The organism is Brenneria populi, assembly GCF_036016195.1.
Lineage (GTDB): Bacteria > Pseudomonadota > Gammaproteobacteria > Enterobacterales > Enterobacteriaceae > Brenneria > Brenneria populi.
In genome coordinates, this window is the sequence record NZ_JAYWTM010000001.1 from 286,359 (window position 1) to 517,044 (window position 230,686).

At 57.4% G+C, this 230,686-nt stretch carries 194 protein-coding genes, 1 tRNA gene, 2 pseudogenes and 1 riboswitch (1 of these 198 running past the window's edge); of the genes and pseudogenes, 90 read left to right on the top strand and 107 right to left on the bottom strand.

Annotated features, from left to right (window positions below):
• From phnH to VSX58_RS01360, 5 genes are all read right to left on the bottom strand, one after another.
• Nucleotides 1-215: the beginning of a phosphonate C-P lyase system protein PhnH gene (gene phnH, locus VSX58_RS01340; RefSeq protein WP_327616462.1), read on the bottom strand. It extends 370 nt beyond the left edge of the window; 215 of the gene's 585 nt are visible here — the first part of the coding sequence; its start codon is at nt 213-215; the stop codon falls past the left edge of the window.
• On the bottom strand, nt 215-670 hold the full coding sequence (gene phnG, locus VSX58_RS01345) for a phosphonate C-P lyase system protein PhnG (protein ID WP_327616463.1): 456 nt from the start codon (nt 668-670) through the stop codon (nt 215-217). The genes phnH and phnG overlap by 1 nt, the downstream gene beginning before the upstream one ends.
• Nucleotides 671-791: 121 nt before the next feature.
• Nucleotides 792-1,940, bottom strand: a complete 1,149-nt coding sequence (gene aepY, locus VSX58_RS01350) for a phosphonopyruvate decarboxylase (RefSeq protein ID WP_327616464.1) — start codon at nt 1,938-1,940, stop codon at nt 792-794.
• 54 nt (nt 1,941-1,994) lie between these two features.
• Complete coding sequence (gene aepX / locus VSX58_RS01355; RefSeq protein WP_327616465.1) at nt 1,995-2,906, bottom strand: phosphoenolpyruvate mutase; 912 nt, start codon at nt 2,904-2,906, stop codon at nt 1,995-1,997.
• A gap of 33 nt (nt 2,907-2,939) precedes the next feature.
• Nucleotides 2,940-3,824 carry an NAD(P)-dependent oxidoreductase gene (locus tag VSX58_RS01360; RefSeq protein ID WP_327616466.1) on the bottom strand — a complete coding sequence of 295 codons (885 nt, stop codon included), beginning with the start codon at nt 3,822-3,824 and terminating at the stop codon, nt 2,940-2,942.
• A 643-nt stretch (nt 3,825-4,467) separates the two neighbouring features.
• Between VSX58_RS01360 and VSX58_RS01365 the strand changes: the two genes are divergently transcribed.
• The 6 genes from VSX58_RS01365 to VSX58_RS01390 are packed head-to-tail and all read left to right on the top strand — an operon-like array spanning nt 4,468 to nt 11,040.
• On the top strand, nt 4,468-5,685 hold the full coding sequence (locus VSX58_RS01365) for a M20 family metallopeptidase (protein WP_327616467.1): 1,218 nt from the start codon (nt 4,468-4,470) through the stop codon (nt 5,683-5,685).
• A 39-nt stretch (nt 5,686-5,724) separates the two neighbouring features.
• Nucleotides 5,725-7,287: an ABC transporter substrate-binding protein gene (locus VSX58_RS01370; protein ID WP_327616468.1), complete on the top strand. Its 1,563-nt coding sequence runs from the start codon at nt 5,725-5,727 to the stop codon at nt 7,285-7,287.
• 12 nt (nt 7,288-7,299) lie between these two features.
• Nucleotides 7,300-8,256 (top strand): ABC transporter permease, encoded by a 957-nt coding sequence (locus VSX58_RS01375; protein ID WP_327616469.1) that lies wholly within the window; start codon nt 7,300-7,302, stop codon nt 8,254-8,256.
• A complete protein-coding gene (locus VSX58_RS01380) occupies nt 8,253-9,116 on the top strand; it encodes an ABC transporter permease (protein WP_327614534.1) in 864 nt (287 codons plus the stop codon). Before VSX58_RS01375 ends, VSX58_RS01380 begins: the two co-directional genes overlap by 4 nt.
• On the top strand, nt 9,113-10,117 hold the full coding sequence (locus VSX58_RS01385; protein WP_327616470.1) for an ABC transporter ATP-binding protein: 1,005 nt from the start codon (nt 9,113-9,115) through the stop codon (nt 10,115-10,117). Before VSX58_RS01380 ends, VSX58_RS01385 begins: the two co-directional genes overlap by 4 nt.
• Nucleotides 10,114-11,040 carry an ATP-binding cassette domain-containing protein gene (locus tag VSX58_RS01390; protein ID WP_327616471.1) on the top strand — a complete coding sequence of 309 codons (927 nt, stop codon included), beginning with the start codon at nt 10,114-10,116 and terminating at the stop codon, nt 11,038-11,040. The genes VSX58_RS01385 and VSX58_RS01390 overlap by 4 nt, the downstream gene beginning before the upstream one ends.
• Nucleotides 11,041-11,044: 4 nt before the next feature.
• Here the strand turns inward: VSX58_RS01390 and VSX58_RS01395 are convergent, their stop codons facing one another.
• The 5 genes from VSX58_RS01395 to VSX58_RS01415 all read right to left on the bottom strand — a co-directional run bounded on the left by VSX58_RS01395 (nt 11,045) and on the right by VSX58_RS01415 (nt 16,370).
• Nucleotides 11,045-12,124, bottom strand: a complete 1,080-nt coding sequence (locus tag VSX58_RS01395) for an NAD/NADP octopine/nopaline dehydrogenase family protein (RefSeq protein ID WP_327616472.1) — start codon at nt 12,122-12,124, stop codon at nt 11,045-11,047.
• Between the two features lie 48 nt (nt 12,125-12,172).
• A complete protein-coding gene (locus VSX58_RS01400; protein ID WP_327616473.1) occupies nt 12,173-13,654 on the bottom strand; it encodes a tripartite tricarboxylate transporter permease in 1,482 nt (493 codons plus the stop codon).
• On the bottom strand, nt 13,651-14,130 hold the full coding sequence (locus tag VSX58_RS01405; protein ID WP_327616474.1) for a tripartite tricarboxylate transporter TctB family protein: 480 nt from the start codon (nt 14,128-14,130) through the stop codon (nt 13,651-13,653). Before VSX58_RS01405 ends, VSX58_RS01400 begins: the two co-directional genes overlap by 4 nt.
• Nucleotides 14,121-15,098 carry a tripartite tricarboxylate transporter substrate binding protein gene (locus tag VSX58_RS01410; RefSeq protein ID WP_327616475.1) on the bottom strand — a complete coding sequence of 326 codons (978 nt, stop codon included), beginning with the start codon at nt 15,096-15,098 and terminating at the stop codon, nt 14,121-14,123. The genes VSX58_RS01405 and VSX58_RS01410 overlap by 10 nt, the downstream gene beginning before the upstream one ends.
• Nucleotides 15,099-15,377: 279 nt before the next feature.
• Nucleotides 15,378-16,370 (bottom strand): LysR family transcriptional regulator, encoded by a 993-nt coding sequence (locus VSX58_RS01415; RefSeq protein WP_327616476.1) that lies wholly within the window; start codon nt 16,368-16,370, stop codon nt 15,378-15,380.
• 233 nt (nt 16,371-16,603) lie between these two features.
• Between VSX58_RS01415 and VSX58_RS01420 the strand changes: the two genes are divergently transcribed.
• From VSX58_RS01420 to VSX58_RS01475, 12 genes are all read left to right on the top strand, one after another.
• Nucleotides 16,604-18,058, top strand: a complete 1,455-nt coding sequence (locus VSX58_RS01420; RefSeq protein ID WP_327616477.1) for an NAD(P)/FAD-dependent oxidoreductase — start codon at nt 16,604-16,606, stop codon at nt 18,056-18,058.
• Entirely contained in the window at nt 18,051-18,908 is an 858-nt protein-coding gene (locus VSX58_RS01425) for an alpha/beta fold hydrolase (protein ID WP_327616478.1), read from the top strand. Before VSX58_RS01420 ends, VSX58_RS01425 begins: the two co-directional genes overlap by 8 nt.
• Complete coding sequence (locus tag VSX58_RS01430; protein WP_319603001.1) at nt 18,908-19,828, top strand: ABC transporter permease; 921 nt, start codon at nt 18,908-18,910, stop codon at nt 19,826-19,828. The genes VSX58_RS01425 and VSX58_RS01430 overlap by 1 nt, the downstream gene beginning before the upstream one ends.
• A 12-nt stretch (nt 19,829-19,840) precedes the next feature.
• Entirely contained in the window at nt 19,841-20,698 is an 858-nt protein-coding gene (locus VSX58_RS01435) for an ABC transporter permease (protein ID WP_327617037.1), read from the top strand.
• Entirely contained in the window at nt 20,695-21,900 is a 1,206-nt protein-coding gene (locus tag VSX58_RS01440; RefSeq protein ID WP_327616479.1) for a M24 family metallopeptidase, read from the top strand. Before VSX58_RS01435 ends, VSX58_RS01440 begins: the two co-directional genes overlap by 4 nt.
• 3 nt (nt 21,901-21,903) lie before the next feature.
• Nucleotides 21,904-22,914 carry an ABC transporter ATP-binding protein gene (locus VSX58_RS01445; protein ID WP_327616480.1) on the top strand — a complete coding sequence of 337 codons (1,011 nt, stop codon included), beginning with the start codon at nt 21,904-21,906 and terminating at the stop codon, nt 22,912-22,914.
• On the top strand, nt 22,911-23,834 hold the full coding sequence (locus VSX58_RS01450) for an ABC transporter ATP-binding protein (protein ID WP_327616481.1): 924 nt from the start codon (nt 22,911-22,913) through the stop codon (nt 23,832-23,834). The genes VSX58_RS01445 and VSX58_RS01450 overlap by 4 nt, the downstream gene beginning before the upstream one ends.
• Nucleotides 23,835-23,855: 21 nt before the next feature.
• A complete protein-coding gene (locus VSX58_RS01455; RefSeq protein ID WP_327616482.1) occupies nt 23,856-25,358 on the top strand; it encodes an ABC transporter substrate-binding protein in 1,503 nt (500 codons plus the stop codon).
• A gap of 9 nt (nt 25,359-25,367) precedes the next feature.
• Complete coding sequence (locus tag VSX58_RS01460; protein ID WP_327616483.1) at nt 25,368-27,638, top strand: molybdopterin-dependent oxidoreductase; 2,271 nt, start codon at nt 25,368-25,370, stop codon at nt 27,636-27,638.
• On the top strand, nt 27,635-28,138 hold the full coding sequence (locus tag VSX58_RS01465) for a CMD domain-containing protein (protein WP_327616484.1): 504 nt from the start codon (nt 27,635-27,637) through the stop codon (nt 28,136-28,138). The genes VSX58_RS01460 and VSX58_RS01465 overlap by 4 nt, the downstream gene beginning before the upstream one ends.
• Nucleotides 28,135-28,704, top strand: coding sequence for a peroxidase-related enzyme (locus VSX58_RS01470; protein WP_327616485.1), 570 nt, complete (start codon nt 28,135-28,137; stop codon nt 28,702-28,704). The genes VSX58_RS01465 and VSX58_RS01470 overlap by 4 nt, the downstream gene beginning before the upstream one ends.
• 198 nt (nt 28,705-28,902) lie before the next feature.
• Nucleotides 28,903-29,748 carry a VOC family protein gene (locus VSX58_RS01475; RefSeq protein WP_327616486.1) on the top strand — a complete coding sequence of 282 codons (846 nt, stop codon included), beginning with the start codon at nt 28,903-28,905 and terminating at the stop codon, nt 29,746-29,748.
• 45 nt (nt 29,749-29,793) lie between these two features.
• On the opposite strand, the gene VSX58_RS01480 is transcribed toward VSX58_RS01475, so the two are convergent.
• From VSX58_RS01480 to VSX58_RS01495, 4 genes are all read right to left on the bottom strand, one after another.
• Complete coding sequence (locus tag VSX58_RS01480) at nt 29,794-30,933, bottom strand: amidohydrolase (protein WP_327616487.1); 1,140 nt, start codon at nt 30,931-30,933, stop codon at nt 29,794-29,796.
• Between the two features lie 137 nt (nt 30,934-31,070).
• Nucleotides 31,071-31,784, bottom strand: a complete 714-nt coding sequence (gene cuyB, locus VSX58_RS01485) for a cysteate racemase (RefSeq protein WP_327616488.1) — start codon at nt 31,782-31,784, stop codon at nt 31,071-31,073.
• On the bottom strand, nt 31,777-32,787 hold the full coding sequence (gene cuyA, locus VSX58_RS01490) for a D-cysteate sulfo-lyase (RefSeq protein ID WP_327616489.1): 1,011 nt from the start codon (nt 32,785-32,787) through the stop codon (nt 31,777-31,779). The genes cuyB and cuyA overlap by 8 nt, the downstream gene beginning before the upstream one ends.
• A gap of 13 nt (nt 32,788-32,800) precedes the next feature.
• Nucleotides 32,801-33,841, bottom strand: coding sequence for a malate/lactate/ureidoglycolate dehydrogenase (locus tag VSX58_RS01495; protein ID WP_327616490.1), 1,041 nt, complete (start codon nt 33,839-33,841; stop codon nt 32,801-32,803).
• 270 nt (nt 33,842-34,111) lie between these two features.
• Between VSX58_RS01495 and VSX58_RS01500 the strand changes: the two genes are divergently transcribed.
• The gene (locus tag VSX58_RS01500) at nt 34,112-35,209 is read left to right on the top strand and encodes an iron-containing alcohol dehydrogenase family protein (protein WP_327616491.1); all 1,098 of its coding nucleotides are present in this window, start codon (nt 34,112-34,114) and stop codon (nt 35,207-35,209) included.
• Between the two features lie 46 nt (nt 35,210-35,255).
• On the opposite strand, the gene VSX58_RS01505 is transcribed toward VSX58_RS01500, so the two are convergent.
• Both VSX58_RS01505 and VSX58_RS01510 read right to left on the bottom strand, forming a co-directional pair.
• Nucleotides 35,256-36,125, bottom strand: a complete 870-nt coding sequence (locus VSX58_RS01505; RefSeq protein WP_327616492.1) for a GntR family transcriptional regulator — start codon at nt 36,123-36,125, stop codon at nt 35,256-35,258.
• A gap of 327 nt (nt 36,126-36,452) precedes the next feature.
• Complete coding sequence (locus tag VSX58_RS01510; protein ID WP_327616493.1) at nt 36,453-36,899, bottom strand: hypothetical protein; 447 nt, start codon at nt 36,897-36,899, stop codon at nt 36,453-36,455.
• Nucleotides 36,900-37,237: 338 nt separating this feature from the next.
• On the opposite strand from VSX58_RS01510, the gene VSX58_RS01515 reads away from it, so the two are divergent.
• A complete protein-coding gene (locus VSX58_RS01515) occupies nt 37,238-38,410 on the top strand; it encodes a MalY/PatB family protein (RefSeq protein ID WP_327616494.1) in 1,173 nt (390 codons plus the stop codon).
• A 61-nt stretch (nt 38,411-38,471) separates the two neighbouring features.
• Here VSX58_RS01515 and VSX58_RS01520 read toward each other — a convergent pair whose 3' ends face one another.
• The 6 genes from VSX58_RS01520 to VSX58_RS01545 all read right to left on the bottom strand — a co-directional run bounded on the left by VSX58_RS01520 (nt 38,472) and on the right by VSX58_RS01545 (nt 46,423).
• Nucleotides 38,472-39,587 (bottom strand): alkylhydroperoxidase domain protein, encoded by a 1,116-nt coding sequence (locus VSX58_RS01520; protein WP_327616495.1) that lies wholly within the window; start codon nt 39,585-39,587, stop codon nt 38,472-38,474.
• Nucleotides 39,584-41,239: a dipeptide ABC transporter ATP-binding protein gene (locus VSX58_RS01525; protein ID WP_407654847.1), complete on the bottom strand. Its 1,656-nt coding sequence runs from the start codon at nt 41,237-41,239 to the stop codon at nt 39,584-39,586. Before VSX58_RS01525 ends, VSX58_RS01520 begins: the two co-directional genes overlap by 4 nt.
• 2 nt (nt 41,240-41,241) lie before the next feature.
• Nucleotides 41,242-42,102 (bottom strand): ABC transporter permease, encoded by an 861-nt coding sequence (locus VSX58_RS01530; protein WP_327616497.1) that lies wholly within the window; start codon nt 42,100-42,102, stop codon nt 41,242-41,244.
• Nucleotides 42,099-43,043 carry an ABC transporter permease gene (locus tag VSX58_RS01535; RefSeq protein WP_327616499.1) on the bottom strand — a complete coding sequence of 315 codons (945 nt, stop codon included), beginning with the start codon at nt 43,041-43,043 and terminating at the stop codon, nt 42,099-42,101. Before VSX58_RS01535 ends, VSX58_RS01530 begins: the two co-directional genes overlap by 4 nt.
• Before the next feature lie 62 nt (nt 43,044-43,105).
• Complete coding sequence (locus VSX58_RS01540; protein ID WP_327616500.1) at nt 43,106-44,740, bottom strand: TIGR04028 family ABC transporter substrate-binding protein; 1,635 nt, start codon at nt 44,738-44,740, stop codon at nt 43,106-43,108.
• A 225-nt stretch (nt 44,741-44,965) separates the two neighbouring features.
• Nucleotides 44,966-46,423 (bottom strand): NAD(P)/FAD-dependent oxidoreductase, encoded by a 1,458-nt coding sequence (locus tag VSX58_RS01545; RefSeq protein ID WP_327616501.1) that lies wholly within the window; start codon nt 46,421-46,423, stop codon nt 44,966-44,968.
• Nucleotides 46,424-46,915: 492 nt separating this feature from the next.
• On the opposite strand from VSX58_RS01545, the gene VSX58_RS01550 reads away from it, so the two are divergent.
• From VSX58_RS01550 to VSX58_RS01590, 9 genes and pseudogenes are all read left to right on the top strand, one after another.
• Complete coding sequence (locus VSX58_RS01550) at nt 46,916-47,434, top strand: ClbS/DfsB family four-helix bundle protein (RefSeq protein WP_327616502.1); 519 nt, start codon at nt 46,916-46,918, stop codon at nt 47,432-47,434.
• Nucleotides 47,435-47,646: 212 nt separating this feature from the next.
• Nucleotides 47,647-47,736 carry a K(+)-transporting ATPase subunit F gene (gene kdpF / locus VSX58_RS01555; RefSeq protein WP_327614515.1) on the top strand — a complete coding sequence of 30 codons (90 nt, stop codon included), beginning with the start codon at nt 47,647-47,649 and terminating at the stop codon, nt 47,734-47,736.
• A complete protein-coding gene (gene kdpA / locus VSX58_RS01560; protein ID WP_327616503.1) occupies nt 47,736-49,421 on the top strand; it encodes a potassium-transporting ATPase subunit KdpA in 1,686 nt (561 codons plus the stop codon). Before kdpF ends, kdpA begins: the two co-directional genes overlap by 1 nt.
• Before the next feature lie 87 nt (nt 49,422-49,508).
• Nucleotides 49,509-51,488 (top strand): annotated as a pseudogene (gene kdpB / locus VSX58_RS01565) (potassium-transporting ATPase subunit KdpB); the annotation flags it as partial.
• A gap of 11 nt (nt 51,489-51,499) precedes the next feature.
• A complete protein-coding gene (gene kdpC, locus VSX58_RS01570) occupies nt 51,500-52,075 on the top strand; it encodes a potassium-transporting ATPase subunit KdpC (protein WP_327616505.1) in 576 nt (191 codons plus the stop codon).
• A 9-nt stretch (nt 52,076-52,084) separates the two neighbouring features.
• Complete coding sequence (kdpD, locus tag VSX58_RS01575; protein ID WP_327617038.1) at nt 52,085-54,772, top strand: two-component system sensor histidine kinase KdpD; 2,688 nt, start codon at nt 52,085-52,087, stop codon at nt 54,770-54,772.
• A gap of 474 nt (nt 54,773-55,246) precedes the next feature.
• Complete coding sequence (locus VSX58_RS01580; RefSeq protein ID WP_327616506.1) at nt 55,247-56,386, top strand: glycosyltransferase; 1,140 nt, start codon at nt 55,247-55,249, stop codon at nt 56,384-56,386.
• Nucleotides 56,387-56,401: 15 nt separating this feature from the next.
• Nucleotides 56,402-56,971 (top strand): DedA family protein, encoded by a 570-nt coding sequence (locus VSX58_RS01585; protein WP_327614510.1) that lies wholly within the window; start codon nt 56,402-56,404, stop codon nt 56,969-56,971.
• Entirely contained in the window at nt 56,950-57,648 is a 699-nt protein-coding gene (locus VSX58_RS01590; RefSeq protein WP_327616507.1) for a glycosyltransferase family 2 protein, read from the top strand. The genes VSX58_RS01585 and VSX58_RS01590 overlap by 22 nt, the downstream gene beginning before the upstream one ends.
• Here VSX58_RS01590 and crcB read toward each other — a convergent pair.
• From crcB to VSX58_RS01655, 13 genes are all read right to left on the bottom strand, one after another.
• Nucleotides 57,645-58,019 (bottom strand): fluoride efflux transporter CrcB, encoded by a 375-nt coding sequence (gene crcB, locus VSX58_RS01595; protein WP_327614508.1) that lies wholly within the window; start codon nt 58,017-58,019, stop codon nt 57,645-57,647. The two genes, VSX58_RS01590 and crcB, sit on opposite strands and share 4 nt — an antisense overlap.
• Before the next feature lie 133 nt (nt 58,020-58,152).
• Nucleotides 58,153-58,224: riboswitch (Fluoride riboswitch) on the bottom strand.
• Nucleotides 58,225-58,294: 70 nt separating this feature from the next.
• Nucleotides 58,295-59,953: an alpha,alpha-trehalase TreF gene (treF, locus tag VSX58_RS01600; protein ID WP_327616508.1), complete on the bottom strand. Its 1,659-nt coding sequence runs from the start codon at nt 59,951-59,953 to the stop codon at nt 58,295-58,297.
• Between the two features lie 12 nt (nt 59,954-59,965).
• A complete protein-coding gene (gene otsA / locus VSX58_RS01605; RefSeq protein WP_327616509.1) occupies nt 59,966-61,393 on the bottom strand; it encodes an alpha,alpha-trehalose-phosphate synthase in 1,428 nt (475 codons plus the stop codon).
• 5 nt (nt 61,394-61,398) lie between these two features.
• Entirely contained in the window at nt 61,399-62,184 is a 786-nt protein-coding gene (gene otsB, locus VSX58_RS01610; protein ID WP_407654825.1) for a trehalose-phosphatase, read from the bottom strand.
• A gap of 371 nt (nt 62,185-62,555) precedes the next feature.
• A complete protein-coding gene (locus VSX58_RS01615) occupies nt 62,556-63,437 on the bottom strand; it encodes a DMT family transporter (RefSeq protein ID WP_327616510.1) in 882 nt (293 codons plus the stop codon).
• Between the two features lie 56 nt (nt 63,438-63,493).
• Nucleotides 63,494-64,765, bottom strand: coding sequence for a Glu/Leu/Phe/Val family dehydrogenase (locus tag VSX58_RS01620; RefSeq protein WP_327616511.1), 1,272 nt, complete (start codon nt 64,763-64,765; stop codon nt 63,494-63,496).
• A 130-nt stretch (nt 64,766-64,895) separates the two neighbouring features.
• A complete protein-coding gene (locus VSX58_RS01625) occupies nt 64,896-65,513 on the bottom strand; it encodes a TetR/AcrR family transcriptional regulator (protein WP_327616512.1) in 618 nt (205 codons plus the stop codon).
• A gap of 38 nt (nt 65,514-65,551) precedes the next feature.
• Complete coding sequence (locus VSX58_RS01630; RefSeq protein ID WP_327616513.1) at nt 65,552-66,709, bottom strand: pyridoxal phosphate-dependent aminotransferase; 1,158 nt, start codon at nt 66,707-66,709, stop codon at nt 65,552-65,554.
• A 33-nt stretch (nt 66,710-66,742) separates the two neighbouring features.
• On the bottom strand, nt 66,743-67,552 hold the full coding sequence (locus tag VSX58_RS01635) for an SDR family oxidoreductase (RefSeq protein ID WP_327616514.1): 810 nt from the start codon (nt 67,550-67,552) through the stop codon (nt 66,743-66,745).
• A gap of 2 nt (nt 67,553-67,554) precedes the next feature.
• Nucleotides 67,555-69,237 (bottom strand): hydantoinase B/oxoprolinase family protein, encoded by a 1,683-nt coding sequence (locus VSX58_RS01640; RefSeq protein ID WP_327616515.1) that lies wholly within the window; start codon nt 69,235-69,237, stop codon nt 67,555-67,557.
• A complete protein-coding gene (locus tag VSX58_RS01645) occupies nt 69,237-71,321 on the bottom strand; it encodes a hydantoinase/oxoprolinase family protein (protein ID WP_327616516.1) in 2,085 nt (694 codons plus the stop codon). The genes VSX58_RS01640 and VSX58_RS01645 overlap by 1 nt, the downstream gene beginning before the upstream one ends.
• Before the next feature lie 48 nt (nt 71,322-71,369).
• A complete protein-coding gene (locus tag VSX58_RS01650) occupies nt 71,370-72,716 on the bottom strand; it encodes an MFS transporter (protein ID WP_327616517.1) in 1,347 nt (448 codons plus the stop codon).
• Nucleotides 72,717-72,782: 66 nt separating this feature from the next.
• Nucleotides 72,783-73,415 carry an RraA family protein gene (locus tag VSX58_RS01655; protein WP_327616518.1) on the bottom strand — a complete coding sequence of 211 codons (633 nt, stop codon included), beginning with the start codon at nt 73,413-73,415 and terminating at the stop codon, nt 72,783-72,785.
• 592 nt (nt 73,416-74,007) lie between these two features.
• Between VSX58_RS01655 and VSX58_RS01660 the strand changes: the two genes are divergently transcribed.
• Nucleotides 74,008-74,643 (top strand): TetR/AcrR family transcriptional regulator, encoded by a 636-nt coding sequence (locus VSX58_RS01660; RefSeq protein ID WP_327616519.1) that lies wholly within the window; start codon nt 74,008-74,010, stop codon nt 74,641-74,643.
• 300 nt (nt 74,644-74,943) lie between these two features.
• Here VSX58_RS01660 and VSX58_RS01665 read toward each other — a convergent pair whose 3' ends face one another.
• The 6 genes from VSX58_RS01665 to VSX58_RS01690 form a co-directional block, all read right to left on the bottom strand.
• The gene (locus VSX58_RS01665; protein ID WP_327616520.1) at nt 74,944-75,696 is read right to left on the bottom strand and encodes a MipA/OmpV family protein; all 753 of its coding nucleotides are present in this window, start codon (nt 75,694-75,696) and stop codon (nt 74,944-74,946) included.
• Nucleotides 75,697-75,748: 52 nt separating this feature from the next.
• Nucleotides 75,749-76,411 carry a DUF3313 domain-containing protein gene (locus VSX58_RS01670; protein ID WP_327616521.1) on the bottom strand — a complete coding sequence of 221 codons (663 nt, stop codon included), beginning with the start codon at nt 76,409-76,411 and terminating at the stop codon, nt 75,749-75,751.
• Between the two features lie 339 nt (nt 76,412-76,750).
• The gene (locus VSX58_RS01675) at nt 76,751-80,506 is read right to left on the bottom strand and encodes a PAS domain S-box protein (RefSeq protein ID WP_327616522.1); all 3,756 of its coding nucleotides are present in this window, start codon (nt 80,504-80,506) and stop codon (nt 76,751-76,753) included.
• Nucleotides 80,507-80,512: 6 nt separating this feature from the next.
• Nucleotides 80,513-80,875 (bottom strand): response regulator, encoded by a 363-nt coding sequence (locus VSX58_RS01680; protein ID WP_327616523.1) that lies wholly within the window; start codon nt 80,873-80,875, stop codon nt 80,513-80,515.
• Nucleotides 80,875-82,848: a methyl-accepting chemotaxis protein gene (locus VSX58_RS01685; RefSeq protein ID WP_327616524.1), complete on the bottom strand. Its 1,974-nt coding sequence runs from the start codon at nt 82,846-82,848 to the stop codon at nt 80,875-80,877. Before VSX58_RS01685 ends, VSX58_RS01680 begins: the two co-directional genes overlap by 1 nt.
• A 353-nt stretch (nt 82,849-83,201) precedes the next feature.
• Nucleotides 83,202-83,957 (bottom strand): GntR family transcriptional regulator, encoded by a 756-nt coding sequence (locus tag VSX58_RS01690; protein WP_327616526.1) that lies wholly within the window; start codon nt 83,955-83,957, stop codon nt 83,202-83,204.
• Between the two features lie 335 nt (nt 83,958-84,292).
• On the opposite strand from VSX58_RS01690, the gene VSX58_RS01695 reads away from it, so the two are divergent.
• The gene (locus VSX58_RS01695; RefSeq protein WP_327616527.1) at nt 84,293-85,675 is read left to right on the top strand and encodes a cation:dicarboxylate symporter family transporter; all 1,383 of its coding nucleotides are present in this window, start codon (nt 84,293-84,295) and stop codon (nt 85,673-85,675) included.
• Nucleotides 85,676-85,820: 145 nt separating this feature from the next.
• Nucleotides 85,821-87,044: an MFS transporter gene (locus VSX58_RS01700; RefSeq protein ID WP_327616528.1), complete on the top strand. Its 1,224-nt coding sequence runs from the start codon at nt 85,821-85,823 to the stop codon at nt 87,042-87,044.
• Between the two features lie 148 nt (nt 87,045-87,192).
• Here the strand turns inward: VSX58_RS01700 and VSX58_RS01705 are convergent, their stop codons facing one another.
• The 8 genes from VSX58_RS01705 to VSX58_RS01740 form a co-directional block, all read right to left on the bottom strand.
• Entirely contained in the window at nt 87,193-87,369 is a 177-nt protein-coding gene (locus VSX58_RS01705) for a hypothetical protein (protein WP_327616529.1), read from the bottom strand.
• Nucleotides 87,366-88,166 (bottom strand): ABC transporter ATP-binding protein, encoded by an 801-nt coding sequence (locus VSX58_RS01710; RefSeq protein WP_327616530.1) that lies wholly within the window; start codon nt 88,164-88,166, stop codon nt 87,366-87,368. Before VSX58_RS01710 ends, VSX58_RS01705 begins: the two co-directional genes overlap by 4 nt.
• On the bottom strand, nt 88,163-89,179 hold the full coding sequence (locus tag VSX58_RS01715; RefSeq protein ID WP_327616531.1) for a FecCD family ABC transporter permease: 1,017 nt from the start codon (nt 89,177-89,179) through the stop codon (nt 88,163-88,165). Before VSX58_RS01715 ends, VSX58_RS01710 begins: the two co-directional genes overlap by 4 nt.
• Nucleotides 89,176-90,273, bottom strand: coding sequence for an ABC transporter substrate-binding protein (locus VSX58_RS01720; protein ID WP_327616532.1), 1,098 nt, complete (start codon nt 90,271-90,273; stop codon nt 89,176-89,178). The genes VSX58_RS01715 and VSX58_RS01720 overlap by 4 nt, the downstream gene beginning before the upstream one ends.
• Nucleotides 90,274-90,541: 268 nt before the next feature.
• Nucleotides 90,542-92,056, bottom strand: a complete 1,515-nt coding sequence (locus VSX58_RS01725) for an amidase (RefSeq protein ID WP_327616533.1) — start codon at nt 92,054-92,056, stop codon at nt 90,542-90,544.
• A 78-nt stretch (nt 92,057-92,134) separates the two neighbouring features.
• A complete protein-coding gene (oxdA, locus tag VSX58_RS01730; RefSeq protein ID WP_327616534.1) occupies nt 92,135-93,187 on the bottom strand; it encodes an aliphatic aldoxime dehydratase in 1,053 nt (350 codons plus the stop codon).
• A 419-nt stretch (nt 93,188-93,606) separates the two neighbouring features.
• Entirely contained in the window at nt 93,607-94,515 is a 909-nt protein-coding gene (locus tag VSX58_RS01735) for a transporter (RefSeq protein WP_327616535.1), read from the bottom strand.
• Nucleotides 94,516-94,936: 421 nt separating this feature from the next.
• Nucleotides 94,937-95,881: a helix-turn-helix domain-containing protein gene (locus VSX58_RS01740; protein ID WP_327616536.1), complete on the bottom strand. Its 945-nt coding sequence runs from the start codon at nt 95,879-95,881 to the stop codon at nt 94,937-94,939.
• Between the two features lie 107 nt (nt 95,882-95,988).
• Between VSX58_RS01740 and VSX58_RS01745 the strand changes: the two genes are divergently transcribed.
• Nucleotides 95,989-96,174 carry a hypothetical protein gene (locus tag VSX58_RS01745; protein WP_327616537.1) on the top strand — a complete coding sequence of 62 codons (186 nt, stop codon included), beginning with the start codon at nt 95,989-95,991 and terminating at the stop codon, nt 96,172-96,174.
• A 53-nt stretch (nt 96,175-96,227) separates the two neighbouring features.
• Here VSX58_RS01745 and VSX58_RS01750 read toward each other — a convergent pair whose 3' ends face one another.
• The 4 genes from VSX58_RS01750 to VSX58_RS01765 form a co-directional block, all read right to left on the bottom strand.
• Complete coding sequence (locus tag VSX58_RS01750; RefSeq protein WP_327616538.1) at nt 96,228-97,100, bottom strand: D-hexose-6-phosphate mutarotase; 873 nt, start codon at nt 97,098-97,100, stop codon at nt 96,228-96,230.
• Between the two features lie 130 nt (nt 97,101-97,230).
• Nucleotides 97,231-98,217 (bottom strand): tagatose-bisphosphate aldolase, encoded by a 987-nt coding sequence (lacD, locus tag VSX58_RS01755; RefSeq protein WP_327616539.1) that lies wholly within the window; start codon nt 98,215-98,217, stop codon nt 97,231-97,233.
• A gap of 52 nt (nt 98,218-98,269) precedes the next feature.
• Nucleotides 98,270-99,208 carry a hexose kinase gene (locus VSX58_RS01760; RefSeq protein WP_327616540.1) on the bottom strand — a complete coding sequence of 313 codons (939 nt, stop codon included), beginning with the start codon at nt 99,206-99,208 and terminating at the stop codon, nt 98,270-98,272.
• A 474-nt stretch (nt 99,209-99,682) separates the two neighbouring features.
• Nucleotides 99,683-100,468 (bottom strand): DeoR/GlpR family DNA-binding transcription regulator, encoded by a 786-nt coding sequence (locus VSX58_RS01765; protein WP_327616541.1) that lies wholly within the window; start codon nt 100,466-100,468, stop codon nt 99,683-99,685.
• 562 nt (nt 100,469-101,030) lie between these two features.
• On the opposite strand from VSX58_RS01765, the gene gatZ reads away from it, so the two are divergent.
• Genes gatZ through VSX58_RS01790 form a run of 5 tightly spaced genes read left to right on the top strand, consistent with a single transcriptional unit; the run spans nt 101,031 to nt 105,564 of the window.
• Nucleotides 101,031-102,326, top strand: a complete 1,296-nt coding sequence (gatZ, locus tag VSX58_RS01770) for a tagatose-bisphosphate aldolase subunit GatZ (RefSeq protein WP_327616542.1) — start codon at nt 101,031-101,033, stop codon at nt 102,324-102,326.
• The gene (gene gatA, locus VSX58_RS01775) at nt 102,319-102,777 is read left to right on the top strand and encodes a PTS galactitol transporter subunit IIA (RefSeq protein ID WP_327616543.1); all 459 of its coding nucleotides are present in this window, start codon (nt 102,319-102,321) and stop codon (nt 102,775-102,777) included. Before gatZ ends, gatA begins: the two co-directional genes overlap by 8 nt.
• 36 nt (nt 102,778-102,813) lie before the next feature.
• Nucleotides 102,814-103,098, top strand: coding sequence for a PTS galactitol transporter subunit IIB (gene gatB, locus VSX58_RS01780; protein ID WP_327616544.1), 285 nt, complete (start codon nt 102,814-102,816; stop codon nt 103,096-103,098).
• Between the two features lie 4 nt (nt 103,099-103,102).
• The gene (locus tag VSX58_RS01785; protein ID WP_327616545.1) at nt 103,103-104,473 is read left to right on the top strand and encodes a PTS galactitol transporter subunit IIC; all 1,371 of its coding nucleotides are present in this window, start codon (nt 103,103-103,105) and stop codon (nt 104,471-104,473) included.
• A gap of 53 nt (nt 104,474-104,526) precedes the next feature.
• Entirely contained in the window at nt 104,527-105,564 is a 1,038-nt protein-coding gene (locus VSX58_RS01790; protein WP_327616546.1) for a zinc-binding dehydrogenase, read from the top strand.
• A 201-nt stretch (nt 105,565-105,765) separates the two neighbouring features.
• Here the strand turns inward: VSX58_RS01790 and xylB are convergent, their stop codons facing one another.
• Nucleotides 105,766-107,454, bottom strand: coding sequence for a xylulokinase (gene xylB / locus VSX58_RS01795; protein ID WP_327616547.1), 1,689 nt, complete (start codon nt 107,452-107,454; stop codon nt 105,766-105,768).
• A gap of 439 nt (nt 107,455-107,893) precedes the next feature.
• Between xylB and VSX58_RS01800 the strand changes: the two genes are divergently transcribed.
• Nucleotides 107,894-108,301 (top strand): SemiSWEET family sugar transporter, encoded by a 408-nt coding sequence (locus VSX58_RS01800; protein WP_327616548.1) that lies wholly within the window; start codon nt 107,894-107,896, stop codon nt 108,299-108,301.
• A gap of 323 nt (nt 108,302-108,624) precedes the next feature.
• Here VSX58_RS01800 and VSX58_RS01805 read toward each other — a convergent pair.
• A tRNA-Val gene (locus tag VSX58_RS01805) sits at nt 108,625-108,701 on the bottom strand.
• Between the two features lie 191 nt (nt 108,702-108,892).
• Nucleotides 108,893-110,266 carry an MATE family efflux transporter gene (locus VSX58_RS01810; protein WP_327616549.1) on the bottom strand — a complete coding sequence of 458 codons (1,374 nt, stop codon included), beginning with the start codon at nt 110,264-110,266 and terminating at the stop codon, nt 108,893-108,895.
• 448 nt (nt 110,267-110,714) lie between these two features.
• Between VSX58_RS01810 and VSX58_RS01815 the strand changes: the two genes are divergently transcribed.
• Complete coding sequence (locus VSX58_RS01815) at nt 110,715-111,350, top strand: riboflavin synthase subunit alpha (protein ID WP_327614485.1); 636 nt, start codon at nt 110,715-110,717, stop codon at nt 111,348-111,350.
• Nucleotides 111,351-111,428: 78 nt separating this feature from the next.
• On the opposite strand, the gene cfa is transcribed toward VSX58_RS01815, so the two are convergent.
• Complete coding sequence (cfa, locus tag VSX58_RS01820; RefSeq protein ID WP_327616550.1) at nt 111,429-112,589, bottom strand: cyclopropane fatty acyl phospholipid synthase; 1,161 nt, start codon at nt 112,587-112,589, stop codon at nt 111,429-111,431.
• 460 nt (nt 112,590-113,049) lie between these two features.
• On the bottom strand, nt 113,050-114,081 hold the full coding sequence (gene purR, locus VSX58_RS01825) for an HTH-type transcriptional repressor PurR (protein ID WP_327616551.1): 1,032 nt from the start codon (nt 114,079-114,081) through the stop codon (nt 113,050-113,052).
• Nucleotides 114,082-114,452: 371 nt separating this feature from the next.
• Here purR and cydH point away from each other — a divergent pair, with 371 nt between their 5' ends.
• Nucleotides 114,453-114,542, top strand: coding sequence for a cytochrome bd-I oxidase subunit CydH (cydH, locus tag VSX58_RS01830; protein WP_327614482.1), 90 nt, complete (start codon nt 114,453-114,455; stop codon nt 114,540-114,542).
• 98 nt (nt 114,543-114,640) lie between these two features.
• Here the strand turns inward: cydH and VSX58_RS01835 are convergent, their stop codons facing one another.
• The gene (locus tag VSX58_RS01835; RefSeq protein WP_327616552.1) at nt 114,641-115,492 is read right to left on the bottom strand and encodes a C40 family peptidase; all 852 of its coding nucleotides are present in this window, start codon (nt 115,490-115,492) and stop codon (nt 114,641-114,643) included.
• Between the two features lie 329 nt (nt 115,493-115,821).
• Between VSX58_RS01835 and VSX58_RS01840 the strand changes: the two genes are divergently transcribed.
• Nucleotides 115,822-116,172 (top strand): Grx4 family monothiol glutaredoxin, encoded by a 351-nt coding sequence (locus VSX58_RS01840; RefSeq protein ID WP_327614480.1) that lies wholly within the window; start codon nt 115,822-115,824, stop codon nt 116,170-116,172.
• A gap of 245 nt (nt 116,173-116,417) precedes the next feature.
• On the opposite strand, the gene rnt is transcribed toward VSX58_RS01840, so the two are convergent.
• Together rnt and gloA are read right to left on the bottom strand one after the other, a co-directional pair.
• Nucleotides 116,418-117,089, bottom strand: a complete 672-nt coding sequence (rnt, locus tag VSX58_RS01845; protein ID WP_327616553.1) for a ribonuclease T — start codon at nt 117,087-117,089, stop codon at nt 116,418-116,420.
• Between the two features lie 158 nt (nt 117,090-117,247).
• The gene (gene gloA / locus VSX58_RS01850; protein WP_327615189.1) at nt 117,248-117,655 is read right to left on the bottom strand and encodes a lactoylglutathione lyase; all 408 of its coding nucleotides are present in this window, start codon (nt 117,653-117,655) and stop codon (nt 117,248-117,250) included.
• Nucleotides 117,656-118,126: 471 nt separating this feature from the next.
• On the opposite strand from gloA, the gene VSX58_RS01855 reads away from it, so the two are divergent.
• Both VSX58_RS01855 and slyA read left to right on the top strand, forming a co-directional pair.
• Complete coding sequence (locus tag VSX58_RS01855) at nt 118,127-118,366, top strand: DUF1289 domain-containing protein (RefSeq protein WP_327616554.1); 240 nt, start codon at nt 118,127-118,129, stop codon at nt 118,364-118,366.
• A gap of 170 nt (nt 118,367-118,536) precedes the next feature.
• Nucleotides 118,537-118,986: a transcriptional regulator SlyA gene (slyA, locus tag VSX58_RS01860; protein WP_327616556.1), complete on the top strand. Its 450-nt coding sequence runs from the start codon at nt 118,537-118,539 to the stop codon at nt 118,984-118,986.
• 179 nt (nt 118,987-119,165) lie between these two features.
• On the opposite strand, the gene VSX58_RS01865 is transcribed toward slyA, so the two are convergent.
• Nucleotides 119,166-119,633 carry an outer membrane lipoprotein gene (locus tag VSX58_RS01865; protein WP_327616557.1) on the bottom strand — a complete coding sequence of 156 codons (468 nt, stop codon included), beginning with the start codon at nt 119,631-119,633 and terminating at the stop codon, nt 119,166-119,168.
• 320 nt (nt 119,634-119,953) lie between these two features.
• On the opposite strand from VSX58_RS01865, the gene anmK reads away from it, so the two are divergent.
• The 5 genes from anmK (at nt 119,954) to pdxY (ending at nt 124,969) form a co-directional block, all read left to right on the top strand.
• Nucleotides 119,954-121,066, top strand: a complete 1,113-nt coding sequence (gene anmK / locus VSX58_RS01870) for an anhydro-N-acetylmuramic acid kinase (RefSeq protein ID WP_327616558.1) — start codon at nt 119,954-119,956, stop codon at nt 121,064-121,066.
• Between the two features lie 116 nt (nt 121,067-121,182).
• Nucleotides 121,183-121,494, top strand: coding sequence for an MliC family protein (locus tag VSX58_RS01875; RefSeq protein ID WP_327615194.1), 312 nt, complete (start codon nt 121,183-121,185; stop codon nt 121,492-121,494).
• A 195-nt stretch (nt 121,495-121,689) separates the two neighbouring features.
• On the top strand, nt 121,690-122,373 hold the full coding sequence (pdxH, locus tag VSX58_RS01880) for a pyridoxamine 5'-phosphate oxidase (RefSeq protein WP_327616559.1): 684 nt from the start codon (nt 121,690-121,692) through the stop codon (nt 122,371-122,373).
• Nucleotides 122,374-122,566: 193 nt separating this feature from the next.
• A complete protein-coding gene (tyrS, locus tag VSX58_RS01885; RefSeq protein WP_327616560.1) occupies nt 122,567-123,844 on the top strand; it encodes a tyrosine--tRNA ligase in 1,278 nt (425 codons plus the stop codon).
• Between the two features lie 267 nt (nt 123,845-124,111).
• Nucleotides 124,112-124,969 (top strand): pyridoxal kinase PdxY, encoded by an 858-nt coding sequence (gene pdxY / locus VSX58_RS01890; RefSeq protein WP_327615197.1) that lies wholly within the window; start codon nt 124,112-124,114, stop codon nt 124,967-124,969.
• A 56-nt stretch (nt 124,970-125,025) separates the two neighbouring features.
• Here the strand turns inward: pdxY and gstA are convergent, their stop codons facing one another.
• Nucleotides 125,026-125,634 (bottom strand): glutathione transferase GstA, encoded by a 609-nt coding sequence (gene gstA / locus VSX58_RS01895; protein WP_327616561.1) that lies wholly within the window; start codon nt 125,632-125,634, stop codon nt 125,026-125,028.
• Nucleotides 125,635-125,809: 175 nt separating this feature from the next.
• Between gstA and VSX58_RS01900 the strand changes: the two genes are divergently transcribed.
• Nucleotides 125,810-126,220: a hypothetical protein gene (locus tag VSX58_RS01900; RefSeq protein WP_327616562.1), complete on the top strand. Its 411-nt coding sequence runs from the start codon at nt 125,810-125,812 to the stop codon at nt 126,218-126,220.
• Nucleotides 126,221-126,228: 8 nt separating this feature from the next.
• On the opposite strand, the gene VSX58_RS01905 is transcribed toward VSX58_RS01900, so the two are convergent.
• Nucleotides 126,229-127,242, bottom strand: a complete 1,014-nt coding sequence (locus tag VSX58_RS01905) for an alpha/beta hydrolase family protein (RefSeq protein ID WP_327616563.1) — start codon at nt 127,240-127,242, stop codon at nt 126,229-126,231.
• A 406-nt stretch (nt 127,243-127,648) separates the two neighbouring features.
• Between VSX58_RS01905 and acnA the strand changes: the two genes are divergently transcribed.
• From acnA to VSX58_RS01925, 4 genes are all read left to right on the top strand, one after another.
• Nucleotides 127,649-130,399, top strand: a complete 2,751-nt coding sequence (acnA, locus tag VSX58_RS01910; protein ID WP_327616564.1) for an aconitate hydratase AcnA — start codon at nt 127,649-127,651, stop codon at nt 130,397-130,399.
• 494 nt (nt 130,400-130,893) lie between these two features.
• Complete coding sequence (locus tag VSX58_RS01915) at nt 130,894-132,405, top strand: FAD-dependent oxidoreductase (RefSeq protein WP_327616565.1); 1,512 nt, start codon at nt 130,894-130,896, stop codon at nt 132,403-132,405.
• A gap of 64 nt (nt 132,406-132,469) precedes the next feature.
• On the top strand, nt 132,470-133,699 hold the full coding sequence (locus VSX58_RS01920) for an OprD family outer membrane porin (protein ID WP_327616566.1): 1,230 nt from the start codon (nt 132,470-132,472) through the stop codon (nt 133,697-133,699).
• Between the two features lie 150 nt (nt 133,700-133,849).
• Entirely contained in the window at nt 133,850-135,490 is a 1,641-nt protein-coding gene (locus tag VSX58_RS01925; RefSeq protein WP_407654826.1) for an ABC transporter substrate-binding protein, read from the top strand.
• 48 nt (nt 135,491-135,538) lie between these two features.
• On the opposite strand, the gene ribA is transcribed toward VSX58_RS01925, so the two are convergent.
• Nucleotides 135,539-136,132 (bottom strand): GTP cyclohydrolase II, encoded by a 594-nt coding sequence (gene ribA, locus VSX58_RS01930; RefSeq protein WP_327615204.1) that lies wholly within the window; start codon nt 136,130-136,132, stop codon nt 135,539-135,541.
• Between the two features lie 187 nt (nt 136,133-136,319).
• Here ribA and pgpB point away from each other — a divergent pair, with 187 nt between their 5' ends.
• The 5 genes from pgpB (at nt 136,320) to yciH (ending at nt 140,014) form a co-directional block, all read left to right on the top strand.
• Nucleotides 136,320-137,090 (top strand): phosphatidylglycerophosphatase B, encoded by a 771-nt coding sequence (gene pgpB, locus VSX58_RS01935; RefSeq protein ID WP_327616567.1) that lies wholly within the window; start codon nt 136,320-136,322, stop codon nt 137,088-137,090.
• 168 nt (nt 137,091-137,258) lie between these two features.
• The gene (locus VSX58_RS01940; RefSeq protein WP_327615206.1) at nt 137,259-137,564 is read left to right on the top strand and encodes a LapA family protein; all 306 of its coding nucleotides are present in this window, start codon (nt 137,259-137,261) and stop codon (nt 137,562-137,564) included.
• 13 nt (nt 137,565-137,577) lie between these two features.
• Complete coding sequence (gene lapB / locus VSX58_RS01945; RefSeq protein ID WP_327616568.1) at nt 137,578-138,747, top strand: lipopolysaccharide assembly protein LapB; 1,170 nt, start codon at nt 137,578-137,580, stop codon at nt 138,745-138,747.
• A 196-nt stretch (nt 138,748-138,943) separates the two neighbouring features.
• On the top strand, nt 138,944-139,681 hold the full coding sequence (pyrF, locus tag VSX58_RS01950; protein ID WP_327616570.1) for an orotidine-5'-phosphate decarboxylase: 738 nt from the start codon (nt 138,944-138,946) through the stop codon (nt 139,679-139,681).
• Nucleotides 139,682-139,684: 3 nt separating this feature from the next.
• The gene (yciH, locus tag VSX58_RS01955) at nt 139,685-140,014 is read left to right on the top strand and encodes a stress response translation initiation inhibitor YciH (protein ID WP_327616571.1); all 330 of its coding nucleotides are present in this window, start codon (nt 139,685-139,687) and stop codon (nt 140,012-140,014) included.
• 25 nt (nt 140,015-140,039) lie between these two features.
• Here the strand turns inward: yciH and VSX58_RS01960 are convergent.
• Both VSX58_RS01960 and osmB read right to left on the bottom strand, forming a co-directional pair.
• Nucleotides 140,040-140,147: pseudogene (locus tag VSX58_RS01960) on the bottom strand (ABC transporter permease); the annotation flags it as partial.
• Nucleotides 140,148-140,399: 252 nt separating this feature from the next.
• Nucleotides 140,400-140,615, bottom strand: a complete 216-nt coding sequence (osmB, locus tag VSX58_RS01965; protein WP_327617041.1) for an osmotically-inducible lipoprotein OsmB — start codon at nt 140,613-140,615, stop codon at nt 140,400-140,402.
• Between the two features lie 321 nt (nt 140,616-140,936).
• Between osmB and araD the strand changes: the two genes are divergently transcribed.
• On the top strand, nt 140,937-141,632 hold the full coding sequence (gene araD / locus VSX58_RS01970; RefSeq protein WP_327616572.1) for an L-ribulose-5-phosphate 4-epimerase: 696 nt from the start codon (nt 140,937-140,939) through the stop codon (nt 141,630-141,632).
• Nucleotides 141,633-141,768: 136 nt separating this feature from the next.
• Here the strand turns inward: araD and VSX58_RS01975 are convergent, their stop codons facing one another.
• The 3 genes from VSX58_RS01975 to VSX58_RS01985 all read right to left on the bottom strand — a co-directional run bounded on the left by VSX58_RS01975 (nt 141,769) and on the right by VSX58_RS01985 (nt 148,540).
• Nucleotides 141,769-143,838, bottom strand: a complete 2,070-nt coding sequence (locus VSX58_RS01975; protein ID WP_327616573.1) for a carbon starvation CstA family protein — start codon at nt 143,836-143,838, stop codon at nt 141,769-141,771.
• Between the two features lie 242 nt (nt 143,839-144,080).
• Nucleotides 144,081-146,015 (bottom strand): exoribonuclease II, encoded by a 1,935-nt coding sequence (locus VSX58_RS01980; protein ID WP_327616574.1) that lies wholly within the window; start codon nt 146,013-146,015, stop codon nt 144,081-144,083.
• Between the two features lie 212 nt (nt 146,016-146,227).
• Complete coding sequence (locus tag VSX58_RS01985) at nt 146,228-148,540, bottom strand: FdhF/YdeP family oxidoreductase (RefSeq protein ID WP_327616575.1); 2,313 nt, start codon at nt 148,538-148,540, stop codon at nt 146,228-146,230.
• A 248-nt stretch (nt 148,541-148,788) separates the two neighbouring features.
• Between VSX58_RS01985 and VSX58_RS01990 the strand changes: the two genes are divergently transcribed.
• Both VSX58_RS01990 and VSX58_RS01995 read left to right on the top strand, forming a co-directional pair.
• Complete coding sequence (locus VSX58_RS01990) at nt 148,789-150,384, top strand: PTS transporter subunit EIIC (protein WP_327616576.1); 1,596 nt, start codon at nt 148,789-148,791, stop codon at nt 150,382-150,384.
• A 36-nt stretch (nt 150,385-150,420) separates the two neighbouring features.
• Nucleotides 150,421-151,746, top strand: coding sequence for a 6-phospho-alpha-glucosidase (locus VSX58_RS01995; protein WP_327616577.1), 1,326 nt, complete (start codon nt 150,421-150,423; stop codon nt 151,744-151,746).
• Between the two features lie 4 nt (nt 151,747-151,750).
• On the opposite strand, the gene VSX58_RS02000 is transcribed toward VSX58_RS01995, so the two are convergent.
• Complete coding sequence (locus tag VSX58_RS02000; RefSeq protein WP_327615222.1) at nt 151,751-152,500, bottom strand: GntR family transcriptional regulator; 750 nt, start codon at nt 152,498-152,500, stop codon at nt 151,751-151,753.
• Nucleotides 152,501-152,709: 209 nt separating this feature from the next.
• Between VSX58_RS02000 and VSX58_RS02005 the strand changes: the two genes are divergently transcribed.
• Nucleotides 152,710-153,621, top strand: coding sequence for a LysR family transcriptional regulator (locus VSX58_RS02005; protein ID WP_327616578.1), 912 nt, complete (start codon nt 152,710-152,712; stop codon nt 153,619-153,621).
• Nucleotides 153,518-153,856 (top strand): helix-turn-helix domain-containing protein, encoded by a 339-nt coding sequence (locus VSX58_RS02010; RefSeq protein ID WP_327616579.1) that lies wholly within the window; start codon nt 153,518-153,520, stop codon nt 153,854-153,856. The genes VSX58_RS02005 and VSX58_RS02010 overlap by 104 nt, the downstream gene beginning before the upstream one ends.
• Nucleotides 153,857-153,996: 140 nt before the next feature.
• On the opposite strand, the gene fabI is transcribed toward VSX58_RS02010, so the two are convergent.
• The 6 genes from fabI to sapA all read right to left on the bottom strand — a co-directional run bounded on the left by fabI (nt 153,997) and on the right by sapA (nt 160,328).
• On the bottom strand, nt 153,997-154,785 hold the full coding sequence (fabI, locus tag VSX58_RS02015) for an enoyl-ACP reductase FabI (protein ID WP_327616580.1): 789 nt from the start codon (nt 154,783-154,785) through the stop codon (nt 153,997-153,999).
• Nucleotides 154,786-154,959: 174 nt separating this feature from the next.
• Nucleotides 154,960-155,775, bottom strand: coding sequence for a putrescine export ABC transporter ATP-binding protein SapF (sapF, locus tag VSX58_RS02020; RefSeq protein ID WP_327615226.1), 816 nt, complete (start codon nt 155,773-155,775; stop codon nt 154,960-154,962).
• The gene (sapD, locus tag VSX58_RS02025) at nt 155,775-156,767 is read right to left on the bottom strand and encodes a putrescine export ABC transporter ATP-binding protein SapD (RefSeq protein ID WP_327615227.1); all 993 of its coding nucleotides are present in this window, start codon (nt 156,765-156,767) and stop codon (nt 155,775-155,777) included. Before sapD ends, sapF begins: the two co-directional genes overlap by 1 nt.
• Before the next feature lie 15 nt (nt 156,768-156,782).
• Nucleotides 156,783-157,673: a putrescine export ABC transporter permease SapC gene (sapC, locus tag VSX58_RS02030; RefSeq protein WP_327615228.1), complete on the bottom strand. Its 891-nt coding sequence runs from the start codon at nt 157,671-157,673 to the stop codon at nt 156,783-156,785.
• Nucleotides 157,660-158,625 carry a putrescine export ABC transporter permease SapB gene (gene sapB / locus VSX58_RS02035; RefSeq protein WP_327616581.1) on the bottom strand — a complete coding sequence of 322 codons (966 nt, stop codon included), beginning with the start codon at nt 158,623-158,625 and terminating at the stop codon, nt 157,660-157,662. The genes sapC and sapB overlap by 14 nt, the downstream gene beginning before the upstream one ends.
• A complete protein-coding gene (sapA, locus tag VSX58_RS02040) occupies nt 158,622-160,328 on the bottom strand; it encodes an ABC transporter substrate-binding protein SapA (protein WP_327616582.1) in 1,707 nt (568 codons plus the stop codon). Before sapA ends, sapB begins: the two co-directional genes overlap by 4 nt.
• A gap of 178 nt (nt 160,329-160,506) precedes the next feature.
• Here sapA and VSX58_RS02045 point away from each other — a divergent pair, with 178 nt between their 5' ends.
• Nucleotides 160,507-161,046, top strand: a complete 540-nt coding sequence (locus VSX58_RS02045) for a P-loop NTPase family protein (RefSeq protein WP_327616583.1) — start codon at nt 160,507-160,509, stop codon at nt 161,044-161,046.
• A gap of 133 nt (nt 161,047-161,179) precedes the next feature.
• Nucleotides 161,180-161,863 (top strand): hypothetical protein, encoded by a 684-nt coding sequence (locus VSX58_RS02050; RefSeq protein ID WP_327616584.1) that lies wholly within the window; start codon nt 161,180-161,182, stop codon nt 161,861-161,863.
• A gap of 251 nt (nt 161,864-162,114) precedes the next feature.
• On the opposite strand, the gene VSX58_RS02055 is transcribed toward VSX58_RS02050, so the two are convergent.
• Together VSX58_RS02055 and VSX58_RS02060 are read right to left on the bottom strand one after the other, a co-directional pair.
• Entirely contained in the window at nt 162,115-163,566 is a 1,452-nt protein-coding gene (locus VSX58_RS02055) for a glycoside hydrolase family 32 protein (protein WP_327616585.1), read from the bottom strand.
• Nucleotides 163,567-163,577: 11 nt separating this feature from the next.
• On the bottom strand, nt 163,578-164,819 hold the full coding sequence (locus tag VSX58_RS02060; protein ID WP_327616586.1) for an MFS transporter: 1,242 nt from the start codon (nt 164,817-164,819) through the stop codon (nt 163,578-163,580).
• A 257-nt stretch (nt 164,820-165,076) separates the two neighbouring features.
• Between VSX58_RS02060 and VSX58_RS02065 the strand changes: the two genes are divergently transcribed.
• From VSX58_RS02065 to VSX58_RS02075, 3 genes are all read left to right on the top strand, one after another.
• On the top strand, nt 165,077-166,027 hold the full coding sequence (locus tag VSX58_RS02065; protein WP_327616587.1) for an aminoimidazole riboside kinase: 951 nt from the start codon (nt 165,077-165,079) through the stop codon (nt 166,025-166,027).
• A 119-nt stretch (nt 166,028-166,146) separates the two neighbouring features.
• Nucleotides 166,147-166,695: a kinase inhibitor gene (locus VSX58_RS02070; protein ID WP_327616588.1), complete on the top strand. Its 549-nt coding sequence runs from the start codon at nt 166,147-166,149 to the stop codon at nt 166,693-166,695.
• Nucleotides 166,696-166,713: 18 nt separating this feature from the next.
• Nucleotides 166,714-167,544 carry a helix-turn-helix transcriptional regulator gene (locus VSX58_RS02075; RefSeq protein ID WP_327616589.1) on the top strand — a complete coding sequence of 277 codons (831 nt, stop codon included), beginning with the start codon at nt 166,714-166,716 and terminating at the stop codon, nt 167,542-167,544.
• Between the two features lie 105 nt (nt 167,545-167,649).
• Here the strand turns inward: VSX58_RS02075 and VSX58_RS02080 are convergent, their stop codons facing one another.
• Entirely contained in the window at nt 167,650-169,917 is a 2,268-nt protein-coding gene (locus VSX58_RS02080) for an excinuclease ABC subunit UvrA (RefSeq protein ID WP_327616590.1), read from the bottom strand.
• Between the two features lie 395 nt (nt 169,918-170,312).
• On the opposite strand from VSX58_RS02080, the gene VSX58_RS02085 reads away from it, so the two are divergent.
• Both VSX58_RS02085 and VSX58_RS02090 read left to right on the top strand, forming a co-directional pair.
• On the top strand, nt 170,313-172,025 hold the full coding sequence (locus VSX58_RS02085) for a T6SS phospholipase effector Tle1-like catalytic domain-containing protein (protein ID WP_327616591.1): 1,713 nt from the start codon (nt 170,313-170,315) through the stop codon (nt 172,023-172,025).
• A complete protein-coding gene (locus VSX58_RS02090; RefSeq protein WP_327616592.1) occupies nt 172,003-172,740 on the top strand; it encodes a DUF2931 family protein in 738 nt (245 codons plus the stop codon). The genes VSX58_RS02085 and VSX58_RS02090 overlap by 23 nt, the downstream gene beginning before the upstream one ends.
• 75 nt (nt 172,741-172,815) lie before the next feature.
• Here the strand turns inward: VSX58_RS02090 and VSX58_RS02095 are convergent, their stop codons facing one another.
• From VSX58_RS02095 to VSX58_RS02105, 3 genes are all read right to left on the bottom strand, one after another.
• A complete protein-coding gene (locus tag VSX58_RS02095; protein ID WP_327616593.1) occupies nt 172,816-173,844 on the bottom strand; it encodes an OmpG porin family protein in 1,029 nt (342 codons plus the stop codon).
• A 58-nt stretch (nt 173,845-173,902) separates the two neighbouring features.
• Nucleotides 173,903-175,375, bottom strand: coding sequence for a glycoside hydrolase family 32 protein (locus tag VSX58_RS02100; protein WP_327616594.1), 1,473 nt, complete (start codon nt 175,373-175,375; stop codon nt 173,903-173,905).
• 90 nt (nt 175,376-175,465) lie between these two features.
• A complete protein-coding gene (locus VSX58_RS02105) occupies nt 175,466-176,560 on the bottom strand; it encodes an OmpG porin family protein (RefSeq protein ID WP_327616595.1) in 1,095 nt (364 codons plus the stop codon).
• Between the two features lie 555 nt (nt 176,561-177,115).
• Between VSX58_RS02105 and VSX58_RS02110 the strand changes: the two genes are divergently transcribed.
• Nucleotides 177,116-178,111: a LacI family DNA-binding transcriptional regulator gene (locus VSX58_RS02110; protein ID WP_327616596.1), complete on the top strand. Its 996-nt coding sequence runs from the start codon at nt 177,116-177,118 to the stop codon at nt 178,109-178,111.
• Between the two features lie 269 nt (nt 178,112-178,380).
• Nucleotides 178,381-179,826, top strand: coding sequence for a cellulase family glycosylhydrolase (locus VSX58_RS02115; protein ID WP_407654848.1), 1,446 nt, complete (start codon nt 178,381-178,383; stop codon nt 179,824-179,826).
• A 39-nt stretch (nt 179,827-179,865) separates the two neighbouring features.
• On the opposite strand, the gene pspF is transcribed toward VSX58_RS02115, so the two are convergent.
• Nucleotides 179,866-180,864 carry a phage shock protein operon transcriptional activator gene (gene pspF, locus VSX58_RS02120; RefSeq protein WP_327616598.1) on the bottom strand — a complete coding sequence of 333 codons (999 nt, stop codon included), beginning with the start codon at nt 180,862-180,864 and terminating at the stop codon, nt 179,866-179,868.
• A gap of 225 nt (nt 180,865-181,089) precedes the next feature.
• Between pspF and pspA the strand changes: the two genes are divergently transcribed.
• From pspA to VSX58_RS02150, 6 genes are all read left to right on the top strand, one after another.
• Nucleotides 181,090-181,755 carry a phage shock protein PspA gene (pspA, locus tag VSX58_RS02125; RefSeq protein WP_327616599.1) on the top strand — a complete coding sequence of 222 codons (666 nt, stop codon included), beginning with the start codon at nt 181,090-181,092 and terminating at the stop codon, nt 181,753-181,755.
• A gap of 98 nt (nt 181,756-181,853) precedes the next feature.
• On the top strand, nt 181,854-182,081 hold the full coding sequence (gene pspB / locus VSX58_RS02130) for an envelope stress response membrane protein PspB (protein ID WP_327615254.1): 228 nt from the start codon (nt 181,854-181,856) through the stop codon (nt 182,079-182,081).
• Nucleotides 182,081-182,443, top strand: a complete 363-nt coding sequence (gene pspC, locus VSX58_RS02135; protein WP_327616600.1) for an envelope stress response membrane protein PspC — start codon at nt 182,081-182,083, stop codon at nt 182,441-182,443. Before pspB ends, pspC begins: the two co-directional genes overlap by 1 nt.
• 224 nt (nt 182,444-182,667) lie before the next feature.
• Nucleotides 182,668-185,457, top strand: coding sequence for a DUF2339 domain-containing protein (locus VSX58_RS02140; protein WP_327616601.1), 2,790 nt, complete (start codon nt 182,668-182,670; stop codon nt 185,455-185,457).
• A gap of 17 nt (nt 185,458-185,474) precedes the next feature.
• Nucleotides 185,475-186,872 (top strand): YcjX family GTP-binding protein, encoded by a 1,398-nt coding sequence (locus tag VSX58_RS02145; RefSeq protein WP_327616602.1) that lies wholly within the window; start codon nt 185,475-185,477, stop codon nt 186,870-186,872.
• Nucleotides 186,869-187,912, top strand: coding sequence for a YcjF family protein (locus tag VSX58_RS02150; RefSeq protein WP_327616603.1), 1,044 nt, complete (start codon nt 186,869-186,871; stop codon nt 187,910-187,912). The genes VSX58_RS02145 and VSX58_RS02150 overlap by 4 nt, the downstream gene beginning before the upstream one ends.
• Before the next feature lie 52 nt (nt 187,913-187,964).
• Here the strand turns inward: VSX58_RS02150 and VSX58_RS02155 are convergent, their stop codons facing one another.
• From VSX58_RS02155 to VSX58_RS02175, 5 genes are read right to left on the bottom strand one after another with little or no spacing between them, the layout of a single operon-like run.
• On the bottom strand, nt 187,965-188,768 hold the full coding sequence (locus tag VSX58_RS02155; RefSeq protein ID WP_327615259.1) for an energy-coupling factor transporter transmembrane component T family protein: 804 nt from the start codon (nt 188,766-188,768) through the stop codon (nt 187,965-187,967).
• The gene (locus VSX58_RS02160; RefSeq protein ID WP_327616604.1) at nt 188,768-189,658 is read right to left on the bottom strand and encodes an ATP-binding cassette domain-containing protein; all 891 of its coding nucleotides are present in this window, start codon (nt 189,656-189,658) and stop codon (nt 188,768-188,770) included. Before VSX58_RS02160 ends, VSX58_RS02155 begins: the two co-directional genes overlap by 1 nt.
• A complete protein-coding gene (locus VSX58_RS02165; RefSeq protein WP_327616605.1) occupies nt 189,655-190,461 on the bottom strand; it encodes an ATP-binding cassette domain-containing protein in 807 nt (268 codons plus the stop codon). The genes VSX58_RS02160 and VSX58_RS02165 overlap by 4 nt, the downstream gene beginning before the upstream one ends.
• Complete coding sequence (locus VSX58_RS02170) at nt 190,458-191,003, bottom strand: CD3072 family TudS-related putative desulfidase (RefSeq protein WP_327616606.1); 546 nt, start codon at nt 191,001-191,003, stop codon at nt 190,458-190,460. The genes VSX58_RS02165 and VSX58_RS02170 overlap by 4 nt, the downstream gene beginning before the upstream one ends.
• Nucleotides 190,990-191,574, bottom strand: coding sequence for a CD3073 family putative ECF transporter S component (locus tag VSX58_RS02175; RefSeq protein ID WP_327615263.1), 585 nt, complete (start codon nt 191,572-191,574; stop codon nt 190,990-190,992). Before VSX58_RS02175 ends, VSX58_RS02170 begins: the two co-directional genes overlap by 14 nt.
• Nucleotides 191,575-191,996: 422 nt before the next feature.
• Between VSX58_RS02175 and tyrR the strand changes: the two genes are divergently transcribed.
• Nucleotides 191,997-193,568, top strand: a complete 1,572-nt coding sequence (gene tyrR, locus VSX58_RS02180) for a transcriptional regulator TyrR (protein ID WP_327616607.1) — start codon at nt 191,997-191,999, stop codon at nt 193,566-193,568.
• A gap of 107 nt (nt 193,569-193,675) precedes the next feature.
• On the opposite strand, the gene VSX58_RS02185 is transcribed toward tyrR, so the two are convergent.
• Nucleotides 193,676-194,554: a helix-turn-helix transcriptional regulator gene (locus tag VSX58_RS02185; RefSeq protein WP_327616608.1), complete on the bottom strand. Its 879-nt coding sequence runs from the start codon at nt 194,552-194,554 to the stop codon at nt 193,676-193,678.
• A gap of 151 nt (nt 194,555-194,705) precedes the next feature.
• Here VSX58_RS02185 and VSX58_RS02190 point away from each other — a divergent pair, with 151 nt between their 5' ends.
• Nucleotides 194,706-196,163 (top strand): MFS transporter, encoded by a 1,458-nt coding sequence (locus VSX58_RS02190; protein ID WP_327616609.1) that lies wholly within the window; start codon nt 194,706-194,708, stop codon nt 196,161-196,163.
• A 261-nt stretch (nt 196,164-196,424) separates the two neighbouring features.
• Here the strand turns inward: VSX58_RS02190 and tpx are convergent, their stop codons facing one another.
• Entirely contained in the window at nt 196,425-196,928 is a 504-nt protein-coding gene (gene tpx / locus VSX58_RS02195) for a thiol peroxidase (RefSeq protein WP_327615267.1), read from the bottom strand.
• 37 nt (nt 196,929-196,965) lie between these two features.
• Nucleotides 196,966-197,715: a murein tripeptide amidase MpaA gene (gene mpaA / locus VSX58_RS02200; RefSeq protein ID WP_327616610.1), complete on the bottom strand. Its 750-nt coding sequence runs from the start codon at nt 197,713-197,715 to the stop codon at nt 196,966-196,968.
• 224 nt (nt 197,716-197,939) lie between these two features.
• Between mpaA and VSX58_RS02205 the strand changes: the two genes are divergently transcribed.
• Together VSX58_RS02205 and zntB are read left to right on the top strand one after the other, a co-directional pair.
• Nucleotides 197,940-199,556 carry a peptide ABC transporter substrate-binding protein gene (locus VSX58_RS02205; protein ID WP_327616611.1) on the top strand — a complete coding sequence of 539 codons (1,617 nt, stop codon included), beginning with the start codon at nt 197,940-197,942 and terminating at the stop codon, nt 199,554-199,556.
• Nucleotides 199,557-199,668: 112 nt separating this feature from the next.
• Complete coding sequence (gene zntB / locus VSX58_RS02210; RefSeq protein ID WP_327615270.1) at nt 199,669-200,652, top strand: zinc transporter ZntB; 984 nt, start codon at nt 199,669-199,671, stop codon at nt 200,650-200,652.
• Nucleotides 200,653-200,977: 325 nt separating this feature from the next.
• On the opposite strand, the gene ttcA is transcribed toward zntB, so the two are convergent.
• Nucleotides 200,978-201,913, bottom strand: a complete 936-nt coding sequence (ttcA, locus tag VSX58_RS02215; protein WP_327616612.1) for a tRNA 2-thiocytidine(32) synthetase TtcA — start codon at nt 201,911-201,913, stop codon at nt 200,978-200,980.
• A 140-nt stretch (nt 201,914-202,053) separates the two neighbouring features.
• Complete coding sequence (locus tag VSX58_RS02220; RefSeq protein WP_327616613.1) at nt 202,054-202,887, bottom strand: helix-turn-helix transcriptional regulator; 834 nt, start codon at nt 202,885-202,887, stop codon at nt 202,054-202,056.
• A 103-nt stretch (nt 202,888-202,990) separates the two neighbouring features.
• Between VSX58_RS02220 and VSX58_RS02225 the strand changes: the two genes are divergently transcribed.
• Together VSX58_RS02225 and VSX58_RS02230 are read left to right on the top strand one after the other, a co-directional pair.
• A complete protein-coding gene (locus VSX58_RS02225; protein ID WP_327616614.1) occupies nt 202,991-204,049 on the top strand; it encodes an MFS transporter in 1,059 nt (352 codons plus the stop codon).
• 219 nt (nt 204,050-204,268) lie between these two features.
• A complete protein-coding gene (locus tag VSX58_RS02230) occupies nt 204,269-204,556 on the top strand; it encodes a putative hemolysin (protein WP_327616615.1) in 288 nt (95 codons plus the stop codon).
• Between the two features lie 44 nt (nt 204,557-204,600).
• Here the strand turns inward: VSX58_RS02230 and VSX58_RS02235 are convergent, their stop codons facing one another.
• Nucleotides 204,601-205,593: a 2-hydroxyacid dehydrogenase gene (locus VSX58_RS02235; RefSeq protein ID WP_327616616.1), complete on the bottom strand. Its 993-nt coding sequence runs from the start codon at nt 205,591-205,593 to the stop codon at nt 204,601-204,603.
• Nucleotides 205,594-205,952: 359 nt separating this feature from the next.
• On the opposite strand from VSX58_RS02235, the gene VSX58_RS02240 reads away from it, so the two are divergent.
• On the top strand, nt 205,953-208,541 hold the full coding sequence (locus VSX58_RS02240) for a YdbH family protein (RefSeq protein ID WP_327616617.1): 2,589 nt from the start codon (nt 205,953-205,955) through the stop codon (nt 208,539-208,541).
• A 15-nt stretch (nt 208,542-208,556) separates the two neighbouring features.
• The gene (locus tag VSX58_RS02245) at nt 208,557-208,757 is read left to right on the top strand and encodes a YnbE family lipoprotein (protein ID WP_327617042.1); all 201 of its coding nucleotides are present in this window, start codon (nt 208,557-208,559) and stop codon (nt 208,755-208,757) included.
• A 206-nt stretch (nt 208,758-208,963) separates the two neighbouring features.
• Here the strand turns inward: VSX58_RS02245 and VSX58_RS02250 are convergent, their stop codons facing one another.
• Nucleotides 208,964-209,569 (bottom strand): FMN-dependent NADH-azoreductase, encoded by a 606-nt coding sequence (locus VSX58_RS02250; RefSeq protein ID WP_327615016.1) that lies wholly within the window; start codon nt 209,567-209,569, stop codon nt 208,964-208,966.
• Nucleotides 209,570-209,808: 239 nt separating this feature from the next.
• Here VSX58_RS02250 and hrpA point away from each other — a divergent pair, with 239 nt between their 5' ends.
• On the top strand, nt 209,809-213,690 hold the full coding sequence (gene hrpA, locus VSX58_RS02255; protein ID WP_327616618.1) for an ATP-dependent RNA helicase HrpA: 3,882 nt from the start codon (nt 209,809-209,811) through the stop codon (nt 213,688-213,690).
• Here hrpA and VSX58_RS02260 read toward each other — a convergent pair.
• The 6 genes from VSX58_RS02260 to VSX58_RS02285 form a co-directional block, all read right to left on the bottom strand.
• Complete coding sequence (locus tag VSX58_RS02260; protein ID WP_327616619.1) at nt 213,687-214,529, bottom strand: EcsC family protein; 843 nt, start codon at nt 214,527-214,529, stop codon at nt 213,687-213,689. The two genes, hrpA and VSX58_RS02260, sit on opposite strands and share 4 nt — an antisense overlap.
• Nucleotides 214,530-214,820: 291 nt before the next feature.
• Nucleotides 214,821-216,599, bottom strand: a complete 1,779-nt coding sequence (locus VSX58_RS02265) for a sensor domain-containing phosphodiesterase (protein WP_327616620.1) — start codon at nt 216,597-216,599, stop codon at nt 214,821-214,823.
• A 491-nt stretch (nt 216,600-217,090) separates the two neighbouring features.
• On the bottom strand, nt 217,091-217,921 hold the full coding sequence (locus tag VSX58_RS02270) for a trypsin-like serine peptidase (RefSeq protein ID WP_327617043.1): 831 nt from the start codon (nt 217,919-217,921) through the stop codon (nt 217,091-217,093).
• Nucleotides 217,922-218,332: 411 nt separating this feature from the next.
• Nucleotides 218,333-218,632 carry an acid resistance repetitive basic protein Asr gene (asr, locus tag VSX58_RS02275; protein ID WP_327616621.1) on the bottom strand — a complete coding sequence of 100 codons (300 nt, stop codon included), beginning with the start codon at nt 218,630-218,632 and terminating at the stop codon, nt 218,333-218,335.
• A gap of 214 nt (nt 218,633-218,846) precedes the next feature.
• Nucleotides 218,847-220,970: an alpha-galactosidase gene (locus tag VSX58_RS02280; RefSeq protein ID WP_327616622.1), complete on the bottom strand. Its 2,124-nt coding sequence runs from the start codon at nt 220,968-220,970 to the stop codon at nt 218,847-218,849.
• Between the two features lie 79 nt (nt 220,971-221,049).
• Entirely contained in the window at nt 221,050-222,357 is a 1,308-nt protein-coding gene (locus VSX58_RS02285; protein WP_327616623.1) for an MFS transporter, read from the bottom strand.
• Between the two features lie 478 nt (nt 222,358-222,835).
• On the opposite strand from VSX58_RS02285, the gene VSX58_RS02290 reads away from it, so the two are divergent.
• Nucleotides 222,836-223,846 carry a LacI family DNA-binding transcriptional regulator gene (locus VSX58_RS02290; protein ID WP_327616624.1) on the top strand — a complete coding sequence of 337 codons (1,011 nt, stop codon included), beginning with the start codon at nt 222,836-222,838 and terminating at the stop codon, nt 223,844-223,846.
• Nucleotide 223,847: 1 nt separating this feature from the next.
• Here VSX58_RS02290 and rstB read toward each other — a convergent pair whose 3' ends face one another.
• The 3 genes from rstB to folM all read right to left on the bottom strand — a co-directional run bounded on the left by rstB (nt 223,848) and on the right by folM (nt 226,720).
• Nucleotides 223,848-225,161, bottom strand: a complete 1,314-nt coding sequence (gene rstB / locus VSX58_RS02295; protein ID WP_327616625.1) for a two-component system sensor histidine kinase RstB — start codon at nt 225,159-225,161, stop codon at nt 223,848-223,850.
• A complete protein-coding gene (gene rstA, locus VSX58_RS02300; RefSeq protein WP_327616626.1) occupies nt 225,158-225,892 on the bottom strand; it encodes a two-component system response regulator RstA in 735 nt (244 codons plus the stop codon). Before rstA ends, rstB begins: the two co-directional genes overlap by 4 nt.
• A 105-nt stretch (nt 225,893-225,997) precedes the next feature.
• Entirely contained in the window at nt 225,998-226,720 is a 723-nt protein-coding gene (gene folM, locus VSX58_RS02305) for a dihydromonapterin reductase (protein ID WP_327616627.1), read from the bottom strand.
• 129 nt (nt 226,721-226,849) lie between these two features.
• On the opposite strand from folM, the gene VSX58_RS02310 reads away from it, so the two are divergent.
• The gene (locus tag VSX58_RS02310; RefSeq protein ID WP_327616628.1) at nt 226,850-227,278 is read left to right on the top strand and encodes a hypothetical protein; all 429 of its coding nucleotides are present in this window, start codon (nt 226,850-226,852) and stop codon (nt 227,276-227,278) included.
• Nucleotides 227,279-227,339: 61 nt separating this feature from the next.
• On the opposite strand, the gene dauA is transcribed toward VSX58_RS02310, so the two are convergent.
• Nucleotides 227,340-229,058, bottom strand: a complete 1,719-nt coding sequence (dauA, locus tag VSX58_RS02315) for a C4-dicarboxylic acid transporter DauA (RefSeq protein WP_327616629.1) — start codon at nt 229,056-229,058, stop codon at nt 227,340-227,342.
• A 173-nt stretch (nt 229,059-229,231) separates the two neighbouring features.
• Nucleotides 229,232-230,332: a sodium-potassium/proton antiporter ChaA gene (gene chaA / locus VSX58_RS02320; protein ID WP_327616630.1), complete on the bottom strand. Its 1,101-nt coding sequence runs from the start codon at nt 230,330-230,332 to the stop codon at nt 229,232-229,234.
• Between the last annotated feature and the right edge of the window lie 354 nt (nt 230,333-230,686).

Genomic DNA, 230,686 nt, shown 5'->3' on the forward strand with positions numbered 1-230,686 from the left:
ATGAGTTCGTCGCGCAATGGCGCGGAAAGATAAAGCGGGGTATCGTTATCCGCCAGAGTAAGCAACGCGGCGCAGGTAGCCGGGCATAACGGCCGCCAGTCCGGCGCGCCGGCGAGCGAAATCGTTAGGCCGGGTTCGCTCATTGCTTGCAGCAGCAACCGAAAGGCGCGCTGGGCGTCGGCGATCGGATCGGGAAATCCGTGCAGGATTTGCATTAGTCTTCCCCCCTCACCAGAGTGAAAAAGTCGACCTGACTGGCCGCGACTTCCCGCGCCCGCCGTTGGCGTTTTGCCGTTAGCCCGGCATGCAGAGGCGCGATCAGACGCTGTTGCAGCAACGCATGATGCGCGGGTTGCTGCAACAGCGCGTCCGCCAGCGCGCTCAGTTCGGCATGTGCGCGATCGCGCCCGATAACATAGCTGTAGCCATAGCTGTCGTTATCCGCATCGGCAAGTTGGATCACCGCGCGGGTGACGGTGACATCTCCCATGAAGAAACGGCGTCCTTCGCCTCCCATCCGTCCTTGAACCTGCAACAGGCCGACCTCGGGGCCGCGGATTAGGCGATATTCGGGAGAGAGGCCGAGAGATTGCCACTGCTTCATCAATTCTGTTGCCGGACTGTGGGCCAGCACGGACATCCAGTGCTGGCGAAGGGATGTATTAATCATTAGCCTGTCCTGTCAATGTTGATGATTTTCAGCGCTCCGCACTTCCGCCCGGGGAGATGCGGGGCGACTATCGGCATAAGTCCTATTCTGAGATCATCAGTGGTGGTCGCCTATGCGTCGGTTATGCTTGCAGGAACCGCATAAAATCGGTTTTGTTTTCGCCGGGCGTTCGTTTCGGGCGTCCGAGGTCGGCGCGGTGTCCGGCGCGGCATAACACTTCAATAAAGGCGTTCTGTCGTCTGGAGAGGGCATGGGCGAGGGCGCGCGATAGCTCCTGCGGTGCGGTTACGGTTTGCGCGTGGCTATAACCGCTGGCCTTGGCGATATCCGCCAGCCGCAGATGCGCGGCCATGGTCGGCTGACCGCCCACCGAGGCGTGCGCGCCGTTATTGATGACGATATGCAGGATATTGTTTACCCGGGCGGTATTGGTTAATCCGCCGAGGTGCATCAGCATCGCGCCATCGCCATCCAGGCAAACGACCCGCCGCTGAGGATTGGCTAACGCAATGCCCAACGCGATCTGAGAGGCGTGCCCCATGCCGCCTACGGTAAGAAAGTCTTTTTCGTGGCCGCACCGTCGCCGCTCACGCAGTTCGTACAACTCTCGCGATAGCATGCCGGTGGTGCCGACGATGGGGAGGGCGGGCGGCAGCATGTCAAGGCAGCAGGACAGGATCTCTTCTCGGGTCATCACGCCTTGTTCCGCTGCGGGATTGGCGACATAGCGTTCGGACTGCGTGGGTGCAAAGGAATTCTTCCGGCACACCAGCGCCACGACGCGCTGTTCCTGTTCGGCCCGTTTAAGCAGAGAAACCACCTTCTCCGGCCAGTCATCCTGCTTACCGTCAACGACCTGGTAAGGAATATCCAGCGTTTCCAGCAATGACAGCGTGACTTGGCCCTGCTTGACGTGCTGCGGTTCGTCATGCAACTGCTCTCCGCTGCTCGTCAGTTCGCCCCGCCAGCCGATAATCAGCAACGCGGGGATGGCGTACACGCGCGTATCGGACAGCGAACAGAAAGGGTTGATTAAATTTCCCAGCCCCGAGTTTTGCAGGTAAATAGCCGGGATGCGGCCGGTGGACAGATGGTGGCCAATGGCTATTCCCATAGCGGCGCCCTCATTGCAAGCCGTAATATGGGATATGTGCTCACCGGCGGCGGAAATCGCCCGACATAACTCCTTCAATAGTGAATCTGGAACGCCGGTATAAAATTCCACTTTGTGCTTATGCAATAACTCGATAAAATCGTTTGCAACAATCATAATATTTCTCTTGAATTTTTAGGAAACGGGAAAAATAAATTCGGCGCGAGGTTATTATTTTGTTCCGGGAATCAATTCAAGAATTTCTTTTATCGGTATGCACTGGTCTTCTATTTCCAGCGTCCGGCCGTTTTTTAAAATATCATTAAGAATACTTCGCATCGCCGGATAGGAGGCTCTTAATAAATGATTAGCGTAAATAACGATATTAAAACCATAATCGGTCAGTTCATCGAAAGTGATATTGTTAAAGCTGGTCGGGACGCAGACTAACGGTATGTTAGGGGCGGATTTTTTGAATATCCTTGAGAAATCAGTGATTTCCTTTGGATCTTTTTTGCGGCTATGGATCATAATCCCATCCGCGCCGGCCTCGACATAGGTGAGCGCGCGGTCAATCGCATCGGTCATTCCTTTTTCCAGGATTAAACTCTCGACCCGGGCGATGACCATAAAATCATCGGTAAGCTGCGCTTTTTTGGCAGCCGCGATTTTCTCAGCGAAATGCGCGGGCTCATCCTGCGTTTGCTTGACGTCGGTGCCGAACAGGGAATTTTTCTTTAAACCTGTTTTGTCCTCAATAATAATGGAGGAGATGCCCATTTTCTCCGCGGCATTAATATGATAAGGCAAATGCGCTATTTGTCCCCCCGTATCGCCATCGAGAATTAGCGGTTTGGTGGTAACATCGAAAATTTCCGCAATGCCGTTGAAACGGCTATCCAGCGGCAATAATTCAATATCGGGTTTGCCGCGTACGGTTGAATCCGTCAACGAGCTTGACCAAAATGCGTCGAATTCGATGGGGCGTCCGCTCTGGTGATAAACCGCCTGTTCCACCAGCAATGCGGCCAGCGGGCTATGCGTTTCCATAACTCGAATGCTTTGTTTCTTTTCCAGCGCCGATTGCAAAGCGTGACGGCGTTTATCGGGCGTGATGCTGGTAATGTGGTTTTCGTTTTTCATGGTTCTCTCCTATTGCTTTATTTCAGCGGGAAATCATCTTTTATTACGGCTTTTGAAAAATTCTAAATAGGCGCTTTGATCAACGCGTAACCTGTTATCAGATAATGCTTGTTTATAAGCATTCACCAATTGCGGATAGAAAAAACTGCGGATATCGCTCTGTTCGAAAATCGGAGCGATCAGCAGAAGGTCTTTAACTCGCAGGTCCAAAGGGAAAGAAATTGAGCGATCGTCGAATTTATATTTATCTAATAGAACATCCATATAGACGGAGCGGCCTCTGCCCATGGGTAAGGTTTCACAAATTTTTTCTTTTTTTAATCCTATCCTTTCAGCCAGATGGATCGCTTCGGCAGCGACCGCCATATTCGTCGCTTCACAATAGTTATTAATCACTTTCATTGCCTGGGCCTGATAATTGCTATCCATCAACGAATAACGGCGACAGAGCGCCGACGCAATATCCAAAACCATCGGACGAAAACAATCCGCCACCTGGCCGATGTAAGCGATCAGCCGCCCTTGCAACGCGCCCTCCGGACCGCCGGAAACCGGGAGTTCCGTATATTCCACCGGGATTTTTCGCATCAATGCCTCAACCCGCTCGGATTCTTCCGGTCCCAATGTACTGGTGTTGATCACCAGTTTTTTCCCGGCGCCGGCGCCGTGGCGGCCGAGTAGCGGCGTAAATGTTGAAATAATACTGTCGGCGTCTTTCAGACAGGCAATGGAAATATCGCAACTATCTTTGAAAATATCTTCTATTTCGTAAGCGGGCGTCGCGCCGTCGTTAATTAAATGATCAATTTTGCTTTTTGTCCGGTTGAATACCGAAACGGAATAGCCTTGATTAAGTAATCTTTTAATTAATGCGCTGCCTAATAATCCAGCGCCGACTACATTAATTTTTGGTCTCATAATAATCAACCTGATTTATGGTGTTAAGATGATGTTTTTGAGCGAAGGTCTACATTATAAATACAAAAATACCGCGTTTTTTTATAAAAAATCGTTGTATTCGTCCAACGTCAAGTTGGATATTCGTTGGCTTTATTATTCGCCTCATGGGCTTAACCTTCAGATGCGTTTAAATTTTTTATCTATTGCGTTCTCTAAAGTGTTCTTCATCGGTTCGTGGCAATCACAATATGCGTTTTTATTTTTAATAAAAAATGGAAAATAGTATTTTGAATAAATACTTTTACTCATACTTATATACTCAAAATAATTCGAGTTGCAGGCAAGCCAACGCACCTGCAGCTTGAAGTATGAAGGGTATAACCGTTATTCGGATCCGTTGGATAAATCAAAGGTATAGGCCGTAGTCCGCTCGCTATACCGCTGCGGCGAAACCGACGCTCGCGGCCGGAAACCGATGTCACCGCGCGGTCGGCAAGCGCCGTGCAAAAAAGCGAATGATTTCGAGTGTATCTGCGCGCCGGAAAACGGCCGCAGTCTTAATCAAAAAATGCATATAGAAAGCAAAAATCGATTCTTTTAATTATTAAGCGCGCCGCGTTAACTAGGTGTTTCTGTTTTATAACAACCTGGTGACATCAATATGAGCGTAGCGGCGTTATTTTCGCAATTGGAAGAGAGCATCGAAAAACACAGCGAGGAATATATCGCGGTTTCCAGGGATATTCACGCCCACCCGGAGACGGGGAATAATGAGTATTATGCCAATAAGTTGCTTACCTCGCTGCTGACGAAAAATCAGTTTCAGGTCACGTCGAACGTGGCGGGGCATGAAACCGCCTTTTATGCGTTGAAAGAGAGCGGCAAGCCCGGCCCGACCATCGCTTTTCTGGCGGAGTACGATGCGCTGATCGATATCGGCCATGCCTGCGGCCACAATATTATCGGCGTCACCAGCGTGGCGGCGGCGATAGCGCTGGCGGAAGTCATTAGCGTCACCGGCGGACGGGTGGTGGTGTTGGGCACGCCGGCCGAAGAGGGCGGGCTGCGCGGCAAAGGCGGGCCGAATGGCAACGTGAAAGCGCGTTTCGTCGAGCACGGTTTCCTCAAGGACGTGGATGTCGCGCTGATGGTTCATCCGTCCGGAAAAACGCGGCTGACCGGGCCTTCGCTGGCGAATAACCATCTCTATTTCCACTTTTACGGCAAGCCTTCCCACGCCGGCAGTTCACCCCATAAAGGGGTGAATGCGCTGGATGCGCTGGTGCTGCTGTATAACGGCATTAGCGTCTTGCGCCAGCAACTGCCCGACGGCGTGCGGGTACACGGCATCATCACCAACGGCGGTCAGGCGCCGAACGTCATCCCCGAATACGCCTCGGCGCATTACTACATTCGCGCCAAAACCCGCGAAGAGGTGGTAGCGCTGGAGCCGCGTATTCGCGCTATCGCCGAAGGGGCGGCGTTGGCGACCGGCGCGACGGTGAAGATTGAGCATCAGGTCGGGCCGCGCGATTTTAATATTAATCATCGGCTGAATGCGCTGCTGCTGGAGGAGTTCGCCGCGGCGGGGGAAAGCGTCGATCGCACGGACCGGCAAGGTATCGGTTCCACGGACGCCGGCGATATCAGCCATGCGGTTCCCACCGCGCATCCCACCATCAAGATCGGCCCGGACGATCTTATCGGCCACACGGTACCGTTTCGTGAGGCGGCCAACTCTCCGCTTGGCTATACGGCGCTGCTTACCGGGGCGAAGGTGCTGGCGCGCAGCGGGCTGCGCCTGCTGACGGATGCCCGCCTGTTGCAGGAAGTCAAAGAAGAATTCGCTAGTCGTGACGCTGTCACTAACGCCGCCTGAATCCGTTTGTCGTTACAACAATAAGGGAGTCTCCCATCAATGAAGTTGTTGACTTTTCCGGCCGCGGCGTTGCTGCTGGCGGCCAGTTTACCCTGGGGAATCACGCAGGCCGCTACCGTCGATCGCGAGGCCGCTCTGAATATCGCTTACGGCAAACGGCCGGGCACCCTCGATCCTTACCTGACCACCAACAGCGCCACCACCGACGTGGTGCGCCATATTTTTGAACAGCTGTTCACCATTAACGACCGGTTTGAACCGGTACCGGAACTGGTGAAAAGCTATACGCTCAGCGATGACCGTAAAACCTACACCTTTACCCTGCGTGACGGGATCCGTTTCCACGATGGTCAGCCGCTGACGGCGGATGACGTGGTGGCGTCGATGAATCGCTGGCTGGCGGTATCGACGCAGGGCAAGGCCAATCTGCCCGGCGCGCAGTTCAGCAAGGTCGACGACGGCACCGTGCGGTTAACGGTGCAAACGCCGTCGCTGATTACGCTGAATGTGCTGGCCGATTTGAAAAACCTGGCCGCCATTATGCCCAAGCGGCTGATCGAGGAGGCGAACGCCAGCAAAAAGCCGGTCAGCCAGCTGATCGGCACCGGCCCCTATAAACTGGCGGAGTTCAAACAGGGCGAGTATCTGCACCTCACCCGCTATGACGGCTATGTTTCCCGCAGCGAACCGGCAAACGGCCTGTCGGGACAGAAGAGAGCGGACGTCAAGGATATCTGGTTCCGCTATATCACCGATGAGTCCACGCGGCTGGCCGGGGCGTTGACCGGCGAATATGACGTCGTTTTCGACCTGCCGAAAGATAATATCGACGCGCTTGAACATGCGCGCGATGTCGAACTGTACCGGCCTGCGGCGGGCGGTTCGCTGATCACCTATCTGTTCAATAAGAACCGCGGACCGTTCGCCGAGGTGAAGCTGCGCCAGGCGTTCAATCTGGCGCTGGATGTGCATCAGACGCTGCTGGCCGGCTACAGCGATACGCGCTTTTTCAAAGAGGATTCCTCTCTCGGTTTTCCCGAGCAGGTGGACTGGTACAGCGAAGCCGGCAAGCCTTACTGGAACCAGCATAAGCTGGACGAGGCGCGCCGGCTGGTGAAGGCGTCCGGTTATAACGGCGAGGAGGTGGTGATTATCGCCACTAAAGAGTACGCCGAGCTCTATAACCTGGCGATTGTGGCGCAGCAGGTGCTGAAACAGATCGGCGTGAAATCCCGGCTCGACGTCTATGATTGGGCCACGGTGCTGCAGCGGCGTCAGGATCCGAACAATTTCGATCTGTGCGCGCTGGAATTCTCCATGCGTCAGGTGCTGCACCAGTATCCGTTTCTCGACTCGCGCGCCAAATTTCCCGGCCTGAGCAATAGCCCGGAAATTGATGACACGCTGGACGCCATTAAACAGGCGCCGTCGCTGAAAGCGGCCCGGCCGCTGGTGGATAAGCTGCACTTACAGACCTGGACCTACCTGCCGGTTATCGTGCTGGGACGCACCACGCCGGACGCGGTGGCGATAAAACGCAACGTCCACGGCTATTACGACCTGATCGGGCCGGTGCTATGGAACGTCGGCGTCACGAAGTAAGCGGAGCAACGCATGGGCTGGTATATTTTCCATCGCTTACTGGCGCTGCTGCCGGTGCTGTTTGTGGTCTCGGTGGTGGTGTTCTGCCTGGTGCATCTGGCGCCGGGCGACCCGGTGCTGGTGATTCTGGGCGATGACGCCAACCCGGACGATATCGCCGCGCTGCGCCGGCAAATGGGGCTGGATAAGCCGCTGTTGGCGCAGTTTTTTATCTGGTTCGGCGCGGTGTTGAGCGGCGATCTCGGCCACTCCCTGTTGATGAACGCCAGCGTGCTGTCGCTGTTTCTCCAGCACCTGCAGCCGACGCTGGCGCTGGCGGTTTACGCGCAGGGCATCGCACTGCTGCTCGGCCTGGGCGGCGGCGTTATCAGCGCCTGGCGGCATGACCGGCTGGCGGACCGTCTGATCATGGGGCTGGCGACGCTGGGGATGTCGATCCCCGGTTTTCTGCTCGGCCTGTTTATGATTTTCTTTTTCGCCGTGCGGCTGCGCTGGTTTCCGGTGGTGGGGTACAACTCCACCCGCGGCGACGCGCTGCTCAATCTGTGGTATTTAACCCTGCCGGCGCTGGCCCTGGGGTTTCGCATCGCGGCGCTGATTGCGCGCATGACGCGCGCGGTGATGCTGGATGTCTTGCAGGAAGGTTTTATTAAAACCGCCCGCGCTAAGGGGGTGTCGGAACGGACGGTGCTGCTGCGCCATACGTTGAAAAACGGCCTGCTGCCGGTGCTGACCATCTGCGGCGAATCGTTTGGCTCGCTGGTCACCGGCGCCATTGTAATTGAGAGCGTGTTCGGCATTCCGGGTGTGGGCTCGCTGGTGGTCGACTCCATCGAGCGGCGCGATTTCACCGTTATCCAGGGCGCGGTGCTGCTTATTACCGTCAGCTATGTGTTGATTAATCTGGCGGTCGATATCCTTGGTTATCTGCTCGATCCCCGCCTTTCCGTCACCGGGAAACCGTCATGAAAAAATTGTTCGGCCAGCGGCAGTTGGTCGTCGGCTGCGCGCTGCTGCTGATTATCGTGCTGTTCTCGCTGTGCGGCAGCGCCGCCGCTCCGTTCGACCCCTATGCCATCAGCCCGTTGAGCCGGCTTAAGCCGCCCGGCGCGGTTCACTGGTTCGGCACCGATAACTTCGGCCGCGATCTGTTCGTCCGCGTGGCGCTGGCGGTGCGTATTTCGCTCTCCGTCGGCGTGGCGACGGCGCTGGCGGCGGGCGTCATCGGCATGGCGATAGGGTTGCTGTGCGCCTGGTATCGCTGGCTGGATCTGGTGCTGATGCGCATCTGCGACGGGCTGTTCGCTTTTCCGTCGCTGCTGCTGGCCATCGCCATCGTCGGCATTCTGGGACCGAATATGGCGAACGTAGTGCTGGCGCTGTCGCTGGTGTACGTCCCTTCCGTGGCGCGCGTTATCCGCTCCGCGGCGCTGGTGATCAAAGAGAAGAATTATATCGAGGCCTTGCGCGCGCAGGGGGCGAGCGGCGCGCGCATTATCTGGCTGCACCTGTTGCCGAATGTGTTTTCGCCGTTGATCGTGCAGGTGAGCTGGATTTTCTCGGTCGCCATTCTTACCGAAGCGGCGTTGAGTTTTCTCGGCTCCGGTATTCCGGCGCCGATGCCCAGTTTGGGCAACCTGCTGCTGGAAGGAAAAAAAGTGATTTTCACCGCCTGGTGGATGACCTTTTTTCCCGGCATCGCCATCGTGCTATTGATTCTGGCGCTGAATATCGTCGGCGACGCGCTGCGCGACGGCGCCGACCGGGGACGTCAGCCCTTAACGCGCCAGCTGTCGCGCCAACTGAATAATGAGACGCCGGAGAGATGAAGCGAAACGAACAAGCGGAAACGCTGCTTAGCGTTAACGGGCTACGGGTAAAATTCGCCGCCGGGCAGGGCGTGGTGTCGCCGGTGCGCGGCGTCTCGTTCGAGGTAGGCCGTCACGAGACCCTGGGGATTATCGGCGAGTCGGGCTGCGGCAAAAGCGTAACGGCCCAGGCGCTGATGGGGCTGCTGCCGCCGCGCTACAGCCGCGTTGCCGGCGAGATGACTTTTAACGGCGAAACGCTGCGCGATCTGTCGCCCGGCGCGCTGCGGCGCTGGCGCGGCAGCCGGTTGGCGATGATTTTTCAGGATCCGCTTTCCAGCCTGAATCCGGTGTTTACCGTGGGTTTTCAGATTGAAGAGAGCTTGATCCTGCACGGCGCTTTGACGCGCGGGCAGCGCCGGGAAGAGGTGCTGGCGCTGTTGCGCCAGGTCGGCATCGACGACGCCCGCCGCTGTGCGGCCGCCTATCCGCATGAAATCTCCGGCGGTATGCGCCAGCGCGTGATGATTGCGATGGCGATCGCCAGCCGCCCCGCGCTGTTGATTGCCGATGAGCCGACCACCGCGCTGGATGTCACCATTCAGGCGCAAATCCTGACGCTGTTGGAAAAAGTAAAAGCGGAGAACGGGATGGGCATCATCCTGATTACCCACGATCTGTCGGTGGTGGCGCAACTGTGCCAGCGCGTGCTGGTGATGTATCTCGGCGAGGTGGTGGAAGAGACGGACGTCGTCAGCCTGTTCGATAACCCGCTGCATCCTTATACCCGCGCGCTGTTGCAGGCGGTCCCCGGACTGGACGGCGAACGCAAGGTTGATCTGCCGGAGATCCGCGGTACGGTGCCGGCTCTGTCCGTCTCCATCGCCGGCTGCGGTTTCGCCGATCGTTGTCCTTATGCGCAGGCGCGTTGCCGCGAGCGGCGTCCAGAATTGCGCGCCCTGGCGCGGCAACCCCATCGAGTGCGCTGCTGGCGTGCGGAAGAGATAGGTGACCAGAGATGAATACGCCATTGCTGAGGGTAAGCCATCTGAGCAAAACTTTTCAGGCGAAGGGGTGGCGCGGCGAGCGCTGCGCCGCCGTCAAAGATGTCAGTTTCCATATTTCGTCCGGCGAGACCTATGCGCTGGTGGGCGAGTCGGGCAGCGGCAAAAGCACCACCGGACGCAGCCTGCTCGGCCTGACCGCCGCATCCGGCGGCGAAGTGCTCTTCGCCGGTCAATCTTTGCTGACGTTCGATAACCGGCGATGGCGCGAGGTGCGTAAGGATATCCAGATGATTTTTCAGGATCCGCTGTCGTCGCTCGACCCGAAACGCTCCGTCGGCTACAGCATCGAAGAGCCGCTGATTATTCACGGCGTGCGCGACGTCCGCCGGCGCAGGGAGCGGGTCGGGCAGATACTCGCCCGCGTCGGATTCAGCCCGGAGGATGCCAAACGCTATCCTCATGAGTTTTCCGGTGGCCAGCGTCAGCGTATCGGCATCGCCCGCGCGTTAATCCTTGAACCGAAGCTGATTATCTGCGATGAACCGGTTTCGGCGCTCGATGTCTCCATCCAATCGCAGATTCTGAATTTGCTGATGCGGCTGCAGCGCGAGCAGGGGCTGGCCTATCTGTTTATCGCCCACGATCTCAGCGTGGTGCGCCATATCGCCGACCGCGTGGGCGTGATGTCGCGCGGGACGCTCGTCGAGGAGGCCACCGTCCCCGAGTTGTTCGCCCAACCTCAGCACCCCTATACCCGCTACCTGCTGCGGTCGATCCCGCCGGCGCATCCGCGGCTGAAAAACCAGGCGCGCGAATTGCCGTGTACCCCGCGCCCGTCGGGATGCGCGTTCCGCGACGGTAAAACCTGCAATCGCCATCCGGATCAGTATTACTGGTTAACGCCTACCCACCGGGTACGGTGCTGTCCGGATAGCTGATTCTTCACCGATAGCCGGAACAAATAACCTGATCAAACTCGTTCAGCGACATCGCCTCCAATCCCAGCTCCGGCAGAATATTATTCTCATGACGTAAATCTCTTTTCCATATTGCCGCCGCCACGTTAATCACCGAGGAGTGCAGGGTCAGATTGATTCCCGCTTTCTGCGCTATCGCTTCGGCAAACGCCAGTCCATAGGGCGTATCTTCCAGAATAAAACGCGTATCCATGCTGATCGGCCCGGCCGGGCCGCCGCGACGGCGGTGCAGTTCGGTCGCAATATCCGCCAGTTCGCGTTGCGGAACATTGAACGACTGCTGAAAATGTTCTTCGATACTGTGCAACTGTAGGCCGAACCTGCGCGCCAGCGTCTGACGTTCCTGCTCCAGCGAGGAAATCAAATTGGCGACTCCCGGCGTCAGATAATGATATTGCGGCCAGCTTTCCTCTCTTTCAATGCGCGTGATGTTGCACAGCGCCAGCCCCAGATGGGCGATGGGATTGATATTGATCAGCGATGTCGCCAATGTGTTGCGCTGAACCAGAAAGCGGCGGCCGAACAGCGTCGTACACAGGGCGATGGCGCGCGCATTGTCCTGCATCGGCAGCGTGGCGACATGGACGAATTTTCTTGCCGCCATGATGGCGACTTCACAGCCGTTCGCCTGACGGCGCGCGGTGAGCGCGGTGGTGCCCCAGGTGATAATCGGCGCAGCAATATAGCGCGCGGCCAGCCGCCTGGACAGGTACAGCGCGCTCAGCGAACAGGCGCTGTTGATGATAATCGGCAGTTCGTCGCGCATATGGGGCGTCAGGGCGTCAATCACCGTTTTGTGCGCGTATCCCGGCACGCAGATGAAAATGACGTCCGCGTGGTTCACCGCATAGGCGATATCCGTCGTGACGTCCGGCCGACACTCGCCGCTGATGACGCCGGTAAAAGAGAGTCGGTTATCGTTGGCCTGCAATGGGGCAAGATCTTGCGCGACGGGCGACCAGAGAATCGGCCGATGCCCGGCGTCGGATATCCAGGCGGTGGTGGCAAAGCCGATATTGCCGCCACCCAGAATGGCTACATTCATGATGATTCCTTTGTTTTTTCTGCCGGCGGCGTTAACCGGCCGGCAGCGTTATTTTTTTCGACGGTAGCGCCAGAAGGGCGTGAACAGGATGAACGCCGTTAGCAGGATCAACAGCAGGGACAAGGGGGAGTCGGCCAGCGTCGCCGGATTGCCGTTGCCCAGCGTTAACGCCAGATTGAGCTGGGTTTCCGCTATCGGCCCCAGCATCACGCCGAGAATGATCGGCGCGCTCGGGTAGTCGAGCTTTTCCATGAAGTAAGCGACGATGCCGATGCCGAAAAACAGGTAAAGATCGAATTGGGCGTTGTTGATCGCATAAATGCCGACGGTAATAAACAGCATGATAACCGGCGCCAGCAGAATCGCCGGCAGCCGCAGCGCCTGACCAAAAATCCGCGTGGCGGTCAACCCGCCGACCACGGCCAGCAACAGGGCGGACAGCAGCATTTGCAGCATAAAGCCGTAAACCACGTCCGGATGTTCCTGAAATAGCTGCGGGCCGGGGCGTAAGCCCTGCACCAGCAAGCCGCCCAGAATGACCGCCGCGACGCCGGAACCGGGAATGCCCAGCGTTAAGGCGGGAATCAGCGATGAAGCGTTATCCGCGCCGTTTCCCGCTTCCGAGGCCGCCACCCCTTTCGGATTCCCTTTCCCGAAGCTGTCGGGATCGTCGTCGCGCCGTTTGGCGTCGTTATAGGCGAGGTAGCAGGACATGCTGCCGCCCGCGCCGGGCAGGATGCCGATCACAATGCCGATAAACGAACTGCGCAGCCAGATCGGCATAAACTGTCGCCACTGCGCCAGCACGGAGCCCTGACGCTTCAGCTTTAACAGATGGCCGGAGAGACCGGCGGCGGAGGCGTGTTCAAACATATGGATGACCGGCGGGAAGGCGAACAGCGCGGTCAGCAATACCACCAGATCCAGCCCTTCGGCCAACTCCAGCAGGCCGAAGGTAAAGCGTTCGTCGCCGGTGGAGATATCCTGCCCGATGGTGCCGATCGCCAGTCCCAGCAGGGCGGCGATCGCGCCCTTGAGAAAGTCATCGCCCAGCAGCGAGGTGACGGTGGCCAGACCGAGCAGAGAGACCCAGAAGTAGTCCGCCGGCGAGAAAAACAGACCGATCTTCGCCAGTCCCGGCGCAAACAGGATCAGGGCGATGGCGGACAGCACGCTGCCGATCACGCCGGAAATAACCGCCACCTGTAATGCATAGGCGGCCTTGCCCTGACGCGTCATGGCATAGCCGTCCAGTACGGTGGCGACCGACGCGGGTGTTCCCGGAATACGCAGCAGAATCGCCGGAATGGCGCCTCCGTAGCTGCCGCCGTTATACATACCGGCCATCATGCCCAGCGCGAAGAGGGGATCGACGCCGAACGTCAGGGGAATGAGAACGGCGATCCCGGTGGTGACGGTCAGACCGGGCAGCGCGCCGACCATCAGTCCCGAGACGGTTCCCAGCAGAACCGCCAGCAGATTGGACGGCGCCAGCACATGCGGCAGGGCGCTGAGCAGGGCCTCGATCATAACGCGCGCTCCAGCAGGGATTCGACAATACCCGGCGGCAGCGGCCGGTCCAGCAGGATGCGAAACACCGCCACAATCAACAGCAGGGAGCCCGTTACGCTGGCGCAAATCGGCCACAGACGCCGATACCCCGCCAGTAGCGGCAGCGTGACGCCAAACAGCAGGCTGGCGGCGATATAACCGATCGCATTCATCAGCAGAATATAGGCGGCGACCATCAGGAAGCCGATCGCCACCCTGAGCGGCGCGTCCAGCAGTCGTCGCGGCGCGCCGTTTTCATGCGTCCGTCGTCGATAGAGCCGGATCGCCTGAGCCAGACCGCCGAGCGCCAGCAGCATCGCCAGCGCGCGCGGGAAGATCGCGCTGCTCGGGCTGTATGCCGCCGCGCCGACGTAGATGCCCGCGGCGATCGCTATCCACAGCAGGGCGAAAAAAAACTCGGTATGCCAGCGGGATGGGTTCAATTTCAGCGCCATGGCGTGATTTTCCAGGTTTCGGCCAAATCGCCGTTAACACGCTGAATCAGTTTGCCGTAGCCCTGCGCGTCCAGATAATTCAACGGGATTTCGGCTTTCTGCGCGGCGGCCAGATACTCAGGATCGTTGATGACGTCGTGCAGGGCTTTTTCCAGCCGAGCGACGATTTCCGGCGGCGTGCCTTTGGGCGCGGCGATGCCGCGCGACGCGCCGGCCACCAGATCGATATGCTGTTCGCGGAAGGTCGGCGCGTCTTTTAACCACGGCGAGCGCTGCTCGGCCATCACGCCCAGAATGCGTATTTGGCCTTCCCTGACCAGCGGCAGAGCTTCGCTGAGATTCATGGTCGCCGCCGGAACGTGGTTGCCCAGCACCGCCTGTCGCACGGGCGCGGTGCTGCCGAAGAACGCGGTTTTAAACCGTATGCCGGCCTGCCGGTTGAGATTAAGAATGGCGACATGTTCCGACGAACCCGCCGCGCCGGAGGTGCCGATAACCAGCTTATCCGGCGTCTGTCGAGCCGCATCAATCAATTGCGCCAGGGTTTGATAAGGGCTTTCACGGTTGACGACCAGAATGCCGGGGTCATAAACCAGATTGGCGATAGGCTGAAAGTCATCCATGGTGTATTTCGCCTTGCCTTCCACCACCAGCGCATTGGTTGCCGGGGGATTGATCATGCCGATGGTGTAGCCGTCCGGTTTGGCGCGCGCCAGCGCCGTCCAGCCGATTTCCCCGCCGGCGCCGGGTTTATTAATCACCGCGACGCTGGCGTTTTTCGCCAGATGCTTTTCGAGATAGTGGGCGACCGAGCGGGCGGCGATATCCGTACCGCCGCCGGGCGCAAAGGCCACCAGCATTTGTATCGGTTTCTCCGGATATTCGGCCAGCGCGCCGCCGGAAAATAATGCGCCGGATACAACCAGTCCAATTACGGCTTTATTAAGGTATTGATGTTCTATTTTCATTATTACCCTCGCAATAAATATCTTTATTTTAATGGTGCTGCGGTTATTGAATGAAAGTCCTCCGCCCGCTACGGCGTTATTACGACGTGCGGAGGCCTTCCGGTTGGAATAAAAATAAAATTTATTTCTGTCGTTTATTTTAAAATCGCAGAAACGGAGATTGAATATGATCCGTTACGGCGACCGTTCGCGTCTGATCATGGGGACAGCGAACCGATGAGCGGGCCGGGTTTCCGCCGGCGAATGTATCGCTGTCCTACACCGGGCTTTTCCTTCATTTTAGTGACTTAACGAAAGCATAATTTTATGGTGATCGTCGGAATGAAATAGCGCGAAATTCGGCAATAATTCTCTGGCCGTATTCTCCAGCGCGTCGACAATCTGCAATACCACGGTTCGCGGCGTTTTCGCCTGCGGGGTAATTACGCCGAAATGGTACGGAATATCGATATCCAGCTCGCGGATCGTCATGCCTTGCAGCGGCAGGCCGTAGGCGGTCACCGGCTCGGTGATGGCCACGCCCAATCCGGCTCGCACGCAGGCCAGCACATTGGCCGACGAGTTGGTCTCTATCACGTAGCGCGGCTGGATGCGGGCTTTTTTCATCGCGTCTTCAAAACGGTGGCGCAGGCGATAGGGGTTGTAGAGGGTAATAATTTTGCGGGACACCAGATCCTGCAAACGAATTTCACTCTGCCGCGCCAGCTCATCGTCTTCACTGAGCACCACCACGCACCTTGATTGTCCAATCCAGTGCCGATGAACGTTTTTATGATCCAGCGGCAGGCTGCTGATGGCGAGATCGGCGCGTCCGTCGATCGTCGCGTGCAGCGTTTGCTCCGCCGAATAACTCAGAATTTGCAACGGCGCGCTAAGTTCCACTTTGGACAGGGCCGTCGGCAATAAGCCCGCCGCCATCGCGGGCGTGGCGGCGATGATCAGCGGTTTTTCTTCTTCTCCGGCGATTTCCTTCGCCCGTAGCTGAACCTGCCGCAGCGAAATCAAGGCGTGCTCGACGGACTCATGCAACTGGTAAGCCTGCTCGGTGGCGGTGATGCGCGGGCCGTTGCGCAAAAACAGCGGGTAGCCGATTTTATTTTCGAACTCCTGAATCAGCCGGCTGACCGCGGGCTGCGAGCGGCGGAGGTTTTTCGCCGCGGCGGTGATGCTGCCGGAAGAAATCACCGCTGAGAACGCCTCAAGCTGACGTAAATCCAAATCTTCTAAAATCGCCGTTTTCGACATGCCGTCCATTCCTTTTCTCTTGTCCATCGCGCCGACGTTGCCGCGACTGACGCCGCGTTCACCCGTCGACCATTTTTTTAAAGCATGCGGAAACTTTTTTGACTTGTACACGCAATTTTACGCATAAGCACAGACAAATTTATTATTAATAATTGACATGCAGAGCGGTTAATAATGCGTTTTAAGCATCATCGGTTTGTCTTATCGCTACCCCCGTAGAGGGACATGGCGGGGATAATGGTTAGGGGAGAGCTGTACACATGACCACGTTGGATGGGAAAGGATTAGCGTATCTGGAAGCGCGTCTGCGCGAAGACTTGCAACTGCTGGAACTGCCGGCCAAGCCCTGGGTTCATGCGCGCAATACGGCAGGACGGTATGTCGTTGACGTCGCTATTTTAGGCGCGGGCATGTGCGGACTGGTGGCGGCGGCCTCGCTCAAGCTGCTCGGTATCGATAATGTGCTGTGTTTCGACAAGGCGCCCGCCGGACGCGAAGGGCCGTGGAAAACCTTCGCCCGCATGGAAACCCTGCGCTCCCCCAAACAATTGGCGGGGCCGGCGCTGGGGTTGCCGGCGCTGACCTTCCAGGCCTGGTATCAGGCGCAGTTCGGCGCAGAGGCGTGGGCGGCGCTGGATAAGATCCCGCGTACCCAGTGGATGGATTATCTGGTCTGGTATCGTCAGGCGCTGAATATTCCGGTGTTAAACGAGACGGAAGTGACGCTGTTGCAACCGGCGGAAGACGATCTGATCGAGGTGGAAACCTATAATCGGGTTACGCAGGAAACGCGGCGTTATCTGGCTCGCCGCGTGGTGCTGGCCAGCGGCCGCGACGGTCTGGGCGGCCCCTACGTGCCGGATTTCGCGCAGGCGCTGGCGAGAAAATATTGGGCGCACTCGGCCGACGATATCGACTTCGCCGCGCTGGCGGGCAAGCGGGTGGGCGTGATCGGCGCGGGCGCCTCGGCGATGGATAACGCCGCCACCGCGCTCGAACACGGAGCGGGTCAGGTCGACTTGTTCATTCGCCGTCAGGATCTGCCGCGCATCAACAAGTTCACCGGCATCGCCAGTCAGGGCGTGGTGCAGGGATTTCTTGGCCTGAGCGATGCGTGGAAATGGAAGTTTCTCGCCACCACGCTGGCGGCGCAGACCCCGCCGCCGCGCGACTCCACGCTGCGCGTGTCGCGCCATGCCAATGCCTTCTTTCATCTCAACAGCCCGGTCACGGCGCTGCGGGAACAAGGAGAGCGCATAGCGCTGACCACGCCGGCAGGCCGTTGCCAACTGGATTTCATTATTTTCGCCACCGGATTTCGCGTCGATTTATCCCATCGGCCCGAGCTGCGTCTTTTCGCCGACCAGATCGCCTTCTGGCAGGACCGTTTTACGCCTGAATCCGGCGAGGAGAATGGCGAACTGGCGACGTCGCCCTATCTGGGGCCGGCGTTCGAATTCCAGTCGAAAACCCCCGGTCGCTGTCCATGGCTGGCGCGCATCCACAGTTTTAACTATCCCTCGACCCTGACGCACGGCAAGTTGTCCGGCGATATCCCGGCGGTCAGCGAGGGCGGACGGCGGCTGGCGCAGGGCATCGCCCGCAGCCTGTTTGTCGAAGATCGGCAGAAACATTACGACGACCTGCTGGCGTTCGATACGCCGGAGTTGCAGGGCGATGAATGGCGCAACGCGGAAGAACGGGATCATGACTAACCACGCGACACGGCGTATTACGCTCAACGGCGCCGCCTTCACTTACGCGCTGGCGGGCGATGAACATCAGGAAACGGTGGTGGTGCTGCACGGCGGCCGCGGCATCGGCGATCATCGCGGCGATTTTAATGCTTTCCTGCCGCTGGCGGACCGTTATCGCCTGTTGGCTTACGATCAGCGCGGCTGCGGGCAATCCAGCCTGACGCCGCCGTTCACCTTCGATCGGTTGGTCGACGATCTTGAAGCCTTCCGGCAGCGTCTGGCCGGCGGCGGCAAAATCACGCTGATCGGCGGCTCTTTTGGCGGCATGATCGCCCTGAGCTATGCGGTGAAATACCCGCACGGCCTGAATCATCTGATTCTGCGCGGCACCGCGCCCAGCCATCATCACGAGGCGCAAGCCATCGCCAATTTCAAGGCGCGCCTGCATAAAGCCCCTTGCGCATCGCTGGGGATGATCGACAAGCTGTTTTCCGATCGGGTGGTGGACGACACGGAACTGCGGCTGATTTGGCTGGCGCTGCAACCGCTCTATTACGAACGGTTCGACGCCGACGCGGCGCTGGAGCGCACGCGCACCCTGGCGTTGCATGCGCAGACCCACAATGCGCTGTTTGCCGACAAGGCTTACGACCTGCGCGCGCGGCTGGCGGATATCAAGACGCCGACGCTGGTTATCGTCGGCGGCAATGACTGGATTTGCCCGCCGTCGCAGTCGCGTCTGATTGCCGACGCCATTCCGGCGGCGCGCTACCTGGAGATCGCCGGCGCCAATCATCCGGTACACATTGAAGCCAATCAGCGGGTGCTGGCGGAAATCAGGGCGTTCCTCGCGGGAGGCGCTGATTGATGTCGCGCTATATTCTGGCCCGGCTGACGGAGGCGCTGGTGGCGATTTGGGGCGTGGTCACCCTGGTTTTCTTTGTCACGCGCGTACTGGGCGATCCTACCGTGCTATTGCTGCCGGTGGGCGCCGGTCAGGCTGAACTGGACGCCATGCGCCACAGTCTGGGACTGGACCGTCCGTTGCTGGAACAGTACTTCCATACGCTCTGGGCGATGCTGCACGGCGATTTCGGCACCTCTTTTCAATATATGCAGCCCGCGCTGTCGGTGGTGTGGCGGCATATGCCCGCCACCATGACATTGGCGGGAACGGCGCTGTTTTTCGGCGTGGCGTTCGGCGCCGTCGCCGGCGCGATCGCCGCGCTGATGCGCGGCACGCTGGCGGAATTCATCGTGATGGTCGCCGCGCTGCTGGGGCAGGCGACGCCGGTATTCTGGCTCGGCATCATGCTTATTCTGTTTTTCGCCGTCAATCTCGGCTGGTTTCCCACCGGCGGGTCCGGCGGACTGGCGCATCTGGTGCTGCCGGGCGCGACGCTGGCGGTGTTCGTCACCGCGTCGATTGCGCGTCTGCTGCGCTCTTCCTTACTGGACATCCTGCGCGAAGACTATGTGCGCACGGCGCGCGCCAAAGGGCTGTTGCCCCATACGGTGTTCATCTGGCATGTCGCGCGCAATGCGTTGATCCCGGTGGTGACGATGATCGGCATTATCGCCGGCGAACTGCTGGGCGGCTCGGTGGTGACGGAGACGGTCTTTGCCTGGCCGGGCGTGGGGCGGCTGATTGTGCAGGCCATACAGGTACACGATTTTCCGGTGATTCAGGCCGGCGTGGTGCTGGTGGCGGTCATTTTTGTGGCGATCAATTTCATCGTGGATTTGCTCTACGGCGTGCTCGATCCCCGTATTTCCCGGCGACGCTAAGGAAACCTTGTGATGCGATCTTTTTTCTGCGCGCTGATCCGAAACCGTAGCGGGATGGCGGGTTTTATTCTGCTGGTTGTCCTGCTGCTGCTGGCGCTGTTCGGCCCCTGGCTCGGCCTGATGCCGCCGACCAAATCCAATTTGCTGATGCGGATGCAGCCGCCGACCTGGAGCGGGCTGTTTTCTCCCGGCCCTCATCCGTTCGGCACCGACGAACTGGGGCGCGACGTGCTGTCGCGCATTATCTATGGCAGCCGCATCACCCTGACGATCGCCTTTATCGCCGTGGTGCTGGGGGGCATGGTGGGCGTGCTGTTCGGCATTGTGGCGGGCTATCGCGGCGGCATAGTGGACCGGCTGCTGATGCGGGTGGTCGATATCCAGCTGGCGCTGCCGCTGATGCTGCTGGCGTTACTGATCGTCGCCGCGTTCGGCCCCTCGATCCAGAACCTGATTCTGGTGCTGGCGCTGACCAGTTGGATCCGCTATGCGCGCATTATTCGCGGTCAGGTGCTATCGCTGCGCGAGCAGGAATTTATTCTGTCCGCCCACGCCATCGGCGCCAGCGGCTGGCGCATCATGTGGCGGCATATTTTACCCAACGTGCTGACGCCGGCGCTGGTGGTGGCGACGCTGGAACTGGCGCGCCTGATTATCATGGACGCGGCGCTGTCGTTTCTGGGGCTGGGCGTTCAACCCCCCAATCCGAGCTGGGGGCGCATGTTGGCCGACGGGCGGGTGTATATCTCTTCCGCTTGGTGGATCGTCACCTTTCCCGGGCTGGCCATTCTGTTTACCGTCTTGAGCGTCAATCTCCTGGGAGACTGGCTGCGTGACTATTTTGACCCGAAATTGAGGACGCAACGATGAGTTCAGCGCTTAACCCTTCAGGAACATCTTCCGCGCCGCCCGCCCGGCTGAGCCGCGTCAAACGCATGCTGGCGGAGCGACAGATTGACGTGGCGGTGTGTTTTAAACCGGAAAACAGTTTTTATCTCAGCGGATTCAATCCGATTATCTATTCGCATCCGGTTATCAGCATTGTGTCCGCCGGACGGGATCCCATCATGCTGGTGCATGCGCTGCGCGACGATCACGGCCGGGCCAGCGCCTGGGTGACGGATATCCGCCTGTACGGCGCCTGGTCGAGCAAAGTCACCATGGGGCCGGACTGGCTGGTGGCGCTGGCGTCGATATTGCGGGAACTGGGCGTGGCGGCGGGCCGCGTCGGCATCGAAGAGGATTTCCTGCCGTTGCGGCGTTTCGCCCAGTTGCAAAAGGCGTTGCCGCAGGCCGCGTTTACCGACGTTTCGGCGCTGCTTGAGCGGGCGCGGCTGATTAAAGACGCCGATGAAATCGCGCACGCGCGCATCGCCGCGCGTATCGCCGATCGGGGAATGGAGGCCGCGATTGACGCGATTGCCGGCGGCGGCAGCGAACGCGAGATCAGCATCGCCTCGATGGCGGCGATGAACCAGTTCTGGGCGCAGCGCTATCCGCAGGTGGAAGTGTGCGATTTCGGTTCGCTGGAAGGGGGCGTGCAGAACGGCCTCTGGACCTGGGCGCTGGCGGGCGAACGCCTGTTTTATAACTGCGATAACCCGACGGCGCGCAAGCCGCTGCGCGGGGAAACGGTGGCGGTATTTATCTGGAGCATCGCCAACGGCATTCATGCGGAGAATGAGCGCACCATCGCCTACGGGCCGCTGTCCGCCGAGCGCCGGCGCGCCCTCGACGCCATTCTGGCTATCCGCGAGGAAGTGGACGCGCTGCTCCGCCCCGGCACGCCTTACGCCGAGTTGTTCAATCAGGTGAAGGCCAAACTTGAAGCGCGCGGTTATGGAAAATACATTCCCGGCCGCATCGGTCACGGCATCGGCCTGGGGGCGCACGAGCATTCGTCGCTGGATGCCCGTTCGCCGCTGACGCTGGAGCCGGGGATGATTTTTACGTTTGAACCCAATCTGCGTATCCCCGGCGTGGGCGGCACCCAGATCTCCGACACTATTCTGATCACCGACACCGGGCGCGAGTACCTGACGCAATCCACCGGCGGCTATATCGAGGTGTAAACCGTGGCGACGCTACTGGAAGTGAAAAACCTGACCGTGGTGTTCGATACCCCCGCCGGGCCGGTACACGCGGTGAATGGGGTGTCCTACGCGCTGCAAGCCGGCGAAACGCTGGGCATCGTCGGCGAGTCCGGTTCAGGCAAAAGCGTGCATGCGCTGGCGATGACCGGCCTTATCGCCTCGCCTCCCGGACGGGTGGTGAGCGGCGAGGTGTGGTTTGAAGGCCGCAACCTGCTGACGCTGTCGCAGCGGCAAATGCTGGATTTGCGCGGCAAGGAAATCGGCTTTGTGTTTCAGGATCCGATGACGTCGCTGAATCCGGTACTGACCGTTGAACGGCAGATCGCCGAGCCGTTACGGCGTCACTTAGGCTTGTCGGCAAGGCAGGCGCGCAACCGGGTGGTCGAACTGCTGGATTTGGTTGGCATCGTCGAGCCGCACAAGCGCCTTGACCATTATCCGCACGAATTCTCCGGCGGTATGCGCCAGCGCGTGATGATCGCCATCGGCGTCGCCTGTAATCCCAAACTGTTGATCGCCGATGAGGCGACCACCGCGCTGGATGTGACCATTCAGGCGCAAATCCTGGATATGGTGCGCAACCTGAAAAAACAGATCGGCACCACCGTTATCTGGATCACCCATGATATGGGCGTGGTCGCCGGGCTGGCGGATAGCGTGCAGGTGATGTACGGCGGCCGCATTATGGAGCGCGGCCCGGTGGAAGCGATTTTCAGCTCGCCGCGCAGCGCCTACACCTGGGGACTGCTTAAATCGCTGCCGACCCATGCGCGGCAGGGCGCCGGACGCCTGTATCAAATTCCCGGTAACCCGCCCGATCCCATCGCGCCGCCGGTCGGCGACCCTTTTGCGCCGCGTAATCCCTTCGCCACGCCGCGCTGTTTCGAGCAGGCGCCGCCGCTGCGCGCGGTGGCGGATAGCGCGCCCGGCCATCAGGTGGCCGCCTGGTATGATTTGCCCGCGCTGTTGGCGCGGCGGGAGGATAGGGTATGAGCGCCGTCGTAGACAAAATCCCGCTGATTCAGGTCGACAACTTATGCAAAACCTACGGCGACGAACGCCGGCTGCCGGGGCGCGGCGGCGTACCGCTGAAGGCGGTCAATAACGTCAGTTTCGCCATTGATGAAGGCGAGACGCTGGGGCTGGTGGGCGAATCGGGGTCGGGGAAAAGCACCACCGGGCGCACGCTGTTGCAACTGGAGTCGCCGACGCGCGGCGATATCTTTTTTCAGGGCGTCAACCTTGCCGGCCTGTCGCCGCGCCGGCTCAAACCCTACCGGCGCGAGATGCAGATTATTTTTCAGGATCCCTATTCTTCGCTTAACCCGCGCATGACGGTCGGCGATTTTGTCGCAGAGCCGTTGATTGTGCACCGGTTGCTGACGGCCAAAGGAGAGCGCGCAGCGCGGGTGGCGGAGTTGTTTCGTCTGGTGGGGCTCGATCCGGCCATGATGCGGCGTTTTCCGCACCAGTTTTCCGGCGGGCAGCGCCAGCGGGTGAGTATCGCCCGCGCGCTGGCGCTCAACCCGCGCTTTATCGTGGCGGATGAACCCATTACCGCGCTGGATGTGTCTATTCAGGCGCAAATCGTCAACCTGTTTCAGGATTTGCAGCAACAGCTGGGGCTGACTTATCTGTTCATCGCCCACGACCTGTCGATGGTGCGCTATCTGTGTCATCGCGTGGCGGTGATGCTGCGCGGCCGTATTGTGGAGATCGGCCCGACGGAAGCGATTTTCAATCATCCCCGCCACCCTTATACCCAGGCGCTGCTGGCGGCGATCCCGGTGCCGGATCCGCGCATTGAACGGCACCGTCGTCCGCTGACATTTGATGTAAATAGCCATTTACCGTCGGAGCAGGCGGTATTACAGGCCGTCGGTCCGCAACATTTCGTTCTGGGCCAATCATGAAAACCACGTTGTGGAGTAATTATGACTAAAAAATTGACTCGCTTACTGCTGGCCTCCGTGGTCAGCGCCGCGTTGGCCGCGCCGGGGTTGAGCTATGCGGCGACCGCCAATATCGTGTTAAACACCACGGTAAACACTTTCGATCCGCATATGTCCGCTTCCGTCGGCAGCGATCTCAGCGTACTCAGCCATATCTATCCTGCGCTGGTGCTGCGCGGCCCCGACCTGAAACTGCACCCCGAACTGGCGACCTCCTGGCAGGCGGTCGACGAAAACACCTGGCGCTTCAAACTGGTGTCGGGCGCCGCCTTTAGCAACGGCGAGCCGCTGGACGCCGAAGCGGTGAAGTGGAATCTGGATCGGGTGCGGGACCCTAAAGTGAACGCGCGCATCAAAGCCTGGTTTGCCCAGATTGCCGAGGTGAAGGTGATTTCGCCCACCGAGCTGGAGATAATCACCTCGTCGCCTTACCCCAGCCTGGTCGATCAGATATCGATGTTTCTGCTGTTGCCGCCCAAGTGGGCCGCCAGTCACAATCCCGCCACGGAAACCCTGTCCGGCGGACGCTATATCCTGAAGGAAAATGTGCCGGGCGATCATATCACGCTACAGGAAAATCCCGCTTATTTCGGCCGCAAACCGGCCTTTGACACCGTGGTGTTCCGCATTATTCCGGAGTCCGCCAGCCGGATCGCCGCGCTGTTGGCCGGCGAGGCATCGCTGATTACCTCGATACCGCCTTCCGAACTGGCGCGGGTGAACAAGAGCGGTAAAGCCGAAGCCGGTTCGGTACCCTCGATGCGCAGCGTGATGATTAAATTCAATACCGAAAAAGCGCCGCTGGATAATAAGGCCGTGCGACAGGCGCTCAATTACGCCATTGATAAAGAAGGCATTTCACAGGCGCTGTTCAACGGTCAGGCGGCGGTCTCGCAGTGCCAGGTGCTGACGCCGTCCTATTTTGGCTATAACCCTGAGCTGAAAGGGTATGCCTATGATGCTGAAAAAGCGCGGCAACTGTTGAAAAGCTCCGGCGCCGATCTGAGCAAATCGATCGCGCTGGATGTGCCGACCGGCACCTATCTGCAAGGCAACGAGGTGGCGCAGGTGGTGGCGGCCCAACTGTCCGAGGTGGGGTTGAAGGTGTCGATTAATGAGATGGAGTTCAGCAACTATATGAACAAGTATCTCAAAACCCGCGACCTGGCGCAGACGTCGCTGTTGGCGCAGGCCTGGCCGACGCTGGATGCGGACGGACTGTTGACCCTGTTCGCCCCCGGCAACAATTACGCTTACTGGAATAACCCGGCGTTCGGACAGGCGCTGACGGAAGGGCGCGCCAGCGTCGACCCGGCGGTTCGGCTGGCGGCATACCGTAAGGCGACGCAGATTATGTGCGACGAGGCGCCGGCTATTTTCCTGTATACCCAGCCGGCCACCTACGGCGTCGCCAAGTCGGTACGCTGGCAGCCGCGCGGCGATGACTGGGTACGCGCTTTTGACATGACGCCGACGGCGGAATAAGGGCGCGCGATGCATCTTTTCGCCAGCCATTTCGGCACCTATGAGGTTGAACGGGACGCGCAGGGCCAGCCGGTTTTACGGCCGTTTCGTCACGATCCGCGGCCATCGCCCGTGGGGTTGCATTATCTGGCGCTGGCGCGCAGCAAGGCGCGCATCACGGCGCCGATGGCGCGGCGCAGTTGGCTGGAGCAGGGCGCGCTGGCGTCCGACCGGTCGCAGCGCGGCAAGGAGGCGTTCGTCGCGGTCGACTGGCAAACGATCAGCCGACGTATCGCCGATGAGATCATCCGCGTCAGGGAGCGCTACGGCAATGAAGCCATTTTCGGCGGATCTTACGGCTGGGCCAGCGCCGGCCGTTTCCACCATGCGCAAAGCCAGCTTAAGCGCTTGCTGAATCTGGCCGGCGGCTTTACCTCATCGGTCAATACCTATTCCTACGGCGCCGCCGCGGTGCTGCTGCCTCACGTTCTGGGCAAGGAATATCAGGACGCCTGCGACACCGCGCCCTCATGGAACGACATCTCCGGCCATTGCCGTCTGCTGGTGAGTTTCGGCGGACTGCGCCTGAGCAATGCGCAGGTCGAGGCGGGCGGCACCGGCGCTCATCGGGTTGAGCAATGGCTTGAGCGCGCCCAGGCGAACGGCATGCGGCTGGCGATCCTGAGTCCATCCGGGCGCGACGCGCCCGCGGGCCGCAACGTGGAACACATCGCCGTGCGGCCGAATACCGATACCGCCGTTATGCTGGCGCTGGCGCATACGCTGTTGGCGGAAGAACGGGTCGATCGCGCATTCGTCGCCCGCTGCTGCGAAGGGTTCGCCGAGTTCGAAGCCTATCTTGACGGGCGGCGCGACGGCATCGTGAAAGATCTCGCCTGGGGCGAAGCCATTTCCGGCATCCCGCGCGCCAGATTGCATCGTCTGGCCCATGAGCTGACCGCACAACCCAGTTTGATTAACGTGGCCTGGTCGCTGCAACGGGCGCGTTTCGGCGAGCAGCCCTACTGGGCCGCGATCGCGCTGGCCTGTATGACCGGCGGCGTCGGACGTCCCGGCTGCGGTTTCGCCTTTGGCCTTGGCGCGGTGAATTCCGTCGGCCAGCCGGTACGCCGCTTGCGCGCGCCGGCGCTGGCGCAGGGCGAAAATCCGGTGAAACGTTTTATCCCCGTGGCGCGCATTACCGAAATGCTGGAAAACCCCGGCGGCACGCTGCGTTATAACGGCACGACGCTGCCGTTGCCCGATATCCGCCTGATTTGGTGGGCGGGGGGCAACCCTTTCCATCACCATCAGGATTTGCACCGGCTGGCTCAGGCGTTCCGACGACCGGAAACCCTCATCGTCTCGGAACAGACGTGGACGGCGACCGCCCGCATGGCCGATATTGTGCTGCCCGCCGCCTTGCCGTTCGAGCGCGACGACGTGGCGGCGTCGTCACGGGATAACTGGCTGATCTACAGCCGTAAAGTGTGCGCGCCGCCGCCGCAGGTACTGACGGACCATCAGGCGTTAACCCGCGTCGCGCGGCACCTGGGCGTGGCGGAGGCATTCACCGAGGGATTAAGCGAAGCGCAGTGGCTGGAACGGCTGTATCAGGGCTATCGGCAGCGTTTCCCCGAATTGCCCGACTGGCAAACCTTCCGCCGGCGCGGTTTCGCGGCGCTGGACGAGGGGGACGAGGCGCCGCATCCGGCCGACCATTTTAGGCGTTTCGCCGCCGATCCGCAGGCGCATCCGTTAAGTACGCCGTCCGGGAAAATCGAGATTAGTTCCCGGCGGCTACAGGCGTTCGGCCATGACGATCTGGGATCCTTCCCGCACTGGCGCGCGCCGGAAGAGTGGCTGCTGGCGCCGTTGGCGGCGCGCTATCCGCTGCATTTGCTTTCGCCCCAGCCGGCGACCCGTCTGCACGGCCAACTGGACGCGGTGGGAGAAAGCGCGCAGGGCAAGCGCCGCGGCTATGAGGTGGTCAGCCTCTCCCCGGCGGACGCCGCGCGGGAGGGCGTAGCCGACGGGGATATCGTCGAACTGTATAACACCCGCGGGCGCGTGCGGGTCTGCGCGCGCATCGATCGCCGACTGCTGGCCGGCGTGGCGCTATTGCCGACGGGAGCCGGTTTTCGGCTTGATAGTCAGGGGTGCGACGTGGGCGGCAATCCGAATACGCTGACCGCCATCCTGCCGACCTCTTCATTTTCCCAGGCGGCGGCGCCGAACTCCTGCCTGGTGGCGTTACGCCGTTGTCAGCAACAGTCAGATATTGAAGGAAACTTGTTATGAACGCGAGTGCGATGGATACGTTGGACCGGGTGGCCGGGCTGGATGAGCGGGGCGAGCTCTTCGCCATACGCCGCGAGCGGCCTGAGTATGTCGCCGGCATTGAACAGTGCCGCGACAGCGTGTTGACGCCGCATGATGAGCGGCGGCTTCCCGCCGCGCTCAGAACGGCGCTGGCGGTCAGAATGGCGCGCGCGTCGGGCGCGCTGTCCCTGCAAACGCATTATCAGCAGCGGCTGGCGAGCTATGACCCCGGATCCTGGCTGTGGGATATCGCGGCGGGGAACGCGCCGGTTGGCGCGGCGGGCTGGATTCAGGCCGTGGTCGATCATTGTGACAGGGTCACATGTTCGCCGGCGCAAAGCCGACGCCAGGACATTGAACGCCTGCTGGCCGCCGGATTGACCACGCCGCAGATTGTGGCGTTCTCCGAGCTGATCGCCTTTGTCAATTTTGAAGCGCGGGTGGCGGCCGGGTTGACGTTGCTGGAAGCCTTGCCATGAGCCGCGTTCGGGTGAAAGTCAAGGTCCGGGCGTTGACCTGGTCGCCGTATCTGGCGCCGGTCGAGCTCGATGCGGCCACGCCGGCGCAGCTGACGGCCATGCGGGTGACGCCTTCCAGCGGCAAAATCTCCCCCTATGTGAGGACGCTGGCGCACGATCCCGACTCTTACGTCGCCCGCACCACGCTGTTTAACGCCATTATGTACAGCCGCGGCGGGCTGGGTCGCGCGGAGCGGGAACTGGGCGCGCTGGTGGCGTCGGCGGTCAACGGCTGCGCCTACTGCGGCTCGGTGCATGCCCGGCGTTATGAGGCGCTTTCCGAGCGCAATGATGTGGTCAGCACGATCTACACGCAGGGCGTGAACGTTAAGTTTGACGAGCGCACGCAGGCGATCGTCGATTTTTGCCGGGCGCTGTCGCAAACGCCGATCGCCGTTGAGACGCATCATATTCAGGCGCTGCTGGCGCAGGGGTTCGGCAAGGCGGAGATTGTCGATTTGCTGCATTCGGCGGCGATTTTCGGCTGGGCGAATCGCCTAATGCATACGCTCGGCCATGCGCAATAGCGGGGGGCGCCGGTTAGCGCCGTTGTGCCTGCGCTGAGAGGCCGGGGCGGCGCTTTTCCCCGCCAATTTACCCGCGGGATAGCCAATGAACGCACAGGCTATTGATTAATTATCGTTTGGGATTGCGTAGAATGTCCGTTAGGTTGACTATTTACCTATTACAGAACGATGCCGAAGCGATAAATAAGAGATAATGCCATGAGCTTAAAACCCGTAGTCGATCATGTCGTGATCAATGTTGCGCAGCACCTTGACGAAGCGCACGCCCAGTTTCAACGGTTGGGGTTTCAGTTAACTCCGCGGGGACACCACTCCATGGGGTCCAGCAATCATTTGGCGATTTTTAACCAGAACTACCTCGAACTCCTAGGCTATGAGGCGCGCAATGCCGATAAGCGCCAGATGCTGCAGGATACGCCGTTGGGCCTCGCCGGACTGGTATGGAAAACCCAGGATAGCGACGCGGTTTATCAACATCTGGCGGCGACCGGACTGGCCGGTGATCCGCCCGCCTCGTTTTACCGTCCGGTCGAGTTGGCCGACAGCAGCCGGCCCGAAGCCCGTTTTCGTACCGTTCGTCTGGCTGCCGAGCGGGTAAAAAACGGCATCAGTTTCTTTTGCCAACATGAAACGCCGGAGCTGGTTTGGCGGCCGGAGTGGCAAATCCACCCTAACGGCGTGACCGATATTATCGGTTTTGTGATTGCCGCTGAGGATCCGCGCGCCGTCGCCGACCTGTACGGCACGTTATTCGATCCCGCGCTTATTCAGCCGGACGGCGAAGGCGGCTATCGGCTGCCGGCGGGGAGAACCACGGTAACCTTTATTACGCCGCAGCGCGCTCGCGCGCTGTATGGCGAGGTCGCCGTAGGCGAACAGGGAACCGAACGCATGGTGGCTCTGGAATTCGCCGTTTCTTCGCCGGCCGATAGCGCCCGTTACCTGCAACAGCAGGGCATTGCGCTTCAGGCGCGTTCCGACGCGCGCTTTTTGGTCGCGGCCTCGGAGGCCTTCAACATCGCGCTGCTCTTCAGCGCGGATTGAGCGCAGGGCAAAGCCAAGACGCGCGGCTAATCCCGCGCGGCGGGATTAGCGTTCGGCCAGCTTTTGCAATGTTTTGCCGGCCAGCAGGTCGAAATAGCGCGCCGCCGGCAGGATGGCCGCTTCGTCGGGATTGAAGCGCGGATGATGCAGGCCGAATTCGCTGGCGGAGCCGATATTGACGAAAGCGCCGGGGACGTGATGCAGGTAAAACGCGAAATCCTCGCCGCCCATCTGCTGCGCTTGATCCTGCACCCGATAGCCTGCCTCGCGCGCCACCGCTTTGCTGAACTCCGCCCACTCGCCGCTATTAATCAGCGTCGGCGGGCCGGCATACCAGCGCAGCTCCGCCCGCGCGCCAAATCCGGCGGCGACGTTTTCGATCAACGCGCGCAGCTTTTGCGGTACGGCCTCCCTGATTTCCGCGCTGTGGGTACGCACGGTGCCTTCCAATTCCACCCGCTCGGGCAGAACGTTCCAGGTGTTGCCGCCGCCGATGCGCGTAACGCTTAGCAGCACCGAATCCAGCGCGCTAAAACTGCGACTCGGCAGGGTTTGCAGCGCGGTAATGATATGCGCCGCCGCGACGATGCTGTCCGCGCCCTGTTCCGGATAAGCGGCGTGCGCCCCTTTGCCGCGTACGAAAATTTCGAAACGATCGACATTGGCGTGCATGGGGCCGGAGCGGGTGGAGAAAACGCCCACCGGCAGGGCGGGGGCGTTATGCGCGCCGAATATCACGCTGACATCCCGCAGCGCGCCGGCGTCAATCAGGTGATTCGCGCCATTGAAGGTCTCTTCCGCCGGCTGAAATAGGATACGCACGTTGCCCGCCAACTGCGCTTCGCGCGCTTTAAGCAGCAGCGCGGCGCCCAGCATAATGGAAGTATGGGTATCGTGCCCGCAGGCGTGCATGACGCCTTTATGGCGCGAAATAAACGGCTGCGTCGTCTGTTCGTCTATCGGTAAGGCGTCGATATCCGCCCGCAGCGCGATGGTGGGGCCGGCACGGCGGCCGATTTGCGCCACGACGCCGGTTTTCAACGCCAGCGGCAGAATATCGATCCCGGCGGCGCGCAGCCAGGCGGTAATTTTTTCCGTAGTGCGGAATTCATGATTGGAAAGCTCCGGGTATTGGTGCAGTTCCCGGCGCCAGGCGATGAGTTTATCAGCCAGAATATCGGTCATATATCAACTACTTATTAATATAACGGAAGGATCAAATTAACAATCGCGCTATTTGTGGTCAAAGGCTTATTTTGGATAAGTTAATATATGGAATAGGTTAAGAGCCTATCCCGGTAGGCGTTATCGGCCCGCACGCGTCAGGCGCGCGCCTGACGCCATAGCCGAACGCAGGCCTGGGCTAGCGCGTCGGTCGGGTCGATGGCGATGGATAGATGCGGCGACGCCGCCGCGGCCAGCGCCGGCGGCACTTCGGTGCAGGCCAATACCAGCCGCTCCGCGCCGCGTACCGTCAACCGTTCGGCCAACTGCTGCAACAGCGCGCCGCCCTCCGGCAATGCGCCGCGTTTGACCGCATAGCAACCCGGTACGAACCACTTTTGCAGTTCGTCCGCGGTCGGCGTCACGGTTTCAATGCCGAGCGCGGCGAAGCGAGCCTGAAACCAGCCCGCGTCCAGCGTGCCGCGCGTGGCGATCAGCCCTACCGTCGCCGGGCGTGACGGCAGTTCGGCCACCGCCTGCGCGGTGATATCGGCGATATGCAGCAGCGGCGCCTGGCTGGCGGCCGCCAGGGCGTCATACCAGTGGTGGGCGGTATTGCAAGGGATGGCGATATGGTTGACGCCGGCCCGGTTCAGTCCGGCCAGCGCGTTTAACAGCTGCGGCAGCGGCGAAGGGCCGTCGCCCGCCAGCGCCCGCTGGCGATCGGCGATTTGCGGCACATTCCATACCACCGTGGGCACATGATCCTGATCGCTTTGGGCCGGGGTGGCGGACAGGATTTTTTGCTGTAGATCCAGCGTCGCCAGCGGCCCCATGCCGCCCAGAATGCCTAAACGCCACGACTCACTCAACGCTCTGCTCCAGCCACTGGCGATAGCCGAACAGCCCGGCCGCGCCGCCGGTATGGATAAACACGATATTCTGATCGGGGGCGAAGCGGCCCTGGCGGATCAAATCGATCAGCCCGGCCATGCCTTTGCCGGAATAGACCGGATCCAGCAGGATGCCCTCCAGACGCGCCAGCAGGCGCAGCGCCTCCAGCGTGCCGGCGGTGGGCAGACCGTAGCCGTCGCCGACATAATCGCTATTGACCTGCACTTTGTCGCGCGGCAGCTCGCCGTTTGCCTCAAGCAGTCGCCAGGTACGATTCGCCAACTGATAAACGTTCTCTATCTGGCGTTCCCGCGGCGCGCGGACGCTGATGCCGAGCACCGGAATGCCGCTGTTGGTGGCATTCAGTCCCGCCAGCAAACCGGCCTGCGTGCCGGTGCTGCCGGTGGCGTGAACCACCAGGTCGATACGCAGCCGCTGCTGGCTGGATTGCCATAACAACTCTTCGGCGCAGGCCGCATAGCCGAGCGCGCCTATCTCATTTGAACCGCCGCCCGGGATCACATAGGGCGTGCGCCCTTCGGCGCGCAGGCGTTCGGCCAGTTGCTCCATCGCCGCCTGCATGTCGGCGCCGGCCGGCAGATGATCCTCAATCTCGCCCCCCAGCAGATCGTCCAGCAAGATGTTGCCGGAGCGCTGATACTCTTCGCCGAAGTCGGTTACGCGGCGTTCAAGAAACGCCCGCGTCGGCAGCCCGATTTTGGCCGCCGCGGCGATGGTCTGACGCACATGATTCGATTGGGTCGCGCCCTGGGTAATGATGACGTCCGCGTTTTGGCGCTGCGCGTCGGCCAGCAGGAATTCCAGCTTACGCGTTTTATTGCCGCCGGTGGCCAGCCCGGTGCAGTCGTCGCGCTTGATCCACAGGCGCGGGCCGCCCAGATGGCGGCTCAGATTATCCAGCGGTTCCAGCGGCGTAGGGAAATGGCCGAAGTGTAATCGGGGAAAACGGGATAAATGCATAACAAATGCCTCTTTAGGTCAATAGGGGGGCGGACAGGGGGGCTTTCTCCAGCGCCTGAAACTGACGCCAGCTAACGTCGTCAATCGCGATGCCCTCTCGCAGTCGTGTCTGATAGTGACGCAGCTCGGCGTCGCCGGGCAGCAGAAGTTCGTGATCGTCGCGGGAGGCGCGGGTCCAGTCCAGCATCTCCGTCACCGCCTGCGCGTAATCGTCGCCCGCTCCCAAACGGGCGGGGTCGAACACCACCGATAACATATTGTTGATGATGCCGGGGCCGGTCGGCGGCGGCGCGCTTTCGGTATCGCCGCCGGTCAACGCCGCGCCCAGCAGGCTGCATACCAGCGCCAGCCCGGAGCCTTTATGTCCGCCGAACGCCAGCAGCGCGCCGAACGGCGCCTCCATCAGCCAGCGCGGATCGATGGTGGGCTGCCCCTGGTTATCCACGGCGCAGCCCGGCGGCAGCTCTCGCCCTTCGTTCCAGGCGATACGCGCCTTGTTGCCGGCGATCATACTGGTGGCGAAATCCAGCACCAGCGGCGGTTTTCCGGCCACCGGAATGCCGACGCAAAATGGGTTGGTGCCGAAACGGGGGCGCTGCCCCTGGAACGGCATCACGTTGGAGCGCGAGCCTACGTTGGCGAAACTCAGCGATACCAGCCCGGCGGCCGCGGCCTGCTCGGCCCAGGCGCCGATGCGTCCTAAATGGTGGCTGTGCGCCAGTCCCATGACCGCGACGCCGAATTGCCGCGCCCGATCGATAGCCTGCTCCATCGCCTGCCGGCCGATGACCTGACCGAATCCTTGGCCGCCATGAAACGACAGCATTGCGCCCGCATCGCGCACCAGCTTTAGTTCGGCGCGCGGGTTGAGATCGCCGGCGGAGATGGCCTGCACGTAGCGCGGCAGCAGGGTCACGCCGTGCGAGTCGTGCCCCTTTAGCGATGATTCGACCAGGTTATCGGCCACTTCGCCCGCCACGGACTCGTCCACGCCCACGGCCGTCAGGCGTTGGCGCAGATAACCGCGCAAATAGGTATGGCTAAATACCGGCATTCCCTTTTCTCCGAACCAGTAAGGATAATTTCAAGCCCAAAACTATAACGCCGGCGTTTTTTTTATCTAACGACATAAATTAACTTTTTATATTCAATAAATTGCTATGCTAGAGCTTAATAACCTTATTGGCTAAGCAAAGGTAAAATTGACTTTTGACAGGCTGCCGGCGCTGTTTACACTCGAAAAAAACTTTTTCATGGCGGATGAAAATCGTTATCTCGATAAATGATTTCTCATGTGCTGAATCATCTTTAGTGGAGCGCAGCGTTGGCGATATCGATTAAAACCCCGGCGAATTATTTACAACAGGCCGGCGTGGTACGACAGTTGGGCGAATACGTCGCGCCGTCGGCGCGCCGCGTTTTGCTGATTAGCGGCCACACCGCATGGGACAAAACGGGAGCGGCGGTCGCGCAAAGCCTCCATTCTCATAACATTGTTTTTGAGGTGGCGTATCAGCAGGGCAAATGCACGCTGGAGACTATCCAGCGGCTGGCGCGTCAGGCCGCGACGCTAAAGGCGCAGGCGATTATCGGCATTGGCGGCGGCGTGGCGATGGATACCGCCAAGGGCGTCGGTGAAGTCGCCGGGCGTTTGCCGGTGATTCAGCTTCCGACCGTGGCCGCAACCTGTGCCGCCTGGTCGCCGTTTAGCGTGCTATATGATTCACGGGGCGCTCATTGCGGCACTTTGCCGCTACAGCGCTACCCGCTGTGGATTCTGGTCGATACCGAGATGATCGCTGCGGCGCCGGTGCGCTTCCTGAAGGCGGGCATTGTCGACGCGCTGGCCAAATGGTTTGAGTTCACGCCCTATTTGCGGCAGGGGGAGACGGATCTGGGGCTATCCCTGCAAATTCAGGCGGCGAAAATGGCGCTGGAAATCTTCGAACGCGATGCCGAGCAGGCGTTGGAGGATAACCGGCGCGCCGCCGTCACTCCCGCGCTTGCCCGCGTCATTGACGCCGCGATCGCGCTAGCCGGGTTGGCCAATAGCGTACGCGACGACAGCCAACGCATCGGCGTGGCCCATGCCATCCACAACAGCATGACCCAACACCCGGAGTTCGATGCCTGGCTGCACGGCGAAAAGGTCGGTTATGCGCTTGGCGTACAGGCGATACTGCAGTACGAGGCCGCCGTTGAGCGCCGGCCGTTGCTGGGCTGGCTGGAGCGGCTGGCGATCCCGCTTACGCCGGAGGATTTGGGCATCGGAGACAATGCGGCGCTGCTCAAACATATCGCCGCCGGGGTTAACATCAAGCCGGAGGCGAGGGCGCGTCTCCCTTTCGCCGTCGATGAGGCGCACCTGGCGGCGGCGTTGCTGGCTACGCGCCGGCAGGCGCGCCGCGCTTTCTCTCTCTAGCGGGGATCGACGGGCCGTTAATCGGGGAACGTCGGCAACGGCGCGATTAACGGGTAAAGTTTTTGGCGAAGGTGAGCTTCTCTTTTTTGCCGTTAAAGAGGATTATTTTAAATGCGCACTTATCCGCCCTGGTAATAGAGTGCGTATACTCTAATACGCTGCCGTCATTTAAATAAGATAGCCGATTAATAAAGAATCCCGGCATGCTGTTGTCGCATTTTAACAACGCGCGGACGGCGGCGTTCTCTATCAGGATGGATTCTATCGTTTCTTCGGCATAGTCAAAGGGTAGTGAATAAATTTTTTGCAATACGTTATAGAGTGAGCGGTGCTCGAATTTTATCTGCTCGATGCCCTGGCATAAATAGTAAGGTATATAGGTGGTCTCCAATAAGATTGGCGATTCATCGGCATTTCTTACCCTGACTATTTTAAAAACATCGTCGGCGTCTGCGGGCAATTTTAATTTTTTGGCGATCGCGGCGTCGGCCTTAACGACGCCTTGTTCTATCACTGTCGATGAGGGTTCGAGCCCGACGGACATAATACTTTCGGTAAAATTATAGAGGTTATTGATATTCCGCTGAATCTTACCGGTTTGCACAAACGAGCCTTTCCCGCGTATCCGCGTGATGAAACCCTGATCATATAGGCTGTTCATTGCCTGACGCGCGGTGGTGCGGCTGATTTTCAGCAGGTCGCACAGCTGGTTTTCAGAAATCATTTTCTCTCCGTCTTTAAAAAGGCCCAAACGGATATGCGAGATAATGAAATTTTCGATTTGTTTATACAATGGAATGTCGCTGGTGAAGTTTAATATAAAATCGTTTTGAAATTTTTCTATTATTGTATCGCTCATGGTGACATCCGTATTGCTATTGTGGGGGATGTTGTTAAATGACGCTATACTCGTCATACTTCAAGCTGCGAATGCGTTGGCTTTGTTACTCGCCCCGTTGGGGCCGCCGCAAGCGGCGTTCAAATCTGCTCCCGGCAGATTTGTCGCTCACCCCAGTCGCTTGACTTCAGTAAGCTCCTGAGGATTAATGAGAGACATCCTGTCTCTCACCGCAGGTTAGCCTTTGGCTGGTCAAATTCGTTCCTGACGAATTTGTCGCAGCAATGCCGCGTTATTCGGCCTGATGACCTCACCCCTTCGGGGTCAGCGCAAGCGCTGTTCAAAAACGCTTTAGCGTTTTTGTCCTGCAACTCGAATTATTTAGAGTATATATTAATGCCTGAGTTATGGATTAATGATTTTTTGTATGTTTAGGTAGTTATTTGCATACAGACAATTATGGGGCGGCAGCAGGTCGTCGTTTTTGTCGATAAGAATGACCTTGCAATTTAATTTGACCAGCGGGTCAATGGCGTCTAGATAATCATTTATAAAGAGTGTCGCCGCGTATTCTTTATGCTTTTTGATAAAATCAATCAGCTCAGTATATGTGTTGCAATATATGAAGTTTTTACCGGATGCCGAATTTTCGTCTTTTAGCCAATAGGCGTCGCTTTCGTCTTTGCCATGAGGAATTATCACTTTCCAGCTATCGCTATCCAATGTATCAATAAATTGCGCCACGCCGGTTAATAAATAAGCATCTAAACGGCGGTCGCGGCAATGGCCTGCGTCGATCCCGCAGGGGGGTTCGGTTATGGCATTGAGTTCGAAGAGATATAAATCTTTCATCGCACTACCTGTATTGATAATTGACTTGGGTTGTATCATACAACTCAAGTCATGAAAGGCAAGCGCGCTTCCGTCCGGTGGAGGAAATGGAGGCTATAGCGAGTCGAATATATAATTTATTGTTATTTAATGAGAAAAAATGAGTTTTGGGCGGAGGAACGCGATTTGTTCCGAGTTTTATGCCGGAATCGTTAAAAAATTTGCCGTTTTCGCTGTTTTTTAACCGGTTGTCGTCACAATCGATTGCCTATGGGGCGCCGGGATACGTTATAAACTACGCGGAGCCTGAGAAATCCCCGACCGCGCGCCGCTGAATCCATGATTGGGAGGGATGAATCGTGCATTATGACTTCGATCGTATTATTGACCGACGCGGCAGAAATTCCACCAAATGGCTGGCGGTGGCGAACCGCGTCAACGCGCTCGGCGAGCCGGCGATCCCGCTATGGATCGCCGATATGGATTTCGCCGCGCCGCCGGCGGTGACGCAGGCACTGTACGATGCGGCCGCGCACGGCGTTTTCGGCTATACCGACTGCGCCGGTCTGGTGATCGAACCGCTGCGCGCCTGGCTGGCGGCGCGGCACGGCTGGCGGATTCCGGCGCGGTGGGTGACGCTCGTCAACTCGGTGGAGACCGCGATGGACGTGGTCATTCAAACGCTGACCGAACCGCAGGACGATATCATCATCCTCTCGCCCGGCTTCGGCGCTTTCGCTCGCGTTATCGAACAGACCGGGCGCAATACCATCGAGGTGATTTTAGATGAAGGCGACGGCGGTTATACGCTGAATATCGCCCGGCTTGAGCGCCGGCTTAGCGGCAGAACCCGCCTGATGATTTTGTGCAACCCGCATAACCCTATCGGTAAAGTCTGGCGCGCGGATGAACTGCGGGAGATCGGCCGTTTCTGCCGGCAACATAATTTGCTGCTGCTGTCGGATGACGTGCATCACGATCTGATCATCGGCGATGTTCCCTATACGCCGCTGGCCGCTCTTGACGCGTCATTCGCCGATTTCACCGTTACCTTCACGTCGCCGGGCAAAACTTTCAATATCGAAGGCGCGCAAATCGCCAACCTGATTATCGGCAATGAGGCGCTCAGGGAGAAAATCAGCCGCGTTTTCCGCCGGCTCAATATCCATCAACCCAACCTGTTCGCGCTTTACGCGGCGGACGCGGCATACCGCCACGGGGCGGATTGGCTGGATGCCCTGTGCGATTACTTAAGGAGCAACGCCGCGCTGTTGCGCGAGGGCATTGGGCGGATTGCCGATATCGAGGCGTTCGAGACGCAGGGCGGTCATCTCGCCTGGCTCGATTTCAGAAAAACCGGGCTGGCGCAGCAGGCGCTGGAGCGGCGGCTGTTTGACGATGCGGGATTACTGCTGGAAAGCGGCCTGCGCTTCGGGGCGTCGGGAGCCGGTTTTATGCGTTTGAATTTCGCCCTGCCGCGCGCGCGGCTGGCTGAGGCGATCGGCCGTTTGCAACGCGTTTTCAGCCGATAGGGGAAGCGCCCCGCCGGAGATGGCGCACCCTTCGTCCGGCGGGCGATAGCGCTTCCCTCGTTTAGCGCGTAGGCCGGAACGGTTCTCCCAGCGTCAGCATCAGCCGGTTGGCCCAGGCGAAGAAGGCCGCGGACTGCGTCAAATCGAGGATTTCCAGCGTATTCAGCCCGTGTTCGCGCAGGCTTTTCAGATCCTGCGCGTCGGCCTGCGCCGGCGTGGCGGAAAGCCTGGCGGCGAAGGCGACGATCGCCTGCCAGCGCGCGGGCTGATCCTGGGCGAGGTCGCCGCCCGGCGGCGTATCCAGCAGGCGCTGCAGCGCCGCGGGCTGTTTAGACAGCTGGCCGGCCTTGCGCGCATGAACCGAGGCGCAGTAAATGCAGCCGTTGACTTTGCTGGCGACCGCCGCCGCCAGTTCGCGCTCCGCGCGCGGCAGGCCGCCCGGGGTGTAAAAAATCCCCTTATCCGTCAGCGTACGCTGTTCCAGCACCGGCAGGTTGCGTCCCAGCAGGCGGAAATAATCGGAATCGGTATGGCCGAAGCGGGCGAGGAGCGCCTGCTCACCGGCGTTGAATGCGTCTAGCGCCTTGGCTTCCACCCAGGGCTCCCAGCCGAGCTCTTCCTGAGTGAACGCCTGCGGCGCGCGCTGGCCGCTCTGGGTGTGCGGTTCGGTGCGCCAGCGGCCGGCCACGGCTTTTTTTTCCGGCGGCGTATCGACGCGGCGCTCCGCCAGTAGACGCAAACCGCGCAGCAGCCGGCTTTGAAAACTGACGAACGCCGCTATTTGTGACAACGTAACTATGGCGTCAAGCGTCCAGCCCGCGGCGATCAGCGCCTGAAGGTGGGCGGGTTCGGCGCCGGCCGGGTCGCGCGTCAGGCGCTCGGCGTGTCTTAACGCGGCGCCGACGGCGGGGTTTGACGGCGGCGTGGGCAAGGTTTTTCGCCGGTCGGCGTAAAATTGCCGTAGCCGGCTATCCTGATGCCAGTCACTGATGTTTTCCGCCAGCCACAGCCGTAACGAGAGCGGCGGCGTAGCGCTTTCGTCAACGTCGAATAACGCCCGATAGCTGCCTTCGGCGTGCTGCGTCGCCGCGCCGCGCGTTTGACGCGCCCGCGCCAGTTCGCCGTCCGGGGCGATCTCCGCCAAGTCGTTTAAAATATCATGGTCGTACCAGGTCATAGTCTCTCCTGTATGCTCAATGCCGGCGACGCCGGCCGGCCGGGAATGGCGGCGATCAGCTCGCGCGTATAGCGGTGGGCGGCATGCGTGAAGATACGTTCCACCGGCCCGGACTCCACCTGTTTGCCGTGATGCAGAACGGTTACGGTATCGGCGATCTGGCGCACCACGGCCAGATCGTGAGAAATAAAGACGTAGGTCAGCCCGAGCGCGCGCTGAAGCTCCCCCAGCAGCCGCAAAATCTGCGCCTGCACGCTGACGTCCAGCGCCGAGACGGCTTCGTCCAGCACCAACACCTGCGGTTCCAGCACCAGCGCGCGCGCAATGGCCACCCGCTGCCGCTGTCCGCCGGATAGCTCGTGCGGTTTTCTGTTCAGCAGCGCCTCCGGCAGCGCCACCCGGGCAAAAATCTCATGCACCTTGTCGACGCGCTGCGCCCGGCTATAGCGGTTAAAATTGCGCAGCGGCTCTTCGACGATGGAGAACAGGCTCTGCGCAGGATCGAGCGAGCTGTAGGGATTTTGATAAACCAGCTGAATTTTTTGCCGCAGCTGGCGCAGCGCTTCGCCCTTCAGTCGGGCGATGTCGGTATCGCCGATCAGAATGCGCCCGGAGGTTGGCCGCTGAAAGCCGAGCAGGCTGCGCGCGGTAGTAGTTTTTCCCGATCCCGATTCGCCGACGATGGCGTGCGTGGTGCCGCGCTCCACGGTGAACGACAGGTCGTCAACGGCGCGCAAAGGCGCGCTCTTCGCTCCCGCCGGCCGGTACTCCTGCACCAGATTCTCCACGCCGATCGCTATTTCGCCGCTTCCCGAACGGGAAGGGCGCCGCGGCGCGTTGAGCGACGGCACATCGGCCAGCAGCGCCCGAGCGTATTGGCTGCGCGGAGCCGTGAGGATTTCACGCGTCGGCCCCTGTTCCTGAATATAACCCCGCTGAAAAACCAGCAGACGATCGGCGCGTTCCGCCGCGACGCCCAGGTCATGGGTGACGAACAGCAGCGCCGTGCCGTTTTCCCGCCGCAGTTCGTCCAGCAGATCGAGTACGCGTTTCTGTACCGTGACGTCCAGCGCGCTGGTCGGCTCGTCGGCGATAATCAGCGCCGGTTTCAGGGCGATGGCGATGGCGATGAGCACCCGCTGCTTCATACCGCCGGAGAGTTCGTGCGGATACTGTTTTACCCGCAGTTCCGGCCGAGTCAGCCCCACGCGCGCCAGCAGGCTGAGCGTTTTTTCCCGGATGTCGCGTTTCGAGGCGCGCTGGTGCAGATGCAGAATTTCATCCACCTGCGCGCCGATGGTTTTGACGGGGTTGAGCGAACTGACCGGATCCTGCGGGATCAGGCTGATGCGCGCGCCGCGGATGCCGTCCAGACGCTTTTGCGGCCAGCGCCCGATGTCGACGCCGTTAAGGCGGATGGCGCCGCGCATCAGGCGGCCGTTCTCGGGGAGAAGGCCGATAGCCGCCTGCGCGGTGGTGGTTTTCCCCGAACCTGATTCGCCGACCAGCGCGACCACTTCGCCGGCGTCGATGTGAAACGACACGCCTTCCACCACCGTCCGTTCGGCGCCCCGGACGCGGTAGCCGATGGCGACGTCCTCCAGTTCCAGCACCGGAGGCGCGGCGCCGGCCCGCCGCCGGCTGATTTGCAGACTCACTCTCTTTCCCTCCGCAGTGATTGGCTGATACGGTTGGCGGACAGCACCACTAGGAGCACGACCAAACCGGGGAAGGCGGTTAACCACCAGGCGGTTGAGAGATAATTACGCCCTTCGGCGATCAGCAGGCCCCACTCCGGGGTCGGCGGCGGCGCGCCGTAGCCGAGAAAACTGAGGGTGGAGATCGCCAGAATGGCGCTGCCGAACTGCAGGGCGGCGAAGGCGAGCACGGTGCTTAGGGTATTGGGCAAAATATGACGCCATAACACGCTAAAGAACGAGCCGCCGCTGCCGTAAGCCGCTTCCACATAGTCGCTGCGCCGCACGCGCAGGGCTTCGGCCCTGACCAGACGGGTAAAGCCGGCGAGGGAGGTGATGCCGACGGCGACGGCGGCGTTGACGGTGCCGAATCCCAACAGAATGATGACGCTCAGCGCCAGCAGCAGGCTGGGGATGGCGAGCAGAATATCGATAAAGCGCATGATCAGGCTATCCAGCCGGCCGCCGACCGCGCCGGCCAGCAGGCCGAACAGCGTGCCCAGCGCCAGACCGAGCCCGACGGCGAGCGCGGCGCCGGACAGGGTATGCACGGAACCATACACGATGCGGGTATAGAGATCCCGCCCCAGTTGATCGGTGCCCAGCGCGTAGCCCGCGCCCGGAGGCAGGCGCTGCGCGCCGGCGACGCCCTCTATCGGACTATAGGCGGTAAACCAGCCGGGAAACAGCGCCCACAGCGCCACGGCGAGCAGCACCAGCCAGGCGGCGATCAGCCCCGGCTGCACGGCGCGCCGGGCGCGATCCGCCCCCTTTCGCCGTAGCGGGAAAGCGATTTTTCCCTGATGAGCGATCGTCATGACGCGACTCCTGTGGTGTTTTTCAGTCGGGGATCGAGCAGGGGGTAGAGCAGATCGATAAGCAGGTTAATGACGACGAACGCGGCCGCAGAGATCACCACAATCGCCTGTAGCACGCTGCTGTCTTGGGTATTCACCGCCTCCTGGGTAAGCTGTCCTAGTCCGCTGCGGCCGAATACGGTTTCCGTGACCAGCGCGCCGGCCAGCAGTTCGCCGAGCAGCAGGCCCGCCACCGTGACGGTCGGCGGCAGGGCGTTGCCGATAACGTGCCGCCACAGCACGCCGAGACGGCTGGCGCCCTTGGCGCGCGCCACGGCGACAAACGGCTGCGTCTGCACCTGTTCGATGCTGCGCATCAGAATTTGCGCCAGCGGCGCGGAAATCGGCAGGGCCAGCGTCAGCGTCGGCAGAATCAATCCTTCCCATTCGCCGGGGTTGATCACTGGAATCAGCCCCAGTTGGAAGGAGAAGATCTGAATCAGTACGATGCCGAGCCAGAAGGTGGGGATGGAAATAAACAGCGACGGCAGGGAGTGCAGCGCCGCGCGCAGGCGTTGGAACGGGCTCATAAAAGCGAACCCGGCAATCAGAAACGCCAAGATAACCGACGTAACCAGCCCCAACGCGGCCAGCAGCAGCGTCGGCGGCACGTTTTCCGCCAATAATTCGGCCACCGGCAGGCCGGACTGCAGAGAAATGCCGAAGTTACCGTGCAGCAGGCTGCCGATGGCGTGAAAGTATTGCGTCAGCAGCGGAACGTCGCTGCCGTAGGCCAGCCGCAGCTGGGCGATCTGATCCGCGCTCAGCCCCAGCTCCGGATTCTGGAATTTAATCAGCACGGCATCGCCCGGCAGCGCCTGCAACAGAATGAAGGCGAGCGTAAACGCGGCCCAGAGTACAATCAGCGCCTGCGCGAAACGCACCGTCAGATATCTGCCCATGATGGTTCCTCCTTGCTCATTCCCTGCCGGCGAGCGGCAAGGAAAGGCGATGATTTATTTGGCTATTTATCCAACCAGGCGTTATAGAAGCTGGGGCGGCCGACCGCCTCGAAGCCGATTCCCTTGGTCGTCGGCGCGCTGGCATAGACCTGCGGTTCTTCGAAAATGGGAATGATGTAGGCGCGATCGATAAGGTAGCGCTGCACCTCGCCGACCAGCGCCAGGCGTTTTTCACGCTGGGTTTCGGCGGCGATATCGTCCAGCAGGGTATTCAGGCGGGCGTCTTCAAAATCGTTCACCTTATCGCTGGCGCCGCCTTTTTGCAGCAATACGTTGCGAACCGTCGGGTAGTACTGGCTTTTCAGCACATCGGGGTCGGCGCGCCCCACCATCGAGGGATAAAGGGCGGTTTTGGCCGGATCGAGGTTATCCACGGTTTTGCTGCCGGCATCGCCGGCCAGAATGTTCAGTTGCACCCCGATTTTCGCCCACTGTTGCGCCACCAACTGCAGGGTCTCCTTATTCTGCGGCTGCGGCGGCGACTCATAGGCGGTCAGCGTTAATGTTTGTCCGTCTTTTTGCCGTACGCCCTGGGCGCCGGTTTTCCAGCCGGCGTCATCCAGGAGTCGCGCCGATTTTTCCGGGTCGAAGGCCAGCCTGTCGGACAGGTCCACGTAGCCGGCCGCCGTTTTCGCCAGGATGGAGGTGGCCTGCGGGTAGTGTTCCGAGAACAGCGTTTGTACGATCTCTTTGCTGTTGGTGGCGTGCAGCAGCGCCTGACGCACCCGCAGATCGGCGACCAGCGGATTATCCGGGCGGAAGTTGAGGCTGTTGTTGACGCCGCGCGTGGCGGAGGCGTAGACGGAAAAACCGCGATCCCGCACGCGTTTTTCATCGTAAGCCTGGATTTGACGAATCGCGTCGGCCTGGCCTGAAAGCAGGGCGCCGATGCGCACGCCGTCTTCCGGCGTCACCAGGATGGTAATGCCGTCTAGATAGGGCCGCCCCTGATGGGCGAAGCTCGCCGGCGCCCAGTTGTAGTCTTTACGCGCCGTCAGTTTGACTTCACGCCCCGGCCGGTCGCCGGTCACCACGAACGGGCCGGAGCCGATGATACTGCGCCCGTTGCCCAACTGGTTGAAGTTACGCTCCAACGTGGCGATCGACACCAGGCCGGAACCGATGGCGGAAGTGCCTTGCAGGAAACCGGGCGACGGCCTGCTGAAGTAAAATTTCACCGTCAGCGGGTCGATAACCTCGCTTTTCAGGTAGTTATTGATCACCTCCGATACCGGCAGATTCAGCGTTTTGTTGCCGAGTCCGTAGGTATCGAAATTTTTCGCCACCGCCGCGGCGTCCAATGGCGTACCGTCGGAGAAGGTGACGCCGGGGCGAATTTTGAAGGTGTATTCGGTGTTGTCGTCGTTGACGGTCCAGGATTGCGCAATCCAGGGCTCTATTTGCAGCGTCTCGGGATTCTGCCACGTCAGCTTGTCGGTGATCTGATTCAGGATCCCGCCGTTGGGGTAGAAGCCCCCGGCGGGCGGGTAGAGGTTGGTATGAGCCTGCTGTTCGAGATAAATCAGGGTACCGCCGGTTTTCGGCGCCGCGTCCGCGGCGAACGCGCCGCCGCCGAGCCCCAGTAGCGCCAGTGCGGCCAGCGGGAGGATTTTCTGTACGGGATAAGAGATCAGCATCAGTATCTTCCTGTCGTTATGGTGCGCGCATCGTGCGCTCAGCGGATGAAAAGCACGATCATACAGACGGCTAGCCGTCTAAATCCTACGGGTGATACTTTCACAGCGCGGCCTAAACAGCAAAGAACAATAGTGATATTGGTTATGCGAAATCTTGTTGGAAAACAGGGGGCCGTCGCGCCGGCGGCGGCCGGCGCGACTGTTCTTCTCACATAGTCGATGCCGTCAGCGTTGGCGCCAGGCATAGGGCGCGGCGGGCCGCCATTCGTCTCCCTGCAGCTCGGGATCATCGTACTGGAGAATGTTCCGGTAGTGGTATTCGCTATCTTCAACGCAGAGCTGGCCGGCGATGGCCTGCGCCAATGTCCGCGCGCCGTGGCTGATGCCGGGGATCAGCCCGACCACGTGTCCGTTGCTTAAGTGCGCGGGGTAGCTGAAGCAGTGAAGCCGCGTCAGGGCCGGCGGCGCATCGGCGTGCTTAGGCTGAAACGAAAAGTCCGCGCTTAAATAAGGATAGTCGGCCAGCTGGGCATTCCGCAGGTCGGCCGGCGGCCGCCAGGCATCGCCCCAGGTTTTAACCTGGCCGGCTAGCGACCGGAATTCGGCGCGTGCGCCCCAATCCAGTCGATAGCCCGTCGCCAGAATGAGAAAATCCGCCGGGATCTCGCCCTGCGGCGTGTGGATCGCGATGCCGTCGCCCCGCGGCTCGACGCGCTGCACCGGCGAATTGAAATTGAACCAGGCGTTGTTATGGCGCGAAACGCGCAGCGTGCTGCCGTGCGGCGGCGCGATCTGTTCGCTGGCGATATGGTGCGCCACGCGCCACTTCCAGACATCCGGCAGGTTGAAGTATCCGTTCTCCATACCGGGATTGCCCAGCGCCTTCGAACGGTTGTAGCGCGGAAAATCGGCACGGCGAATCAATAGCTCCACGCCCGCCGCGCCCGCCTCCAGCGCGGTGGCGGACACATCCATGGCCGTCGCGCTGCCGCCGACGACCGCGATCCGCCGCCCGGCCAGCGCGGCGAAATCGATGGACTCTTCGGCGTGCGCCCAAAAGCGCTTGGGCAGTTCGGCGACAAACTCAGGGATAGCGGGGCCGCCGAATGCGTCCATACCGGTGGCCAGAATGACTTTGCGCGCGACGATCGTCTCCTCCCGGCCGCGATGTCGGAATGAAAGTTCGACGAAGCGCGCGTCGCGCAGATTCAGGTTCGTCAGCGTCTGCTCGTTGCGGACGTCCAGCGCCAGCACGCGTCGATACCAGCGCAGGTATTCCGCCCATTGCAGACGGGGAATTTTGTCCAGCCGTTCCCAGGCGCTTGGGCCGAACTGCGCTTCGTACCAGGCGCGAAACGTCAGGGAGGGCAGGTCCAGCGCCGGTCCGGTCAAATGCTTGGGCGAGCGGAGCGTCTCCATGCGCGCGGTGGTCGCCCACGGCCCTTCGTCGTCTTTGGGCGCCTTGTCGTACAGTACCGCATCAACGCCCTGCAGACGCAGTGCGAACGCCGCGGCCAGTCCCGCCATTCCGGCGCCGATAATCACCACATCTTTTACCGGCGCTCCCGCGTGTTCCGTAACCGGCAGCCAGCGTTTCGCCGGCAGCGCCAGCCATTCCAGATCCTGTTTTAGTCGGGCTTCGAGCGCGGGCAGGCCAATGGCGCCGTCATATGCTTGTGACATGCTATTTCCGTTCCTATTATTTAGTGGGGATAATCTCCTATTTCCGAGTAATAACATCGCGATGCGGGGCATGCTAATAACATTTTTCGCTACGTTATGGTGTCCGGACATAAACAATCACGGCCGACGGCGGGCGAGGGGGAAGCGCCCGGCTATTTTTACATATATAGTCCCGATGCGCGCTTGGCCGCGCAAATAAGACCCTATGTGCGCCGCTTCTTCGATCGGGCGGGAGATCAGTTCGCCTATATGGAAAATTGCGCCTCAACGCTGGATGAAAAAAATCACCGCAGGTAAATCGGGCGATATTTACGAAATTGTAGGAGAATCGGGTTATATACTCTAAATAATATTTAAAATTAACAATCTCTTAATCTAAAAGCAGCCGTATGACGAGCGTATCGGATAGATCACGCGCGGCCGGGATCTGCCCGCTCGCCTTGAGGCGTCATCCGGCTCCCCTTTTTGCTAAAAAACGGAGCGTAAATTCTTATGGGCGTACCGCAGACCAAGCCCGAGCTGCTTGCGGAAATTGATAAAAATTTCAAAAAATTAACCGGCTATCTCAATGCGATTCCACCGGAGCTCGCCGCGGAGAAGTCTATGGAGGGGCACGCTAAAGATACGATGATGAGCGTTTGCGATCTGGTCGCCTATTTATTGGGGTGGAATGCCCTGGTGGTCAAGTGGATTACCCGCGATGAAAAGGGACTGCCCGTCGATTTTCCGGAAACGGGCTATAAGTGGAATCAGCTAGGCCTTCTGGCGCAAAAATTCTATTCGGACTTCAAAACATCGACTTACGATGAGCTTTTCGCCAGCCTCGCGGCTGAAAAAAATAACATCGTTAAGCTTATCGAGGCGCGCAGCGATGAAGCGCTCTACGGCGTATCCTGGTACGGCAAGTGGACGATGGGCAGAATGATCTCGTTTAATACCTCATCGCCCTACGCCAATGCCTGCGGAAGATTAAGAAAATGGGCGAAGGCGCATAATCTCAGCTTAAAGTGATTTATCCCCGATCGGCGGCCATACCGCCGGTCGGCGAGACTCAGGGACGGGCCGGCGATTCACTCCGCTTTTCCATTTTCCCCTGTCGTTAAGATCCATTCCCCGCCGCATTTTTATATTTTTTTTATACGCCGCCCGCCGATATTAACGAAATTTTTATTTCCATTTACCTAGACTGGACCCGTTTTCACAGGAATGCGGGGAGAGGAATCTTGAGCATCGAATTAATCGCCGGCATTGCGCTGGTGTTTTTATTACTGGGCTATCTGTTTTATGCCCTGTTCAGAGCGGAGGCATTCTGATGGCGGCAGAAGGATTTTTATTGCTGGCCAGCTTCCTGGCGGCGCTGCTTTTGCTGGCGCAGCCGCTGGGGCGCTTTATGACCGGCATGGCGCTCGATCGCCCCTTGCCGGGAACGGCCGCGCTGGAGCGCGGCCTGTGGCGCCTGTGCGGCGTATCGGCAACGGAGATGAACTGGCGCCAATATCTGGGCGCTATTTTGCTGTTTAACCTGCTTGGCCTGATCTTTCTGTTTTTCGTGCTGATCGCGCAGGGGGTTCTGCCGCTTAATCCGCAGAGGCTGCCGGGGCTCTCCTGGCATCTGGCGCTGAATACGGCGATCAGTTTCGTCAGCAACACCAACTGGCAGTCTTACGCCGGCGAATCCACCATGAGCTACTTCAGCCAGATGGCCGGCCTCGCCGTACAGAACTTTTTGTCGGCGGCCACCGGCATCGCGCTGCTGTTCGCCTTGCTGCGCGGTTTTGTCGGGCATAGCACGGATCGCCTCGGCAACGCCTGGCGCGATCTGACGCGCGTTACGTTATTTCTGCTATTGCCGCTGTCGCTTGTTATGGCGCTATTTCTGGTCAGCCAGGGGACGATACAGAATTTCAGCCCTTATCTGACGCTGACCACGCTGGAAGGCGCCCGGCAGACGCTGCCTATGGGGCCGGTCGCTTCCCAGGAGGCGATAAAAATGCTGGGCACCAACGGCGGCGGCCTGTTTAACGCCAACTCGGCCCATCCGTTTGAAAACCCGACCTCGCTGACGAATTTCGTCCAGATGCTGGCGATATTTCTCATTCCGGCCGCGCTCTGTTTCACCTTTGGCGAGACGGTGCGCGATCGCGCCCAGGGAAGAACCATTCTATGGGCGATGGCGCTGATGTTTGCGGTCGCCGCCGCGCTGGCGATGGCGGCGGAGGTTGGCGGAAATCCGCATCTGACGGCGTTCGGCGCGGATAGCGCCATGAACTGGGAAGGGAAGGAGAGCCGCTTCGGCATCCTGAATTCGGCGCTGTTCGCGGTCATCACCACGGCGGCGTCGTGCGGCGCGGTCAACGCGATGCACGACTCGTTTACCGCGCTGGGCGGGATGATCCCGCTGTGGCTGATCCAGCTCGGCGAAGTGGTGTTCGGCGGGGTGGGCTCCGGGCTGTACGGCATGCTGATGAATGTGCTGCTGGCGGTGTTTATCGCCGGGCTGATGATCGGCCGGACGCCCGAGTATCTGGGGAAGAAAATCGGCGTGCCGGAGATGAAAATGGCGGCGATTTATATCCTGATTACGCCTTCACTGGTGCTGCTCGGGACGGCGCTGGCGATGATGACCGACGCGGGCCGGGCCGGCATGCTCAATCCAGGGGCGCACGGCTTCAGCGAGGTGCTGTATGCGCTCTCCTCGGCGGCCAACAATAACGGCAGCGCTTTCGCCGGCCTGTCCGCCAACACGCCTTTCTATAACCTGTTGCTGGGCGCGGCCATGCTGCTGGGGCGTTTCGCGCCCTTTATCCCGCTGATGGCGATCGCCGGTTCGCTGGCCGCGAGGAAAATCCAGCCCGCCGGCGCGGGAACGCTGCCGACGCAGGGCGCGCTGTTCGTCTCTCTTATCATCGGGACGGTATTGCTGGTGGGGGCGCTGACCTTTATTCCGTCGCTGGCCCTCGGGCCCGTTATCGAACATTTGCAGTTACTGGCGCGTTAATCGCCGGAGAATTCTTATATGGAACATCAAACTCCCTTACGGCGCCAAGGCGCCGCGTGGCGGGGCGCGTTCGTCGCGTCCTTCAGGAAGCTCGATCCCCGGGTGCAATATCGTAATCCGGTGATGTTCGTGGTGTATCTGGGCAGCATATTGACCACTTTGCTGGCGTTCGACATGGCGGCGGGCGATTCCCGCGGTCAGTTCGGCTTTACCGCCGCCATCAGCCTGTGGCTGTGGTTTACCGTACTGTTCGCCAACTTCGCGGAGGCGCTGGCGGAAGGACGCAGCAAGGCGCAGGCGGAGAGCCTCAAAGGCATCAAACGCACCAGTTGGGCGAAAAAGCTGGCCGCGGCCGCTCCGGACGCGCCGCAGAGCAAAGTCGCGGCGGAGAGCCTGCGCAAGGGGGATGTGGTGCTGGTCGAGGCCGGCGATATTATTCCTTGCGACGGGGAAGTGCTGGCCGGCGGCGCCTCGGTCGACGAGAGCGCCATCACCGGCGAGTCGGCGCCCGTTATCCGCGAGGCCGGGGGCGATTTCGCCTCGGTAACCGGGGGAACGCGCATTTTATCCGACTGGCTGGTTGTACGCTGCGGCGTCAATCCGGGGGAAACCTTTCTGGATAGGATGATCGCCATGGTGGAGGGCGCCCAGCGGCGCAAAACGCCCAATGAAGTGGCGCTGACCATTCTGCTGATATCGCTGACCATCGTGTTTCTGCTGGCTACCGCGACGCTCTATCCCTTCTCCGCCTGGGGCGGCAAGCCGGTCGGCGTGACGGTGCTGGTGGCGCTGCTGGTGTGCCTGATCCCGACGACCATCGGCGCGCTGCTGTCCGCCATCGGCATCGCCGGCATGAGCCGAATGCTGGGCGCCAACGTGATCGCCACCAGCGGGCGCGCGGTGGAGGCCGCCGGCGACGTGGATGTCTTGCTGATGGATAAGACCGGCACCATTACGCTGGGTAACCGTCAGGCCAGCCAGTTCCTGCCCGCCAAAGGCGTTAAGGAGGATGCGCTGGCGAACGCCGCGCAGCTCGCATCGCTGGCGGATGAAACGCCGGAAGGACGCAGCATCGTCGTACTGGCGAAGCAGAAGTTCAATCTGCGCGAGCGCGATTTGCAGAGCCTGGACGCGACCTTTATTCCTTTCTCCGCCCAAACGCGGATGAGCGGCGTGAACATCGGCCGGAAAATGCTGCGCAAGGGGGCCGCCGACGCGATTCGCCGCCACGTGGAGAGCAACGGCGGACGCTTCCCCGCGGAGGTGGAGGAACTGGTGGCGTCCGTCGCGCGCAAAGGCGGCACGCCGCTGGTCGTCGCCGAGGATAACGCGGTGATGGGCGTGGTGGCGCTGAAAGATATCGTAAAGGGGGGCATTAAGGAGCGTTTCGCCGAACTGCGCAAAATGGGTATCAAAACGGTGATGGTCACCGGCGATAACCCGCTGACGGCGGCGGCCATCGCCGCCGAGGCCGGCGTGGACGATTTTCTGTCGGAAGCCACGCCGGAAGCCAAGCTGGCGCTGATCCGGCAATATCAGGCGGAAGGGCGCATGGTGGCCATGACCGGCGATGGGACTAACGACGCCCCGGCGCTGGCTCAGGCTGACGTGGCGGTGGCGATGAATTCGGGGACCCAGGCGGCCAAAGAGGCCGGCAACATGGTGGATTTGGACTCCAATCCCACCAAACTGCTGGAGGTGGTGCATATCGGCAAACAGATGCTGATGACCCGCGGCTCGCTGACCACGTTCAGTATCGCCAACGATGTGGCCAAATATTTCGCCATTATCCCGGCGGCGTTCGCGGCGACGTATCCGCAGCTCAATATGCTGAACATCATGGGTTTGCACTCTCCCGCCTCTGCCATTCTGTCGGCGGTGATTTTCAACGCGCTGATTATCGTGCTGCTGATTCCGCTGGCGCTGAAAGGCGTCGGCTACCGTCCGATGTCGGCGGCTTCGTTGTTACGCCGTAACATTTGGCTATATGGCGTCGGCGGGCTAGTGGTTCCGTTTATCGGCATCAAGCTGATCGATATCATTCTGGCCGCGTCCGGCCTGGTCTAAGGAGGCCGTCCATGAATCTGTTACGTCCCGCTGTTTCGCTTTTTATCCTACTGACGCTGATTGTCGGCGCGGCCTATCCTTTATTGACCACCGGGCTTGCCCAGTGGTGGTTCCCCGCCGCGGCGAATGGCTCCTTGGTCGAGCATGATGGCCAGGTGCGCGGCTCCGCGCTGATCGGCCAGTATTTCACCCGGCCGGGATATTTCCAGGGGCGCCCTTCCGCCACGGCGGAAACGCCCTATAATCCGCTGGCGTCTTCGGGCAGCAATCTGGCCGTCAGCAATCCGGCGCAGGACGATGCGATAAAACAGCGTATAGTCGATCTGCGCAAGGCGAATCCGCAGGCCGGCGGGGCGGTGCCGAGCGAACTGGTCACCGCTTCCGCCAGCGGCCTGGACCCGCACATTTCTCCGGTCGCCGCCGAATGGCAGGTGCCGCGCGTGGCGCTGGCGCGCGGTCTGTCCGCAGATGCGGTTCGTCGCCTGGTGGCGGCGAATACGATACGTCCGCCGCTGTACTTTATCGGCGAGCCGGTGGTGAATGTGCTGACGCTGAACATGGCGTTGGACGCGTCGCGCCAACCTTAAGGAGTCATGATGACGGAAGAACCCCAGCGCCCGGACCCGGATGCGTTGCTGGCCCGGACCGATACCGACGGCCGGGGCAAACTGAAAATTTATTTCGGCGCCTGCGCCGGGGTAGGCAAAACCTGGGCCATGCTTCAGGAGGCGCGCCGGCTGCGGGCGCAGGGACTGGACGTGCTCGTCGGCGTGGTGGAGACGCACGGCCGTCAGGAAACCGCGGCGCTGCTGGAGGGGCTGGAGATTCTGCCCCGGCGCTCGTCCGGACGCTACCGCCATCAGGAGTTCGATCTGGATGCGGCGCTGGCGCGGCGTCCCGCCGTGATTTTAATGGATGAACTGGCGCACTCCAACGCGCGCGGATCGCGGCATCCCAAACGTTGGCAGGATATCGACGAGCTGCTGGATGCGGGTATTGACGTACTGACGACGGTGAATGTCCAGCACCTGGAAAGCCTCAATGACGTGGTGAGCGGCATTACCGGCGTCTGGGTGCGGGAAACCGTGCCGGATCCGTTTTTTGATGCCGCCGCCGAGGTGGTGCTGGTCGATTTGCCGCCGGACGATCTGCGCCGGCGGCTGAAAGAGGGCAAAGTTTACGTCGGCGATCGCGCTGAGCGGGCGATCGAAAACTTTTTCCGCAAGGGCAACCTGTTCGCCCTGCGCGAGTTGGCCCTAAGGCGAACGGCGGATCGCGTCGACGATCAGATGCGCGCCTGGCGCGATGCCCGCGGGCGCGAAGAGAAGGTGTGGCATACCCGCGATGCGATTCTGCTGTGCATCGGCGCCGGCACCGGCAGCGAAAAGCTGGTGCGCATCGCCGCAAGGCTGGCGGCCAAGCTGGGCAGCGAGTGGCACGCCGTGACCGTGGAAACCCCGACGCTGCATCGTCAGAGCGAAACGCGGCGCCGCCACATTCTGCGCACTCTGCAACTGGCGCAGAAGATGGGGGCGGTCACCGCCACCCTGTCGGACGCCGATGAGGTCAAAGCCGCGCTGCGTTACGCGCGCGAGCATAATCTGGGCAAGATCATTGTGGGCCGGCCGCCGCGGCGCCGGTGGCGCTTGTCGAACCGCTTCGCCCGCCGCCTGAGCCGTCTCGGACCGGACTTGGATTTGATCGTTATCGCGCTGGACGATATCCCCGATATCGGCGCCGGCCGCGTCGCCGATACCCGCGCCGCGGCGGATAAATGGGGCCAGCAGCTGCGCGGCTGCCTGGCGGCGACGGCGCTATGCGCGCTGATTACTCTATTAAGCAAATGGCTATTGCCCGGTTTTTCCCCCATCAATCTGGTGATGATTTACCTGCTGGGGGTGGTGCTGATTGCGATTGGCTTCGGGCGTCTTCCGTCCGTGGCGGCGGCGCTGCTTAACATCGTGGCGTTCGATCTGTTTTTCGTCGCGCCTGAAGGCACTTTCGCGGTTATCGACGCCCAGTACCTGGTGACGTTTTCCGTGATGCTGGCCGTCGGCGTGATTACCGGCAATCTGACGGCCGGCGTCCGTTACCAGGCCAGGGTCGCCAGGCACCGGGAGCAGCGCGTCCGCTATCTTTACGAGATGGCGGACGGATTAAGCCGGGCGCGCAAAAAAGGGGAGATCGCGCAGATTTGCCAGCGGGTGGTCGGCGCGGCGCTGCTCGCCCGCTGTGAAGTCTGGCTTCCCGACAGGCAGGGCGTACTGGCGCCGCCGCCGGAGCGCCGGCTGCACAAGGTTCCCGATGCGGCGATTATCAAGTGGAGTTTTGATAAAGGGCAGGTCGCCGGCGCCGGTACCGATACGCTGCCCGGCGTGCCTTACAAGATCCTGCCGATCTCCTCTTCCGAACGGACGCTGGGTTTGCTGATTATCGAACCCAGCAACCTGCGTCATCTGATGATACCGGAGCAAAATCGCCTGCTGGACACCTTCATCATGCTGATCGCCGGCGCGCTGGAGCGTCTAGAACTCACCCGGCGCGAACAGCAGTCGCGGCTGGCGGCGGAGCGCGAAGAGCTGAGAAATTCGCTGCTGGCCGCGCTGTCTCACGATCTGCGCACTCCGCTGACGGCGCTGTTCGGCATGACGGAGATCCTGACGCTCGATCTGTCGGCGGAGGGGTCAAAACATGCGCATCAGGCGAGCGATATCCGCTTGCAAACGCTGAGCACCATCCGGCTGGTGAATAATATGCTGGATATGGCGCGCATCGAGGCGGTCGGCTTTCGGCCGAAAACGGATTGGGTGGCGCTGGAAGAGGTGATCGGCAGCAGCCTGAAGGCGCTGGAGAACATCTTGCCGGCCGATGAAGTCCAATTGGATTTACCGCCGGGGATGGTGCTGCTCCAGGCCGACGGACCACTGCTGGAGCGCGTTTTCGTCAACCTGCTGGAGAATGCGCTGAAATACGCCGGGAAAGAGGGGACGATCGGCATCCGGGCCGAAACGCTGCCGCATCACGTCAGGATTGACGTGTGGGACGACGGGCCGGGTCTGCCCCCCGGCCGGGAGCAACAAATTTTCGAGAAATTCACCCGCGGGCGCGAAGAGTCGGCCGTTCCCGGCGTCGGCATGGGGCTGGCCATCTGCCGCGCGATCGTTGCCATGCATCATGGGGAGATTACGGCGGCGAACCGCCCGGAAGGCGGCGCCTGTTTTACCCTTATTCTGCCGTTGCCGCCGGCTCCGCCGCTGGAAGAAAGCCCGGCGCCGATGGCGTGAGACGCTAACGCATTAATTTGCGCCCGGCGACGGGCGCGAAAAGCCTGTACGGGAATCGTCATATTGGGAAAGTAGAATCAGGCTGTTAACAAACCTATCACCGCACGCCGGACGTTGTCAGCAAACTCGCAAAATGGCCGCTTTTATGATTCTGTTAATAAAACCGCCGGGATAGATCGGCGGCGGATAGCGGTGAGCCGCCGTCAATAGAAGCGTAGATTTGTAAGACGACGGGTATAAAGGCCATATAGCGACTAAGATTAAAGAGATACGAAAATCGGCCAATATGCCTGATAGGCGCCCCCGGCTGCCTAATGCCGTTCATTTAAGCCGGTTTTTAGGGGAAACACCGGGGGAGGTTCCCGTAGGGACGCCTCACCCCGGTGGTCGCCCCGGGTATCTTGATGCTTAAACGATCGGCATTACCCCCGGCTGCCGGCCTTTCACTACGACCCTGAGCAGGGACGGAGCTGCATGACATTGATAACGCCTACTATTGTCGCAATTTGTTCCATTCTGACGGCCATTCAGTTCGCTTCCCTCTGTCTGGCCCTGTGGCGATTGCGGCGCCCGGCGCGCGCATCCGCCCGCGCCTGCCCGTTTATCACCCTGGCCCGTCCTCTTTGCGGGCTGGATCGGTTTGAAGAAGAGACGCTGCGTTCCTGTTTTCTGCAAGACTACCCGCAGTACGAAATCCTCTTTTGCGTCGCCTCCCGGCAAGATCCGGTGATTCCGCTGGTGGAACGGCTGATCGCGGAGTATCCCGAACGCTCGGCGCGCCTGCTGATCGGCGATGACAAAGTGACCGGCAATCCCAAGATTAACAATCTGTACAAGGCCTGGCAGTCCAGCCGCGCCGATTGGGTGGCGATGTCGGACAGCAATCTGCTGCTGCCCGCCGATTATCTACGCTCCCTTATCTCCTCCGCCGACGAGCGGACCGGGCTCGTTAGCTCGCCCGCTTGCGGCATCCGGCCTGAAAATCTGTGGGGGGCGGTTGAGGCGGCGATGCTGAATACGCACCAGGCGCGCTGGCAGTTTCTGGCCGATATCGCCGGCAGGGGCTTCGCCCAGGGTAAGACGTTGTTCTGGCGGCGCGACGTGCTGGAAAACGGCGGCGGCCTGGCCGCGCTGGGGGGTGAACTGGCGGAGGACGTGGCGTCGACCAAACTGGTGCGCCGCGCGGGGCTGAAGCTGCGCCTGCCGCCCCGGCCTTATCCGCAGCCGATCGGCCGTCGCAGCTTTGCCGCGGTCTGGGGCCGGCAGCTGCGCTGGGCGCGCATCCGCCGCTTCGGCTTTTTGGGGTTGTTTATTCCGGAAATCGTACTGGGCTCTCTGCCGGCGCTAGGCGCCGCCGCCTGGCTGGCGGCGGAGGACGTAATATCCTGGGTTTGGCCCGCCGTTCTGTTCGCGGCGTGGTACGGCGCGGAGTGGGGCATGGCGCGCGCGCTGGGCTGGCCGCACCGCGCGCGCGATGTGCTGGCGATGTTGATTCGCGATATGCTTTTGCCCGCGTTATGGGTATGGTGTTGGTTTGGGCGCCGCATCGTCTGGAGAGGCAATGTGGTCAGCGCTGAACCATCGCTGAGCGAGGATCAACAGCGTAATGAGTAAAGAGACGACGATCTGATGTTTGAGCTGCAAACTATCGAACGATTGATAGAACAACATGGCCTGCTGCTGCTTACCCCGCTGGCGGTGGTGGAAGGGCCTATCGTTACCGTGATCGCCGCTTATCTGGCGCGGCTTAACTATTTTAGCCTGAGCGCGGTGTGTATCGTCGTTATTTTGGCCGATCTGGTCGGGGATATCGGTTTCTACTCCCTGGGGCGCTGGGTCGTCAAAGCGAACGGCGAACCGCCGCGCTGGCTAGCCCGCTTCGGCCTCAGCCATGCCCGGCTGCAGAGCATGGTTAATCATTTCGAAGACCGCGGCGGAAAAATTCTGGCCTTCGGCAAACTGACCCATTCCGCCGGCGCCGCCGTGCTGCTGGCGGCAGGTATGGCGCGCATGCGCCTGAGGCCGTTTCTGTTTTACAACACGCTGGCCACCATTCCGAAAAGCCTGTTCTTTGTCGCCGTCGGCTATGCGTTCGGCCACTTCGCCGCGCTGGTGGACGGCTGGATCGCCTGGACTTCTTTGGCGCTGCTGTTGCTGTTGCTTATCGGGGGGGCGGTATGGCTGAAATGGGGCAAATAACGCCCACCTTCAGCTGCATTATTCCCGCCTATAATGAAGCCCGGCGCATCGGCGCCGTGCTGGATGCGGTTAGCGGCCATCCGCTGCTGGACGAAATTATCGTTGTCGACGATCGATCCAGCGACGATACCGCCGACGTCGCGCAGCGTGACGGTGTAACAGTTATTCGCCTGGCGCGCAACCGGGGCAAAAGCTGGGCCGTGGCGGAAGGTATCGCGGCCGCTTCCGGCAGCCATTTGCTGCTGCTCGACGCCGACCTGATAGGACTGACGGCCGATGACGTCGCCGCGCTGATATCGCCGGTTAAATTTCATCAGGCCGACGCAGCCCTCAGCCTGCGGCGCAATAGCCCGCTGGTGTGGCGCGCGATCGGACTGGACTATATTTCCGGCGAGCGCGTTTTCGCCCGCGCGCTGGTCGATACGCGGCTGCAGGCGCTGCGGGAGCTGCCGCATTTCGGGCTTGAGGTGTGGCTCAACGCCATCTGGATCGACAATCAGGTTCGGCTTAAGGTGGTTAGGTGGCCCCAGGTCATCAGCCCATATAAAGCGACGAAAATGGGCTGGCTGCGGGGCCTGCGCGCCGATGTTTTAATGATGCGCGATATTTTTCGCACCATCACCCTATGCGGCGCGCTGCGCCAGATCGGCGCGCTGCGGCGCCAGCGCCGGCGCTAAAGCAGCGTGACGAGAAAAAATCCGACGGCGGTCATCAGCAGCGAGCCCAGCACATGCGCCAGAACCGAGGTCACGGCCCACACATAGTTGCCGGACTGCAGCAGGGAAAATATTTCGGCGGAGAAGGTGGAGAAGGTGGTCATACCGCCGCACAGCCCGGTGGTGATAAGCAGCTTCCAGGCGGGATCGAGCTGCGGCTGGCGCAGAAAATAGGCCAGCGCGGCGCCGATGATAAAACCGCCCAGCAGGTTGACCAGCAAGGTTCCCGGCGGCAGGTTGGGGAACAGGCTGTTTAAGCGGACGGACAGTAGCCAGCGGATTACGCACCCTGCGGAACCGCCGATAATAACGGCGAAAAGCGATTTTACCATATCTCCCTCATTACGATTTTTACGTCAAAACCGGCCGGATGCCGGGATTATTCCGTGCGTCTATGGGTACAGGGAGCTATGCCGAGCCGGAAGAGAAGTTTTGACCAGCCCGACACGCCCCCGGTCACAAAGGGTCGTATCAGGCGTCATCAGCCCCTTGGATTGGGGCGGTTGGGAAAGGTGGAACGCCATCACCTTGCGGCAATGATGGATCATCTCGGCGTTTTAATCAAGGCGCGCAGGGGGAATAGGGACGTTCGCGGTTTGGCGCGACATCATTCGAACTTCTCCCCGTAGAGGCCGATGAGCCGGCGCACCACGCCGTTGGTCCAGCCGAAACCGTCCTGAAGCGGGTATTCGCCGCCGCCGCCGGCGCGCGGCGTACCGCCGGCGATATGGTATTTTTCAATCAGCTTATGGTGCCGCTGGTAGAAAACATTCACCGTTTTCAGCCAGTTACGGGCGATTTCATCGGCAAGCGCATCGTGGCCGTAGGTTTTAAAACCCTGGATGGCTATCCACTGCAGCGGCGCCCAGCCGTTGGGGTTGTCCCACTGTTCGCCGCTTTCATTCTCGGTGGTCATCACTCCCCCCGGCGTGAGCAGGCGCGCGCGCACCGCTTGCGCCATCCCCTCGGCCTGTCGGTGGGTGGCGAGCCCCACATAGAGCGGTACGGCGCCGGCGGCGGAAAAGAGCGCCATTCGCTGACGATGCCAGTCGTAGTCGCGAAAACAGCCCTCTTGCTCATCCCACAGATAGCGGGTGACGGCCGCCCGCCGCGCCTCCGCCCTGCGGCGAAATAGCGCTTCCGTCTCCCTATCGCCTTGCAACGCGGAGATATTGGCGATAACGCTCTCCAGCTTATACAGGAACCCGTTGAGATCCACCGGGATAAACTGCGTGGTGCGGATGCTGGCGAGACGATGCGCATCGCGCAGCCAGCGCGAGGAGTAGTCCCAGCCCGAGGCGGCGCCCGCCCGCAGATCGCGGTACACCTCGTTGGCCGGGCGGCCGGAGAGTTTCGCGGTTTCCACATCTTCCAGCCAGGATTCGTCGCGCGGGGTGTCCCGGTCATCCCAATAGCGGTTCAGCAGCGAACCGTCCGGCATCCGCACCACGTGGCGGTAAGCCTGGTTTAGCGCCAGCGAGTCGGCGCCGTCCATCCAGAAAGCATACTCCTGCACCAGATGCGCCAGATAGCGGCGGGCGCCGCGCACGCCGTCCTCTTCAAACAGCTCCACCATCAGCGCGAACACCGGCGGCTGCGAGCGGCTGAGGTAATAGGTGCGGTTGCCGTTGGGAATATGGCCGTAGGTCTCAATCAGCCAGGCGAAATTATCCGCCATGCAGCGCAGCAGATCGTCACGTCCACTCTCCGCCAGCCCCAACATGGTGAAGTAGGAGTCCCAATAGTAGGTCTCGCGGAAGCGTCCGCCCGGCACAATATAGGCCTGCGGCAGCGGCAGCAGCGACGACCACGGAATGTGGTCCTGGGGTTCGCGCGTCAGCACGCTCCACAGATTATCGATATGCTCCTTGAGCGAACTCCGCGGATCGGAGATGTAATCGCTCTCCGCGCGCTCCGGCGGCCAGAAATGGGCGTCGACGAACTGTTTCAGGTCGAAACCGGGGCGGTTTTTCATCCGGCGGTAGCGCATAAGAATATCCAGCGGATCGATTTTCGGCGCGCAGTCGGGAAAGGTTTTACCGTCGTCGAAAATACGCGCCGACTGGACGCGCGCGAACAGCTCCAGATAGCGATCGGCGGGCGTTAGCGCGTCGGAAGGGGGCAACCCTTCGATCATTTCCGGTTCCGGCTCCGCTTCGAGCTGGCTATCCAGCGTTAATTCAACGGGTTCAAGTTCGTATGGATCATATTTTCTGTCGCCGTCCGCCTCGCGCGCTTCGCCGGTCTGTGGTTTGGAATCGAACATACGCTGTCAGCCTCAGTAGGGATTGTCTATGGCGCCGTCTGAAACCGTTTCGGCGCGCTGCGGCGGGATCGCCCGCAGATCTTTCAGGTAACTTTCACACCAGTTGGCGATGTCGTTTTTGCGCAGTACCGCCATCATGTCGTCGTAGCGGGCGCGCCGCTCGGCCCGCGGCATGGTTAGCGCCTGATGCAGCGCCGCCGCCACCTCGTCCCGATCGTAGGGGTTGACGATGAGCGCGGCGGTCAGCTCATTGGCCGCGCCGGCGAAGCGCGACAGCACCAGCACGCCGGGGGCGTCGGGATCCTGCGCCGCCACGTACTCTTTCGCCACCAGGTTCATACCGTCGCGCAGCGGCGTAACCAGTCCGACGTCCGCCAGCCGGAATATTTTCATCAGCAGCCGGCGGTCGAAATGCTGATTGAGGTAGTAGAGCGGCGTGCTGTTCAAGGTACCGTATTTGCCGTTGATTCTTCCCACTTCCATCTCCAACTGGTGGCGGAGATCCTGATAGGCCTGCACATCCCCGCGCGAGGTCGGGGCGATTTGCGAATAGCGAACCTTGCCGCGGTGCTGCGGGTAGTGCTCTAGCAAGGCTTCATAGGCCAGGAAGCGTTCCGGCAGCCCTTTGGTGTAATCCAGCCGTTCGCAGGAAATAATATTGCGCGCATCCCCCAGCTCGCGCTTCATGGCAGCCATTTTGGGCGGTAGCGCGCCTTGCGCCATCTCCTGAATGCTCTCCGGCGCGATGCCTATCGGGTAAACCTCCGTCATAAAGGTATGGCCGAAAGCGCGGTGGGTCTTCGCGCCGATCGGCTGCAGCGCCGTCAACTGCCCGAGGTTGTCGAGAAACGCCATCCGGTCGTTTTCCGTCTGGAATCCGAGCAGATCGTATGCGCACAGCATTTTCAGCAGCTCTTCATGGGTGGGCAGGGCGGTAAAGATTTCCGGTGTGGGGAAGGGGATATGCAGAAAGAAGCCGATACGGTTATGCACGCCTAACTTGCGCAGCGCAGCGGCAAACGGCAGTAAATGATAGTCATGAATCCATAGCGTATCCTCCGGCTTAATCAGCGGCTGCAATCGCTTCGCCAGCAGTTCATTGACCCGGCGATAGCCCTCCCAGGCTTCGCGCTGGAATTGCACCAGATCGATACGATAATGCAATGCGGGCCAGATGACGGCATTGGAAAACTGGCAATAATAGAGATCGTAATCGTTTTGATTGAGCGGAACCGAGGCGTAAGTGATGCCGTCCTCCTCCAGCAAATGTAGATCGTCCTTATCCTCGCCGGATATTTCACCGATCTCTCCGCTCCAGCCGAACCACAGTCCCCCGGTGGTTTTCAGCGCACCGAGAATCCCCACCGCCAGTCCGCCGGCGCTGGACTTCGACTTATCGGGCATTGCGATACGGTTAGATACGACAACCAGACGGCTCATAACCTTCACTCCTTACCGATGTTCTCTTGCTGTAATAGTAATTGTTCAAGCCAGCGGTGAACATCCGCCACCCGCCTGAGGCGGTAGCGGGCGTGGCTTGAACCCTCTCCGACCTTAATGGAAATCCCCCGCACGGCGTTCACCGCCAGAAACCCTGATTCATCCGTCAGATCGTCGCCGACGAAAACCGGCGTGCGCCCGCAGAAAGGCGTTTCCCGCATAAAGGCGTGAATCGCCGCGCCCTTATCCGCCGCGCGCGGTTTTATCTCCACCACGCACTTGCCGTGTTGCAGCGTAAGCTGGGGAAAGCGCGCCGCGGCGGATGCCGCCAGCTCCGCTATCTGCTGTCGATAGGGCATCGCCTGGCGATAGTGCAGCGCGAAGGCCGCGCCTTTGACTTCCAGCAGCGCGCCCGGCATAGCGGCCATTCCTCGCTCAAGGGTTTGCCGCAGGGAAGCCGCGACGTCCGCCGGCAGCTCGACGCGGTGCAGGATGCCCCTGCCGTCGCGCCGTTCCGCGCCATGTACTCCCGCCAGCGGCAGCGTAAGCGGCGCGGTCAGCCTGTCGAGCTGTTCGATAGGGCGGCCCGATACCAGCGCTAGCGCGCCGCGGCACGCCGCCGATAGCGTTTGCAAATTGGCGCGCACGGCGGAAGGGATAACGACGGCGTCCGGCTGCGGCTGAATGTCCGCCAGCGTGCCGTCGACGTCGAAAAAGAAGGCGTATCGTCCGCCGTCGAGCATAGGGATAGGGGGGCTATCTGTCGCGTTGTCCGGTGCAATGGTGGTCAAATGGGCGCTCCTGTCTGCATAGTGCATCGTGTTCGCATGGTATGGATGTATTTCAGTACGATTGCGGACGCGTCGGGTTGCGTTTTCCGATCGCCATCTCACAAGGAGAGGTCTGATGTCTTAGTGGGTGAAGAACGTGCAGCGGCCGGAATAACATGCGCATGCAGCGAACAAGTCGGTAGGGAACAACGTAAAGCCTTTGACAACACGTTCTGTAACGATAAGCACAACCTGACAAATAGACATCATTAGCGTTCAGTATAGACGCTATCGGCCCGTTTGCCAGGCCTGCGTCCAATGCCGCTGCGGCTACCCCGCTAAGCCCGTATCGGAAGCAGGGTATTGAAAAGCCGCATGGGTATGATGCGCACTCACGCGCGCGGTTTATTTAATCGCCGCGCCGTCGCGGGCGGATGCTTGCTATAGAGTGCGATAAAGGTTCCTCCGACAATGATTGCCGCGCCCGATACTTTCCATGGGTTTAGGCTGTCGCCCAAAACCGTTACGCCCATCAGCAAGGCAAATACCGGGCTTAGCAATGACCAGGGAATAATCTGGTTGACCGGGTATTGCCGCAGTAAGCCATACCACAGCGAGTAAGAGACGATGGAACATACGATGGCGCTATACAGCACGGCAAACCAACCGCGCCAGCTGGCGTGGGCTATGGCGGCCGCCTGATGCGATTCGAACAGCCATGATGTGATTGCGACCATCGGGATCGCCAATAGCGACGTCCAGCCCGCCATCGTCACGGGGTGGATGGATGAGACCCGCCGTACGGTAATATTGGTGATCGCCCAGCCCATGGCGCTGACCAGCAGGAGAACGCCGCCCAGCCAGTTTCCGAGCGTCGGGCTGCCGCAAAGAACCCCCATCCCGGCCAGCGAGAGCAGAATTCCGCCTGTTTGCATTACGCCGAGTTTTTCCTGGTGGCAGATGGCCGCCAGGATCATGGCGAAAGGCGTTCCTAACTGAACGATAATCGCCGCCGTACCGGCATCGGCGTAGGTTATGCCGATAAACAGCAATGAAAAATGCATAAAGCCGAAGGTGAACGCCAGACGGCACAGCACGGGCAGATCTGACCGGCGGATGCGGGTGAAGGGCGCGACGAGCGCGGCGACGACGATAAAGCGCAACAGCGTCAGAAACAGCGGCGGGATTTCGCTCACGCCTATTTTGATCGCGACGGCATTGAATCCCCAGGAGGCGACGATGAATATAATCAGCAGCAGATGTTTTAACGGCACGATAATCACTCATAAAAGGGAATAGGCCCGCCGACGGCGGGCGATACGCAATAAGCCTAGGGATACAGGCCGCGATCCTTGCGCGCCAGCAGGATCCGTTCGCAGGCCATGGCGTAGGCGGCGGTGCGCAGGGTAATGTCCAACTGGGAGGCTTGCCGCCACACCGCGTCCAGCGCGTCCTGCATGATGCGGTCGAGACGTTGGTTGATTTCATCCTCGCTCCAGAAGAAGCTGGAGAAGTCCTGCACCCATTCGAAATAGCTGACGGTGACGCCGCCGGCGTTGCAGATCACGTCGGGCACGACAATGATGCCGCGCTCGCGCAGGATGTCGTCCGCCTCCGGCAGCGTCGGTCCGTTCGCGCCCTCCAGCACCAGACGGCAGGTCAGGGCGCGTGCGCGCTGCGCGGTGATCTCTCCTTCCAGCGCGGCGGGGATGAAGATGTCGCATTCCGCCGTCCAGAAGTCGTCGCGGCGACAGTCGCGCGCGTGCGGGAACCCGGCGATGCCGCCGTGTTTTTGTTGCCACTCCAGTAGTGCCGGAATATCGATCCCCGTGGGGTTGATTAAGGTCGCGCTGTAATCTTGCACCGCCGCCACGCAGGCGCCCGCGTGATGAAACAGCGCCGCAGCGATGCCGCCCACGTTGCCGAACCCCTGAACCGCCACCCGGCTGTTCGCCACCGGCAGGCCGATGCGTTGCGCGGCCGCGACGCCGGTGACGAACACCCCGCGGCCGGTGGCCTTGACGCGCCCCAGCGATCCGCCAAGATGAACCGGTTTGCCGGTTACGACGCCGGTGGCGGTGGCGCCGATGTTCATGGAGTAGGTATCCATCATCCACGCCATCACCTGGGCGTTGGTGCCGACGTCCGGTGCCGGGATATCCTGCTGGGGGCCGATAATGGAGCCGATTTCGCTGGTATAGCGCCGAGTCAGCCGTTCCAGTTCGGCTGGCGACAGTTCGCGGGGATCGACGCGGATGCCGCCTTTGGCGCCGCCGAACGGCAGGTTCAGCGCGGCGCATTTAATGGTCATCCAGGCCGACAGCGCCATCACCTCCTCCAGCGAGACGTCGGGGTGAAAGCGTACGCCGCCTTTGCCCGGTCCGCGCGATAGGTTGTGCTGTACGCGATACCCTTCGAAATGGCGTATCGTGCCGTCGTCCATCTCCAGCGGGATATCGACGATCAGCGTTCGTTTGGGGCGGCGTAGGGTATCGGCCCAGCGGGTTAGCTCTCCCAGGTAGGGCAGAACGCGTTCCACCTGAGAGAGATAAGTGGCCCAGGCGGAATGCGCGTCATCTGAAATATAGGAAAGTGCCGACATATTTCTTCCTCGTCATAGGCAATAAGTTCGTCGCTCGGTTGCGCTTTTCCTGACGCAGGCGCGAAACGGCACCTCGCCCGGCGACGATATCAAGTGAAAGAGAGCGCGCCGCCCGCAGGCGGCGGAGGCGTTATTTAACTCGACAGTCGTCGAGCGAAAATGAATTGGCCGTGGCGAAACCGCGCAAACCGCCGACCAGCACCGACATCAGCTGCGTACCCACTTGTTTTTCCGTCAGGCCCACGGTGTCGATCAGATCGAAAATTTCACGCGGGTCGAACAAGATGTTCCACAGGAATATCGCCTTGTCGCCGATATCCGGCAGCCCCATCTCCGCCATGGCGTCGCGCAGCGCGGGACGTACGGCGTCGGCTTGTACCAACAGATATTCCGAACCTTCCCACAGGCGTTCCAGATAGCCGCGACGGTTGCGCATCGGCACCATCGCCGCGCCGCGCTGACGCACCAGTCTGATCCAGTAGCGGCTGATGCTGTCCAGTCGTTCCAGGCCATTGCCGGCCTGTTTCCGGCTGAATTCCAGCAGCAGCGCGCCGACGTCATGCCGGTAGGTGTTGAGCACCTCCTCAACCGAGGCGAACTGGCGATACGCCGTCGCCACCGAAACGCCGGCTTCATTGGCGATTTCGGTCATGCTGATCGGCCCTTCCGCCACTTCGAATAGCCTGGCCGCCGCCTGAATCAGGTTCTTACGGTTTCTTTCGGTGTCACTGCGTAGGGGTTTCCTCATTATGATCCTTATCCATTGGTTATTGTCGTCAGGCGGATTTACCGCAGCATCGCCAACCCATGCTTCAGGCGTTTGATGCCTTCAACGATAGCCTCTTTGCTGGCCGCGTAAGAAAGACGCAGATGTCTTTCGCCCGCCGCGCCGAATTCGCTGCCCGGCCGTACGGCGATGCCTTGTTCGCGTAACAGGGCGACCATATCGATGGATGGGATCGGCATTTCGTAAGACGGGAAGCAATAGAATGCGCCTTCCGGTTCGTTGAGCGTCAGGCCGGGAATGTCTCTTAACCCCGCCATCATCAATATGCGGCGTTCACGGTAAATATCATACATGCGTTTGACGTCATCCTGACACTCTTTGAGCGCCACCAGCGCCGCGCGCTGTACCGCACTGTTCACCGAGCCATTGACGGTATTATGCACCCTGGCGGCGGCGGCGATCATCTCGGCCGAACCGGACAAGTAGCCTACGCGCCAGCCGGTCATGGCATAGCTTTTCGAGAAGGTCTGACAGTACAGGGTGCGTCCGCGAAACGCCGGCAGTTGCAGAACCGAGGTGAAGGCTTTGCCGTTGAACACCAGATCGCTATACGCCTCGTCGGCGATGACCAGCGTGTTATGTTTGCCGACCAGGCGGCCCAGCGTCTCAATTTCTTCATGGGTATGCACGATGCCGGTGGGGTTGCCGGGGTTGCAGAAGATAAACAGTTTGGCCTCTTCCAAAACGTTGTTCAGGCGCGCCAGATCCCAGTGAAGGTCGCCTTTGCAGGGCATGGGTATGCAGACGCCGCCCGCCATATTCACCAGATCCGCATACAGCGAGTAGGTGGGGTCGGGGATCACCACCCGGTCGCCGGGGTTCACTATTGATAGGATCGCCGCCGCCAGTCCTGCGGTGCCGCCGTGCGTCACCAGCACTTCGCCGCTTTTTACCGCATAGCCGGACTGGGCGGAAATATGGTCAGCCAGGGCCTGACATAGCTGCTTATCGCCCAGCAGCGGCGCGTAGTGGGTAAAGCCGTTGCGCAGCGCGTCTGCGGCGGCTTGCACGATGCGCGGCGGCGTATCAAAGTCGGGTTCGCCCATCGCCAGCGAGATCATATCGCCGCTGGAAGCGGGCTGCTGTACGCGCAAAGAGGTGCGCTCGATACGCAAAACGGCTTCCGCCGCTTTAAATTGAGAGACAGAGGAAAGCATGGTTCACCTTTTTCGTTAATCAAAGCCCAGGGTTCAGAAGCGTTTTTCCCGTTCGTCACGGCATTCATGCGGCGCGTTCTTCCAACGGCTGACTTCCAGGTCGCCGGAGATATCGCGTTGATACGTCGGCGCGACGATCAGTTCTTCAATCACCGTGCGGGGCGGCAGCGCGGCGCACAGCAATACCGCTTCGGCCACGTCCTCTGGCTGCACCATGCCGTCGCGTATCTTTTGCGACGGCGGATCGGCGCGACTGTCCATGATCGGCGTGTTCACCTCGCCGGGCAGGATACAGGTGGCGCGGATGCCGTTATTGCGGAAGGTGTTGTGCAGATAGGTCATAAAATTGCGCACGCCGGCTTTCGCCGCGCCGTAAGCCGCGCCGCCCAGCAGGTTAGGGCGGAGCGCGGCCAGCGACGATATGGTGATGATGGAGCCGCCGTTGCGCGCCAGCATGTCCGGCAGCACCGCCTGCGTCAGCAGAAATACCGCCTTCAGGTTGACGTTTTGCACCTGTTCCCACTCCTCTTCCGGGATCCAGCGCGCATTCAGGGTCTTGCTGGCGCTGCCGGCGTTGTTCACCAGAATATCGACTGCCCCCAGTTCGCGTTTGATCCAGGCGACCAGCGCCGCAACTTCCGTTTTGTTTTCGATATGGGCGGCGTAAGCCCACGCCTGCCCATCCTGCCGACGGATCTCGTCGACCGCCTTATCCAATACCGCCTGACGGCGTCCCACCAGCACCACGCGGGCGCCGCGCGCGGCCAGTAATCGAGCCGAGCTTTGGCCGATCCCGGTGCCGGCGCCGGTAACAATCGCTATTTTTCCCTGTAATGATTCCATCTTTATCCCCTTAATAACTCGTCCGCGTTGACGCCGTAATCGCGCAGCGCCCCTTCTTTAGTGATATAGCCTTCGCGTAGGTCGAACAGAATGTCCGCCTTGGCGCGCCCGGCCGGCGGCATCTTGCCGCCGCCGCCCGGCATCTGAATGGTGACTTCATCTCCGGGCATCATATCGTGGCGGCCCACCGGCTTTGCCAACGGTTCGCCATTAAGCGCGATATAGTTCGGCGCGCCCGCTTCGCCGCCCAGCACGCCCTGCGCCGGGTGTTTCTGGCGGGAATAGAACATGCTGTGCGACAGCGGATGCGCGCTGGTGTTGCGGATCACCATGCGCTGCGCCACGCCGCCGCGGTAGCGTCCCGCGCCGCCGGAGTCCGGCACTATCGCTTTTTCCAGAAACAGCAGCGGGGTGGCGGATTCGATCAGCTCAATCGGCGTGGAGGACATGTTGCCGGGAAACCCGGTGACGATGCCGTCCGCGGCGGGGCGGGCGCCGGTTCCGCCGTTGACGCACAGGCTTTCGACGAAACGGCGGCCATCGTCGAACTGCCCGGCGAACACGTCGCAGGTCACAGGGGCGCTGCCGGAGTGGCCCATCACCCGTTCCGGCATAATCTCCGCCAGCGCGCTGAAGATGGCGGCATGGGCCATATGGCCTACGCGGTTGCGCATTTCCACCGCGCGCGGCGGCCGGGCGTTGGCGATGGAGCCCTCCGGCGCGGTGACCGTTATCGCTTTGAAACAGCCCTCGTTATTCGGCAGATGCGGTTCCAGCAGGCATTTCAGCGGATAGACGCTGTAGGCGTAGGTAAACGACATCGGGCAGTTGCTGCCGAACATCGATTCGGCGGATGAGCCGCTGTAGTCGATCACGATATCGCTGTCGTTGACGATAACTGCGACATGCAGGTGGATATCGCCCTCGTAGTCGCCGATATCGACGTCGGCTTCATAACGGCCGTCCGGCACCGCTTTGATGGCCTTGCGCATCGCGCTGTCGGTCAATTCGTGGATTTTTTCCGCCAGCGGCTCCACCGAGTCGAGGCGCAGATCGTCCATCAGTCCCAGCAGCCCGGCGGCGCCGATCTGGTTGGCGGCCAGCATGGCGTGTAGATCGCCTTCCACCTGGTCCGGCGCTCGTACGTTCGCCAGTAGCAGATCGACCAATTGCCGGTTCACCTGACCGCCGATCATCAGTTTGCTGGGGGGAATAATAAAACCCTCCTCGTACATATCGCGTGAGGACCCCATGTTCAGCGAACCGCCGATATCCGACATATGCGCCGCCGAACCGGTGAACGCCACCAGCCGGCCGTCGCGGAACACCGGCGTGACGACGGTGACGTCGTTCAGATGACCGGTGCCGAGCCAGGGGTCGTTGGTGATCAGGCTGTCGCCCGGCTTGAGCGTTTCAGCCGGGTATTTCGCCAGCAGATGACGTACGGTGGCCGGCAGGGTGCCGATAAATACCGGCACGCTGGTCTTCGGCTGCGCCAGCGAATTGCCTTTCGCATCCATCAGCAGACAGGAATAATCGCCTACTTCGCGGATAATGCTGGAGAAAGCCATGTTGACCAGCGTAGCGGCCGCCTCTTCCGAAATACTTACCAGTCTGTCCCAGGTGATGCGCAGGCTGATGGGATCGTTGAGAAAATTCAGATTATCTTGCGTCGGGTTGGTCATCAGTTTAACTCCATCAGAATATTGCCTTGTTCATCAAGATGGGCGGACGCGCCCGGACCGACATAAATCGCGCACTCTTTTTCCTGCAGTAGCGCGGGCCCTTCGATGTTTCGTCCCGTCTCCAGCAGGCTGCGCGGCACCACCCGGCACTCGGCGAACCCCTGTTCGCGCCCCAGATAGACTTGCAGCCTTTTTTCGCGCGCGTCGGGGTCCGGCGCCTGTTTGTCCGAGGTGTTCAAATGCGGCGGCGGGGTCTGCACGCGGCCGCGCCAGTTCACTACTTCCACCCCCAGCCCCGGCAGAATACGGCCGAAACGCGCCATATGCGCCGTCTCGAAGGCGTCGCTCAGCGACTGGACGTCTCCCTGGGAGAAGAAGGTTTCCGTGAGGGCGATAGTCAGTTCGGAACCCTGGCCGACATAGCGCACATCGGCCAGCCGTTGCGTTGCGGCGCTCGACGGATCGGCGTTCGCCGCCGCCAACGTGCTGAAGGCTTCGTCGAACCCTTCCGCGAATAGCGCGCTAATCGCTTGTAAGTCGATGCCCGGTTGCAAACGACAGCGATCGGCGCGGACGAAATCGGCGCTGGGCGGCGCGGTGAGCAGGCCGAAAGCGGAGTAGACGCCGGCGCCGTTGGGGAAATACACGCTTTTTACGTCCAACAGTTTGGCCAGCGACCAGGCATGGCTGGGACCGGCTCCGCCGAACGCCAGCATGGTCATCTGCGCAGGATTGACGTTTTTTTCCACCGCATGGGTGCGCAGCGCTTCCGCCATCTTATGGTTCGCCACTTCATGAATGCCCCAGGCGGCGTCTTCCACGCTCAGTCCCAACGGTTCGGCCACCCGGCGTATCGCCCGGCGGGCGGCTTGCGTATCCAGCGCCATGCGGCCGCCGAGGAAAGCCTCCGGATCGAGCAGGCCCAGCACCAGGTTGGCATCGGTGACGGTGGGCAGTTCGCCGCCGCGCGCGTAGCAGGCCGGGCCGGGGTAGGCGCTGGCGCTTTCCGGCCCGATTTCCAACAGACCGAGGGCGTCCACGCGGGCAATACTGCCGCCGCCGGCGCCGATCTCAATCATATCCACCACCGGCAGTTTGACCGGCAGACCGCTCCCTTTGAGCAAGCGGTCGGCGCGGCCGACTTCATAATCGGTGGTGATGGCCGGCTCGCCGCCGCGCACCACGCAGGCTTTGGCCGTCGTGCCGCCCATATCGAAGGCCAGCACCTGTTCCAGCCCGCCATTTCTCGCAAAGGCGGCGGTGGCGACGATCCCGCCCGCCGGGCCGGATTCGATAATGCGCGTCGGATAGTCCGCCGCGACTCGAGGCGCCATCAGTCCGCCGTTGGATCCCATCACCAGCCAGTCGCAGACAAAACCGCCGTCACGCAGTTTGTTTTCCAACTGCGCCATATAGTTGCGCGCTTTCGGCTGGACAAAGGCGTTCATCGCCGTCAGCACGCCGCGGTCGTATTCGCGGATCTCGCGCGATACCTTGTGCGAGATAGAGATGGCGACTCCCGGCAACGCCTGCGTCAGAATCGCTTCAATGCGGTTCTCGTGCTCCGGCCAGGCGTAGGCGTGCATGCACAGCACCGCTACCGCCTCATAGCCTTGCGCTTTCAATTCGCCGGCCAGTCCGATCACCTGCCGTTCGTCCAGCGGCGTAACAACTTCGCCCCGGCTGGTCACCCGTTCGTCGATTTCATATGTCTGCGAGCGCGGCAACAGCGGCGCCGCCGGCGCGCCGTTCAGATCGTAAATGTCGTAACGGTATTCACGTCCCAGCACCAGCACGTCGCGGAAACCTTTGGTGACCACGAACGCGGTTTTGGCGCCGCGCCGCTCCAGCAAGGCGTTAATGGCCAGCGTGGTGCCGTGGGTAATGGTGTGAATGTCGCCGGCCTGCAGCCCCGCCATTTCCACCAGTTGCGTCAGGCCGATATAGGCCCCTTCCGACGGGTCATGCGGCGTGGTCAGCGTTTTGTGGCGTAAAGCATAGCCGGTGGTGTCGTTCAGCAGCACCAGATCGGTAAATGTACCGCCAATATCAAATCCAATTCGCCATGGGGACGCTTGTTTCATAATTACCTCTGATGTTCGCTATTATTCAGATAACTTCCCGGTCGGGCATCACTCGGCATTGAGCGGTTTGCCTGCCGTTTCTTTCAGATACAACGCGCTGACAATGGTGAGAAGAGCTGTCAACATCACCATGTAGCTGGGGATGCTGGCGATGCCGGTCAGGCCGATAAGCCAGGTCATCAGCAATGGCGCCGAACCGCCGAAAATCACCGTGGACAGGTTGAAGCCGATGCTATAGGCGCTGTAGCGCACATTTGTCGGGAACATCTCCGCCAACGTCGCCTGAATCACCCCGGCATGGCCGGCAAAGGCGAAGGCCAACAGAATGGCGGCCATGCAGGCCAGCGGCATCATGCCCAGCGTAAGCAGCCAGAAACAGGGCCAGGCCAGCAGCGCCATCGCCACGGCGGAGGCGATCAGCAGCGGTTTGCGCCCCAGACGGTCCGATAGCCAGGCCATCATCGGAATGGCGCCGATAATGGTCAGCAGACCGCAGGCGGTGACGATCAAACTTTCCACCTGGGTAAAATGCATCACCTTGTGTAAATAGGTCGGCATGTAGACAAACAAAATGTAATAACCTGGTCCGTTGACCGCCGGCAGAGTGATCGCCAGCCCGATGGCTTTCAGATGGCGTTTCGACGACAGCGCCGCGCGCAGCGGGTTGCAGGCCACCTGTTTACGCTGTTTGATCAGGAGGAAGTGCGGCGTGTCCTGAATGCGAGTGCGGATATAGACGCCGATGATGGCCATCGGGATCGCCAGCAGGAAGGGCACCCGCCATAGCCACTCCCTCATCGCCTCCTCACCCCAGGTATTGAGCAGCGCGCTTACCAGCAGGCTGCCGAACAGCAAAGCGATGAAGGAGCCTATTACCAGCGGCGACATAACCACCGCCCGGCGGTGATCTTCGGCATATTCGGCCACAAAGGAGCCGGCGCCGGAAACCTCTCCCCCGGCGGAGAAGCCCTGCACGATGCGCAGCAGAATAAGCAGCGCCGGCGCCGCCCAGCCGATGCTGGCGTAACTGGGCAGCAGCCCGATGGCCGCGGTGGCCAGCGAAATCATCAATAGTAATATCGCCAGCAGTTTCTGACGGCCGATGCGATCGCCAAGATAGCCGCAGATTATCCCGCCGAACGGTCGTACAATAAAACTGACGGTAAAACCCAGATAGGTGAGCATCAGGCCGGCGTCGGTGGAGCTCATCTCGCTGGAAGCGAATACCAGCACCAGCGTACTGACCATCAGTCCATAGATGCCGTAGTCATACCACTCGACAAATGAACCCACTCCTCCAGCCAGAGAAGCGCGTCTTACCACGTTATTCTGCGCGTTTTCCTTTTTCTTCACGGGCAACGCGTAACTCATTGGAATAGTCTGTGATTTGTTCATTTTATTACCCTGCAATATAGTGGAAGTTTTCCGCTCAACCCGTGGCGGCGCTTTTCCCTCTTAAAATCAGCGGTATTCCCGGGTGACCTCGGCGGTCATTTCAGCCTCGCGTCTTGCCACTTCTCGTACTCTTTCCAACACCTCCGGGGCGCGCCGGAACGGGATGACGATTGCGCCGTCTTCATCGGCGACCACGATATCGCCGGCTGTACACACCACGCCGCCAATCGCCACCGGTTCGCCGATGCTCCCCGGACCGTTTTTGTACGGGCCGGCCGGGCTGACGCCGCGGGCATAGGTGGCGAAACCGGTGGCCGCGACGACCCGCAGGTCGCGGACCGCGCCGTCGATGATCTGTCCGACGGCGCCGGCATGTTGAAAACGCTGAGTGAGCTGTTCGCCGACCAGCGCGCGGTCGGTATGTCCCATACCGTTAACCACCACCACATCGCCGGGTTCGATATAATCCAGTGCCATAATTACGGCGGCGTTATCGCCCGCCGGCACCTGTACCGGTAAGGCGAAACCGACCAAATGTTTGGCCGCGGTCATGGGTTTAATACCGGCATCGCACATATTTAAACGTTCCATCGCATCGCCGATATTGGCTACGGGAAATAGCGAGAAGGCGTCGAGCCATTCTTTTGACGGTCTATCCCAGCGCGGAGCGATACGAACGTCTGCATCTTCAAGAGCCATATAACTCACCCCCTATCTTAGATTCAAAAAGAGAATTATTTCTCTATTGAGAATTTATTCTCATTTTTAAAAAATCAGTAATCATATTTTCTTTTGATTGTTTTTCAATAAAATTAACATCTTAATAAAAAATCAAATATCTCAATGAATTAGCTTTTTATTTTGCTGGATAATTTTGTTTTTTACTTGTTTTTAAATAGGAAATTAATATGACAGGCGCTATTTCTATAAAGATTGCACCATGTTAGACGGTATTTTTCTAACGCATTGCATTATATTTGTGCCCAAAATTGGGGCGTCTGCACCATAATTAATGCATTAATTGTTGATCGATGTTTTTAACGCTTATTAAAAATCCGATGGCAAATAAAATAAATATTAAAACGTTCGCGCAGAATCAGAACGAATCGATAATGTTTTTTCGGTGCGGGAAGGCTATCGCGGTTTTAAGCCGATCGGCGACATCATAGTGTGAATGCCGCCTTAGCCTTGACGGGGTAAATGTGGCATACTGTCCCGATAAACTATACTGTTTAGTTATGGATATTCCACTTTCTGGTATACGGGAGTCCAGCCAATAAAAAGGAGCGGCATGCGAACATTAACCGAAGAACGGCGGCAGGCGATCATTACCGCAGCCGCGCAGCTTTTCCAGGAAATAGGGTATGAACGCGCGTCGATGAACGAAGTCGCGAAGCGGGTCGGCGGCTCCAAGGCGACGCTTTACAACTATTTCTCCTCGAAAGAGGAGCTATTTGAAACGGTGGTGCGTACCTACAGCGCCAATTTTATGACGGACGCCGCCGCGGAATTGACGAAGCCCGGCAGTGAAAACCTCTCCATTGAACAGAAACTGACCCTGTTCGGCGAACGTATGCTCCAGGTGCTTGCCGGCGAAAATCAGGCGCTGCAAATTTATCGCGTCGTCGTGGGAGAATCCGGGCATTCGGATATCGGGACGCTATTTCACGAGTCCGGGATTCGGCAAAGTCTGGAAACGCTTGCCCAGGCGATGGCGGACGCCGCGCAAAAAGGGGAACTGATAGCAGGCGACCCGGAACTCCGTGTCAAGCAGTTCACCGCCCTGGTGAAGGCGGAAGCCGATGCGCTGCTCTATCAGCGCGAACTGCCGCGTTTTACGCGCGCGCAAATTCAGCAGATGGTCAGAAACGGCGTCCAGCTGTTTCTCCACGGCGCGACGTCGCAGAAGAAAGAGAGTAACCCATGACGGTAACCCGCCATCGTCGGCGGGCTTCCAGCAGGGTTGAGATATCGCGTTAATAGCAGCGGCGGCGACGTTTGAAGACGATGCCGCCGTAATCGGGTGATGATTCGCCGTATCTCAAGCGGCCGGCGCGTTGGCTTTGTGATTCGCCTCACTTACGGCGCCGGCCCCCGCAGAGGCCCGCGCCGTTCAAAAACGCTTTTGGCGTTGCTGTCCCGCAGCTCGAATTAATGGGGATCTATACCCCAAATATTCGAGCTGCAGGAAAGACGATACACCTGCGACCTGAAGTATGAAGGGGATTCAGAAGGTGTAGCTGACGCCGGCGGAAATAGCGCCCACGCCATTTTTGTCCACCATAGGGCTGTTTTTCACCTCGTCGGGCAGAGCTTCATAACGCGCGGAGACGAAGGTGGTCCAGGCCGGGGTGAAATGATAGCGCAGCGCCAGTTCCGCATAAGGCGTGAAGCTGTCTTGCGGATCATAGGCGCTAAGCCCGCTGCGGCGAGACTCGCTCTGAGTGACGCCAAAGTAATATTTATTCTGATCCTTGTTGTCCCAGCGAACGCCGACTTTGGGCAAAATCTCCCAGTCGTTCAGCTTAATTGGATACAGGTACGAGGCATCGGCGATAATACCGTCGCTGTTATCCAACACATCTTTGGCGACAGAGGCGTTGAAATGGCCGAAATCCGTACGCAGGGTGTATTCCACCCCGGCCAGCGCGGTCGAATCACGCCTGTTCAGTCGTTTCATTCTGGGATCGTCGCTATCCTTCGGCCGGAACTGCCGCGGATCGTAAGCCGCGAAGATATCAAACTGATTGATATTATCCTTCCACAGATGCAAGCCGCCTTTCAGGCCATGAAAAAACGCATAATCGCCTTCATAGCCGATCAGAGGAAACGGCAGCACCGTGGGATCCGTTTCACGGTAGGGGCTGCTGCTTGCTCCGGCGGACAGGCCCAGAGACCAGTCACCCGCCAGAACAGGCGCGGAGCAAATTAACGGCAGCAGTAATAGCGCACGGTATTTGCGGACGGAAAAATTTTTCATCGTGGTATCCCTTTACGCTCAAATAACGATAGTCACGCTTCCCGCCGGGGGATCATTGCAGCATTTCCGCCAGCTCTTCCGCGGCCTTGTCGATCCCCACCTCCGCGGCGCTAAGCGAGCCGATGCTGGCGGAAATATTCATGGCGTTCGGGTACTGTTTGGCCACATAGGCATGCAGCAGGCGGTTGGATGCGGCGTCGTAAATCTCGACGGCATAGTTCACGGAGCCGCTCAGCATTCCCTGTTTTCCGCGGATCGACTGGACGATATTGTAGGGGCCGCCGGCCAGGTCGAATTTGGTAACGGTGCCCGCGACCTGGGTGGTGGTGTCGGCGCCGGTGAGCGTTAGCTTCAGACGCAGCGCGTCCGGCGCGGGGGAGGCGACTTCACTGAAACGCGGACGCAGCGCTTCGGCAAACTGTTTCTGCATATAGGCGGCAAGCTTTTGGCGGTCGGACTGCGCCATATCGCCGAACTGGTGATCCGCGCCCTGATAGAGGGTCACCGGATCGATAATGATGCTGTGATACTTTTTCCAGTCCACTTGCGTGCTGTAGCGGTAGGGAATGCGGTCGGATTCATCGCCGGTATTGGGCGTGAGTTGCGACGTGGAGTCGATGCCGGCATAACGGACGGGTCGATTATCGGCGCAGCCGGTGGTCAAAACGGCAAGACCTAGCAGGGCGGGACATAGGGCCCGGGGCAATGTCATCATTTGAAATATCCTGTAATGGTTGATGGACTGATTAAACAATTACTGCCGGCTTTCAACGTTGCGATGGGCAGCGGGGAGTCGCGCCTGATTCCCTGAATCGCTGGCCATACAAAGCGTAGCGGCCATATCTAACCTCATAACTGTACGGTATAGTTTTATTCCGCCAATAATAAGTTGTCAATAAAATGTTTCGATCCTGGGTTTAAACGGCGATGTCGTCGCCGGCGAGAGGGGGGAAACGAAAGAGGCCATCGTGAGCGATGGCTTCTTTACTTGCGATTCAGGGGAAGCTCGCCCCGTGTATCTCGATCTGGCTGACGGGGTTGTCTGTAAACTCGCTTACTCCATTTGCAGTTCGCGAATAATGGCTAGGGCGCCTTCGCTATCGAAAGCGTCCATGGCTTCGCACAGCGGCTGAGCCCGCGGGCCGAGCCGTTCGCGATGGCGCTCCAGCAGCGCGTCGAACAGGTCCAACGCGGCCATATCGCTGGTCTGCAGCGCCGCGGCCAGCTCGGCCAGATCCGTCGCCAACGCCTCGCTATCCGCGGGCGCGGGGCCAACGGCACGCCGCGCTTGGTCCTCGCCGCCGTGCTGCCGCAGCCACGCCTGCTGCGCCGCCAGCGCGCGGGTCAGTATGTCGGGCAACGCCGCCGCCCGCCGGTCCAGCGCCGGGCGGCTCTCGCCGTTTTTTACCGCCAGTTCGATAGCGGCGCAGCCTGCCGCCAGCCGTTGGGCGCCGGTCGCGGCGGCGGTGCTTTTGAGCTGATGCGCGGCCTCGCGCGCTTCTGCCGGCCTCTCTTCCGCCAGCGCCTGCATGATGCGTTGCGTCAGGCGCTGGGCTCCGGGAGCAAAATCATGCAGTAGCCGAATATAGAACGCGCGATCCTGCCCCAGCCGACTTAGGGCGTCTTCGGCGGCCAGATCGTCCGCCGCGTCCGCGTCGGGCGGCGGCGTCTCGCCCGTTTCCGGCTCCGCCGCGGCGGCCTCGCGCCCAATATGGCGCAGAATCGTCTCCACCAACTCCGCCATATGGAAGGGTTTGCCGATATGGCCGTTCATCCCCGCCGCCAGGCAGGCTTCCCGATCCGACTGCATGGCATTGGCGGTCATGGCGACGATCGGCAAGCGGTCGAAATGCGGTTCGCTGCGGATAGCCTGCGTGGCTTGCAAACCGTCCATTACCGGCATCTGCATATCCATCAGCACCAGGTCGTAGGCGTCCGGCGCGACATCCAGCGCCTGAATACCCTGCAAACCGTTGCTTGCCACACTGACCTGGGCGCCTTCGCGCGCCAGCAGCCGGATCGCCACATCCTGATTAATTTCGTTATCCTCCACCAGCAGCAGCCTGAGGCCGGCCAGCCGGCGCCGCTGCGTCGGCGCATCGGAGAGCGCCTGGCGACGTTTGCCCTGCAGGGCGTTCCAGATCATCGAGAAGGTGAGCGGTTTGCACAGCATCGGCAGGCCGTCGCGCGGCGGGCAGGGGGTCGACGACAGCAGCAGAAGCGCCGGCTGTCCCGCTCCGCTGCGTAACCGCGTCAGCAGTTGGCGGTAATCCGGCGCATCCACGCTCAGCAGCGCCAGCGCCGGTTGTAGTCCGTCGTCCAGCCGTTCCAGCGCGCCGGCCGCGCTATCGCAGGCCGTTACCCGCCAGCCGCCGTTCGCCAATAGGTTACCGATGGCCGGGCGAGATAGCGGATGCGCCTCCAGCAGCAGCGCCGCTCCGTTTTCCGGCGCCGGGTTACCGCTGGCCGTCGCGTCGACCTTTTCCACCGGCCGCAGCCAGATTTGGAACCAGAAACGGCTGCCGCGACTGACTTCGCTTCGCACCTGCAGTTGACCGCCCATCAGCGCCGCCAGCCGGTGGCTGATGGCCAATCCCAACCCGGTGCCGCCGTAGCGGCGTGAAATAGAGGCTTCCGCCTGGCTGAAGCCGGTGAAGATGTGTTCTATGGCGTCCGCGCCGATGCCGATGCCGGTATCCTGTACCGCGAACTCCAGCAGCACGCCCTGTTCGCCGCGCCGCAGCAGACGCAGCTGTAGCCGCACTTCGCCCCTGGCGGTGAATTTCACCGCGTTGCCGCCCAGGTTGATCAGAATCTGTTTAAGCCGCAGCGCATCCCCCAGCAGCAGCGGTGGAACGCCGGGGTCGAGTTCATATATCAGCTCCAGCCGCTTGCCGCCCAGCGTGCCGGATAAAATGGTAGAGACGTCCGTCAGCAGGTCCGCCAGACTGAACGGCTCGATATCCAGCGGCATCATGCCGGCCTCCACTTTGGAAAAGTCGAGGATGTCGTTGAGAATATCCAGCAGCGAGCGCGCCGCGCGCTCCATGTTATGCAACAGATCGCGCTGTTCGGCGTTGATGGCGGTATGTTCGATTAACTGCATCATGCCCATGATGGCGTTCATCGGCGTACGGATCTCGTGGCTCATATTGGCCAGGAAGTGGCTCTTGCTGCGCGAGGCGGCGGCGGCGTCTTCCAGCGCCTGATGCAGATCGGTGACGTCGATCCAGAACAGTACCCGCATGCCGTCTACGGTGGTGACGCCGACGCGTTTGATCCAGCGCCCGTCATTCAGCCTCAACTGCTGGTGATAGATATGCCGCTGCCACTGCTCGTCGCGTCGCCTGGCTTCAATATCGTCGGTATGCCGATCGATGCCGATATTTATCGAACGCTGCAATATTTCCTCGGCGCTGGCGCCGGGATGTATCTGATGGTTTTGGTCGCCGAACATATCCTGGTAGCGGTCGTTGCAGAATACCAGCCGATCGTTGGCGTCATACAGCGCAAACGCCTCGTCCAGCGCGTCGATGGCCGAACGCAGCAGCCGTTCGCTGGATTCGACGCGCAGCCGCGCCTCCACCTGGGCGCTGACATCCTGTAGCGCGCCCACCAGGCGGTAGGGTCTGCCGTGCAGATATTCCATCTCTCCGCTCAGGTTGATCCAGGGCGTGCGGCCGTCCATCAGGGTAAGCTGCAGCGCCTGGGTGAAAGGTTCGCCGCTCTTCATGGTATGGCGTATCAGATCGCGGTAGGCCGGCCAGCGGCGCCGCATGATGCGCTTCATCAGCGGATGCAGCCTGTCCAGGCTGATGACGCCGTCGGACAGCCCCAGCAGGTCGCGCGCGCCTTTGGTGAGATAGAGCGTCCTGCTCTCCGGCGTGTAGTACCAGCCGCCGACGCCGGCGATTTTACCGGTGCGTTCCAGCATATCGAGGCTGAGTTTCAGCGGCGTGATATCGGTGCGGATCGACATGTATTTCACCGGCCGGCCATTTTCTCCCAGCATCGGCGCGATAACGCTGTCCAGCCAGTAGAGGGAGCCGTCTCTGGCGTGATTGCAGATCTCTCCGTGCCAGATATCGCCGCGGGCGATGGTGCCCCACAGATCGCGCCAGAACGCCCGGTCGTGAACGCCCGATTTGAATATGCTGTGGTGGTGTCCGATCACCTCATCGGCGCGGTAGCCGCTAATTTCCAAAAAGCGGTCGTTGACCTTGATGATGCGCCCTTGCAAATCGGTTTCGGTGACGATGGCGTAGCGGTCGAGAATATCCAGCACCGCCTGGCGGTCGCGCAGCGCGAGCTGCGTCATCTTGCGTTCGCGGCGCTGGCGATCGATATCCACCTGTACCACCAGATAACCGATGAACGTTCGCCGCGACAGGCGTGGAATAACGCGGTTCGCCAGCTTACGCAGCGGGTGCAATTCCACGATCATGCAACGCTCTTCGCCGTTGGCCCGCCGGAACATCAGGTCGATTCGCAGTTCGCGCCGTTCGGCCAGCGCGCTTTCGACGGCGGCCAGCGGCGTAGGGTCCGCCACCCGCTGCGTCAGAAAGCCGGGCCAATGGCGATCGGCCAGCGCTTCGCCGCCAAAGCCGGTGATCTCGTCGTAGGCGCGGTTGACCCATACTACCCGGCCGTCCGGTCGCAGCAGACAGGCGGCGTCGCTGCTCAGCCGCATCATGCCGGCCATCTGCCCCATATCGCTCAGATCGCCGCGGCGCAAGCCATAGCGATAAAGCAGCGCCAGCAGGAGCGTTACCGCCGCCGACGCCGCCGCTCCCCACCAGAATTCCGCCATGCGGCTTCAGCCTCCTCCCAGCCGCGCCAGCGCTGTTCGCAGCGCCGGCAGCGCCAGCGGTTTTTCCAGAAAACCGCTGGCGCCGAGCTCAAGGAAGTGGCGCCGCGTCTGCTCGCCGTTGTGTCCGGAGACCATCAGCACCGGAAGCCGCGATCCTCCCGCGCGCAGCGCGCGCAACGTATCTTCGCCGCTTAATTTCGGCATATTGATATCCAGCAACATCAGATCGAACGGCTGCTGTCGCGCCAGCCGCAGCGCTTTTTCGCCGTCCGCCGCCAGCGCGCCGGAGTGCCCCAGGTCGCGCAGCAAGCGGGCGGCGATGCGCAGATTCAGCGTATCGTCATCCACCACCAGTACCCGCAACGCCATTATTCGCCGCCCGACAGCGCGCGGATTGTCCGTACCAGACGCTGCCCGCCGTCATACAGCGGCTGGCCGCTGGCCAGTTTTTGCTCCGCTTCGCTCATCTTTTTCCGGTTAATCAAATCGACCACCGCGCCCACCTCGGCATGGAACGCCCGGTGCGCATCGACCAGCGCCTCATACTCCGGCGTGCCGCCTCGCTGCGCCTTGCCCGGGCCGTTCAGCCAGGCGCCCAGGGCGCAGCTATCGTCGCGGCCGGCTTTCGGATCCAGCGCCAGCTTGCGGTTGATGGCGTTGCGCAGCGTGACGCGCCACTGCCGGTGGCTGGCGATAGCCTGCGCGAAGTCGATGCATCCGTCTTTGCCGACGGCATCGCCTTTTTGCGCCAGGCGCAGCTCGCCGGAATCCACCTCCGCCAGCGTGGTGTCGCGATCGGTAAGACGGAATACCCGGATGGTGTTATGCACCAGCGCGACCTGCCGATTGAGGGCGTTGGCCGCCGAGGCCAGGTCGTCCACCATCGTGGCGTTCTGCTGCGTGATGGTGTCGAGGCCGGAAATCTCGTCATTCACCTGGCCGACGCCGGTTGTTTGCTCGCGCGCGGCGGTGTCGATCTGTTCCAGCATGGCGCTGACCTGGCCCACGGCGTCGGTCACTTCCTGCATCCTGCTCAGGGCTTCGGCGGCGCGCTGGCTGCCTTCATCCACGCGCGCGCCCGACTCCTCAATCAGCGCGCGCACCTCTTTGGCGGCGCCGGAGGTGCGCTGCGCCAGCGCCTGGATTTCCGTCGCCACCACCGCGAACCCTTTGCCTTTTTCACCGGCGCGCGCGGCTTCCACGGCGGCATTCAGCGCCAGGATGCTGGTTTGAAACGCGACCCCTTCGATGACCTGAATGATGTCCTGAATGCGCTGCGACGACTCTTCGATGGCCCGCATGGTGCTCACCACGCTTTGCACCGCGTCGTCGCTGCGCAGTACCGCCTCGGCGGTATGCCGTGCGTGTTGCGCGCCGCCGTTGGCCAGATGGGTGGTTTGCTGAATGGTGCGGTAGATCTGCTCCATGGTGGAGGCGGTCTGCTCCAGGCTGCCGGCCTGCGCCTCGGTGCGGGTCGCCATATCTTTGTTGCCGTTGGCGATCTCCTGGGTGCCGCCCAGCAGATTAGCCACTTCGTGGCGTACGTCGCGCACCACGGTGCGCACCGAAACATTGAGCTGGGCCAGCGCCAGCTGGATTTGGGCGATTTCGCCGCGTCCGGTGACCGGCACGAAGCGGGTGAGGTCGCCGCCCGCCATCAGGTTGGCGACCCCGATGACCTGGCGCAGCGGCGCGACGGTTTGACGCATCAGCAGCCAGGCGGCAAGCAGCGCGCAGCCCGCCGCCGTCGCCGCGGCTCCCCACAGCGGCGCGCCGCCGAGCTGCGCCAGCAGCGGTCCGCCCGCCGCCAGTATGCTGATAAGAACGATACTGCCGCGCAGCCCGGGGTTGAGCCAGCGCGTAATCCTGCCCGTCAGCGTACGGCGCACCAATTGCCCGCGGTGCAGGGTATGGCGCCGGCGTCCCCGTTCCGCCTCCTGGCGCATCGTCGCGTATAGCCGTTCGGCGGCGGCTATCTCTTCATCGGGAGCGCGCGAGCGCACCGACAGGAAACCGACGGTGTTGTCGCCGTCGCGCACCGGGGTGACATTGGCGCGCACCCAGTAATAGTCGCCGTTCTTGCGCCGGTTTTTTACCAGCGCCGTCCAGGGCAGGCCCGATTTAATGGTGGCCCACATATCGCGAAATGTTTCCTGCGGCATATCGGGGTGGCGCACGATATTGTGCGGCTGGCCCAACAGCTCCTCGCTGGTGAAGCCGCTGACATTGATGAAATTCGAGTTGCAGTAGGTAATATTGCCTTGTAGATCGGTTATCGAGATAAGCGTTTGATCTCCTGGAAAAATATAGAGATTCTGGGTGACGGGCAAATTTTTTCGCATGCTGGGGCTCAGTGATATTTCCGCAGATAATAAATAACTATCGGAAATTGTCAGCCGATCTTTAACACAGTTAACGCTTTTCGTTGGTTGTTATTCTTTATGCGCAAGAATAACTTGGAGAAGGGCGGCGTGGTTTGAAACCCGCCCGGCGCGGCATGGCGAGGCGCTTCGCCGCCGCGGTTGAAAAAGCCTCCATGACCAGGGGGGACCTGCTCGCGCCGCATAAATATCAAATCCTGCGATTGTTGACCACGACCGCGCAACCTGGCATTCGCTGGCACATCGCGGCTATGGTTCCGCGCCTATCGTTGACGCCGGACGAATCGCGAAATAGGACGCATCTCTTGCATGCGCTAATCGTTTTCCGCGGCGCCGGGCGCCGAAGTTGCGCGATTGAGCTGTAGCACCACGGAAAAACGCGCCTCCGGGTGCACCGTTACCGATATCTCAAACGCCCGGCCCGCCGCATCCAGATAGTGCCGCACCACTTTCAACGCGGCCGCACCGGTTTTCAGCCGGCGCGCTTTCGCCATCGCGCCATCCGTTACGCTACAGACGCCGATCTCCTGGCGGATCCCCGCTACGCGCCGGCCGAAACGGTTTTCTATCATGGCACAGATCGGCGTGTTCGGCTGTCGATGCACATCCGCGACGATTTCCGCATAGTCCGGCGCGATATAGATGTCGCTCCAGCCTATCGGCAGAGGTTCGCCTTCCTGCAAACACAGGCTTGAAATGCGTAGCCACAGCGTATCCGGGGTACAGGCAAGCGTTTTGGCCAGCGAGCCGGCGACCTGAACGGGGCCGACGTTCCGTACGACGCGGATATGCTCCTTGCCGGACTGCACCAAATCGTCCAGCGATGCCGGCGCCGGCTGAAAATCGTTGCGCGCCTGCGTGGCGGTAATGCGCGTGCCGACATTTTTCCGCCGCGTCACCAGACCGAGCAACTGCAGCTCATTCAGGGCGGCCCGCACCGTGTGGCGGCTGGTGCCGTAAAGTTGACACAACTGCATTTCGGTAGGCAGCAGCGACCCCAGCGGGAAGAATCCCTGCGTGATGCCGTCCATTAACTGGCGCACCAGTTCGATGTAGTTGAGCTTGCGCATCTCTATCACCATTAACTTACTTAAAATAATTATAAAATTAGACTAACACGCGATCCGTCACAGAACGCGATGATGGCTACTGTTCCGTAACAGAAAAACTCATTATTTTTAAAATGTCCGAACATATTATCGCAAATAAGTTCGGGCATATGCCGTGAGGGCCTCTGTCTGTTCTGTATTTGATGGTCCTTGTTCAGTGCCGCACGCAGCCTTAATGATATCGATAGCGAAGGCGCGCCAGCCGATGCCGGGATTGGCGCGTTTCCTCGGCAAACCACCGGGGTCATCATTTATACGAAGTCCATCAGCGATCGTTCGTGGCGGAGGCTAACGCAATGAATATTTCACCAGTCACTCCAAGCGCAACCAAACGGACGCCGTGGTATCGGCGTCTGGGAACCCAGGTTTTCATCTCGCTCATTTTGGGGATCGTAACCGGCCTCATTTTTCCGTTATTCGCCACGCAATTCAAACTGCTGGGCGACATGTTCCTCAACCTGATCAAGGCAGGCGTCGCGCCGCTGGTTTTTCTGACCATCGTTCACGGCATCGCCTCCGCGGGGGACGCCCGCAGCGCCGGACGCGTGGGTTGGCGCGCCTTTGTCTATTTCGAAGTGGTGTCGACCTTCGCGCTGATTTTGGGATTAATGGCGGGCAATGTCATCAAAATCGGCAGCGGTATGTCGCCCCAGGTAAGCGGCGCTCCCGCTCTGGATATCCACCCCGCCGCTACGCCGGGTTTCGCGGAGTTTCTGATCCACATCGTGCCTGACAATTTCATTGGCGCTTTTGCCAAAGGCGAACTGCTGCAGGTTGTGGTTCTGGCGGTTATGGTGGGTATCGGCATCCTCGCCATCCCAGTCGAGCGGCGCAAACTGGTTAACAATAGCCTGGATATGATTTCCGAAATACTGTTTGCGTTTATCAACCTAGTGATGAAGCTCGCGCCGCTGGGCACTTTCGGCGCGGTCGCATACTCGGTGGGAAGCAACGGTTCGACGGTACTGCTTGCGCTGGCGGAATTGGTGCTGGTTTTTTACGTGGTGATTGCGCTCTTCGTTATCCTCGGAATGGGGCTGATCGCGCGGCTGGCCGGGTTCAGCATATGGCGCTTTCTGCGTTATATAAAAGATGAGCTTATCATCGTCCTCGGCACCGCCTCCTCCGAGAGCGTGTTGCCCCGTCTGTTGATCAAGCTGGAACGCCTGGGCTGCGCCAAGCAGACCGTGGGGCTGGTGCTGCCGACCGGTTACGCCTTTAATCTCGACGGCACATCCATATTTATGTCCATGGGCGTCATGTTTATCTCCCATGCCTACGGCGTTCCGCTGTCGCTGGAAACGCAGATCGGCATTTTGCTGCTGATGCTGTTGACCTCGAAAGGGGCGGCGACGGTTTCCGGCGGTTCGTTCGTGGTATTCGCCGCCACCGTGACGTCGACCGGCATCCTGCCCGTCGAAGGGCTGGCGCTGATATTCGGCGTCTATCGTTTTATGTCCATGGCGATCGCCACCTGCAACACCGTCGGCAACGGCGTGGCTACCCTAGTGGTCGCCAAGTGGTCCGGAACGTTCGATGCCGTTCAGGCCGAGCGGCATCTCTATCCGGAGCGCTATCCTGAAACGGCGCAGGAAGACGAGGAGTTGGATAACGGCGAGACGCTGCCGGAACATCGGGCGTTAACATCAGAAGCGGAGTCGCCGGCGCGGCGGTCTTGACGTTGAGGTTCGCTAACCCCGCTTGCGCCCGGCGAACGGCATTAGAGGTCGCCGCGTTCTGCGCTAAAGAACGCAAAGCGGCATTACAATCCGCGATGATGCGATATAATGCCCGAACCTTCACCTTGATATGATAAAGACCATCATGATGTTGTCTCAGGTTCGGCAGGGCGCTTTCTCGCATAATAAACTGTTGTTGATATGCGGAACCGGGTGGCTGTTCGACGCGATGGACGTAGGGTTATTATCCTTCATTTTAGCCGCCTTGAAACAGGATTGGGGGCTGACGGCCGCGCAGATGGGGCTGATCGGCAGCGTAAATTCCATCGGTATGGCGGTCGGCGCCTTTGTTTTCGGCCTCTATGCCGACAGAAAGGGGCGCAGGTCGGCCTTTATGCTGACGCTGTTGATGTTCAGCGTCGCCAGCGGGCTAAGCGCCTTCGCCTGGGGGCTGGGCAGTCTGCTGGCGCTGCGTTTTTTCATCGGCATGGGGCTGGGCGGCGAACTGCCGGTGGCGTCGACGCTGGTCAGCGAGAGCGTCGCGCCCGAGGTGCGCGGACGCGTGGTGGTGCTGCTGGAAAGCTTCTGGGCCGTGGGCTGGCTGCTGGCGGCGCTGATCGCCTATTTCCTTATTCCATTGCCCGGCGTCGGCTGGCGCGGCGCGATGCTGCTGTGCGCGCTGCCGGCGTTTTACGCGTTCTATCTGCGTTTCAGCTTGCCGGATTCGCCGTACTATCTTCATCTGAGCCGGCAAGATAAAGAATCATCGTTCCTTAGCAAGATCGCGGCGCTGTGGGCCGGCGAGTACCGCCGCCGCAGCCTGATGCTGTGGATTGTGTGGTTCTGCGTGGTTTTTTCTTATTACGGCATGTTCCTGTGGCTGCCCAGCGTCATGATGATGAAGGGGTTCGATCTGGTGAAAAGTTTCGGCTATGTCCTGGCGATGACCGTCGCCCAGCTGCCGGGCTATTTTTCAGTCGCCTGGCTGATTGAACGAGTAGGGCGGCGGTGGGTGCTGGCCGTTTATCTGCTGGGCACGCTGGTCAGCGCCTATTTCTTCGGCAATGCCGATTCCGGCGCGCAGTTGCTGTGTTACGGTTCGCTGCTCTCTTTCTTTAACCTGGGCGCCTGGGGCGCGCTGTATGCCTATACGCCGGAACAGTACGCCACGCGGATCAGAACCACCGGGGCCGGCGTCGCCGCCGCTATCGGACGCGTCGGCGGGATCCTCGGACCCTTGATGGTGGGATATCTGGTTTCGGCCGGCGTATCCATCGGCGGCATCTTCTCGCTATTCAGCATAGCGATCCTGCTGGCGGTGCTGGCGATCGTGATTTTAGGGAAAGAGACCGCGCGCACTGCGCTGTAAGCCGGGCGTTGTTTAGCGATATCGCCGCATGAAAAAAACGCCTGACAATTCTCTGCGCCTTGTCAGGCGTGGCAACTTGGCCCGTCCGCCTGGGCGCGCCTGATGCGGATATGCGCCGATGGGTAAACGGGGGGACGCCGTCCGAGGATTAAATCAGCGCGGTGACGAAATGTTCGTAATAGCGCCACTCTTCTCCGGCCTCGCAGGGCGCCGCGGCGACGGCAAAAACGCGCAGCTTCCAGGGTTTATTGAATGGCGCCTGCCCCTCGCGGTGGCTTAACGCCGCGGCCAGCTCGCCGTTATCCGTGTTGCTGATAGTGGTCATGAGACTCTCTTTTGCTTAAAGCGCAACAGGGTGGCGCCGTCGAGCGGATCGGTCAAATAGCGGACGCGCACGCCGAAAGTATCGAGCAGCAGTTGCGGCGTCAGCACTTCGAGCGGCGGCCCCAGCGCGATCAGCCTTCCCCGATCCAGCACCGCCAGACGATCGCAGTGCAGGGCGTGGTTGAGGTCGTGCAGGGCGACCAGCGTGGTTACCGGTAAGCGGCGAACCAGCGTCAGAATGGCCAACTGATGCTGAATATCCAGATGATTGCCCGGCTCATCCAGCAGCAGAATTTGCGGGCGTTGGGCCAGCGCCCTGGCGATATGCACCCGTTGGCGTTCGCCTCCCGACAGGCTGTGCCAGCGCCGGGCGCTGAGATGCGCGGCGCCGACGTCATGCAAAGCCTGCCGCACGATGGCCTCCTCTTGCGCCGACCAGGGGCTTAATGCCGACAGCCACGGCGTGCGGCCCAGCGCGACGACGTCGAATACGCTGATAACGTCTTCGGTGTCGGCCTGTTGCTCGACGATGGCGATCGCGCGCGCTCTGCTCCGGCGCGGCCAGCGCCGCAGGTCTTTTCCCCCGAGCAGGACGGCGCCGCCGTCGGGCTTTCGCAGCCCGCCCAGTAACTTGAGCAAGGTGGATTTTCCCGAACCGTTGGGGCCGACGATACCGAGGGTTTCTTTATGGCCCACCGACAGCGCGACATCCTGTAGCAGCAGAGAACCGCCGTGCTTGAAACTTAAATTTGCACAGCTAAGTACGGCAGGTTCCGACAAGGGCGGGACGGCGGTCATCGCGTTCTCCTTCTGTCCAGCAAGATCAGGGCGAATACCGGGGCGCCGACCAGGGCGGTGATCACCCCGACGGGGATCACCTGGCCGGCGATCAGAGTGCGGGAAAGAATATCGGCCGCGATCAGGAACAGCGCGCCGCATAATGCGCTAAACGGCAATAGCCGGGCATGCCGAGTGCCCGCCAGCAGGCGTACCGCGTGGGGAATCACCAGCCCGACAAAACCGATAGAACCGACGATCGACACCATAATGGCGGTCACCAGCGCCGCGCAGCTTATCAACAGCAGTTGTATCCGGCGGACGGGAATGCCAAGCCCCGCGGCAGAGTCGACGCCGAAGGAGAAGGCGTCCAACGCTCTGCGATGCCACAAACAAACCAGCAATCCCAGCAATGCCATCGGGACCGCCAGCCATACCGCGGACCAGCGGACGCCGCTAAGGCTTCCCAGCATCCAGAACATAATGCCGCGCGCCTGTTCGGAACTGGCCGACTTGGTGATTAAAAAGGCGGTAAGCGCATTGAACAACTGCGAACCGGCAATGCCCGCCAGAATGATCTGCGTTGCCGGAGCGGAGGCGCCGCCCGCCCTGGCCAACAGCGTGACGAGGATAAAGGCGCAGATGGCACCCGCAAAAGCCCCGCCGGAGAGCGTGAGGACGCCGGCCCCCAGGCCGAACAGCGCCACCAGCACCACGCCGGTGGACGCGCCGGCGGAGATGCCGAGCAGATAGGGGTCGGCCAGCGGGTTGCGCAGCAGCGATTGCAGTATCACGCCGCATGTCGCCAGGCCCGCGCCGCAGGCGCCGGCGACCAGGGCGCGGGGCAGCCGGTAGTTCCAGATAATCCCCTCGTCGATCGGGTCCAGCGCGTAGCCCGCCGAGCACAGTTTATTGATTATCACCTGGATAACCACGGCGGGTTTAATCGATGTTTCGCCGATGGCGATCCCCATCAATACCGCGGCAAACAGTATCAGGCAGGCGATAAAGCTTGCCAGCCATGCGCGGGTCATTTGGACAAATCCGCCCGATCGATGAAGGCGGAGGCAAGGGTTTCCAGACCGTAAAACATTCTCAGACCGGCATGCATCGCTTCGGCGTCCAGGATAATAATGCGCTTATTCTTGACCGCGGCCATGTTGCGGGTGACCGGGTCGTGTTGCAGAAACTCCAGCTTCTTCTGGTAGTCATCGGCAGGGAAACGCCGCCGATCCATGCGGGCAATGATAATAAACGTCGGGTTGGCTTTGGCGATGGTCTCCCAGCCGACGGTCGGCCACTCTTCGTCAGACTCGACGATATTGCGCACTCCCAGCGTGTTCAGCATAAAATCAGGGATGCCTTTGCGCCCGGCGACGAAAGGATCGCTTTTTAGATCGCTGCTGGAGAACCAGAAGAGCGCGCTGGCGCCGGTGAAATCCTGGTGCTGCAACAGCGCCCGGGCTTTGGCCAGGCGGGTCTGCAACTCCTCATTCAGCTGTTCGCCGCGCGGCTGAACATCGAAAATCGCCGCTAGCTGGCTGATGCTTTTATAAATACTCTCAATACGGAAAGTTTCCTGGCGCGTGCCGTCGGCGCCGATCAGGTTGTTTTTGCCTTCGCAGTCGGAGGGCATAAGGTAGGTGGGAATGTTTAATTCATGGAATTGCTGTCGGGTACCCACCGCGCCCTGCGGGCCGACCATCCATTCAAACTGTACGACCACCAATTGCGGGCGTTTGCTCGTTACCGTCTCAAACCCCGGCGCGTTATCGGCCAGGCGTTCGACTTTATCGTTCTGCGCCTGGTATTGCGGCAACACGTTATTGAACCAGAGCGACGTTCCCGCCATTTTGTCCCCCAGCCCCAGGGCGTAGAGCATCTCGCTGCCTGTCTGACCGATAGTCACCGCTTTGGTCGGCGCGTGCTGAAACGTCAGCGTACTGCCGCAGTTGTCTATCGTCAGCGGATAATGCGTGGCCGTAGCCTGGGCGCCGGAAAAGAAACCGGCTCCGGCCAGCAGCATCAGCAGCGGCCACGGATTGCGGCGGCGGATCTTGTGCCGACCGGGAAAATGGGGGGGATTGAACGGCGGGGCGTTGAAAAAAAACGCGTGGTTGTGCGGCATATTATCTCCATAGCGCCGGCGCGTTTACGCCGCCGCCGGCAAGGCAATTTGTGGGTCCATCCGCCGCCCGGCCGGGCGGCGCGCTGTAGACGCGGCGTATACGGCAGGATCGGGATAAATCCCGCCGTTTATCTCTAATGCCGATCGTTTAAGTATTGAGATACACGGGGCGACCACAGGGGTGAGGCGTTCCTACGGAAACCTCCCCCTGCGTTTCCCCTAAAAATGGGCTTAAGTGAACAACATTAGCCGTTTATCTCGCGGTTTTTTAGCAGGCGCGCCAGTCGCCGGACGCTTCGAACGCGGCGGCGGCCTGGTAGATCGCGCCTTCGGCATAGTGACGCCCGACCAGCATCATCCCCACCGGCAACCCCTCGACCAGGCCGCAGGGGATCGACATGGCGGGGTGGCCGGTAATATCCAGCGGCGCCGTATTGCCGATCATTTCAAACGCCCGCGAAATATATTGGGTGACGGAGCATCCTGGTTCAGGCAGGGGCTGCGCGACGATGGGAACCGTCGGCATGATCAACAGGTCATAGTTCGCCAGCTCACGGTCATAGCCGGCGCGGGCGCGGCGCGCGATGTTCTGGGCCTTGGCATAGTAGCGGCCGTGGTAGCGCTCCAGCCCGTATTGGCCGACGAACATACAGATTTTCAGCGAAGCGGACAGCGCGTCGGCCTGGGATCGCCACTGCGCGTGCTTATCCAGCAGCGCCACGTCATATTGGCCTTCCCAGTTAAACCCCATGCCGTTGCCGTGCATCATCTGCATGGTCAGCCCTTCGCAGCCGATCGGCGTCCAGAGTGCGCCCGCCAGTTGATGTTCGGGGAGCGATATTTCGCCTACGGTTGCCCCCAGACGCTCAAGGCGGGCAATGGCCTCGCGGACTTTGTCGGCGACGCGCGGGTCCTGATTGGCGAGCTGGAACCCCTCGGTCACGATGCCGATCTTCAGGTCGTCAACGCCGCGGTCCAGAAACTCACTGTAGGCCTGCACCGGCGGCGCATACTGACGCGGATCCAGCCCGTCGGCGCCGGCGATCGCTTCAAGCATCAGGGCGTTGTCGCGCACATTGGCGGTAATCGGGCCGGCGTGATCCACGGTGGCTTCGATCGGCATGATGCCGGTATAAGGCACCAGACCGTGGGTCGGCTTCATGCCATAGGTGCCGCAGAATGCCGAAGGGATGCGTATGGAACCGCCCTGATCGCAGCCAATGGCCATATCGACCGCGCCGGCGGCCACCAGAGCGGCGCTGCCGGATGAGGAGCCGCCGGCGGCATAGCCGTGGCGGTTGGGATTATGCACCGGCGCCGGGTCGGAGGTATGGCTGCCGCCGGACAGACAAAAGTGTTCGCAGGTGGCTTTGCCGATGATCGTGGCGCCGGCATCCAGCAGACGCGTGACGATGGTCGCATCATAAGCGGGAACGAAGCCCTCCAGCGTCGATGCGCCATTCATCATCGGCACGCCGGCCAGAGAGATATTATCCTTGAGCGCGACGGTACGGCCGGACAGTTTGCCTGTTTCGGCGCCTTTCACTTCGGTCTTGTAGTACCAGGCGTTAAGCGGGTTTTCCGCCCCTTCGGGGCGATAGCCGGCCTCGCGCGGGTAGCGCACCGCGGGGAGCTCGTCGGGCAGTTCGTCAACCAGATCGTAGGCGTCGAAATTCGCCTGCATCAGCGCCAGGTATTCACGCGCCAGTTCCGGCGTAAGCGGGATATGTAAGCGGCTGGCGATCTCTTGCAGTTGTTCAGCGCTTGGGCGTTCAATAGCCATATGATTTCCTCTGTTAATGCGGCGCTTTATCGATACTTCGTTGAATACGCCGGATGGGTAGATTGAAAAACGGAATAATCAGCGCCCGGATTGCGCATCGCGCATCATCCCGGTTTGCGCATGACAGTTGATGTATTCGAACATCTGGTGGCGCGCATCGGAGACCGAAACTTCGTGATAAAGCCGCAGTTTTTGCAGGCCGGTGACCACGCGGAAAAACGTAGTGAATATGCGCAGGTGGGTGGGGTGGGATTCCGCCCAGCGCTCCAGCCTATCGAGCGAGCGCCAGTGGCCGATGTCGTAGGCGATATCCAACAGATTGCCGTCCAGATCGATGTTGCGGACGAAACGGTTGCTGTAGCAACCCAGCGCCTGGCCCTCGTCGCGCAGAAAATCCATGCCGTCCTGCAGGGGCGGCAACATCTGCTTAAGGTACAGCTCGCGCTCTTCTTCCCCGGCGTCCGCCCAGTCCTGCCCCGAACGGATCAGCGCGATATTGTCATGGCCCTGTACCACCACGCGCCCGCCTTTAGCGGGATCGCCGCAGAGAATGCGCAGCTCGCCGGAGGGTTGCATCCAGTCGGTTTGGGAGATGGGGAAACGGTCGCGTACCGAGCCCCAGTAACCATGCTCCTGCACTTCGCCGCTGATGTTATCCATAATGGCGCCGACGCCCGGCAGATCTTCTGTAAACGCGTACAGGGTTTCGAACTGCTCGGCGCGCGGCGCGACAATCTCGCGAAAATAGCCCAGCCCCTCGTTCAACCGCGCCCCATCCTCCCACCAGCCGGCGACCGACGGCGAACGCAGCCAGCGGCAGTACGCGCCCGGATCGCGCCAGTAGCCGGCGACGATAAAGTTGCCGTAGCCCTGGCCGTCGAGGTGATAAGTTATATCGTGGTTCCCCGGACCGTCGGCGAGACTAAAACTTGAGACAATGCGCCGCATGGCCCGCAGCGCGGCGTCACGCTGCCGTTCGCGGAACTGTACGCCAAGATAGGCCATGACTACCTGTTCGAGGCTGTCATCGGCGCGGCTCGCGAACATCGGAAAGGGCGGCTGGTAGTCATCGTGAACGCGACGGGACAGCGTTCGGGGACATTTCAAGTGTTTGTCGATGGCGGATTCCATGGGCGCTCCTGGTTTATGTTCAAGATGAAGCCTGCCGAATAGGCTTATAGTGATGGCCCGGATACAGCGGGCTATCCCTGGCCTGGTTAATACTATGTAGGGGGAAGGTTCCGGATGCTTGCTTCACCGGGACAGCTGTTTTGCTGAGAAGGACAACCGGCTTGCCGATTCGCCGCACGGGGGCGTTATGCCGGTTTGGGCGGTTTTCTTCTTGAGGCGCGCAGGGTAAATCGCGCGCTGACGGCGAAGGGGAAATGCCTGGGGATGAAGCGGTTATCTTCGCGGGCTGGGCCGACGGCGCTCAATACTTTCCCGCCGGATGCGGATGCCGCGGGGCGCCGGCGCGGTTTGCGCCCGCCATCGCACGGGGCGGTGACGGACGCCGTTTGAACGCGCCGGGTCTGCCGACCCGGTTGGCGTCAGAACAGCTTCAAGATGCGCACCGTGGTGCTGAAATCGGTTTTGAATCCGCCGTCGGCGCTGGCGTCACGCTGCACCAGCCACTGCACCTGCAGATCGGGCTGCACGAATTTCGCCATTTGCAAACGCACCTGCTGTGAACGCGTGGCGGCGCCGTTCGCCGCGCCGTTCAGATATTGAACGCCGCCCCAGTTTTTGGCATAGCCGGCGGCGAAGGTCCAGGTTTTGTCCTGCGGAGGCGTATAGGTCAGCCATAGTTGCGCCTGGTAGCTGTTGTCCTGTGAAAGCGTGCCCTGGCCGCGGCCGAGGGCGTCGTCATTGTCGCCATACCAGGTGGTATCGAACGACGCCTGCGCGATAAAATTATCGCCAAGCCGCTGCGTTCCCCCTACCTGTAAATCAAACTTCCAGCGGTTTTCGCCGATGTTCAGCGTTTCCCCGGCGTCATAATTGCCCATAGGAAGGTAGATATAGGGCACAATGGCAAAGGTTGTTCCCGCAGTCGGGTTATTCACCAGCCAAACCGGCGCGGTGACGATCGGATCGCCCAGCCCTGATGCCGAACTCAGCCGCGCGCCGGCCAGTCTGCCGTCATAGAGCCGCCCATAGGGTAATAATACCTGTGGCGCCACGGTGAAACCGGCGACGTCCATATAATGAACGTAGCGGAAAATACCAACCAGCGAATTCAGCCGGGTAGCATCTTTTATATAATCGCCGCCAACGGGTTTATAACTGTCGCGGCTGGCGTAGGTAAAATAGGATATAAAGGCGTCGGTTCCCGCCGGCGCGGGGACTAAATCCAGCGAATCCAAATCTACCGCCTGAGCGGATTGAAAAAATAGCAGCGCCGCCAGAGGAATAAACCGGCGCCGACGCCAGATAGTGCGATGCATAAAATCTCTCATACGCCAACCTTTTATTGCCGATGGAGAAACATTATCGTCTTTAATCTGTTCAGGGCGGCGCTTTGGGCATTGCAGATGATTATCAATTACCGACTCCATGACATCCCCTCACTTTTAATACGGGCTAATCATTACGGCCTGTCATGTATTTCAGGCCTTATTGACTGCGCCTCGCGCGCTGTGGGTCACAACGCGGACGCAATCGATTGCAGAGCCGGGATATATCCCGCTCCTGATTGACACTTTTAACCCGATAGCTATGGCGCCGCATGGCTCAAATGGACAACGGATGTACTCAAAAAGACAGTTTGCGCGGGGGAGAGAAAACGATCGCGTGCTGCGTTGCAGCCGGCGTCGGCAGGAGATAAAAAAGCGACCGCGCCCTGTAGGACGCTGTCGCTCAGCCGTCAGCCCGGAGGATTCAGGACAAGGCGCTTTCCTGTTTTAACAATGAACTGGGCGCGTAGCCGAAGGCCTGGCGAAACGCGCGGCTGAAATGGGACAGATCCTTAAAGCCGAACTCCATCGCGACCTGAGACACGCTGCGCGCGCGTTTATCCTGCAGCGCATGGCGGCAGGCTAACAGCCGCTCTTGCCACACCATGGCCATCGGCGTTTTTTGCCGGGCGGAGAATGCCCGGACCACGGTGCGCGGCGAGACGTAGTGCGCTTTCGCGATCATTTCCAACGACAGATCCTCATCCTGCAAATGGGCGCGAATATAGCGCATGATTTTCTCGTACAGGTTGTCATAACGATCGCCGGCGTTATCGTTATCCGCCACTTGCAGACTAAAGACCAGCATATCCAGCATCATGTCGAAATACCTGATCGCCACGTCATCATGGGTCAGCAACATGGCGTTCGAGCTGGCCTGCAGCAGCATCTCGCGCAGCGGCGTCATGCCGGGCTGGCCGGCATCCAGCGCGATGGCGGTAAATTTCTCTACGTTAGGGAGACGCCGTATCAACAGCTGGCGCGGGATACGCAGGATATGCAGCGCCCGTGAGTCGATCTCGAAATTAAACTCTTTGGCCGAATCGTACAGCACCATGCTGCCGGTCGGCAGCACCGCCTGGCGGCCGCTTTGCTCAAAACGGGCCTGTCCCTGCTGCACCAGCCCCAGCCAGAGATCGTCGTTGGGGCCGCTGCGCAGATCCTGCGCCCCACGTTTCCAGCGATGCGGCGGCGCATTGAGCGTGCTGAGCGAAAGGGCGTTGATCGCTCGGAATTGCATTGATGCCACAAAGCCGCTCTCGGTTACCGGTCGATTTGATGCCTGTAGACAATGGCGACAAACTACCTCTGTCCAGTATTCAAAACGCTGCCCGTCGGCAATATTCTCAGTTGAATACACGATGGACATAATATTGGCCTCCACAGCACTTTTTAGGGAAATGGCGTGTTACACCGCTATCAGCGTACGTTTTCACATCGCATATGAATGCAATAACTATACCAACTGGTTTGCGTATGGAGGTGGGTGAAAATAAATTAAAAAACAATAAGATATATAAATTTGGCGTGTATGGAGACGTACGGCAGGCGAATCGTCCGGCGTTTATCGTGTTTATTGCGGTGCGTCTGCACTATATTACTGCAACATTATTGCAACGTGGCGGCCGCTCTGCGCGCTTAATCTTAGGTCTGTTTTTGTGAACCCCATCCGTGGAGTTATGGTGCCATCGGCGTTTTTTTACACCGTATGGCGATTATAATTTCTTAACCTGTACGCGCATGGCATACCTGGCCGGCGATGTTTTAGTCACGGTCAGGGGGGAATTAATTCGGGCCGTCTCGACGCAAACAAAATTTTTATATCCGTTATCAGGCATATCACTTATGGTGCGTGATAGCTCCGAGCCGGCATTCCATACGACGATGTCGCTCTGATTGGTGTGTGTGATTTCAATCGAACGGTTAAGAACGGGGTCATTTATGATGTTAACATCGGAAGATTGTGTGTAAATACGATCCGCGATATCGGTAAAAACCAGATCTCCTTGCATAGAAGATATTTTGTTTTGATTGACTCTATCGATATATTTATCACCTAATCCTTTAACGCTGATTTTATCAATATCGCCAATTAGGAAATAAGAGTGCAGTGCGCTGGTTATATGGTATTCGCCGTAACACGCTAATTCAACGCGGCACTGTTTTCCAATTTTAAAGTTAGCGATAAGCGTAAATTCGCGATCCCAATATTTACGCGTTTGCGGCGTATCGCGTAATGTGAATGTTAACATTACGCCATTTTCATCCTCGCTATGAGATGTAAATTCCCACGTTAATATTCTGGCAAATCCATGATTAGGTTTTGCACATGAACCAAACCATGGGAAACATATTGGTATGCCGCCGCGGATAGCGATATTTTCAGTAAAATTCGTATTATTACTCAACCAAAAAACCGGCTCTTCATTCGCCGGTCGCCAATCTATAAGATGGGCTCCTTGCAACGTTATCGCGGCGCTCGCCTGTGGATGTTCAATAACAATGACGGGGAGCTGATCCAGCTGACGTTGACTGATAGTCGGAGAAAATACTTTATCAATAGGAAGTTTAAAAATCATATCATTCATGGTCATGCCTGCGCTATTTATTGTTGATCGAAAATTAAACTTATTTTCATCATATTTAAAATTCTGTCGTACGAGCATAATAGCCCAAAAGTATTTAGGGCTATTATGGTATCCCTATGAAAAAGCAGTATTAAATTTTATCAAACCAAGACGATGCCGTATCTTTCAGCACTTCGTTGAGATCGTTAATATTTCTCTTACCCTGGGTTTGCAACCAATTTTTGGCCGCATCTTCACCTTCTTTAATAAAGGGCTCCACGCCATTTGCCCAAGTGGCGCGTCCGCACAAAACGCCGTTGAACGTTGAACCGGCTGTTTTGGCAAACCGGAGTGTTTCCTGAAACAGTTCGGCGCTGACGCCCGCGCTTAAGAAAATGAATGGCAGCGGCGAGGCTTCGGATTGTTCTCTGAAGTACTGGGCGGCTTGCTCCCTGGTATAAACATAATCATTTCCCGAAGCATAGCCTTCCACATATTTCATGTTGACCGGAACTTCCACTTTCAGTACATCGACCGCGTAGCGGGGTTTGGAAAACTCCTTCATCATCGCGTTAACTTTATGCGGTTTTACTTTCGCATACTCTTTGCCGCCGGTATCGGCATTGTTGGCGTCATAGGAAACCAGCTCAAGGTAGAACGGAATATCTTCTGCCGCGCACTCGGAGCCGAGGCGTTCGATAAACGCGTGCTTTTTATCGTTGATGTCGGCGCTTTCATCGATGTCATAATAAAGCAGGAACTTCGCAGCATCCGCTCCGGCTTCTTTCAGCCGTTTGGCCGACCAGACATTCAGCAGGTCGGGAAGCCGTCCCTTTTTAGTGGCGTCGTACCCCGTTTTTTCATAAGCCAGTAACAACCCGGCATTACTGCTTCTGGTTTTGGCGGCTGGCAGACCATATTCGGGATCTAACAGAATGGCGGATGCGTAAGGCGTCAGCTCTTTTGAAACCAATGTTTTGAAGTCGATAATATCTTTATCTTCAGCGCCCTGAGGTTTATGGGCCGAGATCATTTTCTTTAATGCGCCACGCTGATCAATTGCCAAAGCGGCAATTACTCCAGATTCATTTGATAACCTGAGCATGGCCTGTTTTTTCTGTTCGGTCATTTTGGTCATATTTAATTTACCTTTTAGTAAATGTTTTAATTGCGTAGGTCTAACGGCGCCGTCAATATGGATTGACGGTGATTTGGTCAAAAATGTTTTTATATAAGCACATGTTTATACAGCCGGTTTGCTCTTCAAGCGCATTAAGGACACCAAACGCCATGGCTTTTTTTAAAATATCTTCGAACGATTCATTATTGTTTATGCCAATTGCAAGGCCGGCGATGGTTGAATCTCCCGAGCCTACCGCATTGATTACTTTTATCCTGGGGACTTTAACCGAAAAATATTTATCTTTGACTTTTGCAAAAGCGCCATTTTTTCCCAGAGAGACAACAATCCACGGTATTTCTTGTAACGCATTATGGCTTTTTACAATATCAACAAAAGATTGAATGGAATTTAAATCAAGAGATTTTCCCGTAAGTTGCTCCAGTTCTTCTTTATTGGGTTTGATTAAATAGGGCAGCACGGAGCCTTCGATCGCTTTTTTCAGGCATTGTCCGGAGCAGTCGAGTAATACCTTTTTATTCTCTCTATTCGCCAGTTCTATCAGCTTTTGGTAAAAATCCTTTGGAACGCCAGAGGGTAAACTGCCCGAAATGGTAATTATTCTCGCTAACTTCTGTAGTTCTGAAAAATGGTTAACGAAATTTTCTTGTTCCGAAAGGGAAATAACCGGGCCGGATTCCAGGATTTCCGTCTGAAGTCCGCCGTGTAATATGGCGATACAGTTTCTGGATTCTTCGGCTACTGGGTAAAAATCATGTTTGATGTTGACATCGTCCAAACGTTTGGCGATGTAGCTCCCCAGTATTCCCCCCAAAAAACCTGTGGCCAGCACATCCTGATTAGCCAGTTTTATCACTCTTGTAACATTGAGGCCTTTGCCGCCAGCCTCTTTTCTGACGTCGGCCACTCGATTTACTGAATCGATGTCCAGTTGTTTTAAGGGATAAGAGATGTCCACCGAGGGGTTTAAAGTCACTGTCAGTATCATTTTGCCCACCTTATAAACAGATTCGCTGTGTTTCATCATACTAGCGAAGCAATAAAACACAATTCGAAACCAATTAAATATTGTCGATATCTTTCGATTTGTGTTGTTTGTTTTTTCTTTTTTTGAGCTTGATCACAAGTTTAAAGAAGCTATCGAAGGTTTTTGCGCAAGGTGGGCGAGGAGTAAGGTCATGGCTTAGAATTTGGCAATCAGGCGGAGCATAATCGGCTGGCAAAGTTAAGCCGGCCTGTATGTTTTATTAACGGGGAACGGCATCGTTTAGAGTATCTTGGCGGAGTAAGACTGAATAAGCTAAACCGGATAAAGGCTTCAATGAATTAGGGGAGGGAAAATATAAAACCAATTGATTTACATGAATAAATTATAGACGAATACAGTTGGCAAGGTGTGCCGCAGGCGTTAACGCCGCCGAATTTAGCGACGATTAACCCAGGGCGATAAAAATTTTCAATATCATGTTAGCTTAACTTCTTTCCCTAAGTTAATCAGGGTGTTTACATACTCTTCTGGCGCCATTGTATCTGTGATTATGGTATCTATTTTAGAAATGGGTAATACGTTGTTTAATCCTTTCTTCCCAAACTTAGATGAGTCCGTCACGACCACCACTTTTTGAGACACCGATGCCATAATGCCACTGATGGAATATCCCTCATTAAACGTGGTTATGCCATTTTCACAGTCCAGTCCGTCAGCGCCGACAAACATGATATTGGCTGAAACTTCTCCGATCGCATATTCCGCGACGCGGCCATGCAGGGAAACCGTTTTATGCCTGAGCATTCCGCCACAGACGATTAATGTGATATCCCGGTTGTCCGATAAAAGTAAAGCTGCGGGAAGATTATTGGTTATGATCGTGATGTTTTTCATCTTGACAAGCTCTTCGGCAAGAGATTTTGTCGTGCTGCCGCTGTCAAGGAGAACCGTATCGCCTTCATGGACCATCTTTGCCGCTTCTATGGCGATGCGCCTTTTAGGGTCTGCGGCGAGCATGTAACGATCGTTCAAACTAACTTCATCATTTTCATCTGATAACAGGGCGACCGGTACTTCTGAAGCCGATTTCGCCGCGCCCCCGTGAAAACGTATCAGTAGGCCTTTTTTCTCCAGGAGCCTCAAATCTGCACGTATTGTGACTTCCGTAACGCCAAATTGCGTTGAGAAATCGCTGACCAGCATGCTTCCGCTCGCGTTAACCATCTCGACAATCTTATTTCGCCTTTCATACGTATTCATTCGGGATAGTCTCCTGTAAAAGAATAATATTTTAAATCGAAAGATATAGAAAAGGAAGACAATTGATCGGGCGTGGGAGGACAAATGGGCGCTATATCATGAAGTCACGGCGAGCGATATTTACCATTTTTGCCGCGCGAATGGCGGCGGGGTATCCTCGGCAGCCTGTCCTTATGACATGAGGTTCGGTTAAATAATGTTTATTTATAATAAGTTATGTATTTTCCCCGCTCTTTCACGGCGCGATATATCGCGTAGGCGGTTTCTCTATCCGACCCATCTTTTCAGATGAGATGAACGGCGAAACTTGTGATTCCGCAAACGCAAAGCTTCCGTTTGCCGGTTTTTCCATGAAGCCGTAGTTAACGCTATTTTTTCAACATATCAAATGTTTATTAACACTCTCTTTGTGTGTTTTCAATTAAAATCAATATGTTATCTTTAATCGAAATATTTCGAAAGTAATGAGAAATATTCTTGATCGTCATCACATAACAAAAAGAAAGGATTTGTGTAATTATCGAAAAGTTACGATTGTATGCACACACACCTGGAGGATGGCATGAAACAGATTATTGACGCGCATAAGAAAGGTCTTGATATCGGAATTTGTTCTGTTTGTTCTGCTCACCCGTTAGTGATTGAAGCGGCATTACGTTTCGATCTGGGTTCTAACCGGAAGGTGCTGATAGAAGCGACTTCCAATCAGGTTAACCAGTTCGGCGGCTATACCGGGATGAAACCGGCGGATTTTCGGCAGTACGTGATTTCTATCGCCGATGCGGTCGGTTTTCCACAAGAGAGGCTAATTCTGGGAGGAGACCATCTGGGGCCAAACTGTTGGCAAAATGAGCCTGCCGAATGTGCCATGGAAAAGTCCAGGACTTTAATTGCCGAGTATGTCAGGGCCGGCTTCAGCAAGATCCATTTGGATGCATCGATGTCCTGCGCGGATGATCATGTTCCTTTGCAACCGGAAGTCGCGGCGAACCGCGCGGCGGAATTATGCCGCGTTGCGGAGGAGGTCGCGACGCCGGCGCAAAAGGCGCGGTTGACTTATGTTATCGGGACTGAAGTTCCCGTCCCCGGCGGCGAAGCCTCCGCAATCAAAGAGGTGCATATTACGCGCCCGTCAGATGCGGAGCGGACCATTAAACTGCATCACGCCGCATTTAACCAAGCCGGGCTAAGCGAAGCGATTGGCAGAATTATTGGTCTCGTTGTCCAGCCCGGCGTTGAATTCGATCACAGCAGCATCGTTCATTACGAACCGGCCAAGGCGGTTAATCTGAGCCGTTTTATTGAATCAACCCCGATTGTTTATGAGGCGCATTCTACCGATTACCAAACACGAACGGCCTACCGAGCGTTGGTAAAAGATCATTTCGCCATTCTCAAGGTGGGGCCTGCTCTGACCTTTGCCCTGCGGGAAGCGATTTTTGCTCTTGCAAGCATTGAACAGGAGTTGATATTTCCCGAGGAGAGAAGCCAGGTTCTGCCGGTTATCGAACAGGTGATGCTTGACGAACCCATATATTGGAAAAAATATTATCGTTCCGAATATTCACAGGCCCTGGTGGATATTCACTATAGCTTATCTGATCGTATTCGTTATTACTGGCCAAATAGCAGAATCACCAGCGCTATCGAAAAAATGATGAATAATCTAAAAAATACCGATATCCCCATTGGGTTGATTAGCCAATATTTGCCGAAACAATTCGAACGCGTATTAGCGGGAACGTTACCAATAGATCCCAAAGAACTCATTATTGACAAAATACAGGATGTCCTGCGCGACTATGCATTTGGTTGTGAACCTGGGATATCCGCAGGTAAGCGAGGTGAACATGTCTAATTATCGTCTTTTTGTGGCAACCGGTGTTGAATTTCAGGATTCAACCGAAGCACTTAAACATATCGGCGCCAGGATGCTGAAAGAAGGGGTGGTAAAGGCGACCTATCCCGCAGCGCTGCTGGAGCGTGAAGCCACCTATCCTACGGGAATAGCATTAGAGAATCACGCGGTGGCAATACCGCATTGCGAAGCCTCTCATGCCATAGAGCCGGCGATTTACCTGATTCGACCCGCAACGCCGGTGCCTTTTGCGCAGGCCGATGACGACGGTTTTATTCAGGCCCAATTGGTCATTGCCCTGGTTGTCACGCATCCCCAGGAGCAGCTAAAACTCCTTAAAGCATTATTCGGACAGCTTCAGCAGCCTAAATTTATAGAGGGCTTACTGTCTGTTCCGGAAAATAAGATCGCCGATTATTTTAAGCGTCAAATTTTCTCACCTGCTGTTTAATCTTAAATTCTGTACCTACTATAAAAGGAAAAAGCGATGAAACGTAAAATTATTGTGGCATGCGGCGGCGCGGTCGCGACTTCAACAATGGCTGCCGATGAAATTAAAGATCTCTGTGATGAAAATGGCATCGCGGTGGAATTAGTTCAATGTCGTGTTAATGAAATTGAAACCTATATGGATGGCGCCGATTTAATTTGCACCACCGCCCGTGTTGACCGTGAATTCGGTGATATTCCCGTTGTACATGGTATGCCTTTTGTTTCTGGTGTAGGCATTGATGAATTAAAACAAAAAATCCTGACCATTCTTCGGGGGTGATAGCATGTTTACTGACATCATGCGCTATATCCTCGATCTCGGGCCAACGGTTATGTTGCCCATAGTGATCATCATTTTCTCCGTTTGTCTGGGGATGAAGGTCGGGGACGCGTTTAAATCAGGTTTGCACATCGGTATCGGTTTTGTCGGCATCGGCCTGGTCATCGGACTTATGCTGGACTCGATTGGTCCTGCGGCTAAGGCGATGGCTGAAAATTTCCAGATTGGTCTGGACGTCGTCGATGTGGGATGGCCGGGATCCGCGCCGATGACATGGGCATCGCAGATCGCACTGATAGCGATACCCGTCGCCATTGCCGTTAACATCTTCATGCTCGTGACTAAAATGACGCGCGTGGTGAATGTCGATATCTGGAATATCTGGCATATGACCTTTACCGGTGCGATGGTGCATCTTGCCACCGGTTCATACTGGTTGGGCATACTTGGCGTGGTGGTTCACGCCGCGTTTGTTTACAAGCTGGGCGATTGGTTTTCAAAGGATACGCGGAATTTCTTCAATCTTGATGGTATCGCCATACCGCACGGCACATCTGCCTATATGGGGCCGATCGCCGTCCTAGTGGATGTTATTATTGATAAAATTCCCGGTCTGCGGCGGATTCACTTTAGCGCTGATGACGTTCAGAAGCGGTTCGGCGCGTTTGGTGAGCCTGTAACCGTAGGCTTTGTCATGGGACTCATCATTGGTTTCCTTGCGGCCTATGATGTGAAAGATGTATTACAACTGGCGGTTAAAACGGCGGCTGTCATGCTGTTGATGCCGCGCGTAATCAAACCCATCATGGATGGGCTCTCTCCGATTGCCAAACAGGCAAGAAAAAGGCTGCAGGCAAAATTTGGCGGACAGGATTTCCTGATTGGCCTGGATCCGGCTCTGTTGCTCGGGCAGACATCGGTGGTATCCGCCAGCCTGATCTTCATTCCGCTGTCTATTTTGATCGCCGTACTGTTGCCCGGAAATAAAGTGCTGCCCTTCGGGGATCTTGCGACTATTGGTTTTTTCGTCGCGATGGCGGTGGCCGTACACCAGGGAAATTTATTCCGGACGCTGATTTCCGGGATCATCATTATTAGCATAACCCTCTGGATCGCCACGCAAACTATTGGTCTGCACACGCAGCTGGCGGCGAACGCCGGGGCGCTGAAAACCGGCGGTTCGGTGGCCTCCATGGATCAGGGCGGTTCGCCGATCACTTATCTGCTGATTCAGTTATTAACCTGGCAGAACGTGTTAGCGCTGTGCGTTATCGGCATCATCTATGCTCTCGGCATTTTCCTGACCTGGCGAAGAGCGCATATCCCCGAAGTCAGCGCTGAAACGCCGCTATCAGAAAGTCGTCCGGATGCATAAATCATATCGGGGAGGTGCTTCCTCCCCATTCTATTAGGAGTAGGAGAGTGAATATGAAATCTGTCGTAGTACACGCTGGTGGCAGCGTTTCGGTTGAAGACAAACCGATGCCTCAAATTCAATCAGCTGATGACGTTCTGGTAAAAGTGCGTTGCTCTGGCCTTTGTGGTTCCGATATTCCCAGGATTTTCCATAACGGCGCGCATTTTTATCCCATCACTCTTGGCCATGAATTTAGCGGCGTCGTCGTTGAAACCGGCAGCGGCGTCGACGATCTTAATAAAGGCGATCTCGTATCCTGCGTCCCGTTAAAACCCGAGTTCGACAGTCCCGAGGGGCGCAGGCAGCTATGGTCGCAATGTAAATATGAATTTATCGGTTCAAGGATTGACGGCGGAAACAGCGAATACATTGTCGTGCCGCGCAGCAACCTGTTTTTGCTGCCGCCGGGCACGACGCCTACCGAAGGCGCTTTTTTCGAACCCATGACGGTCAGCCTGCACGCAATGGAGCTGGCCGGCGGCTGTCAGGATAAAGAGGTTATTATCATCGGCGCCGGCACTATTGGGTTACTGGCAATGCAGAGCGCCGCGGCTTTAGGTGCAAAATCGGTTACTGCCATTGATATCAATCCGGAACGCTTGGCGCTCGCGAAGCGTCTTGGCGTGAATTATGTCTACAATAGCGTGGAAATGAGCGCGGACGATATCAGTAACGCGCAGAAAGCGCGTCGGTTCGATCAGTTGATCCTTGAAACGGCCGGGGTGCCTCAAACAGTAGAACTCGCAATCAAGATTGCCGGTCCGCAGGCGCAGATTGGATTAATTGGTACGTTACACAATGGACTGTCATTAAGCGACAAAACATTCGGCCTTATTTTGCGCAAGGAGCTGAGAATATTAGGCAGTTGGATGAACTATTCCGGGGAGTGGCCTGGCGTTGAATGGAAAACTGCGACTCGCTTATTTACTGAAGGAAAGATTAATCTATCCGCGTTGATTGCTGTTCAGGGAAACCCCGAAGTGTATATCGATGCGGTGAAAGCGCTTGACGGCAGGCCGATGAACGGAAAAATCATGCTCGAATTTTAAAATAGCGACAAAGCTGGCTGAGCATAAAACTTTCCTATATCTATTTTTCACAATCGTTAATCTTGAATGCCGTGTTGCACATGGTCATAAGTATAATGTATTAATGGTCTTAAGGTCATGACGATCGTTGTGGCCTTTTTTATGCTAAGCCGGATTACGTAAATAAAGGGAAGCCGTTTTTATTTCCCGTACTGTGGCGCTTTATCTATTTAAATAATCGATTTTAATTTTATCAACCGCGGCATGATATGCATCATAAATATCTTTATATATATCATTTGCTCTGCTGTTTGGTTCAATTATGATTATTGAGGTTGACGTCGTTTTGAGAAAGTCGGGGATGCAGTATTCTAGCTCATTCGGTTCATCGTTGATAGAAACACAAAAGCACCAATGGGCCTGAATTGCCGCGCCGAGGGCTGCGGCATCTGGAATTAATGGTTTGGCTACGTTAATCCCCGTAATATCAGCGATCATTTGGCACCAGGTAGGGCTGTTAGAGCCGCCGCCGATTAAATTGATTCTATCGAAACGCAAATTGCATTTGTTAAAAATATCGATGCCACGACAAAGGTTGAATGTGACGCCTTCAACTACCGCCCGTAATAAATGGGGTTTGGTGAAATTGACCATAGTCATTCCGGTCAGGCTCCCTGTGATGCCCGGCAAATTGGGCAGGCGGGCGCCATTTAACCAGGGGAACGAGGATAAACCTTCGGCGCCAGGGACGCTTGCTTTGAGATAATTTTCAAAGTCGACAAATGAAATGTCCATCAATTGACGAAACGAATTTATTGCGTTAGTTACGTTCATCGTACTTACCAAGGGCAGCCAGCTGCCTGAAGATGAGCAAAATGTATTAATGTCCCTGTGTTTATTGCTGTCGATCTGTTTTTTCTGACAGGTGGATAATGTGCCTGAGGTCCCCAGACTCATCGTCAGTTGTCCTTCGGCTATATTGCCAGTGCCAATCGCGGACATCATATTGTCTCCGCCGCCGCTGGAAACAACGATTCCTTTATTAAGACCCAACAAGCGAGCCGCCTTTTCTGATAAGTATCCGTGAGGCTGGTGTGATTGAATTATTCTGGGAAGTTTTGGATATAAAGAGGGTTCGATTAAGTCAACTGCGGATTTGCACCATGTTTTTTGTACCGTATCAAAGTATCCGGTGCCAGAGGCGTCCCCAGGCTCGGCGCAATACTGACCGGTGAGGAAAAAATTTATGTATTCGTGAGGTAAAAGTATTTTTGCGATTTTATTGAAGTTAAAACGCTCGTTTTCTTTAATCCACAGGAGTTTTCCCAGGGTAAATGCGACAGGAATTTGTATCCCTAGCACATCGGATAGCTTTTTCTGGTAGGTCTCTTCATATTTATGCAGATAGTGCTGTAGCTGACTTTCGCATTCCGTGTCACACCATAATTTGGCGGGGCGAATGACCACATCGTTTTTATCTAAAATCACCAGTCCGTGCTGTTGTCCGGAAACGCCGATGCCGTTTACTTCCTTGGGCGAAATATGAGCCCTAGCTAGGACATCCTTTATACCTGCTTGCAGCGCATCAAGCCAGTCATGCGGATTTTGTTCCTTTTGACTGTGGCGATGGCTAATGAGTTTATGCACATTATAACTTGCGGTCATAACTTTTTGCGTTTTTTCATTCCACAGTAAAACCTTAGTACCCTGTGTACCACAATCAATTCCCAAGAACATAAATCCTCCTGCCGGTAAGATGAGTGGAAGTGATTGATAAGAGCATTTATTATAAAAATAACGTTTTTTAATAAGCGATCTTTTATCACATGAAGCAAAAAACGTGCTGTTATAATAATATTTTACTGGGCAGGTGTCATCAAAAATCACATGAGATATATGGTGATATGACATATCTCTCTTTTCAATCTGTGATTTATAAACCGCTAACCGTTTTTATGCGGTGACTGCGGGTGGTTTTATATTTTCGCCGCTTGTTTTTAATAAGGTGAAATATTGACGCGATGAGAAAAATGTATTTTACTTGTTTTCTGTTCTATTCTATGGCAATGTGATTATATAGGTTGATAGGGGATAGTGATAAAACAATCTTATTACCATGCTGATGATGACGGTTGGTACTATTTATTTTCAATAGTTCGCTTTTCCGATCTGTTTTCGTGCCTGCCCGCTTCTCAGCCTCCGCTTTGCATATTGATTTTTCTTTTATGCAAAATTTGAGGCGATCTGTTGAACACGCCGATTCATACCCTATTTGTATAAATTGAAATTTTTTCAATCGACAACCCACATGGGATAATGATGCATGCATACTCTTCGATAAGGAAAACTGATGAAAAATATAGTAGTTGTTTTCGCTACAATTATTTTGTGCGTTATCTCCGTTTTTTCTCTTTTCCGTTGGCCATTGGCGCTCGGGTCACTGGCGGCATGGATAACCACGGGATCTTTTGTCCTGCAGGTGATTCATATTTTGAAGAACCGGGATACCAGCGGATTATCAATAGGCATGTGGGCCGCGCTTTTCTTCGGCGTCACCTGTTGGTCGGCATATGGTTTTAAGCTTAATGATTACCCGTTATTAATAGCAAATAGCATCACGGCGGTAATGGCGTTGACGGTTATTATATTAAAGCTCTGGAATGAACGTCCTCGCAGAGATCCCAATGCGCGGAAATTGCGACGCATCCCTCATGTCATACTTAGACCAAGAATAAAAAGAGTCCGGCCGATAAAATAAATATTATTGTAAACAATGGGTTACTTATATTTGTGTCTTTGTGAAATATTTTTGTCGCGCGCTTAATACTAGTGAGAGTAATCATTTTTTAAACGAGAGCGATTATTATCATCAATGGATATCCATATAACTATATCGTTTTGTTCTGACTTGTTTTAACGCATATGGCTTAACCCAAAAACGGCGGCGGCGCGCTGTTTGGGCATCCCTCAAACGCACTGAAGAAGGTAGAATTCAGCGCAAGCGGTTGGAACATGAAGGGATGATTTTCATAGCTGCTTCAATGGGATATAAATATCGGCAAACGTCTATGGAACAAGAAATGGTGCGTTCTAATGGACTCGAACCATCGACCCCCACCATGTCAAGGTGGTGCTCTAACCAACTGAGCTAAGAACGCATATAAGAGAAGTCACGTGCCGTAAAACCGACTGGCTGTCCGACAGCGGGGACGAATATTAACGGGCGCGGTTGCTGCTGGCAAGAGGGAAAATGCAAATTTGCGTCATTGAACGGTGCGATTGCTGCGCTTCTATCCATCTCGCTGTTTTTTCAGCCATTCGGCGCCATCCGTGGCGACCGATCGCGCAATCAGCGTGCGGCGCGCGCCAGTATTCGCGCGGTCGGCTGGCGCTGGAGCAAACGAATCCTCGCGACCATCATAACGGCGGAGGCGGTCAGGCCGATGATGAATCCGCACCAGAAGCCCGCGGGGCCCATGCGCGGAACGATATAGTCGGTTAACGCCAGCAGGTAGCCGCTGGGGAGCCCCAATATCCAGTAGGCGACGAAGGTAATATAGAAGATCGAGCGGGTATCTTTATAACCTCTCAGTACGCCGCTGCCGATAGTCTGTATGGCATCCGATATTTGGTATACGGCGGCCAGCAGCATTAGCTGCGACGCCATCGCCACCACCGCCGGGTCCTGGTTGTACAGGCGGGCGATCGGTTCGCGCAATATACCGCTAAACATGGCGGTACAGAACGCCAGCGCCACGCCGCACAGGATACCGGTGGAAGAGGCGATGCGCGCGTTCTCGACCGATCCTTCTCCCAGCCGGTGGCCGACGCGAATGGTGGTCGCAATGCCGACGGACATCGGCAGCACGAACATCAGGGAACTGAAGTTGAGCGCAATCTGGTGTCCGGCGACGTCAACCACGCCAAGCGGCAGCACCAGCAGCGCCACCACGGCGAATAGCGTCACTTCAAACAGCAGCGCCAGCGCGATAGGCAGTCCCAGGGTGAATAGCCGTTTTAGCGCCGGCCAGTCGGGTTTGAAACCGGGCTGCTGTAGCTTGATGTCCCGCAGCCAGGCGGCGCGTTTGCTGTAGAGCGCCATCAGCAGGAACATAATCCAGTAAACGGAGGCGGTGGCGACGCCGCAGCCCACGCCCCCCAGCTCCGGCATGCCGAATTTGCCGTGAATCAGGATATAGTTGATCGGCATATTGATTAATAACCCGATGAAACCAATGATCATTCCGGGCATGGTTTTCGACAGCCCTTCGTTTTGACCGCGTAAAACCTGGTAAAAAAGGTAGCCCGGCACGCCCCAAAGCAGCGCCTGCAGATAGCCGACGGCCTTGTCCACCAGTTCGGGGGAGTCGTCATTCATCAGGCGGATAATATGCTCTCCCTGATAGAGCGCCAGCATGGTCAGCAGGGAAACGACCGAGGCCAGGAAAAACGCTTGTCTAATCTGATGCGCGATACGGTCGCGGCGGCCGGAACCATTTAACTGCGCCACAACGGGAATGAGCGCCATAAGCAGGCCGTGCCCGAAAAGAATGGCCGGCAACCAGATTGAGGTGCCGACGGCGACGGCCGCCATATCGGTGGCGCTGTACGCCCCGGCCATGATGGTATCCACTACCCCCATGGATGTTTGAGACACCTGCGCGATGATGACAGGGATCGCGAGCGCTAATAATTTACGCGCTTCCGACAGATACTTCTGCACAAATACCTACCTTGAATTGACGAACTTATACCCGTCATACTGCAAGCTGCATGAGCGTTGGCTTTGTTACTCGCCCCATCCGCGGGGCTCGCCCCGTTCGGGGTCAGCGCAAGCGCTGTTCAAAAACGCTTTGGCGTTTTTGTCCTGCGACTCGAATTATTTAGGGTATAGCGAGATGATTAAATGTGGATGGACACACTGATACCACGAATAGCGATAAGCGTATTATTGTAACGGCTTGGCGGAAGTAAATCAGCTTACCGGAAAATAAATTAATCAAAGGTTCAAGAAAGGTTTAAATATATACCGATGATTGGCCGTCAGGTTTGGTTTTCATCGTAATATGGGGCAAACTGCAGGATTGTTATTGATGACGAGCGGCAATAGACAGTTGCCCGTATCGCTTCGCGCTCATTCCATTTACATCTTTCTTTGAGAGGCAGGCCGTATGTTTACCGGTATTGTTCAGGGCACCGCGCCGGTGGTGTCTATTGATGAAAAAGTCAATTTTCGCACCCATGTTCTTCAACTGCCGCCTGAGCTATTGCCGGGATTGGTGCCCGGCGCTTCAGTGGCCAACAACGGCTGCTGCCTGACGGTCACGTCGGTAAATGGCGATCGCGTGAGTTTCGATCTGATGAAAGAGACGCTCAGACTGACCAACCTGGGTGATATCGTGGAAGGCGACAGCGTCAACCTTGAGCGTGCGGCAAAGTTCGGCGATGAGATCGGCGGGCACGTTATGTCCGGTCATATCATCTGCACGGCGGAGGTGGCGAAAATTCTGGTTTCAGAAAACAACCATCAAATTTGGTTCCGCCTGGCGGATGAATCGCTGATGAAGTATGTGTTGCATAAAGGTTTTATCGGCATTGACGGCATAAGCCTGACCATCGGCGAAGTGACCCGCAGCCGCTTCTGCGTTCATCTGATCCCCGAAACGCTAAACCGCACCACGTTGGGACAAAAGCGGCTGGGGCAAAGGGTGAATATCGAAATCGATCCGCAAACCCAGGCCGTGGTGGATACGGTAGAGCGGGTCTTGGCCAGCCGGCAGGTGAACGATCCGGCCAGCGAAGAGTAACCCGGCGACCGCCAGGGGAGGCGGGGCGAAAAAAAACCGCCCATGCGTTTTCCCTGGGCGGTTCGATGGCGCAGGCGATTAGCGCGGAACGCGTATCCCGCCTTCAACGCCGTCCTTACTGAAAAGCACCTGCCAGAGCTGAATATTCCGGGCGCGGAACGCGCCGGCGCAGGCGTTGAGGTAGTAGCTGAACATACGGCGGAAGCGTGCGGAATAACGCTCGGAAAGCTCAGGCCAGTGCTGCTGGAAGCGTTCGAACCAGGCCATCAGCGTGCGATCATAGTCGGCGCCGAAATTATGCCAGTCTTCCATCACCATATAGGGCTCGCTGGCGCGCGCGACATGCTGAACGGAGGGGATACAGCCGTTGGGGAAAATGTATTTGTTAATCCAGGGATCAACTTCCGAGTCGGTTTTTTGGGCGCCGATGGTGTGCAGTAAAAACAGGCCGTCGGGCTTAAGGTTCTTATTGACGATACGAAAATAGGTATCGTAATTCTTGGGGCCGACATGCTCAAACATGCCGACGGAAACGACCCGGTCAAACTGCAAATCCAAATCGCGGTAGTCCTGCAATAAAATCGTAACGTCCAGATCCCGACAGCGCTGCTGGGCCAATTTTTGCTGCTCTTTGGAGATGGTTACGCCTACGACGGAGACGCCATAGCGACGGGCGGCGAATTCGGACAATCCCCCCCAGCCGCAGCCGATATCCAATAGCTTCATCCCCGGCTTCAGCTGGAGCTTTTCGCAGATCATTTGCAGCTTGTCCTCCTGCGCCTGTTCAAGCGTGGCGGCCTGTTTCCAGTAGCCGCAAGAGTATTGCATGTAAGGGTCCAGCATTAGCGTAAAGAGGTCGTTGCCTAAATCATAATGCTCTTTGCCGACGATCCAGGCGCGTCTTTTCGACTGCAGATTAATCGCCCTTGCGGCGATGACGCGCACAATGTCTTTCAGATGGTGGGGGACCTTTTTATCCAGACCGGCGCGCAGTATGCGATGAAAGAATATATCCAGCCTGTCGCATTCCCACCATCCGTCCATATAGCTTTCGCCCAATCCCAGAGAGCCTTCACGCAATACGCGTTTAAAAAAATCGGGATTTTTTACCTTAATATCAAAAGGGCGGGAGCCGTTGATTTTGATATCGGCCGTGTCCAGCATTTCACGAACAATTTGAAACCAGGAGTCGCCACGGCTTCCTACTCCTTCTACGTCCTCTACACACGATGAACTCATAATTTCTCCCTACCTTGCTGCTCACGGTGAAAAACGGCAAGGAAAGCATAGACAATTTTTTACCCAATATCGGCATCGGTGGGTATCACCCATCGTCTACCCTCTGAATAACAAGAGGAAAATGAAGAGAAAAAGCCGGTACGCAAATACGTAGGGGCACTCATCCTTAAAATAAATACGCACATCCGATATGCGCTCGCACTATACCCTTCATACTTCGAGCCGCAGGCGCGTTGATGAAGAGTCGTTTATCTGAACAAGCTCATCGGGCGCACCCCTGCCGCTTTCCTGCGTTCGACATCTGTTGGGTATCAAGGATAGTGAATAAAAGAGATAAAAATGCTTGTTGTCGTTGAACCGCTAATTAGTTTATGACTGCTTCAGCCAGGGTACAAGTATAAATTGGCTGAAGCAGAGTAGGGGCATATGGCTTTGGCAGGGGATAAAACCGCGTGCGTTCTCAGGAATAGCGGCGATAATCGCGGAACGGGCCGTCGGCGACGGAACGGCGCTCGATTAGCGTAGGGTGAACCTCGATGACCTGTGCCTCTTCGCGTTTGCTGGTGATACGGTCTAAAAGCATCGACAGGGCGGACTGTCCCAGGCGTTCTTTCGGCTGGTGAATAGTGGTCAGCGCCGGAGTGAAAAAGCGGGCGTGGCGCACATTGTCGTAGCCGATGACTGATATATCCTGAGGAACGCGCAGCCCTAACTCATCCGCCGCGCAGATTGCGCCCATCGCCATAATATCTCCGCCGCAGAAAACGGCCGTGGGGCGATGTTTCTGCGCCAGAATTTGCTGCATCGCTTTATAGCCGGATTCGGGCTCGAAATCGCCTTGCACGATCCATTCATCATGAATCTGAATCTCGGCGTCTTTCAGCGCTTTTAAAAAGCCGAGATAGCGTCCGCTGCCGGTATTCCGCTCCAGGGTACCGTGAATGGCGCCGATCTCCCGGTGACCGCGTTCGATAAGATAACGCCCCGCCATATAGCCGCCTTCAAAAGCGTTATCAATAATGGTATCGGTAAAATCGCTGTGGGCTTCGCCCCAATCCATCACCACCATCGGAATACTGCGGTAGTCTTCCAGCATGGCGAGTAATTTAGGCGGGTATTCGGCGCACATCACCAGCAGGCCGTCGACGCGCTTTTGCGCCAGCATCGAGAGATAGGCGCGCTGCTTATCGATGTCGTTATGCGAATTGCACAAAATCATCGTGTAGCCTTTGGCATAGCAGCCGTTTTCCACGGCTTCGATGATCTCCGCAAAGTAGGGCGCTTCGCTGGAGGTCGCCAGCAGGCCGATGGACTTGGTGTTATTCACCTTAAGGCTGCGCGCCACGGCGCTGGGGGAGTAGTGTAATTCTTTAATGGCGGCCCTGACGGCCGCTTTGGTTTCTTCGGCGACGAAACGTGTTTTATTTATCACGTGCGATACGGTTGTGGTCGAAACGCCCGCGCGCTTCGCCACATCTTTGATCGTTGCCATGTAACAATGACTCCTAACCGACTCGTTATGGTCGTATGTATATAGTTAATCGTTTGCCTGCGTTTAACGTTCTCTTTCTATGTAAAAAAACAGAATTTCACAGGGAGAATGCCGAATGTTGTACCTGAAGGGGCAAGGCTGACTTTTTCAACCAATACGCGGCGTGTCGTCAAACAGCGAATTTTGTCCGATCTGACACGAAAGTGAAAGCGGTAATTTATCTATTAGTGATACGCCGGTACGAGTTTTTTTAGTCGGGCTATGAAACAATTGCTATTGTTATATAAGACCTGCTTTCGCCCGCCATAAAGTTCCGGCGTTAAAGTCGGTTAATATTTTTTCTGTTCATTTTTGTAACAAAGGAGATGCCGATGGATGCCGATCTGAAAATTTCTCTGCTGGCCACCGTTGGTGCGTTGGTGCTTATTATTGCGTTCAGCTTCGTCGCGGTATTGAATTAATCGCTATCGAGCCGCCTTGCGTTTTACTCTCGCTATATGCTTCGGGCGCGTTTTAAACGGTAAAACGCGCCCGAATATTTTGCGATGCGGCCCGCTGCTTAGCGAATGGTCTGCGGCGTGACGACGCGCCGCGCGCCGACATAGTGATCCTGCCAGTAATCCTCGTTCAATTTACTGATGCGGATATCGGAGCCCGTCCGCGGCGACTGAATGAACTTTCCGTTACCCACATAGACGCCAACGTGATCGGCGGCGCCGCGGTTATTGATGCGGAAGAAAACCAAATCGCCGCTTTCCAGTTCGCTCTTTTTGATCGGCGCGGCGTCGCGCAAATGGTACATCTCATTCGCCGTGCGCGGGATGGGGATTTTCACCACGTCTTTGTATGCGTAATAGACCAGTCCGCTGCAGTCGAATCCGGTGAAGGGCGATGAGCCGCCCCAATGATAGGGTTTGCCCACTTGTCCCATCAGCTTATTCATCGCGGTCAATTTGGCGTGCTGATAGCGTTTTTTATGCGCTTCGCTCAGGGTTAGCTCTTTTTCCGCCGCGCCTTTTAGGCCGCTTTTTACTTTGGCGCGCGAGGAGGAGGCGTAACGCGCTTCATTTTTTAAATGTAACGCCTTGAGGTTTTTCTTAATCAGCGCCGGCGTGTCGTTTTTCATTTTCGAACGGGGTGATTCCTGCTTATGCCCGGCGAGGTGAATGACTTTAATTTTATTATTCGTCGCGCCGTTGGCCTTGGCGCTATCCGTCGCTTTGCTTTTTGTTTTTACCGGCGCGGGCGATTTCTGACCGTTTTTCTTCGCCTGCTTATTTTTTCTATGCTCGCCGTCGCTGCTCACGCTGGCTTTGCGCGGCGGCGAATTCGGCGTATGAGGCGCCGCCTGCGCCACATTCAGGAATAGGTTACTGAAAAACAATATAAAAAAGGTAATAAACAAGCGCATGATAGCCGTGGTCGTTCGTCGTTATTAACTCACTGAGTCCGCACAGTATTCCCGAAAACGGCATGATAAAAAAGTGGGCGCGGCCTCTTTATTTATACAGAATAGTGAAAAAAAGTTAATGGCGGTTTTTTTATGACCATTTACCCCCGCTGGGCGGGCGGCGCGGCGGCGGGGTAAACGGATACCCACACAAAAAATGGCGTTTTTTTGTGGTCTCCGCCGTCGGTACAATATCGCCGAGTGGATGGCCCTGTAGCGGCACATCTGATAAATGCTCGTGGTTAATGCACGTGACGTTAGCCATCTTAAAGGTTTAAGGAAGCAAGAGAATGACGACAACGACAATTGAAAAAATTCAGCGTCAGATCGCTGAAAACCCGATCCTGCTGTATATGAAAGGCTCACCTAAATTGCCGAGCTGCGGATTTTCCGCTCAGGCGGTACAGGCGTTGTCTGCTTGCGGCGAACGTTTTGCCTATGTCGATATCCTGCAAAATCCGGATATTCGCGCCGAGCTGCCTAAATACGCCAACTGGCCGACATTTCCCCAACTGTGGGTCGACGGCGAGCTGGTCGGCGGCTGCGATATCGTTATTGAAATGTATCAGCGCGGCGAACTGCAGCAATTGATTAAGGAAACGGCGGAAAAATATAAACCCCAGCAGGAAGGGCAGGAGTAATTCGGCGCGCAGCGGATAGCGCAAAAAGGGGGGACGAAAGTCACCCCCTCAGACCGTTGACAAAGTCAGATGTTAGGGGAAACACGGGGGGAGGTTCCCGCTTACGACGCTTCACCCCCGTGGTCGCCCCGTGTATCTCGATCTGACAGCCGGGTTTGTCAGCAAACGCCTTTTTTTGACCGCTCGCCCTGCGGACCGCCGCGGCGCGACGCAAAAGCGTTATTGCGCGCGTTGGGCGCTTCGGTTCAGTCTGCTGCGGATGTTTTCTCTAATTGATTTTCATCCAAAGCGATGGGCCAGCCGCCCATCCGCTTCCAACGGTTAACCAGCTCGCAAAAGAGCAGCGCCGTCTGGTTGGTATCGTAGAGCGCGGAGTGCGCCTGACCGGAGTCGAAATCGATACCGGCGGTGATACAGGCCTTGGCGAGGACGGTTTGGCCCAATACTAGCCCGCTTAGGGCGGCGGTATCAAAAGTGGCGAAAGGATGGAAAGGATTGCGCTTTAGACTGCAGCGTTCGGCCGCGGCCATCATAAAGCTGTGATCGAAGGTTGCGTTATGCGCCACGATGATGGCCCGGTTGCATCCTTGTTCTTTCAGGCCTTTGCGCACCACTTTGAAAATTTCATGCAGCGCTTCATATTCGCTAACCGCGCCGCGTAGCGGATTGCCGGGATCAATGCCGTTAAACGCCAGCGCGGCGGGCTCCAGTATGGCGCCTGCGAACGGTTCAATGTGAAAATGCAAGGTTTCATCCGGCTGCAACCAACCATCCGCGTCCATTTTCAATGTTATTGCCGCAACCTCCAGTAAAGCATCGGTTTTAGCATTAAACCCGGCGGTTTCAACGTCTATCACAACCGGGTAAAACCCACGGAAACGAGCGCTCAGGGCGTTCAGGTCATTTTTATCAGCCATTAGTCTCTTAATCTATAAGCAAAATGCAGCGCGCATTATGGCAAATTTTGACGGGAGATGCAGTAAGCGAAGAAAGCGCGGCGTTTGATGAACCGACGCTCGCCGCCTTCCTTCTGATTATTGGGTTAACGATAGCAATCAGGCAACCCAAGGGCGGGTTAATGGCCCAGCCCCTGACCGGACTGTGATTTTTCAATCAGCTCGATTTTATAACCGTCCGGATCTTCGATGAATGCGATGACGGTGGTGCCGCCTTTTACCGGCCCTGCCTCGCGGGTTACTTTCCCTCCCGCCGCGCGAATGCTGGCGCAGGTGGCGGCGACATCTTCGACCGCCAGCGCGATATGGCCGTACGCATTGCCCAAATCGTAGCTCTCGACGCCCCAGTTATAGGTTAATTCTATGACGGCTCCTTCGCTTTCTTCGGTATAACCGACGAAAGCCAGAGTATATTTATATTCGGTATTTTCGCTGGTACGCAGCAGACGCATACCCAATACGTTGGTATAAAAATCGATAGAGCGTTGTAAATTACCAACACGCAGCATGGTGTGAAGTAGGCGCATAATGTCAATTCCTCATTGGCTACTGCGGCTAACCGCAAACGGGGTGAAAGAAGATGCCGGCAGCGCGGAATTATATACCCAAAGTAATGCGAGTTGCAGGACAAAAACGCCGAACGCGTTTTTGAACGGCGCCTGCGGCGGCCTCACCGGGGCGAGCGCCATGGATGGCGCGAGTAACAAAGCCAACGCACCCGCGGCTTAAAGTATAAAGGGCATAACGTCGCAATTATAACCAGTTCAGGTTATCGGCCCGGCCGAAGCGCCATGTTTTACTGGCGATGGCGCTTAAGCGTAAGCAGGTTTGGCGTGAGAGGGATTAAAAAACAGACAGTTTTATGGGAAGATAGGGGTATGAGGCAGGAGAATCATCTGAAATTATAGCGATTACCTGATATTTTCGTCGTTAACCTTAGCAAAGGCTTGCCAGCGAGGACGAACAAGGCTTCAATAAATGGGGTAAACGGAGGCATTGTGCCCGAGCAACTTGAACTCTTTACTGTTCCTAATCCATGTCGCGGCGTGTGTCAGGCTGACGAGCGCGGTTTTTGCCGCGGGTGTTTTCGCAGCCGCAGTGAGCGCTTTGCCTGGGGGCAGATGAGCGATGCGCAGAAACAGGATGTGCTGCGTTTGTGCGGACAAAGAATGAAGCGCCAGCAACGCGTGGCGAAGACAACGCAACCGGCGGAATCTCGACAGGCGAATTTATTTTAACGCCAGCTGAATGCTTACTGAATAAAATAAGTATAAGATCATTTTTAAAAACATTTAATTTGGTAGAATCTTTTCTTCAAAAGAATAAAAGATATTTTTTCTACCGTTATAAATCAGAATTGATTGCAATCCAGGGATATAACTTAGCATGCTAATTATAAGGAGAGTTTATGGAATTGCCGTTAGGATCTGATTTAGCTCGTTTAGTGCGCGTCTGGCGTGCCTTGATTGATCATCGGTTAAAACCGTTAGAATTGACGCAAACGCACTGGGTGACGCTACATAACATTTATCACCTCCCTCCGGGACAGTCGCAAATTCAACTGGCTAAAGCGATAGGAATTGAGCAGCCGTCGCTGGTTCGCACCTTAGATCAGCTGGAAGAAAAGGGATTGATTACCCGACACGTATGCTCGCACGACAGGCGCGCAAAGCGCATAATGCTGACTGAAGCGGCAGAGCCGATAATAAAAGCGGTCAATGATGTAATTAGCCGCACCCGTAACGAAATTCTATTTGGCATTACACCGGAGCAGGTCGACGAATTAGCGTTGCTGATCTCCCGCCTGGAGCAAAATATACTGGCATTGCATGAGAGCCAGGCGGAAAGCCAGCCTTAAATGTCAACCTTGCCGCTTCGCGGCAAAGGATTATTAGATCCCGGCGATCCCTTCGGGTAAGCGCAAGCGCCGTCCAAAAACGTGTTTGGCGTTTTTGTCCGCGACTCGAATTATTTAGGGTATAGACGTCCGATTATTTATGGCAATCACCACCCAGCGGCGGTGATTGTCGTTGCGGCTTAGCGGGGAGAAACGGTAATGCTGCGGCCGTTGCTTGCCATCGCAACGCGTTGGCCGACGCTGAATTTGGTATTGCCTTGTTTTTGTACGACCATGATGGTGCTGCCGTCATCCCTGCGAATTTCCAACTCAACGCCCTGAGTACGGTTTAGCGCGCCCGTCGCGCTCTGACCCGCTACGCCGCCCGCAACGGCGCCTGCGGCCGTCGCCAGGCTTCGGCCGCTGCCTCCGCCGATGGTATTGCCCAGAAAACCGCCCAGAACCGCGCCGCCGAGCGCGCCAATCACATTGGAATCTTCACCCGCCTGAATCTGTACCGGACGCGTCGATACGATAGTACCGTAGGTAACGGTCTGAACCTGTTTGGCTTCGGAGGCACTGTAGACATCTCCTGAAAGCGTACTGGTATTGGCGCAGCCAGCCAGTGTGACACCTGCTAGCGTGACCACAAGCAAACGCTTCATCATAATTAACACTCCTGTAATGGCGATATGTCGGGCTGGTTCACCCTTGGCCGACGAATTTATACTCGTGAAGTATGGTCTGGCTTTATGTTCCATTCCACTCTTTTTACTCTTTTTTGCAGAATATAATAGTGTTCTTACAGAGAGAGTAAATGGGACTGCGGATTTATTTAACCATCATCGCTTGGCATGTTTTAACCAAAACTCAACCGAGATAACAAAACGCGCAAAATATAATAATTCAGCGTCTTAAAATGCTACTTTTGTTTTAGCCATCTTTTCAGATGAACGTTTTTTATCCCCTCAGCGAAAAAGGTCGTGAAATGAGATCAGGCAGATACATTGGGGTCATGTCAGGCACCAGCCTTGACGGTATCGATGTGGTGATGGCGGCGATTGATGAATATACGGTTGCGCAGCAGGCCAGCTATAGCCACCCGATGCCGCAGAAAATCAAACAGGCTATTTTGGCTATGTGCCAGGGACAGCAGGTAACGCTGTCGGCGTTCGGGCGGTTGGATACGCAGTTGGGAATCGTGTTCGCCGAGGCGGTTCTGGCGCTGCTCAAGGAGACGGGGCTGGGCGCGAGCGATATTACGGCGATCGGCTGCCACGGGCAGACCGTCTGGCATGAACCGAACGGCGAGGCTCCCTGTACGCTACAGATTGGCGACAACAACCGCATTGCGGCGATGACCGGCATCACTACCGTGGGGGATTTTCGCCGGCGCGATCTGGCCTATGGCGGGCAAGGCGCGCCTCTGGTGCCGGCATTTCATCACGCCTTACTGCTGCACCCGGTCGAGCGGCGCATCGTACTCAATATCGGCGGCATCGCCAACCTGTCGCTGCTGGTGTCGGGCGTCGTGCCGCGCGGCTACGATACTGGGCCGGGTAACATGCTGTCCGACGCCTGGATTTGGCGCCACCGCGCGCAGCCTTATGACCGGGACGCCGAATGGGCGATGTCCGGGCAGGTTAATGCGCCGCTTTTGCGGCGCATGATGGCCGATCCCTATTTCTCTCAGCCCGCGCCGAAAAGCACCGGGCGCGAATATTTTAACCTGGGCTGGCTGGAGAAAATGCTGGCCGGTCTGCCGTCGATCGCGCCGCAGGATGTTCAGGCGACCCTGGTCGAGCTGACGGCGCGGAGCATCGCCGAACAGGTGCTGCTGATCGGCGGCTGCGAGCGTCTGCTGGTGTGCGGCGGCGGCGCGCGTAATCCGCTTATCATGGCGCGGCTGTCGGCTTTGTTGCCGGGCATTGAGGTCAACGCTACCGATGAGTTCGGCGTTAGCGGCGACGATATGGAAGCGTTGGCGTTCGCCTGGCTGGCGGCGCGTACGCTATCCGGCTTGCCGGGAAATTTGCCGTCGGTAACGGGCGCCAGCCAGGAGACCGTGCTGGGGGCTATCTATCCGGTGATAAGAAACTAATCGGATTTTGCTGAGGTTTCATTGACCGACCCATTGTTAAACTGGGCCGCACGGCGGATTTAATGCTATTTGAAGATAGCGAATTTCGCTGAAATCAGAACGATGGGAGAAGAATAATGAAACCACTGCTGGCAGGGGCGGCGCTGATCTTATTAAGCGGATGCGGCTATTTCGGTCATTCCCCGGCGGTTAAAACGTTGTCTTACCAGTGCGGAACCATGCCGCTTACGGTGACGATGCGGCAGGACGATAAATCGCCCCCGCAGGTCAGCTTTTTCCTTGACGGGGAGCGCCATATTTTGCCGCAGGCGGTTTCCGCCTCGGGGGCGAAATACAGCGATGGAACCTATAGCTTTTGGAGCAAAGGGAACCAGGCCTTTGTTCAGCGGGGCGAAAGGGTGATCGTGGATGACTGTCTTTTGCGCTAATGCCGTCCCGGCGCCATCGGCGCGCGAGCCGCAGGTTTCAGCCGCTGCTTTCTCTTTATTTTGTCGGCATTGTCGCTGATCGGCGCCGTGTTGCTTTATATCGCCGCCGATTGAGATTTTCCGGCGAGGGGAGCAGAATAATTACATTCACTTCTTTTCCGGCTCGTTATCGCCACCGCAGGACATCATGACACTATGACACAGGAAAGCACGCCTTCAACTATGACCCCTCCTTTGCAGGAAACCGATATCGCCGATCTGCGCCGCGAATACACCCGCGGCGGACTGCGTCGCGGCGATCTGACCGATAATCCGCTGGATCTGTTTGAGCGCTGGCTTAAACAGGCCTGCGAAGCGAAACTGGCTGACCCGACGGCGATGTCGATCGCCACCGTGGATGAGCGGGGGCAGCCCTATCAGCGCATTGTGTTGTTAAAACACTACGATGAAAAAGGCATGGTTTTTTACACCAATATGGGCAGCCGCAAGGCGCAGCATCTGATGCATAATCCGCAAATCAGCCTGCTGTTTCCCTGGCATATGCTGGATCGGCAGGTGATGGTGCTGGGACGCGCCGAGAAACTGCCCGCGCTGGAAGTGCTGAAGTATTTTCACAGCCGGCCGAAAGACAGTCAGATCGGCGCATGGGTTTCCAAACAGTCGAGCCGCATTTCGACCCGGGGGCTTCTGGAAAGCAAGTTCCTGGAGCTTAAGCAGAAATTTCACAGCGGGGAAGTGCCGCTGCCCAGCTTCTGGGGCGGCTTCCGCGTCACGATCGATTCCATGGAGTTCTGGCAGGGGGGAGAACACCGCCTGCATGACCGCTTCTTCTACCAACGGCAGGGCGATGGCTGGCAGGTCGATCGTTTAGCGCCTTAATGGTGAATTATCCTTGTTAAACTCTGGCGCTCCCGCGGTGAGCGCTTTATTCTATGTCGTTTCGCGCCATCAGCGTTGCCGGCATGCGCGCGGTAATCGACAAAGATGGCGCGAATAAACCAATTTAAGGTGCAACTGCAAGCTAGCTTGCCTTGCATATGACACGATATTTTGCATACCAATGGAGTTATCGATGGCGAGTAGTAACCTGATTAAACAATTGCAAGAGCGGGGCTTGATCGCCCAGGTGACGGATGAGGAAGCGCTAGCGGAGCGACTGGCGCAAGGGCCGATCGCTCTGTATTGCGGTTTCGATCCCACCGCCGACAGCTTGCATTTGGGGCATCTGGTTCCGCTGCTTTGCCTGAAGCGTTTCCAACTTGCGGGGCATAAGCCGGTGGCGTTGGTGGGCGGAGCGACCGGCCTGATCGGCGACCCGAGTTTTAAAGCAACGGAGCGTAAGCTGAATACCGCCGAAACCGTCAAAGAGTGGGTGGAAAAGATCCGCCGTCAGGTTTCGCCGTTCCTGGACTTTGACTGCGGCGCTAACAGCGCCATCGCCGCCAATAACTATGATTGGTTCGGCGATATGAACGTGCTGACTTTCCTGCGCGACATCGGCAAACACTTCTCGGTTAACCAGATGATTAATAAAGAAGCGGTTAAGCAGCGTCTGAACCGCGACGATGTGGGCATCTCCTTTACCGAGTTTTCCTACAATCTGCTGCAGGGGTACGACTTCACCAGCCTGAATAAACAGCATAACGTTGAACTGCAGATCGGCGGTTCCGATCAGTGGGGCAATATTACGTCGGGCATTGATTTAACCCGCAGAATGAACCAGAAGCAGGTTTACGGCATGACCGTGCCGCTGATCACCAAAGCCGACGGGACTAAATTCGGTAAAACCGAAGGCGGGGCGATCTGGCTGGACGCCAGCAAAACCAGCCCTTACAAGTTCTATCAATTCTGGATTAATACGGCGGATGCCGACGTTTACCGCTTCCTGAAATTCTTCACGTTTATGAGTCTGGAAGAGATTGATGCGCTGGAAGAAGAGGATAAAAACAGCGGTAAGGCGCCGCGCGCCCAGTATGTGCTGGCGGAAGAGGTCACCCGTATGGTGCACGGCGAAGCGGGATTGGCCGCGGCGCGGCGTATTACGCAGAGCCTGTTCTCCGGGGCGCTGCAGGATATGACGCAGGAAGATTTCGCCCAATTGGCTCAGGATGGCATGCCGATCGTCGAACTGGAGCAAAGCGCCGACTTACAGCAGGCGCTGGTCGGCGCGCAACTGGTGCCGTCGCGGGGCCAGGCGCGCACCATGATTTCCTCCAACGCGGTGACGGTCAACGGCGAAAAACAGAGCGATCCGGAATACCGGTTTAACGCGTCCGACCGTCTGTTCGATCGTTACACTTTGCTGCGCCGGGGTAAAAAACACTACTGCCTGATTTGCTGGAAGGCATGATCGCAGATAATCAGGGGGCGTAGGCTAATGCCGATCGTTTAAGCATCGAGATGCCCGGGGCGACCACCGGAGTGAGGCGTCCCTACGGGAACCTCCCCCGGTGTTTCCTCTAAAAATCGGCTTAAGTGACCCGCATTCGGGCGTAGGCTGCCTGATATTGATGGCGACGCCGCGCGTTTTGTCGGCGCGTTGCGCCGCCGCAGGCTTTCAACTTCACTTTGCGGTTCTCGCGGCGCAGCGGCGTCGGCAAGGATTCGAGTCGGATAAATGAAAAATATACTTTCTATACAATCACATGTTGTTTTCGGCCACGCGGGGAATAGCGCGGCGGAGTTCCCGATGCGGCGGATGGGCGCAAACGTTTGGCCGTTAAATACGGTGCAGTTTTCCAACCATACGCAGTACGGCCGCTGGACGGGGTGCGTGATGCCGGCCGCTCACTTGACCGAAATTGCGCAGGGGATTGCGGATATCGGTAAATTGCCAAGTTGTAACGCGGTGCTGAGCGGCTATATTGGCTCGCCTGAACAGGGCGAACATATTTTAGGCATCGTGCGGCAGGTTAAGGCGGCGAATCCGGAAGCGATCTATTTCTGCGATCCGGTTATGGGGACGCCGGAGAAAGGCTGCATCGTCGCGCCGGGGGTTTCGGATTTCCATTGCCGCCAGTCATTGCAAGCGGCGGACGTTATTGCGCCTAATCTACCCGAGCTGGAGCGCCTTAGCGGCCATGAGGTGCATGATGTGGCGCAGGCCGTGGAAACGGCGAGAGCCCTGTGCGCGCAGGGGCCGAAGATCGTTCTGGTTAAGCACCTTAGCCGCGCGGCCTATCGCGATGACAGTTTTGAAATGCTGCTGGTTACTCCGACGGACGCCTGGCACATCAGCCGCCCGCTGATTGAGTTTGCGCGTCAGCCCGTAGGCGTTGGCGATTTGACCAGCGGATTGCTCTTGGTGAATTTACTGAAAGGGGTCGCGCTGGATAAAGCGCTGGAGCACACCACCGCGGCGGTTTATGAGGTGATGCTGGTGACGAAAGAGATGGATGAATACGAGCTGCAACTGGTGGCGGCTCAGGACGGCATCGCGCATCCGCGTCATCATTTCCAGGCTGTACGCCTATAATTTACCCTGCGGCGATACGAACGGAAGAGGGCGCGGCGGCGCCGCGCTCTTGACGTTTAGCCTTTCAGCCTTTCAACCTTCAGCGCCGTCGCCACCGAAGGCCGCTCCGCGATATGATCAAGATAGGCGGAGAGCGCGGGATAACGGAACATGTCCAGCTTCAACGACTGCGCCCAGCGCATCACGGTGAACAAATAGGCGTCGGCAATACTAAAACGATTGGCCACCAGATATTTCTGTTCGCTCAGCACCAGATTGATATAGCGGAATTTTACCTGCAGGTACTCGATAATCAGTTCTTTATAGGTTTCCGGCGTGCCGCGGCGGAATATCGGGGAGAAGCTTTTGTGCAGTTCGGCCGAGATGTAGTTCAGCCATTCAATGGTATGGTAACGAGCCATACTGCCTGTCGGCGCGATAAGATTACAGTGCGGGACCTTGTCCGCCACATATAAGGCAATGGCGACGCCTTCGGTAAGCACGCTTCCATCGTCAAGCTGCAGCGCCGGTACAAGCCCTTTGGGGTTGATTGACAGATAATCCGTACCGCGTTCGGTTTTCTTGGTCTTCAGATCCACCTTTTCCAGCTTGAAATCCAGCTTGGACTCCAGCAGAACAATATGAGAAAAAAGGGAACTGCTTTCAGGCTTGTAAAACAGCTTCATATATAACCCCTTGATATTATTATTTTATCCACCCAAAAACGGGCTGTTGTTTATTAAATAATACGTTCACTGCATACCGCAATATCAGGTTATGAGGCGTTCGGCTAAGCGTCGATCGCGCAGAAAGCGCGAAAAGCTAACGGTTAGCTTCCTATACCGTTATCGGCCAAAACCTATGCTGACTTTACTTAATTTAGCCGCTGGGGATGCCGTCGTGCCGGATAAAAGTGATTTTCGATCGGATAATGAAATTTCCGTTTCTGTTGTTGGGGGGAGCCCTCCCGAGCTACGCAATTCGGCGCCCGGTCTCTTCTGGAAGGCTTTCTCCCGAAAGCTGCGCTTTACTCTTGGCGCTGAAGAGAAGGCGCTGCTTTTTCTGCAACGCTGCATCGTCCCGGAACAGGCTATCTGCGCGGTTCATTCTGCCGGCCGGCTTGCTGGCTTCACTGCGATTAAAAGCCATGGCTACGGTTTTATTCATCCGCGGCTCAGCGATTTTTATGCTGCATACGGTATTTCGGGGGGCGCTATACGCGCGTTAATAATGAGCAAGCTTGATTATCAACCCGCAAAGAATGAAATTTAGAATGCGCTTTAGTTTGGGCACTTCTGATTAAGTATCCAGTCAGCGATGGCGCTGAGAACCCCCGGCGAGTAAGAATGTTGCCCGGACAGCAGAAATGCGCCTTGTTTCCACAGGGGCCACTGAGAGGGCAACTGGTAGTCAAACCATGCGCTGCGTAAAAGTCCGTGGGTCGTTCCGGCGAACAGCCTGATACAGCGGGGCGTTTTAGCGGGTAATGTTTTGGCCCAGACGGATGCGGTTTCATGAGGATCCGCATTACGGTCATCCTCTCCCATCAGGATCATCACCGGCGTATGCATCTCCGAGATATCTTTTTTGGCGTCGGCGCGTGAATTGCGACGTTCAAAATCCTGCCGGGTACAGCGCGAGAGGCAGGGAAGAGCGGCGTTTTCCTCCGTAAACTGGCGGTCGAAATCCGCCGCTTCGCGCTCTTGCGCCTGCGTGATCTCAATGGCCGATCGTCCCGCGAATTTAAGCCGTTGCCCCATATAATATATCCCTTGATCCCGCCAGTTTACCGCGGCGCCGGCCAGCACGGCGAAGTCGGCCTTTGTCAGTTCGCTCGCTCGCGGCACCGTCCAGCCGGCCTGCGAAAAGCCGAGAAAACCGATAGGGCTGTTTTTAAGTTCCGGCTGCTGTTTCAGCTTGTTGAGCGCGAACGCGGCCTCATCGGCGCGATCTGACATGGTCTGCTCCAGCCAGTTGCCTTTGCTCGCCCCGACGCCGGCTTTGTCCCATGAAAAAACCGCCATTCCCTGTGAAACCAGAAATTTAACCAGCGGAATATATCCGCCGTTGGACCAGCGATCCTGAGCGCCGTCGCCGTGCACTAACAGTACGACCGGGGGCGATATGGCCTTTTGAGGCAGGATCAGCGTGCCTTCCAGAATATCCTGTCGATGCTCAAACGTGATGCTGCGCTGCAGCTCATAACCGGACAGTTCAAATTCAGATAATTGGTTGAGCAAAAAAACGGTAACAAAAACGACGATGGCTAGAAAAGATGCGAGGTATTTAATCATGCGGTATGTATCTTTTGTTAATTAACAGAGCGTCCTGATATTAAACATCACGTGCTGCGTATTCGCGCCGACCCGATCGGCCCGGATGCGCTTTTCATCAGGCAACGTTTCCATCGGCGTACTTTTCTGACGGCTCCCGGCATTATTGGCGTAATGCCGCCGCTCATTGGGTAACCGCGCCGCGGCGCCTACTGACCTACGGCTTATACAATACGCCGCTTTCGCCCAGGTATCGACAAAGGTTCGCAGGTAGATAGTCAGCGGCTATCGTTGCGTTCATTTTTGATTGTTGCAAAAACGTTATTTTTTGTTTGTGTTATCTTTAAACAAGACCGCATATTCAGGCTGGGTATTGAATGGCGGATCGACAAAAATAACGATTAACCGGATTACTTTGGGAGGAAGCATGTCATCTCATTTTCTTCGCGATACCTGCCTGGATACGCTGCAAACAGGGCAACAAACCTATCATTATTACAGTTTGCCCCTGGCCGCGCGTCAGCTTGGCGAGATTGATAACTTACCTAAGTCGTTAAAAGTATTGCTGGAAAACCTGCTGCGTTATCTGGATGACGACACCGTCCGCCAGGAGGATTTGCAGGCGGTGGTTTCCTGGCTGAAAACCGGGCACGTCGAGCGCGAGATCGCTTACCGTCCGGCGCGCGTGCTGATGCAGGATTTTACCGGCGTCCCCGCCGTCGTCGATCTTGCCGCGATGCGCGCGGCGGTGGCGCGGCTTGGCGGCGATGTCAATAAAGTGAACCCGCTTTCGCCGGTTGACCTGGTTATCGACCATTCGGTTACGGTCGACCGCTTCGGCGACGGACAGGCGCTGGTGGAGAATACCCAGCTGGAAATGGCGCGCAACCATGAGCGCTACCAGTTTTTGCGCTGGGGGCAGAACGCGTTTAGCCATTTTCGGGTGGTGCCGCCGGGAACCGGGATATGCCACCAGGTTAATCTTGAGTACCTGGCGAAAGCGGTATGGCTTGAAAAGCGGCAGGATAAGCTGCTGGCCTATCCCGATACGCTGGTGGGAACAGATTCGCACACCACGATGATTAATGGCCTAGGCGTGCTGGGGTGGGGCGTCGGCGGCATTGAGGCCGAAGCCGCTATGCTGGGCCAGCCCATCTCGATGCTGATTCCTGACGTGGTGGGCGTTAAGCTGACCGGGAAAATGCGCGAGGGGATCACCGCCACCGATCTGGTGCTCACCGTGACGCAGATGCTGCGTAAGCACGGCGTGGTCGGCAAATTCGTCGAGTTCTACGGCGACGGCCTGGATCATCTACCCCTGGCCGATCGCGCCACCATCGCCAATATGGCTCCGGAATACGGCGCCACCTGCGGTTTTTTCCCCATTGACCAAATCACGCTGGACTATATGCGCCTGACTAACCGTAGCGATGAGCAGATTGCGCTGGTGGAGGCTTACGGCAGGCGGCAGGGGCTATGGCGCAATCGCGGCGACGAACCGGTGTTCACCAGCCGGCTGACGCTGGATTTGGCTAGCGTCGAAACCAGTCTGGCCGGTCCTAAGCGTCCCCAGGACCGGGTGCCGCTGGCCGGCGTGCCTCGGGCGTTTTCCGCCAGCCTAGAGCTGGATGTCAATACGGCGGCAAAAAACTTCCGGGAGAAGTTTTTGACGTCGCGCAGCGACGGCCCGCAGGGTGACAGCCAGGGATGGCAGATCGCAAAAAATACGGATTATGCCGAGTTTACATTGAATGGAGAGACGCATCGCCTGTACCAGGGCGCGGTGGTCATCGCCGCCATCACCTCCTGTACCAATACCTCAAACCCCAGCGTGCTGATGACCGCCGGGCTGCTGGCGAAAAATGCGGTGACGCGCGGGCTGAAGAGCAAACCCTGGGTAAAAACATCGCTGGCGCCGGGGTCGCTCGTGGTCACGGATTATTACGCCAAAGCCGGGCTCACGCCCTATCTCGATGAGCTGGGTTTCGACCTGGTGGGATACGGCTGTACCACCTGTATCGGCAATTCGGGGCCGCTGCCTGAACCGATCGAGGCGGCGATTAAGGCCGGCGACTTAACGGTCGGCGCGGTGCTGTCCGGCAACCGTAATTTTGAAGGACGCATTCATCCGCTGGTAAAAACCAACTGGCTGGCTTCGCCGCCGCTGGTGGTTGCCTATGCGCTGGCGGGGAATATGAATATCGATCTTACCCGCGAACCGCTGGGGGAAGATCGGCAGAGGCGTCCGGTTTATCTGCGCGATATCTGGCCTTCGGCGCAAGAGGTCGCCGAGGCGGTGCTGAACGTCAGTGCGGATATGTTTCATAAACAGTATGCCGGCGTATTTGACGGGACGCAGGAGTGGCGGGATATTGCGGTGGATAATAACCCCACCTATCAATGGCCGTCGGAGTCAACCTATATCCGGCAGACGCCGTTTTTCCTGGATATGGGCAAAACGCCGAAACCGGTTGAGGATATTCATAACGCCCGCATTCTGGCGATGCTGGGGGACTCCGTCACCACCGACCATATCTCGCCGGCGGGGAATATCAAACGCGACAGCCCCGCGGGAAGCTACCTGCTGGCGCATGGCGTGGAACCCCAGGCGTTTAATTCATATGGCTCGCGGCGCGGCAATCATGAAGTGATGATGCGCGGCACCTTCGCCAATATTCGTATCCGCAATGAGATGGTGCCGGGCAAAGAGGGCGGCTATACCCGGCATATTCCGTCGCAAGATGAGATGACCATCTATGACGCCGCCATGCGCTACCAGGATGAACAGGTGCCGCTGGCATTGCTGGCGGGAAAAGAGTACGGTTCGGGATCCAGCCGCGACTGGGCGGCGAAAGGCCCGCGTTTGCTGGGCGTGCGCGTGGTTATCGCCGAATCCTTCGAGCGTATTCACCGCTCCAATCTGATCGGCATGGGGATACTGCCGCTTGAGTTTCCGCAGGGCGTAACCCGCAAGACGCTCAAGCTGAGCGGTGAAGAACAGATCTCCATTACGGGGCTGGCGCAGCTGACGCCCGGCGCGACGGTGGCCGTCGCCATTACGGATAGCGCAGGGGAAAGCCGGGTGATTAATACCCGCTGCCGCATCGATACCCGTAATGAGCTGACCTATTATCAGCACGATGGCATCCTGCACTATGTGATCCGCAATATGCTTTAACCTCTTGAGCCGGACTTCGATGGCGGCCGCGCCCGCTATCGAAGCGCCGGCGGGCAGATTACGTATTAGATCATATTCTAATAATTTGGCTGCGAGCCTTTCGCATCGTTAGTGACGATATTCACAGTTCCGCCGTTTGCGCTACGCTAAGGTGTTTTTCGCCAAGAACCGCTTATGAATCATGCGGGTTGCTAATAATCTTGGCGCGCTGGTTTTCTGATGTCAGCCGGATAGTCTTAGGACGATAGCGTACCTGCGTACCACATCATCGGGTATTCCCGTATTCAGTCATCCTTGTCCTTGTGATGCCAGTCAGGCATAAGTCTCGCTTTTGTTGAATCAACCATCGGCAATAACGGCGGTTATAAGCCGCGAGCTGGCGCGCCGCGCTATTTCCATGCTTTTTGTATGGCTAAGGCGGCGAGCCAGCGCCGGTAATAGAACGCTAAATAATAAAAATGGATAAAAAGAGAGGTCGACGTATGAAACATTTTTTGTCTACTAAGACAGGGATCGCCGCGCTGATTACCGCGCTGTTTTCTCTCTCCGCCTATGCGGACAAGGTGTACAACACCGATATCGCGGTGGTAGGCGGCGGCGCGACGGGGCTTGCCGCCGGGGTGCAGGCAAAAATGCTCGGAGCCGAAGTCATTATTCTTGAAAAACAGGGCATTATGGGCGGTTCGGCAAATTTCGCCGAAGGCATTTTTGCTGCGGAAAGCGCCATGCAGAAAAGGCAGGGCATCGATGTATCCAGAAAATTCGCATTCCAGGCGATTATGGAATACAGCCACTGGCGGGCCAATGCGCCGCTGGTCAGCGCGATTGTTCTCAAATCCGCCGATACGCTTGAATGGCTGCGGCAGTTCGGCGTGAACTATGAGTTTATCGGCGTAGGCGGCTTCGGCGGTCCGCTGACCTGGCATGTGGTCGGCGAGCTTGAGGTCGACGGTAAGCGTTATAACCACGGCAACGCGGTGATGGTGGCGCTCGACAGAAAATTCCGCGCGCTGGGCGGCGAGGTGCTGTTGCAGACGCCGGGCAAAAAGCTGATTAAAAAAGACAACCGAGTGGTGGGCGTGGAGGGCGTCAATAAAGACGGCGAGAAAGTGATCGTCAATGCCAAGGCGGTGATCGTCGGCACCGGCGGTTACGGCAACAATAAAGAGATGCTGAAAAAATATTCCCGTTTCCCCGATGTGATCATGGTCGGCCAGTCAGGCAAAGATGGCGAAGGCATTCAGATGGCCTGGGACGCCGGAGCCGGCGAGGAGGGGGCTGAAATTATGATCTCCTATCGGCCCGGACTGCCCGATTTTTCCACCAAGTCGCACCTTATCGCGGCGGCGGTTCAGCCCTACCTTTACGTCGATCCCAACGGACGAAGATATACCGACGAGTACAATATCGCCGAGTGGCCCTTCTCCGGCAACGCGCTGGAGCGAATCGGCGGCGTCGCCTACTCAATCTACGACGAACAGACAAAACAGATGTTTCTCAATCAGGGGATCCAGATGCCCATCGGCGAATGGGTAACCTACGGCACCAGGCTGGATAAACTTGAGGAGGAGTTCAATAAGGAGTTGGCGAAAAACAACGGCAATGTTTTCAAATGCGACACCCTTGAAGAGGTCGCGCGCAACATCGGCGCCGACCCCAACGTGCTGAAGGCGACGATCACGCGCAATAATCAGGCCGCCGTCAGGCATAAGGACGAGGAGTTTTTTAAAAACGCCGATTTCCTGCGCCCGGTGGAAAAAGGGCCTTTCTATGTGACGAAGCTGCGGCCGAGAGCGCTCGGTACGTTCGGCGGCGTCAGAATCAATGAAAAGGCGGAAGCGGTGACCGCGCAGGGAAAAGCCATTCCCGGGCTTTACGCCGGCGGGCTCGATGCCGGAGGCATGTACGGCGATAGCTATGACCTTGAAATGGGCGGCGCCAGTTTCGCTTTCGCATTGAATTCAGGACGGATAGCCGCTGAAAATGCGGTTAAGTACATAAAATAATTATCCGCGATGATCCCGCCGTATTTATTCGGCGGGTATTTTCTCTTTTTTAGAAGGAAGCAAAATGAAAAATTTTGCCCTATTTCCGGCTTGGATATTATTCATATTTACCTCTGGCGCCTTTGCCGCAAACAATTTAAACGAAGCCTTTGAACAGGGAACGCTGAAAGGCGAACTGCGAGGTTATTATTTCGAAAGGGATTTCGACGACAGCGCCAAAAGAGCCGATCTGGCCGTCGGCACCTTATTTTACTTCAACACCGCCGCCGTCAACGGATTAAGCGCCGGCGCGGCCTTCGCCAGCGCCAACGACGTCGGTGATAACGATAATCATCAGGTCTATGGCCTGGTTCAGGGAATCGGCACAAATAAGCATCAGAGTTTCTCGCGTCTTCAGGAATATTATATTCAGGGCGACTGGTTCGATAGCAAAATAAAGTTCGGCGCGCAGGAGATAAATACGCCCTTTATGAGCGGGCATGATATAAGGTTTTTGCCTAAAACTTACCGCGGGATTTCCGTGGTGAACAGCGGCGTCGAGAATCTGGAGTTATCCGCTTACTATATTACGGACATGGAAGGCTGGTGGGACGATGAGTTTACCTCTCTGGTCTCGGTGAACGGCGTTAAGGTTAACCGGGATCTTATCGCCGGCGGCATGAAATATACGCTTCCCGTCGATTTCGCGAAAACCCAGCTGCAGGGCTGGATCTACCATATGGACGATGTGTTCGACACCGGCTTTTTCAAGGCGCACGCGGCGAAGCGCATCGGCGATTATGAACTGTTTTTCGCGCCGTCGGCGCTGTTTCAGCAGTCAATCGGCGCGGAGCTTGGCGGCAGGGAGTTCGATACTTACCAGTATGGCTTCAATACCGGCTTTAAGGCCTACGGTTTCCATGTCGCCGCTTTCTACGCCAAAACCGGCGATGATGAGCTCTATGTTCCGTGGGGCGATGAAAAGGTCATCATCCAGCAGATCAACGCCGCGGGCCGCGCCAATGAAACGGCCTATGCGCTGAGAGTCGCCTATGATTTCTCGCAAATCGGCATTAAGGGCCTGAACGCCTACCTGTTTCATGCCTATTACGATACCGACAGACTTCAGTTCTCGACTCAGCAGGCGAAGGACATAAACGAGACCGACCTAAGCGTTCAGTACGACTTCTCCGGCGCGCTCGACGGTTTCAGCGTGCGCCTGCGCTACGCCTTCATTGATGCGGAAGAGGGGGAGAATTTCGATGATTTTCGGGTTTATCTCCGCTATCGCTTTACCCTCGGCGGAAAAGCCTGAGTGCCGATAGAACCGGTTAAAACCTGGCGTCGGATATACCCGCGCCAGGTTTTATTTATGCGATAAAATCGGAGATCCCCTTGCCAGATACGGCCTCTGCGCGCTATTACTCATTCTGAGGGTAAACCGTGCGGCACATAAGGAGAGGCTATGAATTTCGCGTTAAACGTCGGCGGTAGGCAACGCCTGTACGCTCTGTTGCTCCCGCTCTGCTCAGCGATGGTTTCGGCCGCCGTTTGCGCGGCGCAGGCGCCCGCCGGCGTTCAGCTGGCGGCCAAACAGGAGCTGGTGCGGGGCAACGGTTCTGAACCCGCCTCGCTCGATCCGCATAAGGTCGAGAGCGATGTCGAAGCCAATATCATTCACGATTTTTTTGAAAAGCTGATTTCGGTGCATGATGACGGCGCCATTTCCGGCGGTCTGGCTGAAAAGTGGGAGCAACAGGATCAGCGGATCTGGACGTTCCATCTGCGCCCGGACCTGAAGTGGTCCGACGGCACTCCGCTCACCGCCGCCGACGTGGTTTTCAGCTGGCGGCGTTTGGTCGATCCGCAAACGCTCTCTCCCTACCAATCCTATATTCCCAGTATGCACGTGCGCAACGCCGCGGAGATTGCGGCAGGGAAAATGCCCGCCGACGCGCTGGGCATTACGGCGCCGGATAAGCGAACGGTACGCATTGAACTGGATCGGCCTTTATCCTATTTTCTGGCGATGGTCGACCATTTCGCCGTGGTGACGCTGCCGCAGGCGGCGATTGAAAAATATGGCGATAGATGGACGCAGCCCGGCAATTTCGTCGGCAGCGGCCCTTTTACCCTTAACGAATGGGTGGTCAACGAGCGGATTGTCGGTAAACGCAATCCCTACTATTGGGATGATGCGCACACCGTGCTGAACAAGGTGACCTACTTGCCGATCGTATCCAATACGGCGGAGGTGAATCGTTACAAAGCCGGCGAGGTGGAGATAACCTTCACGCTGCCGCCGCACCTGTTCAACGCGCTTAAGAAAGATCTGCCCGATCAGGTTAAAGTGGATCCGCAATTATCCACCTACTATTACAAATTCAATACGCAAAAGCCGCCGTTTAACGACCCGCGCGTCAGGCGGGCGCTGGATCTGGCGCTGGACAAAACCGTGATTGCCGAGAAGGTGCTGGGCATGGGGCAACGGCCCGCCTACAGCATTCTGCCGCCCGGTATGGCGGGCTATAGCAGCGAGCAGCCCGAATGGGCGGCCTGGAGCCAGCAGCAAAGAAACGTCGAGGCGAAAAAGCTGCTGGCCGCCGCGGGATTCGGCGCGGATCGGCCGTTAAAATTCGACCTGCTGTACAACACTTCCGAGTCGCATCAGCGGGTGGCGATTGCCGCCAGCTCGATGTGGAAACAGGCGCTGGGCGTTGAGGCACGGCTGAAAAACCAGGAGTGGAAGACCATGCTGGACACTATGCGCACCGGAGACTTTGAAGTGGTCAGGGCGTCCTGGGCGGCGGATTATAATGAGCCTTCCACCTATTTCGATATTCTGCGTACCGGCAACAGCAATAATCAGGGGAAATTCACGCATGCCGAATACGACGCGCTGTTGGATCGCTCGGTCAATGCGGATACGCCCGCGGCGCGTAATAGCGACTATCACCAGGCGGAAAAAATTCTGCAGCAGCAGGCTCCGCTGATTCCCCTCTATTACTATGTGCGCGCGCGGCTGGTGAAACCCTATATCGGCGGGTTCAAGCCCGACCAGAAAGCGGATGTCTACAGCAAGGATATTTACATCATCAAACACTAAGAGAGGATGAGCGCCAGGAACGACCTGGCGCCCACGGCGCCTGTCGCGTCATTTTATATGCAGCAGATGCCCCAGCTTGGCCTCTTTGGTCGCCAGATAGCGTTCATTTTGAGGGTTGCGGCCGACGATCAGCGGCACGCGCTCAACGATATTGATGCCCGCTTCGTTGAGAATTTTTACTTTTTGCGGATTATTGGTCAGCAGGCGGACTTCATTAACGCCCAGCAGTTTGAACATGTCCGCGCAGAGCGTGAAGTCGCGCTCATCAGCGGCAAAGCCTAGCTGGTGGTTCGCTTCGACGGTATCCGCGCCCAGATCCTGCAGCGCATAGGCGCGAATTTTATTCAACAGGCCGATATTGCGGCCCTCCTGCCGGTGATACAGCAGCACGCCGCGTCCTTCCTCGGCGATATGCCGCAGCGCGGCTTCAAGCTGAAATCCGCAGTCGCAGCGCAGGCTAAATAGGGCGTCCCCCGTCAAACATTCGGAGTGAACACGCGCCAGAACGGGAGTCGAGCCGGAAATATCGCCATAAACCAATGCGAGATGGTCGTGTCCTGTGGCCAGTTCTTCAAATCCTACCATCAGGAAATCGCCCCAGAGGGTGGGTAATTTGGCTTCCGCCACCCGTTTTAGCTGCATGTTATTCTCCAAAAAACAAAAATGCTGACGCGCATCCTACTGCGGTAAGCGGGACTTGACCAGCAAAAGACCGTTCATTGACTCAACCGGGAGCTATTTTACGCCATACTAACCTCTTATGTCGTTTTTTTTGCTAGAATTGTGACAATATTGTTGTGGGTATCACACTGAATTATAGGAAGAAAAGATGTTCGATATCGTCAGACGAACCGCTATCGGCGCGGTGCTTTTGCTGATCATGCCATCGATTGTTTGGATTAGCGGGTGGCAGTGGCAGCCAGGACAGAGCGGATTATGGCTGCGTATGCTGTTCTGGACGACCGAAACGGTGACGTCGCCGTGGGGAACCTTGACCAGCATAGTGCTGGGCGCCTGGTTTCTCTGGTGCCTGCGTTTTCGGATGAAACCGGCTATCGGCGTGTTTGTCATCATGATCGTTACGGTGATTATCGGTCAGGGCACGAAGTCGGCGATCAAAGGCTGGGTGCAGGAGCCGCGTCCGTATGTCGTCTGGCTGGAGAAAAATCACCAGATTGACGATAGCCACTTTTATTCTCTGCCGCGCAAGGAGCGGGCCGGGCTGGTAAAAGAGCAACTGCGCGATGAGACGGGGATCCCCCACTGGCTGCGCCGCCACTGGCAGGCGGAAACCGGGTTTGCCTTCCCGTCGGGACATACCATGTTCGCCGCTACCTGGGCGCTGTTGGGCGTCGGGCTGCTGTGGGCGCGCCGGCATTATAAAACGGTCGCGCTATTGATGCTGTGGGCGACCTCGGTGATGGGCAGTCGTCTGGTGTTGGGGATGCACTGGCCGCGCGACCTGATTGTTGCGACGCTGATAAGCTGGCTGCTGGTGGCGATCGCCTGTTGGCTGGCCCAGCGCTGGTGCGGTCCGCTTTCGCTGCAGCGCGAAGAGTTGGAACAGCAAGCCGCGGAAGACGCGGCGGACAAAGCGTGATCGGAGATGAGCTTACGTCGCGTTTGCGTCCGACGTGCGGCCATCTTTTTCTTCGGCCTAATCACCGCGCGGCGGCGGCGCGAAGCGTCCGGGTGGTAATTTTATGGGGTTTATCGCCAAAATTTGGCATAATTCATTTGGTTAATGAGATATCACAGGAAATATAACGTGAAATACTTGCTGATTTTTTTACTCGTGCTGGCGATATTCATCATTTCTGTCACACTGGGCGCGCACAACGATCAGACGATTACGTTTAACTATCTGCTGGCGCAAGGGGATTACCGTATATCGACGCTGCTGGCCACGCTATTCGCCACGGGCTTCGTTCTGGGCTGGGTGATTTGCGGTCTGTTTTATCTGCGTCAGCGTATTGCGTTAGGCCGCGCTCAACGTAAAATCAAACGTCTTGAACAACAGCTTTCTGCGGCGAATGAAGAAAGTGTAGCGCCGGCGCAGCCCGCCACCCACTAAGGAATTATTCTCTATGCTAGAACTGCTGTTCTTGTTGCTGCCCGTGGCCGCCGCTTATGGCTGGTACATGGGGCGCAGAAGTGCGCAGCAGGATAAAGAGCAGGAGTCCAACCGTCTGTCGCGCGAATATGTCACCGGGGTAAACTTCCTGCTCTCCAATCAGCAGGATAAAGCGGTTGAGCTGTTCCTCGACATGCTCAAGGATGACGGCAACACCTTTGAGGCGCATCTGACCCTCGGCAATTTGTTTCGCTCGCGCGGCGAGGTCGATCGCGCCATCCGCATTCATCAGGCTTTGACCGAAAGCACCTCCCTGTCGTTTGAACAACGCCTGCTGGCGCTACAGCAGCTTGGCCGGGACTACACGGCCGCGGGGCTGTACGATCGCGCCGAAGAGATCCTCAAACAGCTGGTGGACGAAGAGGATTTTCGGCGCGGCGCCCTGCAGCAGCTTTTGCAAATCTATCAGGCGACCAGCGACTGGCTAAACGCCATCGATGTAGCGGAAGCGCTGGTTAAAATGGGTGAAGATCAGATCCGGGCGGATATCGCCCATTTCTACTGCGAACAGGCGCTGCTCGCCATGGGCGGCGACGATCTGGATAAGGCGTTAGGCTTGCTGAAAAAGGGCGCAGCGGCGGATAAACAGTGCGCGCGCGTATCGATCATGATGGGGCGCATCTATATGGCGCAGCAGCAGTACGCGCGCGCCGTCGACTCCCTGCAGCAGGTGCTTGAACAGGATAAAGAGCTGGTCAGCGAAACGCTGGCGATACTGCAGGAGTGTTATCAGCATTTGCAGCAGCCTCAGGCGTGGGCCGAATTTCTGACGCGATGCGTCGAGGAGAATTCAGGCGCCACGGCGGAATTGATGCTGGCCGACATTATCGAGCATCAGCAGGGCGCCGAAGCGGCCCAGGTGTATATCAACCGTCAGCTCCAGCGGCACCCGACGATGCGCGTGTTTCATCGCCTGATGGATTACCATCTGAACGAAGCGGAAGACGGCAGGGCGAAAGAGAGTCTTCTGGTTTTGCGCGATATGGTCGGCGAGCAAATCCGCACCAAACCGCGCTACAGCTGCCGGAAATGCGGCTTTACCTCGCAGTCTTTATACTGGCACTGTCCTTCCTGCCGCAGTTGGGCCAGCATAAAGCCGATTCGCGGATTAGACGGGCAGTAACAACAGTACGCGGGCGCGGGGGAATGGCGTGCGATTTAGTTACAACATACTAAATATTTCGATACCCGTACGGTTTCAGCGGCAATCGCCGTCGCTATTCGCTAAACAGGCGGCTGGGATTTCAGCGGCGGGGCATGTAGAATGCGGCGGGAATTTTAGTCGTGAATGTGGCTGTTATTAAATAAAGGGGCGGCAAGTGAAAGACGAAAACCTAAAAGAAAACGACCAGGCTGTATCATCCCCAATTATTGTGGCGCTGGACTATGCCGATCGGCAGTCGGCGTTGTCGTTCGTCGATCGCATCTCCCCCCAGGACTGCCGGCTGAAAGTGGGCAAAGAGATGTTCACCCTGTTCGGCCCGCAGTTTGTGCAGACGCTTCAGCAGCGTGGGTTCGACGTATTCCTCGATTTGAAATTTCATGACATTCCCAATACCGTCGCGCATGCGGTCGCCGCCGCGGCCGATCTGGGCGTATGGATGGTCAACGTGCATGCCAGCGGCGGTACGCGCATGATGATGGCGGCGAAAGAGGCGCTGCTGCCGTTCGGCGACGACGCGCCGCTATTGATCGCCGTGACGGTATTGACCAGCCTGGAGGTGGAAGACCTGCGCGATCTGGGCATCACGGCCAGCCCGGCGGAGCAGGCGGAAAGGCTGGCGCTGCTGACCTATAACTGCGGTCTCGACGGCGTGGTCTGTTCCGCGCATGAGGCCGAACGCCTGAAGCAGGTTTGCGATGCGAACTTTAAACTGGTGACGCCGGGGATCCGTCCCGCAGGCAGCGATGCGGGCGATCAGCGCCGCATCATGACGCCGCTTCAGGCGCAGCGCGCGGGCGTGGATTATATGGTAATCGGCCGGCCGATCACCCAGTCCGCCGATCCGGCGCAAACCCTGCGCGATATCCGGGCGTCGCTGGCCGCGGGAGCGTGAGCGATGGGGCGCAATGATGAAAGCCGGCTGGTATATTCCACGGAAAGCGGACGGATTAAGCCGGAAGAGGAGAAGGTCGTTCGCCCGCGCGGCGACGGCATAGTACGTATACAGCGTCAGACCAGCGGACGAAAGGGCAAAGGCGTTTGCGTTATCAGCGGCATCGATCTCGATGACGACGCGCTGGGTAAGCTCGCCGCCGAATTAAAGAAAAAGTGCGGCTGCGGGGGCGCGGTAAAAGCGGGCCTCATTGAGATTCAGGGCGATAAGCGCGATTTGCTGAAACAGCTGCTGGAAGCGAAAGGGATGACGGTGAAGCTGGCGGGCGGTTGAGGCCGGCCGCCGCCTGCCTTCGGGTTTACCATTTTACCGTATCTTTCTGCCACGCCAGCAGACGATCGCGTATGGCGAAAAGCAGCGTTATCAGGGATGAAAACAGGATTGCCATCACAATCAGCGCGGCATACCTTCGCCGGATATAATCTTGGGCCGACTTCGCCGGAGATTTTTATCGGTTCATTGTCCAGTTGTTTGACGCATATCTTTCTGATTTATGCGGCGGATCGGCAAATTCCGCTTTCCCTGCTTGAGGTGGAGGTTTAGGCGGATGTCGATAACCGGTAGAGGGCAAAGTGAACTACCGTCAGGTGAATCGTGACGGAAAATGAAAATGGAGCCTAAGCTCCATTTTCATAAAAACGGTGAGGGGGTTAAAGGTTTAATCCACCTGGCGGCCGATAAGTCCCCCGATGGCCGCGCCGCCAAGCGTTCCTAATGTTCCTCCATTCGTCAGCACCGCGCCGCCCACGGCGCCCGCGCCGGCGCCGATGACCGTGTTCCGGTCGCGCTTAGACATATTTGAACAGCCAGCCAACGCAATTGTTAACGCTATGGCTAAAACCGCCGTCGTAAACTGTTTGTTCATTTTCATTATGTTCCCCTTTTGCTCCTGATTACACTCTCTTCATATGAAGAAAATATCGTGTTGCAATGCTTTCACGGTATTAAATAAATAAGCCAAGCCTTCATTTCACTGCCGTCCAGTATAATCATCGGGAAAAACTGCAACAGGTAAAAAATCTTAATTCCCATACGTTACGATAACGATAGCAATAAAGGGTAAAGCAGGGGCCGCGCATAAATAAAAACCGAGCGGGTTACAGCAGAACGCTGCCGGGTCTTTAGCAAGTTAGCCCATAGCGGCGCCGGGCGATGGCCGGGAGAATGGCTTCATGCCATAGCGCGGAGCGTGATTATGTTGGATGAACTCAAAAAACAGGTATTGAAAGCCAATTTGGCCCTGCCGCAACATCGGTTAGTGACATTTACCTGGGGCAATGTCAGCGCCGTCGACCGCGCGCGCGGACTCATGGCGATCAAACCCTCCGGGGTGGAGTATTCCGCGATGACGGCGGATGATATCGTCGTCGTCGAACTGGAGAGCGGGAAGGTGGTCGACGGAGCCAGAAAACCCTCCTCGGATACCGATACCCATCGCATGCTATACCTGGCGTTTGCGGATATTGGCGGGATCGTCCATACGCACTCCCGCCACGCCACCATCTGGGCCCAGTCCGGTAAAGATATTCCCGCCTGGGGAACCACCCACGCCGATTATTTTCATGGCGCCATCCCCTGTACGCGTTTAATGACCGATGAGGAAATTAACGGGCGTTACGAATGGGAGACGGGCAACGTGATTGTGGAAACATTCCGTTCCCGCCAGCTTTCGCCAGCCGATATTCCGGCGGTGCTGGTCAATGCGCACGGCCCTTTTTCCTGGGGCAAAGACGCGGATAATGCGGTGCATAATGCCGTGGTATTGGAAGAGATCGCCTACATGGGCATTTTTTCCCGTCAGCTTACGCCCGACCTGGGCGCTATGCAGCAAGTTTTGCTGGATAAACACTACCTGCGCAAGCACGGTCAAAACGCGTATTACGGGCAGTAAAAATCCCTCCGATGGATAACGCCGATCGTTTAAGCATCGAGATACACGGGGCGACCACCGGGTGAGGCGTCCCTACGGGAACCTCCCCCGGTGTTTTCCCTAAAAACCGGCTTAAGTATGCGTTCCGCGGCGCAGCCTATTTAGCCGCATGCGGCTCCTCGCGTAGCACCACCGCCGTTTCCTGCGCCGTCGGACTTGTGCTGTTCAGCGCGCGCCGAATGACAAAGAACGCCGATATCAGCATGGTGACGGCCACCAGCATAAAGAAACCGCACAGCGCGGCGTTAATCTGATTGCTGAACACGATGGTTTCCATATCCTTGATGGTTTTGGCCGGGGCAATCAGCGTGCCCTGTTCAATACCGGCGGAGAAACGTTTAGCCTGAGCCAGAAAGCCGATACTGGCTTTTTCATGGAAAATCTTCTGCCAGCCGGCGGTCATCGAGGTAATAAACAGCCACACCGTGGGGACGATGGTGACCCAGGCATAGCGCTGCTTCTTCATCTTGAACAGCACTACGGTGCCGAGGATCAGCGCCATGGACGCCAGCATCTGGTTACCGATGCCGAACAGCGGCCATAGCGTGTTGATCCCGCCCAGGGGATCGATAACCCCCTGATAGACGAAGAATCCCCAGCCGGCGACGGCTACCGTGGTGCCGGCCAAATTCCCCAGCCACGAATGGCTGTTCGCCAGCCTGGGGATCGCCACGCCGACCAAGTCCTGAACCATAAAGCGGCAGGCGCGGGTGCCGGCGTCCACGGCGGTAAGAATAAATAGCGCTTCAAACAGAATGGCGAAATGGTACCAGAATGCCATCATCGCGCGGCTGTTAAAAATTTCGGTAATGATGTAGGCCATGCCCACCGCAAAGGTCGGGGCGCCGCCGGCGCGCGACAGCACCGAGGCTTCGCCGACATCGCTGGCGATGGCGGAAAGCGCTTCCGGGGTGATGACGAATCCCCAACCGTTAATAACCTGAGCGGCGTTTTCCACCGTGGTGCCGATAAGCGCCGCCGGCGAGTTCATGGCGAAATAGACGCCGGGTTCGATGACCGATGCGCAGATTAGCGCCATGATGGCGACGAAGGACTCCATCAACATGGCGCCGTAGCCGATAAAGCGAATTTGACTCTCCCGTTCGACCAGTTTCGGCGTGGTGCCGCTGGAAACCAGCGCGTGAAAGCCCGAAATCGCGCCGCAGGCGATGGTAATAAACAGGAAGGGGAACAGACTGCCGGAAAACACCGGGCCGCTGCCGTCGATAAAACGGGAAACGGCGGGCATTTTCATCTCCGGCATGGCGAAGACGATGCCGACCGCCAGCCCGACGATTACGCCGATCTTCAGGAAGGTGGAGAGATAATCACGCGGCGCCAGCAGCAGCCAGACCGGCAGCACGGAGGCGACGAAACCGTAAATGACCAGCACCCAGGTGAGCGTGGTTCCCTTTAAGGTGAAGAAGGGGCCCCAGTAGGGGTGCGCGGCGATATTGCCGCCATAGACGATCGCCAGCATCATGAGTACAAAACCGATGAGCGAGACCTCGGCGATTTTCCCCGGGCGCAGGAAACGCATGTATATGCCCATAAACAGCGCGATGGGAATGGTGGCGGCGATGGTGAATAAGCCCCACGGGCTGTCCGCCAGGGCTTTTACCACCACCAGGGCGAGCGCCGACAGGATAATAATCATTACGCCCAAAGCGCCGAGCATGGTGATGACGCCGGCAAACGCGCCCAGCTCCTGCTTCGCCATCTCTCCCAAAGAGCGTCCGTCGCGCCGGGTGGAAATAAACAGCACCAGAAAGTCCTGTACCGCGCCGGCAAGCATGACGCCCACCAGGATCCAGATCGTGCCGGGCAAAAAGCCCATCTGCGCGGCGAGAATCGGGCCGACCAGCGGTCCGGCTCCGGCGATGGCCGCAAAATGGTGGCCGAACAGCACCCATTTATTGGTGGGGACGTAGTCTAATCCGTCGTTGTGGCGCTCCGCCGGCGTTAAGCGGCGATCGTCCAGTTCAAAGACTTTCTTGGCAATAAACAGACTGTAGAAACGGTAGGCAATACTGTAACAGGCTACGGATGCAACAACCAACCATACGGCATTTACGTGTTCACCGCGGCTTAAGGCCAGGGTGGCGAACGCGATGGCGCCCGCCAGACCGACCAATAGCCAGATCGCTATGCTCTTAAGATTATTCATAACAACGGCTCCTTCGTTACAGAGGAAGAGATGTAGCGCAGCAATTAATGCAATTTAACAATAGTGGGTTTGATGCCGAAGAGAAGGGGATGAGTGAGAAAATGTGAGCGGAGATGAATTTATGTAAATATATTTAAATACACGGCCGCCCGACGGCGGGAAACGGCTCGGGCTTGGCGCCTGTAAGCGCCTGAAAATATTGCCGTCGCCGGCCCGACGGATGGGCCGGCGACGCAGGAGCGTTATTCCGCGGGTTTGGCGATGATGCTGCGGGTTTCGAGGCGAACTTCCGCGATAACGACGTCGAGCGCGTCGCCCTGGCGGTAAACTTCCTTGCCTTTTATCGACACCGTGCCGGTATCCTGGCTGCATACCAGCTCATCCCGCACCGCGTGAATAAAGGAGGAGGGGATAAACGCCACCGCGCCGTTATCCAGCAGCCGGACGCGCAGGCCGCCGCGGGTGACATCCATGATCTCCGCCGAAAAGCGCGTATCGGTTCCCGCCTTATCCTTCAGGAAGCGGGCGTATAGCCAATCGCCGACGTCCCGCTCCGCCATCCGGTTGAGACGGCGGCGTTCCGCCAGTTGCGCGGTAACCTCATCCTGGGGCTTTTGCGCCGGCAGCCCGGCGATCGCCGCTTTCAGCAGGCGGTGGTTAACCATATCGCCGTATTTGCGAATCGGCGACGTCCAGGTGGCGTAGGCTTCCAGCCCCAGGCCGAAATGCGGCCCCGGCGCGGTGCTGACTTCGGCGAATGACTGGAAACGGCGGATGCGGCTGTCCAGGAACGGCGTCGGCAGGGCGTCCAGTTCGCGGCGCAGAGAGCAGAAGCCGTCCAGGGTCAGCAGCGCCTGGGCATCGGCCTTTATGCCGAAGGAATCCAGCACCGCCACCGCCTGCTCGACGGATGCCGGGTCGAAACCGTGATGGACGTTATAGATGCCGAAGCCCAGTTTGTCGCGCAGCACAATGGCGGCGCAGACGTTGGCGGCGATCATCGCTTCTTCGACGATGCGGTTGGCGATGCGCCTTGGTTCGACGACGATGTCCAGCACTTCGCCTTTTTCTCCCAGCAGAAAGCGGTAGTCCGGCCGGTCTTTGAATACCAGCGCATGCGCCGTACGCCAGGCGCCGCGCGCCAGACAGACGCGGTGCAGCAAACGAATCTGCTGCGCAATGGCGTCGCTCGGCGGCTGCCATTCGCCCTGTTGCTCCAGCCAGTCGGATACATCGTCGTAAGCCAGCTTGGCTTTGGACTCGATCCAGGCGGCAAAGAACTGAATATCGTCGCCCAGAGAGCCGTCGGCGCCGATCGTGACGCGGCAGGCCAACGCCGGGCGGCGTTCCTGCGGGCGCAGCGAGCAGATATCGTCCGACAGATAACGCGGCAGCATCGGAATATTGAAGCCGGGCAGATAGTTGGTGAAGGCGCGCTGGCGCGCGATATTATCCAGTTCGCTGCCCGCCTCAACATAGGCGGTCGGATCGGCGATGGCGACGAACAGCTGCAACGCGCCGTCCTCGCTCTCTTTTACATACAGCGCATCATCCATATCCTCGGTACTGGCGCTATCGATGGTGATAAAGTCCAGCGCGGTCAGATCTTCGCGCGTCAGCGCGCCGTCGTTGCGCTCGGCGGCTTCGGCTTCAGGCGCCGCGCGCTCCAGATTATGTCGTGACAACGTCACCCACCACGGCGCCAGCGGATCGTCGCCGGTGGTGATGAATTGGGTCAAATCTGCGTGGAACCCGCGGTCGCCTTTGAGCGGGTGGCGACGCATTTCGGCAACCGCCCAGTCGCCGTCCTGAAAGGTATGGCTGACGCCGCGCGCGGGACGGCAGAAAATCGCGTCTTTCAGCAGCGGATGGTCGGGAACGATGGATAAGCGATCGTCTTTTTTCTGAACGCGGCCGACAAAGCGGCTCAGGAATGGTTCTATCAGCGTTTCCGGCTCGGCGATTTCGCGATCTTTTTCAGTGTGCAGCGTGGCGCTGATACGGTCGCCGTGCATCACTTTTTTCATCTGCGGCGGCGGGATGAAATAGCTTTTTTGCGCCTCGGCTTCCAGAAAGCCGAACCCTTTATCGGTGCCTTTGACGACACCTTCAACCCGTGGCGTCTGTGAGTGAAGTTGCTGTTTTAGCTGTGCAAGCAGCGGATTGTCTTGAAACATAGCGTCCAGGAATACGGTTATAAGTAGCTCGATTAGCGGCTGACAGTTTTACGCGAATCGGATGCCGGCGGCAAGCATTGATATAAGGATAACGGAATGAGGACGACGGCGTAGGGGGACGACGCGGGGCCGACCAGCAGCGCCGCGTCATCGAGCGTATCGCGCAGATCGTCGGGCAGCACGGCTGAAATTTTGGCGAGCGCGCCGCTGCTTCAGGCGCTGCGCAATAACGGTTCGTCCAGTTCGCTGCGGCAGATTTTCACCGGCACGGATTTCGACGTCGGAGTAAAGGTTTCGTCGCCGTAGCTGGAAAGGGGAACCAGCGGATTGGTTTCCGGGTAGTAGGCCGCCAGATTGCCGCGCGGAATGGGATAGCCCACCAGCCGGAAGCCGCTGACCTTACGTACGATGCCGTCATGCCATAGGGTTTCGATGTCCACCCGATCGCCGTCCTTCAGCCCCTGCGCCGCCATGTCGTCAGGGTGGATAAACAGCACTTCGCGCTGGCCGTAAACGCCGCGGTAGCGATCGTCGAGACCGTAAATCGTGGTGTTGTACTGATCGTGCGATCGCAGCGTTTGCAGGGTGAAGGGAACCCTCTGCCCGCCCAATTGCGGAAATAACGAATCAGGCAGCGGCGCATGACTGAACTCGGCCTTGCCGCTGGCGGTCGCGAAGCGCAGCTCGGCCGCCGCGTTTCCGAGGTAGAAACCGCCCGGCAGGCTGCAGTCTTCGTTGAAGTTTTCAAAGCCGGGGATCGTCGCGGCAATATGATCGCGAATGCGCGAGTAGTCATCGGCCAGCGCCAGCCAGTCCAGTTTTTCCTTGCCCAGCACGGCGTCGGCGATGCCCGCCACAATCGCGGTTTCCGAACGCTGCAACGGGGACAAGGGCTGGCCGACGCCCTCGGAGGCATGCACCATACTGAAGGAGTCCTCCACGGTAATAAACTGCGGTCCGGCGGCCTGCACATCGCGATCGGTGCGTCCCAGCGCGGGCAGGATCAATGCATCCACCTTTCCGGTAACCAGATGGCTGCGGTTCAGCTTGGTGCTGATGTGCACCGTCAGATCGCAGCGGCTCAGCGCTTCTTCGGCGCGCGGCGAATCCGGCGCGGCGGCGGCAAGGTTGCCCCCTAAGGCGATGAGTACTTTTACCTCATCGCGCAGCATGGCTTCCAGCGCTTCAACGGTGTTATGGCCGAATTCGCGCGGGGGCGTGAAGTTAAAGTGCGCGGCCAGGCGCGCCAGAAAAGCGGTGGCGGGTTTTTCGTCGATTCCCATCGTCCGGTTGCCCTGCACGTTGCTGTGGCCGCGTACCGGACACAGGCCGGCGCCGGGTTTGCCTAGCTGGCCGAACAACAGCTGCAGGTTAACGATTTCACGTACCGTCGCCACCGAGTGCTTATGCTGGGTTACGCCCATCGCCCAGGTGCAAATCACCCGCGGCGATTGCTGATAAATCGCCGCCACGGCGCGTAATTGCGCCTCGCTCAGGCCGGACTGGCATTCGATTTTCCGCCAGCTGGTGTCGTCGACGACCGCCAGGTAGGCTTCCGCCCGACGGGTATAGGAAGAGAGGAAATCTTCGTCAAACAGCCCCTTTTCACCGGCGTTCAGGCGCTGGCGGTGCGTTTCCAGCAGCGCTTTCACCATGCCGCGCACGGCGGCCATATCGCAGCCCAGGTTGGGTTGCAGATAGGTTTCGCTAATCGCGCCCGCCAGCGGAGTCAACAGCTCCAACGGGTTTTGCGGGTTGGCGAAGCGCTCCAGCCCGCGTTCGCGCAGCGTATTGAAGGCGACGATGTGCGCGCCGCGATCGGCGGCGTGGCGCAGGCTGTGCAGCATTCTGGGGTGGTTGGTGCCGGGATTCTGGCCGAAAACGAAAATGGCGTCGGCGTGCTCGAAATCATCCAGGCGGATAGTTCCTTTCCCCACGCCAATACTCTGTTTCAGCCCGGTGCCGCTGGCCTCATGGCACATATTTGAACAGTCGGGGAAGTTGTTGGTACCCAGCATCCGGCCGAAAAGCTGATACAGATAGGAGGCTTCATTGCTTGCGCGCCCGGAAGTGTAGAGTTCCAGCCGGTTGGGGTGGTCCATGGCTTTAATATGCCGCGCGATCAGCGCAAAGGCGTCTTCCCAGCTTATGGGCACATATCGGTCGGTTGCGCGGTTGTAGCGCATCGGGTGGGTAAGACGTCCCTGATACTCCAGAAAGTAGTCACTCTGCTGACGCAGGGTCGTGACGCTGTGCGCGGCGAAGAATTCCAGATCCACCGCTCTGCGCGTGGCTTCCCAGCTAACCGCTTTGGCGCCGTTCTCACAAAAGCTGAAGGTGCTGTGGTTATCGTCGCCCCAGGCGCATCCGGGGCAGTCGAATCCTTTGGATTTATTGATCCGCAACAAGTTTCGGATATTTTTCAGCGCTTGCTTACTGTCCAACACAAAACGGGTGGTGGCTTCCAGGGAACCCCAACCGCCGGCTGCGCTGCGGTATGGCTTGATGGATGGTTTGAATTTCATGGCGAGATCCGCAGGTGTAAATGTTTTTAATATGTGAATATTTTTTTAAATAATTGCTTGCCTGGCGAGTCTAGGCGGTGCGCGCCATATCGTCTAATCAAATAGGGCGATGGCGGGATAGATGGCGCTTATCGTCGATAAAATGTGATCGAGCGCGAAATCTTGATTTTTTTGTCTAGTTGTATATACAAATTTTGCTATTTTCCGGCTATTACTTAACCAGCACGGAAAAATAGGAAGGACAAAAAATGAAAGATCTGGGCAATAAGGTTCACGCCTTTGGCAAGGCGCTCATGATGCCGATCTCCGTCATCGCCGCGGCCGGGATTTTCCTGGGGCTGGCGGCGGCGATGCAAAATCCGGCCGTCACCGGCGACGCATTCACCAGCATGCAGATCCCGCAGCTGATCATCGGGTTTATTCGTCAGGTTGCCGGCGCGCTGTTTGCCAACCTGCCGCTGTTTTTCGCGGTCGCCAGCGCGATTGGCCTGGCTAACGCGGAAAAACCGACCGCCGCTTTCGCCGCGGCGATCGGTTTTATCTCCATGCACGTCGGGGTGAAGGCGACGCTGACGGCGCAGAATCTGACGCCGGCCACCACCTCGGTGGATGCGCTGACGGCGGCCGGCATGGATCATACCGCCGCGCTGATGTACGCCGCCGAATTTACCCAGACGCTGGGGATCTTCACCTATAACATGAGCGTGCTGGGCGGGGTGATCGCCGGGGTGATTACGGTGATGCTGCACAACCGCTTCTATACCATCGAGCTGCCGACCGCCATCAGCTTTTTTGGCGGACGGCGTTTTGTGCCGATCGTCACGGTGGTATGCCTGCCGCTAGTGGGCATCGGGCTGGCGCTGATTTGGCCGACCATCGGCAGCGGCATCGCCTGGGTCGGGGAGCTGATTGGCCACAGCGGCCAGTATGGCGCGTTTCTCTACGGCTTTTCCGAACGCGTTCTGATCCCCACCGGACTGCACCACATCCTCAATGAAACCGTGCGTTTTACGCCGATTGGCGGAGTGGCCACCATCGATGGCGAAACGGTGGTCGGCGCGCTGAATATCTTTAACGCCTCGCTGACCCATCCGGGAGCCGTCAGCGACGAGATAATCCGCAACGCCACCCAATTTCTGGCGCAGGGCAAAATCCCCATCATGATGTTCGGTCTGCCCGGGGCGGCGTTGGCGATGTATCAATGCGCCCGCCCCGAGCATAAAAAACGGGTGAGGGCGCTGATGTTGGCCGGGGCGTTGGCCGCGTTTACCACCGGTATTACCGAACCGCTGGAGTTCTGCTTCATCTTTGTCTCGCCGGTATTGTATCTGCTGCATGCGGCGCTGAGCGGGCTCTCTTTCATGTTGATGTCCATGGCGCAGCTGATGATCGGCAATATTCAGGGCGGCGCCATCGACCTGCTGGTGTTTGGCGTATTGGGCGGGTTGAAAACCAAGTGGTGGGTGGCGGTGCTGCTGGGGCTGTTCTATTTCGCCGCCTATTATTTCGCCTTCAAAATCGTTATCAAGCGGATGAATGTCGAAACGCCGGGACGGGAAGCGGAGGAAGCGCCCGCGGACGCGGGGTCGGCCAGCGCCGATGAACGCACGCGGAACATCATTATGGGATTGGGCGGCGAGAACAATATCGCCGAGGTGGACTGCTGCTTTACCCGTCTGCGCGTGCAGGTCAAAGACATGGATCTGGTGATTGATAAGACATTAATGACGACGGGAGCGAACGGCATTAAACGGGTGAACGAGCACAATATTCAGGTCATTTACGGCCCGAAGGTGGAAAAGATCGCCAGCGATGTTAAAACCGCGCTTGGCGTGACAGCGTAACTTACTTAATCTGAAGCGGATAAAACGGGAAATGCTATGACTAAGATGTACAGTATTGTGATTGTTGGCGGCGGGTCAACCTGGACGCCGGGTCTGCTGAAAGCGTTGTGCAAACGGCAGGATACCTTTCCGCTCAGGCGGTTGGTGATGTTCGACGTCAATGCCGAACGGCAGGCGACGATCGGCGATTTCGCCCGGCTGCTGTTCAGCGAAGAGTATCCGACGCTGGAGTTCTCTTATACCACCGATATTGATCAAGCCTTTGATGATATGGATTTCGTCTTTTGCCAGATGCGCACCGGCGGATATGAGATGCGGGAGAAGGATGAGAAAATCCCTCTGTCCCTGGGGGTTATCGGGCAGGAGACCTGCGGGCCGGGCGGTTTTGCCTACGGGATGCGTTCGATCGGCGACATGATTGAACTGGTGCAGAATGTGCGGGCCCGTTCGCCGGATGCGTGGATCCTGAACTATACCAACCCCGCGGCCATTGTCGCCGACGCGCTGCGCGTGAAATTCCCCGACGACCGGCGCATTCTGAATATTTGCGACCAGCCGGTCAACCTGCTGCGTTCCTACGCCCGTCTGCTGGGGAGGGACGTCAACGAGTTCGAGCCGGTCTATTTCGGCCTGAACCACTTCGGCTGGTTTACCCATCTCTACGATCGGGAAGGGACGGATCTGCTGCCGCAACTGAAGGCGATCGTCAGCCAGCAGGGGTTCAAGCCGGCGGATGCGGAACAGCGGGATCGCTCGTGGCTGGAGACCTATGCGGTCGTCGCCGATATGCTGCATGATTTTCCTGACTATCTGCCGAATACCTATCTGCAATATTATCTCTACCCCGACTATAAACTCGGCAAGCTGGATCCGAATTTTACCCGCGCCAACGAGGTGATGGCGGGCAGGGAAAAACGGGTGTTCGAAACCTGCCGCGAGGCGGTAAAGGCCGGAACGACGAAGAGCGCCAGCGTGGTGCACAACGACGCGCACGGCGACATGATCGTCGAGGTGGCGGAATCGATCGCCCACAACCAGCACCGTATCTTTATTGTGATCGTGGAAAACAACGGTCTGGTTAATAACCTGGACGATACGGCGATGGTGGAAGTGGCGGCGACGCTGGGCAGCAACGGACCCCGGCCCTACGGCGTCGGCAATATTCCCACTTTTTACAAGGGAATGATCGAGCAACAGTTCGCCTACGAGCGCCTGACCGTCGAAGCCTGGTTCGAAGGCTCTTACCACAAGGCGCTGCAGGCGCTGACCATCAACCGACTGGTGGTCGACGCCAAAAAAGCCCGTAAGGTGCTGGATGCGTTAATCGTCGCCAATAAAGGGTATTGGCCGGAGCTGAAGTAGACGGCTACAGCGCTAATAAGGGACGCAGGGGCGCATCAAGGGTAAAGGTATAGCGCCGCTGATTGTAATAGACGTTCGACAGTTCGAAAGGGAAATCGTCGGCGAAGAACGCCACCACGCTGGCGCGCAAAACCGGTTCATCGCGCGCCAGCCCCAGCGCCTCCCGCACTTCGGCGGAGGGCAATTCGGCGAATATCTCCTTATGACTGCCTACGGCATCGTATCCTTTCGATTTAAGATAGGCGTATTTGGAGCGGCTGAGCGCCTGTTCGCCCAGATCGGGGAACAGCGTCTGATTCATCCAGGACTGTTCATAGACGAACGGCGTGCCGTCAATCAAACGCAGACGCACCATATAGTGAACCGGCGTGTTTTCGGCGATGCGCAGCGCGCCGGCGACCTCGTGCGTCGCCGGCTGCTGGGAAAAATGCAGCAGCCGGTTGACGATTTTGCGCTGAGTGCTGTTGGCGACCTCGCTGGACGTAAGGTGCTGATCCAGCGGTAGCCGGATCTTAACCCGGGTATCCGGCCGGGCGACGAAAGTTCCGCGGCCGCGAAAGCGTTCGACCAGCCCCTGCCTGACCAGATAATCTACGGCTTTACGCGCCGTCATGCGCGAAACCTGATATTGCTGACACATCTCCGCCTCGGTCGGCAGAGGATCGCCGGGCTTCAGCGTGTTTTCTCGTATCTGACGGCTCAGTATCTGCTCGATTTGCAGATAAAAAGGGATCAAGGAGTGTTTATCAATCATCGTTCTTTCTCCCGAGTGGCTTATTAGTCAGGATAGTATAGATGGGCAGTTATCTAGACAAGCATTCGTCGGGTTCTTCGCCCCTATCGGCAAACCGTGCGGTAATATATATCCAAAATAATTCGAGTTGCAGGACAAAAACGCCAAGGCGCCTGCAGCTTGAAGTATAAAGGGTATAGTTAAGATTAATATCATGAGAGCCTCCTGCGATGGACATAAAACAGCTTATTTATCTCTGCAACCTGGAGAAGGAACGTCATTTCGGCCGCGCGGCGGAAGCCAGTTTCGTGAGTCAGCCGACGCTCTCGATGCGGTTGAAAAACCTGGAGCGGGAGTTGGATTTGGCGCTGATTAATCGGGGAAATAATTTCGAGGGCTTCACCGCGGAAGGCGAGCGGGTGCTGGCCTGGGCAAGGGAGATCGTTTCCGTCTACCAGGGGCTGAAGCTGGAGGTCGCGGCGCTGAAGCGGGGCGTCAGGGGCGTACTGCGTATCGGCGCGGTGCCGCAGAGCAGTATTGCGCTGCCGCGCCTGCTGGCGGCCGTCGGCGATATCTACCCGGAACTGGATTTTCAGATATCGCTGTTCAGCGCCGATCGGCTCTTGGAGGCCCTGCACGCCCACACCGTCGATGTCGGCATCGGTTTTTTTGAATTCGCGATGTTGCAGGAGTGGCATTTCCAGACGGCGCGCCTGACAGAGCAGGGGGTCGAGGTGCTGTTTCACCCGCGCCATTTTCCGCAGTTGACCGGGGATACGCCGCTGGCGCTCAGCGAACTGGCCGCGCTGCCGCTGTGTCTGGCCGAATCCAGCCGCTACTTCCGGCGTTATCTGGACGCGCATTTTCGCGAAGCGGACATAACGCCCTGGGTAAAAATAGAGAGCAGTTCGATTTTGCAGCAGATGCAGAGCGTATTCATCGGACTGGGCTGCGCGCTCGTGCCGCGCGGCAGTGTGATGGCGGAAATGACGCCGTCCCTTCGCCTGAGGGCCGTTACGCTACCGCCGATGCGGCGCTGTGCGGCCATCGTGGTGGCTCAGGAAGGAAAAGCCACGCCGCCGGCGCAAAATTTTTTCGACGCGGCGCGGCAATGGCTGCGCGATAACCAGGACGCGGCCTGAGCCGCGTCCATTACAGCGTCATTTCCATCATGTTACCGGTGTGCCGTTAATGCGCTGGCTGGCGCTGCGCCGGCTGGAACACGCCAAAGAGCTGCTGCGTAGTGCTCACTATCCGATTGAAAAGGTTGCAGAACTTTCGGGGCACGCGTCGGAAGCGATGTTGCGCCGCCAGTTTCGGCTTTACGAACATTGCAGTCCATCACAGTACCGAAAAATGAATCACAGCGATAGATAACGAATCCGGCTTGTCCGTCGCTGGTGGACGTCGGGTCATAGTGCGGTATCGGGGGGATAAATATGTCGCTGGGGGATGGCATATTTTGACCGGCGCAAAGGGGCAGAAATCCCCGCAAAAATTGCGGGGGAGCGGCCGGATTAATCCAGTTCCAGTTCGTTCATCGCGGCGATGTTAAAGCCGCCGTCGACGTGCAAAACTTCACCGGAAATGCCTGCGGCCAGGTCGGAGCACAGGAATGCCGCGGTGTTGCCGACATCCTCAATGGTGACGACGCGACGGATCGGCGTAACCGCCTCACAGTGAGACAGCATTTTCTTGAAGTTCTTGATGCCTGACGCGGCCAGCGTGCGGATAGGGCCGGCGGAGATGGCGTTTACCCGTACGCCCTGCGCGCCCATGGCGTTCGCCATATAACGCACGTTCGCTTCCAGCGAGGCTTTCGCCAGCCCCATCACGTTGTAGTTGGGGATAGCGCGTTCCGCGCCCAGGTAGGAGAGGGTAACCAGCGCGGAATTCGGATTCAGCATGTTACGGCAGGCTTTCGCCATCGCCACAAAGCTGTAGGAGCTGATATCGTGGGCGATGCCGAAGCCTTCGCGGGTTACCGCATCCACATAGTCGCCGTCAAGCTGATCGCCCGGCGCATAGGCGATGGAGTGCACAAAGCCATCGAAGTTCGGCCAGACTTTAGCCAGTTCGACGAACAGCGCCTCGATGCTGGCATCTTCAGCGACATCACACGGCAGAACAATGCTGGAGCCGAGTTCGCCGGCAAAGCCTTCAACGCGAGATTTCAACTTATCATTTTGATACGTAAACGCCAGCTCAGCCCCTTCGCGATGCATAGCCTGCGCGATACCGAATGCAATGGAGCGGTTACTGGCGACGCCAGTGATCAGAATGCGTTTACCGGTAAGAAAACCCATAGCAGTAATCCTTGTGAACATTGTTGCTGCGACCGCCGATAGTAAAATTAATCAGTTAATGGCGATCGAGGTGAATAAACCGGGCGATTCTAGCATGTATGGAGCCGATAAGGGTACTTCGAAGCAGCATCGCCGTTTTTTAGCCTTCCCGCCGTTGCCGGATGGGAAAACGGGTTAAAACTGAGCGCCATCGCGCCGCCAGGCGTCGGCGCTCAGCGCCTCGCCGAAATGGCTGGCGATCAGACGCCGGGTCAGCTCATGGAGCGGGGAGGCCAGCACGTCGGCGGTACTGCCGCGCTCGACCACTTCACCCGCCTGCATCACCAGGATCTGGTCGCTGACGTGCTTCATCATACCCAGATGCTGAGTGACGTAAATATAGGAAATACCGTGTTTCTCCTGGAGCTCCAGCATCAGATTGATAATCTGTGAGCGCATAGACATATCCAGCGAAGCCAGCACCTCATCGGCGATGATCACCTTCGGTTGCAGAATCAGCGCCCGCGCCAGCCCGACGCGCTGCTTCTGGCCCGGCGCCAGGGCCTGGGGATAATAATAGGCGTGGTCCGGCCGCAGTCCGACCTGTTGCAGCGTCAGGTTGATGGCTTTTTCACGCTCCTGCGCGCTGAGGTCGGTGTTCAGGCGCAGCGGAACATCCAGCAGTTGGCCGATGCGCTGACGAGGGTTGAGCGCATTGCCGGCGTCCTGGAAAATCATGCGGATGCGCCGGCTGCGGTAGCCATAGTCGCCGTAATGCAGCGGATGATCGTCGATCAGCAGTTCCCCCTCGGTAGGGGCGATGGTGCCCGCCAGCATTTTCGCCAGCGTGGATTTTCCGGAGCCGTTTTCGCCGACGATCGCCAGCGTCTGGCGTTCGCGTAAGGTAAAGCTGACGGATTTGACGGCTTCAACATGCTGGCGGCGAAACAGCCCGGTGCGGTAACGGAAGGTTTTGCTCAGGTTGCGCGCTTCAAGTAATGTCTCGACCATCAGGACTCCTCCATGTTGAGCGGGAAGTGGCAAGCGTACCAGTGGTTCTTGACCGATAGCAGCAGGGGGGCCTGCATACACTGCTTTTGCGAATAGGGGCAGCGCGGCCCCAGCCGGCAGCCGACCGGCAAATGCTCCAGCGAGGGGATCGCCCCCGGCAGCGTATTCAGCCGGCTTTTGTGCGGCAGCGATCGGCCGAAATCCGGCATCGCCCGAATCAAAGCCTGCGTATAGGGGTGGTGCGGCGCGCCGATCAAATCTTCGCTGGTGGCGCTCTCCACCGTCTGCCCGCAATAAAGCACGTTGATGCGGTCCGCCCATTTGCTCATGGTTTGCAGGTCGTGGCTGATCAGCAGAATGGTGGTGTTATTGTTCTGGTTGAGTCGCGACAGCAGGCGAAAGATCTGCGCCTGCGTGGTGGACTCCATCGCATTGGTCGGTTCATCGGCGATCAGCAAACGCGGCTGGTTGGCCAGCGCGATGGCGATCATCACTTTCTGGCACTCGCCGTCGGTCAATTCGTAAGGGTAGCTGCCCATAACGTTTTTATGATCTTTGATGCCGACGCGGTGAAGCAGTTCGATAGCCCGGCGCTTGCGCCAGTTGACGCGCTGCCACCAGCGGCCTTTATAGGTCCAGCCGGGAATGGCCTGAATCAACTGGCGGCCGATATTTTCCGCCGGATCCAGACAGGACTGCGGCTCCTGAAAAATCATGGAGACGTTGTGGCCCACCAGTTTGCGCCGCTGGCGCGGCGACAACTGCAGCAGATCGATATCGTCAAAGCGGAAACGATCGGCGGTAACCCGCCAGTTATCTTTGGTGATGCCGCAGACGGCCTTGGCAATCAGGCTTTTTCCGGACCCCGACTCGCCCACCAGACCGCGGATTTCCCCTTCATTGAGCGTCATACTTACCCGATCGACGGCTTTTACCGGCCCCTCGGACGTAAGGAACTCGATGGTCAGATTACGAATATCAAGCAATGGCATAGGTTGTCTCCGCCATTATTCTGTTTCTGCGACCAGGGCGCGGCGAATACCGTCCCCGAGCAGGTTAACAATCAGCACGCTCACGGCAATCGCCGCGCCGGGCAACATCACCGTCCACGGGGCGGCATAGACTAGCTCCAACGCGTTACCCAGCATCGCGCCCCATTCGGTGGTCGGCAGCTGAGCGCCGAGATCGAGGAACCCCAGCGCCGCGATATCCAAAATTGCGATCGACAGCGCGCGGGTGAACTCGGATACCAGAATGCCCGCGATGTTCGGCAATACGACATGCCAGATAATGTAAAAAGTTGATGCGCCGTCAAGCCGGGTGGCGATGACGTACTCCTTATCCATCTCGTCGTGTACCGTGCTGTAGATGGTGCGGACCATGCGCGGCACCAGCGCCAGCCACACGGCCAGCATGGCGTGCTCCAGCTTGGGGCCGATAAAGGCGATGATGACGATCGCCAGCAGCAGCGACGGAATCGACAGCAGCGTATCGAGAATATGGTTGAGCGTAGCGGAGCGCAGCCCGTGGGTGACGCCGGCCAGCACGCCAAGAATCACGCCGCACAGCGCCGCGGCATGCGTTACGATCAGCGCCGACCCTACGGTGGGCGCGGCGCCGCTCAACATTCGGCTCAACAGATCGCGGCCCAGATCGTCCGTCCCCAGAAAGAAGGAGACCTCGCCATAGTGCGACCAGGAGGGCGGCAGCATCTGGTATCCCAGAAATTGCTGGCTGACGTCGTAGGGCGCCAGCTGTTTTCCGAATAGGCACAGGCCCAGCAGAATAAGAAAGCCGTAAAAGCCGATCATCGCCAGCGCGTCCTGATGGAATACCCGCCAGATATCTCCCAAACGGCTGGGAATGCGCTTTTCGCTATAAACGTTATCGAAGGGCATACGACTCCTTATGTTTTAGCGGATTGGTCATCGCCCCCCAGATATCGGAGAGCACGTTGACCGTAATGACCATCGCGCCGACGACGATGACGCCCGCGGAAATGGCGGCGTAATCCTGCTGGCGGATGGCATTGACCAGCCAGCGTCCCAGCCCCGGCCAGTTAAAAACCATTTCGGTGATCATGGTGAGCGTCAGCATGGTCGAAAACTGTAGCCCCAGTTTGGGCATAATCGGCGGCAGCGCATTGTGCAGCACATGGCGGCGAATGATGGCGGTCATCGATAAACCGCGCGTCGCCGCCGCCTTGATGTAGTTTTTTCCCATGACGTCGGTGGTGCTCAGACGCATCAGCCTAATCACCTCCGTCGTCGGTCCTACGGCGAGCACGGTAATGGGTAGAATCAAATGGCGGATGGCGCTGACGATCATCTCATTACGATAGGGCGAATCAGACAGCCAGGCATCGACTAGCGCAAAGCCGGTAACGCTTTTTACCTGGTAGAGCAAATCGAAACGCCCGGATACCGGCAGCCAGCCAAGATGCAGGGAGAAAAACAGAGTAAGCAGCAGCGCCAGCCAGAATACCGGCAGAGAGAAGCCGATCAGCGCCAGTGTGCTGATAACGATATCCGTCCCTTTGTTTTTCATGACCCCGGCGGCGATGCCCAGCGGGATCCCTACCATCAGCGAGAGCGCGAAGGCTAGCAGGCACAGCTCGATCGTCGCCGGAAACACCTCTTTCAGCTGTACCAGGATGGCCTGGCCGTTGATGCTGGAGCGGCCGAAGTCGCCCTGCAGCAGGCTGGAGAGATAAAAGCGGTAGGCGTCAAACAGCGCCGCGCCGTTAAGCGGGGCGTGCGGCGTATAATAGCTGAGGCTGAAGCCCAGCAGCGTGAGCAGAAAAAGCGTGACCAGCAGCAGCAGCAGGCGACGCAAGGTAAAGATAATCACGGGTTTTCTCCTTCAACGCCGTTTTGTGAAGAAGGCTGTTGCGGCGCGCTTTCCTTGTCGTGGACGTCGGCGTCTTCGCGGAAAACGCCGGCAAACGAGGCGTTGCCGAACGGGCTCAACACAATTCCTTTCATATCATAGCGATAGGCCAGCAGCCGCAAAGAGGAGGCCAAAGGTAAAACCGGGAGTCGTTCGGCCAGGATACGCTGCGCCTGCTGATAATATTCAATACGTTTCGACAACTGCTGCGAAGAGAGCGCGTTTTGCAGCACCTCGTCAAAATCCGCATTACACCAGTGAGCATAGTTGGTTTGCGAGGGGATGGCGGCGCAGCTTAATAACGGGCGGAAAAAGCTGTCCGGATCGTTGCTGTCGGTGGTCCAGCCGGCCAGCGTCAAATCGTGGCTAAGCTCCATTAGCCGGGCTTCCTGGAAACGGCCTTCAACCGGCACAATCGTTACCTGAATCCCAACCTGCGCCAGATCGGCCTGGATTAGCTCCGCGGTTTTCAACGGGCTGGGGTTGTAGGATTGCGACGCGCTGGGCACCCACAGGCGCAGGCTGAGATTGGTGATGCCCATCTCCTGCAAAAGCCGGCGGGATTTTTGCGGATTGTATTCGGTGATCCTGGCGTCGTTGTCGTAGGCCCAGGAGGCGCGCGGCAGGATTGAGGCGGCGGTCTCGGCCGTACCATAGTAGATCGACTGCATCAGCCGATCGTTGTTTATCGCCAGCGCGATGGCTTCGCGCATACGATAGTCGTCCAGCGGGGGTTTACGCACGTTAAACGCCAGATAAGCGACATTCATACCGGGGCGTAGCGACAGGCGCAGCCGCGGGTCGTTACGCAAAATAGAGAGCTGACTGACGGCGGGATAGGCGAGAATGTCGCACTCGCCGGTCAGCAATTTGGACAGACGGCCGGTGCCGCCGGAGCCGAGATCGACCACCACCTGCCGCATGCGGGGCAGGCCGCGCCAGTAGAGGTCGTTGCGCGTCAGGCGGATATACTGCCCGTGGCGATATTCATCCAGCCTATAGGGGCCGCTGCCGACCGGCTCGCGATCCAACTGCTCTTTTCTGCCGTTTTCAGCCAGTTCTCGCGCATATTCGGCCGACAGGATCGGCGCGTAGTGCGTCGCCAGATGCCAGAGGAAAGAGGCGTCCGGTTTGTTCAGCCGAATTTCAACCGCATACTCCCCCAGTTTGCGTATGCTCTGGACGGAGTCGGCAAATTTCAGACTGTCAAAATAGGGGTACTCGCCGCCGTTGACGTCATGGTAGGGATGATTTTTATCCAGCATACGCTGAAAGCTAAACAGGACATCATCCGCGTTCAGTTTACGGGTGGGGCTAAACCAGGCGGTGGTTTGAAAATAAACGTCGCGCCGCAGATAAAAACGGTATGCTGCGCCGTCGTCCAACACTTCCCAGCGCTGGGCCAATTCCGGCATCAGCCGGTAGGTATAGGGGTCGACATCCAGCAGCCGATCGTACAGCTGGGCCGCCAGGGTATCAATGGTCACGCCGCTGCGCGCCATCTGCGGGTTAAACGTATTCAGCACGTCATTGACGCAATAGACGAAACCGCTTTGATGAATATCGGGCAGCGGCGCGGGGGCCGAAGCGGCAGACGGCGGAGACGCCAACGCGGGTATCGCCAGCCAGGCGCAGGCCAGTGCGAAACAGGTTTTTCCAAACATATGGGGTTTTTCAGTCGATACGTAATAGACAGAGTGTACCGCACTCTGCCACTCGTCCCCACTGCGTTATGCGCGTCTGGCGACTTTCCGACCATTTTTGCCGACGGCGATTCGTCCTGGATAGCGCGTATTGGCTCGGTATAGAATGCTACTCCGCTTATTTATTCAGGACGTCGCCATGCAGCCAAAACGTATCGTTATTCTCGGCAATGCGGGAAGCGGAAAATCTTCACTGGCGCGTCGGCTCGGAGAAAAACTTGCCTTGCCCGTGGTCCATCTCGATAGGCTTTTTTGGCGTCCGGGCTGGACTAAACCCGTGGCGAGCGAGTTCAGAATAAGCGTCGCCGAGTCGGTAAGCGGCTCCCGCTGGATCAGCGAGGGCAACTATCATCGCCGAACTTTCGACTTACGTTTGCCGAACGCCGATCTTATCATCTGGTTGGATACGCCCCGGTTCGTCTGTATGAAGCGCGTCGCGCTGCGCTCGCTACGTAATGCGCCAAGGCCTGATTTGCCTGATGGCTGTACAGAGAAGCTCGATGCGGAATTTATGTCGTTTCTCCGGTACGTATGGCGCTTCGATCGTGATGAGCGGCCGGCCATCGAGACTGCGCGGCGGACGCAAGGGCTGAATGTTCCCGTTATCCACCTGCGCGGTACGGCGCAGGTGGATAAATTCGTTGCGGCGATGGCATCGGGCCATGACCCCAGGGAGTGAGTTAATCAGGAGCGGAATATCGGCGCAAATTCTTGCGATAGATCATGTTCGGCGGACTTAGCGGCGATGAATGCGGGCAATGGACTAAATCCTGTCGAACCGGTGCCGTTATAGATAGGACGGTGCGTGAAGAATGGAGCAATTCTGGATGGACGGTATCGGGTCTCAGCATACTTTTGACGTTGACTTTTCACATCAGGCGGAAAATGTTAACGATGACGCCGCCGATCTGGCCGCGTCTTTTTTTATCATCGCGATGGAAGGCGCGCGCGCGCCGGCTAATGAGCTCGCCGGCGCCCTGCATGACGCTTTCGCCACTCCTCTGGCGGGCGAAAAGACCGCCATAATGGAGTCTTTTGAAATAGCGATGAAAAAAGAGATGCTCTCGTTTATTCAAACGACTTTCATCACCGCGCCGTATCAGCCCGCGGCGGCAAAACTCATTGACGACTATATCGCAGAACTCTTGATGCGCCGGGATTGCGTACGGCTGGGCGCGGCCAACGCGGAGTTTTTACTGGCGTCCGATAAGGGCGATGAGCAATACGCGCAAGCGGTGCGGATCGATATCGCGGCGTTAAAACAGGGAACCTACCGCTCTCAGATTGAAATGCGTCAGGTGTTATCCATCGCCGACAGCGCATGCGGCGTCGTCGATATGCTCGATAGGTTTGAAATGATGCTGAGGGATAGCCGCGGTGAGTTGCCGACGCTGGATGCTGAGTTGCAGCATTTAAGCCTATTGGCCGATCGCTGGGAGGATTTTGTGCAGAAGTACGCGCCGTGGACGCTAAAGAAAACGATAAAAGTGCAATAAAAATCGCCGGGCGGCGGAATCAGGAACCTTATAGTCAGTATGGAAATGAGAAAAATTCTCAACAAAACGCTTTACAGGTGATACTGATAACTATTATCATCATTCCGCGCTTCAGTAGTTGCCTCTTCCCAGGCGCTCAAGAAGAGCACGACATTGCTCACATTGCTTCCAGTATTATTTTAGCCAGCCTAAGCGCTGGCTTTTTTTTATGGCGGGCTTTACGCACGCCGCCCAGGCGGGCGGCGAAACGATCAGCTGATTTTTCCGCTGCTGACGCTATTGAAGCGGGCGCCGCCGTTTTGGGCGAACAGCTTCAGATGGCGCTCCTGCGCCTGCGGATAGATACGGCTGCTTAGGCAGCGCTCGCCATTATTGACGAAAACTTCAACCGACGAGCGGTCGAAGAATACGCGCAGTCGCAGGCTATCGGAAACGGGTAGGGGAACGCTGCGATAGCCGCTGATGCCGTACGCCGGATAGCGGCGCTCCAGCACCAGACGCCGAGCCTGATCGTCCACATAAATAAACAGTCCCTGCTCATTGTTGAGTTCGCCGCCCAGCGTTAGCCCATACTTCTCGGCGTTGCTGGCCTGGAGATTGATATCCAGCGTTACGAACTGCGCGGCGCACGCCTGATCCAGCGGCAGGCTGTCGTTTTTCAGTTCGATATCCTGCTGCCGGCGTTCTGGATGGCAGCAGGCGTCGATTTCCGCCGCCGGCGTCACCCGCAGCATATTGTCTGGCGTTAGCGTCAGTTCGCGCGGCATCGACAGCATGCCGGCCCATTGATGCGCTTTCTCCGGCATCATGGATTCCCACATATCCAGCCAGGCCAGCATAATACGCCGGCCATCCGGCGCCAAAAGCGTTTGCGGCGCATAGAAATCATGGCCGGCATCGATTTCGGTAAACGGCGTTTCAATCACAAATTCGCTGCCGGGTTGCCAGGTGCCGACCATATAACCGCTCTGGAATAGATTACGGTTGTGATAGCCTTCGGCCTTCATACCCTGCGGGGAGAACAACAAAACCCACTTATCGCCCAACGGAAAAAAGTCGGGACACTCCCACATATAACTTTCGCCCGGCGCCGAGCGGGCCAGCAGGCCCTGCGGCTCCCAGGCGCGCAGATCGGTCGAACGCCACAGACGGACTTCGCCCCGGTTGTCCACCTTCAGCCCGAGCACCACATACCAGTAGTCGCCCAGTTTCCAGACTTTCGGGTCGCGGAAATGCTGGATGCCTTCCGGCGCGTCGATAATTTTCCCCTGCGGGGTAAAATGTATTCCGTCGCGGCTGGTCGCCAGACATTGAACCTGGCGCAGACCTTCATCGCTGGCGCGATCGCCTTCGTGAACGTGGCCGGTATAGATCAGCGACAGTTCTCCGTCGTTATCGACCGCCGAACCGGAGAAACAGCCATCTTTATCATCTTTGCCCGCCGGCGCCAGCGCTACCGGCAGATGTTCCCAGTGGATCAGATCGCGGCTGCGGGCATGGCCCCAGTGCATCGGTCCCCAGACGGCCTCATAAGGATAGTGCTGGTAGAACGCATGGTACATGCCGTTATACCACACCAGGCCGTTCGGGTCGTTCATCCAGCCGACCGTCGGCGCCAAGTGCCAGGTCGGGTACCATTCCATGTTCATTAAAGGCCGCGTCGCGGCAATGTAGCTATTGGCTTTTTCTATTAACTCAATCATATCAACTCACTTTATTGTGCGCGGGTCAAAGTCGGGGAAGGCCGAAGCGTTTTTTTGTCGGATTCCAGCAGGAAGCAGGAAATCAGGGTGGTAAGCGCAACCATACCGCCCATAAATACATAGGTTCGGGCGAAACCGAATAGCTCATAGCTATAACCCGCGATAGGCGATAACAGGCTGCTGACCACGGAACTGATGCAGGTAAAACCTACCAGGTAAATCGTTGCGGATAAGCGTTTGTCGAAGTTTAGGCTGTTATATTTAAATAGTGAAATCAAAAGGATAGGTAATTCCACCGCGTGCAGCAACTTCATTATCGAGATCGCGATGACACCGTCGACCAAACCGGAACCGATAACGCGCAACGCCATAATGGAGCTGGCCAGTATCAAACCGTTTTTAGCGCCGATACGGTTAACCAGAAACGGCGCCAGAAACATCCCGCCGGCCTCAAGAAATACCTGCAGCGAGTTCAGGTAGCCGAACATACTGTTGCCGGCACGCAAATCGGGAAACTGCGAGGCGAAATAGACCGGGAACTGCTGATCGTATACGCCGTAAATACAGGTGCCGATAACGAAGATAACCAGCGCCCAGAAGCGGGATAGGCGCAACAGCCCGACCGCGTCCGCCAAAGTGAGCTTGTCCGGATCGCCAAACTGGAGCTGGCTCATCGCATTCTCTTTGGCGATGCGAATCAGACTCAGGCACAGCAGAAATAAAACGCCGGACACGGAAGCCAGCGCGAAATTGTACCAAGGGTTAATATTGAAATTGATGCCGGCAAAGAACGTCGCCACGGCCCAGCCCAGCGACCCCCACATTCTGGCGCGGCCGTATTCAATGCTTTTCAGGCGGCAGAAACGTTCAATGTAGGCTTCCAGCAGCCCGATGCCGCCGTTAAAGGTGGCGCCGATATACAACCCGCCCGCGATACCGCCGAGATAAATGTTAAACCGCAGGAGATCGGCAAACAGCATAAAAAAAGGGCCGCTGAATACCAGCAGAACGGCAATAAACCATAACAGATGTTTACCCAGCCCCAGCTTATCCTGGATATAGCCGTATAGCGGTTGCGAGCAGAATGACACCAGCAAAATGACGGAGAAGATGATGCCGGTATCGGTGGCTTTCAGATTGACATATTGGTTAAGCCAGATAGATAGCAGCGAACAGGTCGATGACCAGGTAAAGAAAAAAAGAAAAAACAGACTGCTTAGTAAGATATAGGTTCTTCTGGTTTCAGCGTTCATCAGTTTGACTCCGAACAGGTCGATAGCTGAATTGTTAACGTTAACTACAGCAAAACTAAAGCGGCTCATCGCGGGAATGTGATGTTAATCATGAAAGTTAACGTTAACATTTTATTTTTGTGCGCGACCCGTTACATTCCATTCAAGCGCGATTTTCCATTCTGTCCGCAGCGGCCATTAACGCTCTTTTCTGCGAAAAAGATGCGACGGCACGCTACTCTATTTTATTTTATAATCAATAAGTTATTGAGGTTAACATGGCGAGTAAAGTCTGGGTGTTGGGCGATGCGGTCATTGATCTGTTTGCTGATGATATGCAACGTTTATTACCTTGTCCCGGCGGCGCGCCGGCCAATGTGGCGGTGGGCATCGCCCGCTTGAACGGCGACAGTGCGTTTATCGGCCGCGTGGGCGACGAACCTTTCGGACACCGTTTGCAGCAGGTTTTACACCAGGAAAATGTCGATACTTCATACCTGCATTATGATGCGCAGCATCGCACGTCCATTGTGTTGGTGACTTTGAACGACGAAGGGGAGCGGCAGTTCACCTTTATGGTGCGGCCGGGCGCCGATCTGTTTCTTGAACCGGGCGATTTACCGCGCTTTAGCGCCGGGGAGTGGCTGCACTGCTGCTCCATCGCGCTGGCGGCGGAGCCGTCCCGCTCCACCACGTTTCAGGCGATGGCGGCGGTCAAACAGGCGGGCGGCTGGCTCAGCTTCGACGCCAATCTGCGCGACGATCTGTGGCCGGACCGCGACCAGATGCGATCCTGCGTCAAACAGGCGCTGGCGCTGGCCGATGTGGTGAAACTGTCCGATGACGAGCTGGCGCTGATTACGGAGATCGCGGATATCGAGCCGGCGATGACCGCACTGTGCCGCGAAATCAGCCCGGCGCTGCTGGTGGTGACCCAGGGCAAAGCCGGCGCCTGGGCGGGGCAGCCCGGCAAAATGACGTTCTATCCGGCGCGAGCCGTGCGCGCGGTGGATACCACCGGCGCCGGCGACGCCTTTGTCGCCGGTCTGCTGGCGGGACTGAGCGAGGCGGGCGCGCAGTGGTGGAACAGCGCCGCGTTGCCGGCAACGATCGCGCAGGCGCAGGCCTGCGGCGCATTGGCGACCACGTCGAAAGGGGCGATGACGGCGTTGCCGTACCGGGATACGCTGACGGGCTATTTGGCGACGGCGGAAGCCGCCTTGTCGTAAATTGCGCAGATAAGCGCAATATCGATAGGATATGCATCATATGCGCTCGTAACTGCACGATAATAGATTGGCATTCTGGGTAACCTCATTGAACATCAATTGGTTACCCGGGATGATTTATGAAAAAACATATCGTATTCGCTCTTCTCGCCTCATTATCTTTTTCAACGCACGCTGCTGCATTTCAGCTAACGAGCGATGAAATCAAAACGGGCAAGTCGTTATCCGAAACTCAGGTATTCCAGGGTTTTGGCTGTAAAGGCGCGAACCGGTCGCCGGCGCTGAGCTGGTCTGATGCGCCGCAGGGAACGAAAAGTTTTGCCGTTACGGCCTATGATCCTGACGCTCCGACGGGAAGCGGCTGGTGGCACTGGACGATGGTGAATATTCCTGCCACAGTAACGTCGTTGACGTCCGACGCTGGAAATAAAGACGGTGCCAAACTTCCCGCCGGCGCGGTTCAGGGCAGAAATGATTATGGCGATGTCGGTTTCGGCGGGGCATGTCCTCCCAAAGGCGATAAGCCTCATCACTACCATTTTAAAGTCTGGGCGTTAAAAACGGATAACCTGCCGATTGATGGCAACGCAAGCGGCGCGCTGGTTGGTTTCATGCTTAACGCCAACCGACTGGCGACGGCTGAACTGGTCCCGGTTTATGGCCGCTAATTAAGAACATAAAACACGATGCAGGCAGAAGATGATGATGTTTCCCGGTTAAGTCTCCAGACGATTTGTTCACGTCAGGCGCATGAGCTTCATCGGGTAAAATTGCTGATGCCGGCGTTGTGTCGCGTTAACAGTGGGAAAAAGAGGGTTCAGTGGGGCGAGCATGGCGAAACCGCCGATCGCACCCAACTGATCCTTTTCCCGGCGGGTTATGATTTACATCTCGCCAATTATCCTGATAACGGCCGTTATCTCTCGCAGATACTCTATATTCCGCAGTCACTTATTCATCGCTTTAGACAACATTATCCCACGCCGTTAGCCCGCGACAAGAAACCCTCGTTTTGTCTCGCGCTGGATCATGAGTTGCTTTATTGCTGGCGACAGCTTACCGAAGCATTTGAAAAGAAACTTTCCCGCCCGCTTTTAGAACATGTGACGTTGGGCATGCTGCTGATGCTTCAGAACCGCGGCGCGGCTGAGATATTGTTGACTCAGCGGGATAATTCGTTAGTCAATCGATGCCAGCGCCTCCTGATGCTGGATCCCTCGACGCCCTGGACCGCCACTCTGGTCGCGGCTCACCTGCATATGGCGACCTCCACGTTTCACCGTCGCCTGGCGGCGGAAGGGGGCAGTTTCCAAGAGATCCTTGATGATGTGCGCTTAGGGAATGCATTAACGGCGCTACAGACAACCCAAAAGTCAGTGGGTCAGATCGCCATAGAAAACGGCTATCAATGTCCATCCCGTTTTACCGCCCGTTTCCAGAAACGCTTTCAGATTACGCCGCGAGCGTTGCGTCAGGCCATAAAATCCGCCGGCGTAGTGGACGACGGTAGGGATTAAACGCGATACCCTGATTTTGCGTTCGCTAAAGGTTACGTTGTAACACATGATGCCGACGACTTAGGGAGAGGGGGCTCTATTCCGGCTGTCGCTGAGCCGGCGCTATCAAGAAGAGGGTTCCTGAATATAGCGACGCAGTTCGCGACCGGTAATCGACGCGCTGGCGGTCAAAATTTGGCGCGCCGAACCGGCAAATATCACTTCACCCCCGGCGTTCCCGGCTTCAGGACCAAGATCGATAATCCAGTCGGCCGCTAGCATGGCGTCCAGATCGTGCTCAACCATAATGACCGTAACGCCTTGCTTAACGAGAGATTTGATCAATGCCAGAAACCGGGTTATATCATTACCGTGCAGGCCGGTAGTGGGCTCGTCTAAAATCAGAATATCAAGCTTATCTTCAAGCCGCGCCGCCAGTTTCAATCTTTGCCTTTCCCCGCCTGACAGCGTCGTAGTGGCGCGACCTATTGACAAATGCCCTAATCCGACGCGAGACAGGCGGGTCAGCGCCGCCGCGATGGGTAAATCACTTGATGCGAAAAACGCCTTTGCCTCATCTACCGACATGGCGAGAACATCGGCAATAGTTTTTCCTCTATAAAGATAGCCCAGCGCCTTATGGTTAAAACCTGAACCTCTGCACGCCTCGCACTCGGACACGGTGCTGTCAAGGAAGGCGAGTTCAGTCGATATGACGCCGTGTCCCCGACATACCGGGCATGCGCCCCGCGACGATGACGTGAACCAGCCGCGGCTGACGTGATTCTCTTGGGCAAATCTGTCGCGGATAGTATCCATAACTCCCATATAGGTCGCGACCGTTGAGGATATGCTGCCGCGCACCGGCTTTTGGTCAATCAGCAGCGCCGTGGGCGCCTGAATAAGAATTTCCTGAACCAACGAGCTTTTGCCCGAACCGGCGATGCCGGTTAAAACCGTTAATAGGCCGCGAGGGATATCGACAGAGATCCCTTTTAGATTATGCAGCCGCGCATTGCGTACGGTTATCGATCCGTCTTGCGGTAAGCGGGGTTGGCAAAAGGCTTTCGGCCTGCGCAAATAGTCGCTGGTTGGCGTCTCGTTGGAGATAAACTTTTTCATGGTGCCGGCAAACAAGATTTGTCCCCCTTTTTCTCCTGGCCCCGGTCCCATGTCGACAACAAAATCCGCAATGCCGATTAAATCGGGATCGTGCTCCACCACAAGAACCGTATTGCCTTTGTCGCGCAGCTGCCGGAGTATGCCGGCCAAATGCCGGACGTCACGCGGATGAAGTCCGGTAGACGGCTCGTCCATGATATAGGTAAAGCGGGTCAGCGAGCTATTGAGATGGCGAACCATCTTGATACGCTGCGCCTCGCCCCCCGATAAGGTGGGGGTAGGCCGGGCTAATTGCAGATATCCCAGTCCCAAATTCAGCATGGTATCTAACAGCATCGTGAGATTTTCAACCGCCGGTGCGACCTCCGGCATATTCCAACCCTTTACGATGTCTGATAGCTTGTCCACTGACCGGCGGCTGAGTTCATCGATATTGTATCCGTTAATACGGCACGTCAGCGCCGCGTCATTCAGCCTCGCCCCGCCGCATACCGGACAGGTGGTTTGCTGAATAATACGCGCCAGATCGTCGGCGTAACGTTTTTTGAATGCTTCATTATCATGGCCTAAAAACATGCGTTTAAAACGGTGAACGATGCCTTCGTATTTTGCCGTCGCGTACCAGCCGGGCGGCGGGGATTTAAGCGGCGCCGGTTCCGCATAAAGCAACATATTGAGCTGTTCTTCAGGGTAGTCGCGCAGTTTCATATCCGGATCGAATAATCCGCTACGCTTATACCATTTCCAATACCAGGTGCCCGGAGCATAACCGCGGAAGGTAAATGCTCCCTCATTGATCGATTTATTAACGTCGATAAGCTCATCAATATTGAGGTCGGTGGCGACGCCCAGCCCTTTGCAATGCGGGCACATGCCCGCCGGATCGTTAAATGAAAAAGCGGGGGAATAGCCAACGAAAGGAACGCCGGCGCGAGAAAAAATAAGGCGCAGCAGCGAAGATGCATCGGTTGCGGTACCCACAGTCGAGCGGCTATTGGTCCCTATGGCTTTTTGATCGATGATGATAGCGGTAGAAAGGCCGGTAATGCGATCTACCTGCGGTATCCCCGCATGGGGAAGGCGGTTACGAATATAGCTGGGGTAGGTAAAATTCAGTTGCCGCTGGGACTCTGCCGCCAATACGCCGAATGCAAGAGATGATTTACCCGATCCTGATACGCCGGTAAAAACGGTAATTTGCCCTACTGGTATAGCAACAGAAACGCCTTGAAGATTATTCTGTGTTGCGTTAACGACTTTAATCCACTGCAAAACTGAGTCCTTTTCACCTTTTCCGTATCGGCCAACCGCAGCTGAAATGAAAAAATATATTGTTATTATAGGTTAAGAATTTCAGCCGATAGGAATATTTATAATTCAGCGTCCGTGCGGTTTCGCTGTATCCGAAACCGGATTCGGCGCTGCGCTGCCCGGATCGCATCCGTTTATCGGTCTGATATGTCGCCGTCTTCGACGAATTGCGATAAGCATATAGGGTTGAAGTGCGGCTGCTTAACCGGCAATGTTGAACTAATTACGGTAAAAAACGTTGTGAGTGATTATCTGGGTCTCTACGGAGTTTAAGTCCGTAAGGGGAGAATTTCGGTTAAGTATCATCCAATGTATAATAAGGAAATTTTAACCATTTGGATTAAAGGAACTGTTCCATGGAAAAAAATGATGATAAAGCAGACCCTTCCATAACCGGCGCCAGCTATCAGCGGTATGAAGTCATTGGGGACTGTACTCACCAAACCAGTGTCGAATGTAAAGGAAAGATTGTTCGCATCAGAAAAGTTCCGATACGGGGCGTGACGCTGACGGTCGGCGTGTTCTTCGACGGGACTGGCAATAATCAGGCAAATTCGCTCGATCTCAAACTGGCATTTGCCCACTGTAGTAATCTGGTAGGCGAAGAGAGGGCGAAGGCCTGCGAGCGTTATGAGTCTTTGTCAAGAGAGAGCCTCGCCAACAGCAGTTACCGGGGCGGGCTGACTAATATTTCGCGACTGTATCAACTTTATCAAATCAATGATGAATTGGGCGGTGAAGAAACAGAAGTGCAGGTTAAAGCCTATATTCCCGGTATCGGAACCGCTGATGGGGAACATGATTCCCTATTCGGTATGGCTCTGGGCAGCAGTCTGATAAAACAGTTTCAGGGGGTGGTGACGAAAACCGATGAGGCGCTGAATAAAATTATTGCTGCGCTGACTAATTTCATAAAGCTGAACCGGGATCAGATAGCGATTGCAAAAGTTCAGTTTGACGTGTTCGGATTCAGCCGCGGCGCCGCCTCCGCCCGCCACTTTGCCAACCGGGTGATGAACCAGGATCCGGCGATTGCGGAAGCTATTAATCGGGGACTGTATTCTGCCGGGCATCATGGAAAACTCGCCGGAGAAGTGCGCTTTTTGGGGCTGTTTGACACCGTGGCGGCGATAGGCAGTCTGCTGAATTTTTATGATATTCACGGACGCAGCAATCCCGGCATTAACCTGGAGCTACGTCCGTCCGTGGCGCAGAAGGTGTTCCAGATAAGGGCGATGCATGAATGCCGCTACAATTTTAGCCTGAACAGTATTCAGGGTATGTGGCCGGAGCTGGCGCTGCCTGGCGTACATTCCGATATCGGCGGCGGATACAACGCGCCGGACTCCATCCTCACGGAGGATGAGGACAATCTTCTGACGATGCCGGATTTTGAGGTGGTGAACGACGGTACGCCTGAGACCAGTACGGCGGTTTATCGCAAGGCGGAGGCGATGCGGGAGAAATTGTACTGCGTACCTGCGCTAAAATATATGCTGCCACATGGCAAGGTGGAGACACGGGCGATTTCGTGGCCGGTAATGAACCATGATAAGGCGCGGGCGCATATATTTGAGAAGAAGGTCGGCGCGGCGGTGTTTTTGAAACGGCAGCGTGTGCCAAACGCTTGGGAGAAGGTCAGCATGCGGGTAATGCTGGATGCGGCGCAGGAGGCCGGGGCTATTTTTTCCCCCATTCTCAGCGGTGATGATGAACAGAAGCTCCCATCAGAACTTCTTCCTCTTTGTGAAAAAGCGCTAGCGCAGGGGCGGGCGGTGCGGCGTGGCAGGGATCCCGCTCCCTTCACTGAAGATGAGATGCATATTATCGGGCGTTATATGCACTGCTCGGCAAACTGGAATATCGATTCGGATCGCGGCCTGTGGGTCGACCCGTCAAACGGCGAGATTTTTCTGCGGCATAACTATGCGCCGACGCAAGAAAAGGCGTTTGTCTGGGCGAACGCGCCGTGCGACGGCTGGGTACGGACGGTGTGGTATATGGACGACCAGCAGCAGTGGGAAGCGCGGAGAAGAGTAAATGCGGATGCGTTGGAGCGAGTATTCTGAGGATATGATGATAAGCAAATTACGCATTACGGCGGCGGCGCTGGCCGGGGTGGTGGCGCTGGCTGGCTGTCATGACCGAAGGGAGGGCGTGACCACGCCCTTTGGCGAAGGCGTGGCGCAGTGGGGTAAAAAATTGCCCTACGATAACTGGCAGTTTAATTTCTTTTATCCCAAAAATCTTCCGGCGGTGGTGACACTGGTCATTGTTGAAGATGGAGAGATTGGCGAAACAGTTTACAGGCGTCTTGACCCTACTGAACCCAGCCAAAGCAGCGTAGAAAAATGGAGCCGGGTTATCGGCGGTTTTCCGGCTGATTTTTACATTGGTAAAGCGCTGCCAGTAAGTATGCACTTTTGCTGGGACTCTGTGATAGACAAAAAACCTTATGAGACGCTGATCTGGTTTGATCGAGAAACCTGGGAACAAATGACCACGCGCTATGCTGACAATATTTATCCGGACAAGCCATTCTGGCGGCGTAATATGTTAATCGGCCTTGCACCGGGCGGTATTGTTCGTGTATGGCTGGATAACCAGGGCGATCCGGCGGTACTTCAACGTGGCGCCAGGATCAGTACCGTATCGGGCGACCAGCGGATGATGTGTAAGAATATTCGTAGTCGAATTAATTTTAACTACAGCGTGCCTGATGGATACGACCAGTTCATTAAGGATTTTATCAAAGGAAAAACCTATCCGTACGGCAATTGGTAAGCCATAACTCACGTTTTATCCGATGCGGGAAAAGATGGCGCGCCGTCAAGCCGGCGCGCCGTGATAGTCAGAGGGTCAGAAGTTGAAATCGGCGGACAGCATATAGGTCATGTTGATGGCCTTACCGTTGGTCACCCAACTGCCGGACTGTTTATCGTCCGAGGCTTTCACTTCCCCGGCGATATTGAACCGTTTGCCGATCGGGTAGTTGGCGCCCAGTGCGACATATTTATAGCGGGTGTTCTGGAACACTTCGCCGTCTTCGGGACGGGCATTATATTTACGATAGTGGCCGATGCCGCTGTGCAGGGTGGTGGTCAGGCTATTGTCCCAGTTATGCCAGACGCCCACGCTGGTGGACCAGTCCTGGTTATTGATATTTCCCCACTGTTTACGCTCCATTTTGCCTTCGCTATAGCGGCTGCGCAGCCAGACGCCGGTATTGTCGGTGATGATATACTGCAGGCCGGGCTCGATTTCGCTGGCGGTGACGTCGGTATCATTAATCCAATCCGCGCCGGCGGAGCGTTTATGCTGCAGATCCTGATAGAAGTAGCTGAACATGGACAAACGGTCGGTTAAGCGGTAGGTGCCGTATAATTTGTAGCGCACCTGCCAGCGTTCGTTGAGCGATTCGCTGCCGACCAGCAGCTCCGCGCCCACATCTCCCCGGCCGATCTGGCGGTTGTAGCCGAAAATCAGCTGGGTGCGCTGGGTCTGCTGCTCATATTTCTGGCTGGTGAAACTGCCCTGATACTCGGTTTCCCGGGCGTTATAAAACGCCAGATACCATGAGGGCAGGCTATCGAGGCGCAACACCGCCTGCGACAGGACAAAGTTGTCCGAACCGTCATGGGTGGTGTCGTTTTTCCAGTTAGTATCGGTCACTTCCAGTTTGCTTTTAATATTGCCGTGGACTTTGCCGCCGTGGGCATAGGAGGATTGAGTCGTCGTCCACATCACGTTTTCATTCAGATAGGACCAGGGATTAACGCCGATGACCGTACCTTCGTCATTGCGCATGATATCCATCGCCGCCTGTCCGGATACCGGCAATATAGCGATAGCGAGCAGAGCCAATTGTTTAGAGATAGCTGTTTTCATAAATAATTCCCTTGCGAAAAATTATCGCAATACAGTGAGAAATAAGGCGACTCGACAATTAAAAATGCCGAATGCGCAGATCGCGGGTATCGATATTGCCTTTGGGAGCGCTGATCGCCCATTTCTTGCCGGAAATATGGTACATGCGCGTACTGAAGGCGATATTGTCGTTGATGTAGAACACGGCGATGGAGTCCTCAATAATCACTTTCAGATTAATAGTGTCGGATAGCGGCGTCTCTATGCCGATTTCCGGTTTACTTTTCGGCAACTCATTTATTCCCGTCGGATAAAAGAGGACTTTGTTGGTTTTTTTATTAAAGACGACATTCAACGGCGCGTTTTGCGCTATATCGTCGCTCATGCCGAAGCTGAAAATCACGCCGTCTCCGCGAATCGGCAAATTACCGCTAATTTCGGTCGCGCCGGTCAGCGGGGCGAACACCTGGCTGCCGATCTCCCCGAATGACGCGGCGCTATCGGCGGTCAGAAGCGGGTGAAGCTGGCCGCTATGCGGGGCTTTTTGCGCGAAGGTGTCCGCTATTTCCTGCGGTAGTTTGGTTCTTAGCTGGCCGCTGGCGTCCGCGGTCAGCTCATGGGCGATCAGGTTGCCCGCCCAATCGATATTGCCGTCGTTCTTCTCGCCGGCTTTGGTCGGCACCCAGCCGAAAACAAACAGGCGTTTGCCTTGCTCCACCAGTTTACCCGCGTACATTCCGGCGCCGTCGAAGTAGAAATTTTTCGGCTTAACGAAAGGACCGTTGGGGGATTCCGCCACGCGGTACTGGGTCAGACGATGCGGCCACTGGTCGCTAAAGCTGAGATACCAGCGACCGTTGAAATAGACCAGCGTCGGGCATTCCAGGTTGGAGTCGTAGCTCGGGGTATCGTTACGGAACAGTACGCCTTCATCCTTCCAGTTGCTCAGGTCCGCCGAGGTGTATTTGACGATCACCCCGGTGCCGTTCTGGCGGGTGGTGATCAGCATCCAGTAGCGCTGCTCCTCGGGAATAAAGACCACATGCGGATCGCGGAAGTCGTTCGCCCGATAATTTTCACCGGGAGGGAAGGTATCCTTCGGGTGTTTGGTCCAGTTACGCATATCGGCGCTGGTCGCGTGCATAATCGATTCGGCGGGAAAAACGTTCTGATTATGGGCGGTATACCAGGCGTGATAAGTATCGCCGGCCTTAATGATCGAACCGGTGCCGAGTAACAGTTCCGGGCTATCGAGATCGTTGACGTAAGGGATGACTTCGCCCAGATTCCGGTAGTGATATAAATTTTGCGTCGTTAATAAATGGAAAGCATGTACGCCGAGATCTTTACCGCCGCGAATATCATTAAGATGAAAAATATAAAACTGGTTATTTTCAGCATACGGCATCGGGTCGCCGATATAGGACCCCGGAACCCGGGGGAAAAAAGCGTTTACTTCCTGATGAACTTCAACACTCGAATTTTTTACTGCCGGCGTTTGACTATCGTCCGATGAGGCCGACGAGGTACAGGCGCTATTTAATGAAGCCATTAATAGCATCAAGATAGCCGTTGTAATTTTATTTGTTTTAAACATGGCGTTCTCTCTTACAGAAAATTTATTTTCATAGGCGTCAATGCATCAGAAACTGTATTCGACACCGACGATAGTAAAGGGATTCCAGGAGTGGCCGTCATTGGTCCATTGGCCGTTTGATTTGGTGAACTGCGCCTTAAATTCACCGTACAGGCGCAGGTTATCAACAATCGGATAACTGGCGGTGGCGCCGATGAAATTGTATTTGCCGTTGTAAAACACTTCCGATCTGTTGGAATTATTATATATTTTGTCGTTGCCGAACCCGACGTACAGCGAGGTCAAAAGGGGATACCAGTTACGCCAGAATCCGGCGGTCACCTTCCACTCTTTTTCAATAATATCGCCCCAAGACTGACGCACCTGTTTTTCCCAGGAATAATAAGGCCGAATAAACAGCCCTAAATCCGGATTCACCCGGTATTGCAGGGCGGGCTCCATTTCCATGATATGGTGTTCCAGATCGCCGTTGCCGGAATCATTGCTTTGCGGCTGATACTCGCGGAAGATATAACCGGACAACGACCACTTATCGGTAAAACGCGTTTCTCCCCACAGCTTCAGGCGACCTTTCCAGCGCTTACTCGCACTCTCGGTGCCCCCCAGCACCTCCACGCCCCAGTTGCCGCGATAAAACTCATTGATTTTACCGATATACATTTCGTTAATGGTGTTGGTGCTGCCGTAATCCTGGTTGGAGAACTGACCGCTATAGCTATCTTCGCGCGCGTTCCAGTAGCCGAAATACCAGCCCGGCAATTCATCATGGCGCAGCCATGCCTGAATCAGCGCCCATTTAAACTTACCGCCGTTTTTGGTGTTATTTTTCCAGCGCGTATCGTCAATTTCGATTTTACTGCCGATATTGCCGTGCAGCCCCCCGGCATCCAGCGAACTGTCTACCGTATTCCAGTGCACCGACTGCTGCTCTTGGGATATCCGGGCGATATCCACCTTATCTTGCTGCGCGTCGTCTGTCGTGGTCGCTCCCGTTGTTCCCAGAGAAGCGACGCCCCATTTGCTGGCGCTGATATCGCTGGACGACCATTTTTGTTCTGTTTCTTGGGCGTTTTCTGTCGTTGCCGCCGCAGCCTGACCTGCGAACAGCGCGAGCGAAATACAGAGATAGGTATTTTTCATCGCGTATCGATCTCATCGTGATTGGTGGGTGTCGCACATTTTTCTGTTTTAAACAAATTGTGCGAGTTAACGTTAACATTACAGGATGAAATTGAAGAAGATGGGGGATTGCAGAATTCCGATGTTAATCACAATAGTTAACGTTAACATTGGCTTTATGGGATCGCCGTCATGTTTATTACTAAAAGTGGCTTTCTTGCGGGACGAACGGCATGAATATAATCAATCAGCGGAAATGAGGTATATATCTCATATAAAATTCGCCGGACTCAGTTTATACCCTAAATAATTCGAGTCGCAGGATAAAAACGCCAAAAGCGTTTGAGTTTGCTGACAAACCCGTCTGTCAGATCGAGAGACTCGGGGCGACCACGGGGGTGAGGCCTCCCTGCGGGAACCTCCCCCCGTGTTTCCCCTACAAAAACGCGTGCGTTTTTGAACGCCGCTGGCGGCGGCCCGAAGGGCGAGTAACCACATGCGGCTTGAAGTATGACGGGGTTATCCGCGGATATACTTTGATGTAGTCGTGAATTAGGCAAGGGAATAAGGGACGCTATGGCTTCTTTAAAAGATGTGGCAAAACTGGCGAATGTTTCATTAATGACGGTATCGCGGGCGTTGAATAGTCCGGAAAGTTTGAAGCCGGAAACCTATCAACGCGTTAAGCAGGCGATCGAAGCGCTGAACTATGTGCCCGATCTGTCGGCGAAAAAAATCCGCGGCGCCAGAGCCACGCCGAAAACCATCGGCGTGCTGGCGTTGGACACCGTCACCACGCCGTTCTCGGTCGAAATGACCCTATCGATCGAAGAGACCGCCCGGGCCCACGGCTGGAACAGCTTTGTCGTCAACATGTTCATGTCTGACTGTGTGGACGATATCGTCGATTTATTGCTATCGCACCGGCCTAGCGGAATCATCTATACCACCATGGGGCTGCGCCGGGTGCCGGTGCCGAAAAAACTGCTGAGCGTGCCGTGCGTGCTGGCGAACTGCGAAAGCGAGCAGGGCGGCGTGGCCAGCTATATCCCGGATGATGAGCAAGGCGAGTATGACGGCGTACGCACGCTGCTCGCGGCCGGCTACCGTAAACCATTGTGCATCCATTTGCCGCGGGAGATTCTGGCCAGCGCCCGACGACGGCAGGGGCTTGAGCGCGCCTGCCGGGAATTTTCTCTCGACCCGGAGCGGCTGTGGCAACATCATATGCGCCTTGGCGATGAGTATTACTTCGATGCCGTGGCGGTTATCGAGCAGTACCTTGACGAAGGAAAACCGCGTTTTGACTCGGTGGTCTGCGGCAACGACCGAATCGCGTTTCTGGTCTATCAGACGTTGCTGTCGCAAGGCATTCGCATACCGCAAGACGTCGCGGTTCTGGGGTACGACAACCTGGTGGGGATCGGCGATCTGTTCCTGCCCGGCCTGACCACCGTACAGCTCCCGCACTATGAAATCGGCCGGCGGTCGGCGCTGCACATTATTAATGCGCTGGAACATGTCGATATCACCAAGATAGCCAGTCCGCTCCTACGGCGCGATTCGCTGTAGCCAACGGGCCAGACGCAAGGGAAGGCGTTAGGCGAAGCGATATCCGGTGGCAAGAAGAGTTTTCCCCTTTAGCTTTCGTCCTATATGTTTTTTCGCTCTCATTCCCTATCCTGATCGGGCGCCTTTCCCGGCAAAAGCAATTTGCCGCGGCGAATGCGCCGCGCCAGAGGTCTGCGGCGCGAGTTATCTGATTTAAATACCTATACCAAGGGTATGACCACAAAGGAGGAGGCAGTATGCGGATGGAACGCGTCAAAAAAATCGTGGCGATGTTGCCGATCGTGGCGCTATGCGGCCTGGCCTGGACATGGCCGGCGCAGTCGCAAACGCCGGTGGAGGCTCACGGGCAGCTATCCATCGCCGACGGGCGTCTGGTTGATGCGAGCGGAAAACCGGTGCAGCTGCGGGGAATGAGTTCGCACGGTCTGCAATGGCACGGTAAATACGTCAATAAGGATACGATGAAGTGGCTGCGGGACGACTGGGGGATCTCGGTGTTCCGACTGGCGATGTATACGGCGGAAGATGGATATATCACCGACCCGTCGGTGGCCGACAAGGTGAAGGAAGCGGTAAAAACGGCGCAGAGTCTTGGCCTCTACGTTATTATCGACTGGCATATATTGTCCGATGGCGATCCGAATCAGTATAAAACCGAGGCGAAAGCCTTTTTTAATCAAATGGCCGAGCTGTACGGTAATTCGCCGAATGTGATTTATGAAATCGCCAATGAGCCAAACGGCGAAGTGACCTGGAACGAAAAAATCCGGCCCTACGCGCTGGAGTTGACGCAGACGATACGGGCGAAAGATCCCGATAATATCATTCTGGTCGGCACCGGCAGTTGGAGCCAGGATGTGCAGGATGCCGCCGACAATCCACTGCCGGATCGCAACACGATGTATGTGCTGCACTTTTACGCCGGTACCCACAAATTATCCTTACGCGAACGGCTTGATTACGCTCGGAGCCTCGGCGCGCCTATTTTTGTCAGCGAATGGGGAACCAGCGAGGCGGCGGGGGATAAAGGCCCCTATCTGGCGGAGTCTCGAGTGTGGCTTGATTTTCTCGACCAGCGCGGCATCAGCTGGGTTAACTGGTCGCTGTCGGATAAGGCGGAAATTTCGTCGGCGCTGGCGCCGGGCGCCAAGACGACCGGAGGTTGGACGGACGCCGAACTGACGACTTCGGGAAAATTCGTCAGAAAACGCATCCGCGGCGAAGAGGAGGCATCGCCGACAGTGCAGGAAAACGCCGCCGCGCAGGTGACGCTGCAATATGTCAGCCGAAACGGCGATCCTGCCGATAATGCCATTCACCTGGCATTCAACATTAAAAATACCGGCGACAGCGCGATCGAGCTGAGCGACTTGAAGGTTCGCTACTACTTTAATGATGACGGCAAAGCAACCGATCTGCGCTATATCGATTGGGCCGACATCGGCGCCGACAAGGTTAGCGCCGTCACGGCGGCGCTGCCCGGCGGCGGCGAGCGGGCTAATCGCTATGTGGAAATATCTTTCAACAGCGAAGCCGGGGAAATTCCGCCCGGCGAGCAGAGCGGCGAGGTGCAGGTGCGCATCCATCCGGCCGACTGGAGCCATTACGACGAAACCAACGATTACTCCTACCGCGGCGACCTTGCTGCGTTCACCGACTGGGATAAGATGACCGTGTATCATAAAGGCGCGCGGATATGGGGAACCGAGCCTTAACAATGACTACGCCAGCGGCGCTTTATCCGCCGCCGTCGATTATGCCTCGTTGACGCTAATGTGGTGTTTTTTCAGCAGGCCGCGCAGCTGGTGATAGGTCAATCCCAGTAGCTCCGCGGCCTTACGCTGATTAAAACGCGCTTTCGCCAGCGCCTGTTCCAGCAACGTCCGCTCCTGGTCGCGCAGCCACTGTTTCATATCCAACGGGAAGTCAGGCAGTTCGCCCGCCGGCGTCGGCGGCGCGAGCTCCTCGGCCGGGGGCGTCTTGGGTTGAAACGGGTTGATGATAATGGCGTCCAGCGGCAGATCGCTGCTGCCGTGCCGATAGACGGAACGTTCAACCACGTTCTTTAATTCACGGATATTTCCCGGCCAGGGATAGGCCAGCAGCCTGTCGCGCGCATGCGCGGTAAAGCCGGGAAACAGCGGAAGGCGCAGTTCGCGGCACATCTGAATGGCAAAATGCTCGGCCAGCAGCATGATATCCTGAAGGCGCGCGCGCAGCGGCGGCAATTGCACGACGTCAAACGCCAGCCGGTCCAATAGATCGGCCCGGAATTTCCCGGCGGCCGCCAGCGCGGGCAGGTCGTCGTTGGTGGCGCACACCAGCCGTACGTCCACCTGCAGCGACTGACCGCCGCCGACGCGCTCCAGTACGCCATATTCAATGACGCGCAGCAGTTTTTCCTGTACCAGCATGGGCGCGGTAGCCAGTTCATCAAGAAACAGGGTGCCGCCATCGGCGCGCTCGAAACGTCCCAAATGGCGCTTCTGCGCCCCGGTAAAGGCTCCCGCCTCATGACCGAACAGCTCCGAATCCAGCAGATTCTCATTCAGCGCGGCGCAGTTCAGCGAAACGAAGGGGCCTTGCCAGCGGGGCGAGAGGTAGTGGAGCCGGCTGGCGATCAGCTCCTTGCCGGTGCCGCGTTCGCCGATGACCAGTACCGGCTTACTGAGCTGCGCCAACTGCGAAACCTGCTCCAGCACTTCAAGAAAGCTGTTCGCTTCACCCAGTAGGTTCTCTTTCTCCTGCATCATCACTATTCGCCCTGTGATTTTTACCAATAGTTGGTTTATTTGACTAATCTAACCGGTGAGGAGAAATAGTCAAAATTTTTAATTTCTTATTTTTCAATTAATTATGATTTTAAAAACATTGGCACGCTTCTTGATATAACTCTAGCCATATCACCCCGTCGCCTGGCGGAGGTGATGATAAATCAGGCGTAATCAGACGCCGGACATCATTAAGAGGAGTTGATTATGGGTATTTTTTCTCGTTTTGCCGACATCGTGAACGCCAACATCAATTCACTGCTGGATAAGGCCGAAGATCCGCAGAAGCTGGTACGGCTGATGATTCAGGAGATGGAGGATACGCTGGTCGAGGTGCGTTCCACATCGGCGCGCGCGCTGGCGGAAAAGAAACAGATCGCCCGCCGTATTGAACAGGCCCATACGCAACAGGCGCAATGGCAGGAAAAAGCCGAGCTGGCGCTGCGTAAAGACAAAGACGATCTGGCTCGCGCCGCGCTGATTGAAAAACAGAAGCTGACCGATCTGATCGCGGTGTTGCAGCACGAAGCGGAAAGCGTGGAAGAGACGCTGGAGCGGATGAAACGCGAAATCGGCGAATTGGAGAATAAACTGAGCGAAACCCGCGCCCGCCAGCAGGCGCTGACGCTGCGCCATCAGGCGGCGTCCTCGTCGCGCGATGTTCGCCGCCAGCTGGACAGCGGCAAGCTGGACGAGGCGATGGCGCGTTTTGAACAGTTTGAGCGGCGCATCGATACCCTGGAGGCCGAAGCGGAAAGCGTCGGGTTGGGTAAACAAAAATCGCTCGATCAGCAGTTCGCCGAACTGAAAGCGGATGATGAAATCAACGCGCAACTGGCCGCGCTTAAAGCTAAAGTAAAACCAGCAGAATAACCGGTCCGGCTGCCGCCTTCATGATGCCGGCGCATCTCGCCCGGCGGCGTGAAGCGCGGCGGTAAATGACTGGAAAACATAATAACCAAGGAGACACGATGAGTGCTTTGTTTCTTGCCATACCGCTGACCATTTTCTTGATTTTTGTGGCGCCGATATGGCTTTGGCTGCATTACAGTCAGCGTAAGCAAAACAATGCTCAACTGGGACAAGGCGATATGCAGCGTTTAACCCGGCTGACGGAAGACGCCCGCCGCATGCGCGAACGTATTCAGGCGCTGGAAGAAATTCTGGACGCGGAACATCCGGACTGGAGAAAATCCTAATGAAAAACACATGGTCAGGTAAAACTTTATACCGCATACCGGAAGAGGGAATGCTGAAAGGCGTCTGCGCCGGGCTGGCCCGCTATTTCGATGTTCCGGTTAAACTGCTGCGCGTGATTGTCGTGCTATCGATGTTTTTCGGCCTGTTCTTCTTTACCATCTTGGCCTATATCATCCTGACTTTTATTCTGGATCCGGCGCCGGCGGCCAGCTTCGATGATGAAACGCCGTCACCGACGCCGAGCCGGCTATTGAATGAGGCCGACGCCGCCTTATGCGCCAGCGAACGGCGTTTGCGCAATATTGAACGCTACGTCACTTCCGATACGTTCGGCGTGGAAAATCGTTTTCGCCGGCTTTAACGTGCGCGCCGGTCGCTCGGGCCATCGTTTTCTTGAATTATGACGACGTCGATACTATCCGTTTGTCCAGCCGGCCGTTCGTCCAGCTGACTGAGTCTCGGACGATAGCATCGCGTCGTATCTTCTCTTTCCCGCGACAGCGGCAGTGAGCGCCGATTTGTGGGCTATCCTAAATTCGTGTACAACCGCATCATTCGTTTCCATTTTATTTAATAAGGTGCTTCATGGATGATTCATGGTTTGCGGTCGGCCTGGCTATTGCGCTGATCTACGTCATCTTGATGCCGATCGCCGTGTTGGCGGCGTACCGGCGCAGCGCGCATAGCCAGCGGTGCAGCGAACGGCTTGAGCAAAGCGTCGCGCAGTTACGATATGAACTATCCCGCGTATCGGATCGGGTTGCGGAACTGAGCCGGCCGCCTTCCGCGGCCAAGGAGTGGGGCGCATTTCAGACCACGACGAAGCTCGCCACGTCTTTAACCGTTCCGACCGCCGCGCCGCGGCCGGCGGAATCGGCGGACGTCACCGCGCGTGCCGACGAACAGCGCACGCCGTCCGCGCGCGTTTCTCCCTTCGCTAAGCGCGCGGCGCGGCCTGCCGACGCGCGCTCCGGCCTGTTCTCCTCTCTGGCCGGCTGGATGATGCGCGGCAATCCGCTGGCTAAAATCGGCATTTTACTGCTGTTTTTCGGTCTGGCGTATCTGCTGAAATACACTATCGAGCGCGATATGCTGGCGCTCGAATGGCGTCTGGGCATCGCGGCGCTCATCAGCGGCGGACTGCTGGCGTTCGGCTGGCGCCTGCGCGATAAACAGCGGCTGTACGCCCTAATATTGCAGGGCGGCGCGGTCGGCGCGCTGTATATCACGGTGTTTGGCGCGTTCCGGCTCTACCTGCTGTTGCCCTATACGGCGGCCTTTGCCCTGCTGTTAATCATTTGCGCCGCCAGCGTCGGGCTGGCGGTATTACAGCGTTCTTTGAGCCTGGCGATGCTGGCCAGCGGCGGCGGCTATCTGGCGCCGATCCTGCTGTCGGCGGGCGGCAGCAGCCATATCGTGCTGTTTTCCTATTATCTGCTGCTGTCGCTGGGCATTCTGGCTATCAGCGCGCGCCGGTCATGGCGCGAGCTAAACCTGCTGGGACTGTTCTTCACCTTCGGCGTGGCGATACTCTGGGGCGCGGAGCACTATCGGCAGGACGACTACCTGAGCAGCCAGCTATTTCTGATTATCAATATCCTGATATTCGGCGTAGGGGCGCTGCTATTTTCCCTGCGCCATCAGCCGGCGGGCAAACAGATTGTCGATGGCATTTTGCTCTTCGCTCCGCCGTTAATCGGTTTCGGCATTCAGTACCAGCTCACGCAGCGCTGGAGCGATGGCCCGGCGCTGTCGGCCCTCGGCTATGGGCTGTTCTACCTGGCGTTGGGCGCGCGCGTCCGGGGGAAAACTCCGCGCATGGGGCTGTTCGCGCTGGCGCTGGGCGGATGTTTTCTGACGCTGGCGGTGCCGCTGGCTTTTTCCGCGCAGTGGACCTCCATGACCTGGCTGCTGGAAGGGCTGTGCGTTTTGTGGGCCGGGTTATACCAACACCAGCGCCGCATGGGCCGCAGCGGCGCGGCCATTATGCTGTTGGGCGCGCTGTCCGCCGGGTATGCGCTGTTTTTCGCGCCGCTGTCGGCAACGTCGATTTTGTTTATCGTCGGTATTATGGCGCTCGCCGCGCTGGGCGCCAGCTTCTGCTGGCGGCGCTATCCTCAGGCGGAGACGCACTGGCGCGGGCTAAGCCGGGGATTCTTTATCCTGGGTATCGTCAGTTGGCTCGTCTGGCTGTCGTATGCGGCCGATCGAATGCTGGAAGCCGGCATCAATGCCTTCTGGCTCGGCGCCGCGCCGTTGAGAGCCTGGCAACTGCACTCTTTGCTTTATGCGCCGCTGGCGCTGCTCGGCGTCGCGGCGTCCGCCGCCATCTGGCGCGCCGCGGGACGGCGCTTAAACTGGGCGGCGCTGCGCTATGCCTGCGGGTTACTGTGGGGCGCCATATTACTGGCGCTGCTACAGCAGATTATCGATGCCGACTATCGGCAACTGCCGCGACTGGATTGGGGCGCGCAGATTAGCGTCCTGGGCGGCTGGTTGGTCAGTTTCGCCACCGCCTACCGGCTGCTTTACCGCGATGAAACATCGCTGCCGCGACAGATGGCGCGGGGATGCCATCTGTCGCTGTTCTGGATGCTGCTCGGCTTTCTGTTTTTAGCGGCCTCGGGCTATCTGTATCCGTTGATTCCGCATGCGCTGGAAGAGGGGCGGCCGGTTCTGACGTCGGTGCTGCTGTCGGTGATTATCATCGCCCTGGCGCTGCCGGCGCGCCATCGGCTGTGGCCGATGACCGTCTGGGGCGAGCTGTATTGCCGTTCGGGGCTGGTGCCGCCGATCGCCATTCTGTTTATGCTGACCATCGCCGCCAATCTGCTGGATGGGCAGATCGCCTGGTCCGCAGGGCAGACGTTCTATCTGCCGCTGCTCAATCCGCTGGAGGCCGGCATGGCGCTGGGCGTGGCCGCGCTGATCCTTTGGTATCGGCGTACGCTCGTCGCGTCCGCGTCGGATATCGTCCTGAGGCGGCAGTGCCGCTTTGCGCTGTGGCTATTGGGTTTCTGGCTGCTGAACGGCCTGGTGCTGAGATCGCTGGCCTGGTACGGGCAAATCCCGTGGTCGGGCGACGCGCTGTGGGATTCCCGCCTGGCGCAAACCACCTTCGCGCTGCTGTGGACGCTGTCCGCGCTGGTCGGCATGCTGTGGTCGACGCGCCGTCAGCTAAGGGGCGGCTGGCTGGCCGGCGCGCTCTTGCTGGGGGTCACCATCATCAAACTGTTTCTGGTGGATAGCGCCGGCGGCGGCGGGCTGGCGCGGGCGGTGGCCTTTATCGGCGTGGCGATCCTGATCTTGATCGTCGGCTACTTCGCGCCGCTGCCGCCCAAACGCCGAATAACCTCAAAAGATGAAATAGAATAGGAGTCAGGGTTTATCCGATGAAGCGATTACAGCATGAGATTAATTCACTGGTTAACCGCAGCGTGGATCGCCATCTGCGGCTGGCCGTCACCGGGCTGAGCCGCAGTGGGAAAACCGCGTTTATTACGGCATTCGTCAACCAATTGCTGAATGTACACAGCGGTGCGCATTTGCCGCTGTTTTCCGCCGTGCGCGAGGGGCGCTTGCTGGGCGCGAAACGCGTGCCGCAACGCGATCTCGGCATTCCCCGTTTCGCCTATGATGAAGGTATGGCCGCATTATACGGCTCGCCGCCCAGTTGGCCGACGCCGACGCGCGGCGTCAGCGAAATTCGTCTGGCGCTGCGTTACCGCTCTAATGATTCGCTGTTGCGGCACTTTAAAGATACCTCCACGCTGTATCTGGAGATTGTCGATTACCCGGGAGAGTGGCTGCTGGATTTGCCGCTGCTTGAACAGACCTACCTGAGCTGGTCGCGTCAGATGGCGGGGTTGTTACAGGGCGATCGCGCCGAGTGGGCCAAACCCTGGCTGACGTTATGCGCCGCGCTCGATCCGCTGGCGCCGGCGGATGAAAATCAATTGGCGGCGATTGCGCAGGCTTATACCGACTACTTACTCCGCTGCAAGCGGGAAGGGCTGCACTTTATTCAGCCGGGGCGCTTTGTTCTGCCCGGCGATCTGGCCGGCGCGCCGGTGCTGCAGTTTTTCCCCTGGCCGCAGGTGGATAAATTAGGCGAGGCCAAACTGGCGCAGGCGGACGCCAAAACCAACATCGGCATGCTGAGACAGCGTTTCGACTACTACTGCCAGTCGGTGGTGAAAGGGTTCTATAAACACCATTTCATCCGTTTCGATCGCCAGATCGTACTGGTGGATTGCCTGCAGCCGTTGAACAGCGGACTGCAGGCCTTCAATGATATGCGGCTGGCGTTAACCCAATTGATGCAAAGTTTTCATTACGGCAAACGCACGCTGTTCCGCCGCTTGTTTTCGCCCTGTATCGACAAGCTGATGTTCGCCGCCAGCAAGTCGGATCATATTACCGCCGATCAACATGCGAATCTGGTGTCGCTGCTCCAGCAGTTGGTGCAGGAAGCCTGGCAGAACGCCGCTTTCGAAGGCATCAGCATGGACTGCGCCGGCATCGCTTCGGTGCAATCGACGCAGAGCGGCGTGGTGGAGCATCAGGGACAGAAGATACCGGCGCTGAAGGGCAACCGCCTGAGCGATGGCCAGCCGCTGACCGTTTATCCGGGCGATGTGCCCGCCCGCCTGCCCGGCGCCGCGTTCTGGCAGGATCAGGGATTCCATTTTGATCAGTTTCGGCCGCGCGAAATGGCGGTGGACACGCCGTTGCCCCATATCCGTCTGGATGCGGTAATGGAGTTTTTATTGGGAGATAAATTGCGATGAACGAGCCACTGAAACCGCGAATGAGCTTTGAACAGGCGGCACAGGCGGAACCGCAGCCGCGGCTGCGCGCCGGCGTGGCGTTTGACGAACAGGATGCGCAGCGTTTCGCGCCCGTTAGCCGCGAGCAGGAAGTGCCGGAAGAGGGGGCGGCGGAAGAGGCGGTTAGCGCCGCCCTGCGGCCCAAACGCAGCCTGTGGCGGCGCATGGTGATGGCCGGTTTAACGCTGTTCGGCGTCAGCGCCGTCGCGCAGGGCGTGCAGTCGCTGCATAACTCATGGCTTCAGCAGGACTGGATTGCGCTGGGAGGCATTGCGGCCGGCGGTCTGATCGTGGCCGCGGGCGTGGGTTCGGTGGCCGTTGAGTGGCGGCGCCTTTACCGGCTGCGTCAGCGGGCGGAAGAGCGCGATGTCGCCCGCGATCTGCTGCATAGCCACGGTATCGGACGCGGGCGAGAGTTTTGTGAAAAGCTGGCCCGGCAGGCGGGATTGGATAACGGGCACCCCGCGCTGCAGCGTTGGCAGGCGTCGCTGCATGAAACGCATAACGACCGTGAAGTGATTGAACTGTACGCGCGTTTGGTGCAGCCGGTGCTGGATAGCCAGGCGCGGCGGGAAATCAGCCGCTCCGCGGCCGAATCGACCCTGATGATTGCGGTCAGTCCGCTGGCGCTGGTCGATATGGCCTTTATCGCCTGGCGCAATCTGCGGCTGATCAACCGCATCGCCGCGCTCTATGGCATCGAGCTGGGCTATTTCAGCCGTATCCGCCTTTTCCGCCTGGTGCTGCTGAATATCGCTTTCGCCGGGGCGTCGGAACTGGTGCGCGAGATCGGCATGGACTGGATGTCGCAGGATCTGGCCGCCAGATTGTCGGCGCGGGCCGCGCAGGGGATCGGCGCCGGCTTGCTGACGGCGCGCCTCGGCATTAAAGCCATGGAGCTGTGCCGGCCGCTGCCCTGGCTGGATGATAAGCCGCGGCTAGGGGATTTCCGCCGCGAGCTTATCGGGCAGGTGAAGGCGACGCTGCAAAAAAACAAATAACGCCGGCGTAGCCGGACGCGGCGGGGGAGATCGCCCGCCCGTCGCGGCGCCTTCAGCGCCAGACAAGCATCCCCATCGCCGTCAGCAGCTCTAGCGCCGCGCCCGCCAGAAGCGCATAATCGCCCCGGTTAAAGCGGTAAATTCTTATCGGCGTACGCCCTTCGTCGCCCCGGTAGCCGCGTGACTCCATGGCGACGGCCAGATCTTTAGCCCGCAGGATCGCGATGACGAACAGCGGCATCAGCATGGGGAAGACGCCCTGAAAACGGATCAGAAAATTTTTACGATGAAAACCGCCGCCCCTGGCGATCTGCGCCTTGCGGATTTTATCGAATTCCGTCAGCAGATCCGGCAGGAAGCGTAGGGCGATCGAAAACATCATTACCGCTTCGTGTACCGGGAAACGCCACTTCTTCAGGCCGCCGAGCAGAATTTCCAGCCCTTCCGCTAGCTGAACAGGCGCCGTGGTTCTGACCAACAGCGCCAACAGCAACACAATACCGGCAATCTGTTCGCACATCATTACGCCGCGCAGCGCGCCCGCAGACGAAAAGGCGATCCCGCCCCAGATTACCCGCTCTTCGCCCGGCAGAGGCGTCAGCATGGCCTGATAAATCATGGTGGAGACGAAGAATATCGACAGCGAGAGCAGCGTCAATACCAGCATTTTCCAGGGGAGGCGGGCGAGCGCCCAGAGGAGGAATAACAGCAAGAGCTGGAGCGTCTTGATCCCTGGATGCTGGGTAAGCAGCAGCGCAGCGCCGGCCAGCAGGACGGCGATAATTTTCATCCGCGGGTCCCGCCGATCCAGCCAGGAGTGCCGCCGTTGATAAAGCAGAGCGTAGGCGTTCGACATTACGACGGCTCCCGCAGCGCGTTTGCGCCGCGCGCGCCGCGGTTGCGCAGCCGGATAATGGCATCCGCCGCCTGCTGCGGCGTCAGCCATGCCGTCGACGGATGACCGGCCGCCCGCAGTAGGCGGGCGACGGCCAGCGCGGGCGGCTCCTCCCAGCCGAAAGTCCCGCGCAGGCCGGGATCGGCGAACAGCGCGTCCGGCGCGCCGTCGGCCTGAATCGTGCCGCTCCTGAGGCAGATCAGTCGGGAGGCATGCCGGGCGATCTCCTCCAACTGGTGGCTAACCCAGATAACCGTCAGGCTCTCCTGGCGGTTGAGGCGATGCAGCAACTGGAACAGGGCGCTGCGGGATTGCAGATCCAAACCGGCGGTGGGTTCATCCAGGATCAGCACTTCCGGCTCCAGGACGACAACGCCGGCGATGGCCACCCGGCGTTTCTCTCCGCCGCTCAGTTCGAAGGGACTGCGCTTGCCGAAGGTTGCGTAATCCAGTTGGACGGCCTCCATCGCCTGGCGCACCTTTTCGGTTTTTAACCGTTCATCAAGGCGCAGGTGACGCAATCCAAAGGCGATATCGTCGAAAACCGTCGCGGCGAATAACTGATGTTCGGGATATTGAAAGATAAACCCGATGCGGTCGAAGCATGCCTGCCGGCGCTCGGCGTGGGGGTCGATATCCCCCAGCCGGATCTGTCCGGCGCTGGGCGCCATAAAACCTTTTATCAACTGCAATAGCGTCGATTTTCCCGAACCGGACTTGCCGGCCAGCGCCAGCATCTCTCCCTGTTCGATGGTCAGAGAGATATCTTTCAGTATGGGCGCGTCGCCCGCGGGATGATTTCTACGGCGTTTGCCATAGCCGAAAGCGACGTCGTTTAACGTGATTTTCATAACAGCTCCGTCAGTTCCCGCTCATTCAGGTCAGGCGACACCTGCAACCCGCGCTGGCGCAGCAAGGCGGCGAGATGGAGATAGTAGGGCAGTTCCAGTCCGCAGGTTTGCAACAGGGAGAACTGCGCGTGCAGCGCCGAAGGCGGCGCGGCGGCCAGCAGCCGTCCCTGGTTGAACAGCAGCCAGCGGTCGGCGTTCAGCACTTCCTCAAGATGATGGGTGATATAGATCAGCGCAAAAGGCGTCTGTTTTCTCACTTCATGCAATGTGGCGACGAATTGGCGCCGCGCCTCGGGGTCGAGCATCGACGTCGCCTCGTCCAGAATCAGATAACGCGGCGCCAGCGCCAGTATGGCGGCCAGCGCGAGTTTCTGTTTCTCGCCGCCGGAAAGCTGCGACACCGGCCGGTCTTCCTCCGCATCCAGCCCGGTCAGCCGGATAGCCCAGGCTACCCGGCCGGCGATCTCCCGCTGCGGCCAGCCGATGTTCGACAGGCCGAAAGCGATATCCTCGCCCACGGTGACGCCCACCTGCTGGTTTTCCGGGTTTTGGAAAACGATCTGCACGGCGCGGCGAATGGCGGGGAGCGCGTTGCGATCCGCAGTGGAATGGCCGTCGACGATGACCTCGCCCTGCGACGGAAGCTCAATGCCGTTCAATAGCCTGGCCAGCGACGACTTCCCCGAACCGTTGCGGCCGAGCAAGGCGACGAATTCGCCGGAATGAATCTCCAGCGAAGTATGCGACAGCGCGGGCCGCGGTTCGCCGTAATAGTAAAAAACAACATCCTGAACGGCGATCATGACGGCTCATCTTGCGGCGTTAGGCGGGCGATAAGCGTTTCTTTATCATGATGGCGGAAACGGGCGTCGAGCGCGCCGTAAACGCTATCCGCGATGTCCGGGTTGAATACGCCGTCGGCGGTTTGCGGTATTTGCCAGAAAAAATCAAGATTTATGCCGGCGGCGATAATCATTGCCTGGAACTCTTGCATAAATACGCCCTGACCCGGATCGCAGGAGGGGCTTCCGGCAATCGCCAGCCCGCCGGCGATGGCATAGCCGTTATCCTGATAAGTTTTCAATTGCTCAATCACCGGCAGCAAAATTTTACGACTATGGGCCCGGAATGCGGGCGTGTCGTATTGCGCCGCGGTCATGGGCGGACGCGTCGGGCCGAGAAAGGTAAACTCGGGGCAAGGCAGTTGAATGACGCCGAAACCCTGCTCATACATCCAGTCTACCGCCGATTTCATCATGCCGCGGCTGCGCGCCAGGCTTCCCACCACGGCATTCTGGTTGATGACGCAGTGGGAGGTGACGATCACCGTTCTACTCCGCTGCACGGGATTGCTCCTTAACCGGTAGTACCGGGCGCTTGAGCAGCGACTGCGGCAGGTTCTTCACCACATAGTAGACCAACAGCGCCGATAGGATTTTGTCGACCAGGTTTTCCGCCAGCCGGGGCAAAAACGCCGCGGTAAACAGGCTGGAACCGGCCTGCTTCAGCCAGAGTACCGCCACATCGTGCAGTCCGCCGGTCAACCCGCCGAACAGGCCGATGGCGATGACCGTCCCCACGGCGGGACATAAAAAGCCGAGCAAAACGCCGGAAAACAGCGCGGATGAGAATTGAAAGCCTTTTTTCCGCGCGCTGTAGCCGACGACCACGCCGACGAGAATATTGACCAGCGCAAAGGGAATGGCGGTATAGCTGGTCGTCACCCCCAGCACCAGATTGGTGAGCAGTCCGACCAATCCGCCCCACAGCGGGCCGAACACCGCCGCGATAAAAATGGTGCCGACCGTATCGAGAAACAGGAAAGGAATTTTCAGATTACCGACGATGCTGCCGGCGATAACGTTTATCGCAACGGCCAGCGCGCCAAAGGTAATGGCTAGGTTTTTTGGATTCATGGTTAACGCCCCTGGTAGGAATGAACCTTGGTGATAATGACAATTTGAGAAAAACATGCGTCCGATAACAAAGTCGGCGTATGGCATCGGTTTATCTTTTGTATTTATTGCGCCTTTCGGTCCGCCATTGAATGGGAAAATAAGCGGCGAATGACATTAAGCGCGATTCTATTAAGTGCCCGATAGGCTGACAAATACAAAAATCGGCATATGTTATGAGCCTGATGACAAAGTACGTCAGGGGATGAAAGGGGGTTATGACTCACGATTAGCGCGGCCGTCAGGCGACGAAATCGCGCGCTATTTGCCGGGCGGCGGCCGGAGTGTCAACTTTTAGTGACACTTTACTTCATCCGGCGCGGCTGAAAGGGTATTATCGCTAATTATCGCCCTGTCGCATAAGTTGAGGAAGGTTGCCGTTGATGCGTCTGGAAGTCTTTTGTGAAGACCGTATCGGTCTGACCCGCGAATTGCTGGATCTTCTGGCGTCGCGCAATATTGATTTGCGCGGCATAGAGATCGCGCCTATTGGCCGCATTTATCTTAATTTCGCCACGCTGGATTTTGATGATTTTCGCCTGCTGATGACGGAAATTCGACGCATTGAAAGCGTCAGCGATGTGCGAACCGTCGCTTTCATGCCCTCCGAACGGGAACACCGGGCGTTGAACGCGCTATTGGAATCGATTCCCGAACCGGTTTTCTCCCTCGACATGAAAGGCAAGATCGAGTTGTTTAATCCCGCCGCCGCCGCTCTGTTCGATACCGCCGCGGGAAAGCTGCGCAATCTGACCCTCTCGAATCTGATCGCCGGCTATAATTTCACCGATTGGCTGGAGCAGGGGAGCCAGCAGGTCACGCAGCGCGTCGTGATCCGCGGGCAGGATTTTCTGCTGGAAATCACGCCGATTCACCTGGAGGACGAGAAGGGCGAAAAATCGACGGCGGGCGCGCTGGTTATGCTGAAATCCGCGGTGCGCATGGGCCGGCAGCTGCAGGATTTATCGATCAATGACGACAGCGCCTTTGAGCATATGGTGGCGATCAGCGCCAAAATGCGCCAGGTGGTCGAGCAGGCGCGTAAGCTGGCGATGCTGGATGCGCCTTTACTTATCGTCGGCGATACCGGAACCGGTAAAGATATGCTGGCCCGCGCCTGTCACCTGCGCGGCCCGCGCGGCAAAAAACCGTTTCTGGCGCTGAACTGCGCGTCGCTGCCCGATGAGGTGATGGAAAGCGAACTTTACGGACACGCGCCGGGCGCCTATCCGAACGCGCTGGAGGGCAAAAAGGGCTTTTTTGAGCAGGCGAACGGCGGCTCCGTGCTGTTGGACGAAGTCGGCGAAATGTCGCCGCAGATGCAGATCAAGCTGCTGCGTTTTATTAATGACGGAACCTTTCGCCGGGTAGGCGAAGATCACGAAATTCATGTGGATGTCCGGGTTATCTGCGCGACGAAGAAAAACCTGCTGGAAATGGTGCAGCGCGGCGAATTTCGCGAAGATCTCTATTACCGCCTTAATGTCTTGACGCTGACGCTGCCGCCGCTGCGTGAACGTCCGGCGGACATCCTGCCGCTGACGGAACTGTTCGTGGCGCGTTTTGCCGATGAACAGGGCATTGCGCGGCCAAAACTGGCCGCCGATCTGCGCCAGCTTCTGCCGCAGTATGGCTGGCCGGGGAATGTCCGCCAGCTGAAAAATTCCATCTATCGGGCATTGACCCAGTTGGAAGGCCATGAGCTGCGCATGCGGCATATCGATCTGCCCGCCTTTTCGGTTGAAAACCCGCACAGCGAAGAGCAGTTGGAAGGATCGCTGGACGAGATCAGCAAGCGCTTTGAGCGTTCGGTATTAACCCGGCTCTATCAAACCTATCCCAGCACCCGTAAATTGGCGAAACGTCTGGGCGTATCGCACACCGCGATAGCCAACAAGCTGCGGGAATACGGCCTCAGCGGGCGTAAGGCCGCCGACGAAGAGGATGAATCATAATCCGGCGGGGGGGACGGCACTGCCGGTATGTCGCAAATAAAAGTGACATCGTAACTCAACGAGTGTTTGACGATATCGCCGTAGCGGCGGCCGCGGAGCTCGTTCGCTCAGGCGGGGAACGCGAGCTGCGACAATTTTTCCAGCGCCTGTTTATCCTGCTCGTCGTCCGGCATATACACCAGCATTCGGTCGCCGTTGTTTGACGCCGTCCACCAGTTGATCTGACGCAGCGAGATGGTGCCCAACTGCGGATGCAGAAAACGCTTTGTTTTGTCGTTGATGCCCTGGATTTCGTAGCGCTGATGCCATAGCTGACGGAAAGTTTCCGACTCGTTCAGATAGCGCTGCAGCTGTTTTTCCCACAAGGGGTCGCCGCTGTGCTCCGCCATGCGGGCCCGAAACATGGCCACCATATGGCGCAAAAACTCATGTAAATCGACCAGCCGAGCCTGCCAATCGGCATTTTTGAACGCCAGATAGATGCAGTTGCGGTCTTCCTGCGGAATGTTCGCCAGATTGATATTCAACAGTCTGCACCAGGCGTCGTTGAACCCCAGAATGCTGAAGCGGGCATTGACGATCACGGCGGGAAAAGGATTAAGCCGATCGAGAATCAGCTGATGGTCTTCCGTGAGCTTTTCACAGCTGGCGCGCACCGTGGGCGAATAGGGCAGATTGGCCAGCATAAACAGATGACGGGTCTCTTCTTCATTGAACTGCAGCGCTTTGGCGATGGACATCATGGTTTTGGCCGAGGTGCGGATCGGGCGTCCCTGCTCCAGCCAGGTGTACCAAGTTATTCCCACATCCGCCAGCAGCGCGACGTCTTCCCGCCGCAGCCCCGGCGTGCGTCGCTTGCGCGGGATCGATAAACCTATCCGCGTCGGGTCGATGCTTTCACGGCGGGTGCGTAAATAGGTTCCCAGAACTTTACGATTCTGCTGGCCGGCGTTTTGGCCGGAGGATTCGTTTACGATAGACGTCATTGAGGCGTTTCCCCGCGAGACTGGTAGTATTTATACCAGGATAAACAAGAACTGGTACCCGTTTAATTTACCTGTGATGCTAGCGCTCAACGGTGATGAGCACAATGGTTATGCGCACACTCGGGTCATAAAAACAAATGGGTACGAGAGAATGAAACAGGTTTCACTTGCACAAGGTCTAAGCCGCATCGGCCTGGTTGTGTTACTGACCGGGCAGTTGCTGCCGATGATTGATTTTTCCATCGTCAACGTGGCGCTGGAATCCATGGCGCGGACGCTGTCGGCCAGCCCGGCGGAGCTGGAATTGGTGGTTTCGGTCTATGGGGTGGCGTTTGCCGTATCGCTGGCGATGGGGGGACGCCTAGGCGATAACCTGGGACGCCGTCAGGTATTTATGTGCGGTATCGTGGTGTTCGCCGTGGCTTCGCTGCTGTGCGGGATTGCGCAAAGCGTGTGGTTGCTGCTGCTGGCGAGAACGTTGCAGGGGATCGGCGCGGCGCTGATCGTACCGCAAATACTGGCGACCATTCATGTGAGCCTGCGCGGGCGGAAACATGCCCGCACGCTGGGGATCTACAGCGCCATCGGCGGACTGGCGTTTATTATCGGTCAGGTGCTGGGCGGCGTGCTGCTGAAGCTGGATATCGGCGGCTATGGCTGGCGCAGCGTTTTTCTGGTGAATTTGCCGTTCTGCCTGCTGATATTGCTCTGCTCTCCGCTGTGGGTGCCGGATACCCGGGGAGAAAAACGCGTGCCCCTCGATCTCTCCGGCACGGTTTTGCTGGCGCTGGCGATCGCCTGTCTGTTATTCCCGCTGGCGTTAGGCCCGCTCTGGCGCTGGCCGTGGCCCTGCATCGCCGCACTGCTGGCGAGTATCGTGCTGTTTCCTCTGCTCTGGCGAGTGGAGCAGAGGCAGGAACAACGCGGCCAGGCGCCGCTGCTGCCGCCGACGCTGCTGCGCTTGCCCAGCGTCCGCTTTGGGCTGGGGATCGCGGTGCTGTTTTTTTCCTGCTGGAGCGGCTTTATGTTCACCGTCGCTTACGTATTGCAGTCGGGCGCCGGTTTCTCGCCGTTGCAGTCCGGCAATAGCTTTATCGGGCTTGGGGCGGCCTATTTTATCTCGTCGTTACTGAGCGGCCGGGTAACGGAGCGGGTGGGGAAAATACGCACGCTGATTATCGGCTGTGTTATTCAGATGATCGGTCTGCTGATGCTGATGGCGACGTTAGCGGCGACGTGGCCGGCGCTGACGATTTTCGGCCTGCTTCCCGCGACGATACTGGTGGGATTCGGCCAGGCGTTTATCGTCAGCAGTTTTTATCGTATCGGCCTGTCCGACGTGCCGCTGGCGCACGCTGGCTCCGGCAGCGCGCTGCTGTCCACGGTGCAGCAGGCTGCGCTGGGCATCGGGCCGATCATGCTGGGTACGGTGCTGGTGCAGATGCTGCATACCGCCGGCGGCGATTATGCGTCGGCGCTGATTGCCGCGCTGGGCGTGGAGTGGGGCGTTATGCTGGTTCTGGTGGCCGGCGCCTGCTGGGTGCTGCGCCGGGAACGGCGCATGGAACAGCGTTGCGCCGTCGTTTCTTTACATACTCAGGGCGATTGACGCGCCGCTATCGCCCCTGGCCGCACGCGATAAAAAACGTCGCCGGGGGCGGGACGCGCGCCATAAAAAAATCCGACAGCGCTGGCGCCGCCGGATTTTTACAGGCCGTAAATAGGCCGATTTAGGCAAACTAATGCTGTTCACTTAAGCCCATTTTTAGGGGAAACACAGGGGGAGGTTCCCGTAGGGACGCCTCACCCCTGTGGTCGCCCCGTGTATTTCGATACTTAAACGATCGGCATTAGATTTAGGCAAACGGGGTTATTTCAACGCCGCCAGGGCGCTATCATAATCCGGTTCGGTGGTGATTTCGTTCACCAGTTCGCTGTATACGACAGTGTCGTTCTCATCAAGGATCACCACGGCGCGCGCCGTCAGCCCTTTCAGCGCGCCGTCGGCAATGGCGACGCCGTAATTCTCTTTGAACTCGGCGCCGCGCAGCGTGGAAAGCACCACGACGTTGTTCAACCCTTCCGCTCCGCAAAAACGGGCCTGCGCAAACGGCAGATCGGCGGAGATGCACAGCACGACGGCGTTATCCAATTCCGAAGCCAACTGGTTGAATTTACGCACAGACGTGGCGCAAACGCCGGTATCGATGCTCGGGAAAATATTCAGAATTTTACGTTTACCAGCATAGCTGCTGAGAGAGACGTCCGACAGGTCCTTGGCAACCAACGTGAAGGCTTTGGCCTTATCGCCTTTTGCCGGGAAAGTGCCTGCCAGCGGCACGGGATTGCCTTGGAAATGTACGTTCTGTGACATGTATGCGTCCTCTAATTACAGGTGATTAACATGTTGCTCAGTTTAAGGCAACGTTGGCAACATTGGTATTAAAATTATGACATAACAATGCGCTCATTGCGTTTAGGTAGCATTCGCTGGCGGCGTCTGCCGATATCGGCGGCAGTTCCACGGTAACGCACGGCAGCCTGCGCTCGGCGCACCAGCTGCCGAAAGAGCCGGGGGTGTCGTAGCCGACGTCCGGCACCAGCGGTAAAGCGAATTGTTGCGCCAGCCACTGCCCCAAAGGGGAAAGGTGCGGATCGTCGATGCAGGCGAGAGGCTCATGAAAAGAGACAACCCAGGCGGGGTTAAGTTTCTCAATCAGGCCGCAGATCGCTTTTGTTTCAGGCTCCGAAGCCGGCATCTTCCCGGTGGAGAGCGTAACATCCCGTTCTGCGGCGTCGCTGTTCCAGCGGTATACCGTATTGCCCGGCCGCCAGTTGGCGGCGGGAAAATTTCGATTGAGATCGACGCCGTTTGCATTCGAGCGTAACCCTAACTGGCAGCCGTCGGGGTTAACCGCCAGCACCACATGATGTTGGCGTTGGCCGGGCATCAGGGTTCGCAACGCGCACGATAGCGTAATGACGGATGCCGTCTCTTCGCCGTGGGTTCCCGCGATCACCAGCCCGCTGTCGCGCTGCGGCAATTCGGCCGGGAAATAGAGCAAGGGCGCGCCCAGCAGCGACTTTCCGTAAGGCTCGCCCAGCGAGGGCAGGTTGCCGCGTAACTGGCGCGCGCGCCGGGCGATAGTGTTGTTGTCCATATGTCCGCCTATCGATATCTTCAACCTTATTTTCATCATAACGGCTGATGCTGAAAATAGCATCTATGATGCGAATGGCGCCAAATGCGGCGGTAGGGGCGCTTGCGCCGGCCGCTATATCCAAAAGAGTTCGATTTGTAGGAAAGCCAACGCACCTGCGGCTTGAAGTATGAAGGGGATATTATATTATTCAGTAAACTCATCATTCTCCGAGATAATTTATTATGCGATACGCGCATTCTGCATTATGTTCCGCCCTGCTCGCGGCGGCGGCGGCAAACGTCGGCGCCGCGCAGGTTCCGCCCGGGACCCCGCTGTCCGAAAAACAGGAAATTGTTCGTCATATCAAGGATGAGCCCGCATCGCTGGATCCGATAAAGGCGGTGGGTCTGCCGGAGGCGCAGGTGGCGCGCGATCTGTTTGAGGGTCTGGTCAATCAGGATGAGCATGGCAATATTGTGCCGGGCGTCGCGCAGCATTGGCAGGCCAGCGATAACCGCACCTTTATTTTTACCTTACGCGAGAATGCGCGCTGGTCTAACGGCGATCCGGTTACGGCGAAGGATTTTGTTTACAGCTGGCGCCGTTTGGTCGCGCCGGAGAATTCGTCGACTTTCGCCTGGTTTGCCCGTCTGGCGGGAATCATGAACGCCGATCAAATCATCGATGGCAAACTGCCCGCCGAACGTCTGGGCGTGACGGCGGTTGACGACCATACGCTAAAGGTGCAGCTCAGCAGGTCGGTGCCTTATTTCGTCAGCCTGACGGCGAATTTCAGCCTGTTCCCGGTTCACCAGGCGACGGTGGAAAAGTACGGCAGCGACTGGACCAAGCCCGGCAATCTGGTGGGTAACGGCGCATTCAAATTACGCGAGAGGGTGGTAAACGAAAAGCTGGTGCTGGCGCCGAACGACTATTATTGGGATCACGTCAACACCCAATTAACCAAGGTCACTTTCGTGCCGATTAATCAGGAGTCGAACGCGACCAAACGCTATTTGTCCGGCGATATCGATATCACCGAATCGTTCCCCAAAAATCAGTACCGCAAGTTGTTGAAAGATCTGCCCGGGCAGGTCTACACCCCGGAACAGCTGGGAACCTACTACTATGCTTTTAATACCCAGCGCGCGCCGATGAACGATGTGCGCGTAAGGAAAGCGCTCTCTTACGCCATCGATCGCAAAATCATCGCGGAAAAGGTGTTGGGGACCGGCGAGAAACCCGCTTACCACTTTACGCCGGATGTCACCGCCGGCTTTAAGCCGACCGAGAGCCTGCTGCAGCAATATTCCCAGGCGGAGCTGGATGCCCAGGCCAAAGCCCTGATGTCCGCCGCCGGCTACGGCCCCGGCAGGCCGCTGAAGCTGTCGCTGCTGTATAACTCATCGGAAAGCCACCAGAAGATCGCCGTCGCGGTGGCGTCAATGTGGAAGACGAAGCTGGGCGTCGAGGTAAAATTATCCAACCAGGAGTGGCAGACCTATATTGATAGCCGTAACAGCGGTAATTTTGACGTGGTGCGGGCCTCCTGGGTGGGGGACTATAACGAGGCGTCCACTTTCCTGTCGCTATTAACCTCGCGGCATAGCGGCAATCTGGCGCGCTTTAAGAATGCCGATTACGATCGGTTGCTGGACGAAGCGAGCAACCAGACCCATGCTCAGGCGTTGAATGATGATTACAACAAGGCGGAGCAAATTCTGATGGAGGAAGCGCCCATTGCGCCTATTTATCAATATACCAATGGACGGTTGATTAAGCCCTGGGTTAAAGGCTATCCCATCACCAATCCTGAAGACGTGGCGTACAGCCATATGCTTTATATCATTAAACATTAATTAAAACGCCGCGACCGGCTTCTCAGCTTCTCTTCGTGAGGAAGCCGGCACGATCGTTGCCGTGAATCAAGTTTGCAACGAAGAGGTAAAAGGATTATCACCGGAGGCGAATGTGGAACCCTTTGAAGGAAAAGAACTGCAACATACCGGTGCCGTTTATGCGTATCAGTTGAATGGCAAAGGCGGGATCGTACCGATAGGCCACGACGACGTCGTAACCAGCGCGACACCTTGCTGGGTACACCTCGACTCCACCAAGCCGGATAGCGCCAACTGGCTGACTGAAACCAGCCTGGTGCCGGACAGCGTGCGCGATGCGCTGTTGGGGGAAAGCGTTCGGCCTCGGGTTACCCGCCTGGGCGAGGGCACGATGATTACGCTGCGCAGCATTAATCGCAACGAAAACGCGCGGCCGGATCAGTTGGTCGCCCTGCGGATTTTTATTACGGATACGCTGATCATCTCTACCCGCAGACGCAAACTCTCGGCCATTGATGAAGTGCTGGAGGATCTGCAGGAGGGCCATGGCCCAACCGACAGCGGAAGCTGGCTGGTTTCCATTGCGGAGGCGCTGACCGACCACGCCAGCGATTTTATCGACGATCTGCATGAAAATATTATCGTGCTTGAAGAGGATCTGCTGGAACAGAAAACCCCTCAGCAAGGCGAGCTGGCGCTGATCCGCAAACAGCTAATCGTATTACGGCGCTATATGACGCCGCAGCGCGATGTATTTTCCCGCCTGTCGGTGGAAAAATTCCCCTGGATGCAGGATGACGACCGCCGCAGAATGCAGGAAATCTCCGACAGACTGGGGCGCGGATTGGAAGATCTGGATGCCAGCATCGCCCGCACCACGGTGTTGGCGGATGAAATCACCACGCTGATGACCGACGCCATGAACCGGCGCACCTATACGATGTCGCTGATGGCGATGATTTTTTTACCCACGACTTTTTTGACCGGGTTATTTGGCGTCAATTTGGGCGGGATGCCAGGCAACAGCTCTCCGTACGGATTCGGCATTTTTTGCCTGATGTTGGTAGTTTTAGTCGCCGGCGTTGCCTGGTGGTTAAAACGCAGTAAATGGCTATGAAAATAGGGCAAGCGTTATTGCGTAACGCATCACAGATGTCCTGCGTGCGTTGAAAAAAAACCGTCTACCTTGAGCAATATCAACATTTTTCGCGCTGGTGTACGGCACTATCACCCCCGCAGGTGAATGCAACGTCAAGCGATGGGCGTTGCGCTCCATATTGTCTTACTTCCTTTTTTGAATTACTGCATAGCACAATTGATTCACACCATGCCGACGATTCGTCGGCATTTTTTTTATAGCTAGCCACCTATCCGCGCGCTTCTCGAGCCGTCGCCAGCGAGGTTAAAAAACGCTTCCGGCGTTTATTTAACCGACCGCCGTTTTATTTTATTTCCAATACGTCGAGCCGCGCCGCGGACGGCGCCGCCTCATCGTCGTTCGGCCGCCAGCCCGCGGGCCGCAGAGGGATCTCTTCGCGGTCGAAGGCCAGATCGCCGCCATCAATGACTTCATCGCCGTGGCGAATGCTTTTGAAATCAAACAGCGCATTATCGGCGAGGTGGGAGGGCACCACGTTTTGCATCGCGCTGAACATGGTTTCGATACGGCCGGGATAACGTTTATCCCAGTCGCGCAGCATCTCTTTGATCACCTGACGCTGTAGATTGGGCTGAGAACCGCAAAGATTGCAGGGGATAATCGGATACCGGCGCGCTTCGGCGAAACGCTCGATGTCTTTTTCACGACAGTAGGCCAGAGGGCGGATAACCACGTGCTGGCCATCGTCGCTCATCAGCTTGGGCGGCATACCTTTCAGTTTTCCGCCGTAAAACATGTTTAGAAACAGCGTTTGCAGCATATCGTCGCGGTGGTGGCCGAGGGCGATTTTGCTGGCGCCCAACTCGCTCGCCGTCCGATACAAAATGCCGCGGCGCAGGCGCGAACAGAGCGAACAGGTGGTTTTGCCCTCAGGAATTTTCTCTTTCACAATGCCGTAGGTATTCTCTTCGACGATCCGGTATTCGATCCCGATGCTATCAAGGTATTGCGGCAACACATGTTCAGGAAAGCCGGGCTGTTTCTGGTCAAGATTGACGGCAACCAACGAAAAGTTAACCGGGGCGCTTTGTTGCAGATTACGCAGAATCTCCAGCATGGTGAAGCTGTCCTTACCGCCGGACAGGCAAACCATAATGCGATCGCCTTCTTCAATCATATTGAAGTCGGCGATAGCCTCACCCACGTTACGGCGCAGACGCTTTTGAAGTTTGTTCAAATTGTACTGCTCTTTTTTATTAACTTGCTGTTTCTCTTCCATTTTTACATGTGCTCGTTTGGGCCGGGGCGTCACAGGGGCAAATAGTTACCGTGCAGGTTGTTAACCGGCATGCATAAGTATGGCGTGTATGGTACGGATTACGCCGCCGAATGCCAGAGAGTTTTATTTCCTCGCCGGCGTCATGACGGCCGGCCGCGCTTCAGCCAGGCATCAAAACGCGGCTCGGGCGTTTTTTCCGTGGCGTAATAAACCAGCCGCAGGTGACGCTCTTCGTCGAGAGTGAGCGTTGTGTGCTCAAATATAATCTCGCCGAGATCTTCAATCATCAAGGCGCGCGTTCCTGAACATGACCCCTGAACACTCTGCCGGTGCCAGTGGTTATGAAAGTCAGGGGAGATCTTTTCCAGTTGGTTAACCAAGTCGTGAATATCATGCGCCGCCGGCGCGCGGGCGAAATCGCGTTTGAAACTGGCTAAGATAAGCGGCGCCTGCCGCTCCCAGGGGGAAAACAGCCGCTGAGTCTCTGGATTACCGTATAGCATCCACAACAGATTACGCCGCCCTGCGGGTTGCGATGAAAAATGGAAAATGCGGTCGGCGGCGTGATTCCATGTCAGCACATCCCAGCGCAGATTGAGGACATAGACCACGCGGTGAGGTAAATCAGCAATCAAACGCCGCACCAGCGGGGGAACCACACAAACCGTTTTGCCATTTTCCGCCGGCGGGCGTTGATGGGCAAGCAGGTACAAATGGCGACGCTCTGCGGCGTCCAGTTTGAAAATAGTCGCCAGTCGATCTAAAAATTGGCCGGAAACGCCAATATCACGGCCCTGTTCCAGCCATGTGTACCATGTCAATCCGACCCCCGCCAATGTCGCGACCTCTTCCCGCCGCAATCCCGGCGTTCGGCGGCGAGAGCCCGTCGGCAGCCCGACATCTAGTGGAGAGATGCGTTCTCTGTGTTTACGCAGGAATTCCGCCAAATCGGAACGAACACGCGGCGCCGCCATTATATTACCTTTAGTAACAGCATAAATGCTTAAATTGTAACCCCATAAAACTTCGAAGAATATAGCGTATCCGTTGTGGGCGCATCTATATTGGGAGGTAATTATGCGGCAAAAAAATAGTCGGACGCTGGTCTGCTTAATTTCGATGGGGGCGTTCGCCCTGGGGATGGCGTCGTACGTTACCGCCGGACTGGTTCCGTTGATTGAAGAGAGTTTTTCTATTCCCGCGGCCATGGCCGCACAATTGGTCACCGCCTTTACTCTGGCTTATGGGGTAGGTTCGCCGTTGGTCGTCGCCGTTCTCCCCGCCGGCCGGCAGCGCGAGGGATTACTGTGGGCGTTGGCACTATTTGTGCTCGCGAATGCGGCGAGCGCACTGGCGGACAATATGACGGCATTACTGATTTTTCGCGCGCTGGCCGGTATTGGCGCCGGCGTCTATCTGGCTACCGCTATTTCCGTCGCCGCCGCGCTTTCAGGGGCTAACGCGCGCGGTAAATCGATTGCGGTTTTGATGGGCGGAATGGCCAGCGGAGCGGTGCTGGGCGTACCGCTAAGTTTGGTCGTGGCAGACCTGGCCGGATGGCCATCCGCGCTGTGGCTGATTGCCGGATTGGGATTGATAGCGTTTATCGGGATTTGGGTGAAACTCCCGCCGGTTTTACCTGCGGCGACGGCGGTATCCATGCGCCGGAAACTGTCGATTTTGCGCGATCGCAACGTGTCGGCGATTTTATTGGTGTCGTTCCTGGCGGCGATTGCCAGCCTGGGAATGTATACCTTTATGGCGCCGTTCATGATGATCACTCTTCATGTGCATTCGATCGTGCCGTGGCTTTGGCTCTGGGGCGTCGGCGGTATTCTGGGGAGCGTGCTTGTCGGCTCGATAGCCAACCGAATCAGCGGACCGGCGCTGACGTTAGGCATCATGAGCATATTAACGCTTTCGCTGCTGGCGATGCCGATTATGGCGCGCTGGAATATTTGGCTGGTGACCATTCCCGTGATGCTCTGGGGCGCGGTTGGATGGGCGTTGCAGGTGCCGCAAAATCATCAGCTGATTCTCGCTAGAGAACATACCGGAGATGGTAATCTGGCCGTGGCGCTGAATGAGTCCGCGCTTTATCTCGGCAGCGCGGCGGGCGCCTCGCCGGCGGGTTGATATTGTCCTTTAATCTGGACGTCTTCCTGCTGCCGATTATCGCGGCAGGGGTCGCGTTTATCGGCATGCTTATTCAGGTGGGGATTGGAAAAAAATCCGCCCCCTCTCCGCTTTATTGATCTTTTACCCTATTGGCGCATTTATCGGTGTGACGGCGAAATGAGGTGTGGTAAATAGAGTGGTGCAAAATCTGATAATAAAATCATTCGGAGCCAGAGCATGAAATTGCATCAATGGTTATTCGCTGGCGCTGTCCTGGCGCTGTCCGGCTGCAGCAGCAATAGCGAAGAAACCAACGCCGTAGCCCAGCGTAACGCTTCATTTAACAGCGACGCCGCCGTGCGGCTGAAAAGCGATTCGCCTGCCGATGCGAGCTGTTCATTAATAGGGGGAACGATGGCGCTATCCAGACAGCTGAACGGCGCCAGCGTGGGAACCTGCCAGCTGGCTAACGGCAAGCGTTGCGATGAACGTTCATTGATAAATGGAACCTGTCCCGCGGGATGATCCCTGCGCGGCGTCGGGCCGTCGCAGGGGATAGTCGGGCCGCCTTACGGGTTCAACAGGTTAGGGCACGCCTCATCCTGGCTTACCTGACGCAGGTTTTGCAATGTCGTCTGCGAAATACTGGTCAGCGCCTCCTCCGTCAGGAACGCCTGATGCCCGGTAAACAGGACGTTATGACAGGCGGACAGACGGCGGAAGACGTCATCCTGAATAACGTCGTTGGATTTATCCGCAAAGAACAGGTCGCGTTCGTTCTCATAAACGTCCATGCCCAGCGCGCCGATTTTCTGCTGCTTCAGCGCGTCGATGGCCGCCTGCGAGTCGATTAATCCGCCCCGGCTGGTATTGACGATCATCACGCCGTTTTTCATCTGCGCGAAAGCGCTCTGATTCAACAGATGGTGGTTTTCCGGCGTCAGCGGGCAGTGGAGCGAAATCACATCCGAGCGGGCATACAGTGTTTTCAGATCGACGTATTCCGCGCCTAGCTCCAGAGCCTGGGGGTTCGGATAGGGGTCGAACGCCAGCAGACGCATGCCGAAGCCTTTGAGGATCCGCATGGTGGCGATGCCGATTTTCCCGGTGCCGATGATGCCCGCGGTGCGGTTATGCATATTAAAACCGATCAACCCCTCCAGAGAGAAATTGGCGTCGCGGGTACGCTGGTAGGCGCGGTGGATGCGGCGGTTCAGACACATCATCATGCCGACGGCATGTTCGGCGATGGCTTCCGGCGAATAGGCCGGCACCCGGACCACCTTTATGCCCAGCTCCTTGGCGGCGTCAAGATCGACGTTGTTAAACCCGGCGCAACGCAGCGCCACTATTTTTATCCCCAGTTCCGCCAGTTTGGTTAATACCTCGCGGCCGCCGTCATCATTAACGAAAATACACACGGCCTGGCAGCCCGCCGCGGTCGTCGTGGTCCGCGTCGTCAACATAAAATCAAAAAATTCAATTTGATAGCCAAACTGCTGGTTAACCTGCTCCAGGTACTTACGATCGTATTGTTTAGTACTGTAAACTGCCAATTTCATAGCGTGTTTCTCCGCAAAATCCTTTTGTTAAACTATCAGAAAATAATGAACAGACAAACCGTTGCTTGGATAACTGTCACTCCACGAGAGTGATATGGCGTTAATAAAATTCGCCAGAGTCGCGAATCGCGGTCTACGCTATGAAAGGGACAGGGAGTAACTCTCTAATATCTACAGAATAAAGCAGAAAATCCCCCCTTTGGGCGGGTAGCGCCGATCGTTTAAGTATCGAAATGCACAGGGCGGCCACCGGGGTGAGGCTCCCTACGGGAACCTCACCGTGTTTCCCCTGAGAACCGACTTAAGCGAACGCATTACCTTTTTATGGGAGCCTGCGACAGGATGCTCGATATTTCTTAATGACTAAAAAATATTCGCTGGCCGGTTTTGCGCTATTGCTATTGATCCTGCTGCTGGCGGCGGCCTGGCGCGGCATGCCGCAGTGGCTCCCCCGTTTGCTGGGCGTTTGGCTGCCGCCGGAGATGTCGGTGACGCTGGATTCCTCCCCCGTTTGGCATGACGGCGGGCTGAGAAGCGATGGCTACAGCCTGAACGTCGGCGACTGCCGGCTGGCCGACGTACGCAATGTCACATTGCATCGGCAGGCCGGCCGCTGGCGCGTCGGCATAGACGCGGTGACGCTGGATAGCGGCTGTCTGTCGCGGCTCTCCACGGCGGAGGAGGCTGCGCCGTCGCGCCTGTCGCAATGGCAGCGGCGATTGCCGGCGGCGGATATTGCGATCGACGCCTTCACGCTGCTGCCCTGGCGGGAGTACGCGGGTCGGGTGCGCTTCAGCGCCGATGGCGCCGGGCGCCAGACGCTGAGCTATCAGGGCCGGCGTCTGGCTTTTCAGGCGGAGCTGAATCAGCGGCGCCTTATTGTGCGCGACGGCCTGCTGGCAACGCCCGACGCCCGACTGGAGGTCGGCGGCGAGCTAACGCTGGCCGATTCGCTGTCTCTGCCGCCCGAACAGGGCGCCTTAACCGGGCGTTTGGCTACCGGCCAAACGCCGGAGCCGGTCACGCTATCGCTGGACTGGCGCGGATCGCAGGGCGCGCTGGCGTTGCGCGCCGCTGGCGACGATGAACCTTTGGCGTCATTGCCGTGGCGGCTGACGTCGGAAACAATACGTATCGATAACGGCGTTTGGCGCTGGCCTTACGCCGCGCAGCCGTTGTCCGGCCGGGTATCCGTTGTATTACAGCACTGGCGCCGGGGATGGGAGCAAACCCGCATCGAGGCGCGCATGAATATGCTGACGCAAGGGCATAACGGCAAAGCCAATGCGGTGCTGACGCTGGGGCCGGGCAATCTGGGGTTAATCAACAGCCAACTGCGTTTTCAGTTGACCGGACAGGCCAATCTCTCCGACATGTCGCTGACCGCCTCGCTGCCGGGCATGATCAGGGGGTCGGTATTAAACCCCGAGCTGTCTCTTTTGCCGGGGGCGTTACTGCGCGCCTGGGGAACGCTGGCGCCGCAGCTCCGGCTTGAGGAGGCGCGCTGGCCGTTGGCCGGCGTACGGATCGGTTCGAACGGCGTTAATGGGCGGCTACAGGCGATAGTCAAAGCGCGTGACGCATATTGGGGGCGGTTCAATCTGCATCTGGACGGGCTGGCGCAGGATTTCTGGCCGGATCGGGGGCAATGGCGCTGGCGTTACTGGGGACGCGGGCGACTGCCGCCGTTAAAGGCCAAATGGGATGTCGCCGGCCGGGGCCGCTGGCAGGACTCGCTTATTGAGGTCGAGCAGCTTTCCAGCGGGCTGGATCGGCTGAGTTATGGGCTGGTGACGGCGCACCGGCCCCGGCTGACTCTCGCGCAACCGCTGCGCTGGCAGCGTAGTCAGCCGGACGCGTCTTTTCAAGGCGCGCTCCAGCTGGCGACGGCGCGGGTGGATTTCAGTAACGGCGGCTATCTTCCGCCGTCGCGGGTAACGCTGAAGCTGGCCGGACGTACGCCCGACGATTTTCTTATCCAGGGGCAGCTGCGGGCGCAGGATATCGGCCCGGTTACGCTGCGCGGCCGTTGGGACGGCGAACGCCTGCGCGGCGGCGCATGGTGGCCGCAGCAGCCGCTTACGGTGTTTCAACCGCTGCTTTCTCCCCGGCTGAAAATGAATATCCGCAGCGGAGAGTTTTACGCGCAGTCCGCTTTTTCCGCGGCGCGCGGGGAAGGGTTCCGCGCCGGTGGGCACTGGGTGGTGAAAAACGGCGGCGTATGGCTGCAGGATGGCGAAGTGCGCGGGGTGAATTTTATTCTTCCCTATCGCCTGCAGGATCGGCATTGGCAGTTAGGCGTGAAGCGGCCGGTCACGCTGCGGATCGACACGCTGGATAACCTGTTTCGCATGACGGATATCCGCGTCGATCTGCAAGGATACTATCCCTACAGCGAAAAACGGCCGCTGACGTTGTCGCAGGCGGGGATGAACATCTTAGGCGGTCATATCGCGCTCTCCGCCTTACGCTGGCCGCAACGTGATGACGCCCTACTGACGGTGCGGAGCGTGGAGCTCAGCGAACTGCTGACGGCATTGAAGCAAAAACAGATCGCCATGTCCGGCAAGGTAAGCGGCGTGCTGCCGCTTAATTTCAACCATCCGAGCATGCTGGTGCGCAAGGGGCGGATCGTCAACGATAGCTATCTGACGCTGCGGCTGGATCGGCAGTTGGCCGATGAGTTGGAGCGTAAAAACAGGGCCGGCGGCGCCGCCATCGGCTGGCTGCGCTATCTGGAGATCGGCCGTTCCTATGCCGCCGTTGAACTGAACAATCAGGGCGAACTGCTGCTGACTTCGCAGGTCCAGGGGAAGAACCCGACGCTGAGCGCGGAGCGGCAGGTGGTGCTGAATTACCGCCATCAGGAGAATATTTTCCAGCTATGGCGCAGCTTGCGTTTCGGCGCTAATTTGCAGGATACGCTGGAGCAGCAGGCGAATGAATAAATTCAGGATGGGATGATGAAAACTCTGTATACATTGCCGGGAGCGCTCGGCGTACTGCTACTGGCAGGGTGCGTGCCGCGGATAGAAGTGGCGGCTCCTAAAGAGCCGATAACCATCAATATGAACGTTAAAATCGAGCATGAAATTTATATCAAAGCCGATAAAGAGGCCGCTCAGTTGCTGGAGAAACCGGCAAGCGCTCCCGACAGGAAATAAAAATGGGGGATGAAATGGCCTCCGCATCCGCATAAAAATAGGGTCAAACGCGCGGGGATAACGTAGGCGGAGGCGGTTTGCTAAATAGCCTCACGCGGTTTTTTAGCGGCGCTTGCGCCGGGCGCGATAAAAAAGCGCGCCGTTCGGCGCGCAATAAAACGCTAAATAGAAAAAATAAGTGACAAGGTAACAATGATGATGTTGCGTTAGGCGCCGGCTAACTGGGATAGCTGCGCTTTGGCGGCGTCAACGGCTTTCTCCGCCACGTCCGGACCGTATGCGATGCCTTCGGCAAAGACGAATTCGACCTCGGTGATGCCGATAAAGCCCAGGAACAGACGCACATAGGGTTCCAGCAGGTCGGTCGGGGTATCCTTATGGATGCCGCCGCGGCTGGTCAGCACGATGGCGCGTTTGCCTTTCACCAGCCCTTCCGGTCCCTGTTCGGTATAGCGGAAGGTGACGCCGGCGCGGGCAATCAGGTCAAAGTAGTTTTTCAACTGCGTCGGGATGTTGAAGTTATACATCGGCGCCGCCAGCACAATAATGTCGTTCGCCTGCAGTTCGGCGATCAGCTCATCGGACAGTTTTAACGCTTCCTGTTGACGCGGCGTCAGCGGCGCATCCGACGGACGCAGCGCGCCGACCAATTCGCCGTCCAGCACCGGAATCGGCTGCGCCGCTAAATCGCGAACGGTGATGCTATCGCCGGGGTGAGCGGAGCGCCATTGCGCGCTGAAATAGTCAGCTAACTGATTTGACTGAGAAAAATTTGCCAGGATGCTTGATTTTAGAACCAGTACTTTGCTCATGCCAATTCCTTATTGATTGAGTTCGGACCTCGTGACGAATGTCTCCGATGGGCTTATTTTATGCGGCGTTTTCATGGCCTGAAAGTGCAATATTTCGAGCGCATCGTTCGAATTTATTGAATAAGCGCCTTAGTTATAGCCCTGGCCGCTAATGTGCTACCATGCCCGGCGAAAAAAATGAAAAACATCATGACGTAACACCGTTCCGTCGATGAAGGACAGCAATAAGGAACCGCAACGTGAAATCACCTCTCAACGCATTATCTTCGCAGCTTGATGCGTTAATGCTCCTCGATCGGCAGCGCCTGCGTCGGCGTTTACAGGGGGCCGATAAAGTCGGCAGCCCGAAAGCGCAGGCGGCGATCGCACAGGAAATTGAAGGTGAGATCGCCGCGGCCCGGCAGCGCGTGGAAAACCGCCGCGCCGCCTGCCCATCCATCCGTTACCCGGAACAGCTGCCGGTCAGCCAGAAAAAAGACGAAATACTGAACGCCCTGCGCGAACATCAGGTCATTATCGTGGCGGGGGAGACCGGTTCGGGCAAAACCACGCAGCTGCCGAAAATCTGCCTGGAGCTGGGGCGGGGCGTTCGCGGATCGATCGGCCACACGCAGCCGCGCCGTCTGGCCGCCAGAACGGTGGCCGATCGTATCGCCGCCGAACTGGAGACGCCGCTGGGCGGATGCGTGGGTTACAAGGTCCGTTTTAACGATCGGGTGGGCGATAATACCCTGGTGAAGCTGATGACCGACGGCATTCTGCTGGCGGAAATACAGCAGGATCGCCTGCTGATGCAGTATGACACCCTGATTATCGATGAGGCGCACGAACGCAGCCTGAATATTGATTTCATTCTGGGTTATCTGCGCCAGCTGCTGCCGAAACGCCCTGATTTAAAAATTATTATTACCTCGGCCACTATCGATCCCCAGCGTTTTTCGCGCCATTTCGCCGACGCGCCGATTATCGAGGTGTCCGGGCGCACATACCCGGTCGATGTCCGCTATCGCCCGGTGGCGGACGACGCCGAGGACGGCGACCGCGATCAGCTACAGGCCATCTTTGATGCGGTGGATGAACTGGGCCGTGAGGGGCCGGGTGATATCCTGATTTTTATGAGCGGCGAGCGGGAGATTCGCGATACGGCCGATGCCTTAACCAAGCTGGATTTGCCCCATACTGAGATCCTGCCGCTCTACGCCCGGCTCTCTAACCAGGAGCAGAACCGGGTTTTTCAATCCCACCACGGCCGCCGTATCGTGCTGGCGACCAACGTGGCCGAAACGTCGCTGACCGTGCCGGGCATCCGCTACGTCATCGATCCCGGCACGGCGCGTATCAGCCGCTACAGTTTCCGCACCAAAGTGCAGCGCCTGCCCATCGAACCTATTTCCCAGGCCTCGGCCAACCAGCGTAAAGGCCGCTGCGGACGCGTGGCCGCCGGGGTCTGTATCCGCCTCTATTCCGAGCAGGATTTTCTGTCGCGTCCGGAGTTTACCGACCCTGAAATTCTGCGCACCAATCTGGCGTCGGTAATATTGCAAATGACCGCGCTGGGGCTGGGCGACATCGCGGCGTTTCCTTTTGTGGAGGCGCCGGATAAACGCAACATCCAGGATGGCGTACGGCTGTTGGAGGAGCTGAGCGCGATTACGTCGGCCGAAAACGGGCGTTACCGTCTGACGCCGCTGGGGCGGCAGCTGTCTCAACTGCCCATCGACCCGCGCTTGGCGCGCATGGTGCTGGAGGCGCGCCGCACCGGCTGCGTGCGCGAAGTGATGGTGATTACCGCCGCGCTCTCCATTCAGGATCCGCGCGAACGCCCGCTGGATAAGAAACAGGCCGCGGATGAAAAGCATCGGCGCTTCGCCGATAAAGAGTCCGATTTTATGACGTTCGTCAACCTGTGGGACTCTCTGCGCGAACAGCAAAAAGCCTTGTCCTCCAGCCAGTTCCGCCGCTTGTGCCGCAGCGATTATCTGAATTATCTGCGCGTGCGCGAATGGCAGGATATCTATACGCAGCTGCGTCAGGTGGTTAAAGAGCAGGGCCTGCCGATTAACAGCGCGCCCGCCGACTATCGCAGCATCCACTGCGCCCTGTTGACCGGCCTGTTATCGCATATCGGTCAGAAGGATATCGATAAGCAGGAGTTCAGCGGCGCGCGCAATGCGCGTTTCGCCATCTTCCCCGGCTCGGGACTGTTCAAAAAGCCGCCCAAATGGGCGATGGTGGCGGAGCTGGTGGAAACCAGCCGGCTATGGGGACGCATCGCGGCGCGCATCGATCCGGAATGGATCGAGCCGCTGGCGCAGCACCTGATTAAACGCAGCTACAGCGAACCGCATTGGGAAAAAGCCGCCGGCGTGGTGATGGCGCAGGAGAAGGTCACGCTGTTCGGGCTGCCCATCGTGGCGGCGCGCAAGGTGAATTACAGCCGGATCGACCCGGTATTGGCACGTGAGCTGTTTATTCGCCACGCGCTGGTGGAAGGCGACTGGCAAACCCGCCACGCGTTTTTCCGCGCCAACCTGAAACTGTTGGCGGAAGTGGAAGAGCTGGAAAACAAATCCCGCCGCCGCGATATTCTGGTGGATGATGAAACGCTGTTTGCCTTTTACGATCGGCGTTTGCCGCACGATATTATTTCGGCGCGCCACTTCGACGCATGGTGGAAAAGCGCCGGCCGCGAAGACGCCGATCTGCTGAATTTTGAAAAAAGCATGCTGATCAAGGATGGGGCGGATAGCGTCAGCGCGCTGGACTACCCGAACTTCTGGCATCAGGAAAGCCTGAAGCTGCGGCTCTCCTATCAGTTCGAACCGGGAACCGACGCCGACGGCGTAACGGTGCATATCCCGCTGCCCATTCTTAATCAGGTGCGGGAAGAGGGCTTTGAATGGCAGATCCCCGGCGTGCGGCGTGAGCTGGTTATCGCCTTGATCAAATCATTGCCCAAGCCGATACGGCGTAATTTCGTTCCGGCGCCGAACTACGCCGACGCGTTTCTGGCCCGGACCACGCCGTTGCAAAAAGGGCTGCTGGACGCGCTGGAGCGCGAACTTCGCCTGATGACGGGCGTCTCGGTACCGCGTGAAGAGTGGCATTGGGAGCAGGTTCCCGACCACCTCAAAATGACGTTTCGCGTGCTGGATGATAAAAACCGCCCCCTGCGGGAAGGCAAGGATCTCAATGCGCTGAAAGAGCAGCTTAAGGATAAGGTGCAGCAGACCCTGTCCGAGGTGGTCGACGACGGTCTGGAGCAGCGCGGCCTCCATGTCTGGAGCTTCGGTTCGCTGCCGGATTGCTGCGAACAGAAACGCGGCGGCTACTCCGTGAAGGCGTACCCGGCATTGGTGGATGAGAAGGAGAGCGTGGCGATCCGCCTATTCGACACGCCCCATCAGCAGCAGCAGGTGATGCGCCTGGGATTGCGGCGTTTGCTGCTGCTGAATATTCCGTCGCCGATTAAGTACCTGCACGAGAAGCTGCCGAACAAGGCGAAGCTGGGGCTCTATTTCAATCCTTATGGCAAAGTGCTCGATCTGATCGACGACTGTATCGCCTGCGCGGTCGATAAACTGATTGCCGAATTCGGCGGGCCGATCCGGCAAGAGGCGGAATTCCGGCGTCTGCATGAGAAGGTCCGCGCTGAGCTCAATGAGACGGTGGTCGATATCGCCAAGCAGGTGGAGCAGATCCTGACGGCGGTGTTCGCCATCAACAAGCGGCTGAAAGGGCGGGTGGATATGGCGATGGCGCTGGCGCTGAGCGATGTAAAAAACCAGCTCGGCGGCCTGGTGTTCCGCGGTTTCGTCACCGCCAACGGCTGGCAGCGCCTGCCGGACGTGCTGCGCTACCTGCAGGCGATCGACCGCCGCTTGGAAAAACTGGCGCTGGACGTACACCGCGACCGGGCGCAAATGCTGAAAGTCGAACGGGTGCAGCAGGCCTGGCGGCAGTGGCTGAATAAACTGCCGGCCGAGCGCCGCGACGATGAGGATGTCACCGCCGTTCGCTGGATGATTGAAGAGCTGCGGGTAAGCTATTTCGCTCAGCAGTTGGGAACGCCGTTCCCCATATCCGACAAACGGGTGCTGCAGGCGATGGAGCAGAATTAGTCGGATGGATCGCCGTCTTTTAACTGAATATAAGCCGATTTGATGACATCCTCGCCATATTTCCGCTCCAGGCGTTTGATGATGAAGTGCCCCTGCGCCATATGCTGATAATGATTAATAAACAGGGTATTGATCGCCGCCCCGCTGGCGGCGCCGATAACCGGAACGATTTGCGCCGCTATCTTTTCCGTGACGGTAATGCCCAAGCGCGCCGCGACGACATCGATCAGCTTCGCCAGCGCTCTGCCGGCCTGCGAGGTGGTGATGCGCGCCGAGGCTTTTTCCGCGCCTTTTTTGCCGGCGATATCCACCAATTCACGGGCGGCGTGTTTGGTAATATCCGCCACCATCGCGCGGGAAGCGTAATAGGCTGATTCGGCGGCATCGTCGTGTTTACCGCGGCCGCCGAGCGCGAAGACCTCAACGCAGGCGGCCTTGACGGAGAAATCCGCCAGCGAAAAGCCTTCGCCGCGGGCGATATCCGCGACGGAGCGCATCATAATCGTGGTGCTGACGGGGAGCTCGACCAGTAATCCCGCCGCGCCGAAAAAACCGCTGACCGCGCCGGATGCGGCGGCGGCCAGCTTATGCGTTTTGGGCGATGACGCTCTTTTCGGTTCGTCGTCCATGGTATAGAGCGCGGCGTCGACGGACTTGTTCAATGCGCTATGCACCACGCTCTGCACTCTGTTTTTTACCAAATTCGGCAGCTTGGACAGGCCCCATTCAAGCGGCCCGCCGACCAGGTTCGCCAGCTGTATGGTGAGGGAGGGCGACTCAAGCAGGGTAATGGCCCGCCGCAGATCGTTAATATCTTGCTGATTGTCAAAAATGCTCATAAAAAGTTTACGCAACTGATATTCGGGATGCCGGGATTCACGTTTTCGCACTCTTCTTACGGTAGTACATAAACGCCCTTGTCGCCCCGATAAAATCGCCGGCCTTTCCGCTAACGCCGATCGTTTAAGCATCGAGATACACGGGGCGGCCACCGGGGTGAGGCGTCCCTGCGGGAATCTCCCCCGGTGTTTTCCCTAAAAAGCGGCTTAAGTGAACGGCATTAGGCCTTTGCGCCGCTTTATGAGTGAGAGCGGTTCGGATTCAACAACAAAACGCATGGCGGCGGCGCGTTACGCGGTTATCCGCGCTTCATGATGACTCAGCCACGCTATGAAATCTTCCGGCAGGAGCGGTCGGGAAAAGTAGTAACCCTGAACCTCGTCGCAACCAAAACTGTCGAGGAAATCCAGCGTCTCTTTATCTTCAACGCCTTCGGCGAGAACATCGTAATTCAATTTGTGCAGCATGCTGATGATTGATTCGACGACGATGCGGCTATCCAGGTTGTTTTTAATATCTTGAATCAGCGACTTATCCAGCTTGATTATCGAAGCCGGAATATTCTTCAGATAGTTTAAATTGCTGTAGCCGGTGCCGAAATCATCCAGAGAAATAGTAAAGCCTCGCTGTTTGAGTTCCAAAATGGTGGCCAGCGCCTTCGAGCTTTCCACGATTTTCTGCGTTTCAACGCACTCCAGCTCAATGTCCGCCGAGGTGAGATCGTGCGCATCGAGGTGGCTAATTAACCGCGAAATGAACTTTTCTTCGGCGAAATTACTGGCGGCGACGTTGATGGAAACGGGAAAAGCTATCCCGGCTCGGCGCCATATTTTCACCTGCCGCGCGGTCTGCCTGATAACCCATTCCGTTAACGGCTGCATTAAGGTGGTGCCTTCCGCCAGCGGAATAAACTTATCCGGCATAATGTCGCCTAATTCAGACTGGCGCCAGCGTAAAAGCGCCTCCGCGCCAATAACCTTGCGGGTGCGGATATGCAGCTTCGGCTGATAAACCAGGTAGAGTCCGGGCTTATCATGCTGCAGCACATCGGAAAGTTCGTTAAGCAGGGTGAAAGTCAGCTGCTGAGCCTTATCGCTGCCTTCGTGGTAGGCGCGCTGGCGGGTATTGTTGTTGATGGCGTCGTACAGCGCGCTCATTGACTCGCGCAGGATCCGCTGCGGATCGCTCGCCGGAATTCTAAATTCCGTATAGCCGACGAATAATTCCAGCTTTAACGGAATATGGCTGATAATGCTCTCCTGAATGCGTTCGGCGCAGTCGTCGAGCCGCGCCAGAATCTGCTCCTTTCTATCGGCTTTAATCAGCAGGGCGTAGCGACCTAACGCCGTACAGTAAACGCTATCGCGAAAGTTAAAGGACACACGCAGGAACATGCCAATATCTTTCAACATGCTTTCCACCGTCGGCATGCCCAGCGCGCGGCTCATTTGGTGAGCATAGGAAATATCAATACACTCGATGAGAAACAGCAAATAGTTCTCATGGATGTCCGTCATATGGTTAATATCTTCGATCAGCTGCTGGCGATTCGGCAGCATCGTTACCGCATCGACCAGGCCGATGGCATTGCGGTAGTTAATCAGCGACATGGCGATGTTCGCCAAATTTTTCAGCGTGTGCAGTTGGAACATGCTGAACGTCCGCGGGACGTAATCGATAACGCACAGCGTGCCGATGGCGTACCCCTCCTCGGTAAATAGGGGAATGCCGGCATAAAAGCGAATATAGGGGGCGCCTGCGACGTAAGGGCTGTTTTTAAAGCGCTCGTCTTTCATCGCATCCTGGCAGATAAGAAAACAGCCGGTCTGCGCCGCGAACTGATCGAACGAACCCAATTTTTCCATTTCATGCAGGGCGAAATTGGTTTTTGCCTTAACATGCTGTTTGTGAGAGCCGCTCAATGTCACCAATGAGGTGGGCATTTTCAATACCTGGCAAGCCAGCCCGGTGAGCTTATTAAGAATATCGTCTTGAGATGTTTCAAGATTGCGTAATGTGCCTAGAGTCTGCATGCGTTTTTTTTCATCATGGCTTAAATGTCTCAACATGCTGGCTCCTCCTGTCATGCACCAATAGCTATGGCGAAATTAAATTAAAGCTATCTTTACACAGTAACATGTATAGATAATGGTAGGGTAGTTTATTATAGGAATAACAAAGGCCATAGCGAATATGTATATATTAAGCGGAATAAATAAAAGAAAGTTTTGCTTAATGACATTGAAAATAAAGTCAATCTGATAATTTTCTCATGGAGAATAATTGATTTCGGCATTTATTACCCATAAAAATCGTTATGTATTAGCCAGTTGCATGTTAATAAAAAACGTTTTTTTGTAAAAAAATAGTGTGGGCGCCGCATACGGCTTTAATAATGCGTAAATTATGCTTCTATTCGGCCGAATGATTTATTTCAAGTGTGTATGGATGCGGGAATTATTTTTTAACCTGTAAAATAAATACCCCAATAATTCGAATCGCGAGGGGCGGGAAACAACGTCGCGCCCCTGCGGTTTGCAGTCTGGAAGGCATAGCGCCGCTATGGCGTTAATGTCGCCGCTATTTTCACCCGGTTTTCCAGCGTCTTGCGAATCGCGATAACGGAAACGGCGCGATTATCCGCGCTGTCGCGATCGCCGGCCGCCGGCGCGGAGCTTTGAATAGCGACGATGGCCCATCCCGATGCGGTGCGCAGCATCAAGGGCGAACCGCTATCGCCGGGCAAGGTATCGCACTGATGCGACATCACCACCTGCTGGATCCAGCCGGTGATCAGACAGTCCTGATGACGATACAGGGTGTCTTGATGATCTTCGGGATAGCCAGCCTGGGTTACGCGCTGTTTATTTTGCGCCAGCGCCTGCATTAATTCGCGGCGATCGCCTTGCCAAATAGGCAGCGGTTCGATACCCGGCGGCGTCTGCTTTAAACGAATCAACGCGTAATCCCAGGGGGCGGCCGCCGGGGGCACAATCCAGCCGTCGCCGTCGGCTTCCAGTTTTCGGCCGAGCCGGCGGTTTACCAACACTTCAATATCTTTGGTTTCATAGCGCCAGCCGCTCTCCGCGGCGAGGAAACGCAGCGCGACGGGCGGGTCCGCTTTGCCGTTAGGCGGCGCCAGCACGCAGTGTCCTGCGGTAAGCGCCAGATGCGGCGAGATCAACGTTGCGCTGCACAGATTGCCGCTGGCGGTTTCAAGCTGGCCGATAGCCTGCCAGGGCCATTGCGTCGCGTCGGGCACCCGATCCCGATCGTCATGATTAAAAAATAGGATTTGCCGCTGCCGCGCCGTATCGGCAGCCGCGTCGTCAGCCCAGGAAACAAGGGGGATGAAAGGTAATGAACATAACAACCAGGCTGATATGCGCATATGCATGTAGTGTTGGGCCTTACGTTAAAAGTCAGCGTGTTATCGAACCGATTAAGTTAAATAACTATAGATGTATTTTACGGAAAAGCGGTCGGCTCTAATGGCGTTTTTTTAAAGTGGAGAGAGGTTTAACCTAATGAACTATAGAAAGAAGAGCAGGGTGATGACCCCACAGATGAGAACCAGCGATAGCATGATTTCAAATGAGTAACGACGCGGCATCATCCGGGTATCCCATGAAATAAACACGCGGCCGATCGTAATCGCGCTGATTACGATTAGCCGGATGTTTGATTACCTGAAACTCTATCTGGTCGCGCAAAGGCGGCACAAGCGCCCCATCATGGCCGGGACTCTCTACCGGACCATGATGAAGCCGTCCTCAGCGCCGCGCAGATGACGCAAGATGTATCAAGCAGCCGGCGTGGTCGTGGCCGGTTTCGCCGTTTTGGCTTTCTTCACCGCTTTTTTAGCCGCCTGCGCTTTCTGTTCGGCTGGTTTAGCTTTCTTCACGTGTTTTTTCGTCGCCTGCGCTTTCTGTTCGGCTGGTTTAGCTTTCTTCACGTGTTTCTTGTGCGCGGCCTTGGCCGGAGCGGATGTTGTCGAGGTAGCCTGAGTCTGAGCCGGCGCCGCAGGCGCGGTTTCAGCGGCAAATGCTACAGAGGAGAGACCCAGAGCCGCACCCGCGATCATTACCAATACTTTATTCATCATCATTTCCTCATTACTCGTTCAGGTTTCGTGACCCTCATTCGGGCCGGTGAAGAGAGAATAGGGAAAAAACGAATCCGCTTCCGTAAGTGATTGGTTTCGGCGTGTAACCGAATGTACAAAGCCGGATTTATCCCCGGGCGGGCGCGGCGGATTGTTGTTGCATAGGGAGGGCGGGCCGCCGAACGCCGGCGGCGGCCCGTGGTTCGCAGGATTATCGCACTTCAGAGAAACGCAGCAGAATGGCCGATTCGGGATCGAGGATAGGCAAGGCAATGCCGGCTTTTTCCAGCCAGTCGCCGCTCAGGCTCATCGGCTGTTTCAGCCAGGCCGGATATCTCTTCATGGTGTTATTCCTTTCCTTATGCATACTCGCGGGCATATCCAATACCTCAAGGCGGTATTGCGCGTGCGGTTTCAGGCCGGGGATCTGCAAACTGCCGCTCAGGGCATATTTCGGCAGGGCGAGCTGGCTTATCAGCACCACCGCCTGCCGCCGATCCTGCGCGACGACCGCATTGATCAGGGTGCTGTCGTCGGGATAGTCGATGCGCATCTGGTCGCCGCTGTGCAACAGAGGGCGTAGCTGCTTATGCAGCGCGATATAGCGGGCGAAAGCCTGCTGCTCCGCCTGGGGTTCGGTAACCGGGTCAAGTTCGACGCCCATGTGCCCGAACAGCGCGGTTAACCCGCGGAAATTAATGCTGTGCCGCCGGGAGGTGGTATGACAAGGGCTGCCGCCGATATGCGCTCCCATCACTTCAAGCGGGAAGAAGTAACTCATTCCGCGCTGAATTTGCAGTCGATCGAGGGCATCGTTACTGTCCGACGGCCAGAAACGGCGGCAGCGTTTCAATATTTCATAATCCACCCGCCCGCCGCCGGACGCGCAGGACTCAAACTCCACGGAGGGGAAGCGATCGTTGAGCCGATCAAATAGCCGGTACAGCTGTTCGGTTTGCCGTACCTGCGCCGGGCGTCCCAGATGGCCGGGCTGAACCATTTCACGGTTGAAGTCCCACTTAACGTAGTCGATGCGGTGTTCGCCCAGCAGCCAGCTCAGACGTTCCAGCAGGTAGTCGTACACCTGCGGGTTCGCCAGATCGAGCAGCATTTGGTTGCGTCCGAGCAGTATCGGATAGCCATCCAGCCTCAATACCCAGTCCGGATGCGCGCGAAACAGATCGGAATCCGCATTGATCATTTCCGGTTCCACCCAGATGCCGAACTCCATACCGTGATTTTTTACCGCATCAATCACCGGTTGCAGCCCCTGAGGGTATTTTTCCGCATCGATATACCAGTCGCCCAGCGAACTACGATCGTTATTACGCCCTTTAAACCAGCCGTCATCAATGATGAAACGTTCGATACCGAGTTTGGCGGCGTTCTCCACCATGCGCATGATGTAGTCCGGATCGTGCTTAAAGTAGATCCCCTCCCAGGTATTCAAATGAACGGGGCGGGGCTTCTCCGCCAGCGAAGGGGCGATCTGCCGGCGGATATATTGATGAAAGCGTTGGCTCATGCCATTCAGGCCCGCTGCGGAATAAACGGCATACACCCAGGGCGTGCTGACGCTTTGAGCGGTTTCCAGCGTCATTTCGCCGGAAAAGTAGAGCGCTTCCGCCTGGACCTGGCGACGGCCATCGCTTTTGCTGTCCGCCCGCAGGCGGTGGTTGCCGCTCCAGGCCAGGTGTAGCCCCCAGACTTCGCCTTGCTGTTCGCTGAATCCGGCTTTGCCGGCGACCAGGCCGGGAAAATATTCGTGCGAGCTTCTACCGCGGCGGTTCTCCTGAATATAGCCGCCGTGTTCCAGCCTGAGAGTATGGCGCTGGAACTCTTTTATCCAGCGGCCGTTAAACGCCATGATTTCATCGGCGCGCTCCGGTAACGGTAGGGTTACGGCCAGACGGTCGACGTGGTAGCGGCCGGGGCGAATATTGGTCAGCGTATTGCGGGTTTTTAATACGCCGCTGTCCGGGCAAAGCGCCAATTCGCTGACCAGGCGCAGGCCGGCCGTCGCATCTTCGCTGACGACGGTCAGGCAATTATCTTCAAGCGTGTGGCGCTGGGCGGTAAAAATCGGCGACCAGTCTTTACCATCGCGGTTTCCTTCCATCCCCGGCGCGCTGAATAGGCCGCGTCCGGTTTCAGGACAAATCGTCAGGGGAACATCGCTATCCAAACGGCTGTTCGCCACCGGGCGGGCCAGGGCTTCTATCATCTCAGGCTGATAATCTTGCAGATGTTTGCCCCAATAGATAATTTCCACATACGGACGGCAACGTAAAATAACATCTGAATCATGACTGGATAACCTGACAATATTATTCATAACAGCTCCAAAGAAAATTAAGTCATTTGCCGGCGGCCGGCGCTGGTCGTTTTTCTCCACCGCCGTATATTCTCACGCGCTAAGAACGGGATTTGTCCGCCGTCTGAACAAGTCGCTTATCACCGTTGAAATAAGAACGGATACTTTCAACCACGCCGTGTCCGGAAAGGGTAAAGGCTGAAATCACGGTAAACGCCAGCACAATGCAGCCCAAAACCAAATAGGTATCCTGAAAGCCCATATGGTCGTACATACGCCCGGCGAAAACAGACATGAAAATCATCGATAATTGTTTGCTGAAACAGAAGCCGATTAAATAGACCGTCGCGGAAAAGCGGACTTCAAATACCTGGGTAATATATTTAAAGGAGCCGACCAACAGAAACGGCACTTCAAACATATGCAATATTTTCAGAACGACGACTTCAACGGCGGATGTGGCGAACGCCGAACCGATAATCCTCACCGACATAATGGTTCCGGCCAGCAATAATGCATTTTTGCTGCCGATGCGGGAAATGATCACCGGCGCGAAAAACATCACGGTCGCATTCAGCAACTCGCCGCCGGTAGTGACGAAACCAAATATTTCAGTGCCTTGCTGCTTGGTTGCAAAGAAAGAGGTGAAGAAATTGGCGAACTGCTGATCGAACACATCGTAAATGCAGGGCACGCCCACGATATAGAGAATAAAGAACCATAACGCCGGTTTTTTCAGTAATTCGATGGCGTTTTTCAGATTAAACGCGGGTTTATTGGCGCCCAGTTTATCGACCACATAGGCCGTAGAGCGCTGGTCGGGGCGGGATAAAAATAACAGTACGGCCAGCACCAGCGCGCAGCCGGACGCCATCCAGAATATCAGCTCGTTATTGACGGTATAAAGCATGCCGACAACGCTGGCGCATAATGCCCAGCCGATACAGCCGAACATTCTGGTGCGTCCGTATTCGAAATTACTGTGGCGACTAACCTTCTCGATATAGGCTTCGATGGCATGAGAGCCGCCGGTAAATACAAAACCGAGATAACAGCCGCCGATCAGCGCGCCGAGAAAAATATTAAACTTTAATAGCGGGCTGAAAACATAAATAAAGAATGGCGCAAACAGAATCAATAGCCCGACGATAATCCACATCAGGTTTTTTCTTAGGCCGAGTTTATCCGACAGCGGCCCCATGATGGGCTGAAAAGCCAGGGCGAAGAGCGAAATACTGCCGAATACAATACCGGTATCGGTTTTGCTTAAATTATTGACGTCATGCAGCCATATCGGAAAAAACGGATAGTAGGAGGCCATAATAAAAAAATAGAAGAAGAAGAAAAGCCCGAACAACCAGAAATTGCGGTTCCCCAGATAGGTTTTTTCTTCGCTTGCTTGGTTCATAAACACCTCATGATGTAGCTGATAGTGCAAAGGTAAGAGTGCTGACGCGGTTCGTCGTTGCGGAACGCTCTGCGTATCGGTCATCTGAGTGCGGTTTGGCCGACCTATGCGTACGCCGCCACCTGAAGCGTTCGGCATTAAACATACATCCGAAACGTTTAGATCTGGAATCTAAACGTTTCGGATTTGTGACGGGCTTAAAATATTCCCTGTGTTGATATCCCAGGACGAGGGAAGCGCGCTATTAACATGCCGGAATTCCAGGCGATTGCCTATCTGACGGCGGGAAAGCGGCCGTATCGCCGCTTAATGGCAAGAACTTTGATCGAGAGCCGGGTAACTTATTGAGTTCATTTATATTAAATGATATATCAAGAGGGTTTTCCTTACATGCCGGTCAGTTAAGCCTGTTTCTCAATTCTTAACCGCGCGGCATTAGGGTTTTCCTTCCTTATTAACGCTGTATGCCGGGTTGAATATGTCATTAAAAAAGATCGCTAGCGAATTGGGGATTTCCTCTACGACGGTCAGCCGCGCATTGAATGGTTATGATGATGTCGCGCCAGCGACGCGGGAACGGATTGTGGAAGCCGCCAGGCGGTTGGGCTATCAGCCCAATTCGATGGCCCGGCGCCTGAAAATGGGGAAAACCGATGCGGTTGCCCTGGCGTATCCCTCCCGGCCTCGGGTGCTGAATAACTCGACGTTTTTGGAAATGATCGGCTGGATCAGCATCGAACTGGCGAAATTCGGCATCGATTTACTGCTTATCCCCGATGAACTCAATGAGACTCACGATTCATTAACTCGCCTGGTGGAAACCCGGCGGGTGGATGCGCTGCTGGTCGCGCATACCAAGCCTGACGACCACCGTCTCAAGTATCTTCAGGAGCAAAATTTTCCTTTTCTGGCGCTCGGACGCAGCAATTTGTCCCGCCCCTACGCCTGGTTTGATTTCGACAACTATGCCGGCTCCGTGATGGCCGTGGAGCGGCTGGCGGCGCTTGGGCATCAGCGCATCGCGTTTTTAAGCACCGACGCCCAAGTCGCCTATGTGGAGCAGCGGCTGCAAGGCTACGTCGATACGCTGGCGCATCGTTCGCTGCCGCAGCCGGAAAGTTATCTGCAGAAAGCGGAGCCTAACCGCCCGGGAGGCTATTACGCCACCCAGCGACTGCTGGCGCTCGATGCGCCGCCGACGGCCATCATTACCGACTGCAATATGCTGGGGGAAGGGGCGGCCATCGCGCTACAGCAGGCCGGACGGCTGGGAAAGAAAGGCGTATCCCTGATCGTTTACGACGGACTGCCGGATGATAATCTGATCGACGCGGCGATAACGCCGATTATGCAAAATACGCGGATCAACGTGGGCAAACAGATTGCCGCCATGATGCGCAGCCTGCTGGACGGCGTGGATCCGCAACAGATTCAGGTGCTATGGCAGCCGACGCTCGGACAGGGCGATACCGACTGTCCTCCGGCGTGACTTATTTGTGATGCGGCGGCGTCTGCGCCGCGGCGCTAGGCTTTATCGGCCAGGAGAAGCAAAATCTGGCGCCGCCCAGCGAGCTGTTATCCACGACGATGGTTCCTTCGTACGCCCGGACGATGGCATGGACGATAGCCAGGCCGAGCCCGCAGCCGCCGCTGCTGTTTTCAATGCCCGTATCCAAACGGATAAAGGGTTCAAAGATTTTTTCCCGCTGGCCGGGTTCGATGCCCGGCCCGTCATCCTCAACGTATAAACTGGCGCTATTGTCGGCGTTCAGCAGCAGGCTGATATGCAGGCGAACGCGACAGAAACGTAATCCGTTATTGACAAGGTTATTCAGCACGCGTTCCATTAAGCGCAGATCGAGATAGCCGAAACTTCCGCGGTTCGACATATCCAGCGTGATGTTTTTATCGGGATGGACAAGCCGGAAATCATCGACTTTGCTTTGCAGCCAGCCGGGGAGATCGGTTTCAGCGAGATGCAGCGTAACCTGCGGCCGGTCCAGCCTGGCATAGGTAAGCAGTTCGTCGATCAGCGCTTCCAACTGGCCGATATCCCGATTCAACGCCTGCTGTTCTTCCTCCGTCAGATTTTCGCTGATGGCGAGCCGGTAACGCAGCCGCACCAGCGGCGTACGCAGCTCGTGGGCGATATTATCGATAAGCCGCTTTTTACTGGCGATCAGTTGGTTCAGATTATCCGCCATCAGATTAAATGCGATACCGAGGCGAAACAGGCTGGAGGTGTTGTCAAAATGGGTGCGTTCTTCAAGATGCCCGTCGCCGAAACGCTGCGCCGCGTTTTCCAACTGCAGCATCGCCTTCCAGTGGGGCCGCATCCACAGGAATACCGGCAGAGCCAGCGACAAACCAATTAGCATCACCAATAACAGGTCCAGCAGGCGCATTTCATGCAGAAAAAACAGATAGGGGATCGGTCCTACCGCCAACACATAGTGGCTGCGGGGAATACGCTGGATAAAGGTATATTCATTATCCAGCGCGACAATCTCGCCCTGATTGAGCCGCTGCTGCGCTTTGGGACTCAGCGCATATTTATTCAGCGGTTCGATCTGCAGTTTAAACGACAGGTTTAAATCCAGTTGGCCGATCGTTTTGTGCCAGTCGCGTGGGGGAATGGCGCGTAGCTCGTTGCGGATCAGATAGAGCGAGCTTTTCATCAGGTCATCCATGGACTGTCTGCCCGCTCGCTCGGCGGTGACTTTATAAACCAGCCCGACCAGCAGCGTCATGACCACGAAACAGGCGAACAAGAGCAAAAAAAACTGGATAAACAGCTTTCTCATGGCTCAACGCTTTCCCAGGTGTTTGGAGCGAACAGATAGCCCTTGTTGCGCACCGTCTTGATACGGCTCGGTTCGGTCGGGTTGTCATAGAGTTTTTTACGTAGGCGCGAGATCGCGACGTCGATGCTGCGATCCATGCCGTCATAACTCACGCCGCGCAGATTTTTCAGCAGGGCGTCGCGATCCATAATATTGCCGGCATGGGTGGCCAGCTGCCAGAGCAGATCGAAATCAGCGGTTGATAGCGCGATATTTTCTTCCCCCAGCGTCACCTCACGGTTGACGGGGTCGATGCATAACAGACCGAAGTGCAGGGGTTTGTGGATTTGCAACGGCGCGGCGGCCGGCTCTATCCCCGCCTGCGGCGCGTTGCCGTACTGGCGGAAATGCAGCCGCAGGCGGGCGAGTAAAACCGCCGGCGGCGTGGTTTTCAGAATATAGTCATCGGCGCCCATTTCCAGCGCCAGAATATGGTTCATATCGCTATCAAGCGAGGTCAGCAGGACAATCGGACCGCTATAGCGCGGACGCAGCTCCCGGCAGATCGTCATGCCGTCTTTACCCGGTAGCATAATATCCAGCAGCACCAAGTCGGGCTGCTGCTGTTCGATAAACGCCAGCGCCCGATCGCCGCGGGTTTCGACCTTAACATCAATATCGTGCTTGCCGAGATAGGCGGCAATCAGCTTACCGACTTCCACATCATCTTCGATAAAAACAACTTTATACATGGCGCTCGCGTTATCCAGAAATCGCTTCGGCTAGCATAGATCGATGACCGGGCCAGCTCCAGCCATGAAGCGTAAACGGGTGTTAACCGCCCGGCTACTTGCTTATCAACGCAGCGAGCGGCCGCCGTCCAGCCCCAGCGTCTGCCCGGTGATATAACGGCTGGAGAGTATGTAATCCACCAGTCGAACCATCTCCTCTTCGCCCGGCGCGATCTTCATCAGCGATTTGTCCAGCGCCTGACGGCGGTACTGTTCGTCATCATGGTCGTGAAACATAAGCAGCGCGGGAGCGATGGCGTTGACCTTCACTTCCGGCGCCAGCTTGCGGGCAAAAGAACGGGTCATATTGTCCAGCGCCGCTTTACTCGCCGCATAGGCGATATGTTTGTCGCTGCCTTTCTCCGCCACATAGTCGGTGATATGAATAATGTCGGCGCCGGCGACCCCCTGGCCGCGCAGACGGGATTCCAGTAGTTGGTTGAGCAAATAAGGCGTGTAAACGTGGATTTGCAGCATATCCGCCAGCGTTTTCTCCGGCGGGATCGCCGCGTTTTCCGCCTGCCAGCTGCTGGCGTTGTGGATAACCGCCCGCAGATGCGGCGTTAACGCCTTCACCCGTTCGGCGAACGCGTAAATTTGTTCCGTGGTGGAAAAATCGGCGTCTAGGCAGACGGCGCCCTGGCTCGTCAACGTTTCAATCTCGGGATAGGGGGTGCGGCCGCTGACGATAACCGGAATATTTTTCGCCAGAAACGCCCGCGCCAGCGCCAGCCCGATTCGCCGCGTGCCGCCGGTAATTAAGATGGGAGCGGAAGAAAATTTTGCCACAATCAATACTCCAAACTGACTGGTAAAATCACACTAAACCATGCCAATATACTCGAATAAACGGGTTCGCATGCTAAGGTTTTGTCGCAAAGCCATACGGCGAACCCACCGGCAAAGAGGAGAAAGGGGATGGCGAAGTATCACCCCGAGCCGGCATATTTCAACGAAAGAATATGCATCGACTATACAGATTATCTGGCGGCATTGTGTAAGAAGCACTGGCGTTTTATTGACGCGATATATGGGGTATGGCCATTTTTCGGCATGGTGACCAAGATACCGCTGTCCCGGCAGAAGGTGTCCTTCAAAGAACGTCTTAAAATGCTTGCTATGCAAGTTCTCTCTACTCAGGTAAGCGATGAGATAAATATTGCCAGGCTGATTGAGCTGGCGCGGCAGCAAGGTCTGAAGACATTTGATATTCAACTGCCTTATTCGCTGACGAATGAGCAATTGATCGTTATTGACGAAGAGTGTCGCGATTCGCTGGCATTGACCCAGCAGGATGAGCGTCTGTCCGTGCGGATCGTGGCGCCGCCGGATGCGGCGGAAAAATAGAGCGCCCAACAAAAAAGGCACGCTGCGCAAGCGTGCCCCTACGTATCAACTCCTGTTTAGCCTACTGCGGCGCGTTTAACGCCTTCGTTTCCCCGACGGCGTCTAATGCCTGAGCCAAAGAGCCGTAAAAACTGAGGCGGCCGTCAATCGGGTGAACATTCGCCCGCGCCAGGGTTTTCAGCGGTTGGAACGGAATATCGGTGATAATCAGATGCTTCCCTTCCGGCAGCGCGTCGCTGAAACGCAGCAGCGCGTTTAACCCGCCGGCATCCAGCACCGGAACGGCATCCCACTGCAGGATGATCGTCTGGTACCCCTGACTGCGCTCCATTAAATCGTTGAAGACGCGCTCGGCGGCGGCAAAGAACAGCGGGCCGTTAACGCGCAGCACCAACTGATTGGGCGCCTGGGTTCCCGGCAGTTCGCTTAGCCTGGTCATCTGCGCGATGCGGCGCATAAACAGCAGCGACGCCAGTACGATCCCGATGGTGATGGCGACGACCATATCGAACAGCACGGTCAGCGACATGCAGAGCAGCATCACGATAATGTCGTCTTTCGGCGCATGACGCAGCAGATCGATCACTTTGTGCGCTTCGCTCATATTCCAGGCCACCATCAAGAGCAGCGAGGCCATGGCCGCCAGCGGCAGATAGGAGAGCCAGGGCGCCAGCACCAGCAACGCCAGCAGCACCAGCAGCGAGTGAACGATGGCCGAAACCGGCGAGGTCGCCCCCGCCCGCACGTTGGCCGCGGAGCGCGCGATCGCCGCGGTGGCGGTAATCCCGCCAAAGAACGGGGCGATGATATTGCCGAAGCCCTGGCCGATCAGCTCGGCGTTGGAGTTGTGTTTCTTACCCGTCATGCCATCCAGCACCACGGCGCACAGCAAGGACTCAATCGCCCCCAGCACCGCCATCGAAAAGGCCACCGGCAGCAGGGCGGAAATGCTTTGCCAGCTAAGCTCCATCGCCTGGCCGCCCGGCGCCGCCACATTCCAGGGAAGAACCAGCTGGGGCAGAATGGGCGGAATGCCTTGCCCCTGGGTGCCGTCGGCCAGCAGATAGCTGAAACGGGAACCGATGGTGGCGACGTGAATGTCGGCCAATGACAGAAGCGCCATAACGGCAACCCCGGCCAGCAGCGCGGGCAGGTGCCCCGGCAGGCGAATGCCCAGTTTAGGCCAGCCAATCAGCACCGCCAGCGTGACGATGCCAATCAAGGTATCGCCGATATGCAGCGTGGGCATTGATTGCGCCAAAGCGACGACCTTGCCGACATAGTGCTCGGGCACCGTTTCCATATGCAGACCGAAAAAGTCTTTGATCTGCATCGTCCCGATGGTAATCGCAATCCCGGAGGTAAAGCCCAGCGTGACCGACAAAGGGATATATTCGATCAGCCGTCCGAAGCGGCATATCCCCATCAGCAACAGGAATACCCCTGAGAGCAGGCTGGCGATCAGCAGTCCCGAAAGGCCGTATTGCTGGGAAACCGGATAGAGGATCACCACGAAAGCGGCCGTCGGGCCGGAAACGCTGAAGCGGGAACCGCCGCTGACAGCAATGATAATCCCGGCGATCGCCGCGGTGTACAGCCCGTATTGCGGAGGGACGCCGCTGGCTATCGCCAGCGCCATGGCGAGGGGAATGGCGATAATGCCAACCGTGATGCCGGCGATAATGTCTTGGGTAAGGCGTTGTAATGTATATTTTTCGCGCCAGCACGCGTCAATAAGCGCGCTGAACGGTTTGATGCCGTTAATTCCATGCGTTTTCATCTAAGGAAGAACCAATAAAAAAGAAGAACAAAATGGCGGGCCGGCTGGGTCCGTCGTAGATATGCGCTATATACGATACGCCTGATGTTCTTAGAAAATCCAGATATACATCAAGAGATGCTTGTTATGGCGGCCGGCAATGCACGTATGCAATGCCGGCGCAAGGCAGGGGATTAAAGCATTATGGTCATCAGATAGGCGGCGAATAGCGCCAGATGCGCGCTGCCGCTCAGAACGTTGGTTCTACCGGTTGAAAACGTAATATGGCATAGCACCAGCACCGCCAACATTACCACGATATGCGGCATATCCAGCCCGAAGTTCAGCGTGCGGCCGGTCAGCATGGCGATCACGGTGACGGCGGGCACCGTCAATGAGATTGTCGCCAGCACGGAGCCGAAAAACAGATTCATCGCCCGCTGCACCTGGTTTTTCAGTACCGCGCGGATCGCGCCTAGGCCTTCGGGCGATAAAATCAGCAAGGCCACCAGAAAACCGGTAAACTGCGCCGGCGCGTTCATTTCGGTCAGCAGCGCTTCCAGCGGCTGGGAATCCATCTTGGTGACGCTGATGACGGCGACCAGATGAATCAGTAACCATATCGTGTGCCACAGGGAACTGTGCGCCGACGGCTTGCCATGGTGCGGATCGTCGCCATCGCCCTCATCTTCATGTTCGTAAACAAACAGACTTTGGTGCGTCCGAGTCTGAATCAGCAGAAACACGCCGTACATCGCGGCGGAAATCAGCGCCACGATCAGCGCCTGGCCGACGCTGAAATTGCCTTCGGGCAGGGCGCTGGGGAAAACCAGAACGATCACCGCCAGCGGGAAAATAGCCATCAAATACTGCTTGATGCCGCTCAGGTTAACGTATTGGGTCGCAAACTTGCGGCCGCCCAGCAGCAGCGCGAAGCCCACCAGACCGCCGGTGACGATGACGATAATAGAGTAGAGCGTATCCCGCATAAGGTCGGGGCCGGCATCGCCGGTGGCCATTAGGGCGGAAATCAGGCTGACCTCGAGAATAACCACCGACAGGCTGAGGATCAGTGAGCCATAGGGTTCGCCTAAGCGGTGGGCGAGCACATCGGCGTGACGGACAACGCTAAAGGCGCTGAACAAAATTCCGGCCAGAGCCAGTAGGTTAATGCCCAAAATGGCGAGGAAGTTTTGCGTATCCGCCCACAGGAACAGCACGACCAACGCGACGATCGGCAAAATGAGCGAATATTCCTGATGGCGGGTCTTGATTACCTCAGACTGAGACTTCATTACGGGGGTTCTCCTTATCCAGCGAAATTATGCGCTATGGCGAAAAGCAAAATGTCATAAAAATGTTATTTTTAGCAGCCAGGTTGCTGAAAAGTAGTTATAACGTAAAAAGAAGATACAGATTAGCAAATTCTGCGGCTTCTCGCGGTTTTTTTACCAATTTTTACTCTTGGTGAAGATAATTAAATGAATGGGCGGTATTCGTTTGTTTTCTTTCTATCATAATAATACTAAATATATTTTTTATGACTTAGATTTATGATTATCAACCGCGACATCGGCTTTACAGCGAAGTTTCTTTTTATTTAGGCCGTTTCATCGCAGATCGCCATTCTGATGGCTATTTGGCTCATT

What these genes read in the sequence shown, in the direction of transcription:
- sapD (WP_327615227.1), bottom strand. Translation starts at nt 156,767, where the DNA reads ATGCCATTGCTTGATATTCGTAATCTGACCATCGAGTTCCTTACGTCC.
- kdpA (WP_327616503.1), top strand. Translation starts at nt 47,736, where the DNA reads ATGGCGGCAGAAGGATTTTTATTGCTGGCCAGCTTCCTGGCGGCGCTG.
- VSX58_RS02055 (WP_327616585.1), bottom strand. Translation starts at nt 163,566, where the DNA reads ATGATTGAGTTAATAGAAAAAGCCAATAGCTACATTGCCGCGACGCGG.
- VSX58_RS02115 (WP_407654848.1), top strand. Translation starts at nt 178,381, where the DNA reads ATGTTGCCGATCGTGGCGCTATGCGGCCTGGCCTGGACATGGCCGGCG.
- VSX58_RS01475 (WP_327616486.1), top strand. Translation starts at nt 28,903, where the DNA reads ATGAGCTTAAAACCCGTAGTCGATCATGTCGTGATCAATGTTGCGCAG.
- ribA (WP_327615204.1), bottom strand. Translation starts at nt 136,132, where the DNA reads ATGCAGCTAAAACGGGTGGCGGAAGCCAAATTACCCACCCTCTGGGGC.
- VSX58_RS02290 (WP_327616624.1), top strand. Translation starts at nt 222,836, where the DNA reads ATGTCATTAAAAAAGATCGCTAGCGAATTGGGGATTTCCTCTACGACG.
- VSX58_RS02230 (WP_327616615.1), top strand. Translation starts at nt 204,269, where the DNA reads ATGAAATTGCATCAATGGTTATTCGCTGGCGCTGTCCTGGCGCTGTCC.
- VSX58_RS02150 (WP_327616603.1), top strand. Translation starts at nt 186,869, where the DNA reads ATGAACGAGCCACTGAAACCGCGAATGAGCTTTGAACAGGCGGCACAG.
- cuyA (WP_327616489.1), bottom strand. Translation starts at nt 32,787, where the DNA reads ATGCATTTATCCCGTTTTCCCCGATTACACTTCGGCCATTTCCCTACG.
- sapC (WP_327615228.1), bottom strand. Translation starts at nt 157,673, where the DNA reads ATGCCCTTCGATAACGTTTATAGCGAAAAGCGCATTCCCAGCCGTTTG.
- VSX58_RS01420 (WP_327616477.1), top strand. Translation starts at nt 16,604, where the DNA reads ATGACCACGTTGGATGGGAAAGGATTAGCGTATCTGGAAGCGCGTCTG.
- VSX58_RS01625 (WP_327616512.1), bottom strand. Translation starts at nt 65,513, where the DNA reads ATGAGGAAACCCCTACGCAGTGACACCGAAAGAAACCGTAAGAACCTG.
- aepY (WP_327616464.1), bottom strand. Translation starts at nt 1,940, where the DNA reads ATGATTGTTGCAAACGATTTTATCGAGTTATTGCATAAGCACAAAGTG.
- VSX58_RS01990 (WP_327616576.1), top strand. Translation starts at nt 148,789, where the DNA reads ATGAAAGATCTGGGCAATAAGGTTCACGCCTTTGGCAAGGCGCTCATG.
- VSX58_RS01875 (WP_327615194.1), top strand. Translation starts at nt 121,183, where the DNA reads ATGAAACCACTGCTGGCAGGGGCGGCGCTGATCTTATTAAGCGGATGC.
- tyrS (WP_327616560.1), top strand. Translation starts at nt 122,567, where the DNA reads ATGGCGAGTAGTAACCTGATTAAACAATTGCAAGAGCGGGGCTTGATC.
- rstA (WP_327616626.1), bottom strand. Translation starts at nt 225,892, where the DNA reads ATGTATAAAGTTGTTTTTATCGAAGATGATGTGGAAGTCGGTAAGCTG.
- VSX58_RS01905 (WP_327616563.1), bottom strand. Translation starts at nt 127,242, where the DNA reads ATGATTAAATACCTCGCATCTTTTCTAGCCATCGTCGTTTTTGTTACC.
- VSX58_RS02005 (WP_327616578.1), top strand. Translation starts at nt 152,710, where the DNA reads ATGGACATAAAACAGCTTATTTATCTCTGCAACCTGGAGAAGGAACGT.
- VSX58_RS01690 (WP_327616526.1), bottom strand. Translation starts at nt 83,957, where the DNA reads ATGCGCAAGCTCAACTACATCGAACTGGTGCGCCAGTTAATGGACGGC.
- VSX58_RS01550 (WP_327616502.1), top strand. Translation starts at nt 46,916, where the DNA reads ATGGGCGTACCGCAGACCAAGCCCGAGCTGCTTGCGGAAATTGATAAA.
- VSX58_RS01720 (WP_327616532.1), bottom strand. Translation starts at nt 90,273, where the DNA reads ATGCCGCACAACCACGCGTTTTTTTTCAACGCCCCGCCGTTCAATCCC.
- VSX58_RS01760 (WP_327616540.1), bottom strand. Translation starts at nt 99,208, where the DNA reads ATGATACTGACAGTGACTTTAAACCCCTCGGTGGACATCTCTTATCCC.
- VSX58_RS02110 (WP_327616596.1), top strand. Translation starts at nt 177,116, where the DNA reads ATGGCTTCTTTAAAAGATGTGGCAAAACTGGCGAATGTTTCATTAATG.
- VSX58_RS01670 (WP_327616521.1), bottom strand. Translation starts at nt 76,411, where the DNA reads ATGATGACATTGCCCCGGGCCCTATGTCCCGCCCTGCTAGGTCTTGCC.
- VSX58_RS01450 (WP_327616481.1), top strand. Translation starts at nt 22,911, where the DNA reads ATGAGCGCCGTCGTAGACAAAATCCCGCTGATTCAGGTCGACAACTTA.
- VSX58_RS01700 (WP_327616528.1), top strand. Translation starts at nt 85,821, where the DNA reads ATGATGTTGTCTCAGGTTCGGCAGGGCGCTTTCTCGCATAATAAACTG.
- VSX58_RS01380 (WP_327614534.1), top strand. Translation starts at nt 8,253, where the DNA reads ATGAAAAAATTGTTCGGCCAGCGGCAGTTGGTCGTCGGCTGCGCGCTG.
- asr (WP_327616621.1), bottom strand. Translation starts at nt 218,632, where the DNA reads ATGAATAAAGTATTGGTAATGATCGCGGGTGCGGCTCTGGGTCTCTCC.
- dauA (WP_327616629.1), bottom strand. Translation starts at nt 229,058, where the DNA reads ATGAAAACGCATGGAATTAACGGCATCAAACCGTTCAGCGCGCTTATT.
- VSX58_RS01545 (WP_327616501.1), bottom strand. Translation starts at nt 46,423, where the DNA reads ATGTCACAAGCATATGACGGCGCCATTGGCCTGCCCGCGCTCGAAGCC.
- VSX58_RS01920 (WP_327616566.1), top strand. Translation starts at nt 132,470, where the DNA reads ATGAAAAATTTTGCCCTATTTCCGGCTTGGATATTATTCATATTTACC.
- VSX58_RS01480 (WP_327616487.1), bottom strand. Translation starts at nt 30,933, where the DNA reads ATGACCGATATTCTGGCTGATAAACTCATCGCCTGGCGCCGGGAACTG.
- VSX58_RS02235 (WP_327616616.1), bottom strand. Translation starts at nt 205,593, where the DNA reads ATGAAATTGGCAGTTTACAGTACTAAACAATACGATCGTAAGTACCTG.
- VSX58_RS01865 (WP_327616557.1), bottom strand. Translation starts at nt 119,633, where the DNA reads ATGATGAAGCGTTTGCTTGTGGTCACGCTAGCAGGTGTCACACTGGCT.
- VSX58_RS02045 (WP_327616583.1), top strand. Translation starts at nt 160,507, where the DNA reads ATGCAGCCAAAACGTATCGTTATTCTCGGCAATGCGGGAAGCGGAAAA.
- VSX58_RS01495 (WP_327616490.1), bottom strand. Translation starts at nt 33,841, where the DNA reads ATGCCGGTATTTAGCCATACCTATTTGCGCGGTTATCTGCGCCAACGC.
- VSX58_RS01370 (WP_327616468.1), top strand. Translation starts at nt 5,725, where the DNA reads ATGAAGTTGTTGACTTTTCCGGCCGCGGCGTTGCTGCTGGCGGCCAGT.
- VSX58_RS01435 (WP_327617037.1), top strand. Translation starts at nt 19,841, where the DNA reads ATGCGATCTTTTTTCTGCGCGCTGATCCGAAACCGTAGCGGGATGGCG.
- gloA (WP_327615189.1), bottom strand. Translation starts at nt 117,655, where the DNA reads ATGCGCCTACTTCACACCATGCTGCGTGTTGGTAATTTACAACGCTCT.
- VSX58_RS01785 (WP_327616545.1), top strand. Translation starts at nt 103,103, where the DNA reads ATGTTTACTGACATCATGCGCTATATCCTCGATCTCGGGCCAACGGTT.
- phnG (WP_327616463.1), bottom strand. Translation starts at nt 670, where the DNA reads ATGATTAATACATCCCTTCGCCAGCACTGGATGTCCGTGCTGGCCCAC.
- VSX58_RS01980 (WP_327616574.1), bottom strand. Translation starts at nt 146,015, where the DNA reads ATGTTTCAAGACAATCCGCTGCTTGCACAGCTAAAACAGCAACTTCAC.
- VSX58_RS01530 (WP_327616497.1), bottom strand. Translation starts at nt 42,102, where the DNA reads ATGACGATCGCTCATCAGGGAAAAATCGCTTTCCCGCTACGGCGAAAG.
- VSX58_RS01740 (WP_327616536.1), bottom strand. Translation starts at nt 95,881, where the DNA reads ATGTCCATCGTGTATTCAACTGAGAATATTGCCGACGGGCAGCGTTTT.
- VSX58_RS01580 (WP_327616506.1), top strand. Translation starts at nt 55,247, where the DNA reads ATGACATTGATAACGCCTACTATTGTCGCAATTTGTTCCATTCTGACG.
- VSX58_RS01985 (WP_327616575.1), bottom strand. Translation starts at nt 148,540, where the DNA reads ATGAAATTCAAACCATCCATCAAGCCATACCGCAGCGCAGCCGGCGGT.
- VSX58_RS02100 (WP_327616594.1), bottom strand. Translation starts at nt 175,375, where the DNA reads ATGGCTTCATTAAATAGCGCCTGTACCTCGTCGGCCTCATCGGACGAT.
- tyrR (WP_327616607.1), top strand. Translation starts at nt 191,997, where the DNA reads ATGCGTCTGGAAGTCTTTTGTGAAGACCGTATCGGTCTGACCCGCGAA.
- VSX58_RS02285 (WP_327616623.1), bottom strand. Translation starts at nt 222,357, where the DNA reads ATGAACCAAGCAAGCGAAGAAAAAACCTATCTGGGGAACCGCAATTTC.
- VSX58_RS02140 (WP_327616601.1), top strand. Translation starts at nt 182,668, where the DNA reads ATGGATGATTCATGGTTTGCGGTCGGCCTGGCTATTGCGCTGATCTAC.
- VSX58_RS01360 (WP_327616466.1), bottom strand. Translation starts at nt 3,824, where the DNA reads ATGAGACCAAAAATTAATGTAGTCGGCGCTGGATTATTAGGCAGCGCA.
- VSX58_RS01685 (WP_327616524.1), bottom strand. Translation starts at nt 82,848, where the DNA reads ATGCGAAAAAATTTGCCCGTCACCCAGAATCTCTATATTTTTCCAGGA.
- VSX58_RS02240 (WP_327616617.1), top strand. Translation starts at nt 205,953, where the DNA reads ATGACTAAAAAATATTCGCTGGCCGGTTTTGCGCTATTGCTATTGATC.
- VSX58_RS02190 (WP_327616609.1), top strand. Translation starts at nt 194,706, where the DNA reads ATGAAACAGGTTTCACTTGCACAAGGTCTAAGCCGCATCGGCCTGGTT.
- mpaA (WP_327616610.1), bottom strand. Translation starts at nt 197,715, where the DNA reads ATGGACAACAACACTATCGCCCGGCGCGCGCGCCAGTTACGCGGCAAC.
- VSX58_RS02075 (WP_327616589.1), top strand. Translation starts at nt 166,714, where the DNA reads ATGCAGGCAGAAGATGATGATGTTTCCCGGTTAAGTCTCCAGACGATT.
- VSX58_RS02070 (WP_327616588.1), top strand. Translation starts at nt 166,147, where the DNA reads ATGAAAAAACATATCGTATTCGCTCTTCTCGCCTCATTATCTTTTTCA.
- VSX58_RS01680 (WP_327616523.1), bottom strand. Translation starts at nt 80,875, where the DNA reads ATGGCGTTGCGGGTACTGGTGGTGGATGACGATACGCTGAATCTGCGC.
- gatB (WP_327616544.1), top strand. Translation starts at nt 102,814, where the DNA reads ATGAAACGTAAAATTATTGTGGCATGCGGCGGCGCGGTCGCGACTTCA.
- pspB (WP_327615254.1), top strand. Translation starts at nt 181,854, where the DNA reads ATGAGTGCTTTGTTTCTTGCCATACCGCTGACCATTTTCTTGATTTTT.
- VSX58_RS02245 (WP_327617042.1), top strand. Translation starts at nt 208,557, where the DNA reads ATGAAAACTCTGTATACATTGCCGGGAGCGCTCGGCGTACTGCTACTG.
- VSX58_RS02270 (WP_327617043.1), bottom strand. Translation starts at nt 217,921, where the DNA reads ATGCGCATATCAGCCTGGTTGTTATGTTCATTACCTTTCATCCCCCTT.
- pspC (WP_327616600.1), top strand. Translation starts at nt 182,081, where the DNA reads ATGAAAAACACATGGTCAGGTAAAACTTTATACCGCATACCGGAAGAG.
- VSX58_RS01535 (WP_327616499.1), bottom strand. Translation starts at nt 43,043, where the DNA reads ATGGGCAGATATCTGACGGTGCGTTTCGCGCAGGCGCTGATTGTACTC.
- anmK (WP_327616558.1), top strand. Translation starts at nt 119,954, where the DNA reads ATGAGATCAGGCAGATACATTGGGGTCATGTCAGGCACCAGCCTTGAC.
- VSX58_RS01440 (WP_327616479.1), top strand. Translation starts at nt 20,695, where the DNA reads ATGAGTTCAGCGCTTAACCCTTCAGGAACATCTTCCGCGCCGCCCGCC.
- oxdA (WP_327616534.1), bottom strand. Translation starts at nt 93,187, where the DNA reads ATGGAATCCGCCATCGACAAACACTTGAAATGTCCCCGAACGCTGTCC.
- cfa (WP_327616550.1), bottom strand. Translation starts at nt 112,589, where the DNA reads ATGAGTTCATCGTGTGTAGAGGACGTAGAAGGAGTAGGAAGCCGTGGC.
- pspF (WP_327616598.1), bottom strand. Translation starts at nt 180,864, where the DNA reads ATGATGCAGGAGAAAGAGAACCTACTGGGTGAAGCGAACAGCTTTCTT.
- VSX58_RS02065 (WP_327616587.1), top strand. Translation starts at nt 165,077, where the DNA reads ATGGCGAGTAAAGTCTGGGTGTTGGGCGATGCGGTCATTGATCTGTTT.
- VSX58_RS02265 (WP_327616620.1), bottom strand. Translation starts at nt 216,599, where the DNA reads ATGTTGAGACATTTAAGCCATGATGAAAAAAAACGCATGCAGACTCTA.
- VSX58_RS01590 (WP_327616507.1), top strand. Translation starts at nt 56,950, where the DNA reads ATGGCTGAAATGGGGCAAATAACGCCCACCTTCAGCTGCATTATTCCC.
- VSX58_RS02000 (WP_327615222.1), bottom strand. Translation starts at nt 152,500, where the DNA reads ATGATTGATAAACACTCCTTGATCCCTTTTTATCTGCAAATCGAGCAG.
- ttcA (WP_327616612.1), bottom strand. Translation starts at nt 201,913, where the DNA reads ATGGAAGAGAAACAGCAAGTTAATAAAAAAGAGCAGTACAATTTGAAC.
- acnA (WP_327616564.1), top strand. Translation starts at nt 127,649, where the DNA reads ATGTCATCTCATTTTCTTCGCGATACCTGCCTGGATACGCTGCAAACA.
- VSX58_RS01365 (WP_327616467.1), top strand. Translation starts at nt 4,468, where the DNA reads ATGAGCGTAGCGGCGTTATTTTCGCAATTGGAAGAGAGCATCGAAAAA.
- VSX58_RS01620 (WP_327616511.1), bottom strand. Translation starts at nt 64,765, where the DNA reads ATGTCGGCACTTTCCTATATTTCAGATGACGCGCATTCCGCCTGGGCC.
- VSX58_RS01385 (WP_327616470.1), top strand. Translation starts at nt 9,113, where the DNA reads ATGAAGCGAAACGAACAAGCGGAAACGCTGCTTAGCGTTAACGGGCTA.
- VSX58_RS01675 (WP_327616522.1), bottom strand. Translation starts at nt 80,506, where the DNA reads ATGGCGGAATTCTGGTGGGGAGCGGCGGCGTCGGCGGCGGTAACGCTC.
- VSX58_RS01750 (WP_327616538.1), bottom strand. Translation starts at nt 97,100, where the DNA reads ATGAATGATATGATTTTTAAACTTCCTATTGATAAAGTATTTTCTCCG.
- VSX58_RS01630 (WP_327616513.1), bottom strand. Translation starts at nt 66,709, where the DNA reads ATGCTTTCCTCTGTCTCTCAATTTAAAGCGGCGGAAGCCGTTTTGCGT.
- VSX58_RS02175 (WP_327615263.1), bottom strand. Translation starts at nt 191,574, where the DNA reads ATGAATCCAAAAAACCTAGCCATTACCTTTGGCGCGCTGGCCGTTGCG.
- VSX58_RS01465 (WP_327616484.1), top strand. Translation starts at nt 27,635, where the DNA reads ATGAACGCGAGTGCGATGGATACGTTGGACCGGGTGGCCGGGCTGGAT.
- VSX58_RS01745 (WP_327616537.1), top strand. Translation starts at nt 95,989, where the DNA reads ATGGAGGTGGGTGAAAATAAATTAAAAAACAATAAGATATATAAATTT.
- VSX58_RS02160 (WP_327616604.1), bottom strand. Translation starts at nt 189,658, where the DNA reads ATGAAAATCACGTTAAACGACGTCGCTTTCGGCTATGGCAAACGCCGT.
- VSX58_RS01725 (WP_327616533.1), bottom strand. Translation starts at nt 92,056, where the DNA reads ATGGCTATTGAACGCCCAAGCGCTGAACAACTGCAAGAGATCGCCAGC.
- VSX58_RS01390 (WP_327616471.1), top strand. Translation starts at nt 10,114, where the DNA reads ATGAATACGCCATTGCTGAGGGTAAGCCATCTGAGCAAAACTTTTCAG.
- VSX58_RS02205 (WP_327616611.1), top strand. Translation starts at nt 197,940, where the DNA reads ATGCGATACGCGCATTCTGCATTATGTTCCGCCCTGCTCGCGGCGGCG.
- treF (WP_327616508.1), bottom strand. Translation starts at nt 59,953, where the DNA reads ATGTTCGATTCCAAACCACAGACCGGCGAAGCGCGCGAGGCGGACGGC.
- pdxY (WP_327615197.1), top strand. Translation starts at nt 124,112, where the DNA reads ATGAAAAATATACTTTCTATACAATCACATGTTGTTTTCGGCCACGCG.
- VSX58_RS02085 (WP_327616591.1), top strand. Translation starts at nt 170,313, where the DNA reads ATGGAAAAAAATGATGATAAAGCAGACCCTTCCATAACCGGCGCCAGC.
- tpx (WP_327615267.1), bottom strand. Translation starts at nt 196,928, where the DNA reads ATGTCACAGAACGTACATTTCCAAGGCAATCCCGTGCCGCTGGCAGGC.
- VSX58_RS01735 (WP_327616535.1), bottom strand. Translation starts at nt 94,515, where the DNA reads ATGAGAGATTTTATGCATCGCACTATCTGGCGTCGGCGCCGGTTTATT.
- lapB (WP_327616568.1), top strand. Translation starts at nt 137,578, where the DNA reads ATGCTAGAACTGCTGTTCTTGTTGCTGCCCGTGGCCGCCGCTTATGGC.
- VSX58_RS01470 (WP_327616485.1), top strand. Translation starts at nt 28,135, where the DNA reads ATGAGCCGCGTTCGGGTGAAAGTCAAGGTCCGGGCGTTGACCTGGTCG.
- gatA (WP_327616543.1), top strand. Translation starts at nt 102,319, where the DNA reads ATGTCTAATTATCGTCTTTTTGTGGCAACCGGTGTTGAATTTCAGGAT.
- VSX58_RS01540 (WP_327616500.1), bottom strand. Translation starts at nt 44,740, where the DNA reads ATGCTGATCTCTTATCCCGTACAGAAAATCCTCCCGCTGGCCGCACTG.
- rnt (WP_327616553.1), bottom strand. Translation starts at nt 117,089, where the DNA reads ATGGCTGATAAAAATGACCTGAACGCCCTGAGCGCTCGTTTCCGTGGG.
- VSX58_RS01660 (WP_327616519.1), top strand. Translation starts at nt 74,008, where the DNA reads ATGCGAACATTAACCGAAGAACGGCGGCAGGCGATCATTACCGCAGCC.
- VSX58_RS01705 (WP_327616529.1), bottom strand. Translation starts at nt 87,369, where the DNA reads ATGACCACTATCAGCAACACGGATAACGGCGAGCTGGCCGCGGCGTTA.
- VSX58_RS01665 (WP_327616520.1), bottom strand. Translation starts at nt 75,696, where the DNA reads ATGAAAAATTTTTCCGTCCGCAAATACCGTGCGCTATTACTGCTGCCG.
- VSX58_RS01995 (WP_327616577.1), top strand. Translation starts at nt 150,421, where the DNA reads ATGACTAAGATGTACAGTATTGTGATTGTTGGCGGCGGGTCAACCTGG.
- VSX58_RS01640 (WP_327616515.1), bottom strand. Translation starts at nt 69,237, where the DNA reads ATGACCAACCCGACGCAAGATAATCTGAATTTTCTCAACGATCCCATC.
- VSX58_RS01765 (WP_327616541.1), bottom strand. Translation starts at nt 100,468, where the DNA reads ATGAATACGTATGAAAGGCGAAATAAGATTGTCGAGATGGTTAACGCG.
- VSX58_RS01800 (WP_327616548.1), top strand. Translation starts at nt 107,894, where the DNA reads ATGAAAAATATAGTAGTTGTTTTCGCTACAATTATTTTGTGCGTTATC.
- VSX58_RS01505 (WP_327616492.1), bottom strand. Translation starts at nt 36,125, where the DNA reads ATGACGAGTATAGCGTCATTTAACAACATCCCCCACAATAGCAATACG.
- VSX58_RS01400 (WP_327616473.1), bottom strand. Translation starts at nt 13,654, where the DNA reads ATGATCGAGGCCCTGCTCAGCGCCCTGCCGCATGTGCTGGCGCCGTCC.
- VSX58_RS01835 (WP_327616552.1), bottom strand. Translation starts at nt 115,492, where the DNA reads ATGCGCTTGTTTATTACCTTTTTTATATTGTTTTTCAGTAACCTATTC.
- kdpD (WP_327617038.1), top strand. Translation starts at nt 52,085, where the DNA reads ATGACGGAAGAACCCCAGCGCCCGGACCCGGATGCGTTGCTGGCCCGG.
- gatZ (WP_327616542.1), top strand. Translation starts at nt 101,031, where the DNA reads ATGAAACAGATTATTGACGCGCATAAGAAAGGTCTTGATATCGGAATT.
- VSX58_RS02095 (WP_327616593.1), bottom strand. Translation starts at nt 173,844, where the DNA reads ATGAAAACAGCTATCTCTAAACAATTGGCTCTGCTCGCTATCGCTATA.
- pgpB (WP_327616567.1), top strand. Translation starts at nt 136,320, where the DNA reads ATGTTCGATATCGTCAGACGAACCGCTATCGGCGCGGTGCTTTTGCTG.
- VSX58_RS01710 (WP_327616530.1), bottom strand. Translation starts at nt 88,166, where the DNA reads ATGACCGCCGTCCCGCCCTTGTCGGAACCTGCCGTACTTAGCTGTGCA.
- pspA (WP_327616599.1), top strand. Translation starts at nt 181,090, where the DNA reads ATGGGTATTTTTTCTCGTTTTGCCGACATCGTGAACGCCAACATCAAT.
- VSX58_RS01395 (WP_327616472.1), bottom strand. Translation starts at nt 12,124, where the DNA reads ATGAATGTAGCCATTCTGGGTGGCGGCAATATCGGCTTTGCCACCACC.
- VSX58_RS01650 (WP_327616517.1), bottom strand. Translation starts at nt 72,716, where the DNA reads ATGAACAAATCACAGACTATTCCAATGAGTTACGCGTTGCCCGTGAAG.
- VSX58_RS01455 (WP_327616482.1), top strand. Translation starts at nt 23,856, where the DNA reads ATGACTAAAAAATTGACTCGCTTACTGCTGGCCTCCGTGGTCAGCGCC.
- VSX58_RS01425 (WP_327616478.1), top strand. Translation starts at nt 18,051, where the DNA reads ATGACTAACCACGCGACACGGCGTATTACGCTCAACGGCGCCGCCTTC.
- VSX58_RS02050 (WP_327616584.1), top strand. Translation starts at nt 161,180, where the DNA reads ATGGAGCAATTCTGGATGGACGGTATCGGGTCTCAGCATACTTTTGAC.
- VSX58_RS01415 (WP_327616476.1), bottom strand. Translation starts at nt 16,370, where the DNA reads ATGGACAAGAGAAAAGGAATGGACGGCATGTCGAAAACGGCGATTTTA.
- VSX58_RS01410 (WP_327616475.1), bottom strand. Translation starts at nt 15,098, where the DNA reads ATGAAAATAGAACATCAATACCTTAATAAAGCCGTAATTGGACTGGTT.
- lacD (WP_327616539.1), bottom strand. Translation starts at nt 98,217, where the DNA reads ATGACCAAAATGACCGAACAGAAAAAACAGGCCATGCTCAGGTTATCA.
- kdpC (WP_327616505.1), top strand. Translation starts at nt 51,500, where the DNA reads ATGAATCTGTTACGTCCCGCTGTTTCGCTTTTTATCCTACTGACGCTG.
- VSX58_RS02060 (WP_327616586.1), bottom strand. Translation starts at nt 164,819, where the DNA reads ATGAACGCTGAAACCAGAAGAACCTATATCTTACTAAGCAGTCTGTTT.
- VSX58_RS01405 (WP_327616474.1), bottom strand. Translation starts at nt 14,130, where the DNA reads ATGGCGCTGAAATTGAACCCATCCCGCTGGCATACCGAGTTTTTTTTC.
- sapF (WP_327615226.1), bottom strand. Translation starts at nt 155,775, where the DNA reads ATGGTCGAGACATTACTTGAAGCGCGCAACCTGAGCAAAACCTTCCGT.
- VSX58_RS01430 (WP_319603001.1), top strand. Translation starts at nt 18,908, where the DNA reads ATGTCGCGCTATATTCTGGCCCGGCTGACGGAGGCGCTGGTGGCGATT.
- rstB (WP_327616625.1), bottom strand. Translation starts at nt 225,161, where the DNA reads ATGAGAAAGCTGTTTATCCAGTTTTTTTTGCTCTTGTTCGCCTGTTTC.
- VSX58_RS01715 (WP_327616531.1), bottom strand. Translation starts at nt 89,179, where the DNA reads ATGACCCGCGCATGGCTGGCAAGCTTTATCGCCTGCCTGATACTGTTT.
- otsA (WP_327616509.1), bottom strand. Translation starts at nt 61,393, where the DNA reads ATGAGCCGTCTGGTTGTCGTATCTAACCGTATCGCAATGCCCGATAAG.
- purR (WP_327616551.1), bottom strand. Translation starts at nt 114,081, where the DNA reads ATGGCAACGATCAAAGATGTGGCGAAGCGCGCGGGCGTTTCGACCACA.
- VSX58_RS01645 (WP_327616516.1), bottom strand. Translation starts at nt 71,321, where the DNA reads ATGAAACAAGCGTCCCCATGGCGAATTGGATTTGATATTGGCGGTACA.
- VSX58_RS01635 (WP_327616514.1), bottom strand. Translation starts at nt 67,552, where the DNA reads ATGGAATCATTACAGGGAAAAATAGCGATTGTTACCGGCGCCGGCACC.
- cydH (WP_327614482.1), top strand. Translation starts at nt 114,453, where the DNA reads ATGGATGCCGATCTGAAAATTTCTCTGCTGGCCACCGTTGGTGCGTTG.
- aepX (WP_327616465.1), bottom strand. Translation starts at nt 2,906, where the DNA reads ATGAAAAACGAAAACCACATTACCAGCATCACGCCCGATAAACGCCGT.
- VSX58_RS02165 (WP_327616605.1), bottom strand. Translation starts at nt 190,461, where the DNA reads ATGATCGCCGTTCAGGATGTTGTTTTTTACTATTACGGCGAACCGCGG.
- araD (WP_327616572.1), top strand. Translation starts at nt 140,937, where the DNA reads ATGTTGGATGAACTCAAAAAACAGGTATTGAAAGCCAATTTGGCCCTG.
- VSX58_RS02155 (WP_327615259.1), bottom strand. Translation starts at nt 188,768, where the DNA reads ATGTCGAACGCCTACGCTCTGCTTTATCAACGGCGGCACTCCTGGCTG.
- chaA (WP_327616630.1), bottom strand. Translation starts at nt 230,332, where the DNA reads ATGAAGTCTCAGTCTGAGGTAATCAAGACCCGCCATCAGGAATATTCG.
- VSX58_RS01790 (WP_327616546.1), top strand. Translation starts at nt 104,527, where the DNA reads ATGAAATCTGTCGTAGTACACGCTGGTGGCAGCGTTTCGGTTGAAGAC.
- pdxH (WP_327616559.1), top strand. Translation starts at nt 121,690, where the DNA reads ATGACACAGGAAAGCACGCCTTCAACTATGACCCCTCCTTTGCAGGAA.
- VSX58_RS01975 (WP_327616573.1), bottom strand. Translation starts at nt 143,838, where the DNA reads ATGAATAATCTTAAGAGCATAGCGATCTGGCTATTGGTCGGTCTGGCG.
- VSX58_RS01695 (WP_327616527.1), top strand. Translation starts at nt 84,293, where the DNA reads ATGAATATTTCACCAGTCACTCCAAGCGCAACCAAACGGACGCCGTGG.
- VSX58_RS02145 (WP_327616602.1), top strand. Translation starts at nt 185,475, where the DNA reads ATGAAGCGATTACAGCATGAGATTAATTCACTGGTTAACCGCAGCGTG.
- VSX58_RS02220 (WP_327616613.1), bottom strand. Translation starts at nt 202,887, where the DNA reads ATGGCGGCGCCGCGTGTTCGTTCCGATTTGGCGGAATTCCTGCGTAAA.
- VSX58_RS02185 (WP_327616608.1), bottom strand. Translation starts at nt 194,554, where the DNA reads ATGACGTCTATCGTAAACGAATCCTCCGGCCAAAACGCCGGCCAGCAG.
- xylB (WP_327616547.1), bottom strand. Translation starts at nt 107,454, where the DNA reads ATGTCATATCACCATATATCTCATGTGATTTTTGATGACACCTGCCCA.
- VSX58_RS02250 (WP_327615016.1), bottom strand. Translation starts at nt 209,569, where the DNA reads ATGAGCAAAGTACTGGTTCTAAAATCAAGCATCCTGGCAAATTTTTCT.
- fabI (WP_327616580.1), bottom strand. Translation starts at nt 154,785, where the DNA reads ATGGGTTTTCTTACCGGTAAACGCATTCTGATCACTGGCGTCGCCAGT.
- VSX58_RS01460 (WP_327616483.1), top strand. Translation starts at nt 25,368, where the DNA reads ATGCATCTTTTCGCCAGCCATTTCGGCACCTATGAGGTTGAACGGGAC.
- slyA (WP_327616556.1), top strand. Translation starts at nt 118,537, where the DNA reads ATGGAATTGCCGTTAGGATCTGATTTAGCTCGTTTAGTGCGCGTCTGG.
- VSX58_RS01585 (WP_327614510.1), top strand. Translation starts at nt 56,402, where the DNA reads ATGTTTGAGCTGCAAACTATCGAACGATTGATAGAACAACATGGCCTG.
- yciH (WP_327616571.1), top strand. Translation starts at nt 139,685, where the DNA reads ATGGGGCGCAATGATGAAAGCCGGCTGGTATATTCCACGGAAAGCGGA.
- VSX58_RS02105 (WP_327616595.1), bottom strand. Translation starts at nt 176,560, where the DNA reads ATGAAAAATACCTATCTCTGTATTTCGCTCGCGCTGTTCGCAGGTCAG.
- VSX58_RS02090 (WP_327616592.1), top strand. Translation starts at nt 172,003, where the DNA reads ATGCGTTGGAGCGAGTATTCTGAGGATATGATGATAAGCAAATTACGC.
- VSX58_RS01520 (WP_327616495.1), bottom strand. Translation starts at nt 39,587, where the DNA reads ATGACCTGGTACGACCATGATATTTTAAACGACTTGGCGGAGATCGCC.
- VSX58_RS02225 (WP_327616614.1), top strand. Translation starts at nt 202,991, where the DNA reads ATGCGGCAAAAAAATAGTCGGACGCTGGTCTGCTTAATTTCGATGGGG.
- VSX58_RS01925 (WP_407654826.1), top strand. Translation starts at nt 133,850, where the DNA reads ATGAATTTCGCGTTAAACGTCGGCGGTAGGCAACGCCTGTACGCTCTG.
- crcB (WP_327614508.1), bottom strand. Translation starts at nt 58,019, where the DNA reads ATGGTAAAATCGCTTTTCGCCGTTATTATCGGCGGTTCCGCAGGGTGC.
- VSX58_RS01900 (WP_327616562.1), top strand. Translation starts at nt 125,810, where the DNA reads ATGCTGACTTTACTTAATTTAGCCGCTGGGGATGCCGTCGTGCCGGAT.
- VSX58_RS01815 (WP_327614485.1), top strand. Translation starts at nt 110,715, where the DNA reads ATGTTTACCGGTATTGTTCAGGGCACCGCGCCGGTGGTGTCTATTGAT.
- gstA (WP_327616561.1), bottom strand. Translation starts at nt 125,634, where the DNA reads ATGAAGCTGTTTTACAAGCCTGAAAGCAGTTCCCTTTTTTCTCATATT.
- VSX58_RS01840 (WP_327614480.1), top strand. Translation starts at nt 115,822, where the DNA reads ATGACGACAACGACAATTGAAAAAATTCAGCGTCAGATCGCTGAAAAC.
- VSX58_RS02280 (WP_327616622.1), bottom strand. Translation starts at nt 220,970, where the DNA reads ATGAATAATATTGTCAGGTTATCCAGTCATGATTCAGATGTTATTTTA.
- sapA (WP_327616582.1), bottom strand. Translation starts at nt 160,328, where the DNA reads ATGTTTGGAAAAACCTGTTTCGCACTGGCCTGCGCCTGGCTGGCGATA.
- VSX58_RS02260 (WP_327616619.1), bottom strand. Translation starts at nt 214,529, where the DNA reads ATGAGCATTTTTGACAATCAGCAAGATATTAACGATCTGCGGCGGGCC.
- VSX58_RS02310 (WP_327616628.1), top strand. Translation starts at nt 226,850, where the DNA reads ATGGCGAAGTATCACCCCGAGCCGGCATATTTCAACGAAAGAATATGC.
- VSX58_RS01375 (WP_327616469.1), top strand. Translation starts at nt 7,300, where the DNA reads ATGGGCTGGTATATTTTCCATCGCTTACTGGCGCTGCTGCCGGTGCTG.
- VSX58_RS01510 (WP_327616493.1), bottom strand. Translation starts at nt 36,899, where the DNA reads ATGAAAGATTTATATCTCTTCGAACTCAATGCCATAACCGAACCCCCC.
- VSX58_RS01655 (WP_327616518.1), bottom strand. Translation starts at nt 73,415, where the DNA reads ATGGCTCTTGAAGATGCAGACGTTCGTATCGCTCCGCGCTGGGATAGA.